We start from the raw sequence: 195,486 nt of genomic DNA, 5'->3' as shown, positions 1-195,486 counted from the left end.
GCTTTTGAAGTTGCTGGTCAGATAGCTTGGGTTCTCGACCTTTGGCTACGCTTTTTTTCAATGCCTCATAGCCCCCTTCACGATAAAGGGCCAACCATCGATAAATTTGGCTGCGATTAAAGCCGAGTGCTTTGATTACGACTTCAGGACTTTCGCCAGCTTCCACTTGTTGTACTGCACGAATGCGAATTTCTTCGAGCGTATCGTGACTTAATTTTCTGCCATCATTTTTCATGACTGTATTATACAGTGTTGTCTAAGTTATGCACCCTTTAGTAAATAAGGGTGATGGGCGAATTGAGTTAGATATTGATAAGGTGACTATTCCTCCGCCCCCCCCCCAAAAAAAGATGAGACTGATTTTTTTGGGGGAAAGCTTGTTGAGAGGGTTTACAATTTTTGGGGGTTACCTTTTCTCAATGGATCACTTGCAGAAGTTGTATTTAATGTAACCTATATGAAAAGCAAAAAAAACGTTAATAATATTTTTGATAGTTTTTTGTTTAGATTAAATACTTATTATCATATTGATAGCACTCAAGGATCTTATCAGTATCTTTATCCTCTTGATTGGACTCTTTTAGATGTAAATGAAAGCCATTGTTTAACTTATACAATACAGTGGCTTTCTGAACTTCGAAGAAATCGAGGTTCTTATATACATGAATATGTATTTTTTATTTCAAAAGATGTGTTTGTTAAGTTTTCTTTTCATGTTGAAAATGATCTTGATAGTGGTTGTGGAGAAGAGGTTTCAAAAATAATTAAATATATTGTAAGTTCCGTATCTTTGAGTCAGAGCCAATTTCATCAGGAAACTGTACGATATTTAAATTTAAAAGAAAGTTTTAAGCCTATTAAGTCATTTATATGGGAAGAATATACGAAGTGCTATGGCGTTGATTATAGTATTTTAGATCAGTATCGTTAGTTTTTAGGTTGACGTTGATGCTTTTTGGTACACGAAAAAATCCCAAGGGGCCTAATTTAGATAATCCTGAGCAAGTTGTTCTAGACTGTTCTGGAACGAAAATTTCATGTTTTCTACCAAGATCGAATTTCAAACAGTCTAATTTTGAAAAGGACGTAAATGGTATTAATAAAGGAGGAGATAAGATTGTTCTTGATTCAGATGAATTGAAATTGTCAAAATCGAACAAAGATTCTTATTTTGGAGGGATACTTATTCGAAGGGTGTACAATTTTTACGGCCTTCCTTTCTGGAATGGTGAATTAGGTGGGTGCAATGACATTCTCGCTAACTTATCTCAAAAGTGTGAAAGCTGATTATATTGATAATTTCTATTCATCTGCATTAAGCCAGCTTGACAGCTCATATCATATAAAAAATACAAATGATTTTTATCAGTATGTATACCCTATTGATTGGTCATGTGTAACTATTAATGATGTGCATTATTTAAATTACTCAGTGAGAGATTTATCTGAGTTGGGTAGAAATAGATACATCCTTGAATATATTTTGATGCTTTCTTCTAGCACTGCGATACGCTTTTCCTTTAGAGTGGGCTCAAAATTGGACAGTGAATGCGGTAATATTGTTGCAAGCGTTGTTAAGTTTATCATGAATTCAATCTCTGTCGCATATAGCTCTCACCATCTTAATGACATTAAAAAAGCAGATTTAAAAAATAAGTTTGAACCGGTTAAACCCTTTTTATGGCAAGAATACAAGAAATGCTATGGCGTTGATTATAGTATTTTAGATCAATATCGTTAGTTTTTAGGTTGATGTTGATGCTTTTTGGTACACGAAAAAATCCCAAGGGGCTTAGTTTAAAAATTCCAGAAAAAATTGTTTTAGAATTTTTTATTAAGCTCAGTTGCCACTCACCCAAAGACTGTAGCAGTGGGCTCTGGATGAGTCGAAGCTTTTTAAGTCACGCTATTGGTGCTCAGCTCAAAAATTCGGCCCGAGTGTGCACGTTCGATTTAAAAATCCCGCCCAGTGCCGTTGTTGAGGTTGCTGAATTGGTGTCCATTACGCCCCGTGATTTTACACAGTAGTGGGTAGCTTGAAGGCTTACGGCGACGTTGTCGGTTTCCAGAAGTGTTTGCAGTGCCACGAGTATTTGCTGAGTTAAACGCTCTTGTACCTGTGGGCGTTGAGCAAAGAAACGCACAATACGATTGATTTTGGATAGCCCGATAATTTTGTCATTGGGAATGTAAGCGACCGTTGCGGTGCCATCAATGGTGACGAAGTGATGTTCGCAGGTGCTGGTGAGGCTAATGTCTTTCACCTTTACCATTTCATCTACCTGCATTTTATTTTCAATGACGGCAATTTTGGGGAAGTTGCTGTAGTCCAACCCAGAAAAAATTTCTTGCACGTACATTTTGGCAATGCGGTGCGGGGTTTCTGAGAGGCTGTCGTCGTTGAGGTCGAGGCCGAGTGTGGCCACCACTTCGGTCATGAGCCCTTTAATGCGTTCGTATTTTTCCTCTGTGGTCAGCGGAGTGTTTGTAAGTGGTGTTTCCAGCCCTTTTTCAATAAGGGTATTTTTGACCAACTGGGCTTCTTCAGAAATCATGGAGGTATCCCTCAGGTATCTTGTCTGTCGCTTGCTGTTGCGGTATTTCACTATTTTTTGTTGTTATGACTGGCACTGGTGCAGCGTCAGGCTGCGGTTTGTTTGGTTGGCTCAGTGTTGGTTTTGCTATGTGCATCGTTCGCCAGGGCGCTGTTTGCTTGGCTCTGTTTGTGATTGTTCTGGGCGGCCTCGGCCAATTTGTCGTGTATCAATGTAATAGAAACGGAGTCGGCGAAGCGCAGGGCATGGGGCTTGTCGATTTTGACTTTGGCGAAGGTCACCCATTCGTGCTCTGAGCAAATGTCTAAGATGTCTGCCACCAGTTTTTCCAGCAGTAAGAATCGCCCTTCTTCAATGTGCCGAATCATACGTTTGGTGATGTCTTTGTAGTTCAGTGCCCCTTCAATGTGATCGTCGAAGCATAAACGGCTGGCCGGATAATGGATCTCTGCATTCACCACCACATCTTGTTGTTTTTCTTGCTCTTCGGGATTAAACCCGATGTACGTTCTCAATCTGAGATTGGTGATGTTGATGATGGCATTGGTCACAGTGGTGCCCTCAGGCTGGTTACAGTGGTGTATTAACGACGATTCGACAGCATCTCTATTTGGGTGAAAGGCGTCGAATTTTTCGGTCGCGCTATTTCGTCATAACTTTGTCATACGAGCAACCCATGATTTTGGATTGTGGCTCAATAATGCTGATTTTTTTCCTCTCAAAGGCCATTTCTGGTTCAGTGGGTCAATAACCATTTCTTTGTTGTGGTTTTTACCTGAATACCCGGACTTAATGAGAGGTTTTGCTTTTTACCGTATCTTCAACAACTTACTGTATCGTCAATAGTGACGTTAAAAATGATTAAGGATCATAGTGGATCGTGTCGTAAACGAATTGCCCTCGCGAGTATCTTCTTCTTCAACGTCTAGCGTAGAAACCCAGGCTCAACTTGAACAACCAGCGTCTTCAGGGCGGGCAGGGCGCCTTTGGTTGTGGCCGTTGTTGCACTTGTTGTTGATGATTGTTGTTGTGGTGAGCGGTTTAACCGGGTTGCGTATTGCCATGCTTGAGTATGAATGGCTACTGCTGCTCTCTCCCTTTTTGCCTCAGGGGAATGTGGTGGTCTGGCACTTTTTAAGTGGGGGCTTACTCACTTTGGTGGTGAGTGTTTATCTGGGGTGTTTGTGTTTTTCCCGGCAATGGTTAAAGGCAGCGCCCTCTTCATCGCCTCCTACCACTCGGCGTGTTATTCAGCGGGTTGGGCGATGGTGCGTGTTGTTGTCGATGTTGTCTGGGGTGGCGTTGTTGGGTAATGCCAGCGGTGCTTTTGTGGCGCATTGGGTTCACACCTTACACTTTATCTTTGCCGGTGCAGTGCTGTTTTATGCCATGGTGCATGTAAGTGATTACACACTCACTGGAGGCCGACGCATTTGGTTGTGGACGGTGACATCGGCTTTTAAGCGCCCGGTGATAGGGGGCCTAGTGCTGTTCTGTTTTGCGGGTGTGTCGTTATTGGTTTTCCGAGGGGTTTATTGGTCGTACCCCGAGCTTCGGGTTCATCGTATTCCATTGGAGTCCCCCGTGCGGGTGGATGGGATGGCCAATGAGCCGGAGTGGGCAGAGGCAAGTTCGGTATCGTTAATCACTTTTGGGGGTGAAAACTTCTCTTGGGGAGCACAAAGTGTATTGGCCAATGGGACGACGCGGGTCACCACGAAGGCCATGCATAATGGGGAAGAGGCGTTCTTTTTTATCCAATGGCAAGACCCCACGCAAAGTTTGTTACACCTGCCTTTGTTGAAAACCGAAAAAGGCTGGGAGGTGCAGCAACGGGGCTTTCATCGTTTTCATGAGCAGCATTATTACGAAGATAAGTTTGCCGTATTGCTCGATGAGCGTTGCAAATTGGCCGCAGGCGGAACCGCACACTTGGGGCCGCAGCCTTTGAAGGATAAGCCCAGTAATTGGCATGGCCGAGGTTATCATTATGTTCAGCCGGACGTTCAGTCGGGCAAACAGTCGGACATGCATCTGGGTTCTGAGGGTGAGAACAAGGGGCCGATTGTTGATATGTGGCATTGGAAGGCCGTGCGTACGAATCATATGATGTTAGCCGACGACAATTATTTTGGCCCGCCTGATCAGGCTCGCCCCGGTGCTCGTCGATATACCGCCGGTTATGGCACTGACGGGAAAGACTCTGGTGCTTATGTCATGAATTGGCAGTGGTATCGGCCAGACATTATTGTGCCCAAGCGCTTGCCAGTCCGTGAGGATGCCTTATCGCAACAACAGTTAGCCGAATTTCAGTATCGCTACCAACAACGAATACAAGGGCTTCAGCCGGCAGTATCGCAGGAGTCTGAGCCTTGGATGGTCAACTGGTTTTCTTACGTTCCCTATGATCAAGACGACGATCATTACCCTATTGGTACGGTACTGCCGTCGGTGTTGTATCGCTCTAACCAGTTTGAAGGGGACAGGGCAGACGTAAGAGCCCATGGGATTTGGAAAGACGGCGTGTGGTCGTTGGAATTGTCACGTCGGCTAGAAACCGGCTCATCAACGGACATTGCTCTTCAAGATGGCGTGTGCATGTGGGTGGCGGCGTTTGATCAATCGCAAATAGGGCATACTCGCCATGCCACTCCCCTACGTTTGAGGTTTCCGTAATGTTTAGGGCATATTTTAACGCACCAAGGCGACGCCGTCGGGCTGTGGTTTTAATGTCGCTCATCTGCACGATTGTGGTTGGGGCGATTCTGCTTCAGCCTTCCAACCCTTTACCATTAGAAAGCCGCTATCAGAAATGGTCATTAGAAGGCGAACCCTTAGCCAATTGGTCTGGGCCTTGGGCGTGTGTTGAAGATCAAACCACAGGGTTACTCTGGGAGGTAAAAACCGACGCAGAAAATATTCGCCATGGCGATTGGACCTACTCTTGGTATAGCAATACCGCTTCTCGTGGTATTCCCAATCAAGGGGATTGTTATTTTGAGCGTGATCGATGTGATACAGAGGATTTAATTCGCAGAGCGAATAAAGAACGCTGGTGCGGTCTTGATGGGTGGCGGTTACCTTCTTCAAAAGAATTAATGTCGCTGTTGAATTTCTCAGTCAAACCAGGTCGGCCTAAAATTACGGTTGAGTTTTTTCCGCATACGCAGAAAGCCAATTATTGGACGGCGGATTTTAATGCGCGACTCACTGGTGTTTATGCGCAATTTACGGTCGGTGCCATGGCATTGAGTTTTGGTGATGGCCGGCAATCGGCATTGCCGTATCAGTCGGCGGAATTTGTTCGCTTGGTGAATTCGAATCAGCCGAAGTGAAATTTCATTGAATAGACTTTTCAGTCGAAGATGTCCAATAAAAAATGCCCATAGTAAATGCCCATAGAAAATACTCAATGAAAAAAGGTGAATAAAATATTGTCGTCATTCGATACGCTTTCAAAAAAAGAAAGCCTAAATGGCGGGCACTATTTCTGATTTCATTTGAGAGTTTTTGATTGGTGTTTTTATTGTGACTATTGTCACGTTAATTTTATCTTGCTGTTATTTTTTTGTACCAAAAGCGTCATAAGCGGGTGGTAGTGTTCCTGCGCACTTTCTGAAGCGTGTCATTACGCCGTTTTTCAATTATTGGTCTGTCAAATTTTCAATAATTTTTATTCATAATAAAAGTGAGAACGCTCATGTCCCTTATTTCTTTTCGTTCACTAATGAGCGTAGCTTTTGGAGCTGCGCTTATCAGTGGTGGCACTTTGGTACACGCTGCCACTGAGCATCATCGAGTTGCGTGGGATTTCGACCCCGCCCATCGTGCTGTAATTGGTTTTTCTCCGGATGGCACCAGCCAATCTCCTTATGTAAGTTATGGTTTTTCTACTGATGAAAATCAGTGGCAAAGACAATCAGTGGATATGACGGAAGTATTTCAACGCGGAATAACCAACCACTTTGTTTACCTCGAAGATTTGCCGGCAGATTCACCAGTATATTACCGTGTGTGTGATAACTCCGGTTGTGGTGAGCGTTTTTGGTTTAAAACTGCCCCTACCGATAATTCTCCTTTTGTTGCGGTTGCCGGTGGCGATACTCGAACGGGTTGGACAAATCGTCGCAATGGAAATCGTTTACTAGCAAAAATTCGTCCTTTATTTGTTATGCATGGCGGTGATTTTACCGACGCAAATAATGTGCGTGAAATGAATCAATTTTTAACGGATTGGGAATTATCCTATTCCGATGACACCATTGATGGTGTTCGCTACAAAAGAATATACCCAATTGTGCCAACACACGGTAATCACGAAAATAGAAATTACCGCACTGTATGCCAAATTTTTGGTGTTGACCGCGATGAAGATGGTCGTTGTACAGAATACGACACCTATGGTGCATTTAATGTTTCGCCATTGTTGCGAGTTTATACTCTGAATAGTGAATTTAGAAACAGTGGTTGGTCTTCTTACGCTAATGCAATGAATTCTTGGTTAGAAAGTGATTTAGCCACAGAAGGAGATTCTGCAACCTGGCGTATTTCTCAATACCATCGCCCTATGTTTCCGCACAGTAGCAGAAAGTCCGATGTCCCTACGTTATTTAATTGGTGGGCGGATTTATTTTACGATTACAACATGAGCATCTCGGTGGATTCCGATACTCATATTACCAAAATGACTTACCCGGTTGCGCCATCGGGCCGTAGTTTTACCTCTACTACGAATGGCGGCACTCTGTATGTAGGGGAAGGCAGTTGGGGTGCACCTGCACGCACAGCAGATCGCCCGAAAAGTTGGACGCTAGACCTTGCCAGCATTCAACAATTTAAAGTGATTACGTTTTCACAAGAGGACATTGAATTACGCACTGCGCAGTTTGATGGTAACCCCAGCACGTTAAGCCGCACAGAGCGGGAAGTGAACCCAACGGCATTACCAACCGGCATTAATTGGTGGCGTCCACGGCAAGTGGGTGCGGTTGCCGTTTTAACCAAAGCCGCGAATGGAAAAATTCTGCTGGATGGACAAGGGCCAGGTAACGGCGGCGGTGGTGATGACAATATTTTAGCGTTATCGGCAACCGATGATGTGTTCATTGCCCGCAGTTATGGCAACAGTAATTTCAATGGTGAAGAATTATTGGCTGATGGCTTTACGGGGACGTACGGCGAAACTCAAACACTGATTAACTTTGATGCTTCTGCAGTACCAGAGTGTGCCAATATTACTTCAGCCCGTTTAAAATTAAACGTGACCAATCGCTCTCGTGGTCGCTATCGCGTTATGCTCAGTAACGAGTATTGGAGCGAGTCATCGGTGACTTGGAACCGCGTCGGCGGTGATGATAATCACGGTGCGACCTTAGCGTCTTTCACACCTTCGTCGACGGGTGAGCGCTCGGTTGAGCTTGACATAAACACATTACAAACTTGGTTAAAGGGTAATGACACTGGGTTTGTGATTGCTTCAGCCGGTACGTCCGATGGCGTAGACATGACGTCGAAAGAAACCGGTTCTGCGCCTGTACTTGAATTGGAATATGAAACCAATGCTACTTGTGGCAGTGAAGTGTTATCGGCGAATTTAGAATTAACCGACGATGCATTTATTTCTTCGAGTAGCCCGAATGAAAACTATGACGGTGAAACGGAAGGGCTATTGTCGGATGGCTCAGATTCTCAATATGGTGAATTAAAGTCAGTCTTGAAATTCGATACCTCAATTATTCCCAGTTGCGCGTCCATTGAAAGTGTCGATTTATGGGTGAACGTAACGAATACGTCTTCCGGAGCTTATGGCGTTTACAATGTCGGTAAACGTTGGCAAGAGCAAAGTGTTACCTGGAATAATATCAATGAAGAGATTGGTCGTGAGGTGGCGAGTTTTACGCCCAATAACGAAGGGGTTATGACCATCTCGATTGCAGATCTTTCATTAGTGACAGACTGGTTAATGGAAGGCAATCATGGTTTGGCCATCGCCTCTAAAGGTACGGGGAATGGGCTTGACATGAGCTCAAAAGAAACAGGTTGGGCACCAGCGTTACGAGTGGATTATCGGGTTGGAGAGAGCTGTCGATAATCTAATTATGTAGCATGAGAGATCTATTTAATACGAATTCTTGACTGATTTCGTGTTCAAAAAAACGGCACATAATGTGCCGTTTTTTTGTGGGCAGAAAACGGGGTTGGCAATTATGAATTGACCAAGGCTTTCCGTGAGAAGATGGTAGTGACGTTCAGTATGGATTACATACACAGGTTATGTATTATGGTTGCTGAAGCGTATCGTCAACATAAGTTTAGAGGTGAGTAGAATAAGAGCATTAAATCACGGACATCGTTGAGACCAATAGGGAAGGATTGATAAGAATAATCTCATATGCATGTTTTATTCTTTAATGATTAAGTCGAGTATTGTGGGCCGCTCTATATTTATATTATTTAGGTCATAAGCTTGGCACTGTTATGGACAAATTCTTGTATTATCTATTGTTGACACATTTTTGAACTAGAAGCCTGATTTTAAATACTTAGTACTACTTCGCACATGAAGCTAAAAGAACAAAACAAAGATTTTCCCGTTAATCAAACTCGTTACCGAATAGACGGGGTTTTGGGGGCGGGAGGGCAGGGAAGAGTTTATCAAGGTTATGACCTTAAGTTAGCGCGAAATGTTGCCATAAAATTGGTTCCTATGTCGGGTGCGCACTCCTTACGGGAGGCGCAAACTTTAGCCAAGTTGGATAGTACACGAATTGTGCGGGTATTTGATGTATTCAATAATGAAGATTACATTGCTATTGTAATGGAGTTGGTCGCGGCTTGTATCCCTATGAGTCCTCATACCCTTCATACGATGTCCTCTGATACTTTTTTTAATTTCTTTAAACAACTGCTGGACGCCGTTGAGGTAATTCACAGCGCTAATATTCTGCATCTCGATCTTAAGCCGGGAAATATCTTATACAATGAAAGTGGCAAGGTGAAAGTTACTGACTTTGGTATTTCTCGCGACAATAATGAAAAAATAAGCGACAAATTTAATGACATGAGTACTGACAAGGGCTCGTGGTATTGTCTCTCTCCAGAGCAGTTAGAACAAAAAAAACCGAGTAAAGCGAGTGATATATTCGCTCTAGGTATCCTCCTTTTTGCGTTTTTGTATAAAAAGCACCCTTTTATCGTGGACGGAGATATCTCTTCTAGCCAAAGAAATATACTGAACGGCAAACCCCAGATTGCCGAGTGTATCTTGCCCGCTGTAGACCCTCAGCTCGTAGCACTTTCCATCTCAATGTTGGATAAAAATCCCAAAAACCGCCCTTCACTTGAAGTCATCAAACAGATTATCTATCGAGTATCGTCAGAGTCACTCTCACTCGCAACAGAAACCATTCCAATACCAAAAATTAAAAACCACCCTCACAGGCTTTGGGTTGCCTGTGCTTGTTCAATCATTGTTTTATTAATAGCTACCACCTTATTTATTTCCTCTTCCCCTTCTGTATCGCAAACACTGGTGGTTCCCCCACTCTACAGTCACAGTTCAATCGAAGGGCAATCCCACTACCTTCATGAAAAAAATGTGCTTATTGCCAGCATTATCGAAGACGAGCTACAAGAGGGCGTCATCATTGACCCCTCAAGGCGCTTATTAAGCAAAAAAATGTGGGGTGGAACGCAAGAGTGGCAAAAAGAGGCGAAACAGGCTCAAGCCGATGAAATTCTTTTTAGTGAAGTCAATTGTGGAGAAAGTTTATGTGATATATCACTAACGCTGTTTGACGCACAATCCAATAAGACTCGATACTTTGCGAATCAATCTATTCCTCACGAGGATCTTATTCTGGTGAGTCAACTGATTGCCCATATGATCCAAACGGAACTTAAGATCAGCGCCGCCAATGGGCTACACACACCACTCAGTGCAGAAGAATTTCGTCAATACCTGCTGTATAAGAGAAAATTAGACAGCCTCGACATCAGTCTTGAAGATATTGAACCACTTATCACCATTGCAAACGCAAACCCCAATTTTTTAGCCATACAGACGTTATTGGGCCACTATTACCTTGGTCTTTATAAATTAAAGACCAATCCTGAATGGCTAACAAAAACCAAATACTTACTACATAAATTAGAAAAACAATCTTCTCAATCTGCTAATTTTTATATTTTGCAATTTTACTATCAATTGAACACCGAGCAGTTTCTAAAATCAGAAGAAACGTTGCAACGCATTTTTTCTACCGCAAGTGTCGATATTAATCAGCTTTTTTTAGCGAAAACAGCACTACACTTCAAACAGAAACCGACAGAAGCCTATCAAAATTTTTTAAATTTTAAGGGGTTGCACATCAACAATGATTACTTTCGCTACAAAGCCCATATGGAACATCATTTAAAATTATTTGAAGCCTTAGAAGAAACCTCTACCACCTGGAAAAATCGATACCCAAATACCGAGTTAGCCACATTGCACCTTAAGGCGAGCTATATAAATCTCGGGAAGCTGACACAAGCCCTGAATTTATATCAAATTGGTGCAGATGATAATATTCACGATGCAAATAATGCTGGGATCTGCCAATTGTTATTAGGAAACTACAACGCTAGCATCGCCACTTTTACAAAGGCGCTCGACTTCAATCCTGATAACATTGACGCATTATTAAATCTTGGTGAGGCGCTAAAAATAAAAGGTGATTTAAATCAAAGCCAACATTACTTCAAAAAAGCATTAACCTTATTAGACAAGAAAACATCGCTAAATACCTACGACTACGCGCAACGGGCACTGCTACTGGCGCATTTAGACCAAGATGAAGATGCACTCATTGCTTTACAAAACGCATCCCAAAATATTACTAACGATGCGTTCTATTTAATGGCGGCGCATGCCTACAGCCTATTAGAAAAGCCTCAAACAGCACTGTATAACGCCAAAGAAGGGTTTAAGCGAGGCTATCGGGCCCATTGGTATCGCTACCCCTGGACCCAAAATCTCTATGAACAACTCACCGCCTCAACGGCACAACACTAAAAGCCCACTACTTCTGTAACTCAGGTACGGTTGTTCCACTAGGATCATGAATTAAAATACCTCCTTCACCGGAAGCATTTTCTTTGCGCATCAAAAAGCCAAAATAACTGGACTGAAACAGATGGCTTTTTAACTGAGATTTTAAGGTAAGAATTTCACCTTCATTCTGTAAAGTGACTTTAACCTCATCGGAAGAAAGTAAATCTTTAATATTGCCTTTCCACGTTTCATAATCTGTCGTGCCGGATGAAGGCCCCAACCAAAGGATGCCGGTCATGTAAGGCCCCTGACGAGATTGGGCATTTTCCAGCTGCTCAAACACAAATTCCAAAGCAGCTTCTCCATCGAAATCCTTATCCCGAGCAATGGCCTTGATCTTATTCTCTAGATATCGATAGTCCTGATGCTCTTCACCCAAGTGATGAATATTAAAACCGGGACGATCAATAAATTCATAATCCCAACCTTCAATGGGTTCTCCGGGATTAATACTCACTTTATAGCGTTTCACCGATTGCTCAACGCCTTCGATCAACGTAGGAAATAACAGATTCCTAATTCGCAGGTTATTAGAAAGATAGAGCTTATCGTTGTTGTGTGAGAAATCTTCCGGAAATATTCTCAGAGGGATATGGGTTAAATTAAAATCGAAGAGATTCCCTGTAGAAATATTCGCCGCCTCATCACTTCCGGTTAAAGTCAATTCCCTATGATTCACCACCTCCAACTTACGGCGGCTAAATTTATTGATCAGTAGAAAGTCATCTTCTCGTATGGCTTCCACTTTCCACAACCCTAAGTCACCCGTCGAGTCGAGGCTCAATGTCACTTCTCCGGTACCGCCATCAATCATGTACTCAAGGCTTTGAGTATTTTGTAGGGTGAAATATTCGCTGGCATCATGCTGATAATCAACCAGCCACGTATTTTCATCGACGGTATTGCCATTTTCATTGACATCGTAGTAACAGAATTTTAACGATGACTCTTCTACACATAAACTTTTCTTTTTGAAACCAAAATTGCCTTCATCGTAAATGTGCGAAATCGTATAACTATCTTGCCATCGTTTCACTTCCTTCATCACAATGGTATCAAAGTACCCGGGAACCATCAGCGAAGTCGCCCGGCTCGCGCCCTGCACGGCAATTCTATGTCCTTTGTAGGTTGGCCCTGATGTCATGATGTTCTCGCCATCAAGGCAGTAGGTAGCGTCATACATTTTATTGGGATAGCTGGAGGGCGGTAATACACTCAAGCGCCTTGCCACAATCTCCTCTCCCTTTACGGGCGCCCCACTGTGGTTTATGTAATGATTCGGTAAGCTGGCCGACTCCAGAGAAAAGCAACCCTCTGCGGCCAGTTTATAAAGAGGACGCCGAATATAAAATAACGAGCGTCGTTTATCCGAAATACTCGATCCCGAATGAACAGGTTTGTTACGGTACTGCTGCAAAAAACCATTGTTATTGAATATCGAATAATTATGAATGGAATTAAATAACCTGACGGTATCTCCGTATCGAAGTGACGCATGCTCAAAGTCATTCCGCAATGTATTTAAGTCATACTCCGTAATTGAAATATTGTCGATGAGCATACCGCAACAAGTCGCTCTTTCAGAGGTAAACGTTAATGTCTCTGTACTGTCGGTTGCACGAAAAACAAAATTATGGCTCAGCCAGGGTAAATCACCACTATTATTGGCTTGCCACGTTTCGCTCAAATCAGCAATCGACACGCGCGCGTGTGCTTGCGATGTAACACTATGTTTTGCATAGTTAAAGGTCAATGAATAACGAGTACCCGGCACCAATCCTTCAATATCTTGGCTCAATTCGCCGTCTTTAGATATTCCCGCCATGTCGATAAATTGGCCATCGGCAGCTGCTCCACCCGTTGTCGATTCGGTCTTCTCGGTAAGCGATACACCGCCATTAGACACCTGCCAAGGACCAACCGAACTACCGCCGCTAAATTCCTTATATTTCCCTGGTATCAATCGCTCTGTTTCAAACCCACCGTCTTTAACGTAGTTTCCGGCTTCGCTGATGAAAAAGTTGTCAACCAATACACCGCAACAGGCATTGGCGGTGGCTTTAGAGTGAAGTTGTAACGTCTCCTCGCTCGACCAAGCAGTAAAAACAATGTGTTGAGACTGCCAGCCATCCTCATGAGCAATATTCGTCGCAAGCCAGGTGAGTTCTTCATTTGCAATCGATAAGGTCGCCACTGCATCATCACGGTGAGCCCCCAAATTACTCGCATAAAAAAATCCCAAAACATACTGCTTACCGGGAACCAGACCCGTAATCGTGGTTTCAATCACACCACGTTCATTCGCCCCACTTAAATCGATAAACTGTCCATCAAGAGCCATTTGATCGGAAGCACTGTGCATCGCTACACTGCCCTCCACAACACGCCAACCACCAAAGTCTTCTGCTAACTCTTGGTAAGTCCCGTCTAGAACATGCTCTTCAAACCCCATATCTTGTATTTCTGGTTGTGCCTGCACAGCTGCACTGTCGAGTAAAAAAATACTGAACAAAAAAACAAAATAGTGGCGAATTAAAAAACAAGGGAAATAACCGCCTAATAGTTTAGTGCGTGATAAAGTTTCCATGATCATTTTCCGTTTCATTCAGTGATTTTCAGACTGGTTGTAATAAGAATACTGCGATAACGCATTCTACCGTTACACGAAAAATAAAAACATTACCCGTCAATACATCGCATTACATTTTGTTACGAACGGGCGTTACGGACGGGCGTTAAGGACTAGCGTTAAGAACTAGCGGTGAGGACTGAAGCTAAGGCTTGGAGTTAATTACTGCGGTGACGGGCTCACATAAAGTGCACAATAAACGTCAAAAGGTTAAAGGCTGATTGATTCGATTAGTTTCTGAATGCCACATCATGAACAACATCAATAGGAATAACCGGTTGATGCAAAATAGTGGTTCCCCATAATTTAATTTGGCCACTGAATAAGCACCCGCCAATACTCACACTGTGTAAGCAGCCTTTGTGCCATGCTAATAAACAAGAGGATAAATTTAATTCAAATTCCACATCGAACTGACATTGCGTCAGTTCGTTTTGCTTCCAAGCTACCTTTACTACCGGCCGGTATACTCCTTCAATAGTATGAGTGGTTAGGGGTTGTACACTTCGCTCTTCTACCTCGAAACCATTCACCGCTGTAACCGTCGCCCCAGGCGAAACAACACTCGTAGCTTGAGTGCTTTCCCAATGCACAAACGCATCGTGAATAATAGACTCTAGGCTAACATTTAGGGTGTCGATACACGCTGATCGTAAGTGGTTGAACAACTGCGCACCATCAAGCGTTAGCGGCGTACTATTTTGTGTATTCTCCGTTGCCGAAAGATTCAAATAATCAGACATCGCCTGCTTCCAATACGCCCGGAAGGCATTTTTTGCCTCGCGATTCGTTGATTTGTCAGCACGACCTGCTACAACCGAGCAGGCATCATGAAACACATCACTTAATGTCAGCACAATCATGCCCCTAATGGCAACGATACCGTATACGTGTGGGATCGAATGGTTAAAGCGCCTCTGTGGGCACTAATCGCCAACCGCTGTTCAGTGAGATCGCTTGGCTTGGAAGAATGAGTAGGGTACATAGTGCAGAGAGCGCCACGTTGCGCTTGCAGTGAAAGCGAGTCCAAATTAAGCGTAGGCTCTTCTCGATGAAAACGAATACGATTCACCATCGCACCCATTAAACGGTTTACAGTATTAAACAAGATTTTTTGCCACTTGCTGTTGTATCGAATAGAACCCAATTATTTATGATGCCTCCATTGAACGCCATTACGCACATTTACATTCCATTACACTGCAAATCATCAGCGCCTGATCGATAACATATCCAGCCACTTCCAAAACAACCCTTCCATGGAAAAGCGGCTCCCTCCTGGCAGAGGTGGTATACTCCTTCGCCAACAAAGATTGCTGCTCAAAAACCAAATAATTCGAACGTACAACAATTTAAAACTGTGGCAATCAAGAATATAACGTCGGAAGGGTGAACGTTCCAATGGCTCATTTGTTAACCAACCAAAATTCACATCCCATTTACTTGCGCGTGAGCCACAGCTTTGGTCGCGACCCGGCCGCAGCGGATACCTACTTGCCTAACCCACAATGCTCACGTTTGCATTGCACCATTTTTTATCAAAATGACGCCTGGTTCATTATTGATAACAGCAAAAACGGCACCTTTGTTAACCAACAACCCTTGAACAACAAAGAACGCGCACTCCACGAAGGCGACCAAATCAGTTTTCCCGGTAAAGACGACACCTTGCTCACCCTGGCAGACTGTGCCCCACCCAAACCCTTTCTGCTCAATAGCACCACCCAAGAAGTGATTCAACTGGAGCACAATAATATTTTACCGAACGATGACGCCATGGAGCTTTTATTGACCAAGCAGGGCAATGCGTGGATTGTGGAAAAAGAAGAAAACGTTCAGGAAATCTGTACCAAAGAGTCCATTGTGTTTTCGGGCCAGGCGTGGAATTTTTTTGCCAATGACCTGATTCACGCAACGGTAACCCATGTGTTGCAGTCAAACTCACAGACGATGAATTTTCGATTTTTTGTGAGCTTAAATGAAGAAAATATTCGCCTGGTATTAGAACCCAACGGCGAAAAAATAGATTGCGGTTACCGCTCCCATCATCAAATATTATTAGCACTGGCGCGCCAACGTATTACAGATCAGGAAGCGGGATTACAGCCATTGGATATAGGCTGGACTTCCACCGACTTGTTATTAAAAGAACTCGGTTTAACCGCCAACCATTTTAATATTCATATTTACCGCGCACGAAAAGCCTTTCAAGAAATGAAACTCCCCAATATGCCTTTTGAACGCCGGCAAGGAGAGATTCGGCTTTGCCCTTGTGAAATTGTGATTAATAAGGGGCATACGAGTATTCATACGAGAAGTGTATAGAGATGAGGTACGTGCATGGAGGCAGGTTGACTGAAATTACCCTATTTATCCCTTGACCATGAAACTCTTCTGCATAAAAGCTTATTAATCCCATTCTCGAAGTCGGCTTCAATCTCTTAGAGTTTAATTCCCCCGCCACTTGCAGCGGGGATGTTTATTACTTATAACCAGTGAACGTTAGAGACAATCACGCAAAAATTCAGACTCACTGATACGTATAGGCTCAAAGTTTTTACTATTAATATTGTATTTAAACCAACCCTTATCTCTAATAAACCTGTGAAGTTCAGTTATCTGTGACTGATTCGGTATTTGGAATTGAACCTCTCCACCTTCTTCTGCAAGTGAACATTTTTTTAATCCTAAAACTGGCGATTGTGGATTGACATAAAATCCATAAATATTATTTCCAAACCCTTCCGCCACTTTAAAATCTAGCGCTACAGACAAGCTTTGACTTTGAGGACTAAAGCTACTTTCTAATGAGAGTGCTTGTAGTGCTATTGCTGTATCGCTTCGTTGATCAGGATAATATATTTGTGGACCATGACTTTCCCAAAAGCTCGTGATTTTTTGTGAATCTCCATTAAAGCCATTAATTTTTCTTTGTGCTTTTGCACTTAAGTATCCATTTTCCATGGCAACTAATTCCTTCGGAGAATCCGTTCCTCTAAATGCGCATGTTTTAGGATCAGTAACATCGTTTTTAGTCATCCAGTTGCCAAGGTTACTACGATCTTTAAAGATATTAACCTGTTCTTTAGTAATTGTACCTATTTCATTGTTTACCAAAAGTTTATCCATCAGTTGAATAACGTCAGAATGACTTCTGCAACCCTCTGACAGTGCTTGAGCAACAGACCTCACCTCATGATCATTTGTTTCCCCTGTACCGCTCTCGCATGTACTACCACTTGTATCCACATCACAGCTTCGTTCAGTAGGTGAATTAATATCTGAGTGACTTCCGTAGATCAATGAATCTGCAACTTCTTCTACAACATGACCCGCTGTGCTTCCTGCAGCAGCACCGACAGCGATTGCACCACCGACACCTGCAGCAACGATAACATCGGCTGTTGCAGACACAAGAGCAGCGCCACCGATAGCAACAATCCCTACAGGATTTGAAATTACGGCAGCAACAACAAGAGCTCCTGCGATTCCTCCTAAGACAGCTCCAAACCAGCCTTGAGTTTGGCCTGATCGACCATTACCGGGGAAAAAGTTAGTGATTATACCTATGTAAGGTGCGCTAAGCTGAGCACCATAGTGCCCCGACCAGTTATAATCTGGTTGATCTGAAGAATCTCGACCACCATCAGTCCAGCGAATATAGCGGACACCTTCACCGTATTCAGCTAAGGATCCTGTAATGGTTTCTTGGTAAGGTTCATATGTCCAATCACACGGAGCGATGTGTTCTTTAATGCCAGAATCAAAGGAGTGCAAGACAGTTGTCTTGTCTTCAGCAAGCAGCTCTACCGTTAAAAAGTATTGATCAGGGCAAGCCGTCATACCATAAGACGCTTGATAGAGGATAGGGTGCTGAGCGTCGAGCTGTTGATCGGTGTAGCCTATTGTGTTGAGGTCTATGAGTTGACTTCTCTTAAACCAACCTGTTGATGTGCGATACACGGTACTATCTTCATCGCTTTCAAGTACATAGGTATCTTCTCCTTCAATGATCGTCCAACTAGATGGTTTAGAAGGTGCTTTCAATATATTTGCAGGTCGAATGGCAACATAGACACTATCCAATGTTACTCCGTCATGTTGGTCTAATAATTTATTGCCACCATCAGTCCAACGAATATATCGCAACCCTGTTCCATAATGACCAATAAGGTCCTCCACTAATGTTGCTATATCTTTGGTGTTGCAATCAGCTTCATTATAATCATTTAAATCAGTACTCCATTGATAAAGTAGCTCTTTACTTTCATTAAGTAATTCAATATCCAGGCTGTATTTATCGCTACAGTCCTTCTGTATAAATGTTTCTGAAAAGATAATGTCGGGTTGTTTATCCAGTATTTCACGGGTAAAGCCATAATCTCTTAAATCAATAAGTTGAGATCGGCTAGTGAAACGTTGGTTCTCACCGACATCAATAGTATCGATTTCCCATTCGTCAAATTGCCCTGTAAGTGCACTATCAGGGTTTTTAATTAAGTTTATCAGATATAAAGGGGGTTGATCTTCACCTTCAATATAAGGTAATACTCCTATTAATTTACGAGCGTATGCAATAAGCACCGCATTGGTTTGCTGCTCAAGAAATTTAACGGTATTGTCACTGCGACGACTTATTTCATAAATTAAATTATGGCGATCTTCATTAAAAGAAAAGGCTTCAATACTCTGATAAGTATACCAACCAGCTTCTAACAAAAAGAGAGAAATATCATTCAATTCATGATGGTCCTGTACATCATTGATACGGAATGTATTGCTTTGTTGGCTATTGCTTGCCTGCTCCTTAACGTCCTGAGCTCTCGTTAATAGCTCAGCGTTGGTTAAGCCTTGCAATGTAGGAGTGTCATCACCGGCATGGAGAATAATATTAACGATTAGTGTGTCACGATGATCCCCATTTTTTAAATACTCATAGTTATCCCATCCTGATTGAAGAATAAATTGGGGAATATCTGAAAGACAATTATTGTATAAAATACGTACTTCATCTCCATTGATAGAGCAAACATAGCCTTGAGAGCCTGCTCTTATCATGAGTGAGTGTTCGCCGAACTCAGATTTACATGCTGCATGAAGAGATGAATTTCCAGATAAGTTTTCAAACTGCCCTGTTTGCCCATTCCAACAGGCTCTGTTAGAACGAAAATCAACAGGTCCTTTACTACCGATCCCAAGAGATTCTGGACGACTATCTTTCTCTATCCAAGCTTCTCCATTTGAATCAATCGTAACAACATGATCTGGGTAGTTGTATGAAACTAATCGTTGCGCAGCATCTAGGCAAAAGGTTGCGTCTTCCTGAAATAGCAGTGTATTAGTATAGGGGTGTGTTTTCAAACGAGAACTCTGATGACGCATATATTCACCAGGAGAATTTACTGATTCAAATGAGTAGCATGAACCAGCCAGCCCTTCTCTAATGTAAAATGAAGAATCTAAAATATCTTGCTCACTTGAGTTTTCATCTATTTCTACTTCATAGATAAGTCCATCCTGGGGTTGAAGAGCGGTTTTATTTTCTATGTTATGAATTTGAACCAAGTCATTAATCACGAAAGAGAAGGCATTTTGGGTATTAAATACTATCAGCAAGCTTAAACCTATATACAGTAGTTTCATTATTTCACCTTATTTTGGTTAAAATTTAATATTAATTTCATTGTGACGAATGGCGTTATTAATCATGTATAAATGATATGATGGGTTTCACATTAAAATGTGAATCGTTCCAAATTTGTCAGAGGCTAACTTTTTTGAGAGAGTAAGCCTGACATAAATACTCCCCTGAGGTACAAGAGCAAGCAGTACCATTACTGTTGATAAGTGAACATGAACGTCTTTAACACATGAGCGGTCATGAAGTCCGTGACCAGCAAATTGGTTGCACTCAGGAAACCTTCAGGGCATGTGTCAACAAGAAGTTGGCAATGGCACCAAACCCGGTATGACCACTGATACAGCCGAACAAATTAAAGTGCTTGAATGAGAAAATAAAGAACTCAAACACGCTAATGAAATTTTTCGATTGGCCTCTGCTTTCCTTACTCAAGTGGAGCTCGATCGTAAACTTTGCAAAATCCATCTCAAACCTAATGGTCCATTGCCACTTTGGCTGTTGTATTGCAAAGATAAATTAGGTTCTACTCCTTGGCGGCCCGGCGCGCCAACCAGTGGCACTGTATAGGTGGCCACACCCATGTTGTTTACTTGAAATTCACCCGCCGTTTTACCCGCTTCGACATTTGTACTTTGCGCTGCTGCGGTTGTTGCTACTGATCCACAGGTTGTTGCAAAGAGCGTGTTTTTCACCCATTTTTTAAAATATTTTTTATTCATTTTTTTACTCTTAAATAAAATATTGATTAATGTCAGAACAAAAAAAGTTAAGTCTTAGGTATAGTCCGTACTTCATACCTAGTTTCTCAGGGTGAAAACATGGAGTAATTTATTTATAAATGCCATTACTAAGACTTACACAGTATTACGTTTTCTCGGTAAGCTTATGATTGTATTTATTATTTTAAGCTGCATTGAAAAATGTTGTCTTAGGAAATACGGGGCTTGGGAATAAGTTGTTGATGAGAGCATTTTGTACTTATTTTTCTGGTGGCGATGGCTTCTTCTTGACCTTTACTCTTATTAAATAGAGAGCGTGGGTTGCTTCAAATGGCAAAATGCAAGTGAGTTTTTTCTGAATAATTTCATACTTAAGGCTTTTATTTGAGCAATTCATTTCATTTTAAATTCGCTAAATCGATCATAAAAAATGTGTGGGTGTCTGTATTTTCTTATTGCTAGGCGCCAAAGTGTGAGTTGTGTCGTGAAAAAAAACACAAGCACGTTACACTCTGTTTCTATTGTTGGTGATTTTTTCAGCAAGGGGGCTTGAAGGTTAGGTCTGAATTACTTTTGCGCTGATGGCATCAACTCACTTTGGTTTTTTGAAAAAAGAAAGAGAATATCTATGTCATTATTGATCACCGAAGCCTTAAACCCTAAAACCCTATTTACCGGATACTTAACTAAACGTCTTTTAAAAGGGGCTGTAGCACCACTAATGATTTCTGCCTTAGGAATGATGAGTGCGATGAATGTGGTAGCGCAAGAAGACTTGACACAAGACGGGCTGGAAGAGGTTGAGTCCGGGTCTGTGTACGAAGATGCTCAAGGCAGCACGATGGTAAACGCAGCAGATTCTTCTTTGGATAATTCTATCGAGCACTCAGAAGACGCTTACCCTGATGGCGATGTGGTCTACGGTATTCGTTACAGCTGTGCCCTCAATGGTAACACTCGCCGAGTGGAAGTGGATTATCCCAACGGGCCTGAGCCATTGCCTTGTATCGTTAACTACTACAAAGATACTGAACAACCAGGATTCCAAAGTACCTTATGGCAAGCGATGAGCACGCCCGGTTACTGTGAGCAGAACGCTGCCGATTTTGTGGGCAAATTAATCGGATGGGGTTGGAGCTGCGAAGAGCTTTAAGTTTGCTTCAAGTTGAAATAGCACTGGTGCGTTATTCTATTTTAAGCGTTTGCCAGTGCCAGCCTTTTAATCACAAATCACATTGCTGAGTTATTAGTTGTATTAGATCTTTTTTGAAATTCACTTGTATTCTTTTTTTAACTCATATTTCCATTATTTCTTTCCTCTTTTTTCTGAAATTTATTAGCCAACGTATTGGTTGATATGCTGTGATCGGTGGTGGTTATCCCCCATTATCATGAAAAACACCCCAAAAAATACCAAAATTAGCAGTTTTAAGGCTGGCATCATTCCTGCAAATATTAATCATGAGAGCGCAAAAGGCGTAAATTTTCAGAAATTTGAGGGCAAAGGTTATGTCTCAGCAAAATGTATTACAGTCTAACTCAGAAGAGTTTACAATTGATAGCGGTGTGGCAAGAGCGGATCGAGTTGCACTTGCTGATAGTTTATCTAAAGTGCTGGCAAATAGTTATCTTCTTTATTTAAAAACACAAAGTTTTCACTGGAATGTAGTAGGCCCACTTTTTTATAGTGTTCACAAATTAACAGAATCTCAATATGAAAATTTAGCAAAAGCAATTGATGATATCGCTGAACGAATACGTGCTATTGGTTTTATTGCACCGGGTAGTTTTGAACAATTCAAATCGCTGTCTAGTGTTCAGGAGGAAACAGGATCACCTCATGCGGAAGCTATGATTAAACAATTGGCTGATGATAATGAAGCTTGCAGTCGCTTATTGAGAAAAACGGTGGAAGAGGCAGAGAAAGTTGAAGATGTTAAAACGGCAGACCTTTTGACGGAGCGTATCGGTCAGCATGAAGAAAATACTTGGATGCTAAGAGCGATTGTTTCTTAATTATAATTAAAATCTGTCGATAAATATCGGCAGATTTTTGGTTTTAAAGTAAAAAGTTGATTGATGTGAAGTGAAAGTTATATTGCATTGATTTTTTTATCGAATGTTCATCAATGTGTTTCAATATCATCATTGATAGCACTCTGTTTGCTGGAGTTTCGCTAATGTCTTTATCCTCTACACCGATTAAAGCACGACAACATGCCCCTTTAGAAAAGGGATTAAATAAATTTCTTACTCCGTTTGATTTATTTTTCAAGAGCCAATCAAGCTCGGGGTTTTTGTTGTTAGCTTGTGCGATCGTAGCTATGGTGTTAGCGAATTCTGGTTTAAAAGATACCTATACGGCGATTAATCATTTACCACTTAGAATTGGTTTGGGAGATTCGACTATTGAGCACTCCTTACACCATTGGGTAAATGATGGTTTAATGGTAATTTTCTTCTTCATATTGGGAATGGAGATAAAGTACGAAATCTTGGCAGGTGAACTGCGTGACCTTAGGCAGTCTGTGTTGGTGATTTTTATGGCAGTAGGTGGGATGCTAATTCCTGCCGCTATTTATTTTTATGTGGCTGGTGGTGTGGCCTCTCAAGGGTGGGGAATTCCTATGGCGACAGATACCGCTTTTGCATTGGGTGCCTTAGCTATTCTCGGTTCTCGTGTACCTCGTTCAGCCGCTGTATTACTTTCTGCACTAGCGATTGTTGATGATATTGGGGCAGTTTTAGTTATTAGTATTTTTTACACCGCAAATATCAATTTTCTAGATTTTGTCTTTGCAGTGGCAACAATTGGTGTAATGTGCCTGTTTAATCTTATGGGGGTTCGTCGCCCTATTTATTATTTAGTTGGTGGGATAATTTTGTGGTGGTGGGTACAAGAATCAGGTATTCATCCAACCACAGCAGGTATTCTTGCCGCAATGACGGTTCCAGCACGTCCATACACAAATACGCAATGGTTTTCTCGTCGAATGCGTGAATTATTAACGCGCTTTGATCAGCTTGATAGGCCCTCACAGTCGATTTTAGAAGAGCATCGTCAGCATGATGTCGTAGAGGAGGTGCATAGGGTTGCGGTGCAGACAACCACCCCATTGCAACACTGGAATACAGCTTTGGATAAACCGGTTGTCTTTCTGATTGTACCTTTATTTGCCTTTTTGAATGCCGGTGTAACCTTGCCTTCAAACTTGGGTGCCATGAATGCACCGGTGATGTGGGCGACTTCATTGGGTTTAATATTGGGTAAGGGCATTGGTATTAGTTTGTTTGCCTTTCTGGCTCTTCGCCTTGGTGTGGCTCGTTTACCAGAAGGTTTACAGTTTGCCCAAATTATTGGTTTGGCTTTTTTGGCAGGAATGGGGTTTACAATGTCTCTTTTTATCTCGGCATTGGCATTTCCAGACAATGCTGTTCTATTGGCCCAGGCCAAATTGGGTATCATCGGAGGCTCTCTTGTGGCAGGCGCAGTCGGTTTTTCTATTCTTTTCCAACAAGCTACCCGGAGTTAATAGAGCGATGGCAATCTTCCCTGGAGGTGGCGTATTAATAGCTATTTTTTATAAAAAAGAATTTTTTGGTGTCTATACATTTTACTACTTCGGATAAATCAATATAGATAATTATTTTTGTTGCGCTAATTAAAGGCCTAGTGAGTATAATCCAATTATATTTGGAGATTCCTATGGCCAACAAATTATTGATTATCGAAGATGATTCTCATACCAGTGGTGAACTCAGCCGCTATTATCGTCAAAAAGGATGGTTGGTCTCTGTGGCTGACGGGGTTGCAGAGGCAAGACGCTTATTGGATAAAGAGTTCAACCCCCATGTTATTCTTGCAGACCTCGGTCTCCCTGATGGTAGTATCTTAGATCATTTTGAAGATATTCATGCTGACACAGACCATAGTGAGTGGGTATTTGCTTTTGAGTCTAACTCGCGAACGAATATCGATCGCATTGATGAGCTTGCCTATGAGTTTATCGAAAAGCCAATAAATCAATCTCGCCTAGATGTAATGCTAAAGCGTGCTCTGCGCGCTTCTCTTACTGCAAGACGGCTTGCGAATTATTCAAATTCTGACAGCCAACTCTACCATTTTGATGCTTATATTGGCCACAGTGAAGCGGTGAGTGATTTGAAAGATATGCTTAAACGGTTAATGGATGTACCGATTAGCACGATGATCATTACTGGAGAAACAGGTACTGGTAAGGGCTTAACGGCACGAATTATTCACAATAATGGTCTTCGAAAAGATGGTCCTTTAGTTGAACTGAATTGTGCTGCTTTACCAAAGGAGTTGATGGAGTCTCATCTTTTTGGTCATGAATCTGGTGCGTTTACGGGGGCGAAAGGGCGACATCGCGGACTCATCGAGCAGGCAGACGGCGGTACTTTGTTTTTGGATGAAATTGGCGATATGGATTTGGACCTTCAAGCGAAACTGCTAAAGGCAATCGAAGATAAGCGTATTCGTCGTTTGGGTGGTGAGCGTGAAATTTCTGTCGATGTCCAGATTATTGCCGCAACAGGTATCGATCTTGAGCAAGCCTCCCGTGACAATCGATTTCGCGATGACCTTTATCATCGTTTAAGTGTATTTTGTATTACTTTACCACCATTGCGTGAGCGTAAAAATGATTTAGTAGAGTTGGTTCCTCGTATCATTGCGGAATTTAACAGCAAGGCCAATCGTCGTGTTGAAGTGGTGCCAGATCAAGTATGGGATCAGCTTTTAGCTTATGACTGGCCAGGTAACATTCGCGAATTACGTAATGTAGTGGAGCGCTGTGTGTTACTTTCATCTGATGAAATTTTCCCCAGTAAGTGGTTACAACTTACAGACAATGATTCTCAAGAAGCAAATGTCTCCACAGTGGGCATTCCGACGGATAGTATTGTGATTCCTCTGGATGGCAGCATGGCATTGGATGAAATGGATAGCCATATCATCCAGAATGCCTTGGAGTTAAATGATTTTAATATTACAGAGACGGCGAGAGTATTAGGTACAACCCGTGAAACTTTGCGCTATCGGGTGCAGAAATACGGGCTTAATACTTCTGCATAGAGGTGTGCTTATTTCTCATCAAAACGAAAAAGATAAAGTAAAAGATAGATGGTGTTAACTTAATTTATCCGTTTCTTGTAGCTCTAATGGTGCTGGCTGAGTTGCTGAGGCTTCTGGTGCATCCATATGTACCGTTAATTGATTGAAAGGAATTACCCAGTTGTGTTCATTGCATGCTTCGACTGTAGCGCGTTGTAAAAAGCGCTGAATGGGATAGTAACTACTGGCAGCCTCACCAGAAAAGAACGCCAGGATCATTACATTGAGGGATGATGCGCCTGCTTCAGCAAATTCCACACGTAGTTCGTTTATAAAATCATTGAATTGTTTCTCGGTAACGGCTAAACGAAGATGCGATTCGAGTTGGTTAGGGATGTCTGAGGTAATATTGTCTTGCAGTGCGTAGTCGAGTCCAAAATTGATAAAGATTCCAAAACCCTCTGAGAGATTGCGTGGTTGGGCTGCGATAAAGTCGCGGGTAGAGTAAGTGAGTTTTGATCCACCTCGAACATTTAATTGTACGACCTCTGGTGTTTGCAGTACCACTTGCCCATAGGTTTCATCAGGCATAATGAGGTAATCATTTGGTTTACAAGGAAACCAAGGCTCATTTCGAGACCAGCGCCTAGATACTAAATTAAGCATTACACCCAGAGGTAACCGTATGCGGCCACCGGTTAGCAGTGGATTGACTAAATCAGAATAAATGTTCAATCGTGAAACCCTCCATGGTAAACCGTTGTAGATCACTCGCTCACCTTCACGCACTGGGCCTAAATTAAGAAGCAAACGTACCTCATCTACATAAAGTGGTAATGATTTTCGCAGAGCAAAAGTGAATCCTACTAATATAATGATTAATAGGGTAAGTAATAGCCAGTCACTTAATGCATAAAGTGTCGCCATCAATGCGAAAAGTGAAAATATGACGGTAAGTAGTTGGAATATTACATGAACGAGCCGTGCAAAAAATCGCCTTTCACGATCTCGGCCTTTACCAATAAGGCGCTCCAATAAGTGGCTCAAGTATCTAAAAAGGACAAATGTGCTAAAAAAAGCAGTGAGACTTAAGAGTAAATTAGTACCTCGACCGGTAATAAAACCTTTCAGGGCATTGATAATGACAGCACTGCGACTTTGATCATTATCGAGCTTTTCGTTGAGTTGAAATTCAACCAATTGGGCTCGATTCACTAATTCATCACGTCGAGTTTTCCAATCTTCAAGCATTTGAATTAACGCTTTTTTAGCTTTCCCTGCTTCTACAACACCAATCAATATTTTGATTTCTTCAATGGCCAAATTTGCTGCTTTAATGCGTGTTTTAAGGGAGTTTTTTTCACTTCGTAGTCGCTCAATTTGACGGGGGCGTTCGGATAGTTTTTTTAATTCATATAATAAGGGCTTGAATACTTCTTCTAGTTCGCTTTGCCAACTAAAATTTTTCTCTGAAGGGGATTCGAATAAAGTGAGGTCGACCGTTCCTGTGGCAATTTGCTCTAAGGCGTCGTATTGTCCTTCAAGCTGCCTTTGTAATCCCTGTTTTTTCTCTTCCAGTTCGGCAATGTCTGCTTCTATTTTGGTGGACTTCAATTTTTTATTGAGGGTTTGTATTTCAGTCCTTCGTTTCGCTATTTCATCGACAAGTGAGCGCACTTGCTCAATAACTTGTGGCTGAATGTGTGATTGCTCTGATTTACTTTCTGGTACTTCTTCTGGAGATGCTATTGCTAAGCTGACAAAACATAAGTTAATGGCGATGATGAAGCCGATAATCGTTTTCATTTGTACCCCTTTTTCGGCAGGTGCTTCGATATCATTCTTTTATTATGGTGTGTATTGGCTCTTTTGGTAAGGCTAATTTTATTCTTTAAACCTAGTGATCAGATAGCATGAGGCGTGCCAGTTATTTTTTCGTTTTACCGATAGCTTGTTGGTTTAATTCATCTGCTTTGGTTTAAATCCACCATTTTAATGGGGGATATAGCCCGTCTGCCAATAAAATATACATAAAAGACCCTAAATTGCTCAGGTATGGAATGTGCAGAGTAACACTCATGAGTATTTTTTGCATTTTGTAAACATGAGAAGGGATTTAACTAAATGAATGATGAATTGAGAAAAAATTGGCTGCCCATTAAGGTTGAAACGTTCGACGGTAAAATAAGGAAAGTGGGTGTTGAAATTGAGCTTTCTGGCCTCTCAATAGAGACGATGGCAAATTGCATTTGTGATTTGTATGGCGGCGATATTCAGCAAATAAACCCTTTAGAATATAAAGTTAATCAATCGGAATTTGGGCGTTTTAAGGTGGAGCTTGATGCTTCATATATGAAAAATTTGGCAGTGAAACAAGAAGAAAATAATTCAGAGGAGGGAGGTCTATCAGATCGGGCTTTTGAATTAATGACCAAGGCTGCAGAGCAGTTAGTGCCCTGGGAAATAGTAACTCCTCCAATCAAACTGAACCAGATAGAACGATTGGAAGATTTAGTAACAATTTTACGAGAAAAAGGTGCTTTGGGAACTCGTAATGCTCTGCATCATGCTTTTGGTGTGCATTTAAACCCTGAATTGCCCGACCTAGAAGTGAGTACAATAGTACGTTATTTGAGAGCGTATTTTTGTCTTTACGATTGGATTGTTGAACAGGAAAACGTAGATATAACTCGTCGTTTAACCATGTATGTTAAGCATTTTGACAGTTCATACATCGAATTAGTACTCGATAGTGACTACAACCCCTCTATGGAACAGTTAATTGATGATTATTTAGAACACAATCCAACACGTAACCGCAGTTTGGATCTTTTGCCTTTATTTGTTTATTTGGATGAAGCTCGTGTGAGGAAAGTGGTCGATGACACAAGAATTAAACCCCGTCCCACATTTCACTATCGATTACCTAATTGCGATATCGATAATCCAGACTGGAGTCTGTATTTTCCATGGTGTTTATGGCTGGAAGTTGAAAAGCTCGCTCATCGACCTAAACAGCTTAAAGATATGATTGATGAGTACCTTGTTGAACTTGCACGAATGGCGTACCCCATTGAGAGTCGATGGGCTACCCGAGCAGCCGGCTGGGTTGCTGGGGAGCCTCTTTATGAATAAGGTGAGGCCTTTGGTTATTGTTACTGGTGCCTATAGACGGTGGCGCTTTGGGTGGTGGGCAACACGATTTATGCTTTGGATGGTCGGGCTTAGGGGGGTGTATTTAACCCCGGTTTCAAAAGAAATACCACCTGGTGTGAAAGGTATCATTATTGGTGGGGGCGACGATATCGAGCCCGAGCATTATGGTATGACCGGCGATGCCGGTGCTAAGTATGATCCAGAGCGTGATAATTTGGAGATGTCTATGGTTCGTATGGCCATAGCATGTGATATTCCCATTTTGGGTATTTGCCGTGGTGCGCAATTGATTAATGTAGTACTGGGGGGGAGTTTGTATACGGATATTCGTTTAAAAAGGCGAATGACGCCCAATCGCAATAGTTTATTTCCTATAAAGCTGGCAAGCTTGATTAAGGGTACAAAAATCAATCGGTTGATAAATAAAAAAGCTGTCAAAGTTAACAGTTTACATAATCAGGCCATCGATCGTTTGGCAAAGGGGTTATGTATTGCGGCTCAAGATAAAGATGATTTTATTCAAGCGGTAGAAAGTCAGGATAAGAACCGCTGTATTCTAGGTGTTCAGTGGCACCCAGAGTATATGCCTTATCATTCTGCGCAACGTCGTTTATTTCACGGCTTTGCTAAGGCGGTTTTTTGCAGTAATAATACCCTCGATTGCACACCGGTGGAGCAAGCCCTCTGAGTTATCTAATCTTATTTTTTAGCGCGCTTGGCGCGGCCACGTTATTGCCTTTTTCTTCGGAAGTCACACTGGTTGCTTTACTGGCAAAATCCTATCCCACGGTAGGGTTATGGGCTGTGGCGACCTTGGGTAACACTTTAGGGGCGGTAGTGAACTGGGTACTGGGTCGTTATTTGATTCATCTTGAGTCAAAACCTTGGTTTCCCTTTAAACGCCATCAACGCCAGAGGGCGCAAGGTTGGTTTCAACAATATGGAAAGTGGAGCTTGTTATTCGCTTGGTTGCCTATCGTTGGGGATGCTTTAACGTTTCTTGCTGGCGTAATGCGTGTGCCCTTTGCTTGGCTCATTGTACTGACGGCCATTGGGAAGGGCGCTCGATATGCTGTGGTCATCGCGGTTTATTTTGGTGTTCTCTCCTAAAGCTTATGTTTTAACCGGTATCTTTAATGGTCTGAACCGCTCTCGCTTATTGAAACGTGAATTTTTATGCTTTTACCAGTGATATGGGGCGGTTTGATGGCATAATGACCGTCATTGCAGAAGGGCAGGGTAAACAGAGGGTGTAAAGCCGCTTACCCATGCTGAATGTTGGAAGAAAACCTTAGAAGAAAACGGCAGATAAAATAGGTGTTTTTATGAGTAAATCCTTGCAAGATCAATTGCTTGGTGCTGGGCTTGTGGATAAGAAAAAAGCTAAGCAAATCACGAAAGAAAAGAAAAAGCAGAAGAATGTCGAGCGCCGTAGTAAAGAGCAAAGTATTCCTGAGGCTCAGCAGGCGGCTGAGGCCGCACGTTTGGCAAAGCAGGAAAAAGATCGTCAGTTGAATCAGCAAAAGAATGCGGAGGCTGAACGTAAAGCGATTGCCGCTCAAGTCATTCAATTGGTGCAAATGAATCGTATCGACAAAGGCAACGGTGACGTTGAGTTTAACTTTACTGATGATAAAACCATCAAGCGAATTCTGTTAACCGCCAAAATGTCTGATCAGGTGACTCGTGGTGTGTTGTGTATTGCTAGGCTGGGTGAGAATTATGAAGTTATTCCCCGCCCGGTTGCGGATAAAATTCGTGAGCGAGATGAGTCAACCGTATTGGTATACAACACTAAACAGGCGTTGGCTGATGCGCCTGCAGACGTGGATAGTGTTGAAGAAGATTCTGATGAAGCTTACTACGCTCAGTTTGAAATCCCCGATGATTTAATGTGGTAAGCGGGATTTGAATGGGGATGGTCAATGGGTTAAAAATGAAGACAGCGTGGTGAACGTAGTATGGTAGAAGTGGGTAGGCTAAATCGGTTGCAAGTAGTCAAAGCTGTAGATTTTGGGGTATTTCTGTACGCAGAAGAGTTGGATAACGTTCTGCTGCCCAAGCGTTATGTGCCAGAGAATACCCAAATTGGTGACATGCTGGATGTGTTTATCTACCTGGACTCGGAAGACGACTATATTGCGACCACGGAAACACCACGTGTGATGGTGGGTGAATGTGCTTATTTAAAAGTCACTGATGTGAATCGTATGGGCGCGTTTATGGACTGGGGCCTACCCAAAGATTTGTTGGTTCCGTTCTCAGAACAACATATGCGTTTTGAGGTAGGGCAATCCCATATGGTGTATGTGTATGTGGATGCCGCGACAGATCGAATTGTGGCAAGCAGTAAATTAAATCGTCATTTGCCAGAACGTTTTGGAGTGTTTAAACCAGGTCAAGCAGTTCAATTACAAGTATGGGGGAAAAGCGAACTAGGCTATAAAGTGGTGATTGAAAATAGTCACCTTGGCTTGTTGTTCCGAGATGATGCTTTTCGCCCGGTAAGATTTGGTGAAAAAATCGAAGGCTATATTAAAAGTATTCGCCCAGATGGAAAAATCAATGTTAGCCTGCAGTTGCCTGCGGGGCAGGGTCGTGATGAGTTGTGTGAAAAAATACTTGAATACCTTGAAGCTCATGGTGGTGTATCTGACTTGGGCGATAAAGCCGATCCAAAAGAGGTACATCGATTATTTCGGGTGAGTAAAAACAACTACAAAAAAGCATTAGGAAAACTATACAAAGGCAAAAAAATCAATATTACCCCTGAAGGCATTACACTTTTGTAGTTTCTTTTTTCTTGGTGTCTATTTGTTAGAATTGATTTCTTTGATTCTATTTTTCTAAATGTGAAAATAAAAAGCCCGCAAGTTATAGCGGGCTTTTTTTTGTATCTATACGATAGGCATTTTAGAGTACTGGTATCTCAATTTTGGGTTGAAACTCTCGACTGTAATGAAAATTCAAAGAGTAAGGAAGAATCGAGGGGGGAGTAAAAAGTAAATCGAAAGTATCGATCACAACAGCCAGTTTATGCCCAGCGGGTATGTCGTAGGCGGCTGCGGTCAATTCCATCGTAAATTGCACATTTTCTCCTCGCTCCAAATCATGCCGACTGTAAGGGGCATAATTAATTAAAGTAGCAAGACCATTGGGCGCAATATCATAGAGATAGGTGACCACTTGAAAATGGTCAGTATTGCTGCTGACCTCCAAATCCAGTTTGGGAATCCCTCGAATACGCATACCTTGAGTGAGAGTAGGTGATTCATACCATTGCCCGGCGAGAGAGTTGAACAACAGACGTCTCATTGTAACAGGCTCTCCTAAATTACCATCGAATATGCTGGCCAGAATAGGAATTCCGCTCCATGCACCGCTATCAATGCCCGCCATAATTCGGTTTGATGTCTCCCTGCCTTGGTAGGGTTGTTCAGACAGAGAACCGTCTCGAAGTAAACCACTGGGCGTAAGGTAAAAAGTTTGGGTATCGGCAATCTCATCAGGCAGCTGGGAATAGACTTCGCGCTTTTTATTGAGGTCGGTTTCAATAAAAACTCTCTCATTGGGAATGTTCAGGCTGGTATCGCCTTTCAGCCAGTAATCAAACCAATTTTCGGCATTTGTCCAGGTGAAGCTATCCAGCCCTAACAAACCGTCTAGCTCGCCAGTGGCATGTTCGCCTTGATTTAATTCTAAATGTTTCGGAGTGGTTAATTTGGAATACAGCGCCATAGCACCATTAGGAGGAAATAACCCATCACCATAATTGTTAGCGATAAAAACTGGTGCGTTACGTTCGTTGATTAAATCGATGTAAGAGCGAGGAGAGCGCTTTGCGCTCCATTCTCGAACGTAATCAATATTTTTATTGGTCAATATACTGGTGTAAACCTTTCGAACTTCATTGTCCAGATTTCCGATGACCTCGCCACTGAGAACCAGAACCGCTCCCCACGCAAGGCGCGTGGTATTGTCTTTGTATATGGAGTCAACGATGGAATCCCAAGTGCTCATTGCGGCCACCGTTTTTATTCTGGGTTCTTTGGCAAGACCAACAAGAGAAATACCCGAGCCGTATGAAATTCCTGACGCGCCAATATTGTCGATATCGACGAAACCAAGAGAATCTAAATAATCAACGGCAGAGGAAAGGTCACTCATATCATCGTCAGTCACAACACTGACTTTGCCTTCTGAGCAGCCAAAACCACGAGTGGTATAGCTGAAAACAACGTAACCTTTTTCTGCAAATCGTTTTGCAGGGGCTAAATATTCGTTGTCATTGAGTGCCCAACTATTAATAAAAATGATGGCAGGGCGTTTATCCTCTTCGCTGGCCCCTGTGGGAATAAATATATTGGCGTCCAATTCCAATCCATCGTGGGTTTGAATGAAAATTCCTTCATCATCAAACGTATACAGTGGCGTATCTGGTATATCGATATTGATGCAAATTGCAATCGCTTGCGTGCTGACCAGTGTCATCCATAAGGTAACGGTGAGCATAATGGAGTATGCCCAATGATTTATTGATTTCATACAGTAACCTATTTTAATTATTATCATTTTTAAGATGTGAGAGTAGACAAAGCTACCTCCGTTGATGATCCAACTTTTCACGATACCGTTTTTTCGGTATCCGTTTTTGAGGATGTAAAATCAGATCCAAAACATCCAGTACTGTCATGATGAAAGAGATGTCTTCTATAGTTTGTAGAAAACATTGAATGAAAATCAAGCATTTGTTAAAAAATAAATGAGTAATATTGATATGAACTTAGACTGGCCAGTCTAAATTGGGGTTGGGATGATTTTCATTTAAATGAAAATCACGACAATGTTTTTCAATTTTTTAGATGCCGCCTTGAGCTGTTGTGATTCATTGTGTATAGGAAATTGATTTTCAAGAAAGAAAGTTAAGAGCGTGGACCTTCAATGGAGCGTAAAAAATAATGTTCTGCACCCAGTTGTTTGGCACGATACAATTTTGCAGGGCGCGTATGGCTGGCTCTCATATTGCCGGTTTCTTCAATAATATCGGCATCTAAAAATCGTCTTCGAAATGCTTTTCGATCTAGGTGTTTGTTGAGTAAAATTTCAAAAAGTTGTTGTAACTCACTTAAGGTAAATTCTTCTTGTAAAAGATTAATGGGGAGTGAAGTGTACTGAACTTTATTTTTCAGCCGTTCATAACAGTGCGTGAATAAAGTTAGATGATCAAAGGCCATTGGGCAGTAGTCATTTAACTCATGAATAGGAACCCATTGGGCTCGTTCAGAAGATTCATTGGCAGAAAGAGTGATGTCACTGCTATTGATAAGCGCGAAGTAAGCAATGGTGAGTGACCATCCTCTTGGGTCTCTCGAATTATTACCAAAAGTGCCAACTTGTTCTAGATAGGGCGAGGCCACTCCGGTTTTTTCAAACAGTTTTCTATAGGCCGTGTCGTCTAAGGTTTGATCTTTTTCAGGGTGAACGAATCCTCCAGGCAGTGCCCATTTTCCTCGTTCTGGGTGTTCAGAGCGTTTGACTAATAAAACGTTAACGCTATCGTTTAACACTGAAAATATACACATATCTACTGTGCATAACGGCGTATCGTAGTTGTGTATATTGTAGTGCTGTAAATAGTCAGATTCTGACGTGCTCATTGATTTTTTGCTCATTTACCCAGGTTTATTGGGTTTATTCATTGGGTTGACGGCTATGGGGTACAGCAGTAATAAAAATTAAAAAGGTTTTCTTTTAGGGTGTGGCTGTGTGTTTAGGTTAGTGAATCGTAAGAAAGTGGCTCAAAGACACTTCACCTTGATCATAAAGTTGCTTGCATTTTTCGTCAAGGTGAAGTGATGGTTCGAAACGATGAAATGGTATTGAGTTTTCCCTTTTATTCGTCAGCTATTTTTATTGAAAAGACATTATTTTGAGTGAGTTGTCATTATATTTCTTATAGGTCAATTCAGTAGCGGGCATCCATTTTTGTTAAGAAAATCGACGGCTGCATTGGCTTGCGCAAGGCCGAAACCTGTGGAGTCGTCTCTACCTGGAGTATGAAGATCCAGGGCTGTGGCAGAAAGTGCGGCTCTAATCTCTTGTGCGGTACAGTGTGGGTGGTAGGACCAGGCAATAGCAGCAACACCGGTCACATACGGTGTGGCCATTGAGGTGCCGCTGAGGTATTCATGATTACTGCCATGATTTACACGCAGGTAGGTTTTCTGGCCAATGAGTGTTTTGAGTTTTTTACCTGTCTCACGATCCACACTGACGGCGATAATGTTTTGAGAAAATGTTGTGTCGAGTAAATTGGTGTCTTGTAATCCGGGGCGTGTTTTTGAAGAGTAAATAATGGCGCCTCGGCCACCAGCGTCTTGGCAGCTCATGACTGCATTTATTTCCGGATAGTCGAGAAAATTTTCTTCAAACTCTCGCTCAATTAAACAGATTTTACCGGCGGCGCCAGAGCAATCAAGGCTACTGGGGCAATGAAACAACTTTCCATAAGCGGCTCCAGGAAAAGAGATGTTATCAAACAGATTAAATTCATTAAACATGACACGTTTTAAGGGAACGACTTCGTTATCGAGGAATGATGTGCGGCCAACATACAGGCTGGCATCCCAGCCTTCACCGGCATTAACGGTAGAGCGTATTGCCATACCTGGCCCAGACAGTTCAATTTGGTCGGTATATTGGGAGAAATACGCAGGTTCTAGATGACTGTCTACCGCTGCGACCGCCACGACAGAAGGGTAAGACGCTGGGTAGGCATATTGGCTACTTTGAAAATTACCTGAAGCTGCAATGGTTAAAATACCCTTTTTATATTGCTGTGCATAAAAATCCGCTTCAATTTCAGACGATTCAAGAAAGCCTAAACTCATGTTGACAATATTGGCACCGGCCTCTGCACAGCCTTCATGGGCTTTCATGATGTCTGAGCTACGAATCTCCAGACTTTTATTCACAAAGCCTGCTACATACAAATTGAATGCCGCATTTTGAGTTACTCCGACGGTGCCTAGGTTATTGTCTAGAGCAAACATAATTCCGGTAACGTGAGGTCCATGAGAATCAATGGGCTCGTACCAATTACCTTCAATAGGCCCATAAGTATCACCATAGACATTATTTAATTGTAAATCAGGATGGTCGATATCATACCCTGTATCAATCACACAAACGGTAATACCATTTGGTACCCACTTTGTGAGCGGTGCACCTGCTTGCACGGCATTAACACCCCAGCTCGGTTTTTGTTTTATCCATCGGCTTTTTTTGGTATTTTTCCATATTGATTTTTTTGAATGAGCATTTTTTTTGTATTTTTTATTGGTTGGGCTGACAGTTTGTAGCTCTCTTATAGGATCAATTTCTATTCGCTTAACTGTAGAGTGTGCTTTCAGTTTTTGAACTTGCTCAGAGGTGAGTAACACAGCAATGGTATTTATGTTGTAAAGGTGATGCCGAATTTTTCCTCCCGTTGCTTGAATAATTTCTTCGCGTTCTTCTTTTATCTGATTTTCGGTTTTTGAAATAAATGAATTGTCGGAAAATTGAATGAGGTAGTTTTTTTTGTCGTTACTTGGTGTGTGTTGTATTTCGTCAGGCTTCGAGAGTGTGTGTGATGATGCAAGTAATGTGAGAGAAAAAATTATAAATATAGAGGATGTTAAGGCTTTCATGGGATCTTCCTTTGAAATCATGGTTTTGTTTGTGAGTAAAATTGTTTTAGAAGTTGAAAAATTCTTTTTGGTTTTTTTGTTGTGCAGTTAAATGGTACCAGAGTTTTTGTGAATAACGTTCTTTGGGGAGAGAAAGGAAGCGCCAAATCTAGAAAAGAAATGTTAATTTTTATTGATTTTTAAGAGAGGAGGGTTTTGTGTAAAAAAACATTAAGCGGTTTTAATTTTTTTTGTTTTTTGATTATTTGGGATGGCTGTTTTTATTTGAAAATAATGTTTGATAGCGTGTGCTAAAAAAATCATTGATAGCACTTTAGAATGAATAGTCCTTATTTTTAGTTGAAAGAGTATTCAGACAGTGAGTTGAAAGAAGAGTGGGCATCAACAATCCCTAAGTGACGAGTTATGATGTCACTGCCTCTTGAAGCAGATTCAATAATTCACTGGCAATAGGTTGTTCAGTAATAAATTCTAAGCGGCTTTCCTTTAAGGGGGTGGTTTTGTGTGTGGAGAGGGTGTCATAAGCGCGGTTAATTTGAATAAAGCCCTGTTCGGTTCGAATAATGGCTTTTACTCTGATGGCTTGAATAGCATCAAAAAAATCTTGCAGGACCTTTTGATTAAAAAGGCACTCATAAGGGTAACGATAACCGTAGCTGAAATAATTTTCAGCGGTATTTTTTGCAAAGATATAACCTTCTTCTGGCCAGTTCGTTGGCTCTTGCAGGTTGCGATTCGCTTCCGCAGGAATGGGCGATAAGCGATTGTTTTTTAATACTCGTGAAGTAACGGGAGTTGAGATAAGGGTAGGTTTGGGTTCGTCAATGTTCAGAGGCTGAATGGGCGGTTCTACTTTCGCTCGGGCATAGAGTTTGACATCCTCCAGTGATATTTGCCCTTGTTCTGAGCATATAACGGGTAGGTCTTGGTGTATTTCATGATCGAGAAATTGCCTCAGCGCAATATGGTCTGACTCTTCGCATAAATCGCTTTTGTTTGCGATGATGACATCGGCAATACTTAATTGCTGCCGAAAAGTTTCATGAGAGAGGTATTTGTCTTGGTGAAAATGTCGTGGGTCCACTAACGTGGCAACCAAAGCGAGTTTGATAACCTCTTGATAATACTCGCTACTGAGTGTTTCAATCACTTCTTTTGGGTGACCGAGGCCTGTGGGTTCAATAATAAGTCTGTGAGGTTTTGATTTGGCAATCAGCATATTCAGTGCTATTTGCATGGGCAGCCCACTGGTGCAGCACATGCAACCACCCGGTACTTCTTTTGTGAAAATGCCGGATTTCTGAGAAACCCCCGGTGACAAAAGTTGCTCATCCATTCCTATTTGACCAAACTCATTAATGAGAATCGCCCATCGTTCATGAGAAGGTTTTTGCTTCATTAAGTGTTGAATAGCCGTGGTTTTTCCGGTGCCAAGGAAACCGGTAATGATGATAGCCGGTACAGCAGAAGAGGTCATAATGATGTCGCTTTTGCCCACTGAGGGAGAACGTGAGTAGAAATTGAAATGCTGATGAATGTTTGGGGCAGCTTAGCATAGAAAGCGCTTAAACTACCCGTTGAGTAATATTATGATGGTGACTGTTATCGCTTAATTTTTACTCTTTTTCATATCATTGTTCTTGCCACACAGGAAAAGGGTCTTCGAGTGTAAGCCACTCGCTTTTTCCCGCGAGCAATTCTTCATCGGTAAGCAGGCAGTCATCGAGAGCCTGGGTGATGAATGCTTGATCGAGGTTTTGCCCAATAAAGACCAATTCTTGTCTCATGTCACCAAACGGTTCTACCCAGCGACTTTTAATAGACTCAAGGTATTCTTCATCTTCTGGCCATTGTGATTCAGGTATGGCTTTCCAAAACATGCCTGCGAACCCATAGCGTGCAATGCCGCCCGCCTGTTGCCAACTGCCGGCAAATTCTGGTCGGCTGGCTAACCAAAAATACCCCTTGGAGCGTAAGAGTTTACCGGTGGTTTTTTCGTTGTGTAAAAATTCATGGAATTTTTTAGGATGAAAGGGACGTCTGGCTTCATAAACAAAGCTGCTGATACCATACTCTTCTGTTTCTGGAGTGTGCTCTCCTCTTAACGTGGCGAGCCAGCCCGGAGATTGTTGTGCTTTTTCAAAATCAAAAAGGCCGGTACCCAGTACTTTTTTAAGGTTAATATTGCCCTGTGAAATCGGGATCACTTCCGCTGTTTTATTCAGGGACTTGAGGATTGCAATGGTCTCTTCAGTGTGGGAAGTGCTGACTAAATCGGTTTTGCTGAGTAAAATAACATCAGCAAACTCAATTTGGTCCACCAATAAATCTGCTACTGTGCGTTCGTCTTCTTCACCGAGACTTTCTCCAATATCGTTAAGGTATTTCGCTTTCTTGTAATCACTGAGGAAATTGGCGGCATCGACGACCGTGACCATGGTATCCAACCGGGAAACATCTGACAGGCAAATACCATCTTCGTCGGCAAAGGTGAAGGTTTCTGCGACAGGCAGAGGCTCAGAAATTCCCGTGGATTCAATAAGCAGGTAATCGAACTGGCCCGCTTCAGAGAGCCTTCTGACCTCAATGAGTAAATCTTCCCGCAAAGTACAGCAAATGCAGCCGTTAGACATTTCAACCAGCTTTTCTTCTTGGCGATTGAGTGTAACTTCGTTTTTGATGGTGCTTGCATCAATATTGACTTCACTCATGTCATTAACAATTACGGCGACACGCAACCCCTCCCTATTATTGAGGATGTGGTTGAGCACAGTGGTTTTGCCGGCACCGAGAAACCCGGACAGCACGGTAACGGGGAGGGAGGTATTTTGCATGGGGCTATGCCTTTATTTATTCAGACGAAATTTATTCAGATGAATCAGTTATTGAAACCAGCTGCCTTTCGTTGCTGACTCTTAGTTAATCATCCTTGGTTTAATCACTCTTGCTTGAGCTTGAATGACTTTTGTTTAATGGCTCTTGTTTAATGATTCTTGTTTAATGACTCTCAATCCATATTTTTATTGTTATAACATAACATTTTGAGGGAGGCTGGAAAAGTCGCTTTGTTTAAGGCTCTGGGCGCCTTATGCTTTTGTCGTAATTTCTTTTTGCAATCAAAGCCAATATCATCATTTCAAACGCAATTCTTCGTTGGTTAATAACGGTTGGTTAACTACGGTTAATCAATGTATCAGTAGTGATAAGTGAAGGCATTATGACGAGAACATTTGTACAGGACATATTTAATGTGCCCGCTATTGTGGCGGGCTTCGTTAAAGTATTGGTGGGGTATGCCAGTGCTGCTGCGATTATTTTTCAGGCCGCCGCTGCTGCCGGTGCTTCTGAAGCCGAAATCAGCTCCTGGATGTGGGCATTGGGCTTGGGGATGGGATTATCGTGTATTGGCTTATCGCTTTTTTATAAAACCCCAGTGGCTTGTGCCTGGTCTACGCCAGGAGCAGCGCTATTGGTGACCAGCCTACCTGGGTTCAACTTAAGTGAGGCGGTGGGTGCTTTTATCGTCTGTTCGGTGTTGATCGCGTTAGTTGGGTTTACGGGCATTTTTGAGCGGTTAATGAACCGAGTGCCTTCGGCGTTGGCCTCGGCTATGTTGGCAGGAATACTACTAAGGTTTGGTTTAGACGTTTTTGTTGGCTTTGAAAATAACGCCTTTTTGGTTGGAACCATGTTGCTGTGTTATTTAATGGCACGACAATTGGTTTCTCGCTACGCGATTCCGTTGGTATTGCTAAGTGGTGTGGTGATTGCGTTTACTCAAGGTACGCTTTCGTTGTCAGAGGTGCATTTTACTCTCACAGAGCCTGTCTGGACGGCTCCTACTTTTACGTTAGATGCCATTATCAGTATTGCCGTACCGCTGTTTATTGTCACTATGGCCTCTCAGAATATGCCGGGCGTGGCAATGTTAAGGGCTAATGGATATACCGTGAATGTATCACCATTGGTCGGCTGGACGGGCATAACCGGTATTGTCTTTGCGTGTTTTGGTGGTTTTTGTTTTTGTTTGGCGGCAATAACCGCCGCCATTTGCATGGGAAGGGATGTTCATGAAGAGGCCGATAAACGTTATTGGGCGACCGTGTGGGGAGGTGTGTTCTATCTTATTGCCGGGGTTTTTGGTGCAACGGTGGTTGCGTTATTTGCTGCCTTCCCTAAACCTCTTATTTTAGCCATTGCGGGGTTAGCGTTATTGGCCACTATTGGTAATAGTCTTTTTGGTGCTATTACGGATGAGAAACACAGAGAACCCGCGTTAATTGTATTTTTAGTGACGGCTTCGGGAATGTCGTTATTGAGTATTGGCAGTGCATTTTGGGGTATTGTATTGGGGGCATTATACATGAGTATAAGCTACGGAGTGCAGCAGCTAAAGCGGCCTTTTTAAAGGCACGTTTAAAAGAGGGCCAATGACCGTCCAAAGAGAAATTCTAATAAACATTTAAAAAAGAATACCAAAAAACCGCCGCTTCGCTCTGGGTTATCGGCCGCCTGCTGGCGGCGTTGAGACTGTAGAAAAACTTAAACTTTGGCATAGTTGATTCTAATAGTTGATACTCTTGGCTGAATAATAGCCAGGCGTGCCAAATTTTATCCCGTACACCTCAAGTAAATCACATTGGTTCCGATTGATTTCAATCGTCAGATACAAGCCGAACATTTGAGTTCGCGTTGAACTGCTTGATTGAGTATAAACTGGGTTTATCGATTGGGCAGCTTGTTTTTTGATCAATTTGTAAAGTGGTGCCAGAATTTATTTTTGTTTAGATTATTTGGCGCAAAAAATTAACAAAATTTGAAGGGTGTAGTTTGTGTTTTTCTACAGTCTCGCTATGTGCAATAGGTAGTAATTACATGAATAGAATTTTTTTGACTGCAGTATTTTTTCTTTTTCTTCAGGCAAATACTTTTGCTTCTGTAACTCAGGTAGAGAGATCATTTGAAATAAAAAATTCAGAGATTTACACCATAAGTTCATCTAATTTAGGTCGTGAATATGATATATATGTTAAGGTTCCGCACGACTATTTAGCGAAAGAAAGCGAAAAGAAAACGTACCCAGTTTTATATTTGAATGATGGACCCCATACTTTCAAAGTCGCATCAGGTGTTACGCACTTTCCGAGTATGGATAAAGCAATAATTGTCGGTATAGCTTTTGCGCACGGGGAAAATGGGCAATTTAGCAGAGTTAGAGATCTAACTCCTGAACAAGATAAAAGCTGGAAAAGCTACAAAACAGGAGGAGCTGCTGAGTACCTGACATTTATAGAAAAAGAAGTGTTCCCATTTATTGAGGAAAAATTTCGCGCTGACCCCGATAAGCGCATTCTTGCTGGGCATTCACTTGGTGGTTCTTTTGGTACTTGGGTTTTCCTTACCAAGCCCGAGATGTTTTCTAGCTACATCTTAACTAGCCCTTCTCTTTGGTGGAAAAATAATACCATCACTGCAACCGAAGATTTTTACGCAAAAAACAACAAAAATCTTAAGATCAATGTTTTTTATGCCACATGCTCATTAGAAACACCTGAGAACGGGATGAAGGAGATGGTTAAAGGGCATCAAAAGTTCGTTTCCCGTTTACGTTCTCGAAATTATGCGGGGCTAAATCTACAAGATGAAATTGTTCAAGGCACAGATCATTACTCAACTTTTCCAGTTGGCTTAGCCAAAGGGCTCAGGTGGATTTATCAGGAATTATGGTCAATTAAAGAGTGATCGCACATAACAAACAAAGGCAGTATCAATACCGCTAATCAATACAGCAGCCGAGCACAAGTCTCGGTTACTGTATTGGATCTTCTACTTAAAAGAGGACTTACTTAGGGCGCTTCGTTGTCAGAATAAGCCCCTAAATCAACTTGGTTTAACCCAGCTCCGCGTAAAGGTGAATCGACACTTAAGCGGTAATCTCTTATTTCAGCATTTTCAAAGCCTGGCGCGGTCACTGTGGAGTTTGTGCCCACAGCCGACATGAGTTCAGGGTGTTCCGTTTGTGCCCAGGTTTCCAGTGTGAGAACACGAGCTTGCTCACTTCCTCCTAAATCTAATGTCCAAGCTAAGCTGTCTGCTTGCCAATAGGCATTGTAATCGAAGCGTGTAAATTGTTCTGTGATTTCCGCATTGGGAGAGTGTCGTGTTACCACTACATCATCTTGTAATTCAGTGAAAATATTATTGTAAACCGACACTGCATTGACGCCTCTAAATTCAAGTGCGGGTTTATTGGTTTTTACTACGGTGTTATTAAAAATACGAAAATTGTCAAATGTGGCAATAAGCGGTGCTTGATCCGCATGAAGAAAGTGATCCATATTTTCAGCAAGGTTATGGTGTACCGATATCGAATTTATAGGCGGTGCTTGATCATTTCCTGCTGATGCTTGTACCGCAACATTGATATCCGTAAACGTATTTTCAGAAATCGTAATGTTTTCGAGCGCGCGCGCGCGGGCACTATTGAGATAAACACCGGTGGTGCTATTGCTGATGGTATTGTCTGTAATGGTAATATCAGTGACAGTTTCATTTACGGTATTGGGTGCATCTAAAACGGATTGTGTTGTGGGTAATTCTTGAAAAATATCATAAATTGTATTGCCCTTTACCAAGGCGTGACTCACACCGGCGAGTCGAATACCGGCTACCCATTCTTCACCAAAAACATCATGAATAACAAGATTTTCTAAGGTGATATTCGAGGTTTCACATCCACTTAGCGATGAGGTAACCCCTGCGTCGTTGACATTACGAATTTCCATATTTTTTATGGTAATGTGACTCACACAGTTTAAGACTATGCCGCTAAGGGGTGTTTCACTCGATTGGGTTTGCCCTTGGTCAATAAGTGGTGCTTGACCATTATTGTCTGCGATACCTTCAATGTGAATTGGGGTGATATCGCTACCAGACGTATTCAACACAAACCCTTGGCTTGTTGTGGTGGTATCAGCTGTATCGACTTGATAGCGATAGCGTTCACCGTTAGCGTCTACCCCTGCTTTAACGTAAAGCGTTCCGCCGGGTAATAAATTATCTAATCCTGCTTGTAACGTTTTAAAGGGTCCGGAACCGCCTTCTTCTTCAGGGACACCATTGTTTTCATCACTGGCATTGGGATGGGTTGCCTCTACGGTGATAATCAGTGGCGGTTCTGGTTCTGGTTCTGGTTCTGGTTCTGGTTCTGGTTCTGGTTCTGGCTCTGGCGCCGGTGTTGATGGATTTTGATCTGGTGCTATTGGTGTTTCGGTAAGGCTCATGCGTTCACCACCACTGCTTTGCCCCCCACAAGCTGACATACCAATACTGGCTATTACGATTAAGGAGGTAAATCCCATTGAGTTTGCGTTGGACAGCCGCATGATGTTTCCTTCGTTTAAATTAATGAATTTATCTTTTTTGAGATTATTTAATAAAAGTATTAAAAAATTATTCAGTTGAATTGTCATTTTAATAAATATTAAGTTATGTTATAACATAACGAGTTGTCGACACGCAAAAAATGAAATTTCTTTTTATCGTTCAAAATATGGTTTAAAAATTATCCATAAGACAGTGAGTGGCGAATTGGTGATGCCTATTTTCATCAATTTTCGAGCAGTAAGTGCCCTTTTTTACTGCTGCTTTTATGTCTTGTTCAAAAAAACAACGATTATCTTTTGAAAAATACGCTGTTTGTAAAGAGCAGGGCAGGGTTTTTATCTTATTTAAATACTGGAAATTAATATGATTAAAAATATTCTAGGTGGTGCTTTGTTATCAGCAGCACTGCTTTCTCAGAGTGCGAATGCTGAACATTTTGATGTTGATTTAGGCGTTAAGCCATCTGGTCAAGTTGAAGTATTAAATTTAGCTCCGCTTGATAAAGATACGGGTTGGAAAATTTTGGAAGCCGAATTTGGTGAAGGCGAAAATCCATACGCGACGGATGACCCTGGGTTTCTTGCAGAAGATGGAACCTTTAATGATTTTGAGCCCATTTGGTACAACGCCGTTGGTCAGTTGCATTATTTTAACGGCCTGGAGTGGGTAACAGGCAGCTTTACTGAAGAAGTTTTATTGTATGGGTTACGTGGAGAAGAAACCATTTTTGGTAGTGAGAATGTCTTTTCTGGTGACACCTATGGATTAATTGATCGTGCGGATCGTGAAGGTGGTGTCCATACTCACTTGGAATTTGAAGTGGATAATTTCTTTGGTACAGGTGCACCGCGTGATGGAGCTTATATGATTGCCATTCGTGTTTATGGCGATGATCACACCGCCTCTGAGCCTTTCTATATTGCCTTTAATTTAGGTTTGGATGAAGAAGATTTTGAAGCGGCTATTGATCTGCGTGCTGAATAGGTACGGCTTTGTCTCTTTAAATACCAATCGTTTACTTTCGTAAGCGTACCAAAAATCTAAGCACACTAAGAGTAAGAGGCTCTTTTAATGCCTTTTTACTTCTTGGTGTGTTTTTCTTTTTTAATTTTACAATAATCGCGGATAGTTAATGGTTATGATGCACTTCCTCCAACGTATGTCTAATACCAAACAATATTTACCGCTATGTTTGCTGATGAGTGCATGTGGATTGATGCCTTACCAATTTGCTATTGCACAAGAAAATCAGCTTGAAGATGAAAACAGCGTCGAAGAAATTCGGGTGGAAGGCAGAAAAACCCCAGACAGTACAATTGGGCAGCCAACCATAGAGTTAGGTGGTACTGAATTAATGGTAAAAGTCAGTGGTACGCTGGGTGAAACCATTAGTGCTGAACCGGGTGTCCATAATGCTTCATTTGGCCCAGCGGTGGGCTTGCCAGTATTACGGGGGTTATCTGGTGTGCGGGTGAGGTTAGTACAAGACCAAATTGGTGCCTGGGATGGCTCTTCATTAAGTGGTGATCACGCAACCACCTTGGAGGCAGCCTCGGCTAATACGATACGAGTAGTTCGTGGCCCAACGACATTAGTACACGGTGGTGCCGCCATTGGCGGTGTGGTTGAAGTCGAAACACAGCGAATCCCTTTTACCGCGTCTTCAGAAAAAAATAATTCATCGTTATCTCGTTATCAAACGGATTCCGATGATGTTTTTTTTCAAGCCGAAACCCGTCGTGAGTTGGTAAATGACCATGACCAAACCACTAACCGCATCCGTTTGGATGCCCACGCGGGTAAGATAGGAATTCACTTCGATGGTTTTCTTAGAGAACACGATGATGTGCAAATCTCAGGTCAAGCGATTGATACCGAAGCGGTAGCGCAACAGTTTGGGGATATTGTTAATTTCAATTTTAACGACACTCTGCCCAACACCGCGTCGGATGCTCGTAATGGCGCAGTGGGTTTTGCATGGAATGGTGAGGTTATTTCTGCCGGGGTGTCTGTAAGCCGTTTAGATAACCGTTACGGTATTCCCATCGGTGCGCATATTGAAGTTGAAGATGCTCCAGGCGGCGGACATCATCACGCACACCCTTCGGGTAATGAGACCGATGGTGGCATTGTTGCCACACCTGTTCGGGTTGACCTTAACCATAAGCGTCACGATGGTAGAGTAAAATGGCACTCGCCTTTTCAATTTGCTAACAACGCTTTCTTGCCCTCTATTGATGAAATCGAAATTCTCGTGTCAGAGGTGAATTATGATCACATCGAAGAAGAAGTGGGTGTGATCAGTACTGAATTTATAAACGAGGTGTTGGAATCTCGTTTAAAAGTATTGTGGTCGGATTTTTTGGGCTTTGAGGGTGAACTGGGTTGGCAAGGTTTTGAGCGGGAATTTTCTGCGCGAGGTGTGGAGTCTTTTGTTCCCGCGACGGATCAAGAAATGGATGCCTTTTATTGGGTTGGCCAAAAAGACATTCACGATTGGCAAATCGAGTTGGGCTCACGATATGAGATAACGACGCTTTCTCCGAATGAACCCACCGCTCCCTATTTGGGGGTCAGTTTTCAATTTTCGCCGATTGAATATGAAACGTTTAGCCATCAAATGGCATTTCGTTATCAGTGGGATAGCGACACAGTGTTATCAACGGCATTCAGCTTGTCGCAACGTGCGCCAGATGTCCACGAATTGTTATCCTTCGGCCAACATTTGGCAACGCGTTCCTTTGATATGGGTGCCTTGTTGAGAAACGGCCCTTTGGATGCAGAAACTTTTTCTCATGCGGAAGTTGGCTTGGAAAGTGCGCTTAATTTTATTGGGTATGATATTGGTGACATTAAAGGAAATCTTTTTTATACCGATGCGAAGGATTACATCTATCAACAAAATACGGGTTTGTTGTTTGATCGGGAGTCAGAACTGTTTCAAGGCGGGTGTTCCGTTATTAGTGAATGTTTAACTTTGTTGGAATATACGCAGGAAGATGCCACATTTTGGGGGTATGAACTGAATTGGGAATTACCTTCTTTAGTAGTGGGTAAGGGTGAATTTATTTGGTCTTTCTTTTCGGATTACGTTCGTGGGAAATTTAATGAAGTTCCGACTGTTGATGCTGTCTTTTTTGGAGAAAATTCCGCACGAGATATTCCAAGATTGCCCCCCATGCGGATTGGTTCGGAATTTCAATATCAAAAAGGAGAATGGCAAGCGTCTTTACGGATGACACAAATACGGGCTCAAAAGCACACCGGGTTGAATGAATTGCCCACCGATCAATATCTTCGGGCAGACATGAGTGTAGTGCACCAAGGGTATTTATCCACCTCTTCTCAATCTTCGGGTTCATACAGTATCTTTTTGAGGGGGAAAAATCTGCTGGATAAGCCTATTCGAAATTCGACTTCCTTCCTAAGACACTACGCACCAGAAACTGGTCGTTCAGTGGAGCTGGGTGTGCGTTTTGAGTATTAAATAAAGTAATGTTATTGAATATTAATAAAAGTATTAAATGGAAATCAGAAAGGGTGTAAGCATGTCTTCTTTGTTGTCAAAGAGTCGTTTTAAAGAGTTATGCACACGACTCGGAAAGCCACAACTATCTCTATCGTTTGGTATTTTGTTTTTTATGCCGCTGATCGAAGTGCATGGTCAGTCTGTTAATTTGCCATCTCATTTCGATGTGGATGTTACCGTTCGGCAAACGCCACAAGGGGCACAGCTATTTATTAATCAACATATTGTGGATGGTAATGATGTTTACCCTTTACCGGTGGATTATGATACACGGCATTTGTTGGTGCCTTCTGTGTTTGGTACGCCCGATGCGCCGGTGAATGATATCCCCCATAAAACCGACGACCCAGGTTGGCTTATGTCGGCGAGCGATATGCTGGATGATGAAATTCTGTGGTTTAGGGCATTAGGAGAGCTTCGCTATTGGAGCCCAGATACGCAATCGTGGGAGACAGAATTAACCGGTGGTGAACAGGTGATTTTGTATGGTGGTTTGCCACCGGGTGTCTTATTTGGTGACCCAGAAGAATTGGCGTTCTGGCAAAGCGGTACGCAATGGTCGCAACAAGGTGTGGAAGGGCCAACAGAGTCGGTAATTGAATACGTCAATGGTGGCATACATGCGCATTTAGACTTTTGCGTTAAAGATTCAGAAGGAACATGTGTTAGCTTTACGCGACGAGGTCGACGACTTACCGGTGGAATTTCCGATACCGGTAATCCTCAACCCGGTGCTTACTTAATTGAAATGCAAATGTTTTCAACCGCTGAGGTGGAAAGCGGAGTTAAAAAATATCGAGATTCAGAGCCGTTTTTTATTATTTTCCGTCAGGGTATTTCAGAAGAAGAGTTTTTGCTTGCGCAGCAGAGTTTAGTCAGTGTTCCTCAGATTGAAACACAACCTGTACCTGCTGCGGGGATTTTAATTATGAACTAACGAGTATTCCTAGTGCTCGATAATATGTAAGGTATAAATACTTATACCTTAAATTTATGAACTAATGACGAAACGTGAGCTGCGAGTTGTTGTAGCTCACCGGCATTGGTTGCACTTTCTTCTGCGACGTTAACTAATTTTGTAGAGGAATCATGAGTATTGTTAATATTGCCATGAATGCTTTCGGTAATTTGTTGCTGCTGTCGAACGGACACCGTAATTTGATCACTAACATGGCTGATGTTATCGATGGCTCCACTGATCTCTTCAAAGGCTTGCATTGCAGAGCTGGCATGTTGAGCGGTTTTATCCGAATGCTTCAGGCTGTTATCCATATTTTTCACGATGCCATGAATCACTTTACGAAGCTTATCTAATTGTACGGAAATTTCTTCGGTAGAGTCGGTGGTGCGTCGAGATAAGGCTCTCACTTCGTCGGCAACAACGGAAAAACCTCTCCCATGCTCTCCAGCTCTTGCGGCTTCTATGGCGGCATTTAGTGCTAATAAATTGGTTTGATCTGCAATACCCAAAATGGCCTCCAAAATGGAGGTAATGCCTGCGCTTTCGGTTTCCAGTTGTGTCATTTGCTCTGAGGCGGTGGTCAGTGCCTTGTTGAGTTCATTCATGCTTTGTGAAGTGGCTGTAATCACTCCTTGTACGGATTCACTGCTCGATTTTGCGTTGTGGGCCGAGTGTGATGTGGTTTGGCAGTGTTCGGTGACTTCATTGGTGGAGTGGGCCATTTCTGAAATATTACTGGCCGTTTGTTCGAAAAAGGTTTGCTGTTGGTGGGAAAGTGCATTGAGTGTATCGGAGGCTCGTGTGGTTTTTTCCGCTTGTTGGCTTACTCGATCTGCACTTTCACCTATCTCGGTTACCAAATCAGCAATGGATTTTAAAAAGACATTAAAGCTTTTTGCCAACTCGCCCGTCTCATCGGTACTATTCACATTTAGTCGCTTAGTTAAATCTCCACCGCCTTCTGAAATATCTTTCAGCCCCTTGGTGACTTGGCGAATAGGGCGCGAAATCATTTGTGCCATCACAGTTGCTAAAGCACCAAAAATACCAATTAAAATAATACTGATAATAGTAATAATGGTCGTCATTTTAGACGCTAGCGCCATGGCTTCTTGTTCTTGAATCAGGCCAATATAGCGCCAGCCCAATTGCGCTGATACCACTACAGTGGCAAGGTATTTTTCTCCTCTAAGGTCAACCGTCATTAATCCGTCAGAAGCTTGTTTGTTAATTAAATTAGAAAGGCTACCGTTTTCGATATCCCGAATATTTTTAAAATTATGTTCAGGCCAAACTGGGTCAACCAAGACATTACCGGTATCTTCTAATAGCATGACAAATCCGGTTTTGCCAAAACGAATATTCGTAACCATCTCAGTTAAATTTTTAAGTGAGACATCCATGCCTTGTACACCAATGGCTTGGCCAAATCTGTTTTTTATCGAGCGGACGGTAGACACAATAACGGCATCGTCAGCTTCCCAATAATAGGCACTGGTATGGACAGTTTGGCCGTTGGCGTTCATTGCACTATCAAACCATGGGCGTGTGCGTGGGTCGTAGGAGGCAATGGCGGGGCCACTTGGCCACTGTACATAACCGCCTTCCTGATTGCCCATATAAACATAAGCAATGCCCGAATGGGTTTCTGCAAAGTCTCGATAGAGCGTGAACACCTTCGCTTCAGTTTCACCGTTTTGTAATGCTGTCATTTCACCAGATACATCACTGGCCATGTAATTGACTAGGCCAGTTTCTGCTTCAATGACGTCTGGGTGGGTAGCAAGATAATTAACATTTTTCGATATTTCATTAAAAAAAAGTTCGAAGGCATTGCTTATTTGGAGAATTTCAGCTTGGCTGCGAGCGGTAAAATTTTCAAACGCTTGTTCTTCGGTTTCTTGGATTACCCAAAATGAAATAGTGAAAATAGGCAAAATAATTGAGGCAAGAAACGCTAGTAACAACTTCGTTGAAATGTTCATGTAAATACCGCATTAGTGTTGTATTACCGGTTGATAAAGTGATTGATCATGGTATGGCGACTCTCTGTTATCTCTCTTTTGAATGTTTTTCAATGGTTCTTGCTTTTCAAATGTTTCTATTTAAAAATCAATTTCGAGATTGAGTTTCAAAAGTAACAGAGAGTATGCCTTAATGATATTGTTAATTAGTCGTAGGCAATCCAAACGGATTTTACACGTGAATAGGCCGATAAAACATGAATGCCCATTTCTTTTCCCCAGCCGCTTTGTTTAAAGCCTCCAAATGGACTCGCAAAGTCATAGCAGCCATAACGATTTACAAAAACTTGCCCCGCATCAATGGCGGATGCCACTCGGTGGGCACGAGAGACATCGGCGGTATACAAACCTGCCGCCAAACCGTAAATGGTATCGTTGGTTAGGGTAATGGCTTGTTCTTCGTCGGAAAAGGATTGAAGAATCAGGACTGGTCCAAATATTTCTTCCCGAGCAATAGCCAGTTGATTATCCACATTGCCGAATAAAGTTGGTTGAACATAGAAGCCATTTTTATATTCACCAGGTAGGGTGAGGGCTTCACCTCCGGCTAATAACGTTGCTCCGGCTTTTTTGCCTGATTCGATATACCCCATAATTTTTTCGAATTGTGCTTGGCACGATTGTGCCCCTTGGTAGGCATCGGCATCATAAGGGTCACCGCAAACAATGCCATTAACGCGCTCAGTCATTTTTTGGCTGACGGTTTCATAAATAGAGTCATGAATTAATAAGCGAGTGGGCTCTGTACACTTCTCTCCTTTTTGGGAGTAGGCAACATGGAAACATCGTTCAATGGCAGCATCGAGATCTGGAGTGTCTTCAAATAGTAATACTGGTGCTTTGCCCCCTAATTCTAATGTAACCGTTTTTAAATTGGACTCGCCTGAGCCAAGCACAATTTTTTTACCGGTAGCGGTGCTGCCGGTAAATGAGACTTTGTCTATGTCTGGGTGGTGGGTAATCAGTGAGCCAACATCACCCGCACCGCACACTACGTTAATCGTACCTGGTGGAAAAACACCGGCGGCATCCCAGAGTTCTAGAGTGCGCAATAAAGAGTAGGGGGTTTCTTCGGAGGGCTTAACAACCACGGTATTTCCTAAGCATAGGGCGGGGGCAATTTTCCACATGGCCAGTAATAAAGGAAAGTTCCAGGGAATAATAAGCCCACAAACACCTACAGCTTCTCTTTGAATATAATTCACAAAGCCCGGTTCTACTGGCGCCGTTTCTCCATAAAATTTATCGGTCCACCCTGCAAAATAATCGAATAAATCTGCCGTATCAGGCATGTCGTCTTCTAGGGATTCACGATACAGCTTGCCGTTTTCTAATGTGATGAGAGCGGCTAATTCTTCTTGGTGTTCACGAATAATTTGCCCCGCTTGAATCAGTGCTTTTGCACGTTCGCGTCGAGAATAGTTTCCCCAGCCATTGTGGAAACTATTGCGAGCCGCTGAAACGGCTTCGTCTAATTCATGTTGGTTTGTACTGGGAACTTCCCCTATTGGGGTGTTTGTTGCAGGGTTGTGACAAAGATAAAGGCGTTCGGGAGGTTGCCATTGGCCATTAATGTAATTAGCTTTTTTACTTTTTGCCCATTCGTACGCTTGCTGTTGTTGTGTTGTCATCGTGGCACCATACTCATAACCCAATTGCCGTTTTATTGGTTATCAATTATATATTTAAATCGGCCATTGAATTCTGTTCTTGAGTTATTGAGAGAAAATGTCACCTTTTCTCTAAGGTTACCTTTGAAGAAAAAGGTGGTTAAAGAATTATCATAGGGGTATTGATATTGATATATCGATGTGAGTCGATTTTTTACTGCGGAAGGTTAATTCAGTGATTGAAACTGAATTAACCCTTCGCAAATTGGTTTTTAAAAGAAGATTCGGGCAGTCGCGCCAATGTTACGTGGTCGTGCAATGGAATAAGCGGCGGGGCCACGGCGGTCAATATCGATACCAGTAACGACGCGCTCATCGGTCACGTTGCGAACGAACAGTGAAAGCTCCCAATTCTCAGCTCCAAATCCGAAGTAGAGGTTGCCTACCGTGTTGTCGGGAATGGTCAGGTTGGAAACAAGGCCTTGGTTAGCTTGCTCGGCGGAGGTGCCTAAGCTGCTGACCATGTCATCGGTGTATGAGATATCTGCTCGAACGAATAGATCCCACTGGTTATCAATGATGGCAGGTGCTGTGAAGTCAAAACCTAAGCTATAAGTCAATTCGGGTGTCATTGGTGTTCGGTCGCCTTCGGAAGCAATAGACGTTGCCGAAGCATCAACTCTAGCGACTTCTGAGTCGATGGTTCCCAAGTTGAAAGTGAGTGCAAAGTTGTCGGTAATTTGAGAATTAACGTTTAATTCCAAACCTTTGGATTCAATGTCTATAAAGTTGCCTTCCAAAATCCAGCCACACCCTAAGAAAACTTGTGATCGAGCATCAGACCAGTCAATGTAATAGAGGCTTCCGTTCACTGTGGTATTGCCAAACAAAGTGGCTTTGATACCAAATTCATAGTTGGCAAGTTCATCACTGTCAATAGTTGTCGGAATGGCATCTGCTCCTTCATCCATACCAATTGCACCAATATTTCTCAGGTCTCGTAGACATGCATCAGCTGAGCTGATGAATTGTTGAACGCTGCCTAGGCGAAATCCTTCTGAATAACTTGTGTACAGCGTCACCTCTTCTGTGGCGTTATAGACAACTTCTGCTTTAAAGTTAGTCCCATCTTCATCAATAGAGTCAGATAGCCTGTCTTCACTAAATTCAATAAACCCACCGAAGAAAACATCGGCTTTTTGTTTGTAGTCGTAATAGCGAGTACCCAGAATAAATTCTAAGTCCCAAATTGAATAACTTAACTCACTAAAAAAAGCTTTTTGTGTTGTGTCAAAGCTATATCGGCCTTCAAAAAAGCTATCCGAGCGAGTTGCACCATAGGCTGGTGTAGTACAAAAATCACAATAGGAATCTAGCCAAGAGTCTAACCCGGGAATGATGATGTCTTGCTGGAAATCACGGGTTTCATCTTCATAATAAAGCCCTGCGATGAAATTAAAAGGGCCATCGTAATCAGAGACGATACGAATTTCTTGCGCAATACGATCCAGTTGTGTGTTGTTCTCAAAGGGAGAGCGTATAACGGGTATTGCTTGGTTTGGGTCTGTAGGGTCAGCTCCCAAGTACAATAAGCCCTCTATTCCGGTGCCATCAACGAAGGAGCCTGAACCATCACCATCTACATCAAACCAATTAAAATTGGCTAGATTGACCCAATCGCGAGAACGATAGGTATCATCCAATAAGTTTTCGAACTCCCTGTTCATGTATGATGTGACAGAAGTGATTGAGTAATCTTCTAGGGACGCGTCAAATTCTAAACTTGTGACGTTCATTTCATCATCAAAGGTTTCATCTACAAATTTAGCGACTTGACGTTCGCCAGTAATGTCTATGCTTTCTTCAGGAAATAGAATATTACCATTATTGGATGTTCGGGAGTTTAGACCGAGCCCAGTGAGTGGATCATTTTGTAAATATTCGTCTGGTCTGCCATCCGCATTTAATTCTTGGGTCATGTGGGTTAGCTTGATGCTGGCCACAGATGCGATGTCCCACAATGCAGAGACGCGAGCACCTACAATCGATTCATTATTGTAATCCTCACCTCCCGAATTGGCAGGGCCACTGTAAACATTATCAATATACCCGCCATTATTAATCCCATAACCGGCAATGCGTAGAGCAAATGTATCTCCAATGGGAAGATTAAGCGTTACATCGGTATTTTGGCTGGGGGCGCCATCGGTGGTGCTGAAGTAAGAAAAGCGAGCACTGCCACTGACTTCACCGAGAACAGGTTCGTTAGGAATGATTCGAATCGCCCCAGACATGGAGCTGGCGCCAAATAATGTGCCTTGGGGGCCACGTAGCACTTCGATACGAGCAATATCCACCAGGCCGGCATCTGGGTTAAAACCGGAGGTCGTCACGGGAGTTTCGTCAAAATACACACTGGCAGTGGAAGGAATATTGGGGTTGGCGTGATTTAACCGAGACGAGGTGACTCCACGCATGGAAATCTGCGTTTGACCGCTGCCGGAGTTATTCGAGCTTAACCCTGGGACTTGGCGCATGTAATCGTTAAAGCCCATCACCGCTTTGGATGCGAGATCTTCCCCTCCTAGGGCTTGAATACTGCCTCCAATGTCTTGCAAGGATTCGTCACCGCGCTTGCGAGCGGTGACGACGACTTCTTCCATAGTAGATGAGGATTGTGCGGCAACGGGTAAAGCGGTGCTCAGCAGTGAGCCAGATATGACCGCACCAATGATTAAAGCTATGGGGAGTTGGTTGGAGGGGTGAGGGTGTGACGGGTATTTCCACGAATTCATCGGTAATTACCTTTGATCTCTATTGGTTTTAGTGTGGACGGGGAAGTGCGTTTTTCTGCATCCTCATAATGTGTGTATAGGGGCAATCAGCCACGCCTTTTGTGTGTTTTATTGCTAATGCAACTTATAAAAGCATAGCTTTTTGTATGCATCGTGCTAGAAAAATACAAATAAGCCTTATTTTTTATACTTTAATGGTATTTTTATTTTCTTTTCAGATTTTTGAATGTAGTGCTTTTGTATTATTCCATGGTGGTTGCTGCTTTTTTTTCAGCATTTTTTAATGTCTTGAGATGCTTGGTGCTCATAGTGATTAAGGCGACATTAAAAATTAGCACAATGACTAAAGCCGGGAGCCCGCCGAGATTAGATAGCGCTCGTATACCATCAACCCCTGAAAAAGCGGTCATTATCCATGCAGAAGTGCCAATCATGACGGCCCACACTACTTTAATAGTCAGTGAATGGCCGGGTTGTTCATGACGATCGTCTTTTGGGTGGTTGTCTTTTTGGTGGTTGTCTTTTTGGTGGCTGTCTTTTTGGCAGATTGTCGCGATGGCATCGGTATTGGAGTCTGCGGCGGTAACGTAGGAGACAAAAGACAGTAACAATAAAATCACGGCAAGCACTTGCGTGAAAGGTAAATAATCAATAACGGTATAGAGCACAGCCTCTGGGCCATCGGTATCCAATGTGCTTTTTAAAATTTCATTTTCGGAGTGATTCACTTCAATGGATAAACCGCCAAAAATAGTAATCCAGATCATAGAGAAAAGGGCGGGGAGAAAAAAATTCACCGTAATAAATTCTCTTACTGTATACCCGCGTGCGATGCGTCCGAGAAATACGGCTGTCATTGGTGCCCAAGCCAACCAATTTGCCCAATAAAAAATCGTCCAGGATTTGGCCCAGTCGGGCTGTGTGGTATCGCCAACCAGTAAAGATCGTGAAAAAAACTCAGAGAGATACCCCAGAAAGGCTTTTGCTCCAATCATCAGTAAGTCCAATGTGGGACCCGCTAACAAAACAAATGCAGCAAACGCAAAGAAAAATTTGGTGTTGATATCGGAAAGAATTCGAATGCCTTTTTGTAATCCTGTTACGGAAGAGATCACAAATGCAGTAACGATAAGGCTCCCGATAATGGCAAGAATGAGTGGAGAGGTGGATATATCGATAAAATTTCCAACACCGCCGGATAAAGACAACATTCCGGTGCCTAACGATGAGGCTAGCCCGGCAACCAATGCCAATAGAGCGGTTGCATCAATAATGTCGGATAAGACTTTTGGCACCGGCCTACCGATTAATACGGCAATGGGGCCGGAAAGAGAATAAGGTTGATTGAAGTTATAATGGGCGAGGGAGAAGGTTAGGGCAGGCAGGGCATAAATGGCGTAGGGCGTGAAAGACCAGTGCATGAACATCGACACCATGGCAAATTCTTCAGCGGCGTCTGACCCCGGTTGAATGCCTGCTTTACCTGGTGAATACGCATGAAACATGGGCTCTGCTGTTGCCCAAAATAAAATTCCAATGGCAACGGTGGTGCAAAGAGTGATGGCAAACCAATTCCAGCGCGAAAGCAGAGGAGTGGCATTGCTTCCACCAATACGTATTTTTCCAAGCGGTGAAGCAAAGACCCATATACAGCTCACAACAAGGCCAAAAGTGCCGATGGCAAAAGCCGAGGTAAAGGTATCAAGAATCCAGTGATTGATGCGATTTGCAACGGTAAGGAAACGCTCTAAATTTGTTAAGCTGGCGACAACGGTTGCAACTAACACCACCATTGGCACCAAGAAAACAATCGGGCGAATTGAGGCCGAGATTGTTTTTATTTGAGTGAACAAAATGTTTCACCAACCCTGATATGTATTTAATTATGATTTTTAACACGTGCCGCCGGTTTTCACTTATTGATGCGTTGTGAATATTTACGCAAGTTTAATCATAGTGAAAAATGGGGGATATGCAGAAATTAAAGCGCTTTTTTAGCGTGCTTTTTTGAATTCTTAAGGGTGTTCGCTTTGTGGATTGGAATTGAAAAGAGAAAAAACCGTTGTGGCGAACATGATGCGCTACCCTTTAAGTTCATGATGAATTTATTGAGTTGTGCGCATCATACTACAGTTTGAATTTTATTTCAGCCGCGTTTTTTTAAGCATCTCTTCGTTGAGGTCAATTCCGAATCCGGGTTTATCGGTCATCATTAATTCACCGTTCGCGTTGATGTCTAATGGTTCTGCCATGACAAAATCGCGCCGTGCCAATGACCACTCGGGTGGGTCAAACGGAAATTCCAAGTAAGGCACATCACCCACACCCGCAGACAGGTGTAAATTTGCCACTACACCTGGGCCGTTTGTCCATGTGTGTGGGGTAAAGGTAACACCAGAAGCTTCGGCTAATTGGGCAATGCGTCGTAGTCCGGTAATGCCTCCTACGAGGGCGGCGTCTGGCTGAATCACATCCAAGGCACGGTCGTGAATAATGCCTTCTAGGGCGCTTAGGTCACGTGTCATTTCGCCACCGGCAATGCGAATGTCGGTCATGGCGCGCAGTTGTTTCATGCCTTCGTTATCGTGGCGATAGAGCGGCTCTTCCATCCAGTAGACGCCGATTTTTTCCAACTCTCTCGCGACTTGCAGAGCGTCTTTTAGCTGCCAGGGTTTTTCCACATCCCAAGGCATACGCCAACCTTGGTTGCAATCGACCATTAATTCCAAACGATCGCCCACGGCGTTGCGAATGGTTTCCAGCACTTTGATGTCGTCGCGCCAATCGCCTCGATGAAAGCGAATTTTCATCGCTTTAAAACCTTCTTCAATGCGTTGGAGGGCGGTATCAGCAATGGCTTCGGCATCGCGTAAAGTGCCGGAAGAGGCGTAGGCGTTGACACGATCATGACGACCGCCCAGTAATTTCCAGACGGGTTGGTTGCTGATTTTTCCCATCAAATCCCAGAGCGCCAAATCCAGCGGCCAGCAGCGGCCATAGTGGAAATCGATGTGGGAGAGCACGGTAAAGTGACGTTCGATGCGCATTGGGTCCCAGCCAATGAACAGTTCTTCATGGCCTTCAAATCCGACCATTAAATCACCGGAACCCCAGCCCTCTAGGCCTTCATCGGTGCGGACTCGGACAATGGTGGAGTCAAAATAAGTGCGATCTCGTCCGTCCCAACTGGCACGAAAGGGCGGGTCTAGCGGAAGGCGGTGATGTGAAATCTCGATGGATTCAATTTTCATTATGTATTCTCTCACTTAGCCACAATGGTTTTGTTTAACCAGAGTGGCTTTGTTTAACTTGCGTCGTTTTTCTTAACCAGCGTCGTTTTGCTTAACCAAAGTGGGTCCAGACGGTTTTTAAATCGGCGTATTTGTCTAAGGCGTGGATGGAGCGATCTCGGCCAAAGCCAGATTGCTGGAAACCCCCAAACGGTGTGGCCATGGAGGCTCTGTCGTAGGTGTTAATCCACACGGTGCCGGCTCTGAGTGCTTCGCTCATGCGGTGGGCACACTTGATATTACTGGTCCAGACGGCGGCGGCTAAGCCAAAATCGGTGTCATTGGCGATGGCGATGGCCTCTTCTTCGCTCTCGATTTCGGTGGTGACCAGCACTGGTCCAAAGATTTCTTCTTTCGAGATGCGTGCATCGGGTGAGGCATTGGTGAGCAGGGTTGGGCCAATAAAGCCGTGATCCGATGCTGCACCGTCAATGTCTGGTTGACGGCCATCTAACGTGAGTGTGGCGCCTTCTTGGGTGCCTAATGCAATGTACTCTAAGACTTTGGCTTTGTGCTCGGCTTCCACCATCACGCCAATCTGTGTGGTTGGGTCTAGTGGGTGGCCTTGTTTCAAGCTATTGGCCACTTCAACGACTTTTTCGTACAGGGTTTGCGCAATATTTTTGTGGACGATTAAGCGGCTACCCGCATGACAGGTTTGGCCTGCATTGTAGAAAATACCCCAAGCGATGGCGCTGGCGGCGGCGTCTAAATCGTCACAGTCGTCCATGACAATTTGCGGGCTTTTCCCGCCTAATTCCAAGGCAACGCGCTTTAAATTGGTTTTCGCGGCGGTTTCCATAATGAGCCGACCCACCGACGTGGAGCCAGTAAAGGCGATGAGGTCGACATCATCGTGCTCACTTAAGGCTTTGCCGGCTTCTTCCCCAAGCCCTGGCACCACATTAAAGACGCCATCAGGAATACCGGCTTCTTTTGCTAATTTGGCCAAGTGAATGGAGGCCAGGGAAGATTGCTCCGCAGGTTTGAGGACAACAGAGTTGCCCAAGACTAAGGCTGGGCCAATTTTCCAACCGGCAATGATCAGCGGATAATTCCAAGGCACAATGGCACCAATAACGCCCAGCGGCATTCTTTTGATAAGCGCTTGGTCATGGGGGCCGGTGGGGGCAATTTCGTCGTAGAGTTTATCGGCAAATTCCGCATAGTAGCTGATCGCATTGGCGCAACCGGGCACATCCACCGCTTGTGTATCGCCAATGGGTTTGCCCACCTCTAAGGTTTCTAACAGTGCGAGGGTTTGGACGTTTTCACGAATCAATTCTGCCCATCGCAGTAGTACTTGTTTGCGCTCACTGGGCTCTTGATTTTTCCATACGCCTTGATCGAAGGCCTTTCGTGCACACGCCACTGCTGCATCAATGTCGGCTTTGTCGCAGCGTGCGACTTCGGCGAGGGGTTGGTTATCGATGGGGGAGATTCGCGTAAAGGTTTTTTCAGACTGGGCGGATTGATATTCACCGTTGATGAAAGCGCGGGTTTCAGGTTGCAGATTTTTGGCCAGAGTTTGCCATTGTTCAAATGTGGTTGGGGTTGTCATAGACCACCTAACGATAAGAAAAATAAAAAGGACGTGCCCTAAGGCACTTTTTGTTCACGATGTTGTTTGTAACGTTGTTCGTAATGTTGTTCGTATCTTTATTTACGACGGCATTCACCACAGCATTTATTGCGGTGCTGGGCTTTATGCGTCGAGTACCCATTGTGCGATGGTGAAAAAGTCGTTTTCTTCAACTGTCCTCAGATTGGCATTGGCCATGGCGATGTTTTCCGGTTGTTGCATGACCGCAGCGAGTGTTTCATTGGTGAGACCTTCATGTGACACAGTTAAGTCAATTTTGACGTCACTGACCAATGTCTTAAAGGCTTTGGGTAGTTCATCAACGCTATTGAGTCCCATGGCAGAGGCAACGCCTTTATAAGCAGAAGGGTTGGCTTCAATGTTCCACTCCAGCGTGGCTGCCATACCCATCGCCACGGCAAGCCCATGGGGAATATGGGCAATCGAGCCAAGAGCGTGTGCAATATTATGAGCGATGGCCGTTCCGGCGTTATCGATGCCGATACCGGCAAGCGTTGCGGCCAGTTGCATATTGCCACGGGCGGTGAGGTTATCGGGCTCGCCGATTGCCGTGCGCAAATTTTCAGACACCAATCGAATGGCTTCATAGCAATACAGGTTATTGGCCGAGAACGCATTTTTATTGGTGGCCGCTTCCATGGCGTGAACCAGTGCGTCTACGCCGGTAATGGCGGTCACAAAAGGGGGCAAGCCACAAGTTAATGTAGGGTCGAGAACAATGTGGTTCGGTTTTAGGCCCGGCCCCCAAAACCAGTTTTTCACGCCGTCGTCTTCAGCGACTACGGCAACGCAGGTGGCTTCTGAGCCCGTGCCTGAGGTGGTGGGCACGCAAATCAGCAGGGGGCGATTTTCGGGTAAGGGTTCATTGGCTAAACGAAAATCGGAGACCGGCTTTTCGCTGGGCAATAAATTGGCGATGAGCTTTCCCGCATCCAAGGCGGAGCCCCCGCCCACACATACCACGGCGGTGTGAAGCGGGTCGGTGACTTTAGCGCGGGTTTCTTGAATAAACGCTTCCCGTGGCTCCCCTGGGGGTAACGCGGAAACAATAATGGCTTTTTGCGTGCTTTGTATGGGGGCCAGAATTTTTGGCTCAAGGCCGGCGCCTTGAACGCCGGGGTCGATCACGACAAGAATATGTTGAATCGATTCTGTGCTGAGTAAATCGGTGAGTTGCTCAAGCGCATTTGCCCCGGCATTAATGGCGGGAACGTGTGCGAGTTGGAATGGTGTCATGATGGGCTACCAGCTTGGTGATGTACTGTTTGATGATGTACTGTTTGATGATGTGCTGATCGGAGGAGCCGGTTCATTATCGTCGCCAGGCATAGCACGGGCACGACGAACCGGGTTGTGATCGTTGATGATGTCTTTCGGACGATAGAGCGCCTCTAAATAATCAATGTGTGCAGTATCCAGTGTGATGTCCAGTGTGCCAATGGCGGTTTCAAGCTGTTCAATGGACTGAGCGCCCACTAAGGGTGTCGTTACCTTCGAGCTTTGGCATACCCAAGCCATGGCCACTTCTGCTGATGTGATGCCTAAGTAATCGGCGACACGTTTCACGCGTTCAGCAATGGCAAGATCAATGGCATCACCAAAAAACTCAGTCGTAAAACCGTCGGTTTGAGTACGAATATCGTTGGCACCACTTAGCATGCCTCGGGCAAGGGGGCTGAAGGTGGAAACGGCAATTTTATCGTTCTCACACAGGGGCATCATCTCTCGCTCTTCTTCACGGTAAAGAAGGCTGTATTGGCATTGCATGTTAATGAATTTAGTCCAATTATTTTTTTCGGCAATGGCATTCATTTTGGCCAACTGCCATGCGTACATTGTCGAAGCGCCAATGTAGCGCGCTTTTCCTGCTTTCACGACATCGTGCATGGCTTCCATGGTTTCTTCGATGGGGGTGTCTGGGTCAAAACCGTGGATGAGGTAAAGGTCGAGATAATCGGTGCCAATGCGTTTCAGGCTGCCTTCGATGGCCGCAAGAATGTGTTTTCTAGATAAACCGACGTCATTGGGTTTATCACTCATGGCGTAATAGACTTTAGAGGCGAGCACCAAATCATCACGATTGACATTCGATAATAACGTTTCACCGACTACGCGTTCGCACTCTCCTAATGAATAGAAGTCTGCCATATCAAAAAAATTGATACCCAAATCTAGGGCTTTTTTTAAAATCGGCTCAGATTGATCTTTATTAAGTACCCATTCACGCCAGGTTGAGCTGCCGTATCCCATTGTGCCTAAGCACAATTTCGATACGCGAAGTCCGGTGGCACCGAATTTAACGTATTGCATACTGGTGGACCCATTCATTGCGGTTTTATTTTTGAGGCGACATTCATCACCTCACAGTGGTGTCTGCTTAGACTAGACAAGTCTGATTTGTGTCGTCAATTATTTTACTTCAGTTGAACTAAGGTTGTTTGGTATGCATTGAATGGAGAATGGAAAGAAATACATATGAATTAAATCTTTCAGACGGAAATCATCGTCAGTTGACGGGATTATGTTTGGATAAATTATTTTGAATAATGTTGTTTTTGTAAGAAGGCGATTTGCGAGTCAGTGTTAGTGCTCAGCGAAAATCTTCTCCTCGTGTATTTTTATTTGGTTGCGACCGTTCTTTTTCGCCTTATACAAACACTTATCGGCCTCTCTTAATACTTTTTCGACAGAAGTTGTTTGTTTCAACTCAGAGACGCCAATGCTAATGGTAATGGAAATGGTGATGTGCTCATCAATTAATATGGGTGTCTGCTCCACTTGTTGTTTGATCATTTCAAGTCTTTCTATTACTTGTTCCGCAGGTGTTTCCATAATAATTAAAATAAACTCTTCTCCACCTATTCGACCGAAATAGTCTGTATTTCGGACATGAGGTTTGATCATGTCGGTAAAAGATTTAAGGGCTATGTCCCCAACCTCGTGGCCGTGGGTATCATTAATGTTTTTAAAGTGATCAATATCCATAATGGCTATGGTGGCGACTTGATCATTACGGTCAATCCGCTGTTTTTCTTTGGTTAGAAGCTGGGTAATGGATCGACGATTTCTCACGCCGGTCAATGCATCGTGTTCGGCTAGCCAAACGGCTTTTTTCAGATCTTGTTCTCGCGAGCGCTCTAAATCATTAAATTTATCCAGTACAGAATTGTAAAAAGTGGCAATGTGATGCTCTTGTGTATGGGGCTCCACCACGATTCGATGATTAAACATGCCAAGTTCTGCTTGAGCAGACATTTGATTAATTAAATCCAGCATGGCGGTGGAAGAGCCATGGGCCCACACATTAAGACCAATCACTTCGCCTGACTTGGGTACACGCAGAGGGCGGTATCGGTTGATAAGAGATAAAAGGCTGTATGCGGCACCAAAGGCAAAAACTCCCGCCGTGAAAATTCCAAGACATTGGATGCAGATAGCATTAATGCGCGATGCATCGCCTTCTAGAGGAATGACCATACCAACCAGCAGAGTACCCCAAATACCGCTGACCAAATGAACGGGAATCACACCAATGCCATCGTCAATTTCAAGCTTTTTGAACCAAGATTGAAACGTAGAGGGAAAAACACCGGCAATGGCACCTGCGACTAAAGCATGCCATGGCATAAAAATGTCAGCTCCTCCAGTGGTGGCTACTAAACCACATAAACCGCCATTCATTACGTGTATAACACGAGTTTGCTGATAGCGCCGATAAGACAAAAGCATGGCGGAGATGACACCTGCAAGCCCACTGAGAAAGGTATTGAATAAAATTAACGGTGTGGTACTGGTAAGGAAGAGCTGAGAGCCGCCGTTAAACCCAAGCCACCCGATCCACAATAGAAATACCCCAATGGATGACATTGGTAGTGAGGAGGGGCGTATAGGTTGGCGGTCGGTGCCAAAACGACCTAAGCGTGGCCCCACTACCAGTGATGCTGCAAGTGCGACCCACCCGCCAACGGAATGTACGACAGTGGCACCAGCAAAATCGTAAAAATTGAGTGCGCCTAACCACGCATAAGGGTTATCACTGAAGAGCTTGTCCCCCCACGCTAACCGCCCAAACACAGGGTAGATAAAAACGGAGGTGAGTATGGCAATCGTTAAGTAGCCTCTTACACGCATTCGCTCTACTACTGCGCCGGAAATCAACGTTACGGTTGTGGCACAGAGTATGGAGTGAAACATGATAAAGACTAATTCACCGGGTTCATTCTCGAACCAAATACTGTGTAAGTAGGCACCCATAGAGCCTAAAGGGCCAAACATAATGACAATGCCGAAAAACGTGAACAGCAACATGCTGATACAAAAACCCATGCAATTTTTCATCACCACATGAATGTTGTTTTTCTCGCGTACTAATCCCACTTCATAGCAACTAAAACCCAGCTGCATGAAGATAAGTAAGCAAATGCACAGTAGCGTCCACACGAGATGGGAACCTTGGATTTCACTGAGTTGTGCGAAGCTTTCTATCATCTGGGAATACTTTTCACTATTTTAATAACTGTATGAGCCAATGGCCGGTAAGTTTTTAAATTGATAGGCAAACATACTTTATGTGACAGGATCCGGTATTCGACTTTTGTCTAGGGGAGTGTCGAAATAAGACTGAAGGGAGAGGGGAATCTGAAATCAGAATAAAAAGATTGGAGGCGTAAGAGGCTTCAGGAAAAAGAGCAAGGGAAAAATAAGCCAGCATTGCCGCTGGCTTATGAGGGACAGATTAAGCGTTCGATTTACGCTGGAAGAACTGAGCTAGAGGTTCGCGGTATTGGTCGAACAAGACCGCTGCCACAATGACCAAGCCGGTGATGATTCGTTTGGCGGGTTCTGAAACGCCCAATTGCGCTAAGCCGGTTTGCATAACGGCAATAATTAACACTCCGAGGAAGGAGTTCACCACAGAGCCGCGCCCCCCAGAGAGACTGGTGCCACCGATGACCACAGCCGCAATGGCGGATAACTCTAGGCCGATACCGGCATTGGGGTCTGCTGATTGTAAATAGCCCAATTGGAACGCACCACCTAAGCCTGCTAACAATCCGGCAATAGCAAAAACCGTGACTTTCCAAAAAACAGGATTAATACCCGAAAGTCGAACCGCTTCTTCATTGGTGCCGATGGCAATCATATAACGGCCAAATACGGTTTTGCTCAGGACTAATTGCGCAATAATAACCACACATACGGCAGCGATCAGCGACACAGAAACCCCAAGCATCGGAACAGGAGCGCCGAGAAACTCAACTGCTGTACCCAAATATTTGGTCTCAGAACCGGTAACAAGGTACGAGCCGCCTCTGGCAATTTCGAGCATACCTAAGGTAACGACGAAAGAGGGGATCGACCAGCGGGCACTCACAAAACCATTGGTAATACCGGCCATTAATCCCACCGCAAGTGCTGCGAAAAAGGCTAAAAATAACGGCCATTGAAAATCTGCAATCATGACGCCCATAACAGCGGCACACAATGCCATCACCGAACCCACGGACAAATCAATACCAGCAATTAACAGAACGTAGGTCATGCCAACGGCGATCACTGTTAAGGCAGGAATTTGATTCATTAGGGTTCGAAAGGTCACACCAGAGAAAAAATATTCACTCATGGCGCTGAAGAAAATCACTAGGGCGATCAAAACGCCAATAAGCCCTAGAGAGTTCCAGGGTAATTTAATCGAGCGATTAAAAATCTGCATACGAAGTTACTCGGTTTGTTGTGGCTAAATTGTTAAAAAAAGTGTTCGTTAAAATAGTGTGTTCACCCAAGCGGATGTTGGTTTGAGTGAACGAATTGTGTATTAGGCCGTTTCTTCTTTGTGCTCCGTTTGGGGCTTGGAGTAGAAGCGGAAACTGGCTTCTAATAATTGTTCTTCCGTTAAGGTTTGTGGGTCGAATTCTCCGGCCAATTTACCGTTGGACATCACCACAATACGATCTGAAACCCCCATTAATTCTTGAGTTTCACTGGAAATCACAATCACGGCTTTGCCTTGAGCAGCTTGTTCACGAATTAAATCGTGAATACGCGCTTTTGCGCGAGCGTCTACCCCACGGCTGGGCTCATCGAAGAGAAGAATGGGTAAATCTTTCAATAACCAGCGAGCAATTAAAGCTTTTTGTTGGTTACCACCACTGAGGTTGGAAATCGGTTCACTTAGCGTGGTGTATTTGATGGCAAGGCGTTCGGAAATATTCGCCACCATTTTTTCTTCTTCCGTGGTATCGACAACACTTAACCCGTTCGATAAATCATTGAGCTTACAGATCGACATGTTATCAATCAGTGAGCCTGACAAGTGTAGGCCTTGCCCTTTGCGATCTTCCACGACCATGCCAATACCGGCACTGATGGCTTTTTGCGGTGTGGTAAAGCGGTGTGCTTGCTGGAAATTATCTGATGCGAGCTTCACGCTCCCAGCATCGGCCACGTCTGCACCAAAAATTGCGCGCAACAATTCGGTGCGACCCGAGCCGATCAATCCGCCAATGCCTAAGACTTCGCCTTGGTGCACATCCAGAGAGACATCTTCAAATGCCCCTTTGCGGGAAAGGTTTTCCACTTTCATGGCGATATCGCCACGTTGACCACGGGTATCGGTATCCAGCGCTTGGTGCTCAACGTTGCCGGCCATTAGGTTGACGATGGTGTCTTCGTCGATATCGGCGGCATTTTCGGTGGCCACTAATTGGCCATCACGAAGGATAGAAATACGATCGGAAATACGGCGGATTTCATCCATACGGTGAGAAATGTAAATAATGCCGACCCCTTGCTCGCGCAGTTTGTTGAGCTGGTCGAATAGGAGCTCAATTTGAGGGTCGGTTAAGGCGGCGGTGGGTTCGTCAAGAATCAACAGTTTAACCGGGTCAGCCAGTACGCGGGCAATTTCAATCAACTGTTGTTGGCCCACACCCAACTCGCTGACGGGGGTATCTGGGTCTAGATCGGCCAAGCCAACGGTTTCTAGGGCTTTACTGGCTTTTTCTCTGAGGGCGCTGTGGTTAATCCAGCCGCCTTTCCCGCCTAAGTGTTTGAAGCCGAGGTTTTCGGCGATGCTTAACGTCGGGAAGAGGTTAAGCTCTTGCATTACCATTCGAATGCCCAGGTCTTCGGCGTCTTTTACTGATCCGGGGGTATGGGGTTTGCCTTCGAAGGTGAGGTTACCTTGTGTGGGTTGATGAATACCACAAATGATATTGCTTAATGTGCTTTTACCGGCACCATTACTGCCCATAAGCGCATGAATTTCACCACGGCGAAGGGTGAAATTCAGGTCAACGAGGACGGGTACCGCAAAGGTTTTATACAAACCCTGCACATCAAGGAGAAGTGTGTTTTCGGTCATGGAGTGTCTCTGTTCAGTGTTTGCTCGCGGCCGATGCGTTTAGGGCGCATCGGCACGGGGTACTTACTGAGCTACGTCAGCCGTTAGGCTTTCTTTAGTGATAAGTTTAATGGGGGTTTTGCGGTCTTCCGGTGAAGCGCCTTCTTCTAAAATCTGTAGGGCGTATTCGATACCAAAGACAGCGAGTTGATCACCGTATTGATCAGCCGTGGCCAACATTTCGCCAGACTTCACAAGGTCTTGTGCTGCGGAGATGTTGTCAAACCCAACGACTTGTACCGCATCGGCACGGCCAGCTTGACGAACGGCTGCCACAGCGCCCAGGGCCATAGAATCGTTCGCGGCAAGAATGGCTTTTAAGTTCGGGTTTTCAGACAAAATGGCGGCGGCAATGGTGGCGGCTTTGGCTTGTTCCCAGTCGGCAGATTGAGTGGCAACGATATTCATGCCGGCAGCATTCATGGCGTCTTCAAAACCGGCTTGGCGTTGCTGGGCGTTAAAAGCACCAGGAATACCACCAATAATGGCAACTTCATCGCCTGCCGTTAATTGGGTGGCTAGGTGCTCACCGACCAGGCGCGCGCCCTCACGGTTGTCTGGGCCAACAAAGGGAATGGTTGTTTTCATCTGACCTAGGATAGTTTCGTCGAACTTGTTGTCGATGTTGATCACTACAATGCCTTGATCCATCGCGCGCTTGGCAACCGGTAAAAGGCTTTTAGAGTCCGCAGGCGCAATGATGATCACATCGACACGGCTGGCCATCATTTGCTCTACCAATGAAACCTGTTGAGCTAGGTCACTTTCGTTCTTGATGCCGTTAATTAGAAGCTCGTACGATTCTGGATTTTCAGCTTGGTGGGTTTTGGCGCCTTCGGCCATATTGATGAAGAACTCATTGGCCAGAGACTTCATAACCAATGCGACTCGAACGGGTTTATCTCCACTAGCGTCGGTGCTTGAGGTCTCGGATTGTTGCGAAGAGTCGCAACCACTTAAAAAAGACAAGGCCAAAACGGCGGTGCCCATTAGGCGAAAAAATGACTTGGCTAGCATGGTTATTCTCTTTTTTGTGTCATATCAGATTATGTGGTGCGAGGTTGCACCACGATGATGGCAAACGCAATTAGCGGTGGTTCTTGCTAAATTCAGTGGTTTCTTCACGGGTTGGGATCGATGGAATAGCACCTTCCCGTGTAACCGACAATGCCGCTGCCGCCATAGCGGTTTCAATGGCTTGAGTGTAGTCGCCGGTTTGGGCAATGACGGCAGCAAGATTGCCACTAAAGGTATCACCTGCCGCTGTGGTGTCTTTCGCGTCGACGACAAAAGGAGCAAATGTTTGTTTGAGAACAGCCCATTGGTCTTGGAAGAGCGCAGCACCGTTTTTGCCAAGGGTAACGATCAGGTTGGTTACCCCTTTATGGATAAGGGCTTCTGCGGCGGCGTTGAGTTCGTCTTCGGTGTCGGTTGGCATACCAGATAATTGTGCCAGTTCCCCTTCATTGGGGGTGAGAACATCCACGTATTGGAAGAGTTCATCGGGGAGTGAGCGGGCAGGGGCTGGGTTTAAAATGACTTTGGTCTTCGCTTCATGCGCGATTTTTGCGGCAGCGAGTACGGACTCAATGGGGGTTTCTAACTGTACAAGCAGAACATCGGCAGCACTGATGGTGTCACGATGTTGGTTAACTAACTCAGGCGTCAATTCTCCGTTTGCGCCTGCGGTTAAACCGATACAGTTTTCTGCGCTTTCATCGATGAAGATACAGGCCGTGCCCGTGGTGGTATTGCTCAAAGTGGCAACGGCGCTGGTGTTCAGACCAATGGCTTCGAACTCTTCTCGTACGGTGGTACCGGTGGCGTCATCGCCAATGCAGCTAATAAAAGTGGTGTTAGCACCTGCACGATGGCAGGCAACGGCTTGGTTGGCCCCTTTGCCGCCCAGGTTGGTTTTTAATCGTCCTTCACCCACGGTTTCACCTGGTGTGGGTAGGTGTGGGAGATACATACAGATATCCCAGTTGGTGCTGCCCAGTACAACGACGGTTGCAGAAGATGCATTCACTGTTGAGTCCCCAAAATGATGCGTAATAGCTCAGTATTTTTATGGTTTCAGGTTAAGACTCAGAAACATAACCATTTGGTCAGGTATTGTCCACCCCGATTACGATGGAATGTTCCAAAGTCGCTCTCTTGATAATGATACGAAGTATACATCGCTTGTTAGATGGAATCGTTTTTATTGGTAAACCCGAAGGTGTTAGTGGCTTTCCCTGCTGGGACTTAAGGATAAGAGAAGAGCAGCGCAAGTAAGACAGGCTTTCCTAACTCGCTTAGGTCCTGAGTAAAGCAGTGAATGGTCACTTTCGATCTTGCTCAGAAAAGGGGGTTCTGATTTTGCTGCGAAATAAAGCAGATTTGATCTTTGGCAAGGTTGCAAAAAAATTATGAAAAATGGCTTGTAAAATACGCCTCTAACCCATAAGTTTTACAATAAGATGAAGAAAAAAATCAGATGCTTAACATTGTGTTTAAATAATGGTATTTGAATATTTTTTATGGCTTTTTATATGGTATGTGTTTTAGCTTGCCTGTGGTCTAGGCGTGCATAAAAAGCAGAGAAATCGTTATAAAAATCGCTCGACAAAGAGAGCGTTTAATAAAAATAAGCAACACAGCTGGGAGTGGGGTAATTCAATAATGCTTTTTCATGGTTTGTGAACGTTTGCCATGATGCCGATAAATTTTTTTTCGAAAATAACGCTGCTCAATGAAGAAAAAGTTGAGGTGTTGTTGGTATTAAAATTGATATTAAAATCGGTATTCAAATAGAGGTAACGGTCGCATGCCTTTCTTGCAAAAACGGAGGGTAATCTCGTATGCAAATTAATCTTTCTGGCCACCACGTTGAAGTCACTGAAGCTTTGCGTCAATGTGTTCATGCAAAGTTATCAAAAGTATTTAGTCACAACCCCTCTCTTTCTTCTATTTCTGTCGTACTGAATGTTGAGCCTAAACAACAATCTGTTGAAATGATTACTCAATTCATGGGCACTCAGGTGGCCATTAGGGCGGTTGCTCAAGATCTTTATGAAGCCATTCCTTCTGCAGCAAAAAAACTCGAAGCCGCGCTTAAGCACCGTAAAGGGCAAGTGAAATCTCATGGTAATACACGAGTCTCTGACAATATTACGGATGGGCTTTCAGTGGCTGCTAATGTGAGTGACGAAGAAGTGAATAACGTTGCGTAAAAAATAGAAAGTCTTATTGCCGAAAATAACGGAATAAAAAACGGGGCAAAAACCCCCGTTTTTTAGGCCTCTTTATAGCCTTATCAATGAATTCAAATCTCAATAGATTTTTGATAAGCGGTCTTATTTATTTCCCTCGGCATTTTAATTCATGACACATTTCATGGGCGGGGTTATCTGTAGTAGCCCGACCAATTTCCACTGCCGGTACGCCAGCAACAACCGTGTGTGCTTTTACGGGTTTTAAAACCACGCTGCCAGCACCTACTTGAGCGCCTTCTCCGACTTCAATATTGCCAAGAATTTTTGCCCCTGCGCCAATTAAGACCCCACGACGAATTTTGGGGTGTCGATCTCCAGAGACTTTTCCGGTTCCGCCTAGAGTGACCGACTGCAAAATCGAGACATCGTCATCGACCACGGCCGTCTCACCAATCACGATTCCCGTTGCGTGATCGAGGAAAATACCTTTACCAATAGTGGCGGCTGGGTGAATGTCCACACCCAATACCACAGAAATTCGATTTTGAAGAAACAACGCCAAAGGCTTTCGGCCTTGGTGCCAGAGGTGAGAGGCAATCCGAAAGGCCTGAAGGGCGTGATACCCTTTATAAAACAAGAACGGAATCGACAATGTATCGCACGCAGAGTCCCGCTCCATTACGGCATGAACATCCGCTCGTGCAGCGGCCCCAATTTGTGGTTCAGCGGCCATGGCTTCTTGCACGACTTCACGAATAAGCAGTGCCGATGCGGTTGGGCTATCTAGCTTATGCGCCAACAAAAAACTTAGAGCGGCTTCTAACGTATCGTGATTGAGAACCGTTGCATGAAGAAAGCTGGCAAGAATCGGTTCTTCTTGTGCATGAATGGCGGTGGCTTTGTGTATCGTTTCCCAAGTGGTATCAGTCACGGTTTTTCTCTTGTTCCTTGTCTTTCGTTTGGGTTTTATCGTTTTGTGTGTCGTTAGAGATGTAGTTTACGGAAAAATACTCAATGGCTCTTCATCTAAAGCGGCCATTTGTTCTCGTAATTCCAGTATATGTTCTGCCCAATACCGTTCTGTATTAAACCATGTGAAATTGCGTTGAAAGGCGGGGTCATCCCAACGGCGCGCCAGCCAAGCGGCGTAGTGCATAATTCGGAGTGTACGCAGGGGTTCGATGAGCCTAAGTTCTGCGGGGTTAAAATTGCAAAACTGGTGGTAGCCTTCAAGTATTTCGCCTAACTGGGCCGTTTGCTGAGCACGATCACCAGACATCAACATCCATAAATCCTGAACGGCTGGGCCATTGCGGGCATCATCGAGGTCGACAAAGTGCGCGCTGTCATCCCGCCAGAGTATGTTCCCAGGGTGGCAGTCCCCGTGCAGACGAATGTTTTGGTAATCCACTTGCGCGAACACGGGCAGCATTTTTTCGATGAGGTGTTGGCTTAAGCTCTCGTAGGCTTCCCTTAAACTGCTTGGGATAAAATCTTGAGTGAGCAAATATTCTCGTGATGTGATGGCAAAACTTTCAACATCTAAGGTGGGACGGTGCGTGAAGGTGGTACGTTGGCCTACCGAGTGCAATCGGCCAATGAGGCGCCCCAGTACCAAAAGGTGGTCGAAGTTATCCAGCTCAGGTGCATGGCCGCCGTAGCGTCGGAAGACGGAAAAACGAAATTGGTCGAAGCGATGAAGGGTTTCTCCCGCTTCGTTTGCTGTAGCGCACACGACGGGGACTTCCAATTCTGACAACTCTTCACCAAACCGATGCTCTTCCAAAATTTGGTCATCGCTCCAGCGTTCAGGTCGATAAAACTTGGTAATGACAGGATTGTCGTCTTCAATGCCTACTTGATAAACGCGATTTTCATAACTGTTCAGGGCTAGGATACGGGCATCGGTTAAATAGCCTACCGATTCCACTGCATCTAATACGCAGTCTGGGGTGAGGGCTGAATACGGGTGCGTATCGATGCTCTCGTCCAGAGAGTCGTTCTTCACGTCTGTGGTGTGTTGAGGTGATGATGTGTTGGACATGGGTCCATTCTCCTGACAAATACAGGTGTTAACCTACCAGTCAGGGAATGGAGTCTCAAGCAAGGTTTAATGCTTTTGGACTAACGTTTTTAGGCTAACATTTTTGGACTAACGTTTTTGTACGATCAAAGAACCGATGGAATAGCCCGCTCCGAAGGAGCAGATTACCCCGGTGTCACCTGCGACTAAATCTTCATGGTGAAGGTTAAAGGCAATAAGTGAACCTGCCGATGCGGTATTCGCATATTGGTCGAGAACGATCGGTGCTTCATCTGCCGTTGCATCTTGCCCAAGTAAGCGCTTGCTGATCAACAAATTCATATTGATATTGGCCTGATGCAGCCACCAGCGGCGAAGATCATTGGCCGTGAGTCCGTGTGCACTCAAGTGATCGCTGATGTGTTCGGCGGCCATTGGGCATACTTCTTTGAACACTTTGCGACCATTTTGATGGAACAGGGCGTCTGCTGCATAAGGGTCGGTATCGCTGGCACGGCTGGTGTAGCCAAAATTTGAACGGATATTGTTGGAGTACACGGTAGCGGCTTTGATGCCTAAAATATCGTAGCTGTGTTCGGATTGGCAGCAGTCTGCACGCTCAATCACTGTAGCGACAGACACATCTCCAAAAATAAAGTGGCTGTCACGATCGCAGAAATTTACCTGTGGTGAGGTGAGTTCAGGGTTAATCACCAATACGGATTTGGCTGTACCTGCCGCGACCATTTCATAGGCTCTGTGCAAACCAAACGTGGCTGCTGAACAGGCCACGAGCATATCAAAGCCGAAACCGTTAATACCTAAGGCGTGTTGAACCTCAATGGCGATAGCCGGGTAGGAGCGTTGCGTGTAAGCACAGGAAACAATCACTGCATCGATATCACTAGCTTGTTTGTTCGCATTTTTCAGCGCGATACGTGCGGCATTAATCGCAATTTCGGCTTGAACGGAAATTTCATCATCGTTGCGTGGCGGAATGTAAGGGCGCATACGATCGGTATCGAGGATGCCTTCTTTTCGATACACGAAGCGGCTCTTAATACCGGAGGCTTTTTCAATAAACTCAGCGCTGGAAAACGGTTTCGCGTTCAGTTCACCTGCTTCAATGGCCTCGGCGTTTTCTTGATTGTATTTTTCCGCATAGGCGTTGTAAGCCTCGACCAGCTCTTCGTTGCTGATTGACTCAGGTGGCGTCCATAACCCTGATCCGCTGAGCACAATTCCGGAGGTTGATGGTTTACTGGTGGTCATGTCAGTCATGAATGGCTTGCCTTTTTTGAATTTTTTGTCAGTTGGCAACGGTGGAGGATCGATGAAGTACTGAACGGTGTGTCAGTAATTTGGTGAATGCCTGCCCGCGCTATTGGAATTCTCTCAAATTAAAATTGTGCCCGAAGTTAGTGCTAGGCGCCATGTGGTTGTGGCTGAAAGATGTTTATATTTGACCTATATGCCAGTCTAGTTCAGTTACGTTGGATGTTTTAACCGGTTTATTATTCGATAAAATTGGAATCAGCCTAAAAAATAACCTAACAAGAAGTCTCTGGTGTTCTCGCAATGGCCCATACGGTTACATTTTTAATACCGGCTGCTTTCAAGGCTTGCGATGCCATTTCCACTGTGGCGCCAGTAGTCATAACATCATCGACTAATGCAATATTTTTCCCTTTACAGCGGTGTAGGAATTTCTCTGAAATCGTGAAGGTATTTTTCAAATTCATTAGCCTCTCCTTGCGTGTTAAGTGCTGTTGGGCTTTTGAAGTACGGGCTTTTCGGAGCGCCGTAAGACAGTCGATATGCAAGTATTGGCCGAGTGTTTGAGCGATGATTTCAGCCTGATTAAACCCACGTTGTAACTGGCGCGACCAATGTTGAGGGACTGGCACGATCACGTCTACGTTTTGTAAACCTGCATGGTTGTCGCTTAATTGAATAGACTTCAGCCATTCATGGGCCAGCAGTACACTAATTTCAGGATGGTGTTGGTGCTTGCAGCGTTTGATTAGGTAGTCCACTGGAAATTGATATAAAAAAGGTGCGATAACCGCATCAAAAGAGGGCGGTGTTTTCTGACAATGGCCGCAGAGGCTAACCGGCGTAGAAGTCGGTATACCGCATCGAGCGCAAGTAGCGGAAACCTTGGGTAATAGTGCTTGGCAATACTCGCATAAGTCGTTATGACATAGGTCGTTATGACACTGACTCTTGTGACCTTGATGATCATGCGCAGCACTATGAGATTTAGAGTCTGTGCTTTCTGTCTGGGGCATTTGGCATAACATGCAACGGTATGTATGACGTTTGATCAGTGACTGTGGTAACCAACGCTTGGGGCGCTTCATTTTTGTTTGTCTGGTTTCGTCTATTTGAATTGTTGTGTTGATCGTGAATCTGACTGCTTTTTGAACCACTGTTAACCAAATGTCCTTCGTTTGGTTGACAGCGTTAAGTCACTGGATAACATGGGCACTTATAAAATAAAAGAATAGAGACCCCATCATGACAACCTCTGCTCCGCGTTTTCCTGATTATCAGGGTGTACATTCCCAATCTTCGTCAGTTATGGTTCGCCATGATTGGTCACGACAAGAAATTTTGGACTTATTGGCTTTGCCCTTTATGGATTTGGTGTTTAAGGCGCAAACGGTTCATCGTCAATATTTCGACCCAAACCAAGTTCAAGTTAGCACACTGTGCTCTATTAAAACGGGCGCCTGCCCGGAAGACTGCGCGTATTGTCCGCAATCGGCCCGTTATGACACCGGGCTTGAGAAAGAAAAACTCATGCAAGTCGAGGCGGTAATTGAAGAAGCTCAAGCCGCGAAAGCGAGTGGTGCCAGCCGCTTTTGTATGGGAGCGGCGTGGCGTTCTCCCAAAAACAAAGATATGCCTTATGTGTTAGAGATGGTCAAAGGGGTGAAAGCCTTAGGCTTGGAAACGTGCATGACTCTTGGCATGTTAAAAGAAGAGCAAGCAGAAGCGTTGGCAGAGGCGGGCTTGGATTATTACAACCACAATCTAGATACCTCCCCTGAGTTTTACGGGGACATCATCACCACTCGTACCTACCAGGATCGCCTAGATACCTTAGCGAATGTGCGGGCTGCCGGAATGAAAGTGTGCTGTGGCGGCATTGTTGGGATGGGAGAAGAAGACAAAGACCGAGCTGGCCTGTTAATGCAATTGGCTAATTTGCCTGATCACCCCGAATCGGTGCCGATCAATATGTTGGTGCGTGTAGAAGGGACACCCTTGGCGGATCAAGCGGACCTTGATAGCTTCGATTTTATTCGCACTATCGCGGTTGCTCGTATCATCATGCCAAAGTCGTATGTTCGTTTGTCGGCAGGACGAGAAGACATGAATGACGAGATGCAAGCACTGGCCTTTATGGCAGGGGCTAACTCGATTTTTTATGGGGAAAAGCTGCTTACCACGCCTAACCCTGAGTCCAACAAAGACATGGCCCTTTTTGCTCGATTGGGGATTACGCCCGAACAGCGTGAGGTGCATGAGTCAGAAGCCGATCAAGAACGTTTGGTGAACGAGCAATTAGTAGAAGCTCATAATGAACGTTTCTTCTATGATGCCGCGAAAGCGACTTCATAACGTATATAGCGAATATACAGAGGTCATTTGTGGAGCTCGAAGCCTTACTGAGCGCGCGTTTATCTGAACGCAAACGTGAGCATCGATACCGCTATCGGCGTGTGTTAAGCAGTGCCCAAGGCCCCCGAGGTGTGGTCGATGGCAAAGCAATGTTGTCGTTTGCCAGTAATGATTATCTCGGATTGGCTAACCACCCCAAAGTGACCGAAGCCCTCACAGCAGCGGCCAAACACTGTGGTGTCGGCAGTGGCGCTTCTCATCTTGTGAATGGACACTCCCACGAGCACCATCAACTCGAAGAGGCTTTGGCGGAATTTACCGGACGCGATCGCGCCTTGTTATTCGGCTCTGGCTATATGGCGAATCTCGCTTGCATTACAGCGTTGATGAGCCGAAGCGATTGGGTGTTGGAAGATCGGCTTAATCATGCGTCACTGTTAGACGCAGGTTTGCATTCTGGTGCTGCATTCAAACGTTATCAGCATAATAGTGTTGGGGATGCGCAGAAATGGGCAGAGCGTTTGTCAGGTAAGCAGGTTTCCGGGCATGGGATGATTGTGACAGACGGTGTATTCAGTATGGACGGTGATGTTGCCCCACTGAATGCGCTTTCTGATCTTGCTCAATCGCACAACGCGTGGCTCATGGTCGATGATGCCCATGGTTTTGGTGTCTTAGGCCCGAAAGGGGCTGGCTGTGTAGATGACATGGGTCTCAGCCAACAGCAGGTTCCTATCTTGATGGGGACATTAGGGAAGGCGCTGGGCTGTTACGGTGCGTTTATTGCGGGCAGTGATGTATTAATCGAGAGCTTGATACAGTTTGCTCGTCCTTATATATACACAACGGCAACGCCTCCTGCGATAGCGGCTGCTGCTCGGGCTGCACTGAAACTGGTTGAATTAGAGCCGCAACGACGTGAGTGCCTTAATCAACATATTGCCTATTTTCGCCGGGAAGCGGAGCATTTGCCCGTCACCCTGTTGCCGTCTCATTCCCCCATCCAGCCTCTTTTAATAGGCGATGAAGAATCTACCATGGCCATTGCCCAAGGGTTGGAAAGCCGTGGCATATTGGTGGGTGCAATACGCCCACCTACTGTCCCGAACGGAACAGCGCGTTTACGCATCACTTTATCTGCTTCACATACCACTGACGATATCACTCAACTGCTTGAGGTGCTGCATAGCCATCTGAGCACCTAGGTTACTCAATGAACACCCAACAACACTCTTCAACAGTGGTACCTCAAGAGTCTTCCACTGAACTTTACATTCACTATCGTGCAGCTACTGAACAGGCAATTTTGTCTGAGCCCATTGTCTTGCTAGGTGGATGGGGGTTTTCACGATCGGTTTGGGGGGCTTTTTTAGAGAGGCTTAATACTTTTTGCCACCTCTACACCCTGGATTTGCCGGGTTTTGGTGAGAATAGACATTTCCCTCAAAATATCCATTGTTTAATGCAGCAGCTTCCTGAGCGGGCGGTGTATGTGGGATGGTCTCTGGGGGGAATGATTGCCACACAGCTGGCCCATTATTATCCGCAAAGGGTTTCTCGGTTAGTCACACTGGCCAGTAATGCTCGATTCGTTGCGTGTGATCAGTGGCCTACTGCCATGGAGTCTCAGGTATTTGATGGTTTTTTTCGCAAAGTATCAGAAAGTCCGCAGGCGGCCATTCACACCTTCCAAGGGTTAGTGGCACAAGGCAGTCGTCAAGCGCGTCAGACGTTGCGTACTTTGAAAGGGTCTGTGTTGGATGATCATACAGAAGAGCTTAATGGGGGTTTTAATGGACAGCTTAGTGGACAACTGCAGGACGGCTTACGATGGCTGTTTACGTTAGATAACCGTCAGCCCCTAGCGTCTTTGCAGATGCCTTCGCTGTTGTTCTTTGGTTCGGGAGATCAATTAGTACCGATTGAGGCTGTTTCAGCTATACAACGATTGAACCACAACGCAGATGTACACGTTTTGCCTAGTAATCATGCATTACATGTGGATGCTGAAACTGAGGTATTGGAACAGATACGTGAATTTCTCAGTCAAGGCCGGTATTCGTTCCATAAACAAGCTGTCGCCTCTTCTTTTAGCCGAGCTGCGGAGACTTACGATGAAGTGGCGGAACTTCAGCAGCATGTTGGTACTCAACTAATGGCACGCTTTTGCTCTCGTATTGGAGAGGCGCCTGATTCTCTGCCTGCAATGGATTTGCCCGTGATGGATTTGCCCGTGATGGATTTAGGTTGTGGAACGGGGTTTTTTATTCCCCCGTTGTGTTCCATTCCAGAGGTGAGCAATGTTATCGGTGTGGATTTGGCGGAAGGAATGCTGAGGTATGCCCGTGAGCGGTATACAAAAGAATATGCCGATGACGACAGGGTAACTAACCTTGTTCAGAACGCCTCTTGGCTTACAGGCGATGCGGAGCAATTACCATTATCCAATGCGTGCTTAGGGGGCGTGTTTTCTAGCCTCGCCATTCAATGGTGCGCCAACGTAGATCAGCTATTTGGAGAATTGAATAGGGTGATGGCCCATGGAGCAATAGGAGCCCTAGCCACACTGGGGCCGAGTACGCTATGGGAATTGAGGCAAGCATGGTTAGACGTTGATGATTACACCCATGTAAACCGCTTTATAGAGAAAGAGAGCCTGTTTTCAAGTGTGAGTCGGCATTTTGATATTGAGGCGCTTGAAGCTCATACCCACACCCTGTATTACCCCAACTTACGTGAGTTGAGCCGCGCACTAAAATCCGTCGGGGCACACAATGTAAACGGAGGTAAGCCAGCTGGTCTAATGGGTAAAGATCGATTGAAAAAACTGGAAAATGCCTACGAGTTATTGCGGACTCCTTCTGGTTTACCGTTAACTTATGAAATATATGAACTACAGATTGTCAAACCGCCAAAGCGTTAATTTCAACGGCTGAGCGGAATCATCGAAGAAATCTAATGAGTCAGAATTACCGATATTTTGTTGCTGGAACGGATACGGATGTTGGAAAAACCTTTGTTTCCTGTGCTTTGTTGCAAGCGGCGCGAACAAGAGGTTTGCAAACAGGTGCTCTTAAACCCCTCTCGGCAGGATGTCAGCCCACCCCTCAAGGCTTGAGAAACAGTGATGCCTTGGCCCTAATGCAATTTATGACATTGAATTTGTCTTACCATACTGTAAACCCTGTTGCACTGGCTCCGCCTATTGCTCCGCACATTGCGGCAATGCATGTGGATAAAGAACTTTCCGCCGCAAGACTTGCACACTTTTGTAATACGGCCATGCGCCAACCCGCAGACATGTGGTTAGTTGAAGGGGCGGGAGGGTGGCGCGTGCCACTCAATGGCAAAGAAATGCTTTCGGATGTCGCTAAGTACTTGAAGCTGGATGTGATTTTGGTGGTCGGTATGCGGTTAGGCTGTTTGAGTCACGCTTTGCTGTCGGCAGAGGCCATTCGTCGCGATGGCCTTAATATAAGGGCGTGGGTGGCTAATGTGATTGATCCGTCTATGTCTGCATTGGAAGAAAATATCGCTTCTCTCAATTATTTATTACAAGCGCCCTGCTTAGGGACGATCCCAAATGTGCAAGACCCGATAGAGGCCGCTCCTTACCTGTCGCTCGACCCATTGTTTGAAGTGCCATTGCTGGATGAGCCTCTTTTTGAAAACCCGTAGAAAAGGCGCTTGTAGATGGGTCTAGGTTATAAAGAAAAGTCAAAAAAGCGTACCATGCCTCAGTGAGGTGCCGTGAATGCCGGTGTTGAATGACTTATGGGATCTTCGATCTGTCTACCTTGGTGCCCCCTTCCGATGTGCAATAAATTGAGTTGATCTAACTGCTCTGCAATACGCAAACAGTGATCTTCATAACTTAATTTAGGTGCCAATGTTTGAAAGTGTTCAGGGCGTTCTATCGTCATTCGCTGAAGCAACCCTTGTTTCTCCATGTATTTGATTGCCTTAACATGGTTAGCGCCTTTGTTTTTGATTTTACTGGGCTGTAATGTCACAACGGGTTTAATCATTGCAACGGCTTCACTGATCATGCTCAAGCTGTCCTCTGTTACGAATAACCTATCTCCAGCACCGAGGAAGGCCATCACATCTCCTTGTTGATCTTCGTGAAACCAAATGCCAGAAGCAACATAGGTAATTGCGCCGGAGTCGAGCAGGCATTGTCTGAAGTACCTTTCGGACTCGGGTGTTGTGCGTCTAGAGGAACTGATTAACCAATATACGCCATGTTCTTCACTGCATTGTCGGATAAATTCGGCTAACTGACGCCAGTCTTTTTTATTGTAACGATAACCACTGCCATTCCCACCGATCAGTAAACTCCAATAGCGGCGTTGCCCAGTAAGCGATTGCTGGATTAACCGTTGACCACTGTCTAGAGCAGACTCTCTTTCCGTTCTGGAAAGGGCGATGCCGGTTCGAATAATATGATTATTATTCCGGTCATGATGTTTTTTCACATTACGCCGAATGATCGCAGAAAAAAAGGAGTGTGGAATTTTGTGAGGGTCCCCAATGACAATATTGGGGACATTCCAAAAGCGCGATAATACGACGTTAAGCGCAACGAGTTTTCCACCGAAAGAAATGATCAGGTCCGGCTTACAGAGGCGGGGGGTAAGTTGTGTACCATCACTTTGAAGAATCCATTTGCGATAGGTGTATACCCCTAAGCGCGTGAAGTATTGCGCCCAAAGTCGGTTACTTTGACACCATTTTCGTGCGGCTTTTTTAAAGCTTGGGAAGCGTAAATGCGCTTCTGCGGTGACAATATCGGCAAATTCGTTCTGCTCTCTGACCAGCTTGGCTAATCCTAAGCTTTGACTCAGGTGCCCTGCTTTCCCATCGTGTAATACCAAAATCAACATGCCTCAATAACCTCTTCAAAGGTGGGATTACCAAAGGAGCGTAAGTGGGCTTTATGAATGACGGTTGACACAAACGTTCTAGTTTCTTGACGATTTGGCGCCAAAGCTTCTTCTTGAGGATGACGTGTTAATACTGGCCACTTTGGGTTGTATTATGGTTTTTTATCAAAATATTGAGTGCTTTATAATCGAAAATGGTATTAAACGAACCTTTTCAACCGGTGGTGTGAGCGTAAAATACTGAACTGGTAGCGTCTAATTGTGAAAGGTAGATAAAACAGGGTAGCGTGTTCTAACACCGTTTTATTAAACATACGGTTTTATTAATTATGCTTTGTTTTCTATTAAATATTTGGTGTTAAAAGTAGGTGATAGCGATTCATGAACGTAACGGGTAATGGAGCAAATAGCCTTAGTGGAAGTGGTCTTTTACAACAAGGCGTACAAGGTGTGAGCCGCAGTGGTCAAGCATTGCAAAGTACAGCCAATGATATCGCTCGTGCTGGTACAACAGAACCATTAACCATCGCGGGCACGGCAGAATCGGTCGTCACCATGATTACCCAGCAGCAAATTTTTGATGCATCCGCTGAGGTCATTTCGGTTGCTGATGAAAACCTTGGCACACTGATTGATGCAACGGCGTAACGAACAACGTTGAATTAACACATGATCACGAATATTCCGTCTAACTTCGCCAACTCCGTGGCGGCATACTCTTCGGCAGTGTCTCAGCCGACGGGAGAGGCGAGTCGTGATGATACTCCTACGACGTTTCGCCCTGTGGAGCAGCTTGCAGAAACGGCAGCGACGGAAAATCGTGTTTTTCGTCAAGACTTATCCGCTCTGGCAGACCAGCGACAGGCATTGAATAATTTCTCTCAAGGCGGCTTTTCTCAAGCGAATACTTTTCAAGGCAATGTCCGTAATCGTAGTGGACAGGCTGAGTTGTCCAGTGGTGGTTCTGGCTTAAGAACGTCCCCAGACAATTCGATAGATGAGATTTTTGGAGAGACACCCAGTGAGCCTGCGTTGCGGCAAGGACAAGGTGTGAATGGAGAATCAGAGGAAGGGGGAAATGCTATTGAGGGCAACGGGGTTAACGGGGCTTCTGAACCCGATGATCCATTTGCAGAGGTGGGTGATAACGCCAATGCCGCAGCGGAAGAGACGCGCGAGCAGCAAGAGCTGCAAGAAATTCGTGAGTTACAAGCGCGAGACCAAGAAGTACGAAATCACGAAGCCGCACATGTAGCCGTGGGTGGCCAATACGCAGGCAGCCCTACTTTTGAATATGAGCGAGGCCCAGATGGTGTAAATTACGCAGTGGCCGGCGAAGTGCCCATTGATACCAGTGAAGTGCCCTCAGACCCTGAGGCCACAATGCGCAAAGCTGACCAAATTATTCGTGCGGCATTGGCGCCTGCTGAACCGTCTTCCCAAGACAGACGCGTGGCTGCGCAAGCCACCCAAATGCGGGCACAAGCACAGCAAGATTTAGCCGCGATGGAGCGAGAAGAGCAAGCTCAGGCGGCTGAAAGCTCAGAACTTCGTAGAGAGGAAGCGCAAGCTCGCGCCGAAGAGGGGCGTGCCCTACAAAACGCCGCCAGAAGTGCAACAGTGGAAAACATAGGCAGCATTCAGGATATTAACCAAGTTGTTTTTGACCTGAATCAGCGTTTAACGGCTATTGGCGTGATTGACTCAAACGCCCCCGGTTCCGTCATTGATGCTGTGGTTTAGTGTCGTGTGCTCTTCATCTTCTTAGGTTTTCGTTTTTCTTGCCTCTCACCTTCTATTTTTTCCTTTCCTTATTTTCTTACGTTTCTTTTTCATGTGATCTTTAATAAGCGACCATTATTAGTGAAAGTCCATGGGTTAACAGTCCTTGGCTTAAAAATCATGGGTTAAAAAACATAGGTTAAAAAGCGTTTGGGTGAATTTGATCTAAGGTTTAAGTAATGAATGGCTTCTCAATGATTGCGAATTACGATAAGCCGATGAGTATTTCAGTGCGTAATGCCCTTTAGGGAAATATCGGGCGTTGAATTGCTAGCCGAAATAGCAAGCTTTAGTGCCAATAACGGTTTCGTTGTTCCGGAAAATTGATTTGTCTATTGACTTTGAATTCCCTAAAAATTATGTTTCAAACGTTTGTTTAAATATCAAAAGCCTCAAGTCGATTGAAACTCCATGCCAGACTATAGGATAGCGTCGCCATCCAGAGTCACTGAGAGGGTCAATGGTGAGGAAAGCAACGCGGTATAGGCACTGATGCAGTCAGCAATCTCAATGCGGGCTAGTGATTTCTACACCGACGACACATCACATGAACGCACATGAGAGAAAAGGTTATGGCAGATTATCAAGCACCCCTCGATGACATTCGTTTTTTACTGAAAGATGTTTTTAAGGTGGATGAGTTTTGGGCGTCGTTGCCCGGTGTTGCGGATGTGATCGATACCGATACCGCCGATGCGATTTTAGAAGAGGTGGGTAAAATAGCCGCTACGGCCATTGCGCCGTTAAATCATTCTGGAGATGAACAAGGTGCAGATTGGAACGGTGGCGATGTAAAAGCACCAGCAGGCTTTAAAGAAGCCTATCAAACTCTTTGTGAAGGCGGTTGGTGCGGCCTAGGTGGCAGCCCTGAGTTTGGCGGCATGGGCATGCCAAAATCGTTGACTGCTCAAGTAGAAGAAATGATTCAAGGCGCATCATTGGCTTTTGGTTTGGCTCCTATGCTAACCGCCGGTGCGTGCTTATCGTTGTTAAACCACGGTTCACAAGAGCTGAAAGAAAAGTATTTGCCTAAAATGTACAGCGGTGAGTGGTCTGGCGCCATGGATTTGACCGAGCCTCATGCGGGCACCGACCTTGGTATTATTCGCACCAAAGCCATCCCATCCAAAGATGGCACCTACTCCATTACGGGCACCAAGATTTTTATTACTTGGGGTGACCATGACATGGCCGACAACATTATTCATTTTGTGTTGGCCAAACTTCCGGATGCGCCTGCTGGCTCGAAAGGCATCTCTTTGTTCTTAGTGCCTAAATTTCATGTGAACGATGACGGCAGTTTGGGTGAGCGTAATCAATTCGCGTGTGGTTCCATTGAAAAGAAAATGGGCATTAAAGGTTCAGCAACCTGTGTGATGAATTACGACGGCGCTAAAGGCTGGATGGTAGGGGAGCCGAATAAAGGCTTAGCGGCTATGTTTACCATGATGAACTACGAGCGCTTAGCCGTGGGTATTCAAGGGTTGGGCATTGCAGAAGCTTCTTATCAAAGTGCTATTGAATATGCTCGTGAGCGTATCCAAAGTCGCTCTGCTCAGGGCCCCCAGAACCCTGAAAAATCCGCTGACCCAATTATCGTCCATGCCGATGTACGTCGCATGTTGATGACGATGAAAGCTTGGACGGAAGGCAGTCGTGCATTCTCAACATACGTTGCCAGTTGGTTGGATCGTGCTAAGTTTGCAGAGAGCCAAGAAGATAAAACCGAATCCGATGGTCGTGTGGCCTTACTGACACCGGTGGCAAAAGCCTTTATGACCGATCGTGCTTTGGAAACCACGGTGATTGGTCAACAAGTCTTTGGTGGCCATGGCTATATTGCGGAATGGGGCCAAGAGCAGTTGGTGCGTGATGTGCGTATTACGCAAATTTACGAAGGCACCAACGGTATTCAAGCAATGGATTTAATGGGCCGTAAGGTATTAGGTAATCGCGGTGAATGGTTGAGTGGCTACATTAAGGAAATCCAATCCTATGCCGAATCTGTTTCCTCAAACGATGCTTTGGCCGGGTATGCCGCAACGTTGATTGCAGAGGCGAACAGTCTTTCTGAAGTGGCAGGCCAAGTGGCGGACCAAACGGCCAATGATCGTGAAGCACCAGGAGCCGCTGCTGTCGATTTTCTTGATTTAGTGGGGTACGTTAGTTATGCCTACATGTGGCTGAAAATTGCTGACGCCGCCAGCCAACAAGACTCCGATTTTGCTAAGGCGAAATTAAAAACCGCACAATTCTTCTATCAACGTTTATTGCCAACCACTCAATCGTTACGAGCAAAAATTGCAGCAGGTAGTGATAGCATGAATTTAGCGGCGGAGTTATTTTAATTAAGAGCTGTCTATTCATTTACCATATCGTTAGAGTCAATAAACTCAAAAAAGTCGATAGATGGATAAAATGAATGGTCGAGAAAAAGAAAGGTGACTGAAAAAGTCGCCTTTTTTTATGTGTGTTTTTCTATTATCTTTTTACCGACACTATTTTTTACCAACCTGTTTTTACAGGCACTATTTTGTGCCAACGCTATTTTGTATCAACACTTTTTACCAACATAGCATTATTGATCTCATACGACCCTATTGGATTTTCTATGCCTCTTCTCAATTCAAATGATCAGCGCAACGTGGATAAATATGTCTCCAGTGGCATTAACGCCGTTGAGAGAAAGCCCTTTCGTCCGTGGTTATTGTTAGGTGTTATATTGCTCACTATGTTGTTATTTAGTGCATTGGCGTGGTGGATTGGCTGGTTTGCAGGGGTTGTCTAATCGAAATGGGCAGCGATTTACCTACAACATTTACGTGTTTGTTACAAAGGGAGCATATTTTTATGTGCGTAATCTTTAACCCATTGCAGAAAAGTTTCTGGTGGCAAAGGTTTAGCAATATGAAAGCCTTGTACTAAATCACAGCCAAGTTTATCTAATAGGTTCCAATCTTCGTCTATCTCTACGCCTTCAGCCACAGAACGAATGGATAATCCTTTAGCCAAATTAATGCTGGACTCTAAAATCGCTTGGCTTGCTGAATTACAGTGGCTGTTATGCACAAAAGAGCGATCGATTTTTAGTTCGGTAAAGGGAATATTTTGCAGTTGTTCCATCGATGAAAACCCGGTTCCGAAATCGTCAATGGACAGTCCAATGTTTTTCAGCCGGAGTCGGGATAAGATCTCCAAGGCGGTGCGGGCGTCATTCGCCACCGTACTTTCCGTGACTTCTACTGTAAAACGTGAACGTGGGAACCCCATTTCTTCTAGTCTAGTATGAATGCGTTCAGGTAAATCCAGTTGGTCTAGTAGGGTGGCTGAAAAGTTGACGGATAAATGCAAATCATACCCTAAGTTGCGCCACTCTATGACTTGCGACAATGCTTGATCAAAAACACAGTCCGTCAATAAGTCGATCATGGCGTACTTCTCGGCAATCCCGATAAAGATGGAAGGAGGGATATTACCTTTGGTTGGGTGTTTCCAGCGGGCTAAGGCTTCTACTCCGAATATTCGCCGATCACTCACTCGAACTTGTGGTTGGTAATGGACCGATATTTCTCCGGCGGTGATGGCCTTTTGGAGTTCATCGGCAAACACCATTGCGGCAGGCCCTACCGGGGTTAAATCTTCTGGAGGCTCATAAGCTTCTATAGCGTCGATTAAACGATCCTTCTTGACAGGTTTAGAGAGAGTACTGAGTACCTTGAGTGTATCTTGATTACTGAGGTGTTGAACGGTATCGAGCAACCTTGGATCTTCACCACTGACTAAAATTAAAGACAAATTAGTGCCCAAGCTATTGAGGTGTCGAATTAGTTCAATGCCATCCATTTCTGGCATATTGAGGTCACTAATGACGATATCTGTCCTTTGGCGTCGGCTGGCAATGTGTTTTAACGCGTCGCGGGCATTGTCGATGCAAACAACATCAGAGATTCCTAAATTGAGTAAAAGCTTATGCAAGGTTTTCAGCATAAAGTGGTCGTCATCAACGACGAGTAGTTTTAGGTCAGCTCGATTATTCAGTGGTTTACTCATCACATATTAGGATTATTTAACTGGGTATTATCATCAATAAAGGGTATTTAAAATCCTCTTTATTGACGCGTATGTAGTAAATATTATTTTGTCGTCAGCAATATCAAGAGCCATGGTAAGAGTATGGTCTGAATTGCGGTGCGAGTCATGCCTGTGAAGTAAATAAAACCTTTTTATTTATACTAAAATTATCTAATCTCAAATGGATCTTTTTTATTCGTCTTTGTTGTAAAAAGCACGGTTTTGAAAACGATATCATAACTAAATTATCATAAATTAAGCGATTTTTATAATCCATATGACGTAGACTCCAGAGTAGGTGCATTGCTTTTGTTGGATAAATTTGAAAAAGGCAATTAGAGGTATTGGGATATTCATAATGAATTTAAAAAATAGTCGATTTACCCACACAAGTTAATGAATAACAATCTTTCGGGATAAGATAAAAGATGGGTGAAGAGAAAAGATAAACGAAGAGAGGCAGTGAGTGGCATACAGTGATAACCCATTGGATATGGCAGCTTTGAATGAGTTATTTGGTGATGAACCAGAATTTCAAAGAGAGTTGCTGCAAGAATTCTGTCAGTCATCACAAGCTTATAGCGATGAAATGCTACAGGCTTGGGAAGAAAAATCATTCGATAAAGTTTGCTCTGTAGCCCATAAGCTTAAATCTTCGGCGGGCACGATTGGCGCAATAGAATTAGAAGCGATTTGCCAGCGGTTAGAAGAAGCAGGGAAGGAGCAGGATAGAGAAACAGTGCAAACTCTGGTGCCCAATATTCAACCCCAGTTGCAAAGAATTGCTGACTATGTGGCTGAAATTATCAGCTCAGAGTTGTAAGTTTGTGCTCACATTTTTTAGATTTAAATTTTAGCTCCACAGTATTAATAGGTTAATCCAATGGTTCTAGAAGGTCGTTGATGGTGCGATCTTTTACGCAAAATATGGCTGTTTTTCAGCCATTCAGATCAGTCTTCCCAAACCCATCGTAGAGGCTGTCCAAAGTCGTCTGTAATTAATCTACGCTTTGGTTTGGAAGGCGAAGGTTTACTCTTCACTGATCGTGGTGTTTTGCGGCGAGCTTCAATGGCGGCAATGGCGTCATTCACTAATGTTCGATTTTGTTGCTGACGTTGTAGAGGAATGGCTTGAAATGGATTAACCCCTATTTCGTGCCCACTGATTCCGGGCGAAAACGTATCTACTTTGCCGCCTTTACTTAAAAAGCGATCCATATCGGCTTCAAGTTCCGCTCTTGTTTCGGCTTTAGTTTTTAGCTTTTTCATGTAATCGGGTTTCTAAGGGTAATCAGATACAAGTATATCAGCTTGGTACATGGTCGATCAGCGAAATTGTGTCAGTTTGAGGGTGTATATTGGGTGGACGAAACTAGAGAACCTAGAAGAAGGAGAGGGAGGAATGACGAGTAATTTGATTTGGTAAAGCCGCCTGCTAGAAGCGGCTTTTTAAGACGATTTCTTAAGACAATACGTTTAAAACTGCATCATAGTTTGGTTCATCTGCGATTTCACCTACCAGTTCGGTATGCGTCACCTGGCCTTGCTCATTGACGACGACAATTGCGCGAGTCAGGATACCACTAAGGGGGCCATCCACAATGGTTACTCCAAAGTCTTCTCCAAAGCTACCCCTGAAAGATGAGCCTGTCGCGACCTTATCAATGCCTTCCGCACCACAAAAGCGTCCTGCTGCAAAAGGTAGGTCAGCAGAGACACACAGCACTTCCGTATTCTCTAAACTGGCGGCTTTCTCGTTAAATGTACGTACGGACGTGGCACAGGTTGGCGTATCAACAGACGGGAAAATATTCAACACTAATCGTTTGCCAGCATAGTCTGCTAGGGAGACTTCAGAGAGGTCTGCTTTTACTAATGTGAAGGTAGGTGCAGCATCGCCTACATTGGGTAGCTCACCAGAGGTATTAACAGGGTTGCCTTGTAATGTGACTGTAGCCATAAACGTTTCCTTAGTGGTAGTTGTGTCGGTTAAACCGCTGAACAACATGGGGTTCATGTCGTTTTTGAAAGATAAGTGAAAAAATCAGACTTATCGTAGGAATTTGCCTCTACTTATACTTGATTCTACTTATATTGGTTTTTTCTTATATTGCCTTTTGCTCTGAGCGGTATAGGGATTAAATAATCTTCCCATACGTTCATGACCATAACGTGCGGATGAGTCCACTGATTTCAACAGTTAAGGTAAAAAATAGTAGAGATTTGGCTGGGCAGAGTACAGATCATCAATGGATGAAAACGCCTGTTTGCTTAAAAAATAACCATTAAATCTTTAGCCCTTTATGACGTCCTTCCAAAGAGTTATCCACAGACTATCTACGATCTTATCCCAGAAATCTGTTGAGAAGTTAATAGAAATATGACGATTAAGAACGAGACTATGAATTCATGAAAGTCAATTGTATTTCTTATGCAAACCTGTTAAGTGCTCTTAAGTCAATGAAAGTTATTGTTTTTTTTGATGGTGAAGAAATGTCAAGGTGGTTTTGGTATGAAAATATTGCCTGGGAAAGACTTTTAACGCTTGTGCAATATGTTGTTTTCCACAGGTTGTTCTGTATTCGCTTCGAATATTCTGTGCACAAATGTAAAAGCAGATAACCGGACATCCGACAAGTTTAAAATGTGGATTAGTTCTTTATCTGACGGGAGGAAACACAGAAGGAAATGGAAGGAATTGTTAAATTTCAGACCACGAATAAAAGAGTCATGGATTGGAGACAGTTTGACAGCGATAAACAGTGGTTTTCATTGACAGTGGTTTATTACTTTCACAAAGGATTTACATTTGTCATATGATAATGAGATGCATCAGTTGATCCGCTTTCGTTTTAAAAACAGAGAGTCTCAGTATCAATTCTTTCTAAATCGACTTAGGTATTATGTGTATTTGTCCTACATTCAGTTTCTAGATTAGCGCACGCGTGTGTTTCGGTAACTGTGGATAATAAAAGCTTCTTTCTTCAAAACTCCTCAAAAGCTTTTCGATGAGGCCCTTCATAGTCAAAGAGTTTTTCCATGACTTCCCATTGCTTGGGGGCAGAGGCTTTTTCTCTTTTGTGAGAATACTTTCGTTGACGTGCTATCACGAAGTCTGGTGCTCTAAATTGATGAGAGTGGAGGATAGCGGCATCAACGGTATTCATTGTTGATACCGCACTTTCTATAGAAATATTGCTCGGGCGCCAGTGTAAACGCACAAAGTATTTTTGAAAGGCATAAACCTGTTTTGGATTATCGAAGGCAAAAAATTCACTGACTTCTGCCCCATCTTCATCATGATAGGTTACCTGCAAACGAGTTCCTTTGGATAATTGCACTTTTGATAAACTCAACCCACCGCAACGAATCACCATAATATCTTTGAGCTGCAACGCCTCTTTCAGTCGTTTATCTGGGTCAATGAAAACGTGATTACAATGAGTGCATCGCCTTGCCGCGATATCGTTTTCTTCATTACAGTTAGGACACTGTTTAAAGCGAAAGCGGTATGAGCATTGTTGTAAAGTGCGTTGCTGAGAAAGATCTTGATAATTAGTTTTTATATCAATAATACCTTGGCAGCGGCGACCATAATGTTCTACCAAATCACCATCATTATCGACGATTCCCCAAAATTGATTGGTGTGGTTACATAATGGGCAAGGCACCTCTACTACAACAGAATCTTTACTGGGCTTTTTATCGTTAATCTCTGGCTGATAAAGATCGAAAGGTGTTTGAGCATAATCCAGAATTAAGCAATCGGTTTTATTCGGGCTCAAGCGCAGCCCTCGACCAATAATTTGTTGAAATAAGCTGGCTGACTGTGTTGAGCGCAATAAGGCAATAACATCCACATGGGGGGCATCAAACCCTGTTGTTAACACCGCGACATTGACTAAATATTTAATGGCTTGAGATTTAAATGCCTGAATCACAGAGTCCCGAGCTTTATTTGACATATCTCCCAGTACAATAGCGCTATTGTTTTTGGGAAGGTAGCCATAGACTTCTTTGGCATGTTCTACTGTGGCAGCAAAGATCATCACGCCTTTTCGATCATTGGATAAACTGATAATTTGAGCACAAATTTTTGCTGTTGCACGATGTGAAGCTCGCACAATAGCGTTAAGGCTTTCTTCATCGGTTTCTAATGAGTGTGTTAATAACTCGGTTGATGATTGGCTGCTTTGTTTATCAAAATCATAAAAGGCGACCGGTGCATTCAATAAAATAGGTTTACACAGATAACCATCATTAATCATTTTTTTTAATGTTAATTCGTAAATACACAATGAAAAAGGCGTCTCTTCTGTGGTTCGAATGGTATTTAGTGGTTGATGTGCTTGATAAATCCATCCACTGCCTGTGCGATAAGGCGTAGCGGTTAAACCCAGTATTTTAAGGTGTTCATTGTGAGACTTTAAATGATGAATCACCGTCCAATACTGAGCGTCTTCGTTCATACTCACACGATGGCATTCGTCAATAATGACGAGTGAAAAAATTCGTGAAAATTGATCTAAGTTTCGTGCCACTGATTGAATGCTACCGAAAACAATTTTTGCGCTACTGTTTTTTTCGGAAAGTCCGGCAGAAAATATACTCACGTTATCATCATACTGACGGTATTTTTCACAATTTTGCTCGACTAATTCTTTCACATGCGCCAAAACCAGTACACTGCCTTTGGCTAGTCGGGCAAGCTCGGCAATCACTAAGCTCTTTCCTGCACCGGTGGGTAAGACAATAACGGCGGGGGCATGGCTTTTGCGAAAGTGACTAATAGTCGCATTTACCGCTTCTTGTTGGTAAGGCCGTAAAGAATAAGTGAGTGGAGAAGAAGTCATAATGTCTGAGGTATCGCTCTTTGTATACGAAAAGATCAAAGGTGGTGAGTTAACCTACTTTGCAGTAATCTTCGGAGTCACAGTATATCACTGCTGTATTGGTTTCTGATGAAATTGAATTGTACTGCTTGGCTCATTATTGTTGTGATGCATTCATGTGTGATACAGGACAATGGTTTATCTTTGATGTTTTTGTATTTTCAGGCGTCGTTGTCAGCAGGCAGGAAAGCTTGTTCAAGGAGTGGCTATGTTAATAAAGCGTTTTTCTTTTTTATGCTTGGTGTCTGTGGTCACAGGTTGTGCCACGATGAATGAATCTGAATGCTTAACGGCGGATTGGCGGGGTATTGGCTATGAAGACGGTGCGCAAGGCAGAACCTCAGCCATGCTAACAAAGCGCCGTGAGGCCTGCGCCAAACATGGTGTAACGCCTGTATTAAAAGAATATCAGCTAGGCTACAGAGAGGGCTTAACAGTCTTTTGTACCGAGCACAATGGTTTCACCGTGGGCTCAAGCGGTTATCAATATTCAGGGATTTGCCCAAAGTCGTTAGAAAAGCCGTTTATGCGTGGTTACACCATGGGAAAACAGCTTTCAGCGTTGGAGGAAGCGGTGTTTGCCATTCAGTCCCGTATTGACAACGCCTCACACGATATCGATCACTTACAAAGCGACATTGCTATTAAGCGAGAAGTGATCATCAGCGATGACTCTACTCGCCAACAAAGGGCAGTATTGTTAGATCAAATACAGGCAATGGAGTATGAGATAGGCGTGCTTGAAGGCGCGATTGTCGCTGATTTGCAAGAACTTGCTATTGCTGAACAAGACCTTACTTTCTTTCGAGAGCAGATTCCTTATTGATCTGCTATTCATTAGGTGGGTTGTCTTTTTTACTGCCCTTACGCCCAAACAACATTGACAAAATGATGCCTACTAACATCATGTAAAACCAATATTGTCCAGTGTTGTAGGAAGCTTGAACAGGTGTATTCAAAATCACGTGCATTATGATCATTACCATGAAGGCAAGAAAAAGAAGGCATATTACTGTTAAAGCCAATTTAATTTTATTTTCGATTTTTTTGGCTAGGTGAAACCCAGTAAAAAAAATTCCTGTCCCGATAAATGCAATAATAAATGAAATCATGTAATTCCTATTGCTCCTTTTTATTGGAAAGAGTAATATTATTTAGAGCGTATATTATCGCAATAATTTTTCAAGCCATTGAGCCTGGAGTTTACCTTTCTGTAGAAGTGCCATGCTAATATGTGATTTGTAATATTGGGCATGGTCAAACTGTTCGCCGATTTCTTCAATAACTAAGCCAATTTATCAAGCTTTCTATTCAGTTTCTAGTCATTCTGTGCTCAGTTCCCTGTCGATTTCAGTTAAGTCACTGTTAAATTGCTCTTTCGTAAGATGTTATGTATTCGAAAAGCGTGTTGTTTAACCGCTTTTAAAACAGGTTATCTGTAGTCGATTACAACTGGGGGAGAGTTCATGAGTATGAGAAGAGAGTTAATATCGCTAAAACGAAGTTTTGTTGGTAGGTTGATTGCCTCTACCTGTATTGTTGTGAGTATGCAAGCTCATCAAGTCTTTGCCAGTGATAAATCCGTCGGTATAAATGCTTCTCTAGCGTTTGATGATGACGGAACGGGGAGAGGAAATAATGGGCATCATATTCAATTGGCTCACGGTGATCATTATCATCGTGACCATTACCACTCCCATAAAAAATACAAGAAAAGGCACAAAAAACTTTTAAGGAAGCGTCATAATAGACGATGGCATTATCATGGACATGGGTATGACCGCTATCGATGTTATGAGGATCATTACTCAGAAGAGATATGTTATAAGCATCGTCACAATGGCTCCAAGCATCGCCATTGTGAAACCTATTCACCCCGTTACGGGGCGTTTATACATTTTGGTGTATGATTATTTAAGTTGGTTTAGAAAAGATTTTTTGGCTATATAGTCTTTAGGAACGTCTGTAGTTTAAAACTGTAGCTAAAAATAATAGTTAAAAACGATAGCTAAAAAATCCAATTGAAGAAGGTTAAATAACACTTTTGGCTTGATTGGGGCGTTGAAGTTTTTGACAAACCCAATGCCCTACATCAATAACATGATCACGGTTAACGCCAGTATGAATACCGAGGCCCTCTAATAGATAGAGTACATCTTCCGTTGCCACATTTCCGGGGCTTAATGAGACTTTATTTTGTCCGCTGCTTTTTTTACTATTGTTATTTTGGCAAACGTTATTTTGGTTATCATTTTGTGAGGCCAACGATTGTAATCGAGCGGCGGCAAAAGGACAGCCGCCTAAACCGGCGACAGAGCTATCGATGACTTGTACACCCAGTTGTAGAGCGGCAAAAATATTGGTAATCGCTTGGCCATAGGTATCATGGAAGTGCACCGCGATTTTACCTTGGCGAATTGGCTCCGTTAAGGCAATCAATATACTCTGGATTTGTTTTGGCGAAGCCGTACCAATGGTGTCACCGAGTGAGACCTGGTAACAACCGGCCTCAAGTAATTGCCATGTTAAGTCAATGACCTTATGAGGAGAGACTTCGCCTTCAAACGGGCAGCCAGCAATACAAGATAAATAGCCTCTTACCGATATATTCTGTACTTTTGCTTCTGTGATAACGGGGGTAAAACGATCAAAGCTTTCTTTAATACTGGCGTTAATGTTTTTTTTGCAAAACGTCTCAGAGGCTCCAGTAAAAATAGCGATGGTCTTACAGCCACTTTCGATGGCCGCTTGTAGGCCTTTTTCATTCGGTACCAACGCACTGTACACCACATGTGTGTGGGACTTGTCGAGTTGGGAAAAAACCTCGTTACTATTGGCCAATTGCGGTACACGTTTAGGATTCACAAAACTGCCCGCCTCAATGTGCGTTAAACCGGTATCGGTGAGCTTTCGAATAAACTGCGCGCGCTCACTCGGTGATAAGCAGGTTTGCTCGTTTTGCAGTCCATCCCGTGGGCCGACTTCGACGATTTCGACGGATTCCGGCATATGATCAAACATACAGGCCTCGTTATTGGGGTTCGATATTTTCACCACTGATGTTTTGCCCTAAAAATTTCCCGAGTGCGATTTGGGCCTCTTCACTGGTGCGGGCTTTGGCAATGGTGCTGGCCGTGAGGTCAACCACATCGGGTGCCATGGGGTCGGCGGCAATTTTGTGTACTAACGCTTTGGTGCCGGCTAACGCATTGGGTGGATATTTGGCAATAGTCTGAGCGGTTTTTTGAGCAGTCGTATGAAGCTCTTTGGCATCGGCAAGGTGTGTGACTAACCCCATGGCTTTGGCTGTGGTCGCGGTAAATGACTCGGCACTTAAAAAATACCGTCTTGCGGCTCTTTCGCCAATCACGCGAACCACATGTGGGCAAATAGTCGCGGGAATTAATCCTAATTTTACTTCACTAAAACAAAATAGCGCATCGGTACTGGCAAAGACCATATCGCAACAGCAGAGTACACCAACCCCTCCGCCAAAGGCATTGCCTTGTGCCACTGCAATCGTCGGAATCGATAAACGATTCAGTTTATCTAACATTAGCGCCAATGCTCGGGCATCATTAAAGTTGTCTTCTTGATTGTAACTGATGGTTTTTTTCATCCATTGTAAATCTGCACCGGCGCAAAAACTTTTGCCTTCGGCTTGAATGAGTAAAACGCGAGCTTGATTATGTTCAATAACGTGATCGAGATGTGCGTTAATTTCCGCAATGGTCTCATCACTGAAGGCATTGTGTTGACGGGGTCGTTGGAACCAAAGAGTAGCAACGCCATTTTCACCCATCGATAATTGCGTATGGGGCTGTGCATGGGTAGTGGAATCTGCCATTGATTCTTGAGTTGAAGCGCTGGTGAGTTTAGTCATAAATTTTTCTCAAACGATGTTTACATACGGTAAATACTGCTGGATGACGTTTCAATGTCAACCTCTTCAGGCAGTTCTACGCAAGCACGCAAACATTGGCTGATAATAGTACGGGTATTGGCCGGGTCAATGACACCATCGTCCCACAGCCGCGCAGAAGCATAATAAGCCGAGCCTTGTTGCTGGTAGCGCTCTATGATGGGTTCACGAAATCGTTGTTCGTCTTCCTGGCTCCAGGGTTCATTGTTTTTTTGTTTTTGTGCTCGCTTCACTTGAGTGAGTACTTCGGCAGCTTGCTCTCCTCCCATGACTGAAATTCGAGCATTCGGCCACATGAACAAAAAGCGCGGATCATAGGCTCGGCCACACATGCCGTAATTACCTGCACCATAAGAATTACCAATAATAATGGTGATTTTCGGGACTTTTGATGTCGACACCGCTGCCACCAATTTTGCCCCGTTTTTGGCAATACCGCTTGATTCAAAACGACTACCCACCATAAAACCCGTGATATTTTGTAAAAATAAAATGGGAATTTTTCGTTGATTGCACAACTGAATAAAATGCGTGCCTTTTAAGGAAGATTCACTGAACAAAATACCATTGTTGGCCAGGATGCCCACAGGGTATCCATCAATATGCGCAAAACCACAAACCAAGGTTTTTCCATAAAGGGCTTTAAATTCATCCAATACGGAACCATCGACTAGACGCGCAATAATTTCTCTTACATCGAATTGTTGGCGAGGGTCTGAGGGGACGACACCGTAGATTTCATCGGTAGGATACGCTGGAGCAACGGGCGCTTTGCGTAGTACTTTTGTTTTGGTGCAACGATTTAAATTGCCAACAATATCTCTAGCGATGTTTAAAGCATGTTTGTCATTATCGGCGTAATAATCCGCCACGCCAGACTGCCGACAGTGTACATCGGCGCCTCCTAAAGATTCTGCGGTAACGTCTTCGCCTGTGGCTGCTTTTACCAGCGGCGGGCCTGCCAGAAAAATCGTGCTCTGTTCTTTAACCATAATGGCTTGATCAGCCATGGCAGGGACATAAGCACCGCCAGCAGTACAAGACCCCATGACGACGGCAATTTGCGGAATATTCTGAGCAGACATGTTGGCCTGATTGAAAAAAATTCGGCCAAAATGATCACGGTCTGGAAATACTTCATCTTGTCGAGGCAAGTTCGCCCCTCCAGAATCCACTAAATAAATACAGGGCAGGTGATTTTCTTGTGCGATGATTTGTGCTCGTAAATGTTTTTTGGCGGTTAGGGGGTAATAAGTACCGCCTTTTACCGTGGCGTCGTTTGCCACGATAATGCATTGCGTGTCGTGCACAATACCAATCCCGGTAACGATGCCGGCGGAAGCGACATCTTCTTCGTACACTTTCCAAGCGGCTAACGCCGAGAATTCTAAAAAAGGCGTGCCTGGGTCAATTAACTGTTGAATGCGTTGTCTGGCGAGGAGCTTTCCTCGGTTGCAGTGTTTTTCTTGGGCTTTAGGCCCTCCACCTTGGGCAAGTTGTCCGAGAATTTCGTGTAGTTCACCCATTTGCGCTCGCATGTGCGCGTGGTTGTAATTAAAATTAACACCATGAGTGTCTATTTTTGATTCAAGCTTGGGCATACCTTCACCCTCCTTATTTTTACGCCTTACATCGGTTGACTATTTTCATGGTTGACTATTTTCACTGTGATAAAAGGCTTGCGGCTTTTAACATCGATTAGGCAGTCACAGCGTTAAGCCGTTTGTTCAAACAATTCTCGGCCAATCAACATGCGACGAATTTCAGAGGTGCCTGCCCCAATTTCATACAATTTGGCATCCCGTAATAAACGACCAGTGGGGTAATCATTGATGTAGCCATTTCCGCCTAATGCCTGAATGGCTTGTAATGCCATTTGTGTCGCACGTTCGGCGGTAAATAAAATGACACCCGCTGCGTCTTTTCGACAGGGATCGTTTCGATCACACGCTTGCGCGACTGCATAGAGGTAAGCACGGCTGGCATTGGTTTCGACATACATATCAGCGAGTTTGCCTTGCATTAATTGGAATTCACCAATGCTTTTCCCGAATTGTTTTCGTTCGTGAACATAGGGCACCACCACATCTAGGCAGGCTTGCATAATCCCGACTGGACCACCCGCCAAAACGGCGCGCTCGTAGTCCAGCCCCGACATGAGTACCGCGACGCCTTCGTTCTCCTTTCCTAAAATATTGTCTGCGGGTACTTCGCAGTCTTCAAAAACCAATTCGCAAGTCGCTGAGCCTCGCATACCTAATTTGTCGAGCTTTTGAGCGGTTGAAAAACCAGGGAAATCTTTCTCAATGATAAAAGCGGTAATACCCCGGCTGCCTGCCAGCTTATCAGTTTTGGCATACACCACCAGTACATCGGCATCAGGGCCATTAGTGATCCACATTTTGTTGCCATTGAGGATAAATCGATCACCTTCTTTTCGTGCGGTCAATTGCATGCTAACCACATCGGAGCCTGCACCGGGTTCAGACATGGCCAGCGCACCTACGTGTTCACCCGAGCAGAGCTTGGGCAAATAGCGTTGTTTTTGTTCGAGACGGCCATTGCGGAAAATTTGATTCACGCAGAGATTGGAGTGGGCGCCGTAAGACAGTGCCACCGAGGCACTGGCTCGGCTAATTTCCTCCATGACGACGGCGTGTGCTAAATAATTCATTCCACTGCCGCCGAAATCTTCGTCGACGGTAATGCCTAATAAGCCTAATTCACCCAGTTGACGCCATAGCGCTCGGGGAAACCCATTATTGCGATCGTATTCGTCGGCAAACGGCGCGATATTAGCGCTGGCAAAACGTTGGCAGGTATCCCGTAAAAGATCGATGGATTCCCCCAGCGGAAAATGCAAAGACGGGGTATGAAAACTAGCGTTGTGCATGGATGCAGTCATTGTGACGGTGTCTCCTCATTCAGGATGGTGAGCGAGTACTACTTTCGTCTCGTTTTTACGACTTTCGTCTTGTGTTTTTTATGGTGTTATTTTTTTCTGTACTGCTTTTGGGTCTCGCATTTTTGCGTGCAGGTTTACCTTCCTTTAAAAGTGCTTTTGAACATTGCACTTCTGCGGCATCTAATTCTGAAAGCAAGTCTGCCAACTCTTTTTGTTGCTGTAGTAAGTGTTCGCGCTTTAGTTGAATGGCTTGAATCAAAGCTTGTAATTGCTTTCGATTGTTACCTTCAGGGTTATACATGCCAATGATTTCTGCACTTTCTTCCAGGCTTAACCCCAAGCGCTTTCCTCGTAAAATCAGTTTTAAACGTGTTCGATCGCTATGATGAAACACACGTTGTGTACCCACACGCTTAGGTTGCAATAAGCCTTTCTCTTCATAAAAGCGAATAGCGCGAGTGGTAATGCCAAACTCTTGCGCAAGTTGAGAAATAGTATGGGTATCACTCATTCTGTAATAAGGCCCTCTTGTTTGTCTTTTGGTATCTTCTTAACACCTTGTGAGTGCTTACTTTTTAAGGCGCAAACGTGATAGCTACCGTTTTAATCAACTTGCGATTATTGATTAGCGTACGATTCACTAATCTCTGGGTCTTAAAACGGTTGCTGATTTAAAAGTTAACGTTAACGTCAACGTCAATCTGTTAGAATTTACTGTGAAGGGGCTTTCCTAACAAATACAAAATCTACATAAAAAGAATTGTTTAATATTTGTTTTAATTTTAAAAACCTCTTTCGCGTGGAGTGTTTCAGTTGATAGGACTCAGTTGATAGGACAATGAATATTGCTTGAGTGACTTATGATGAGGCGCCTAAATATTCGTAAAAGCAAAAGTAGAATTGGAACAAAATGGGGCAAGAAAGGAATAAACTGGGGTAATTAAATCTATTTCAAACGTTTGTTTAGTTTGATTTTTAATCATTCAAGTGCCGAATTGCTTTTTGCGTTTCAACCTTCTTTGTTTTTCTAAATCAGAAACGTTGAGTCATCAATGGAATGTGGAGTGACATGCAATGGATCATTGAGTGGAATGAAAGCGGCGAATTTTCTGAATGATGAAGTTTCTGTATAATGCGGGTTCGTTAATGTTCAGATTCTGACCTTGTTTTTTACTTGTACTGCCACCATAAAAACGTCGCTACGAGTAAAAACGGTACCCCACGGACTAGAGTGATTAAGCACGGGTGTCTGGTGGATAAACGGAGAGGTAGAGTGGGTAAACGGCTGGTTGATTTTTCATCGTTGCGCTTCAATTCCCGCTAATCTTTCAAGGGTTTTGTTGTTTTTGGCTTCGGTAAATTGGCGGCTTCACACCACGATGATGCAAAGATGATATACACTTTTCATCGGCATCAAGCGATACCATGATAAAAACGGTACCTATAACGATAAATAGCCACACAATGGCAAATAAATAGCGCGAAGACGTTAATGCGTAACCCAAAGTCTTCGAAGTGTGTTTAACCAATTGCGATCAACTACAACGCAGTAGCGATCTATCTTAGATTCGAGGTATATAATGGCTAAATCAAAGTCAAAGATTATTTATACGAAAACAGACGAAGCCCCCGCTCTAGCAACATACTCCCTCCTCCCCATCATAAAAACTTTTGCCTCCGCTGCTGATATTGATGTTGAAACTGCCGATATTTCTCTCGCTGGCCGTATTTTGGCCAACTTTCCAGAATATTTGACAGAAGATCAAAAAATCGCTGATGTATTGTCGGAGCTGGGTGCATTAACCCAAGCTCCTGAAACCAATATCATTAAATTACCGAACATCAGTGCATCTGTACCTCAGTTGCGTGCAGCGATTAAAGAATTGAATGAAAAAGGCTTCAAGGTACCTGAGTTTCCCGAAGAGCCTACTAACGATGAAGAAAAGTCCATTCGTGATCGTTATGGCAAAGTGCTTGGGAGTGCAGTAAACCCGGTTTTGCGTGAAGGAAACTCAGATCGTCGTGCCCCCGTTGCGGTAAAAAATTACGCGAAGAAATTCCCACACTCCATGGGCGCATGGAGCCAGGCTTCTCGCTCACATGTTGCCCACATGCGCGGTGGTGACTTCTTCTCCAGTGAGAAGTCGGTAACCGTTGAAAAGGCGGGCCATGTTCGCATCGAATTTACAGATAAAGCAGGCGCTAAAACTGTATTAAAAGAGCGTGTCAATTTGTTGGATGGCGAAGTCATCGACGGCATGTTCATGAGTAAAAAAGCACTTTGTCAGTTCTTTGAAGAACAAATTGAAGATGCCAAAAAAACCGGCGTACTGTTCTCGTTGCATGTCAAAGCTACCATGATGAAAGTCTCTCACCCGATTGTTTTCGGTCATGCGGTGAAAGTCTTCTATAAAGAATTGTTTGAAAAGTATTCAACACTGTTTGAAGAGTTGGGGGTTAACCCTAACAATGGTTTGGGCAATGTGTACGATAAGATTTCCACGTTACCAGAGTCTCAGCGTTCGGAGATTGAGCGCGACATTAACGCGTGTTACACCGATCGTCCACCATTGGCAATGGTCAATTCCGATAAGGGCATTTCGAACCTTCATGTTCCATCGGACGTCATTGTGGATGCTTCCATGCCCGCAATGATTCGTAGCTCCGGTCAAATGTGGGGGCCAGATGGGAAGTTACACGATACCAAAGCTGTAATCCCAGAAAGTACCTACGCGACAATTTACCAAGAAGTAATCAACTTCTGTAAAACTCACGGTGCGTTTGACCCTGCAACTATGGGCACCGTGCCAAATGTGGGTTTGATGGCGCAAAAAGCAGAAGAATACGGCTCACACGATAAAACCTTTGAAATGGTCGCTGATGGTCACGTTCAAGTCATCGATCAAGATGGCAATGTGCTGCTTGAGCATGATGTGGAAGAAGGTGATATTTGGCGTATGTGCCAGGCCAAAGACGAGCCAATCCGCGATTGGGTGAAGTTGGCTGTGACTCGCTCTCGCTTATCGGGAATGCCTGCGATTTTTTGGTTGAACCCAGAACGTCCACACGATGCGCAGTTAATTAAGAAAGTAGATGCCTACTTGCAAGAACATGATACTGATGGCTTAGACATCCAAATCTTGCCGCCAGTACAGGCTATTCGTTACACCATGGAGCGCTTGATTCGTGGTCAAGACACCATTTCTGTCACCGGTAACGTTCTGCGTGATTACCTTACTGATTTATTCCCCATCATGGAGTTAGGTACCAGTGCAAAAATGTTGTCTATCGTACCTTTGATGGCCGGAGGCGGTTTATTTGAAACTGGTGCTGGTGGGTCTGCACCGAAGCATGTTCAGCAATTTGTTGAAGAGGGTCACCTACGTTGGGATTCATTAGGTGAGTTTTTAGCGTTGGCCGTATCATTGGAAGATCTCGGTGTAAAACAAGGCAATGCTCGTGCGGCATTACTGGCTAAAACACTGGACGGTGCTACAGAAACCTTGCTCGATAACAACAAGTCACCATTGCGTAAAGCCGGTGAGTTGGACAACCGTGGCAGCCATTTTTATTTGGCGATGTACTGGGCACAAGCGTTGGCTTCTCAAACGGAAGATGCTGAACTGGCAGCTCAATTCAAACCTTTGGCGGAAAAATTGGCCTCTGGGGAGCAAGCAATTTTAACTGAAATTAATGCAACGCAATCGAAAGCGGCTGATATTGGTGGTTATTATTTGCCAGACGACGAAAAAGCGATGGCGGCAATGTGCCCAAGTAAAACGTTAAACGATGCGTTAGCAAGCGTATAACGCAAGCGTCGTTTTGTTGTAAAAACCACCGTTATTACGGTGGTTTTTTTATGCCTATTTTTTTCTTCTTTTATCTTGTTGATTCCTAACGGTTTTTCTTAATTTAATTTCTTTTTCACTAAAGAATTTATTTGTTTTATTTTGCGCCATAAATTGTTTGATGAGTGCCATTCTTTTTTAAATGTGAAGTTGCTCTGGCGCTGTGTCGCATTTCTGCGTAATCTCACCGTCCCACAATTATGCATAAGCTAGCAGTGTGTGTTTCACAGTGCCAGTTTGTTTAAGGTTTAAGATAGACGTATTCAAGATAACTGTTTGAAGATAGGTATCTATGCTGGGTATTTCCGAATTCAATCTCTTGAATCGAAGTTGAAGGCGAGAAAAGAGGATTGTGATCTTTTAAAGCTTTTTAAAGTGTAAAAATGAATTTTGCGCCAAATTTATAATTATTATTAAGTAAAAATATATTATTCATATTAATGTACCATAACGCACGCGTAGATGTGTTAAGGATGATTCTCATGATCTACGCTCTTGAGAAAACGCGTGGCGATAAGTAAGTAATTTCAGTGTTGCGGGTTTTGATCAGGGATTTAGTGCACAACGTAGAGTGGTTTTTTGGGCGTACTACAAGATCGAAGTACACCTAGATAGAAGTGCTATGTAAAGTACTATAAACAGAGTACGAGAAATAGAGTACGAGAAATAGAGTACGACAAAAAGTACTGCATAGAATGATGACGCAGAGTTACTAGGGCGCTATTCCTGTTTTGTTTGATGATAGTGGAGCTTTTCCAATGGAAAAACTGCAGCGTAAAGAATTAGAACAAATCATAGGTATTTACTCTCCTTGGACTATTAATGACATTCAATTGGATGAGGAAAAAGAGCGGGTTAATATTGCTATTTCCCAGGCTACAGAGAAGCCATTGTTGTCTTTTATTACCAAGTCGAGTTTGCAAGAAAATCAAAACGTAAAACGTTGTGAATGGCAACATATTCGTTTTGGTCGTTATACCATCTTTATTAATACACCCATGCCGGATGATGCATCGGTTTTGGAGTCTGCTTCAGCGCCTAGCTTTTTAGGACGGGTCAATAAAACGTATACACATCAACTAGAAAGCCTTGTTGCTATGGCTCAGGCAAAAAGTCTAGACGCAGATGCTACTGCTCGACTATGTCAAATCAATGTCGAAACGGTGAGTAAAATTCTGGAAGACTTGAGTGCGTCAGGAGAAGTTGCTCGTGTTGCGTTGCCCTCAGAGTCGGATCCTATTTGGCGCCGTATCGTGCTAGATCAAGTTCATGTCAAAACAAAATCTTTACCCTTAAAATTGCTTTTATCTAAGCTAAAATTAAGGGCGATGTCGGGAACAGATGCTCAGGATGTTCAGCAAGCGGTGCTTGAACTACGATCCTTCTTTGTTCAAAACGCACAGCGTTTAAAGCAAGAATGTGCATTGTTAACCGGAGCTCAAAAAGCGGCTTCAAGTACTAAAGCAACGGCTGCACCGAGCAGAAAATTAGTTCTGCCTGGCACCCAAAATAAAATTTGGCAACATATTATTGCAGGGCGTTTGGTTGTGCCTTCGGATAACCTGCCTTTACGGTTGATGTTGTCCAAATTACGCCCCCGCTTTGAAGTTGGTAGTACCGAAATTCGCCAGTCGGTAGTCAGTGAAATACGACAATTTTTTTATAAAAATGCCAGAAGCTTAAAGCGAGAACTTATATTTATTAATCAGGTACTAAGCCGAGAAACGATAAGTGCAATCAGCCCCGGTGGTGAGTTGTCTTTGCCTGATGCAGATCATGGAATTTGGTCTCGTATTTTACGCGAAGAAGGATTTCTTCCGGGCAATCAAATGGCTTATAAGCTGCTGTTATCGCAATTGCGCACCCGTGTATTTAGTTCAAATGACTTAAATACAGAACGCAGTGCTGCACAAAAATTACGCTCGTTCTTTTTGCAAAACCAACGCTTAATGCACGATGAATTGCGTTTTGTACTCGAACGTGCCAGCAACCAATAACACTCCTTAAACATAGGGAGCCTCACTATGGCAATAGATAAAGAAGTTTCATTCTCAAACCGGTTGCTTGATGTCGATACCGTTAAAGAGTCTATAAATAACGGCGATTATTTGATGATTGCCGCTGACGAAAAATTGTTGAGTCAACTGCCTGCGGGTAATTGGATTGCCGGAACCATTCCCTATTTTATGGGGGAAGAGGGAGGTGTGGTTACACAAGGTAAATTGTTTGTAACAAAAATTGAAGGTATCACATCAAATCAGCCACCTCGTTTAACGTTATACGATTCCAACACTATATCTCGTATTGCCCAAGAGGCGCCGGAGCAAGGTTTTAGTTTGGTGATTCTTCCGGCGACGTCGGAAGTTCATATTAATTACGCTCACAATGCACCGAATTTTCCGAATATGTTTTTCTCCCCGATTATTGGTTGGATTGCTGGGGTGCATTTAGATGAGTTAGGAAAATCGTCTGCAAAAACAGGTTTTGGGCCAGCCAGTGGGCAATTGAGTGAACAGCATGCTGTTGTTATGCATGTGCCTTTACCAGAGCATCAGATGGCCAGTGTGAATACCGTAAATTTATTTCAACCCGGCTCTGGTCCTTCAATTACATTTAATGAAACCGGTTTTTCAGTGGGTGACTGTAAAATTGATGGCAAACCTGCGAACCTGGCGCAATACATTCTAGAAAATAAAATTGATACTTGCTTGCCACTGGTTGCAGATTATTCCGGTGTGATGGTAAATGTGAGTGTACAAAATGTTAATGAAGTTGATAATAAAGTGGATTTGTACGCACCTGTTTTTGCCGATATGAGCTATCGATTTGCCGAACCCGTTGGTGACTACGTTTCTGCATTTGATAAAGCCATGAGCTCGGCAGATGATGAAAAGGTGGCTTTTTCCTGTAATTGTATTTTAAATTTCTTGTACTCTGAATTAGAAGGCAAAAAAACTCAGGATTTGGTTGGGCCGATTACCTTTGGTGAAGTCGCTTATCAGCTTTTGAATCAAACGATGGTATATCTCTCTGTAACGAACGATTAAGAAAATTATGGTTTTTCTTATTGTTCTTTAGAAATAAAAAAGGGGCGTTTGCCCCTTTTTTATTTGCTTGTGGAGAAGTTATTGAACTCCAAAATAGGCTTTTGCGTGCTCAACTTCTTCAGGCTTCGGTTTGTAAATCATCCAGCCGTCGGACTCTCTTTTTTTGTAGCGAACCTCTTTTTTCTCTACATCAAACTGATAGTACGGAAAGACTTCTCTTAAGTTGTAGAACATGGCTGGTGCAAAAAATAAGATATCGGCGGTTAAATACCCACCATTAAATTTTAATGGCATGATGCCGTACATAGGCTCCATACCTTCTTTTTCTGCTTTGAATTTAAATTGGCCAAAACTGGTGGTGGCATAAGTACGGCTGGTATTACCCGACACATCAAATGACGCCTTTTCGTTAATGCGTAAGCTAACGTCTGACTGAACAGTCTCAAATGTGGTGGTGGTGGTGCATCCGGCTAAAAAGAAAGAAAAGATCAACAAGATCTTAGATACTGTTTTCATACAATAATCCATGTGGGTAATAAACTTAATGGTGATAAACCTAGGGGTAAAGAACATTGAGGAATAAACGTAATGCCTCAAACAATTTTGAAACCGTTTGTGACTTATGAATACGTGAGAGTAAACGTTATTCAATAGATAAGGCAAGTTGTTGTATTAAAGAATAATCGGGCAGGAAGAACCTGCTCCGAATGTATGGTCTAACTTAAGCTTTGATTAACTCAGGTCTCAATGGTCTGATTAAATTGCGTAGAAGGCTCAGGAGCCACATCGCTCACGATAAACTCTTGCCCTGCAAGGGCACTGCGCAATCGAGAAACCCGGTTGTTTAATTCTTCATCGGAGTACGCAAGAGGTGGGTGCGCGCCCCAAACCGGATTTGGCCATGCGGCATCGTCTTTGAAGCGCGCGATATGATGAAGGTGAAGTTGTGGCACTTGATTGCCCAAAGCGGCAACGTTCATTTTGTCTGGGGCGAACATGGATACCATGGATTCGGCCAAGTAGCAGGACTCCTCCATCAGTTGGCGTCGATCTTCTGAGTCGAGGTGATGAATGTCTCGTACATTACTGCGTTGCGGTACCAGTATGCACCAGGGGTAGCGGCTGTCTTTGCTTAACAACACCAGCGATAATGGGAAGTGGCCCAGAATCACAGTGTCTTTTTCCAGGGTGGGGTGCAAAGTAAACATGGTGGCTCCTTATAAATCTCTTATTGCATCTGCCTTCGTGTATCGTCATCCCTGTGAGACGGTTGGGTTTGCGGCCTTTTCGTCTTGTCCTTTTTATCCAGAAAGCGGATCACCTAAGCCCCAAGGTTGTGGAGCAGAGTTATGAGTCATCGCCGACAGGGGTAGTGCCGGCGTCGTTATGGTTTATGACGAGATAATCGCCTTGGTTTCATCTTATAGTTAAAGTCCGCAATTGGCGACTCACGGTATCCGGTAAAGTGCATCAATATTGCTATAACTCGGTTCTCGCACTATGCAGCCGCTTCGGTGCGCCTTAAAATAAGCGGCTATTTTTTGACTGGGCAACTATTTTGCCTAAAAAAACGTCGCCAAATAGGTTTCTTTGACACCCAGCACCGGGTTGATGCGTATAACGGCATCGCCTGCGTTGAGTAACGAATAAACCGGGCGTCTTCTTCTGTTTAACCAAGAGATGAATAATCACAATGCGAGCCAGTCGTTTCCTTATTGCTACGTTAAAAGAAACCCCTTCAGATGCCGTGGTGGTCAGCCATCAGCTGATGTTACGCGCGGGGATGACCCGTAAATTAGCGTCGGGTTTGTATAACTGGCTCCCGTTAGGGTTACGCGTCTTGCGAAAAGTGGAAGCCATTGTTCGTGAAGAGATGGATGCAGCAGGGGCCCAAGAGGTACTTATGCCCGTGGTGCAGCCTGCGGAGTTATGGCAGGAATCGGGCCGTTGGGAGCAATATGGCGGTGAGCTGTTGCGAGTGAAAGATCGTCACACGAATGATTTCTGCTTAGGCCCGACTCACGAAGAGGTCATTACCGATATCATTCGCAGTGAAATTAACAGCTACAAGCAATTGCCGGCGAATTTTTATCAGATTCAAACCAAATTCCGCGACGAAACCCGTCCGCGCTTTGGTGTGATGCGTGCCCGCGAATTCTTGATGAAAGACGCTTATTCCTTCCACGCGTCTTTCGATAGCCTGCAATCCACCTACGACGAGATGCATCAAGCCTATTGCAACATCTTCGATCGCATTGGGTTGGACTATCGCCCGGTCTTGGCCGATACCGGCTCCATTGGTGGGTCTGCCTCTCACGAATTCCACGTCTTGGCTGCCAGCGGTGAAGACGACATCGCGTTCAGCTCAGAAAGCGACTACGCCGCCAATGTGGAATTGGCCGAAGCTTTAGCCCCAGTGGGCGAGCGTCCAGCAGCAGGGGCGGCCATGGCTGAAGTCGACACCCCAGATCAGCGTACGATTGATGAAGTCGCCGCGTTCTTGCAGCTCGATCCTTCGCAAACCGTGAAAACCTTAGTGGTAATGGGCGAAGCCAATGACGAGGGCGAGCAAAAACTCGTTGCTCTGATTCTTCGTGGGGATCATGAGCTGAACGAAATTAAAGCCGAGAAGTTACCGGGCGTAGCCAGCCCTCTCGCCTTTGCCCCAGAAGCGCGTATTCAGGCGGAATTTGGTGCCGCTCCCGGTTCATTAGGCCCTGTTGGGGTGAGTGAGGCGATTGAGGTTATCGTCGATCGTTCTGCAGCGGTGTTGGCGGATTTCTGCTGTGGCGCCAACAAAGACGGCGTTCACCTTACCAACGTAAATTGGGAGCGTGATATTGCCTTGGGCCGCATTGAAGACTTGCGTAACGTTCAAGTCAACGACCCAAGCCCGTGCGGCAACGGTGTGATCGATATTAAGCGTGGTATTGAAGTCGGCCATATCTTCCAACTGGGAACGAAATATTCCGAAGCCATGAACGCCACCATTTTGGATGAAAACGGCAAGCAGAAACCCATGGTTATGGGATGTTACGGTATTGGTGTTTCTCGCATTGTGGCGGCGGCCATTGAGCAAAACCACGATGACAAAGGCATTATTTGGCCTGCAGCGATCGCACCGTTCCAAGTGGCGTTAATCCCGATTAACCTTCATAAATCCGAAGCGGTGGCAGAAAACTGTGAAGCCCTCTACGCAGAATTAACGGCTGCGGGCATTGATGTAATTTACATGGATGAGCCTAAAGCGCGCTTGGGCGTTATGCTGGCCGATACCGATTTAATGGGCATTCCTCATCGCGTTGTGGTGGGAGACCGAGGTTTGGAAGGTGGCACCGTTGAGTATAAAAACCGCCGTGAAGCCGATAAGCAAGATGTCTCCGTGGATGACATCGTGAGCCTTTTACGTACTCAGTTAATCGGTTAATGGCTGTGGGCAAACTCAGTAATAGAAGAACGATCAACGTGTTTTTTCGTAGTGCGTTAATCCTGTTCGGTGTACTGAGTTTGCCTTTTCTCGCTCAAGCCGCCGGGACGCCACCGGATCAAAAAGTCGACCCACAATTACGCCAGTTTTTATTGAATACCATTCAAGAGTCCGACAGTTTTCAAGATCGGTTCGACGCCGAAGTCTGGTTGGTTGCCATGTCGGGCCGTCTAAAGCGTTTTATTAAAAATCCAGAAAAACGTTTAACCTTCCTCAAAAAAGTCCACCGTTATTCCACTCGGCAAGAACTTTCACCAGAGTTGGTGTTGGCGGTTATTGAAGTAGAAAGTGCCTTCAACCCCTATGCGGTTTCTCACGCGGGTGCGATGGGTGCGATGCAAGTCATGCCATTTTGGAAAAACGAAATTGGCCGCCCGGACGATAACCTCATCGATTTAGACACCAACTTACAATACGGCACCGCCATTCTTAAACATTACCTAGACCGATCTAAGGGCCGCTGGCCAGAAGCCTTGGCTCGTTATAATGGCAGTTACGGTAGTTATCGTTATTCGATAAAAGTGATGGATGCGTGGGATCGTTGGAAGTAGACGTGTGTATTTTTGAGTGAAAAGCTAAACACTATCCAGTACTTCGTCCCACTCCCTTTCAAAATTCGAAGATCGAAAAAAAGCCATTAACGTAATCATGATTTTTTCCATGATATAAGTGCTGTTTTCATTACTGATTTGATCTTTTTCATTTGAGAGGCGAACCATCTTCCAATAAAAATTGGCAAGGTGTATTGCCTCTTCCTGAGTTTTTAGAATGCCACGCTGGATGATCAGTCTACTTCTCTCATCGTTAAGATATTGTGCGTATTGTAAGAGAGTTGATTTTTCTTCTGGTATTTTGTATTCAATCATTGGTTGCTCATGATTGGTGCTGTTAAAATATTTTTCGCTTATAACCCGGTGCATACTTTAGTAAATATTGATGTGGGCACTATAGTCTGCATAAAAAATCAACATTTCATCCTTATCTAACATCTTTAATAACTGCGAATACCATATTGAATAGGGCGTTTCGTCTTCCCGTTGATCTTCCGTTCCTAGTTTGTAGTGCGATATAAAATTTTCAGATAAGACTTCAACGGAAGAGTGGTCTTCAGACCATTCTACGCTGCCAGAAACCCCAGTGCTGCCAGCCACAATGCTGTCTGCTGGCGACCAATAACCATTTTTTATTTTGCCAATGCTATACCGCCAATGCATGCCACTGGGTGACATGCCAGAATACAAGTAAATATCTTTATATCCTTTTTGATGGAGGTAATGAATCATTTTCATTATTTTTAGGGGTAGAGACATGATGATAGTAAGGTTGCCCTAGGTATTAATTTATGAGATTGGTAGTCCTCAATGCGGGGGGTGGAAAAAATTCTTTTAAACCATTGGGTCATGGTGCTGCTTAACGTTAGTAATTTTAATTATTCTTTCTCAAACTTCTCATTGATTCTAGTATTTTTTCTGTCTTTTCTATCTGTTCTTTTGGTGGTAAATACGAGGGGCGATTCTCTACTGCTTCTCTTTCTGGTATTGAAAAGGGGAAGTCTAAGCAGAATGAATCGAGTATTCTTAATCTTTCCAATCGTGCACAATCATAAGCAAAGTTGTAGCATTTTCTATCGCCTATAGAAAAAAGAAACCATGCTCTTAGATACCAATTTTCAGAGACCGGTGTGTAAAAGATATTTACACCAGACATGGAATTGCCAACATACCCTTCAAAACCATTTACCCAGTTAAAGCCGTTACGTTTAAATTCACGCATTTCTGATGTAGATTCTGGGATTTCAATTCCTTTTTGACGTGCTTCTTCCGCCGTGGAAACTTCATGAGTTCGTAATGTATTTTGGTGAATGGAATTTACCATTGGCTCATGTGAAAATAATGAGCCGTCAATATTACTCGGTTTTTTTAAGATATCCAGAGAGAGCATAAGGGTGCCCACCGTATTTCTGGGGTGAGGTTTACCGTTATAAAAATCCCACCAACGCTTCATCAACTGTATGGCGCCACTTTCTGCCATATTTTCATACTGTGATAGGTTAACGTGTTCAACCAGGTCATCTGCCGGCATATCTAAGCTGAAATTTTCAGGCATAGAAAAATGAAACTTTACCCCTGATATATCTACTACTCTAGGCATTAATTTATGAGGTTTATAATCCTCAATGCGGGGGGTGGAAAAAGCTTTTTTAATCCATTGAAACATAAAAAATACCTATACCATTCTGCTCAGTATTTGGGCGACTTCAATTGTGGCGTTTTGTATACTGGTCGCTGTAGGCTCGATTTTGTTAAAGATTTGTTGAATGGCAGTATAGCCTCTTCCGTGCTTATCATTCATCATATGAGCATGCCACTTGGCGTCGTCCGTGTAATAGGTATGGGGGCTTTGCCCTACAGTGCCACTAAAGACATGCCTTGAATACACTAACGAGCCTATGGCACCCACAGCATCGCCGGAGGTTAAGAAGTTTAATCCAATCACTTGGTTAACAAGGTCATAACGGTGTGAGTGGTCAAGTTGAAGGGTTATACCGGCTTTGGCTAGGGTTTGTCTTGCTGTTGCCACATGTGCTGCTGTGCCTTGGAAAATAGCTGAGTGATTGTTAAGGGTGCCTTCATAGGATACGTCTCTTATCTTGTTGATGGCACCAACAATTCGGCTTCTTGAGCGGCCTCGATTGTAGAGGTTTACCGCTTGGGTAAAAATAATGGTGCCTTGACTGTGGGCTAACCAAGAAATCGCGTTGTCGTTATGTTGGTTGGCCTCTAGCACACCGCTAAATTGCCTAGAAATCGGTGTAGAGAGCAGCCCTCCTATTTTATCTCTGTTAGATTCCCAAGTATCCCATCCACCGCCTTCACTGGGGTTATGGAATAAGGTGTATTCACGAACTTCAGATGCCCCATAATGGTGTTCGAGGTAGCGGCCCATCAACCAAGTAGCTTTTTCTAAATCATTAGATTGGCCATTAATTGCGGCATATTTTGTATTAATTTTATTTACATCAGCGTGTTTGATTCTCCAAAGACCTTTATCATCTTTGGCGATAAGGTACATTGTAGGCTTTTCTTCTTTTGCAAGTCGTTTTTGTTCTGCTTCATTTCGACCTATATGTAAAACGTCTATGTGCATATCCCCAATGGTATACACTATTTCATATGGTCCTACCCAAACCCGATGCAATCCATTTCTGTATGACACTTGCTCTGGCCGACGCTCTAAGTAGTGACTGTTATTTGATAATGCAGGTAATCTTTTATCTCCAGGTAAAGCTCTCGAAAAAGTAGGTGCTAGGGCTTTTACCACCGAGGCTCTGTATTGGCCATTATGTTGGATATGATAACCCGATAAATTACGAAGTTGTTGATGAACTCGTTCTGATTCAAAGGGATCGGAAATACCTAATTTATCAAGAAAAACTTGACTGATACCACTTAAAATAACTTTCTTACCAGTTTCATTGTGTGGTTCGAAGGGCCTTGGTGGGTTTAGAGAATTAATAATCGCAACTTCAAAAGGGTCCATGTCTGGGGCTCCGTTAATCTTTAATATTCGCGAGAGTTTACGTATAAACGAATCTCTCAAGCATCCTGCAAGGCAAATGAGTTGTTCAGGCAACTATTTGTTTGAGGACTAATCAGACTACCACTAGGTAAACATTGGGGCAAGATTACCTGTTTGATGCACCAAGCAAAACCGATATAAATGGCTTTATTAATGTTCTGATATTCAAAAGACGAAAAAATTAAAGAAGTGTAAAGATTGGAATTGGCTTACTATAATGGCAGTTATGGTAGTTATCGTTATTCGATAAAAGTGATGGATGCGTGGGATCGTTGGAAATAGTTTCTATTGGCAAAAGCCTAGTGAAAAACCACTAGGCTTTTATTTTTAAGAAATGCAATAAAGTTAATCAACTAATCTGACATTACTAATCATCACTTCACTCTGTGAGCCCGCACCGCCGGCATCATCATCACTTACCAGAATCAATCGGAATCCGCTGCCGGTAAAATATTGCCCAACAGGAATACTGAATGACTGAGTGCCACCGTTATAGGTGAAATCGTCAATACCATAATTCTGCGAGCCAGCCAGTTTGAATACACGGTTGGACGAAGCGCCAGATCCTTGTGTTAAACCAATACCGTGAATTTCCCCGATCTCATTACTTGAGAAATCAAACTCCAATCGGCTTGAAGCAGAAACGGTAAAGGTTTCTGTTGTCGCTCTCCAGATATTTCCGTTTAACTCGATAGTGCAATCATTTGCAGTGAAGGTTCCGTCATTACGGTTACTGAATGCAGTGACATTTTCTAAATTAATGCATTCATCGGTAGGAGGGGGTGGAGGCGGGGGAGGGGTTGTGTCTGAATCTGCAGAGAATCGATCGGATAGCGCAAAGAAAAGATTGTTAGCGCAGCTTAATTGCAATCTACCACTCGTGGTATCACCGCTAGGAATCGCAACGGCAGCTGAGCCAATATTATTAACACCACTGGCAATACGAGAAAAACTGTCCCCGTTATTGGTTGAGTAATCGACATTGATAGCAGAGCAGTTAATGCCATTACCGGTAGTGCCGGCTACATTCCAAGTAATGGTATTCACAGCCCCTGCAGTGAGGCCTTGCCCTGAACTTGGTGTAGTGACGGTGAAAGCACTGCCCGTATTGACAACGGAGACCGTCATGTCATCAATGGAAACGCCGCCATTTGTATCACGGACGGTCAGGCGGAAATCTAAATCACGATTTGTGGTTGGCAGAGAAACCCCTAGTGTCGAGGTATCGTCAATTAAATCGTCCCAGTTTGGGAAAGTGCGGCTGGGGTTTGATGTCGGGTTGAACGATCGGAAAATGGGACGGTTACCATTATCCACCATTGTCGCTGGGCTGCTTGACGAGCTACCTAAATCATATTGCTCCCAAACGTAGGTTAATAAAGCGGTGTCACCGGCATCGCTGTCTGTTGCAGAACCCGTCAAAGTAAAAGGCGTATTGGCAGGAATGGTGAAATTATTACCTGCATTGGCAACGGGTGGGTTATTTCCAGTATTGCTGATACTGGCGCAATTACGTCCGCCGCCATTTTCAATAAAGTTGCTGATTTGTGTGATGGAGTGCGTATGGAAATATGGATCAGAATTGTTCTGCAAGTTTTCATCATCGCAAATGCCGGCGTAGGCCATAATGGTGGCACCACTGCCTGGTTCGTAGGCAGAACCCGATGAGCGATTCGCACCTCCACAACTTCGGCTTGTACCGTTAAAGGTATGTTCACCTCTAAATTGATGGCCAATTTCGTGGGCAACATAATCGATATAGAAGGGGTCACCCACAGGATTATTCAATCCTGTTAAGCCCCGGCCTTTACTGTTGCCACAGACAACACCTAAGCCAGCAACGCCACCACCGCTGGTTTGAAAGATATGACCGATGTCATAGCTACCAGAGCCAATAACAGAATTAATATTTCGAGTATTGGAATTTAAATCGCCGTTGCCATTGGAATAGGGATCGGTATTCGGGTTGGTGTAAATCAGTTCATCATTATCGGCTACTAAATTTAAGCGGACGGCTAAATCCACTTCATAGACCTCGTTCACTCGGTTGATGGTTGTTACAACTGCGGATAAACCATCCGAAACACTGCCTCCGAAAAACTGAGTGAATTCACCGGTTGTTGCAACCGCTAAACGATAGGTTCGTAAGAGACCATCGGGGTCATCCACTGCTTGTATACCAATCTCAGGTGTCTGTATATCCAGGTGAACTTTTTCCCTAAGTACTTCGTCAGTGAATGATTCAATTTTTTTTGCATCTTTTTTCAGATAATTTAAATATTGATTCTTCTGGTTGCCGGGGTCAATAAGCACTGTTTCCCCATTATAAGTAAACATGCCGTGAAAGCCATGTTCGGTAATATCAAAGCGACCACGATTTTTCGGATTGCTTTCATCGTAACCCCAGTAAGTTTTCAACTGTGGAAACTTCTTCTGCAACTCTGGCTCAAGAATACTGTCTTCGAATACTCGAAATCGTACAAAATTATTATTGGGTAAAGGTAAGTCAATTACGACACCTTCACCTTTTTGGTTGCGATTGGGAGCTTGGTTAAGTAAAGAAATTAAATCGTTAGGCTCAGTGGAGAGTGTTCTAAATTTCGATAAGCCTTTAATTTCATTTCCGCCAAAGGTGGTCGCCGTTTTGATATTGGTTGGCGTGTGATTCGACCACAATGCACTGCTATTATATTCTGCTGCCGTTAATGCGGCGGTCGGTAATAGTGCCGATAATGCAATGGCACTGACTTTTCGTTTAAACATAAATAGACCCTCTAATCGATGCATTTGAGAATGTGCATCTCTTTTAGTTTGTGAAATTGGCTATGTCAGCCAAGGGGAACGATGACAGATTTGATTGTTGAAGAAAAGCATCTAGGTGCAGTGAGTTTGAGTTTATAAAAACACTGTTAGTTTTTGTGGAATTGGCGTGAATAATATTGTTGATATATATGGTGCCAATTTGGAGTGGGTGAAATTCATGGTGCGCGTGAATTTTTCTAAATTAAATGAATGTTTTTCGATTTTATAAAAAGTATAGTGAGAGCGCTGCAATTTTTATACTGAAATGGAGGCGTTATGTTTGATGGTGTTACTAAAACAGAAGAGATTGAAGTCGGTAAGTTTTCATATGTATCAGTCTTGATTGTGGTGGCTATTTTTATAGTAGCTTGTTATTTTTTTGTGAGTGCAAATAGTGCACCGCTTCGTACAATTGTTATTTCATCTAATAATATGATGAATTTGAAAAATGAAAGAAGTGCTGATTTTGATAAAACGAACTATATTGCCTCTAAAATAGTAGAGGATGAGCTTGAAGCAATCATTGTTAATGATTCGAAGCGAGTATTGGTGAGTAAAAAAGAGTGGGTAGATGGATTAAGCTGGAGGCAAGAAGCTGAACGACTGGGAATTGATGAAATAATTCATAGTAAAGTCTTTTGTGATGACGCTGAGTGTAAGGTGCGGATATCAATTTATACGTCTGAGTCTGATAGTGAAATAATTAAAGTCGAAAAGGTATTTCCTCATAAAGATCTTTTGGTTTTTTCAAACTTGGTAGATAAATTTATTCTTGATAAGCTCTTTTTTGAGAAAAGTGGTCATTATCATGAATCTGATGACGCCATTCTTAGAGCCTATTATTCATATCGTAGAAAAGTCGACAATTTTATTCTGACAGATGAAATCATTTCAGAAATAGAAGTGTTCTCAGAGGAGAACACAGGCTTTATGGGAGCACGTTTATTGTTGTTAGATGCTTATATGTCTAAAACTAATGATGACTCGGTAAGTCGACATGAATGGTTAAGAAAAGCATTTGAATATGTCAATCGATTGGATGAGAGTTTTCCATATGAACCTCTCGTTGAACGTGCAAAATATAAGGTGAATTTAGCTCGACGTGATATAGAGGCTGCGGAAAAAAATTTAGAAAGAATGGGAAATATTTCAGGCATTGATGTTAATCAATTGATTCTAGATAAGTTAAATCTTCGTTTGGAGATGGGTGAGCTTGAAAAAGTATATTCGGAATTGATAAAGAGTGAGCATTTAAGAGAAACAAATACTTATTTCCATTTGAAAGCGAAAATGGAGTTGATGCTTGATTATGAAGAAGAATTGTTGGAGACATCATTGCGATGGGTTGAAGTTTATCCATCCTTTATTTCTAAATATTATTTGGCGTCTGCGTATTCATATTGGGGTGAATTTATGGCGGCTATTGACCTGTATGAACAGCTTGTGCGTGAGGGTTTTGATCATGATGTTTATGTAAACTTAGCGCTGGCGCAGTTTTTTACGGGTGATTATCGGTCAAGTTTACGAACCCTTGATGAAATTGCTCGGAATGAAGAAAGTACGGCCTCAGATTTACTCAATTATGGCGAAGTAATGAAGGCATTAAATTTAGAGGAGGCGAATTCATATTTTAGAAAAGTTATTCAATATTGTGAGAGTAATGAAATTCAGGATATTGATTTGACATATAAAGCTCTTGCACATGCTCACTTGGGTGAGTCAGAAAAGGCACTGATTAGCCTGCAAGAGGCTGCGCAGTCTGAGTTGTATCGGCAGACCTTGCATTTATATTCCTTCTATATACATAGCCTTGTAGGGAATGAGGTTGCAGCATTACATAATGGTGAGCAGGCTCTTAAACATGGCATAAGGCCACACTGGCTGAACCTGCCCTGGACAGAAAAATACTATAATAAGTTATCTATTTAGGATTATGTCTGCTTGGATCATCGAGTGTAAAATGTTCACTACCATCTGCATACTTCTTGCGAAGTAAAAATGCAAAATTAGTAATCGGTGATATTTCTGAGCCCACTCTAAAGTTAACACGTAACGATTTTTCGTTATTATCTATTATGGTATGCACTTTTTTAGGGATACCGTTAGTCTCTGTTAGCCAGATAATAGAGGGGGAGATGCCATCGCTATTAGTGCTATTAACTCTATCATTGTAAGCATCAGTAAGTTGTTGTTGCACTGATTCTAGTATCAATTTTCTCTTATCAACTGATTGATTTTTCACGTCAGGAAGTTTATTGAGTAATTCTTCTAAACTTTGATTGTCTCCCCAATTAGCTGCGTCTGGATTGACTCCTACATCATGGGCAAAAAAGTACTGGTCAACATAACCCTGATCTTCTAATGAAATTTTAAAGCGCCTTTGGCTCCAGCCATTTTCTTCATGGGCAGATAAAATCAACAAATCATTAACGGCTAACTGATTATGTAAGCGCATAATGCTATTATTTTGTATGATGTCTTCTGGCTTCAATGTTAAATGAGTATAACGCTCATGTATACCAAATAACATATAAGGTGTATAGGGAGCCTTATATCTTTTTTTTGTAACTTTTCCATTGAAATCAATACTGTTTGAAGAATAAGAATCTATATCAAGAGTATATAGTGTTGGTATTTCAGATTCCCCAATAACGGGTTCTTTATTCGTGATTGTATAGTCCCCTTCAGCGTTAATAATGTCCACACGCCAAAGTGCCCGATCCCCTACTGCCGCTAGCTCAGTGTTTTTCACTAAACTTAAGGATGAGGAATTTTGATCTTTTACGAGATAATGATGGTTGTAACTACTCTTAATCGTAAAGTAAGGGGCATCTGTATAATCAAAATGCCAACCTGTTTTTAAAGGTTGATGGTCAACTTCTTCCCACAAATTGAAAGATTTAAATATGGGTTCTCCTGCCCATGTGATACTCAGCATGGTGGCATGCTTGTCATCAGAAGGTGTATGAGTTGGGGCTATCGTATAGCTATCAATACTCATTAATGTAATCGCTGGATGAGATGAGTAGGCACTCTGAGAGCTTGATGCCCTTAATGTATAGTAATTATCATCCAAAAAATACAAATTCCATAACTGGCCTTGTTGGTAGCCTTTTAATATACCATCTTGGTAGCAAAATGTACTGTATCTCTTCTCCTCTGCGGTGGATGGATTTTGCATATACATTAATACTTTAGGATTATATCCGTCTTTCTGTGTTAGAAGGTATTGCTTTGTATCCGGCAGTTGCAATGAAAAACACTCCAGTTGAGTGTCTGGAATATTCTCAAGTAGTGGTTTTCTTAAATAAAACTTCGTGGAGTTTTCAAAATCAGTCCTAGAGGCTTTTATGCCTACATTATTAAACGACAATTTCAGATGCTGTCCATTGCCATCACTTAAAGTAACGAGAGAATCAAAATTTAAGCCATGTGATAAAGGTGAGAGCCCTAGAATAGTTAATAATAAAAGTATTTTCTTCATGCTATTTTCCTAAATAGATATTTAAGTGATTTGTTGATTTTTTCGTATCTTCATGATTTTTCTGACTTTTTTATTTTTTTACTTGTCTTCTCCTTTAATCTGATTAAATGAAATTTGTGCCAAGAAGCCATTTTGTCACCGGTGTGTAAATTAGTTACCTATTGCTTTTGTCATTCTTTGTTATTTTCTGTTATTGCGACACAGGTCTCAAAATGCCAATCTATTTTCTGGCAGGGGGTTGGGTACTTATTCAAGATTACCTAAAAGTTGCTTATTCAATTAAAAAATAAGATTTTATTTAGAACGGAGTTCTTCTCATGGCAATTCAAGATACTATTCCAAAATCTAGAATGACATTACGTTATAAAACAGAGGTTAATGGTCAGCCAGAAGATGTAGAGTTACCTCTTAGATTATTAATAATGGGTGATTTTTCTGGAAAAAGTTCGTCTAAAGTACCTTTCTCTGAAAGAAAAGTAATTAACTTTGATGGCGACAACATCAATGCCGTATTGGAAAAAATGAAAATAAAAGTTAATGTCAAAGATGATGATGAAAATATTCATTCTGTGCCTATAGATAATGTGGATTCATTTTTACCTCATCAAGTTTGCAAGAATATTTCTTCGCTTAATGATTTGGTTAGGTCAAAAAAATCATTAAATACCTTACTATCGAGCTTAAATAATAGTGCGAAATTTAGGGAAGCATTGAAAGGCTTGATTGCTAAGCCCGAAGCGGTTGAGGCATTAAAAAATATTCTTACCCCAGGATACCAATCTTCTTGCTTAATGCCAATAGAAATTATGAATAAAAAAATTGATTCAGAATAGGGAGAGTTTTTATGAGTGCGGAAATTATAGAAGTACCAAATGATCACATTGTGGATTTAGGTGCTAGCCTGAATTATTTGCCGGAAACATTAGAATCTTTGCTTGATAAAAAAGTGAGAATAAAAAACACTCAAAAATTGGAGGAGAGTGTGTCAGCTTTTTCTGATTGCCTTTCGGATTATGATGAAAGTGATGATGTTTCTAACATTAAATTAAGGTTGCAAAGTATTAAAGAGCAAGGAGAGCGAGTTCAGAACGTATTTCAAGAGAGTGATGTGTATTTGGATAAGTCTATCTCCTCATTACTGTCTTCAAATTTAGAGGCAATATTTGAAGGGTGTTCAGCCTCAGAGTTGGCTTTTAGCGAGATGGAATCTATCGAAGAAGGCGGAGAGGAGCAAGAAAGTGAAGTTCGCCGAACCGTATCGCGTTTAATCAACGGTGCAGATAAGCTAAGCAAGGTCAAATCGACAATCTCTGAAAAATTAAGAACAGATTCTGCATTAAATCTAAATGATAATGAGCTTGCGGCAGATTATTTTTTAGGCTGCATGGCTACCGCTTTATTCAACGATATCCTACCAGAAAATGATGAAGATGGATTTGCATTAGCCCATGTTAGAGAAAAGGTAACTAACGCATGTGCGGATATCGATGAAAAAATTAATCGACATGTTAATGCAATACTTCATAACGAAGAATTTAAAGATCTAGAAGCTAACTGGCTTGGATTAAACGGATTGATAGAGAGTACAGATTGGAGCGCCAATTTAATGATAGATGTGCTCGATTGTACTAAAGAAGAGGTTATGGATGATCTTGCAAACAATGCGGTTGATTTAACAAATAGTGAGCTATTCAAGAAAATTTATGTTTCTGAATATGACCAATATGGCGGATGTCCATATGGAGCCTTAATTGGTCTTTATGAATTCGAAAATACAGATAGAGATCGTAGAATGCTCAGTACAGCAGGAAAAGTCGCTGCTGCCAGTCATGCGCCTTTTATTTCATCCGTTGGCCCAAAATTTTTAGCGTGTAATGATATTAAAGAGTTATCTGAAATTAAAGATCTAGAGGCTCATCTTGGTCATCCAAGATTCGAAAAATGGAATCAATTTAGAGAATCTGAAGAGGCTGCCTACATTGGTTTGAGCTTACCGAAATTCTTGCTACGTAAGCCCTATGAATCTGAGCCAAATGAAGGGGGGTTCGGATTCGAAGAAAAAATAGATGTGGCTGATGGTCACAAAGATTATTTATGGTGTAATTCGGCATTCTTAGTTTGTAAAAATATGATTCGTTCATTTGCCGAGACCGGTTGGTGTCAATATATAAGGGGCCCAAAAGGAGGTGGAAATATTGAGTATCTTCCGCGACATGAATTCAAACTCAACGGGCAAAGTGAAATTAAGGCGCCTGTAGAGATGATCATCCCAGACTATAAAGAATTGCAGTTTTCTAATGCTGGGTTCATGCCGCTGGTATATAAAAAAGGCACTTCAAATGCTTGTTTTTTCAGTTGTCAATCTATCAAGAAAACAAAGAAATTCAAGGATCCTCAAGATTCTCAAAACTCTCAATTGGTTACCAATTTGTCTTATACAATGTCTATAACTCGAATTGCTCACTACATAAAATGTATGATGAGAGATAACATCGGAAGTAGTGCAACTCAAGAATATATTAATGCCGCTATTGAAAACTGGTTATCTCAATATGTTACGACGGTAGTTAACCCAGATGACTTGACACTTCGCTACTATCCTTTTCAGTCAATTAAAGTCGAAACTAAAGAGCAAGAAGGTATGATTGGTTGGTATAGCAGTAATATATCTGTAATGCCACATAGACAATTTGAAGGACTCGATGTCGAGTTAAGTCTCGATGTAAGAACCTAATTCTTGTTAATCCAAGAATGCTTGAAGAAGTAAATGTTTACGATAGGTAATTTCATAAATAAATTTGGAGAAAAATTATGGCAGCGGAAGTTCATAATCTAAATGTGCGGCAAGGTTTTAATGCTGCAAAAGATGACCAGTCTCCATATGGTCACCTAACAAGAATGACTGTTGGAAGAAAACAGCTTCAACAAAATATAGAGGTTCCGGATTTTTGTGCCCTCGATGCTGGGGCGGGTAAGGATAGTGTTGAAAAAGTCTCTAAAACCGTTGGTATATTGGAGTCAATTTATTATTCAGGAGGCTATGCTGATCCTATCCAGATTTCGTTCTACACAAGCTATGAAAACAGAACGATTTTAGATTTATTAAGAAAGCGTGATATGGAGTGTACAGATGTCGATTTTGATATATTTTGTTCACGCTATGACCCTGTGGTTGGAAAGTACTTTAAAGCAATGCATACAGCAGAGCAATTAAATAAAGGTGAAATTAAAAAGGTCTACAACGGGGCAAGTGATTCAGCAGAGTTGGCAATTGATGTTGCTCAAGACGCTACTGACATTATTCAAACGCCGGAATTGTTTCGAGTTTGTATAGAAATAAGCCCGAAACCGACCAGTCAAAAATTTCATTTGGCGGTGAGTGAATCCGCTAAATATGTAAAACCTTGGGGGGTGAAAACGGCGACTGATGTAAAAGCGTAAAACTTAGCCAGTTAGAGTAGTAGTATCGCATCGGTGTTTCATTGTCTAAATAATACCTATAAACCTATATCACTGCTCTCTCTGGCTAAATAATTACTTTTTTAAAGGAGATATGTTATGTCACACGTTGTGCCCGCCCCGGTTAAATGGGAATTTGGTCAGGCTTTATTACCAGAACATTTAATGGCTCAGGAAGAAGCATTAATTGCAGAGGCTTCTGGGCGAATGAGTGTTAACGGTCTTCCTGATTTTGGTATAAGCACCATTGAATGGGATGATGCTTTGCTTTCAAATGAAGCCATTGTGAGTATTAAGAGGTTAAAGTTACTCACACGAAATGGTGTTTTACTCGATTACCCAAATAACACTAATATTGTTTCACCTCCCGTTGAATTAAAAGAACATCTCAATCATAAAGTGTACTACTATTTGTTGCGTGAGTTGCCTCCAGTTAATGATGGAACCGTCACATCGTTAATACCTAAGGGACAAAAGATTGGCAGGAGGCATCTAAAACTAATTTTAACTTGCGAGCAAGTACTGCCAAAAGAATATCACTCTCTTCTCGATGATCATGAGCATATTGATTCAGGTTGTATTGGGTATTTTGAAAAGCCCTATCAGCAAGGTTGGCAATTGTCATCTGAATATACTCCTCCACTTTTGCAAATAGGTAATAGTCAATATTTAATAAGGTCATTAAGCCAGCTTCTCACAGTCATGAAGCGCTTTCGTGCAGACCTTAGGCAGGAATTTGGAGCGAAAAACCTTCCGAAAACCTTATTGTTTGGTGTAAAACAATGTTTGCATGAAATACAAAAAAATATTCGCTTACTTGAAAACTTGAATATTGGTGGTATGCAGAATGGTGAGTTAAGAATACACCCTTATATTCTATATGAATCATTACAGTGTTTGTTGACTGATATTCAGCTTTATCGTGGAGAATGGCCTGAAAGAGAGCCGGAAACGTATCGTCATGGAGCGTTGTCTGAAATATTCTTAGAGTTAATTGATCAAATTGCGCTGCGAATGCAATTTAACTCTTCCTCTGTTTATATTCATGAATTCATCTTGAAGGACGGAATTTATAGTGTACCGACACCGTCTGAAATGACCGAGCTGGATTCTCTTTATTTGGTGGTTGATGTCAATAATCAAGCTCCGTTAGAAGAAATTAACTTACCTTGTGTGACCAGTGTTGAACGCTTAAAAACGCTTAATACCTATGCGCTTGCGGGTGTTGGATTAAAGCTAGCGGAAAATCCAACATTTGGTTATGAATTTGGTAAGAAAGTATATTGTTATGAGATATGCTCAGGAGGAGAAAGGGCCTATTTACATAGAGATGGTACAATTGCGTTCTATGCACAAGAGTACTTCAAGTCGATGAATTTCTATTTGTACAAAAAATTACCATCTAAATTATTAGAGATGAGCAAATAGTTTTCAAAACTGAAAGGAATTCTGAGAAATGACATCTCTTGTTTGTAAGGTAGAGCTGAATAAAAAAGAAGGTGTGCTAATAACAGTGGAGGATGCTTCTGGTCGAATAAAGCAATCAATTGTGCTTAATGATAAATCGATTACTACCACCAGTAAATCTAATTCAAATGAAAGTACTATTGTTCAGACACCGGAATCTGTTTCGATAAAATGCAGTAAATTTTCCGTTGAGGCAGACACCATAACATGTAAATCTAAAGCAGGTAGTTCGTACGAAAGTGGAACCGGAACCTCTATTAAAGCCGGAACAACCTTGAAGGCACAGGCATCAACAACCGCTGATCTTAAATCGAATTTGGTTAATGTTAAAGGAAATGGATTGGTTAAGATTAGTGGAGCCCTTATTAAACTTCAATAAAGTAGTGTTTTATAGTGAATGGAAGAGATTTTTAAAAGCGCATAGAAGATAAGGTATATGATTATGGATACGTCAAAACCCTTTCATCAAGCTGTTGTCGAAGATGTTGCCTATATCAATGAGGTTAAAGATTCTTATACTCATCATTGTTCTGAATACATCATTGAAGATTTTGGTGAGGAGATTCATCAGTTGGTGGATTCTGTGGCAGCGTTGATGTCAAAAAATAGACTGGCTGCGGAAAGTGGCATTTCTAGGTTATATACACGATTGTACTCTCAGCTGTATCCCTTTTTGTTATCTCCATTACCTTCTATGGGATTGGTACAGTTTAATTGTGAGTCGATGGGAGCAAGATCTTTTATTCCTAAAGGTACTCCGTTAATTTTTTCAGTAAAAAATAAAAAAGAAAACTCTATATACCGAACAATTTCAGATTGTGATATTTGGGACATTAGTATTGATGATATAGCCTGTTTAGGAGGGATAGGGGCTGGATGCCAATTGGAAGTTGAGTTGTCAAAACCAGTGACGAGTGAAGGGTGCCCAAAAGAGCTATTTTTTTATATTAATGTAGAAGGTGATTGGGTTCAGAGCCTTACTTTTCAGTATATGTTGTTGAATAATTGTATCAAATCATATGTAGAGTACGAAGATGGTTCAACTGAGGAATTAAAATACAATGTGGGCGCACTTGAAGAATTAAAAAATAATAAATCGTTATTGAATTCGATTGTAAGGCAAAGGCTATATTTTCACGTACCGCAATATGCATCGTTCATGAGCTGCTTATTTTCAAAGCTAGATAGACCATGGGCGAAAGCAAAACTGCGCTTTGTATTTGATTGTTCATGGCCTGACCAGATAAGAGTAACTCCTCGGTTGTTTCAAATAAATACCATTCCAGTAGAGAACCTTCAGGTCGAAGAATCGGACTCGATAATGGTGGATGGAACAGTTACTCAACATATTATTCAAGCCCCCAATGCTTCTTCAGATCTTTCTATTCATTCAATCGAAGGGGTTTATGCTATCAAAGATGTTGATCGTATCCCGATTAGGCCAAGTTTAGTCGATTTGAGTGACAATAGTTATGACCTCAATATTGATACCCATAGCGAAAAATATGAAATTTCTTTTAATATGCCAGGGGCATTTGAAGATGAGGCTCAGGTTGTTATCGAAGCGTTATGGCATACCCCAAGTTTTAGTCAACACTTATGGCAACCTCTTTCTGTCAGATTCCATGATCAAGATTTCCTTGGGATTGTCCCTTCATTACCCAATCAAATTACAAAAAAAATGGTTCCTTATCAAAAGCCACAACCAATTTCTCCTGAGAAGGCTGTGACTCTCGCTGCGATAAAAAATAAGGCGTTACTTTCATTAGAAGATTTGATTCTTATCTTGGACTCTTTAGGGAGTGTCTGGAAGAAAGAGTATGCGCCGATAAGAAGGATAGTAAAAAATCTTCTTTCATCTGAATGTAAAATGCTTAATAGAAATGGAAAAATGCAAGTGGGGATACATTATAGGCTGATATTTGATAACGTTTTTGAAGGGGTTATTCCTCTGGTTCGTGATTTTTGTTGTCGTGTTGAAAGTATACTCAATGCTTGGATAACTTCTATGCCAGTTAAGCTGACTTATCAATACGACTTGATGGAAGATCAAAAAGATTGTTTTCAATATAACATGGATAAATAGGTGGTGTTATGAAGATTCAAGAGTGGGGTATTGTTTATAATTATTTCTGCAGATTAAAAAAATTACGCTTGCTGGCGGATGAAAAAAAGATCGCTCATGTTGGGCGGGTTGGCGCGACTGATTCGATGGGTGAGGCGGAAACTGCTAATTTGGTTTTATCAAAAAATAAGAGTGGTGAAAAATCAAAGTCAGCGTCCAATTCATACGAATTTATAGAGCAAGAATTATTAAGTGAATTATCTAGATGTGAAGCAGATTTGAGAGAGCTTAAGGAAAAGCCAATTGTAGACAGAATTGTTGAGCTGCTAGTTATTTACACTGATGAATGGTTAAGAACAAGCTTTGACAAAGATATGCCTATTCCCTCCAATAGTATTCAGAGTAAAAAGTATCAGTATCATAACGGAGGAAGTCAATTCTATTCTCTATTAGGAGAGGAGACTTTAGAAGCGGGATTATTGAGTAATGATGTTTCTAAGGAAAACGATTCAAATAGTAACTTTGATGAACTGAAAGAAGTTGGTGTGCTAGAGGTGGCATATCTTTGTTTATCGTTAGGTTTTAAAGGTAAATACTGTGATAATGAAGAAGAAATAGAAAGAGTAAAATCAAATTTGGCTGCTCAAATTGGTAGTGTTATACAAGACAATGATTATGCCATTGTAACACCTTTATTGAAGACCTCTACAGGGGTGTGGGGAACCGTAAGTCGCGATATATCTAATAAAGAGGAAAAGGCTTCGCTTCATTTAACTCAAGATTCAAATGCCTTGGGTAGCGATAATCTTAGAATTGAGGGTAATAATTATCCGATAGAAAAATGTGGTAAAGATTCATTGCCAATATCTGCTGATAGAAGCACGAGATATGCCTAATGTCTTGGTTATTAAATTGTAAGATTCGCTCAAAATTAAGTCAGTTTGATCCAATGGCATTGCTTAGACTTTTGCGACATAACGGCTATTCTCTCGATCATATTTTTTTCTCTAGTAATAATTCATCTGTTTCTCAAGAAAGATTGATCGAAGATGTAATAATATCGGAGTCAAGAGTCGATATTGTTGTAAATCTCGGCTTGCTTGGCGCGCAGTCTAATTTGTCAAATGAGTGGTTGAAAAAATTAGAAGAGAGTTCTGAGTGTAATAGAAAGTCTGAATCGGTGGTTAGATTTTTAGATCACATTATTGTTTCTGATTTTCTAGCGCAAGTTTATCCCGAAATTAATCAACATTATTTTAATAGTTGGAAAAAGATTGCCCAGAAGCATTTTCAGATAGAAAATTTTGACTCAGAAGTAACGCTTCATTCATTGTGTAAAATGCTATTTCCCGAATTTGATGTGTATGTACATAACGAAGAATCCGCATTAGTAAGAAAATCTAAATCTTTATTTGTTGGTAATGGTGTCTCTTCAAGCGAAGCCTCTATGGGCGGTGTTATTTCTGTAGAAGCGAGCGTAAAGAGAATAGAGCTCGTTCAGAAAACTCGAATTTATCAGTCTAACGTAGACTGGGAAGTTGAGGTTAGCAACCGTATCAAGCAGTATTTATTGCCATTAATCTCAGGGTGTCAAGTATTATGTGAGATTCATTTATTCTCTTTGCAACCATTGAATGGATTTAGTCTTGATTCATCAGGAGTGTTAGGCCGAGTTCCAATGGGATGCTCTAATTTAGTCACAAAGAGCATCTGTTTTCATAAAGGTTTGGTTGCGGAAGATAAGATGGGTATGTTTGAACCACACGTGAGGAGGCAGGCATGCAGAATACAGCTATGACTAATACCGCCATGACTAATACCGCCATGACTAATACAGCTATGAACAATGTTGCTTCCACTAATATTTTTAATATATCGGTGGATCAGGATACTTTAGATGATCATTTTCACTATCTTTCAGGTTGCTGGTTGAAGGGTGACTATGCAGAAATTGTTGAAAAAGGCGGCACGGCCATTAAAGAAGATCAATATGACGTGCGTATTGCCATTTATTATCTTTATTCTATTTGGATAGTAGAAGGTTCTGGCTATTTATTAGGTTGCCTTGAGGCTATTTTATCATTGGTTAAAAATTATGAATCTTCGCATGATTTAGGGGGTTTTGAAGAAACTGTTGAGAAAAATATTCTAGATAGTTTGAACCTTTTTTTTAAAAAAATGAGTCGACGGCTAGAGCGTTTTTCTCCTACGACCGCAGATGATGATTTAGAGAGTGTTGTTGAAGTATTCGAAAAAATTAAAGAAGGTTGTCAGCAGCTGGGTGGTTTTTATGAGGTGGAAAAGCGTGTTGAAAGTATTATAGAGGCCTACCAGCCGGTACTTGAAAAGTTACAAAAGGAAAATGATGAGTTGGAAGCGTCTTTAAATACATTGAAGGCTGAAGAAGTACCCAATAAAAATTTAGGGAAAGATACTGATTCGATTGTTGAAGCTATTGATCGATTTGAAGCCAATAATGAAGATAAAGTGATTCTCCGTGAGCTGAATTTGCCGAATAAAGAATGCTTATCTTATCCTTTTTCAATGCTGTTAGAGAAAATAAAACTGATGGAAAGGTTATCTGAACGGCGTGATCTTTATAAAGCGGCGATTGTTTTAGAGGATATTCGGGAAGAGATATCCACAATGAATCCATTAGATTATTTTCCAGTGTACTTTAGGGGTTATAGTCACGTTGTTGCACAATATTCAACTGAATTATTTCAGCATATACAGAATCATGACTCGATACATTGGTCGGCATTAAAACAGTTGTACTCAGTTGATAAGGATGGATTTCAAAAGTTAGAGGTGACACCTCCTAATCTTACCTATGGTTCCGAAAACGCAACTGAGTATGATCAAGAAAGTCTAAATCGAGACAACTATTTGATGGGATGAGAGTAGTGTTAAATTCAATAATTGACAAAAAAGAGTATGGTGATCCTGACCTGCTCAAATATGAAGTGCATGTTCAGATCGGATCTCATGTAGAGAAAATACCCGGAGGAGCAATAGAGCACTTTGAGGTGGAAATGGAGATGTATGGCTTTTCAGGTAGTCTTTCATTTTCCTATGATGCGGATTTAAGAAAAGATACTTTAATTTCTCATTTTGCTACTGAGCAAATTATTTTGCTTTCTATCAAGTTTATTCCCGCCATTATTTATGATGAAGAGGTTAAACCCGTCTGTTTAAAAGGAATTGTTAGAGAAAAAAGTGTTGCTGAGCGTCGTAGTGATAATATCAGTAGTCAACCTATCTTGAATAGAAGTTATACCGTTGTCTTCTCAGATCCAGCGACTGTACTTTGGTCACAGCATTTTCCCTGTGAGCTGTATGTAAAGCAGTCAATGCGCCAAGTTATCGAGAAAAACATAACAAAAGAAATCGATTTGGATTTCAAGCATGCCGCGCTCAATGAAGTAAAGCCAATGATTGCTGTAGGCTTAGGAAAAACAATGCCATATCACTCATTGAATACAGGCGGTTGTTATGAAGTGAGTTTTTATGATTTCTTGTTGTCTTATATAGAAACCATACACGGCGTTTGGTTTTATGACTATGAAAAACAGCATTATAGTATCTTGGAAAAAAAACCAACCCCAGATAAGACTGAGAAGTTCACACCTGAAAGTGTGGCAATGTTGCGTAGTTACTGGCCAGAGACACCAAGACACAATTTACAACTGATGAATGGTATCGCTACAGGCAACGACAGAGTTGATTTTTCAATCGAACATGCCCATAAATCCATTCGACATGATCATTTATATCGAGAAGTACTACCTAAGCAATTTGACAAAATTAAAAAAGTTGACGAGAAGCAATATAAATTGCATGGCGCGGAATTACATGGTGCTTTTTCACAGTGGCCATTAGAGACGTATTTTCCAGGATGTGCCTTTGCAGTGGATGAGCTGCATTGGGGTAAAAATGCACTTTACGCCAAAAAACGATATCGTTGCTACAAAATAATAGTGTCTGCAACGCAAACAGAAGGTTCAAAAAAAGAAAGTGAAATTACGGATTCTGGTACGTTTCGTTTGCATTATTCATTTTATGCGGAGCTAGAAAGTAGTCCGAAGCGGAGACGTCCGATATACGAAGTGCCAAGTGGTCCTTTCTTTGTTGAAGGAAAAATTGTAAGTAGTATTGGAGATGCGAAAGATCAAACTTATCAAATACAAGAGAGTAAAGAGTCTGGATTAATTGAGTATGAGGTATTGATTCCGCTATTTGGTAAAAAAATTCGAGTTCAATTTGAAGCAGATAATCAGCACCCTCATTTTTATTTTCCTCTTTATAAAGATACTCGTGTATTGCTAGCAATGGATATGTATAAGGCGAGTATTATAAAAGTGTTGGAGTGGGGGCGCGGTGTGCGTCTTTCGCCAGAAACACAAGGAAATCATTTGCTGTTAGGTAAGCAAGATAAAGATCAAACGTCAATTAATCATGTATATCAGAATGGTAAGCCAGAATTTTCTATCAAGCGAACAAAAAATAGAGATACAGAGCTCATCACCTTAAAAGAAGGAACGTTAATACTACAAACGAAAGAGGAGTAATTATTATGCCCCAGTGTGTGTGTGCGGGTGCAACATTAAAATGCACCTTTGGCGCTGCGCCGAGTGCTCTTATCGTCACGCCAGAAAATCGTGTGCTTGAAGGTGCACCGGGTGCCAATATAAAAGATCATATACCGTTAAAAAATATATTGCCTTTTGGCCCATGTAGCTCTTTAGCCTTTCCGCCAACAGCATCTGCTACTGCTGCGGCGCTAGGTGCTCTTACGCCAATGCCTTGTATCCCTTCTACACCAGCCCCCTGGGTGCCTGGCGACCCTACCGTGTTATTAGCCAATATGCCGATTCTGACAAAGAACAGTCTATTGACGTGTATGTGGGGAGGAATTATTACCATTCAGCAGCCCGGGCAAATGAAAGTGGAGGCCGTATTATGAAAAAGCAAACTGCATTATCAGCAATGATTTTGGGTAATATTTTTCTAGTCAGCGCCATTGTGTTTACTATTTTGCGCTTTATTATTTCAATGGACGATGTGAAATCGATTAGTCTCCTTAGTGTTTTAACCAGTGTTGCTTGGTGGCTTGCCATTATTGCCTTTCTTGTAGCAATTGCGGTAGTAGCTTATCGATATTTTTCATTAAGAAAAAAACACATTCGTAAGTTGTTGGTGGTTGGGCACAATCAACCCTCAGGAGCTACCGTCACAAAAATGATTAGTCAATATGGCGAAAGTGAATTGCTTGAGCCTATCTCTATTCCTGCCGATTTTATCGGTGACTGCATGCCAAAGACTAAATGGCAACTCCAGCAGCTAAGAGGGTCTTGGTTTTTACCCTCCCCTAAAGTCTTGATAACGTTTAATGCTGAGCATCTACAAGGATTAAGTGAACGTGATTTACCGACCTATTTGTATGATATACATATTCTAGTAAAAGGGCTCTCTCGTTGGGGAAAAACATTAGAGGTCTATCTGATGGTGCATAACCTTCAAATTCATGAGGGGTATGAGAGTTTTGTTGAGCATGCTTTAGACGGTGAAGCGATATGGAAAGTAGAACGATTTTCTTCACTGATTAATGAGTTGAAATACTACCACCAGAAAGCGCTATTCCGACTTCCGGAAATTTCTGTAAATAGTTTTATCGGATTGTTGCAATTTAATGATCATATAGACAAAAAATTGGAAAAAATAGAAAAAGTGTCAACACATTTTCAATCATTAGAGTTATACCCGAGGTTAATGCTTCTCTCAAAGAACTAGAGTCTAATGAGCTGTGATGGCTTGTTATTTTTTGTGATGTAGTTATCAAAAAAGACATTGTATTATTTTGGGGTGGTTAAGATTTTACGATTGTATCTACAAATTAATCTAATTGAATAAATTTACTCGGGGTGCCTTACGGAGTGTGTGTAGGCGTATTGTCCTCTAATAAACAATAAAAGTGGGGTGGATATGCGAGTGTATAAAATGATTACAACCGGAAGTTTAAGGGCTAATGAAGCTTCACAGGAAACGCTTCTTTCACTTAATGAAGGGCAGTTGTTAACTGAGGCAATGGATAAAAAAGACCGAAATATTATTATCGGTCCATGGGGTGATCGAATTGAGCAGGTGTGGGTAAGTACGGTTGGCTCTGATCGAAAACGCTATGAAGGTTGGGTAGATGCAAAAGAAATAGAGGTGCATAGTGTTGTTAAAGATAAAAAAATATCTGAAATTCGAGAACTAAAAGACGATTATTTTGCTAGGCGGTCTGAACTTGATCAAGCGGAGGGTGATCCTCGACGAGTAAAGCTAACCGCATTGGTCAGAGTTCTTCTAGAGCGGCAGGCTTATAGTAAGAATAATTGTAAAGGTGAGAGAGAAAGTATGGTGTGTGACTTTCTTTTAAGGCGAGGCGGTGCTAACGCTATTGTTCGGTCAGTCAGTTTTGTTGAAGTGGGAGAAAAAAATGAAGAAATGGGTGTGCCCGATCATGTAGGTGCGAAGCCAAGAAAAAATTCTAAAAGTTTGAGGTTGGCTTATGAGGATTCGGCAAAAATATTGAGCAGTATTGGTGTTCGTGATACCGCTATGGGTCGATTGTTGGCGGAGTGGATAGCGATTTTGGAAGTTGAGCGTAGTGTTTAATTCTCGATAATAAAATCATAGGTATTAGAAAATGGTTAACTCTACACAGGCTCTTAAAGAAATTGAGAAGCATATTGCTCCTGCGCAGGATGCAGGAGGAATGCTAACAACTGCAAAACAATCGAAGCATGTAAAAACTTACTTAGGCACGACAGAGAAATTATTGGAACATGCGACGGAATTAGGAGGTAAAACACTATCAAATTTATCCATAGGAGCCTCTGCATGGCGTATTAGTACACTTAGCACTGATAGCTCTAGAGTGGGGCAGTTAAATACTTTTTCTACTGCAACAAGAGAAGGACTGAGTGTTGGCACTAAGCATGTCGGTAAAAGTGTGAAAGATGCAGTTAACCCTATTTCAGGGTTAGTTGGAGATGCACTCGGATTAATTCAAACCGTTTACAATGCAACGAGAAATTATCCCAATCTTCATGGCCATAACTGGATGGAAGGTATTAATACAGATCGGTTGTCATCGGAATGGCGCCTGCTCTTAGAGGAAGATGCGAAAACGGTTGCAATTCAGTTTGCAAAACGAGCTGAACTTATGTGCGATAAATCAGCTGTTAATATTGCCTGTCATCTTACGAATATTGGATTGCGTATTGGTCAATTAGCCGGAGGGGGCCCTGCTCTCGGTTTGGTTTCTCAATTAGTTAACCAAGTGTTAACCATAGCCGATGTTCTTACCACACCTGAGGGTGAGTTGACTAAGTTTGCCTCCGCTTACACGAATGTTCTCATTTTAACTTCTCAGCCAGCATTGAGTAAAAAAATTAAGGTCATTACGAATAGTGAAGATGATCAGTATTTGTTCTCATTGATTCATCCAGAGCAGGGGCGGTGGAAAAATCGAGCGGAAGCATTAATGGCGAATGTTAATGCTATTCGAGAAGATACCTATAAATCGCTTGGGCCTCAAATGAGTATGTCAGGTTCACAGTTTGATGTTAGAAAAACACAGCGTTATAAGGTTTGTCATGCCAATGTTTTTCATCTGTTGAGAGAGAAAATTAAGAAGAGATATGGGGGTTAAATATTTCTTATTGAGGTTTTTCGGTGGGTTTTGGGATTGGTTTATTGAGTGTGCTTTTAATATGGAGGATTTATGGCTAGGCATGTTCTTTTTTTGGAAGTGAATACAGCTGAGTCTTCTAAAGAAAATGATATTTATTTTAATAGTGAAGCTATGTTGGTTCTAAATAATCCTATTTTTTATGATTTTTATAAAAATAGCAGGGGTGATCGAAGTCGCAGTCATTTTTATATATATGATGGGGCGTCTATTCGTCAGCCTGGAAAGTGTTCTTCATCTAATATTAATTTTAATTTGGGAAGAGATGATGTCTTGGATTGTTTTGTTTTTTCCCATGGAGATGACGTCGGCGGCGATGGGCGTGGGGGAGGAGATGCGTGGGCGGGTGGTTGGTTGCTGCCTGGTTTTATTAAGAAAGTGAGTGAGCGTTTGAGTAATTTACGTGTAAAGGACCGATTGGAAAATTGTGTCTTTATGGTTTGTAAAATGGGTTCAGATAAAAGTATCTCTGAAATTAAAACGAATATACGTGAGTCTCAATTAAATTGTAATGTTTTTATGAGTAGGAGTTATTGTTTTCTAGATGATTACGGTAGGCCAGTGAGTGGATATTTTAAAGATTATGAGAAGTTGAATAAGGCAGTATGTAAATATAGCCATAATTATCAAAAACTTATAGAGAAATATGGAGTGAGTCAATTTGATAAAGATTTTTCAAAAAGTTGGCGTGGTTTTAAGGTCAGTTCATCTGATTTTGTTGAAATCAATCAGTCTGTCGTTAAGTCTATTTGGGAGAATTGGTTTGGAAGTGATGAAACTCATGAAAGTAATTGGGGTGATCAAGGGTTTTGTGATGAAAATAGAGTTCTTTCGGATAAGCAAGATTACGCGCTAAAAATTATGGGGGAATTGGAGAAAAAAACTATTCGGCATGATTTTGCTGCATATAGTGGGAGGTGATTTCTTAACTTAGTATAGGTAATGTTAAAAATATTCCGTTAACTTTTGCTAAGGTTTTTGTGCTTGTTATTTTTGAAGATAATTCATGGAATGTTAAAGTCTATCTTGTGTTGACCTTTTCATTTGAGATTTTTATAGCCTTTTCAGTTAAAGTTCATGTGCTAAAAAAAGATGACATGTCAAATATGAGAGGCAAAAGGTATCAAAACTCAACTACCTGCCCCCGATACACCCGAGTTCGCTTTTTCTTGGTTGAGGTGTCCTTGGGGCGTTTTTCAACCAGCATGGTTTGTCCACGATAGACCTTGGTCTGATGATCACTTTTCTCTGTTGCAGTGGAAGAGGCGGGTTCTAGTTTTTCAAGCCATTTATCACCGGCTCTTGTGAATAATTCTTTAATTAATGCCTTAAGGATGACATCTGATTCTTTGTTGTAGATTACTTTTAATTCATCAAAAATTTCAGGGTTGGCGAATTTGATTTTAGGTTTTGCTTCAGGTGAAACTTTCTTTCGTATCTCGCGAATTAATTCGATCATGGCTCGGTCAAAATTAATTTTCATTTTTGAGTTCCTTTTTTTAAGTTTGTTTTTTTGGGTTTGCTTGGTTGTAATTTATATTTGGGGTTTGTGTTTAAAACTCAATCTGGAAATGTGGTTTTTTTAAATTATTTTTTTGTTTTAATTGATAATTTAATTTGCTTTTTTTGAAGAAAAGCAGAGTTTTTTAATTATTGAAACCTTTTTTGGGCGGGGTGTTGTGTTCGTTTATTGCTCGGGCCGGTGGTGTAGCATTTTTTATGCTTTCGATATGCTTAAGTGTGCTACTCGGTACTTCTCCCTTTGTGTAAGAGAAAGGCCTATTCTTTCTGTTATACTCCCCCAAGAATTAACCTTGTTGCGGTTACTTATTCACCAGCTTTCTCGGCGCCAACTGTGTTGTTAGGTGGTGCCATTGCCCATTATGTAGACATTTTCTTATGCCCGTTCAATTTGTTCATCTTCGCCTTCATACCGAATTTTCTCTTGTCGACAGCATCGTGCGCATCAAGCCCTTAGTGGCGAAAGTGGCGGAGTTGGGGATGCCGGCGGTGGCGGTAACAGATGTTACTAACTTCTATGGATTGATTAAGTTTTATGGTGCTGCACAGAGTTCGGGCATAAAGCCCATTGGTGGTGCCGATTTTTGGATTGAGCGCGAAGGGCAGAAACCTGCGTTGATTACGTTGTTGGCCATGTCCCCGAAGGGTTACCGCAATATCACCGAGTTGATATCGAAAGGATACCAGCACGGGCAGTCTTTAGGCGTGGCTTATGTGCAACGGGAGTGGATTACCGAACACAGTGAGGGTGTGATTGCACTTTCTGGAGGTAAGTTTGGTGATGTGGGGCAGGCGTTACTCAATGGCAATACTGAATTGGCGGAGTCACTGTTGCAGGGGTGGTTGCGGGATTTTTCTGGGCGCTTCTATTTGGAGCTGCAACGTACCCGTCGTGAAAACGATGAGACCTACTTGCACGCGGCGGTCAATCTCGCTACCCAGTATCAGGTGCCGGTGGTGGCCACCAATGACGTTCGCTTTTTATCTTCCGATGAGTTCGAGAACCATGAAGCCCGTGTGTGCATCGGGGAAGGTCGTACCTTAGATGATCCGAAGCGAGAGCGTCGTTATTCCGAAGAACAGTATTTGAAAAGCCCAGAAGAAATGGCGGCGTTGTTTTCGGATATCCCAGAAGCGCTGGAAAATACCGTCGAAATTGCTAAGCGCTGTAATCTTGATATTGAGTTGGGCAATTATTACCTGCCGGATTACCCCATCCCCGATAACTTTCGGGAAGATCCTTTCTTTCAGCAATACATTCCTTACGACACATTAGAGGAGTATGCCGTTCAGGCAATGACGCAAAAGTGGGAAGGCAAAGAGCAAACGGATGCCTACCGGGACATGCTGAAAACCAACGTGTTTTTCGAAAAAATCTCTTATGAAGGAATGTTCGAACGGTTGGAAACCATCTTGCCGGATAAGCACGCCAGTGATTATGACGACCGATTAAAAGAATACACCGACCGCTTACAGTTTGAATTAAACATCATTATGCAGATGGGGTTCCCCGGTTATTTTTTAATCGTGATGGACTTCATTCAATGGGCGAAAGATCACGATATTCCTGTGGGGCCAGGCCGGGGGTCGGGTGCAGGGTCGCTGGTGGCCTATTCGCAAAAAATTACTGATCTCGATCCGCTTCAGTATGACTTGCTTTTCGAACGATTTTTGAATCCCGAGCGGGTCTCCATGCCTGACTTTGATATCGATTTCTGCATGGATAATCGCGATCAAGTGATCAGTTATGTGGCGGATAATTACGGTCGTGATGCGGTATCACAGATTATTACCTTCGGTACCATGGCGGCGAAAGCGGTGGTGCGCGATGTGGCGCGGGTGCAAGGGAAATCTTATGGCTTGGCAGACAAGCTGTCGAAGATGATTCCTGCCGACCCAGGGATGAAATTGCAAAAAGCGTGGGATCAGGAAGAACCTTTACGTGAGTTTGTAGAAGGCGATGAGCAAGCCCAAGAAATTTGGGAAATGGCCTTAAAGCTGGAAGGTATTACCCGAAATGTGGGCAAACATGCCGGGGGGGTGGTGATTGCGCCCACCAAACTGACCGACTTTGCGCCTTTATATTGCGATGAAGATGGTTCGGGCCTGGTGACCCAATACGATAAAAACGATGTGGAATCAGCGGGCTTGGTGAAGTTCGACTTCTTGGGATTACGAACGCTGACTATTATCGATTGGGCTGTGAAAATGATCGATGAGGGGCACAGGGGTAGCGGCGAAACACCGTTGGATATCAACCAAATCCCCTTGGATGACCCCGAAACCTTCAAACTGTTAAAGGCCGCCCAAACCACAGCGGTGTTCCAGTTGGAATCTCGTGGTATGAAAGACCTCATCAAACGCCTTCAGCCTGACAATATTGAAGACATGATCGCATTGGTGGCGTTATTCCGCCCTGGGCCTTTGGATTCGGGCATGGTGGATGACTTCGTGAACCGAAAACACGGACGCGCGAAAGTCGCCTACCCGGATGCGAAATATCAGCACGAAAAACTGGAGCCCATCTTAAAACCTACTTATGGGGTGATCGTATACCAAGAGCAGGTGATGCAGATTGCTCAGGAGTTGGCGGGCTATTCGCTCGGTGGTGCGGATTTATTGCGTCGGGCGATGGGTAAGAAAAAGCCCGAAGAAATGGCCAAGCAGCGCGCCACGTTTGAGGCTGGTGCGAAAAGCGAAGGGGTCGACCCAGAGCTTGCCATGAAGATTTTCGACCTGGTGGAGAAGTTCGCCGGTTACGGGTTTAACAAATCTCACTCCGCTGCGTACGCGGTGGTGTCTTACCAAACGGCGTGGTTGAAAGCCCATTACCCCTCTCAATTTATGGCCGCCACCATGTCGTCGGATATGGATAAAACCGACAAGGTCGTGACCTTTATCGAAGAGTGTCGCGAGATGGGGCGTATGCCTTTACCGCCGGATGTGAACCGTGGTGAGTATCAGTTTACGGTTGATGGTGAGGACAACATTATTTATGGGTTGGGGGCGATTAAAGGATTAGGAGAAGGGCCGATTGAAAATATTATTGCGGCTAGAAAAGACGGCCCGTTCAAAAATTTGTTTGATTTCTGTGCTCGTATTGACCCGCGTAAGGTTAATAAAAGGGCGTTGGAAGCACTGATTCGCTCTGGCTCGTTAGACAGTATTGGCCCGAATGATGACATTGATCATAGCAGGGCGATCATGTTTGCTGCGATGGGAGAAGCGGTAAAGGCTGCAGAGCAAAGCGCCGCCAATGCGAATGCGGGGATGTTTGATTTGTTCGGTGATTTGGTACCCAACGATGACGGTGGTGAAGACGTATACGCAGACTTTTTGAACACAACACCATGGACATTACGAGAGCGGCTGGATTTTGAAGACGCTACTTTAGGGCTGTATCTCACTGGTCATCCTATTGATGAATATGTGGAAGAAATTCAGCATTTTGTTTCTAGTCGTATTTCGGACCTTCGACCAGAGAAAAAGTCACAAACGGTTGCCGGGTTGGTGGTGGCCGCTCGAACGGTGAAAACCAAGCGTGGCGATACCATGGGTATTCTCACATTAGATGATCGTTCGGGCAGAATTGATGTCACCGTTTTTGCGGATACTTATAAAGAATGCGCCGATAAAATTGTGAATCATGCGTTATTGGTAGTGGAAGGGCAGGTCAGCCATGATGATTACAGTGGCGGCTTAAAGATGCGTGCGGATATGCTTCATTCACTGGATGACGCACGTATGGGCAAAGTTCGTGGCATTAAATTACAGTTGCACCACGATATGAATAAATCGTTGATTGGTGCATTACAAAACACCTTGTCTCCGTTTTGTGGTGAGTCTGGCGGGTGTCCTATTTTGGTAGAATATTTCCGCCCAGAGGCCCGAGCTAAATTTATCTTCGGGCCACAATGGCGTGTACAGCCAGATGACACCTTAGTGCAATCCTTAAAAGGGTTATTGGGCAAGCGCAATGTTGAATTAGTGTATGAGTAATGGTTTCTCGAAAGAAAATTTTGGCCTTTCGTGATATTTTTGCATTTCAATTGTTTTATTTATTTGATATTGAGTGCTTATTTTAAATGGCTATTTTGGACAAACCGGTAAAGAGCCTAAGTATTTAGGACAGCAAAGGTCGACGCCTTCTGTACAATAGCGTATCTTTACCTGCCATTTAGATCTCACTCAATTTAAGTTGCAAATAGCTTAAATTATTATTCAACTGGTGACCGAGTATACGTTGCAATGAATCCGAATTATCTCGATTTTGAACAGCCCATCGCAGACCTTGAAGCGAAGATTGAAGAGTTGCAGTTGGTAGGTACCGACAATGATTTAAACATCGGTGAAGAAATTGCGAAATTGCGCGATAAAAGTACAAAGCTGACGGAAAGTATTTATTCCAACTTAAGTGCGTGGGATATTGTAAAAGTGGCCCGTCACCCTCAGCGTCCTTACGCGACTGATTACATTAAGCGAGTGTTTACTGACTGGGATGAACTGCACGGTGATCGCCATTTTGGGGATGACAAAGCGATTGTCGGTGGTATTGCTCGTTTAGACGGCAAGCCGGTGATGGTGATCGGCGAAGAAAAAGGGCGTAGCGTTAACGAAAAAGTCATGCGAAATTTTGGTATGCCCAAGCCCGAAGGCTATCGTAAAGCTCTGCGTTTAATGGAAATGGCTGAGCGTTTTAAGATGCCCGTGATTACCTTGATTGATACTCCGGGAGCTTACCCTGGAATTGATTCGGAAGAGCGTGGTATTTCTGAGTCTATTGCCCAAAACTTGGCGGTGATGTCGCGCCTTCGTACACCGATTATTTGTACGGTGATTGGTGAAGGCTCATCGGGAGGAGCGTTGGCTATCGGCGTGGGTGACCACTTAAACATGCTGCAATACGCCACTTACTTTGTGATTTCCCCGGAAGGGTGCGCCAATATTATTTGGAAAACCGTAGAAAAAGCCCCGTTGGCCGCAGAGGCCATGGGGGTGACCTCCAGTGTGTTGGAAGAGCTTGGAATTGTGGATGAAACTATCCCAGAACCAATGGGCGGTGCGCACCGGGATATGGATCTTATGGCCCAGCGCTTGCGAGAGCGTTTATCTCATCAACTTGATACGCTTGCAGAAACTCCGATTGATGAATTGCTTGAAAAGCGTTATCAACGCCTTCTGAGTTACGGTAATTAATTTGTCATAGCCTAAGTTTATTGCGAGTAGTTTATTATGAATAGTTTATTGTGAGCAGTTATTGTAAATGGTCGTTCTTGATATCAATTGTTGATAGTAACTGTTGATCGCAACCATCACTGCTCACAGTAAACTCCCTCTTTTTGATCATAATTTGATCGTAGAATGAAAGCATGACGACGGAAGTTGCCGTGTGTTCGCTTGTTTGATGTACCTCTTTTAATGACCGCTAGGCTATTCCATACACGCCGACATAGTCTCCTTACTGTTTGCGAACTTTACCGCAATTCTTTCTCTGCGTTTCATAATCCTTGTCTAGATGTTCAAACTTTTGATCTAGGCAGCGGTATGTCAAATCTGATCCTTATATGATCAATTCAAATCAATAGACTATCCTTTGCGACCAAAACGGTGAGCTCATTAAAAAAGTTGACGATTTGGTTAGGATTTTGATTCGATTCAGGATAGAATCCCGCGCCTTCTTTGGTGGAGCTATTGAGTAGTGGTTTTGGTGCACAGTAGTTCTGGAGCATAAGTAGCGCTTGAGAGCCAGTTACTTTGACAAGTAGTTGTCTAGATAAGTAGTCGTTTTTGAAAAGTTACCCGTAACGAATTTGAGTGGTGCTCATCCCTTTGTGAGTCAGGTTCAGGTGAATCACCGAACTTTGAAAAGTATGGATTGAGTGAAATTGGCATGGGAGTGTGCCCGTTGAGCGCCAAAGCGAGATAGAGGTAAAGGACTTGAATATGAAAACCGTTTTGAAATCAACGTTAAAAGCCGCATTGGGTATGACCGTATTGTGTGCGAGCAGTGCTGCATTAGCGGCAGGTGCTGTGATTGTCCACCCTTCCAATAATATGGATGTGGATCAGCAGGCTCTAGAAAGCATTTTTTTGGGCAAAGTAACTGCTTTGGAAAATGGCACTGTACTTTTACCGGTTGTTCCGCCGGAAGGGGATGAAACCCGTGTTGATTTCGAGACTGATTTGTTGAATAAGAGTCGTCAGCAAATGAAAGCCCATTGGGCACAATTATTATTCACCAGCTCCGGCACTCCGCCAGTTCAATTAAAAGATCGTGCCCAAGTCATCAAAATGGTATCCGAGAACCCATCTTTGATTGGCTACGTTGATGTGGCTGATATTGACGGCTCTGTACGTGTTTTGCATCGCTTCTAATACTCAATGTTTTGGAAGTCAGAATTGAAAAAGCCCATCAAATTTGATGGGCTTTTTGCTTAAGGTCTCTTACCCACATAATGGTTCCACCGGCTACTGCTGCGGGCATCACGAAGATATTTACCACTGGAATCATCGCTCCCAGCATGATCAGCCCGCCGAAACCTCCGGCCGTGAATTTCTGCGTCCATAAGCTTTTGCGCAAAGACTTAAATGGCAATTGATGATTGTCGGCAGCATAGTCACTGTATTGAATACTCATTGACCATGCCCCCCAGGCCAGGGCTATCACAGGCACTACCAATCCGATAAGCGGTACAAAGCTGAGTAAAAAAATCAGGATGGCACGAACCAAAAAATACCAAATTTTTGTTAGCTCCCGACCGATGGTTCTCACGATCATTGCGGGTAGTGCTTCAGTGGGTGGTGATTTTCCGGTTAAATGGTGCTCGATTTTTTCAGCCAATATTCCGTAAAAAGGGGCGGCGATTAAATTAGTGAGTATGCTGAAACTGTAACCGTATACAATGGCAAGCAGTACAGCGAGTAGCACCCAAAGAATCACGGCCAGTATATCGGCAATAAAACTAAACCACTCCCAAGACGGAATAAACCCCATCAAATAATCCATCAGCGAGCTGAACAAGCTGATCATAAAGGTAGTGGTGCCGAGGAAGATAAGAATATTGATAAGAATGGGGATGATGATGAAGGCTCGAAACTTCTTCATCATCAGCAACTGGGCCCCTTCGACTAGATAAGAGGCGCCGGTGGCGAGATTATTCGGTCGAGATCGCAGTAATTCGCCATGCATAGTGTGAGTTTACTCCGTGGCAGCGCCGTATTTTTTCAGTACATCAGCATATTCGTTGCCTAAACGGTGCGTAACAATATGCTCAATCATGGTCTTTCCTTCTGGGCCAACCGCGTTAACATCACGGCCATCTTCTTGGAAAAATTTTACGAAGGTATCGAAGTTCTCGACTTTCATGCCGCGATACGCTTTCTCGAGTAAGTGAAAATCGGCATTAACACCCGCAGGTGGCTGCATTTCTAAAAACGATTTGACGCGCTCGTCGTCGAAGACTTCACCGAGTACTTTTTGTTTGTCTTTTTTTAAGGACATGTTCTTTTACCTCGTAATGCCCCAAGCCAAATTTCTGAGGCTTGGGGGTGTTGATCGAATGCGATTTTTACAACTTAGCCTGTGTAGAGGGTTAAAGCAGCTCGTTCAGCTTTTTCAGCAAAATCTCATTAATCGCTTGTGGATTGGCTTGGCCTTTAGAGGCCTTCATGATCTGGCCAACAAAGTAGCCAAGCATTCTCGGACGTTTGTCTTCAGCGGCGTTTTTGTAGTTATCGACTTGCTTCGGCGAGTTGGCGATCACTTCGTCGGCCATGGCTTCCAGTGCACCAGTATCGCTGACTTGCTTGAGGCCTTTCGCTTCAATAACGGCGTCTGCGCTGTCGCCTTCTTGATTCCAGAGGGCTTCGAAGACGGTTTTCGCGGTTTTACTTGAGATGGTGCCATCTTTGATTCGCAAGATCACACCCGCCAGCTGCTCGGCGTTCACCACGCTGTGGGTGATGGTGGTTTCTGACGCGTTGAGCTTAGCACTGACTTCGCCCATCACCCAGTTGGCAGCCAATTTGGCATCACCGCTGAGTTTGGCGGTTTGCTCAAAGTAGTCGGCGGTTGCTCGGTCAGAACTTAAGATACCGGCATCGTAATCGTTCAAGCTGTAGTCGCTGGCAAAACGCGCTTTGCGGGCTTCCGGCATTTCAGGCAAGTGCTCGCGCACAGCATTGATGTAATCTTCATCCAACACGACCGGTAGCAAATCTGGACAGGGGAAGTAACGGTAGTCGTTGGCTTCCTCTTTGCTGCGCATTGCACGGGCTTTACCGGTATCACCATCGTACAGACGGGTTTCTTGGGTAATACTGCCGCCGCTTTCCAATACCTCTATTTGGCGTTCTACCTCAAGGGCGATGGCCTCTTCCATAAAGCGGAAGGAGTTGAGGTTTTTGGTTTCGGTGCGGGTGCCCAGTTTTTCTTCCCCTTTCGGGCGAATGGAAATGTTCACGTCGAAACGCATGGAGCCCTGGCTCATTTCACCGTCGCAGATACCCAGTGAAGTCACGATGCTGTGCAGCTTTTTGGCGTAAGCCACAGCCTCTTCGGCATTGCTCATATCGGGTTCGGAGACGATTTCAATCAGCGGGGTACCGGCGCGGTTAAGGTCGATTCCGCTCATGCCGTGGAAATCTTCATGCAAGGATTTACCGGCATCTTCTTCCAAGTGTGCATGATGAATTCGGACTGTTTTGGTACGGCCATCGTCTAGGGTGATGTCCACTTTACCGGGGCCAACAATGGGCTGATCCAGCTGAGTCGTTTGGTAGCCTTTGGGCAAATCGGGGTAAAAGTAGTTTTTACGTTCGAACACCGACTCTTTCCCGATTTCAGCATCAATGGCTAAGCCGAACATCACGGCGTAGCGAAAGGCTTCTTCGTTGGCCACGGGCAATGTGCCGGGCATGGCCAAGTCAATGGCACAGGCTTGGGTGTTTGGTTCTGCACCAAATTGTGTGGCCGCACCGGAGAAAATTTTGGTTTTGGTGGCCAGTTGTACGTGTACTTCTAGGCCAATAACTGTTTCCCATTCCATCATTGTGCTCCTTATTTGATGCCGGGTGCGGTAAGTTGATGAAAGTCGGTAGCCAACTGATATTGGTGAGCAACGTTCAATAGTTTGCCCTCGTCAAAGGCTTTGCCTATGACTTGTAAGCCAACGGGTTTTTCGTCGACCAAACCACAGGGAATCGACAGCCCAGGTAGGCCCGCTAGGTTGGTGGCGATGGTGTAGATGTCTTCCAAATACATGGCGACAGGGTCATTGCCTTTGGCGCCGAACTTAAACGCCGGTGCTGTGGTGGTGGGGCCCATGATAACGTCGACTTTTTCAAATGCTTGATCAAAGTCTTGCTTGATTAAACGGCGAACTTTCATGGCTTTGCGATAGTAAGCATCGTAGTAACCCGCAGAGAGCGCATAGGTGCCGACCAAAATACGACGTTTAACCTCATCACCAAACCCTTCGGCGCGAGTGCGCTTGTACAGATCATTCAAGTCTTTTGGATCGTCGCAACGATGGCCGTACCGAACCCCGTCGAAGCGAGATAAGTTGGCTGAACACTCGGCTGGTGCAATCACATAATAAGCAGGTACAGACAGGTGGGTATGAGGTAACTCGATATCCACCAAAGTGGCGCCTTGGCCTTCGTACCATTTCAGCGCGGTACGGACGTGTTCCGCAATTTCTGGGCGCAAACCTTCACCGAAGTATTCTTTGGGTACACCGATTCGCAGTCCGTCCAAGGAGTTTCCGAGTGTGGCGGTATAATCTTCGGTTGGTTGATTAATGCAGGTGCTGTCTTTGTCGTCGTAGCTGGCCATGGCGGAAAGCATAATGGCGGCATCTTCGGCGGAACGAGTGAGCACCCCGGCTTGGTCGAGGCTGGAGGCAAAGGCAATCATGCCCCAGCGTGAAACGCGACCATAAGTGGGCTTAATACCGGTAAGACCACAGTGGCTGGCCGGTTGGCGAATTGAACCGCCGGTATCCGTTGCGGTGGCTCCAGGGGCCAATAAACCGGCGACTGCAGCGGCAGAACCCCCAGATGAACCACCGGGCACGCAGTCGGTATCCCATGGGTTTTTTACTGGGCCATAAAAACTGGTTTCGTTGGAAGAGCCCATGGCGAACTCATCCATATTCACTTTACCCAACATCACTGCACCGGCCGCCCGAAGATTTTCCACCACGGTGGCATCGTAAGGCGGGATAAAGTTATCTAACATTTTGGAGCCACAAGCCGTTCGCACACCGTTGGTACAAAAAATGTCTTTATGGGCGATGGGGATACCACAAAGTGGATTGGCGTCTCCTTTAGCCAGGCGCTCATCGGCTTCTTTGGCTTGGGCGAGAGCGATTTCTTCAGTGATCGACACAAAACTGTTGTATTGGCTGTCGAGATTCTTAATTCGATTGAGAAAATGCTGAGTTAATTCAACACTGGTGTATTCTTTTGCTCGCAAGCCTGCGGCGAGTTCAGCAATGGTTTTTGTATGCATGCGTTAATCCTGTGCGGTGCGCAATGGGATTGAATAAAACGTTCTCTCTTTTCTTGTCTTTTCGTTCTTGCCCTTTCTATTACTCTCTTACTCTACTTTCTTCCTCGATCAAATTCTTAAGGTGGCCGAGGAAGAATGAATGGAGTAGGGCAAGGCTAAAATGGTTACTCAATCACCTTAGGCACGAGGTACAAACCGTTCTCAGTGGCAGGGGCAATTTCTTGAAACGCCTCCCTTTGATTGGATTCGGTAATGGTGTCAGCGCGTAACGTTTGGACGGCATCAAGCGGGTGGGCCATCGGGCGAATTGAATCGGTATCGGCGGCTTGTAACTGGTCTACCAAGGCCAGTACGTCCGTTAAGCGTGCGGCGACTTCATCAACGGTGGCATCGGTAATTTCGATGCGTGCCAATTCCGCCAGTTTTAGAATGTCTGAGCGTTCCACATGGATCTCCAATATTGAGAAAACCGTTTGCCGGATTTACGGCAAGGCCAGTCTTTCTTACTTTTTATTCGTAAAGCCCCGAATTTTACTCACCCGGGCGATGGTATGAAAGTAATTGGCGGATAGAATTTCACCGGAAGTTGCAATTTTATGATTTTTAATCAGATTTTTATCATGGAGAGGGGAATTATTTTTGTATTTTTCCTTCAAAACTTCCTTTCTCTCGTGGGGAATCTTTGTGTTATGCCTTTGGAGAGTGTCGTGTGTGAAAGGAGAGAGCAGCTTCTTTGATTTGGTTCTTAAATGCAGGCACATTGTGCAGCTTGATGTTTTTTTGGACGAAGAGGACGGTGTACTGAAATTAAATTCTCAAAAGCACCCTAATGATTAATTTCGTCGATATTATTTAAACCGGTTTTTGCGTCTTGCTCAATGTCGTTGCCATTGATAGAGTTCCTGCCATTTATTATTACGCCATATTTTTGTGTTGCTGGCCGATTAATCCATCGTTAAATTGGAGAGTGCAGTACGGTATGTGCCGTCTTAATGCAGGTGGTAACCATATACAGTGACTGCTTACGGTAGTTACTACATAATGATACATACATGTCGTCTACACTGAGTAAGACTTAAATGATCTATGTCCATTCGGGGTTTTTGGGGGTTGTATTTTCCGCCACCTCACTATCTGAAGGTGAATTTTATATATGTTGATGCCAAAGCGTTTGCGGGGTGTGTTTTCAAACGATTTATCAATCGATTTGGGTACCGCAAACACCCTTATCTATGTTCGTGACAGAGGAATTGTATTGGACGAGCCCTCTGTGGTCGCGATTCGTAATCATAATGGACAAAAAATTGTTGAGGCCGTCGGTGTTGAAGCGAAGCGTATGCTTGGCAGAACACCGGGTAATATCACTGCGATTCGCCCACTGAAAGATGGTGTGATTGCGGATTTCCAAGTCACGGAAAAAATGCTTCAGCACTTTATTCGCAAAGTTCACGAGAGCAGTTGGTTTCAGCCGAGCCCACGTGTTTTGATTTGCGTGCCGTGTTTATCCACAGAAGTTGAAAAAAGAGCCATTCGAGAATCTGCGTTGGGTGCAGGTGCTCGTGAAGTGCGTTTAATCGAAGAACCCATGGCGGCGGCGATTGGTGCAGGTTTACGTGTTGAAGAGGCTAGCGGTTCAATGGTCGTGGATATTGGGGGTGGTACGACCGAAATTGCTCTGATTTCGTTAAATGGTATTGTGTATTCTGATTCGGTACGCATTGGCGGGGATCGTTTTGACGAGGCCATTGTGAATTACGTACGTCGTAATTATGGCAGTGTGATTGGTGATGCCACCGCAGAGCGTATTAAAGAAGAAGTCGGCTGTGCGTATGCTGGTAGCGAAGTCCGCGAGATAGATGTGCGTGGTCGCAATCTTGCCGAAGGGGTGCCCAGAAGTTTTACGCTCAACAGCGATGAGATTTTAGAAGCCCTACAAGAGCCATTGGCTGGCATTGTGCAATCGGTGAAAAGTGCCCTAGAGCAATCCCCACCAGAATTGGCATCAGATATCGCCGAGACCGGAATTGTGTTAACCGGCGGTGGTGCGTTGTTGCGTGATATTGATCGTTTATTGAGCGAAGAAACCGGCTTGCCGGTGATTGTGTCGGAAGACCCGCTCACATGTGTGGCACGTGGCGGTGGCCGTGCGATGGAAGTGATGGATACGCGTCGTATTGATTTGCTTTCAAGTTAATTCTCTTTATACGCGATACTATTTGACTGGCGTGCTTTTTACTAACCTATGGTGAAAGGGCATTTTTGAAACCACTCAACACAGTTTGGGTGGTTTCACAGTTTTACAGTAGAGTAATGCAATAAAGATCGTTTCTTTTTTCATCGGAGTTAATAGCCATCAAGCCGCTATTTACCAAAGGCCCATCACAGTTATCCCGATTTGCGCTGTGGGCGTTATTGGTATCATTTTCTCTGGTAATGCTGGATACCTTTACCCCTTACCTTAAGCCCGTCCGAGCTTACATTGGTTCTGTCTCATTTCCGTTTTACTGGCTAACCAATATCCCTGCACGCATTGGTGAATGGGGTGAAGAGCACCTCGTTACCCGAGACCAATTAATTGAAGAAAATCAGGCTTTAAGAGAAGAATTACTGATTCACAAACGCAAACTTCAGGGCATGGCAGCGGTTGTGACCGAAAACGTGCGGTTGCGGGAGCTAATGAACTCCGCAGAATTAATCGAAGATCGAGTACTTATTGCGGAATTAATCGGCGTTTCCCCGGACCCTCTGCTCCATAAAGTCGTCATTAATAAAGGTGGGCGGGATGGTGTTTACCTTGGTCAGCCTCTATTGGATGCAGAAGGGCTCATGGGGCAGGTGACGGAAGTGAATACCTTTACCAGCCAAGTGTTGTTGATTACAGATAGTACCCATGCACTTCCTGTAGAAATAAATCGTAACGGTGTTCGTTCTATTGCCGAAGGGGTAGGCGATTTATACCGGCTGCAATTACGACATGTGTCGAATACGGTGGATGTACAAGTCGGTGATTTACTGGTGAGTTCTGGATTAGGACAGCGCTTTCCAAGAGGGTACCCTGTGGCAGAAGTGAAAGAGGTCATTCATGATCCCGGTAAACCTTTTGCGACGGTACATGCTGTGCCCAAAGCACAACTCAATCGTAGTCGACATGTGTTATTGGTGTTTAGTAAGCGTGAAGTCTTGCCGTCACTATCCCCAGATTTATTGCCGTCCACACCGCAGAACAAGCCGGGGCCATCTGATCCACCTTCTTCTGATCCTCGTTCTTCTAATCATGGCTCTTCCAATCGACAGCCTATTGAATCGGCGTCACCACAGGCACAGCGTGGCACCATGCCTATAGATGACTTTACCGATATCACCGACGGCGAGGCGGAGATATAAGGTGGATACGGCCAAATCCCCCAATCGCTGGTTAGTCTTCTCAACCTTTACGATTGCATTGTTATTGACGGTCTACCCGCTTCCATTAGAGATTGCCTGGTTGCGCCCTCAATTTATCCCGTTGGTATTTATCTACTGGGCAATGACCTTTCCCCATGTCATGGGTATTGGAGCAGCATGGTTGCTGGGGTTTCTTACGGATCTCATCACCCATTCCATTCTTGGTCAGCATGCCTTGGCGATGGTCGTAGTCGCGTATATTTGTGCTTTGGGATATCAGAGAATTCGTACCTATGAGCCCTGGCAGCAGGCACTTTGGGTTTTTGTGATCGTGGGTATTTACCAACTGTTTGTGAATTGGGTTCACAACCTCACTGGGCACTCAGCGGTGCCCAGTGACTTCCTCTTGCCAGCATTTGCCAGTGCGTTACTGTGGCCGGTAGCGTATACCTTGTTGGAGCGGTTACGGCTGTATTATCGCCATCGTTAATATCGTTATGTAAGTCGTGAAATTCATATGGTGGAAATTCATGTGGCGGATGAATTGAACGACCTTAACCACGCTATCCTTCTAAGAACCATTCCTTTCTTAACCGCCACGACGGTAGACAATTCGGAGTACAAATGTTGACGATGAATAATGTGGATGTACTGCTCTCTTCTCAGTCGCCACGTCGCGCAGAGTTATTGCGTCAAATTGGAGTACGGTTTTGTAAAATTAATGCTGAGTGTGAAGAAGTACTTGGGGGCGATGAGTCGGCGCCTGATTATGTGCAACGTTTGGCTTCAGACAAAGCGCAAGCCGGATGGCAGGTGGCTACCGCTGAAGGATTGCGTTTACCGGTATTGGGCTCTGATACCACGGTTGCCTGTGAAGGACGCATTTTAGAAAAGCCAAGCTCCTTGGATGAGGCAATGGCAATGTTGCGTCATTTGTCGGGCGGGGTGCATCAAGTTTATACCGGCGTGTCGTTAATTTACCCAGGTTTGGAAGAGGCTGAATATCAGCAAGTGACTCGTGTGGCAAAAACGGATGTCTGGATGAGGCCCATTTCTGATGCGCAAATAGAAGCTTATTGGAAAACGGGCGAGCCGAAAGATAAAGCCGGTGGCTATGGTATTCAGGGTTTTGGTTCTGCTTTTGTGGAAAAAATTTCTGGCAGTTTTACCAATGTGGTTGGTCTTCCTTTGGAGATAGTTGTGCAATTATGTGAAGAATACAACATACCGATTTGGCAGAATGATCCTAATGAAATAGGAGAGCAGTGAAACGGGTCAGCAACCCTTCATAAAAGCCAAACGTATTAGGTGATCAAGAATACGTCATCAAAAATACACTATAAAAAATAAATCATAAAAATACGTCGAGAATCAGAGAGTATTGCCTTTTCAAATGCGAAAGGGCTGCTCCATAAGGATAAATGGATGAGTGAAGAATTGTTGGTGAATGTGGCCCCCACCGAAACACGTGTGGCGTTGGTTGAAAATGGCGTGTTGCAAGAGGTGTATTTAGAGCGAACCCAAAATAAAGGGTTTGTGGGCAATATTTACAAAGGGCGTGTCGTGCGCGTATTGCCGGGTATGCAGGCGGCGTTTGTGGATATTGGTTTGGAGCGCGCGGGCTTTATTCACGCGGCTGACATTGCGCCGTTGGATGAAAATGGCATGGAAAACCGGCAAGCAGAAGTGCCGGACATTCGCAATATTGTACGTGAAGGGCAAACTTTGGTGGTGCAAGTCACTAAAGATCCTATCGGCACGAAAGGTGCCAGGCTGACCACTCACCTTTCGGTATCGGGTCGTTATTTGGTGTATATGCCAAAAACAGAGCACATCGGTATTTCGACACGTATTGAAGATGAGCAAGAGCGTGAGCGTTTACGCAATGTAGTTGATGAGGCGGTCGAAAAAGTGGAAGACAAACCCGAAGGGGGGTTTATCGTTCGTACGGTGGCCGAAGGGGCGGGGGAAGAGGAGCTCATCACCGATATCCCTTTCCTTAAACGGTTGTGGGGGGATTTATCGGGCCGCATTGCGCAATCGAAGGTGCCGGCGGTGATCTATGAAGACTTACCTTTGTTTCTGCGCACCCTACGTGATTTGGTCAAGCCGCACATTGAGAAGGTTCGTGTCGATTCCCGTGAGGTTCACAGCAAAATGGTGGACTTCGGTGGTAAATATGCCCCAGAGATTGTCGACCGAATTGAACATTACCCCGGTGAGCGTCCGCTGTTTGATTTGTATGGGGTGGAAGACGAAATCCAAAAAGCGTTGACCACCAAAGTCCCGCTTAAGTCGGGTGGTTATTTGATTATCGAACAAACCGAAGCCATGACCACTGTGGATGTGAATACCGGTGGGTTTGTGGGGCATCGAAACTTAGAAGAGACCATTTTTAAAACCAATCTCGAAGCGGCTTCGGCCATTTCACGTCAATTACGGCTCAGAAACTTAGGTGGCATCATCATTATTGATTTCATCGACATGAAAGAAACGGAGAACCAGCGCCAAGTGTTACGCACGCTGGAAAAATCCATGGAGAAAGATCACGCCAAAGCCAGTATTACAGGAGTATCAGAATTGGGATTGGTGGAAATGACGCGCAAGCGAACGCGGGAGTCTTTAGGGCAAATGATGTGCGAACCCTGCCCGGTGTGTTCTGGTCGGGGCTCCCTAAAAAGTGCAGAGACTGTGTGTTATGAGATCTTTCGGGAAATTCTTCGGGAAGCGCGCACGTATGAGACCTCAAAGATTTTAGTGTTGGCATCACAAATTGTGGTGGATAGATTGCTGGATGAAGAATCTGCCAACGTGGCAGATTTGGAAGAATTTATTGGTCGTACCATTCAATTCCAGGTAGAGGGTATTTATAACCAAGAGCAATTTGACATTATTCCTTTGTAGTCTTGGTTTTAGTCTCAGGTGATATAAGTACCAGTATTTAGGTGCCATGTTTTATCAATCTATGCCTTAAGTGAATAGAGTTCAGGGAAATCGGTTTAGAAGGAGGCAATATTGAGGAGAAACCAATCGTCATGCAGCGGTCTAAAAGTAGGATCAATTTGCTTGATATACGATCACTTCCTTCAGCAACGATTAATTCAGTGGGCGTAAATTAGAAGTTGTTCACGTATGTAGCCAGTGCAGGGGTTAAGTTAGGAAAATCCGTCACTGCCGCACTCGTAAGCAACGTAAAATATTGAACAGCAGGGTAGGCAGGAAGCATAAGGATGGACAGTACGTATAGTAAGTAACATACAGTAAGTAACATATAGTAAGTAACAGCGGTAAAGGTTAAGTAGCTGGAATGACACAGTTTTTGCGGGTAACGGCAAGGCGATTTTGGAGTTTGTGCGCCCTATTGGTAATTACTTTTGCCGTTATTGTGCAATTGGGGCGACAGTTGTCTCCGCAGTTAAACCATTATCGAGAATACCTAGGTGAATATCTGTCTGAGCAACTCAGTGCTCAGGTGACCATTAATGAGCTTGAAGCCACTTGGTCTGGTTTTGTGCCTACCTTAAGGGTTTCAGGTATCCGTCTTTATCCCTCTGAGGCGGATGCCATTAGTCAGTCAGCCCCTTCTACCCAAGAGGCTTCTCAACGTGCATTGTCAGCGCTTTCTTCTTCGGGTCTTGTTGTTTCAGAAGTGGCCTCTTCTGTTTCTCTAGATGATGCATCAACAACAGCTTCATCTAAAGCAGCGCCATTAGAGCCTCAAAGCAGCCCGGCACACACTTGGTTAGAGGATTTGGGCCTATTGTTATCAGAGGGTCAGTTATCAGAGGGTCAGTTGCCAGAGAGCCAACGGACGAGAAAGCGAGATTTGTCTTCGGTGTATTCCTTCTTTTCTTCTCCTTCTCCCTCGCTTTATATAGGGCAAGCGACGGTCTCGTTAGATTTATTGCAAAGCGTGTTACAGCGGCGCTTGGTTTGGGGTGATATTGAACTCTCGGATTCCAATATTCGTCTTCAAAGAACCCATTCGGGAAAATGGGCTATTGCTGGGTTAAAAACCGACCGCTCTTACACCAGTGGGGGGAGTCAAACCATCGACGACCCGATGGATGTCTTTCTTATTGCTGAAAGCATTGATTTCAAAGACCTAACACTCGACTTACAAGACGCTAATGGACGTGCACTATCGATCTCTGCTGATCATGTGCTGTTTGAGAATCAGGGTGATTTTCATCGATTATCGGCGCAAGTGTCTGTGCAGGGCCGGGAAGCCTTGACCTTGATTATGGAAGCGCAAGGTGATCCGAGAGATACGGGCCAGCGCACCATGAAGGCCTATCTGGAACTAAAGCAGTTACCCCTTCGTCGTTTGCGTAAGGTCTTTCAGTTTGATCAACTCTCTTTTCATTCTCTTCCTCAAAACGAAGACGGCCTGAGTGTCAAAGTGTGGGCAGACAGTCCGCGCGGTGGAGACTTCACTTTTCAAGGTAATGTCTCTTTAGAAACCGATGCGTTGTATTGGCAAGACAAATGGGCATTCCCTAATCGAGTGCAAACGGATTTTTACGGTGGGTATCGTAAACCTTCACTTCCTCTTCTTGGAAATTCCCTAAAAGGCGATTCAGGTGCTGCGGTTTGGTTTGGGCTACAAGGCTTGGGGGTGCAGTGGCCAGATGCGGCACTTGAGAATGTGAATATTCAGGCGCGTCGCAGTAACGACAAAATATGGTCTGTGAACGTTGCCAGTGTGGACCTTGAACTTCTCCATAAGTTGACCCGAACGATTGGCATGACGGAAGGGCGATTAGCAGAGACGTTAAGTCAGCTTGCGCCTCGTGGCACGCTTCATCATGTGGAAGCGACCATCCCACAATCTGAGCCGAAAAAATTTGTGATGCGCTCAGAGCTTCGTCAAGTGGGAGCCAATGCGTGGCGCGGAGCGCCTGCCGTCAATCAATTGGATGGCTATCTCGAAACCCAGGCCATGAAAGGCCATGTGCGCATTAACAGCCACAATGGTTTCGATATCCTCTTTAAGGGGGTATACGATAACCCTATGGTTTTCGAGACCGCTCAAGGCAGTGTGGGGTGGGATTTACGGCCCAATGACAATACCGTTTATGTTCACAGTGGCCCGCTGGTGATCAAAGAGTCCTTATCGTCTGAAGCACAAATGTTTCCGGAAGCACAAGTATCACCCGAGGCTCAAACGAGTGACAAGCTGGCACAGAAGCGAAAATCCCCCTTAATTACAGACTCAACCCCTCCCATTATCGGCCAATTCAGTTTACGCCTACCGTGGAAGGCGGGCACCGCCGCTTCCGATTTTAATCTAATCGTAGGGTTGGAGAATCGACCTGCTCAGGATTACAAAAAGTACACCCCTTCTATCGTTCACCCTCAATTGACCCAGTGGTTATCCGATGCCATTGGCGAAGGAGAAGTTGACGCAGGTGGCTTTATTTATCGGGGACGACTTGCCGGTGGTGACTCCGCTGAAAGGGCCATTCAATTATGGTTGGATGCGAAGAACGCAGACCTAAACTATCAAGCACCCTGGCCAGCATTACAGAACGTTTCTGCCGAAGTGGTACTGGATAACGGCTTGGTGACGGCCGCAGTAGAGCGTGGGCAAGTGTGGGATACGCAGCTCAATGCAGGGTCGGTACTGGTAGATACCACGTCGGCAGCCGGGCCTGTACTGACTGTCGAGGCCGGCATTTCTGGCCCGGCCAAAGACGGTATCCGCTTTCTTAACGAATCGCCAATACAGGCGTTTTTGGGTGAAACGTTTCAACAATGGTCTATGACCGGCAAAGTCGCTGGTGATTTATCTTTAACCGTACCTTTGCAGAAAGATGCGGCAGAACACGCTCAGCGTGTATCGCTTTCGTTTGAAGAGTCGACATTGCGAATGGGGGACTTAAATTTACAGTTTGAGTCTCTTGAGGGAGGCTTGATTTACGACAATAAAAGCGGCGTTACGAGCGATGGTATTCGCGGCGAATTATGGGGGCGACCCGTAAATGCCACCATTATGAGCCCGCTGAACCAGCCAACAAAGAATACAGCACGAGATACGGTTGTGCATTTTGCGGGTGATGTCGCAATGACGGATCTCATGAGTTGGACGCGGCGGCCCGAACTGGCTTTCGCCGATGGCACGGGTAATGTGCAAGGCACACTGACGATACCGGCCGATAAAACCAATGCGCTTGCGCAATTGAATATCCAATCAACATTGGAAGGCGTCGAAATAGCCTTACCAGAACCTTTAGGAAAACCTAAAGCGACACCGGCCGATTTTGCACTGCAAATCCCCATTAAAAAAGAAGGTATGAGTTACGATTTCCAAATGAATAACGCTATTCATGCCCGTTTAGACATCAATCGGGGGCAATTAACACAGGGGGCGATTGGTCTTCATAGCCCACCGATCATGGCAGATGGTGTGTTCAATATTGGCGGGCAGCTGTCCCAGTTTGTGTTAACCGATTGGGTTGATTTCATTCAGCAATACATCTCAGTAAGCACACTCTATAGCGAGCCGGGCAATCAATCTCAAAATTTAGAAACGCACATTACGATGGAGCTCGATACCGCCTATCTCGGTAATTTAGCCGTGGATAATGTCGTAGTGACAGGGGCACAAGAAACTGAAGCTTGGACTTTTGATATCGCGAGCGATATTGCCAGTGGGCGTGTTGCCATTCCAATCAGTGGTGCGCCATTGCAACTGAGTTTTGATCGATTACACCTTCCTGGTGAAAATGAAGACACCGCCAGCGTTGAAATTATTGCCACTGAAGATATCCCGCCGGCTCAGCCCAGCGAAGCCATTAATCCTGCCGTTGACCAAGTATTATTAACCGATACTTTATTGGCTGGCGCGCTGGCCGATACCAATGTTGAATCCCAGTTTGATTCGGCACCCTCACCCTCGCTCCAATCCCAACCCTTGAAAGATCCGCTCAGTGATGTCGATGTCACAGTGTTACCTGCAATGGATGTTTTGGTTGCCTCATTTAAAGTCGGGGAGGAGGATTACGGCCAATGGGCCTTTGAAATGCGCCCGATGCAACAAGGCGTGAGAATTCAGAGCTTAAATGCTTTGATCAGAGGAATGGTGATTGGTGAGCAACCCAGTAAAAAGAATGCATCAAATGCCAACGCAAAAACCGCCGGTGCAGTCATTGAGTGGCTAAAAACCGATAGCGGTTATCAAACTCATTTTACTGGGCGTTTAACGGCCAATAATCTGAAGGAGGTGTTAATCGCGTGGGATAAGCCCCCTATGTTGGAAACCCAAAAAGCCACCTTCAATGCCAACCTTGTGTGGGCAGGCTCACCAGCGGCGATTGATACCAATAAATTAATTGGGGATTTATCCGTCGATATTCGTCGAGGTCGTTTTATTAATTCCACCAATGCAGCCAGTGACGGTGTATTGAGATTAATTGGCTTATTTAACTTTGATTCTTGGGCACGACGCTTGCGCTTAGATTTTTCCGACCTATATCAAGAAGGAATGGCCTTCGATAAAATTGATGGCGATTTAGAATTTGCCGAAGGGGATTTATTAATTATTCGTCCTGTAACGGCCAAAACCCCATCGAGTAAACTCAAAATTGCCGGCAGTATTGATTTGATCAATGAACAAATGGACACCACCTTAGTGGCCACCTTGCCGGTAGGAGGAAATCTCACATTACTCACCGCCATGGCAGCAGGTTTGCCTGCGGCTGCCGGTGTATACCTCGTCAGTAAAATTTTTCAAAAGCAGGTCGATAAAGTCGCCAGTGTGAGTTATCGCATGAAAGGTGGCTGGAATGATCCAGACATGAAATTCGAACGCCTCTTCGATAACTCCGCTGCAAAAAAAGCCGGACATGGCGCGGCAGAAAAAGTCGTTAAAAGCCAACCTGCCCAATCTCCTTCAGAAGAAGCATCGCCTTCCTCGCCTATGGCTTCTTCTCCTTAATGCCGGTTTGTAAAATAAAAGGAATTATTTCACATTTTTTATTGACGTCTGAAACAGAATAGAGTTTAATTTTTCCAAGCTCAAAGAAGTGTCTGCATCATATCCCTCCAGTTCCCGCTATTATTTTGTAACCATTGCTGTTGTGTAAAGGACTGGCGTTAGTCTTTACTTAAAATCGTAGTGTCGAACGTTATATTATTTCTAATGTTGAAAAACGACGTATTTAATTATTTTTAATCATGCTTTTTAGTGTATGACAGCCTTTGAGAATTACCTAAAGAATAACTAGAGCATGACTTGAATAGATCAAATTTATAAAAACCGGCCAAGTGCCGGTTTTTTTGTGCCTAAATTTTGTTAAAAATTTTAAATTGCCTACAGGAAGCTAAACGGCCATGTCAAATTCTAACGATAATTCTGATAATAACCCTAACTATCAAAAATTATTTGGTGAGCTGGATTTTAGAGAGGGTGATGAAGCTCGTTCGGTTTACTCTCCGGCAGCTTACTTAACCGATTTGTTACAGTTGGCAGATGATGAATTGCAAGGAGATGGAAATGTAATTTCATCGAGGCGTGGTGATATTGTAAGCAATGTAGAGCTAAATAAAGAGTCTACTTTTACACAAATACCTTATTTGGATATCGTGAATGAGCAGCTAGAAAAGAAAATTATTGAGGCTAATACAGGTGTTGGAAATAATGGTAGTGGAGGTGATGGGGTTTATGAGCATTTAAAAACGATAAATTACCCAATCAGTTTGCCGTTTGATTTAAGCAGTGAGCGTATCAAGTTATATTTGGAGTATCTTAACTTAAGCAGTGAAGAGCTCCATAAAACCCTAGGCAAAAATATTGATTATGATCGTGTGGCAGCCGATTATTTGGGTCTGTCGAGTGCGGAATTGTCGCCATTAGCTAGCACTATAGCCATTGACGCTAGCGTAAAAGCGCCACTCTTTGGCGAAAAAAGTGAAGTTAATGCAATAGATGTAGATTGTTTTCTAGCAGCCCTTGATATCAGTTATAAGCAGTTAAAGGAATTACTAGAGCAGAACCTTAATGATGTTGAGTTGGGCGCTCATCGACAAGCCGCTTTCTTTATTAACAGTAGTGATGGTTTGCAGGATAAGCCAGTATTCAAGTTGGTCACAGATGGTATTGTTGCTGGTGATCTGGCCACCGATACACAGCCTAAAGAAAACACAGAATATCTTGTTAAGCGTAATGTTGGAGACACAGATACTAAAATATCCATTACTCTTGATGATTTAAAAAAGCTTTATCAATTTACCTATCTCGCAAAAAAAACAGGTTTCACCTTTACTGAGCTCGACTTGATTTTGCGCCAATGCTGCGAATATCAATTGGAAAGTGATGAAGGTATAAACGACAAGACATTGCGAACAGTGGCCATTGTTAAAAATTTAACAATGGAATGGGATTGGTCTGTCGAGCAAGTGTGCGCCCTTGTTAGTCATATCAATACAGTGGGGTATGGGGATGATGAAGCAGATTATCCTGAAGATCTATTTAATATTACTTTCAATGGCCAGTGTGCGAGGCTTGATAAAAAATACATTTCCAATAAAGAGTGGGGAGATGTAAAGCCGCCACAGTTTGATGGGAGTACGGAAATAGGCTTATTCGAAGGTGATATTCTACAAAGAAGCAATAGCGAATATAGAGAGGTAGTTCGCCAGCGCTTAGGTTTATCAAATACACAATTTACCGAAATAGTACGTGCATACCGCTCTCGTCAAAATGAAAAGTTCGAAGACGTTGATCGTTATGATGAATTGTGGACATCTGGTGGTAATGAAGGTGCGCATGAATATCTGTTAAATACGTTGTATAAAACCAAATCTTTAATGGATGTACTGGGAGTGAGTCATACTGAGCTTTTCGCACTTCTGGATGTTGTCGAGAGGGATGTATTGGTTCGACGAGCAGTATTTCATGATATTTTCGTTCTACCAATACTCAGTGATGACTTTACTCTGCAGTCGCTAAACCCTTATGACATTCTGCGTGGGGCAACGCCTACTCACAGTGAACCTCAGTATCGCTTATGGTTGGTGCAAGTATTGAAAGCGGTGGTTAAATGGGTGAATGACAGCGGTTTGAGTGTTGAAGAGCTATTGCTAATCACTAAGGGTGAGTCACCTCGTGATGTAAAATCCGAAGACGGAGAGGAAGCCCAAGAGCAACAAGCCAAGCAACATAAAATGATGCGTCAAGAGCAATTAATGCATTTGCAGAAAATTGCTGAGCGAGCCAAACCGACTTTATTTAGCCCAACCTCTTTTGAGCAAGGCCCGTTAGAAGCACGTTTTTCTCGGGCGATGTATCACGCAGTGATGAATCATGAAAGCGACATGTATTCTGGTGCCAAGTTGGTGTCTCCTGCGGATATGAGGCTCGTTCGTTACCATGAAGAAAACGTTAAAGCAGCGGCTCAAAGTGCAATTTATGCTTTGGATAAAATCACCCGAGAAGACTTCACCAATCTGGGTATTCGTGAAACTATATCGGGGAAAATTTTTCAAAACTTGGTATTAATGGGCTATCTGTCTTCAGACGGTATGTTAGATGAAGATATGTTCCCTATGCACGCGGATGACTTCGCAGTAGAAACCGACTTTACGCCCATTCAAGATGATGTATACGAAAAAATCCGTACATTACATGCAGATTATGTTGATGCAGCGCTGTACCCATCGGATTTAGAATTCTTAGGTATTACCGAGCGCGAACAAGAAGAGCTTTATGATAATTTAATCTTTAACCGATATTTAGAATCTGATGGCACGGTTATCCAACCAGCGACCTTCGAAGAGCGTGAGCATAAACACTTATTCGAAGTCAACTCTCGTATCGGTACGTATGTGGATATTATTCACAACCATATTTACAAGCGTTTAAAAGAATTTAAAGCCCATAAAGTAATGATAAACATGGGCCACTTTGCAGAGATAGGGTTAAATGAGGTTGAGCAAAAAGACCTGATTGAAAACTTAATATGGAACGAATATTTAACCGAAAGTGGGCAAGTAATAGATAAGCATAAAATCTTATCCTTAACGAAAGACACGTTCTTATTGTCTGTAAAGTTTTACCCGTATCATGAAGCTATTTTAGATACCCTTCAAATGGCGGTGAAATCAGTTCATGCGCAATACGCTAAGTTTGATCAAGACTTCTTTAACGATGTAGCAGACGAACTGGTGGCCGACTGGACTTTCTCAGTCATTGACGAACACTTTTTAGAAAATGACCGTTTCACACCTGAGTCGGTTGCTTATTTTTCCAATAATGAAAATGTCGCTGACTTTGATGTGAGTTGGCCCTTTACTGACAACGATAACCGCGTGGTTTTTGAAACCATACAGGGAATTTTAGATAGCCAGAAAAAATATCGCTTTGATGAAACTCAATTAGAAAACCTAAATTTCACCCAAAGCGAAACCGCAGAGCTATTAGGGATGTTACAGTCGTACGGTTACATGAATAGTAGCCAACAACTTCACTGGGATAATTTAGAGTACTTCTTAAATACCGACAACGCGTTACTGTTTCAAATCAAAACCTTTGAAGACTACAATAAAGATGTTTTCTTTATGCTTCATGAGTTGGCGAAAAGTCTAAAAGCAACTCTTGAAGCGGCCAATGAAATCTTCAAAAACCTCGATTCGCAACAAGAAAAGCAATTGTATAACGCGATTCGTGAGCAAATGGGTATTAAGTCAGAAGTGGTGGCCTCACTCACTCAATGGCTATTTGGCGAAAAAGACAACGCTCGTGAGCAATGGTTAGTACCCATTTTAAGTGCTCTGAATGAAAAGCATGAATTGCAGGCTTTACCAAAAAATGTGCACTTTTTAGTGGGGTATGATCGCTTTAAGCGCTTTGCTAAGTTAGCCTCTAAGCTCAAACTTGATGAGCATGAAGTCAATTTGGTATTCCATGATCAAGATTTAGTAGAAAAACTTTCGGAAGATATTCAGCTACCTTATTGGGATTTTGGCTCTGCTATTGGTATAGGGAAGCAGGGGGCTGGTTCAATCAACGATTTGGGCTTGCGCCAGCTAGATCATTTTGATTGCTTGCTAGAAAGTAATGATGGTTTGGTGTATCTATTTAAAGGTCGAAGCAAGGCACGTGTTGCAAGCCAAGAAGATGAGATGGCTAGCCCATCCGAGAAGAGTGATGATTCTTCAAAGGTAGTGAATAGCTTATCAGCTACATTTGATTTTGATGCTCAGTATTGGATTTACTCTCCTGAAACGGGTGAGTTTATTGAGACGGAAAATACCAAATTAGCCAGTCTACTCACCGGTGACCCAAGCTCAACACTCAGGTTTAACCGCGTTCAAGCGGCCTTTGTAGACAGTCATGGTCGAGATGTCATTGTCGTTGACAATACCTATTACTATCGTGAGCCGATGACCTCTAACAACGGAATGTTAGAAAAAGATATCCACGATAAAGCCATGACTAAACGAGGTATGGATGAAAGCGATAAATGCCATTGCGCTCATACCAATACGAACCCCTGGAAGCCCATGGAGCGTCAATGGGGTAAAGCCAAAGACGATGGTCATTCTTTCCGTCATGTAGATGCCGCTTTTACCGACAGCGCCGGGGCGACCTATCTAATCTCTGGGGATGAAATCGCCCGCTATAAAGACAGCGCAAGCTTTACAGGAACAACCACAGACAGTGGTTACCCTAAATCGTTCAATGAAAGCCATATTGACGACACCGCCTTTTTAAATTTACCCAATGATTTTAAAGGCCACATTGATGCTGCTGTGGCCAGTGGTAAAAATAGCACTTTTTTCTTTAAGGGTAGCGAGTACATTGACAGCGCTAACCCTAGCCAACGTCATTCTATTGCTCAATATTTTAGTCAGGAAAAAACACAGATTGCTACTCTGCAAAAAGCCGATGCTTCCTTTGCGCACAACGGTCGTTGGTATGTGTTCAATGGAGAGTATATTTACGCTTACCGAGACTGCGTCGAAAATACAGATGTTGAAATTATTGAAGGCTACCCGAAGAAAATTATTGATTTCTTTAATTCTCCAACTACAAGTGGTGTAGCACATGATGCTCAGTTGCCAGGAGAATTTTTCCGAAATATTGATGCGGCATTATTAATACCGGCTGAGCTCAACGAATCAAGTGCAAAAGATAAATTATACCTCTATCGTGATCAGCAATACTGTATGGCCACATTTGCTGACAATAAATGGACCTTCGAGACGGTGGTTCACAATATCAGCGACTGGGCACAAACCGGTAGTGATATTGCGGCAAAAGGTATTAATGCTTCTTTAGTAGGGTTAGATGGTCGTACCTATATTTTCAGTGGTGATCAATATTATCGCTATTCTGGCCGTGATTATTATCAAGTGGATGATGGCTACCCTCGTTCGATACAAGAAGATTGGGGTGGGCTCGATGTTGTGGATGCGGCCTTTGTTTGGGATGGGAAAACCTACCTATTTGGTAGGGTTGGAGACGGAAGTGGTAATAAGAAGTATGTCCGCTACTCCACCAATGATTACACCAATACCGATGACGATTATCCGAAATCACAAACCGAAAGTGATGAGCATATCTGGAACTTGCCTGTCTCGATGGTGAGTAATACCTTTGAAGGGGTAGATGCCATCTTCAATGCACCCGACGGTAAAACGTATTTGTTCTCACAAGACAAGTTTGTCTACTTTGATGAGACGCAGCGTTGGTGGTCTGAGCCACAAAAAATTGAAGAGCATTGGCCGGGTATTGGTTTTAATACAGGCGATGATTTGGTGGCAGCGGCCTTTTGCGGAAAAAATCGCAAAACCTATATTTTTGTTACAAATAACAAAGATGATTCAAATAATAAATTCTATGAATACTATCGTTTCTCTGGTTCAGACTACTGCCACCCAGATGCGGGTTACCCAAGGCCAGTGGAAAGCCTGTGGGGTAATGTTAAAAATAATATCTTAGAGTGCGAGCATATTGATGCAGCCGTTTCGGTAGAAACTCGTCAGCAGCAAGAAAATAAGGGTGGGGAACAGGTTTCGGAAATACACCAACATGCTTATGTATTTAGTCGTGATCAATTTTATCGTTACACCGTCACTAAACTAGGAAATTTGACTAACACTGGCGCTGATGAGAAAGCATTGGATTCAGGTTATCCTAAACCCATCAGCGAGCTGAAAAAAGAGCCTCGCTTTTACGCCCTAAAACACACGCCCGAGTTTGATGCCATGATCGCCGAAGGCATAGATGCCGCGATGAGCGATGAGCGTAATGTGTACCTATTTAAAGGCGATACCCTACAAGTCTTGTCAGATGTGTGTCATGAGAAAACGTATTCTTATACTTCAGATACGAAAGCAATGGTGATGGAAAACGGCAGTGTCTTTGGTATATATGATGGTGGATGGCGTCACATCAGTAGCGTAGAGGGCACCGGAGGTATTGTTATTGATGACCAAATCGAAGTGCCTACCTGGTTAAGAAATATTGATGACGCCAAACTGAATGCTGCCGACGCAGTATTAAAAGGCACAGATGGCAATACGTATGTCTTTAATGGTGATCAGTATTTCAATAAGCAATTGAGTCGTGAGTTTTTGCTCACTGAAAAATGGGGAAATATTCGCAACCCTATTAAAGAAGGCCATAAAGTCGATGCAGCTTATACCGATAAAGAGGGTAAAATTTATCTCTTTAGTGGTGATCAGTTTGCGATGTATCAAATCGAAAATAATAACCCTACTCTGGTTATTGACGCAGACGATTCTGAAGACACTGGTTTGCACACCATTGCTGAGCATTTCCATGGGTTAACCAATGTTCATGTTGCTTATCACCTAGGGGACAAAACCTATGTGTGCGAACATCCAGATAGCACAGGCCATTTCCGCTATCACACCTTTTGGGATGGTGACTTCGATCGACCAGAGTATAAAGAACCCCAATGGGCTACACCCGACATGTGGAGTATGCCGCACCATCTAGTGAACAGTGGCTGGAACCAGTTTGATACCATTCTTGTACTCAATAATAATATGCCGGGTGAGCAAACTTTATTATTTATTAAAGATCGCGAATACGTACAATACAACCTTTCTGGTAATCATTGGTTTGCCCCAGAGCCACTCGAAAAATATTGGCCAAATCTACCCTGTCATCACGAATTATTTGATCATTTACAGGCGCTTACTATTACAAAAGTAGATGCCTCCGAAGCCCAAACCTTACATTTCTTTGGTAATCGTTGTTATATCACTTACCATATCGATGCAAATGGTGTTGGTACATTGGGCGCAGAACATCGTATTGGTGATATCTGGGGGCAGCAACGCTCTCTACTCCAAAATCACGGCAAAGTGGATGCGACTTTTGTGTCTGATGATGGGCGTACTTACCTCTTCTTTGGTGAATATTACATCCGCTACAGTGGTAATGAATATTGTAATATTGATGCAGGCTACCCCAAGCGTATCGCCAATGATCTTCGAGGTGAGCCAGGTTTTGAAAATTTACCTCATGATTTTGAAGTAACAGCGGAAAATAATAGTGCCGGTATTACGAGTGTTATCGCTAACGATCGTAATACCTATGTATTAATGGGAGGCTCTTGGTATCTTTCCTGTAACGCCCTTCATACGCAAATCCCATTAAGTGCCATTCATTATCGTCGTAATAATTTACGTATGTACAACAAAGTGGATGCGGCCTTAATGATCCCCGGTGACAACATTGGTGAGCACACCATTTATCTCTTTGTGGAAGATCAATATATTCGTTACACCGGCCTAGGTTGTACCCAGATGGATGAGGGGTATCCCAAGCGTATTGAGCATCATTTGCAAGAAGATCTTGAAGCAGTTACGAATGCTACGGTACATGTAGACTCTTATTTCTACGAAGGCATTGATGCAGCGGTGCGAGTAGATGATGGCAGTATTTATTTCTTTCGTCATAACAAATACCAAAATATTAGTGGTGCGGCCATCACTACGGCATCTGATTTACCCGCTATCGCTGATACTTGGGGAAAGAGAGAAAATCAGTTTAATAGTGATAGAAATAGCCCTATTGATGCTGCCTTTATGGATGCGGACAATGGCTTAATCGTTATTAAAGGGGATCAAGTCATTCGCTATGCAGATTCTGAACAAGAATACATTGATGATGGCTATCCAAAGCATATTGATCAGGTCTTCCCACAGCTACCAGACAATTACCGTACAGGTATTGATAGCGCCTTTACTTATGGTGGTCGCGTTTATGTAGTGAAAAGTAGTGACGAGAATAATGGCTTCGGCGGGGCTGCTTCCTATATTCGCTACCCAGGCTTGATGCATAAAGATGGCAGCTACCATTGCCTTAAAGCACCAAGCGATTTATGGGCCCATTACCCTGCACGTTTTATGGATCGTTGGAGTGGCTGTAACGAGATTCGCTTGTACGATTTGCAACGTATTTTCCGTTACAAAGAACTCCAAAATACCTTTAGTGGTGAGAATACCTTACTGGAAGTATTGAGAGTCTCTGGTGGCTATGCTGCTAAGCCCTACCATATGTTGGCCGATATTTTCGGTTGCCAAGCAGACGATATAAAATGGTTAAAACGCCATAATTTATTAGCGCCAATGCAGTTAGATGGTAATTTAAAGGTAAATGCCATACCGGAAGATGAGCGCCGTTATAAATTAGAAGAAATTGAAAAGCTGGTCAGTATCCTCAATTTGAAAAACCGTTTGGGGGTAGATTTACAGAGCTTATATCTGGGCTGGCAGCAACTCTTCTCAAAGGTAGAGGGTAGCAATATGCTTTCCTCATCGAATGCTTCTCCATTTGATCAAGACCTAAATTTGGAGCAGGCAGCGGATCACTTACTCACTTGGCTAAGCAATACCCATTGCAGTAGCAAAGAGTCTTCCAAGTTGGGTAAAGAAATTCACAATAAGTTGAATCTACTCAAGCGTGATGCATTATTAGAATACGTTATTCATGCAATTTATGTGGCCGGAAATGGTAGTCTGACTACAGCACGCAAAGATAAGGATCAGGATAATATACGCAAGTATCTCGATGCCCGAGATGTCTACGAAGATTTATTAATCGACGTCAAAATGGGTGAAACCGCAGAAACCTCTCGTGTTCGTGAAGCCATTTCTGCGTTGCAGTTATACTTTCATCGCTTCTTTTTGCAGTTAGAAGATGCCAGCTTAAAAAATAATGCTCATCGTGAACGTTTAAAGGAACGGTGGGAATGGTTTAAAAATTACCGAGTTTGGGAGGCGAATCGTAAGGTCTTTTTATACCCTGAAAACTATATTCGCCCGGAGTTAAGAGATACCAAAACGCCAGAGTTTGAAACCTTAGAGCAGGAATTATTGCAAGGGGAGTTAACGGAAGAAAATATCACTCGTGTATACAACCACTATATTGATCAATACAGCGAAGTGTCTCGATTAACTGTGGCAGGAGGCTATGTGTATGATGATCCAGAGATTTCTGAGCAGTCATTTAAGAAAGCGGTGTTTTTTGGAAAAACGAAAAGTGATCCAACGCAATATTATTATCGTTTTGCCCGCTTTTTGCGAAAGAGTGGTCAGGAATCCATTCAGTGGAAGCCATGGGAAAAGGTTAATGTCCAAATAGACGCAGAGCGTGTCTATCCTGTTTATGCACTGGGTAAAGTCTTCGTATTTTGGGCAAAGATCGAAACTCGTAATCTACCGAATAATCAATCTCAGCTCACCATTAAACAGGATGGAGATCAAAATTATAAAGCGGGTGAAAAAGACGCAACCGAGTCAGTACTGAATATCCACTATTCCTACATTAACTTGAATGGCCAATGGAGTGTGCCGCAAAAGCTGGATTATGAACTCACCTCAAATGATGAGATTACCTCTTACTTCTTAGAGTTTAGTGGTGTAGATAATGCAGACCAAGAAAATTTGGATAATATTAAAATTAGCTGTCACTTTAATACTGAGAGGGAGTTGACGCCAGAGGAAAATGACGAGGGTATAGTCACCTATGAATCACTTATTGCGGGATTAGATGAAGAAAATGACACCATTTATATAAAATCGACGCAATTGCAAGATGAATATTTTATTGAGTATCAGCCGAGAGATATTCAAGTAGGGGGCAATGAAATAACAGAAGCGAGACTGTTTGCTAATCGAGTGATTCCGGGAGACGGTGTTTCTGACGAGTCTACATTCCGTATACATACCAGTAGAGATACTAATAAAAATCATGTCAGTTTTGAATCTGGTCAGAAGGGGGGAGCATATATTCGTTATCAAAATGCTTTGGGTAAACTGCATGAAGAACCTGATTCTACCGATGCTAATGCTAGCAATGTTGCTCTGTTTAAACAGGAGAGCAGCTTTTCGGTTCACAAAGGTTTGGTGGGTAGCGGATATACTATAAAGGCCACTAATCCAGGGTATGATAATTATGTACTTTACTTTGGTGATGATAAACAGATTAAAATTGAGTCATGGCAAAATTTGGAAACCCTCTCGGAACAGCGTAACGCCAGTTTCAAGTTTATTGCGAAACGTATTAGTAAACAGAATACGTTCCGCTTTTTTCCAGAAACCAATATCGTTAAAGAATTGCGAGAAGGTTCTATCCATGCAGGGCATAGTGCTTATCAATCGGGCTTTGAAGCCTTTACTCGACTGTTTCCCAATGAAAACGAAGACAATATTCGATTGCCTATCCTGTTAAATACACCAGAGAGTGATAAGGCATTCCCGTGGGTTTGTTTTGATTACAAAGGCGGTAGTTTTTTATGTAAACCAGCAGTTGATGATGAATTAGAAGTTGACACGGAGACTGTTACTCTGACAAGCGGTGATACCTTTAATAAGGTTGATGCTGCCTTTTATGCTGATAATACGATTTATGCCTTTACAGAAGGGAAACAGCTTAAAATAACAGTTTCAGGTACAGATAATATAACGCTACGATCCACGATTTCTTCTCAAGGTTTAGATGCAAACTGGTGGAGACTCACCTCATCTCCTGATCCAGTATTGACCATTGATGCTGCTTTCAGTGATGGAGACGACGTTTTTCTCATACGTGGAAATGATTACGTTAAGTTGCCTGTTGACTCACTTAGTGCTGCTAATCCAAATCTAAACCCCATAGTGTATCGCCGAAAGGGGAATTCAGATGGTTTACCGGAAGAAAACACTATTGATGCAGCATTTGACTGGCAGGGTGAAAGGTATTTCCTTCAAGGTGATAGCTACACTACGTCAACGAATTTGGCTACCCCTCAACCGTTGTCTAATTTATTTTGGGAAGGATTAACCGACTCTGAATTAGAAAGTAATATTTTGAATATTTCGGGTATCGTCCAGCTGGATAATATCCAAGAGGATAGTGGCGTTTATATTTGCTTGAATGAATCCTCTATCTATCGTTTAACAAATGAGCAAGCATCTGGGCTTAAAGCACTGTTGGATAATCGGTATGGGCTCGTTAGTACCGGTACCCTTGGGATTGATACAGAAAATCTCAATGTGGCATTTTTATGGAAGGGACAAATCTATTTTCAGAACTCTGGTGAGAGTAGATCTTCGGCACCTAATATAATTGGACGGTATTCCCCCACGCCTAATAACGGCGCATTTCAAACTGCAGTCTTAGCTGTGAAACGCGGGAACAGAAAAGAGCTTATTGAAATATTTGGAAGAGACGATGATGAGTTAGGCGATAGTACTTCAAGAGGATTACGTTTTGCGAGTGTTGATGGTGAGCCTGTTTCTGAAATTTTTGCACTCTATTGTAACGGAAACTATTATCTTTTTTCTGGCGATAAAATGCTGAGAATATCTACTATCCCTGATCCGGCAGTAAGAAATCAATCTGATCTAGATACTAATCCTATCGTTTGGAATGAAGGAGCGCCTGTTGCAGATTTTTTGAGTCTTGTCAATCGAAAACCTTGGAGATTTTTAAATTCCGCCTTTGCGGTTGATAATTATTTATATGCCATTAAAGACAATCAATATAAGAAATACACTTTAAGTCAAGGGCGATTTAAAGAGGTGCCGGGCTACCCTAGGGAAATTACTGATGATGAATTGCTCGGTTCAAACACAAGCGGCAAAACTATCACTGCGGCTGTGCACACTTCGAATGACCGGTTTTATTTTTATGGTGATAAATTCAGAAAAGTGTCGGATGTTGAGAAAAATATTTCTATTATTTGGCCTGCGTCTGAACCAAAAAACAATTTAAGAGATACCGAAATTGTTGATGCAGCCTTTATAAAGGATGATAAAGTATATTTAGTGTCTGGTGATCAATATTATCGTTATCCTAAACCTGCAGGTGGGAGCATTCCCAATTTAGAAAATGAATTTCCAAAACCGTTAATAGGTAATACGGAGGGACTGCCAGAGAAAAGTAATATGGTGGCTGCCTTCACGCTTCCGGTTAAATCACCTGAACCAGATGAAACCTACTTTGTTTACTCTAAAGGCGCTTATGCCAAGAAAGTTGGTGATGAAAAAGGATTTGAGTATGGGGATATTGATAATGAATTATTGCTACCGGAATCTTTCAGTACGTTGAGTGCGGCGGTGAATGTTGGTGATAAATTGTACTTGTTTAATGGATTAAATTATCGGGAGTACGATGATGGCAAAACAGCTTTAGAATCTCACGAAAAAATTCAATACGATATTATCCGCCTTTCTTCCATGACAGGAAGCCAACTGAATCAGAAACTCTTTTTGGGTGGGTTAGAGGCGTTGATGGATCGACAAACGCAAAATATTGATGAAAGTCCGGTATTTGTATTAGGCAATCGAGCAGTCGACGACAGCACTTTACCCGGTGACCCGATTGCCAAGGAAGACAATAAAATCTATGCCGACCCAAGCGTTGTCAGCGGAAATATTTTCCCTGTGGACTCTCACTTAGAGTACCGGGGTGCTAATGGCTTGTATTACTGGGAGATGTTCTACCACGCGCCGTCCTTAATTGCCAATGCGCTGAATACCGGGCAAAAATTTGAAGAAGCCAAGCGCTGGTACGAGTATATCTTTGATCCAACCGATACCGAATCTTATTGGAGGTTTTTACCGTTCAGCGCGGTGGATATTGACGCTATTATTGAACAGCTAACGAAGTATGTCGGTGATTTGGGTTTGCCTGTAGATGAAGGTTCTAATGTTAAAGTGTTAACGGATAAACTTAAGCCTTTTGCGGAAGTGTTTAAAGGTGAACCGGCAGCAGAAACGTTCAATGCTGATAATTTGAAAGAATTGCATCATTGGAATGGTAGCGATAGGTACACAACGTGGAATGAGCTAACTGCCTTAGAAACGACAATAGAAGACCTTTCTATTCAGAGTGGAGAGAAAATTCAGAATGAAGCGAAAACCGCTGCCTTAGAATTACTCCAGCTGATCAAGCGTTTACCAGCTCGTTTTAACATTATGAATAATAACGACGAGCAAATCCAAACTTACTTAGATGACCCCTTCGACCCCCATGCCATCGCGAATTTGCGCCGTATTGCCTACCGACGTACAACGGTAATGGCTTATATCGATAACTTGCTTGATTGGGGGGATGCGCTCTTTAGGCAGTATACCCGCGAAACGATTAACGAAGCTCGCATGTTGTATGTGTTGGCGTACGAACTCTTGGGTAAAAAGCCGGAGTATATGGGGGAGCGTATACTGTCAGACGATAAAAAATACAGTGATATTAAGCTTCTAGGTGCAGATAGCTCAACAGCTAGCCAGGCACCCGGCCAGTACGATTTTCTATTCGATAGTCCAAATGCGGATACAAGCATTGAGAAAAGCTTTACCCATGCCGGTATTGTTCATGAAAGTGTGAATAACCCCTATTTTTACTTACCTGAAAATACGGAGCTTTTAAAATACTGGGGCCGAGTAGAAGACCGCCTATATAAAATCCGTAATAGCTTAAATATTCTCGGCATCAAACAAGACTTACCCTTATTCCAACCACCAATAGACCCAATGGCATTAGTGAATGCGGTGGCCAGTGGTGCGGGATTGAGTTCAGCTGTGGCGGGTTTAACTGCACCGGTGCCTCATTATCGTTTTGCCTTTATGTTGAATAAAGCCCGCGAGCTAACGGGTAAAGTCACCCAATTTGGTAATGATTTACTCGGCACTATCGAGAAAAAAGAAGCGGAAGAATTAAGCCTGCTACAAAATCGACAAGAGGGGGTTATTTTAGATCTCTCTCGCGGTATTAAAGAAGCGCAATTGAGCGAGTCTAAAGAGAACCTAAAAAATCTTGAAGAAAGCAAAGTCAGCGCAGAGAATCAAAAGCAACATTACGAAGCGTTGCTTGCTGAAGGCATGATCTCGGAAGAAGAAGATCAACTCAATAGCATGACTCACGCGCGTAATTTACACATCGCCTCCCCTGCTTTAAAAGCAGCGGCTGCCATTGCTACCGCCTTCCCAGATGTGAAAGTGGGCTCGCCTTTTTCCATGGGGGCGACGCTTGGAGGCTCGACCATTGGGGCGGCATTGGGGTATGCCTCAGAAGTCACCAGTGCAGTGGCTGAAATTATGAGTATGGATGGTGAAATCTCAGGAATTCAAGCCCAATACAAACGCACCGAAGAAGATTGGGTATTGCAATTGGCGATGGCCAAGAGCGAAATCAAACAACTCGAATACCAAATCGAAGGGGCGAAATTTTCCATACAAGCCGCCGAGCAAGAAATTGTGGTGCACGATAAAGAAGTGGAGCACAACGAGTCCATTCGCATGTTTATGAAAGAGAAGTTCTCGAATGAACAGCTCTACCAATGGATGACCAGTAAATTATCTGGGCTCTTTTTCCAAACCTATCAAATGGCTTACGACTTCGCCAAAGGGGCAGAAAAAGCCTATTTATTCGAGCAAGGTTTGCCTGAAGGTGAAATGCACTATATTGGCAGCAATTATTGGGATAGCCTCCATAAAGGCTTGCTCAGTGGTGATCATTTAGCGCTGGATTTAGACCGCCTTGAAAAAGCCCATATCGACAACAACAAGCGTGGGTTTGAAATTACCAAAACGGTCTCACTGGCCGAAATCGACCCCATGGCTCTGTTGCAACTGAAAGATCAAAAAGGCAAAAAACGTTGCGAGTTTGCGTTAACTGAAGAGCTGTTTGATTACGACTTCCCTGGGCATTACAACCGCCGAATTAAATCCGTTGCGGTAAAAATTGTGGCGGGCGAAGGCAAAGTGGTGAACGCCACCTTAACTCAGCTCAGCCATAAAACGGTATTAAAGCCGGATACCAAAGCGGTTAAATTCTTAATGAACCCAAGAGATTTACCGCCGGCAACCATTCGCAGCGATTGGCGCCCCAACCAGCAAATTGCCGTTTCCAACCCAGACCCTTACACAGAAGCCAGCAACGGTTTATTCGAATTAAACTTTGGTGATGACCGTTATTTACCGTTCGAAGGCACCGGGGCGATTTCTCGCTGGCGTTTAGAACTTGGCGGTAAAAAAGGCGCGTACGAATTGGGCGAAATTACCGACGTACAGATTGAATTGCAATACACCGCCGAGCAAGGGGGCGACGCCTTTGCCGACGCGGTAAAAGGTATGCTCAAACCGTACGACACCGCCGTCAATATCGATTTAGCGACCACCTTCCCGAACGAATTTTTCGCCTGGGTGAATGGGGAAACGGAAGCCATGGAAATCGTGATGACGAAAGATCGATTCCCGAATATTTCTGGCAGTAAATTAACCGCCGTTTACCCCTTGTTTGAAGTGAAAGACGAAGGCCAAGTAACGCTCGTGATGAATGACGACAGCGGCCTAACGTTACGCTCGGGCAAAATGTTATTAACCAACAGCCTAACCGTGAGCCAACGGGGTGAGGTCTGGACGCTCACCGCCAAAGGCGACCGATCGCAACTCGAAAATGCCGCTTTGGTGTTCGCTTATAAAGCGGATGTGGTGTAACCCTTTCTTAATCCACCCTTGGCAGCGCAGAACGAAGGTTCTGCGTTTTGCCACCGTTTAATCACCATAAGCAATCACTTTAAAACGCAATCGGTTAGCAAGGTATTCACCATGATTAACGATGTAAAATCAGCCGGGCGAAAAAACCGCCCGCGAGACGTACTTGAGCGTCAAGGGGTAAAACAACGCAGGCTCGTTTTAGACGACAATCATAATGTGGTAGGGGGCGCAGATTTTCGTGTAGACGGCATTGTGAATGGCGCTGATGTAAACACTTCAGGGCAAACGAATTCGGCATTTACTACAGGGAACCGGTTTGGTCTGGGCCGATTGACTTTAGACCCTAGCCGCTGGCCACACCATCAAAACGCCGAACCCATCACGCTAGATATGAACAAACTTTTTGCCGGGGTGCAGAAAGTATTACTCACCGGCAACCAATCAAACCGCTACCCGAATGTGATGGACATTTGGCGTGCAGCGCCGCTCGGGCAGTTTAACCATCCGGATTTAGAAGATTCTAAAATCCTCACTGGCAAAGCCCTTAAACGACGGATGCGAAGGCTACGCAGTGAACATATTCGGCAAAGCTTTTTACAGCTTGAGCAAAGTGAGGCGCAAGAAGCTCGTTCTTCAGGGCGCGAATCCTTAGTTACGGCGGTAAAAAATGTATTCTCCCGTTTTCAAAACCCGGTAAGCAATTTTTTATCCGCACGTCAGAGTCGAAATCAAACAGTGCAAAATGAAGCGATGAATGTACTGCTCGACGACGCCAGCGCGCTTATTACTACCTTAATGACGTTAACCCAGTTTTTTAACCCCAATGCCACGGAAAACACTCATCCGCTAATGGCCTTAGAACGGTTTGAACAGCAGCGCCAAGCATTGCGCGAACGCGTGCAAGAAACCATGCCCAGCATTCAGCAATTGTTTGAGCAAACCAATAACAATATGGGGTCGATTCAAGAGGCGGTAAAAAATAATTACCCCACCGCAAATGACATCGACATGACTGACCCCAGTAAAATTGAAGATTATCGCAAGCATCACACCAAACAATTTATGCTGGATTTTATTAACCGCACCCGCGCCAGTGGGACACCACTGAAAACCGATTTAACGGAGGCAGAAATGGACGCCACCCTAGAGCGGCTTTCTCGCTCTCGCAGTTTAGATTGGAATCGAGCCGCCCTCGACAAATACGTAAACGACAAACTCGCCAGCAATGAAACCTTGGCATTGCAACTGCAAGATCAGGTAACGGTATCGAATTTAGAAAACGCGCTTAACAGCGGCGATACCCAAATTACCGCAATTGAGCCCGATGCATTAGAACGAATTGAAGCCGTGGCCGATGAACTTGAAGGAAGTGAGAAATTAGAAATTCACCAAGATACACAAAGCTTGGTGGATGAGTATGAGTTGGTGGAATAATTTTAAAACAAAAAAACAACTCCCCCCGCGTGGGCCACTTGGGCCAATCACCTTTCCAAACTCCGTCAGCTTTATGAGCAAATGCATTTATCAATGTATTGGTAGGAAATTAATACTGAGAGAGTGAAACGGTGGGTTCAATGGTTGCGCAGTGGGGTGGAAATAAATGTGAGGGCAGCTTTGGCTACATGGGTTTCTAATTTGCCTGATGAGATTTGTGGTGGGTTGGAAGCTTATTGGCTGGGGGATTGAAGGGCTACCCAATTATGGGTGTCCCTTTTATTGTTATGGGTGTCCTTTTTTAATTTTTTTTAATTGTTGGTGTCCTTTTTAAGTTTAGCCTGATTGTGATTAGTGGTGGGTTGAAAGCTAATTGGGTAGGGAGATTGAAAAAGAGAAGTGAGTGGGAACGCTTCTACGCTACTAACAATACGAGGAGAAAAGCAAAATGCTGCCAAGCAAAACCGAGGAAGTGACTGTAACTACTTACACGCCTGAGGGGCTACACGACTATCAGGAACTACACAAGTCGATAACTGACGACCAAAAGAGCCATTTGGAGAAGGGGCACCAAAATGTGCCAACAAAAGTCAAAATGGGGGAATACACAGTGAGCGTGGTAGGGTCGAGGGGGGCCGAGGGGAAGTCTGAGACGTTGACTAACCTGTTGACACTGGACTTCAACGGAGCCAGTAGCGCGATAGGGGTGCTGCACGCACCTACGCGCCCCAAAGGCGACTCAGTCAGCCCTCAGAGTATATATGAAGCACTGACCGACCCACGAAACGCGGCGAATGAGGCCGTGGCGGTCGCGGCTACAGAGATTGCAGTGTCGGAGCTGGGGTACGGAGGACGCGGAGCAGTGATAAGCATGATGGTGGCACTACGTGTGGCTCACAAGCTTGGGCGCAGTAAGGTAGAAGGGCTCTACGTAGGCCAGGGCCAGGGCTCGGGACCAGATCTAACAGCGTTAGCGGGAGCGTTTAGAGAAAACATCGCTGCGTTCGCACCTCTGGGGTTAGACGCGAACACTGGAGCGGAAAGTGACGAGCACGGGCGCACGACACCAAAAGTGCAAAAAGTGGGGAATATGAGCAGCAACGTACTCGTAGAACAACTGGATAAGCTAATAAGGGACAAGGCCGTAACTGAAGAAATATTCACCACAGCAATGGAGGAAGTAGCAAATGACAGCGTGGCACTGTACGGAAACGCAGAGGACAGAGAAGGGCTGAGAAGGTACTTGGCATGGTTGACACGTGGATTTAAGGAGGTGGCTAAAGGGGGGAAGGAATGGGTGGACTGGAGGGAGGAACGAAAGCTCAACGGGGTACGCGTAGTGGACTCTCAGGGGGTCACGGCTGGTGAAGGAACGGTCGAGACGACGAAGCCCGCGGGAACCGGCAAAGGAACGGACGTTTTTGTAAATGGGCGAGCCAAAAGCGAGGAAGGCGAAGCCGCACGAGCGGAAACAAGGGAACGCCTGAGGGACGTGCTTGGCCGCCACGCGGGGGAACGCGCCGAGACGGAGGAGCTCATCGAGAACGCAAACACAGCGGTCGCGCAAGCACTCAAAAAGTGGCATCAACTACGGGATCGAACAAGAAATACAGCAGCGGAACTTGCAGCACTAGAACAAGAATCAGCTGAGTTGCAGCGCACGGTGGCGGATGAACGGGAGGGCGAAGAAGGGGAGCGCCTGAGGGAGCTAGACAGAAAGAGTGAGCGGCTGAGGGCGGAGATCGGGGGACAAGCAACGGAAATGTCCGCAATAGCGACCAGCGCACAGGGTCTGTACGCCCCTGCAGACGAAGCAGTGGAGCGCATGGCTGGGACGAAACGGCGCGGGTCGGACCGGGCGGACGAGACAACATTCAACGATGTATATTCCGCTAACAGCGTACCGAACGTGCCCGGGGCGCGGTTAATGTACCATAAACGGAGGAAGAAAGAAGACTTAGTGGAAGGGGAGAGTACGCGAGGGTATGCGGATGAAGAGGCGCGGCGTGCCCTAGAAGCAAAAAAACGAGCCAAAAAGGGGGGCTGAGCGCGGCGCACAGACCTGGACTGAAATGTCGACGAAAACTTAGGCGCCACATGAGAGATCCTCGAGTGGCTCCGACCATAAGGCGGAGCCAGAGGGATACCGCTACTAAACAACAAAAAAGCCTTTTTAACTACCTTTGATTTATAACTGAAAGGAGATGTCCAAAATGGGGCCAGGCAAAAACATTGACGACGAAGATAGAATTGCAGTCGACACACGCGGAAACGCAAGCGTAATTGAGCTAATAGGGAAAATGAAGGGGGAGCAGCGCAGGTTGAGAAAGGAAACAGAGGCGCAGCTAGGGGAGCTGGCAGCGTTAGACCGGCACAAGTGGATCGAGATGCAACAGGCGAATGCCGCAGTACGAGTGACGACGCAGCACACGAAACTTAAGGACTTAAAAGCTGCATTACAGGGGGAGGAGAACACCGGTGGACTAAGACTAAGCGAAGATGGGCGCGAGATTCGCGACGAGGCGGGACGCGCCGTAGCCGAAGTAAAAACTGGCAATGAACGGTTTGTTCCCGTAGAAACCAGCGGTGCGGAGGCACTGCACACAGTGTACCAAAAACTAGGCACGGGAAAAGAGTACGTGAAGGACGCACGAGGGGAGTATGTGAAACGCGTCGTCACTCGCATTGATAGGATCACTGAGGAGGCCGCAGACCACCTACGGCAAAACCCATCTCATGTAGTCGAAGTGGGGACGTTTTCAGAGTTTGACAAACGGGAACTAAGAGACGACGGCGGGGAGCTGGTGGGAACAGCAATAAGGGCGAAAGGTCGACAAGGGCCGGACGAGCTCAGGAACCGCCTGGTGAAGGGCATGAAAGGAGTAGAGCACTTTGATGTGGAAACTACGGGGACGGGGGAGCGTGGAGAGAGGGACCTAGAGCGCGCAGCGATGGTGCAAAACACTTCGGGTGGTCACCCTTTTAATACAGCTATAAGCACAACAGCGTCGAAACATGAGATTCTTGGAAATCATGGGCAACCTTTTTCTAGTGTGCCAGGGGGGGCTGCAACAGACGGGCGGACCGTGACCCTTACGACTGAAATAGACCTCGCCAAGATACCACAAGAAGCAATTCTTAAGGGGTACGACGTGGCGGCAGACCCTGAGGGACTCGAGACTCGACGCTGGGAAGTGAAGTCAACAGGGCCCAATGAAAGAAGAGTCGAGCAACTAAAAAGCAAGTTAGTGGAAAAGAAGTACAAGAAGGGGGAGACGGAAGAAAGCGTAAAGGAAATGCTGAAAACCGAACTAGAAAAGAAGCCGGTGATAGTAACTAAAACTGAGAGCGCTGCCAGGACGAAAAACCAATATCTGTGGTCGGGAGCAAAAAATAAAGAAGTGTATATACGACATTCGTTGAGCCGGGCTATACGAAGACAAAGGATCCACTAAATAGTGAGAGAACTCCAGAGGCATTACGGTTAAGAATAAAAAAGGACACCCACACTATTTGACACAAAAGAAACAAAATACAATAATCAAAGTCATACTCCCCAAACCCTATAACAGCAAATGACCAAAGCCCGAAGCCAACTCGTTTCCCTCGACGCCACGCCTTACTATCACTGCGTTTCCCGCTGTGTCCGTAGGGCGTTTTTGTGTGGGAAGGATGCGGTAACGGGCAATGATTATGAACACCGCCGCCAATGGATTGAAGATCGACTATTTCAACTTGAAAAAATCTTTGCCATCGATATCGCCGCCTATGCGATTATGAGCAATCACTATCATGTGGTGTTGCATGTCAACTCAGCGGTGGCCGAAAAATGGTCGACTAAAGTGGTGATAAAACGCTGGCAACATCTTTTTAAAGGGACTTTGCTAACGCAAAAATATCTAAAAGGGAACCATTTAACGCAAGCCGAAATCGACGCTGTAGAAGACATGGCGGAAACCTGGCGGCAACGCTTAATGGATATTAGCTGGTTTATTCGCTGTTTAAATGAGTCTATCGCTCGTGAGGCCAACCGCGAAGATGGCTGCACGGGTCGCTTCTGGGAAGGGCGATTTAAATCTCAAGCGTTGTTGGATGAAAAAGCCTTGGCCGCTTGCATGGCGTATGTGGATTTAAATCCAGTACGGGCGAAAATGGCAAAAACACCAGAAGCCTCCAAACATACCTCCGTTAAACGTCGGGCCGAAAAAGCGAAGGCTTCTGTAAAGGCATTGCAAAAGCCCAATCTAATTGATGCTCAACCCAAAGGGCTGATGCCCTTTGCCGGTAACCCGCGATCTAACATGCCCGCCGGTTTACCGTTTTGTTTAACGGAGTATTTGGAATTGGTGGATTGGACGGGGCGACAGATTAGAGCCAACAAACGCGGCGCGATTTCTGCGCAAGAACCGCCGATGCTGGAACGGTTAGGCATCACCAGTACGCAGTGGTTAACCGCAAGTCAACATTTTGAAAGCCGATTTAAGCGTTTTGTGGGCAGTGTGCAAGCGTTAACGGAAAAGGCAGAAGCTTTGTTATTGCAGAAAATACCCGGTATTCAAGCTTGCCGGGAATTGTTGACGCCGGTTTAACGAAAGTTCCAGATTTACAAACCTCTGAAAGCTATATACTATGTGTATATAGCTTTATTTTTAGGAGTGACCCTATGTCGACTGGGACAATATTTGTGAATAACCGAACCCAAGCGGTGCGCCTTCCGGCGGATAGCCGTTTCCCGGAAAACGTCAAACGCGTTACAGTTCGTGTTGTGGGTAAAGAGCGTATTTTATCTCCGGTAGACAATACCTGGGACAGTTTTTTCCAAAGTGATACCACCGCTACCGATGATTTTATGGATAAGCGGGCGAGCCAAGAGCAGTCTGAGCGCGAATCTTTCTAATCGAAGTCTTTTAGTTGGAGTGATTCAGTATGCTCAAATACATGCTTGATACCAATATCGTCATTTATGTAATCAAACGCCGACCGATTGAGGTACTGGATACCTTTAATAAAAAAACGGGCTCCATGTGTATTAGCGCCATTACATTAAGCGAGTTATTGCATGGGGCAGAGAAGAGTAGTCGACCTGAGCATAATTTACAGGTTGTGGATGATTTTATTTCTCGTTTAGAAGTATTGAATTACGAACCAAAAGCCGCTTCTCACTATGGGGATATACGCGCCGAATTAGAAAGAGCCGGCACGCCTATTGGCGTGAATGATTTACATATTGCAGCCCATGCTCGTGCAGAAGGCTTGACATTGGTCTCGAATAATTTAAAAGAGTTTAATCGTGTCTCCGGATTGAGAACGGAAAATTGGATCGCGCCTTCTTCTTGAACTCTACGTTAGACCTTCTAATCATTATTTTTCATCGCTAATTTTTCATAGAAGTTTATTTACTAAGCCAGCTTTTCGCTGGCTTTTTTCGTTTCTGATGGTATGAAAACACTCAGTATTAAAAAAGGCAGGGCACCGTTGCAGGCACGGCCCAAACAATCGGCGCATGAGCCTATTGCTCAGGATTGTATGGCCACGGTGACTAAAGGCGAGATAACCTTAACCCCATTATTGCCCAGCCATATAAATCAATACCGAGCGCAAATCCGTGATCCGAATATTGCGAAGCTTTGCAATTTACCAGAGTTTACGAGCGCTCAACACTGGCTAACGTGGTATCAACAAGAATGCCCGCAAACACAATCCCATACGGTTTTTGCGGTTGAACATCAGCGGTTTGGTTTTATCGGTTCGGTGAGTTTAGAAATTCATCAAGGTGTGGGCTTTTTTTACTACTGGTTTGGTCGTGAATTTCAGGGGCGTGGGTTTGGGCCTTTAGCGGTGACATTATTACTTGTTCACGGGGTGGCCCATTATGGTTTAACGTGCTGTTATGCCAAGGCGTATTTTTATAATATGCCGTCTCTCAAAGCGTTAGAAAAAATGGATTTTTCACAACTCCCGTTTGTGGCGCAGGCCCCTTATGATGATGAATTATTTTTTTATTGGAGCCCTGAATCTAGCCGACTGTCATTGAAAGGATCGTTGTTGAAAGAGCTGTCGTTGAAAGAACCGTCGTTGAAAGTGATGGGGCGTGAACCTGATTTTTATTCTGCCCGTTATCACGAATTATCTCGTCTATTAAAAACCGTTGATTCGAATATTCAATTATCGAATTTTGAACAGCAGGCAAACGTTTTCACGCAGCTTAACTATACCGATGCATCTCATAAAAAATGGGTTAAAGAGTGTTCATTTACTGAGGGGGTTAAACCCTCATTAATTTCAGTATAAACAGGTAAGGTAAACGACGATTATGTCTCAGACATCTGCGAGCAAAAAAAAATTAGCCAAGTTGCGAAAGAAAATACAAGCAGGCGGAAAAGCTGCTCGTAATAAATTGAATAATTCGGCAACCACACGGCATGGCAACGATAAGAGCACATCAAAAAGTAATGAGAGAACGAACGCTGAACAAGCCGCAAACGGTGCCTTGGAAGATGCCAATGGTTTACCGGCGGAAGGCGCCAGTAAGCTCACCCGATTGGCGTATTTTCTAAAACGGGTACTGGAAGAGTTAGACCCCAATAACAAAAATAAAGACAAAGCGGGTAAAGGAGAAAATGCGCAGAGTGATAAAAGGGAAGAATCACAAACCGCCGCATTGAGCCCGCAAGCGCAAAATACGATAACGACGGCCACTCAAGACATTAATAAAGCACAGGCGGCAGCCGCACCGGCAAAAGCGGCGGCGCAGGTGGGCGGTGCAGCCACCGCAGCCGCGACGGCGGGCACCAAGAAGCTGGCCAATAAAAAGCCGGAAGATATGACGGCGCAGGAATTACAAACAGCCTTAGAGGACACCGAAAAGGCCATTGAGAAGGGCAAGATTCTGTTACCTGCGGATGCTGGCATTCTAGGTCGTGCCCTGGCCGTATTAAAAAAAGCCTTAATGGAACTCGCAGGCGTGGATGCGAAAGCCGAGCTTAAAAATAAAGAAGAAATTGAAGGCTTAATTCAAAAAAAATTAAACAGTGCCGACGGTAGCACACTCAAAAAAGAACAAGACGACGCCAAACAAGCAGCAGAAGCGGTGCAGCAGGCGCAAGCCACGGTGGCAGACAATCGTGCAACGCGAGGCGAGCCTTTGGCTGACCCCAATAACGACACGTTGAATTCGTTAAAATCCATTGACCCCAAAAAAATGGATGCCGATGCTATTGCCAAAGGCATAGAAGAAACTGAAAAAGCCATTCAAGACGGAAAATTTTTAGTGCCCGCCGATGCGTCATTACTGCAACGGGTATTAGCGGCATTAAAAAAAGCCTTATTTGAATTGGCGGGTGTTGATCCTAAACAGGAAATTACCAATAAAAAAGAATTACTGGAAGCGATTGAAGAGGCAAACCCACAAGGGGTGGATTCATCATCGCCTGCGAAAACCGATGCTGTGAATAATGTAAATAATACATTAAATGACCTTAAAGAAGCGGAAGCGCAGGTGGCGCGAAACCAAACAGCCCGTAATGAAAGTTCGGGCGAATTAGGAAACAGGGAGTTGGGCGGCAGTGCGGTTACTAGCGCACTTTCTGCCCTGAAAACCACACCACCCGAAGCGATGACCGAGAAGCAATTACATAATGCTATTCAAGCCGTGGATGACGCCCTTGCTAACGGAAAAATATTGTTACCAGAAAATGCCAGTTTATTAACGCGACTATTGCATGCTTTAAAACAAGCACTTTTTGAGCTGGGTGGGGTAGACCCAGATTGGACGTATGAAGAGCGCGACCAGTATGAAGCACAGTTAAACGCATTAACCGAACAGCGCGAGCGGGAAGAAGTCTTAAAACAAAATGACAAGCAGGATGGATCTTCAAGCGAGGATCAGTCTGATCTAACGAAGGATGATACTTCTGATAAAGACGATGATTCTGAAATCGATGATGATTCTGAAACCGATGATGATTCTGAAACCGATGATGAGTCTGAAACTGATGATGAGTCTGAAACTGATGATGAGTCTGAAACCGATGATGAGTCTGAAACTGATGATGAGTCTGAAACTGATGATGAGTCTGAAACCGATGATGAGTCTGAAACCGATGATGAGTCTGAAATCGATGATGAGTCTGAAATCGATGATGACTCTGAAATAGAAGATGGCTCTGAAATAGAAGATGACACGGAGAAAGGCGATGACATCGAAGCGAGCGCTAATTCTGACGATAATGATCAGAGTGAACAATTGGATGCGGACGATACGAGCCCATTATTAGCGCCAGCACCTGAAAAAGTCGCCGCGTTCAATGCCGCTTTAGATGCTGTCACACAAGAGCAGCAATCGCTATCGGCACAAGGTTTACAAGATCAACCCAGTGGCGACTACCCCGGATTAAACCTTCTTCGTAAAACTCCCCCTGAACAACTCAATAATACCCAGCTGGAAGCGGCCATTAACGATATCGATCGCCTTATCGAACAGCAAAAGGTGGTATTACCCGAAAATGCCAGTGGATTTTTGCGAGTGCTGTACGCGCTATTGTTAGCGCTATTGGATTTAGGGGGAATAGATCGTGATATTTATTATGAAGACAAAGATCGTCTAGAAGCGCTCTTAGAGGCGCGGCGCAGCGAAAATAACACTAAATCGCCCGAGAGCCAAAACGTGGCGTCTGCGTTGGGGGCATTATCGGAAGCCGAAAAGGCGTTAGGCCCAGTTACATAAAAAGATGTACAAAAAACGAATGCATAAATATTTTATTTATTGAATGACTTTTCAGGATTGAGAAAAATATGTCTGATCAAACCAATTCTATTGCCCAGAGCCCAGAATCTCATATCAGTAATTTTCAGCGTTCCATGAGTGAACTCTTAAAACCCACAGTGAATAGCAAAGAGACAACACCTGCAATGCAAATGCCTGCAGTGATTCGCCATTCTCTCTCATCTGTACCGGTGAGTGCTTTCGATAACAACGAGCAGGGGCATGTCGATGGTGGGGAGGTTTTTGAATCTAATAAGAGCAGTATAAACCATGATGAAGTAAGCGTGAGAGTAGTAGGCCATGATGGGAAAAATCACGATGTAATAAATCATGACTCGATCAGTCGAGAATCGATTAATCAAGAATCAATCAATCAGGGCGAGTTACTGCATGGCGCATTACTTTGGCAGCCATCTGAGCATTTTGATGACGCACAGAAAGCCAATTATGGTTTTTTCGCTGAGGCCAGCCAGCGTTTGGCTGATGCGTTTGCCTTTATTGAGCAATACCCTCATCAGGGTGTGCGGTGTTTTTCAGGTATGCGCTTTAGTGAGTGCCCGGCGTTGGATACCTTAGCTCATAAACTCAATTTAAATGAAATAGAGCAGAAATTATTATTATTGTGTGTCTTGGTGCAATGTGATGTGGCCCTCGCTGAAAAATGCAAACAATTGACGGATCACCCTTTTATAAGTTTATCGCTCGCAGCGAAGCTTATGAATGATGGGCAGGTGATTTCATTAACCGGCAGTTCGCCGTTGCGGTATTGGCAGCTCATTCAGATTGAAGACACACGTCGTGTGCAACATTCTGCGTTGTATGCAGATGAGCATATTTTGCATTATGTATTAGGTAAGGAGAGCGTAATGCCATTATTAATGGATCTTCTGCAACCGGTACGACCCGCACAACGTTTTTTAGAAAGCCAGCGTTTGGCGGGTATTCATCTGTTTCGATTAATTTCTCAGAGTCGTCGTCGCGTGAGTTATCGGCCTTCACAATTAATGCATTGTGCTGGTGATCTGTACCGTGAACAACAAATCGAAGCATGTGAAGTCATTGCTTATCAGGTGGTGTCTTCTCTAAAAGGACAATTATTAAAATTTAAAACGCAACACTTGCCGAAAAAAATTGATGAAGTGCGTGCTTTGGCCTTACAGATGCAACGTCAGTCGTTATTGCATCAACACTATTATTTAATTGAGATAGATTCACCAGAGACACCCTTGCTGTGCTATTTTTTGCAGCAATTAACCCAGCCTGTAACGACAAATCAACCGAATGAAACTGAAGCGGCCATTGTGGGACTGCCAAATTTTTGTTTTGTGATGGGTGCTTTACCAGAAGGTATCGATCAAGATCGTTACGTCAGTGTGAATGTTGGCGTGATCTCAGACAATGAAAAAGCCACGGTATGGCAACAGGCACTATCCAAACAGGGTTGGGAATATACCGAAGAAGACATTCAGCGCTTGCTTAATGAATTTTCATTAACCGCGAGAGGGTTATCTGCGGTGATTACGCATTTGTCTTCAAAAATGAATATGGATACCCCGGCACTGGGCAGTGGTGCTGACAATAAACCCTCTTCTCAGCCGAGTTTATCTGAGTTATGGCAGGCCTGTCATCAGCAAAATACCTGTGTGGTACAGGCTCGCCCTAACGAGATTGAATCCGCTATTTTCTAGTCATCTGAAGGGGGGGGTATGGCAGAGTTTACACCGGCATTAAATAAAATGCTGCGCAATGAGGGGGGGTATATTGATCATTGTGTGGCGGGAGATCGTGGAGGGCAAACGTTTGCGGGTATCTCCCGGCGGTTTCATCCCACTTGGCCGGGGTGGCCACTTATTGATTCATGTGACAAAGAAAACCCAAATTTAACGGCGTTAGTGTACAAATTCTATCGGCAACAATTTTGGCAACCGATTAAAGCGGATTATCTGCATCATCAAATAGTTGCGGAATCCATATTTGATTTTGCTGTCAATGCCGGGGTAAGAATAGCGGTGAAAGTAGCCCAAATTGTGGTGGATACATCCCCCGATGGCATTGTTGGGCCAAAAACACTTGAACAATTGAACAGCGTTGATGATGAGTTTTTTGTTGCCAAATACGCATTGGCAAAAATAGCGCGCTATCGGGAAATTGTTCGTAAAGATCGGAGCCAAGAAAAATTTTTATTGGGGTGGATTAATCGAACCTTGGAGGGCGTAGGGTGAAGCTAGTGGGCGTAGGAGACATTATTAAAAGTGTGGGTGATTTAGCCGACGATTTATTCACCTCGGATGAAGAACGATTAAAAATCGCCATAGAAAACCGCAAGCTCGACGCGACTCTGATTCAAGAGCAAACCAAAATTAATGTCGCTGAGGCGCAACATCAAAGTGTGTTTGTGGCCGGTTGGCGCCCTTTTATTGGATGGATAGGCGGGGTGGCTATGGCGTATCAGTTTGTGTTGTACCCCTTATTAGTTTGGGTGTGGGCTCTGGGGCAAGCGCAGGGTTGGATTCCATGTCATTTAGAGGGCATTGCTTCAGGTGTCTGTTCTTTTGCACCGCCGCCGGTGTTCGACAGTGGGCCGTTATTTGCCATTGTAATGGGGATGCTGGGAATCGGTGGATTACGCTCATTGGATAAACACAATCGCGTGGAAACTCGGCGTATTCGACCTAGTGGCTCATAAAGCCATAGAAATACAAAAAGCAAAAGACTAAAAAACGAAACCAGACACGCGGTAATACAGGGTGAAAAATATGAATGCTGTGAGTGCACCAATGAATAGTTTGTCGATTTTGTCGACAGTGGAATCGATGTTATACCACTTCTACAGTGTGAAAAACGAGGATAAAAAAGCGTTTGTGAATCGGCTTCACGATTATAAAAAAGAATGTGGCCATGAAGAGCAGTTGGCAGTGCATCATATTATTTCTGCACTCCAGTCGCCTTTGCCGGAGCATTATCGTCGTACTGTACACTTTTTGCATGCGAAAAATTTATTTCAATTGGTTGAAGTGAAAGATAAACCTCTGAGTTTGGACGACGCCAAAATTATTATTCATAACTGGTCTGAGAGCGATAGTCTTCGAGGCTGCTCTGATACTTCCATTGCGGATTTGTTTGACAATACAAAATCCATTTATCAAGAAAAGTTGGAGTCATTATTTTTAAAAAGCGAAATTCAGTTCGCTAATAATATCGCTTTTCAGAGTTATCCTAACTCTATTGAATTACTAGAGTGCTGGATGCGCAGAGGGCTTGAGCATGACTTGTACTTTAGAACTTTAGATAAGGTCATTAAAGAAAGCCTAAAGAATTTTGAACGCTATGTGAATGACTTTGTGTTTGAGGCGAAGTGTAAGGCGGTGCGAAATGGCCATATGGAACTCGCGTATTGTGGATATGAGAATGACTTTCGAGAGTGCTGTAGCACATTGCTTTCAGTGATAGAGCGATATAAAGAGGCTGTGAATAAACTGTTTTTGCGAGACTTTAATTTACGTGGACAAGAATCTCTTATTTATACTGAACTCAAAATATTGGAAGAAAAAAGCAAGGGCTTTCATTCGCCGTTTTTATTCAGTTTATCCACTGCGGTGCGTATGATTGGTGGTGAAGTCATTTCACTTTTTTGTCAATTAGAGAAAGGTGTGAATGACTATGGGATGAATGTGGTAAAAATGAAAGAAGATTCTAGCGGCGCTTATGTTTCAGTACTGGAGCAACTTGAACGTATTGTGCTTCAAACCCAATCTCAGGTAATTGATGCTGCTAAACCTATCTCTTATGAACTGAGAGTGGGAGAAGAATTAAGAGTGGGAGAAGAATTAAGAGTGGGAGAAGAATTGAAAGTAGGAGAAGAATTAAGAGGGGGGGATGCTTTAACGGTGGAGGGCTACTCAAAAGCGGTGCAAGACAGTCATTCGCTATTGGATGAGATGGCCGATGAAGAAGAAACCCCCGCATCTCATTACCCTCTATCAAAACCCATTATTCCGGCCTCTTCTCAATCCCTGATTGCTTTAACAGAAACATCGCCGGGGTGAATAACCCATGTTAGGAAATCTGACCGCGCACCAAGCGATCGAGAAAATTGTAGAAAATATATTCAATGACGGCGAGCCTTTGTGTCAAACCCGCATCGCTCAGCAGCTTAAATACCATGAAGAGATTGTAGAGCGAGAACTGAGCCGTATCGGTGGTTACGATCATTATATTGTTTCTTTCTGGCAGCCTCTCATGGGGTGGCTATGTGGCTTGGCCCTGTGTTATGCCACGGTTTTGTTTGATGTCATCGGGCTCGTTGGTTATTTCCTGCCTTCACTTCCAATCCAGATTCCGCCGTTGTCTTTGAGCTTGGTGATTGAAATGCTCATTTCCATATTGGGGATCGGTTGGTTTCATACGCTGTATGGGTGTGGACGAAAATTGCAGCGTGTTTTTCGGTAGCGACATGGTTTTAGTCAGTCCGCTCTGATCATTGAAAGTCAAAAAGTGAATGACAATGCGTTCATTATGTGTAAGAGGTATTCGTGAAATTTATAGAGAAAATGCTATCCAGCCGATTGTTGCATCCTGTCGAGGGAGTCAACAATGTCTTAAACAGTCTGTACAGCAATGATGAAGAAAAGCTCAGCCGTAAAACCTTACTCTATCGTTTGCAGCAGAAGCCCAGTTTGGCACAAGAGCAAATCAATATTATTGAAGCGCAACATCGAAGTTTTTTCGTGTCTGGGTGGCGGCCGTTTGTGGGTTGGATTTGTGCCTGGAATTTAGTGTATCTCATTTTTGTACGAGATGTACTGACATGGTGCTCGATGACTTTCTGGCCAGACAAGGTGTTACCCCCCGCAGTTGGGTCGGAAATGGGGCTTGAAATCGTGGTGGCATTGCTTGGGCTTGCTTCCCTAAGAACAATTGAAAAATTCAGTGGGCGGGCAAAATGAAATGGTTTTGGTTTTCTTCAGAAACTGGAGGGTCATCGAGAGTTTGTCTTTTTTAATTCATAAAAAGTTCAGTAAGTCTTGATCTTTTGTGACATAAATAATGAATGAATTTGTTTTTTATAGACAGTGCATAAAAATACTGACGGTTTTGAACAAGCTTAAACAGATCAGACGTTTTATTGCATTGCTCAGACGTACAGGCCCCAAGTGATAACGAGTTCACGGCAAGATTGATAATCTACTTTGGCTGGTTAATTGACTGATCAAAGGAGCGTCTTGTGTCTGAATTTCTTTTAACAAAAATGAATCCGAAAGGAGCCTCATGGGAATTTTCTGGAAGAGGAGGAGTGGTGGCATTCACACAATATGACATTGCTGCAGCACTCAGTTTTGGGGCATTGCCTTTGCCTGCTTATTACTTAGCTCGCGCCAAATACTGTGAAGATCATCAAGCGGCCGAGTCTTTACGTGCGCATTTGCTGGATAAAATTGAAAAGGAGTCATTACAGCAAGACTGGAAGATTACTAAAGACAATGCCTGTGGTATTGCGGATCTTTTGATGGCAGAGAGTGTGTTTGATATTCAATGCAAAGCCTGTAAGGGGTTAGGCTATCTTTATGAAAAAAGTGGCAGCATTAACTCGTCACGCCGCTGTGAAAAATGTAATGGGTCTGGTGTTGGGGTGTTGTCACAGCGTAAAAGAGCCGCAATGGCGAAGATTGCGTTAACAACCTGGCACAGGCATTGGAATGAACGGCTTGATTTTCTAATGTGCTATATCAAAGAACTGGAAGAACATGTGGTAAAACATATCAATGAGCAGTGTGGTCATAAATATAATTAATTAAAGTTATCGATTTTCCTTTGTTGTGGTTTAAGTTACTACCTTTAAGTTTGCCAGTGCAAAGTGTTATTTTGGAATACAATGAGAGTCTGCACACTGTATTCCAAAATGACACTTTGCTTGCCTATCTCCCTTCTCCTTCCATTTTCTCTTTTCTACTTTCTCTCTAAGTCTCATAGGATTAGAACTTTTTAATATTGTTTAATCTGGTATGAATGATATCTGTTTATAAAAGATACCTATTAAGTAAAAAATTGGTTATATTTTTTTCAGATGGGTGTCATTTTGATCTTTCTTGTGCTTTTTCTGGAATTCTTTGTGATGTCTTGTCATTGATTTAGGTTTAATCCTTCAGTATGTTGATTTAGCAAGATTGTTGTTTTCGCAATATTTTGAAGCTAAATTAAAAAATTTTCCTCTTGTAAGAAAAGTGTCACAAAACTATATCATTCTAGTGCGGCCTAAAAATCGGACCAAATGGACAGCTTTTGCTTCTTTCAATTATAGATTGGTTGTTAGAAGGTCGTATTGTTAGAAGGTTGTGATGTTGGAGAGCTGTGATACTTGCTTGGAAGCAAGGGCTTAGGGAGTCTGTTAAAAAAGTCCTGGGTGTAGAAATAAAGCTTAAGTATTAATTTTTTTAATGCTAATGCTTTTTAACTTATAAAAAAAACAAGAGTTACTATGAATTACAATGATTTCTTTGATAAGAGGCCTCATCATGAGCCCCCCTCTGGGGTGGGTTCTTATGGGGAAACTGAGATTAATACAGAAAAAGGGAAGATTTTATTGGTCAATCTTGATGGTGGCCTTAGATTAAAATTAATTGACTTATTGTTATCTGATTATTCAGTGGTCATTTCAGCTTCTGAAGAAGAGGCGCTTGCTCTGTCTAAAGAGATTATGCCGGACTTAATCGTTGCGGGAGGCGGAGACGAGAGGCTTTCGTCCAGTGGTCTATTATGTAAAGGCGCTGGGGTTAAGGAAATATTTCACATCCCAGTACTTATGCTCTCTGAGAAGGTCGATGATGAGGGGCATACCATTGGTTTTGAGTGTACGGTAAATGGACAATCGTCTCTTTACTCGTGTTTTAGGTCTTTTTCTTACTTCGTATCTGATTTTATGAGTAGGTTTAAAGCCAGTAGTTTCTTAGAGGCTATCGGCATTTATAGTAGTTTGAGTCACCTTGATGGCAAGGGTGAACAATGGTTAGACCGATGTATCTCCTTTGTTCAACGAAATTATCATCGGTCAGAAATCAGTACGAAAGAGCTGGCGTCGAATGTATTTCTCAGTGAAAGGCAATTTCTTCGAAAATTTACTAGAATTATGTCAATCACACCGACGTATTTTATCAATGAATATCGTTTGTATATCGCCAGAAATATGCTGAGAAGTGGGTGTCGGGTCAGTGAAGTCGCTGATCGTGTAGGGTTTAACTCGGTCCAATATCTCTCTCGTATGTATAAAAATAAGTATGGGCTTCCTCCTTCTAAAGAGGGGTTACTGCAATAGAGGGGTTACTGCAATCGTAGCCCATTTAGTGCTGTATTTATTTCTATAGTGCATTCCACCACGGGTCTTCTTTCGGTAAAGGCGATGTCAAGGTCTGTAAAAAGGCAATGATATTGGATACCTCATCTTCTGAAAGTTCCAAGGGTAAAATATCAAAGTGAGGACGATTAGGGTGTTGTTCTCGATCATAAAATGGAGGCTTGGGTTGGTTGTAATGTTGTAGAACAGCGTCAAGCGTTGGTAGTTGTCCGGCTTGCATATAAGGTGCTGTTTTAGCAACGTTCCGCAGACTGGGTGTCTTGAAGGCACCCACCAACTCAGGGCCTTGTTTTTTCAGAAAGGCCATTTCTTCACACTGTTTTTCTGTGGCATCACTCCATTGAGATAAACACGTAAATTCATCGTTCAGTAATACTTTGACGCCTGAATAGCGCCCTAAATCGACAGCGGTAATATCGGGCTCGGGGGCACCGATGTTGTGAAACTCAAAGTTGGTAAATAAGGGGCCATTATGACAACTCACGCAGTTCGCTTTGCCCATAAATAATCGTAAACCTGAAATCTCTGAGGGTGACATCAGTGATTTGAGTGTTTCAATATTATCTTTAGATTCCTGAATGTTGGTGGCGATGGTGCTGGTAGCGATGAGTGTTTCGATAAAATGATCAAAAGGCGATAAAGGCAAGGTAATTTGACGTTGATACGCCATTAATGATTTCCCAACATTCGTAAAAACGGTATTGACTGCCTGCTTGCGTTGAAACGTGAGTCGCTGCCAATTGCGTTTCTGTTGGTCGGTGCCATTGGGGGCGGAAGGGTTGCGCAGATAGCGCACGATGCTGAGTTCGTCTTTACCAAAAAGTGTTGTGTAGTCTTTGGCATAATATTGATAAATTTTCTTCGCTAATGAGACACGATCAATGCCATGCTCGTTGGGATGTTCAAGTGGAGCTAGGGCTTGCGACCATAAGCTATCTTTACGTCCATCCCAATATTGCCAGGGGCCATAAGCAGACAGAGCAACAGACGGTGCATTACGGAGGGTTTGTCCGAGCCCCTGAGACTGGGGAAGGCCATCGCTAAAGTAATGTTCCGGCTGGTGGCAGGTTGCGCAGGAGACTTTACCATTGCGACTGAGCCGTTGATCAAAAAATAATTTTTGTCCGAGCTTTGCTACCTCAACATTATCGGCATATTGGTTGCTAGGAGCTGTGGGTTTTTCCGGTAAGGTCGATAATGAAAACTGTGATAAAAATTGGATGTCGGAAGGGGTAAACTCATAAAGTGCGTTATGATTTTTACTTTGAATGTCTGTGTTTTTAATCTCTTTTTCTTGTTTTTTTTGGCTTTGAAAGGTTGTTATTTCCTGAGCGTTTATACTGAAGGGGTAGCATAGTAAAAAAATTAAAAAAAGGTTAGTTAAAAGGTTGGCTGAATAACACGATGTGTAAGCGCAAGTAACTTTCATTATACAATCTTTTTATCGTTTATCGTTTATCGTTTATCGTTTATCGTTTATCGTTTGTCGTTTATGAAAATAAATTTTTAAAGTAAAAGGTTAAATGTTGCGGTATCTTCTACTGTTTTGCCGGCAATCGTAAATTGCATTACCCACCACCCTGCCATTTGAAATTTTACGCCTTTTACGCGGTAGACTCCGGGTGCAATTTCTTCTGTAATACGAGGTTGTGTAGGTAAGCCATGAACATGGCCTGGCATATGCCCGGTAATGTCAATGTTAGCGTTTTCTACTGGTTTGCCTTCTTGATTGACCACAATCAGATTCCACTCATGAATTTCATTTAATGGGACTAAGGGTGTTTTCTCACTGGTTTTTATTACCGGCTCAATATGAGTGAAAAAATGCAAATCTCGTGTGACTTGAAAGGTTTGGATGTCTAAATCCCCAGGGATATTCTGCCCAGACATGGACGGAATTTTTAAAGACATATCCGGTGCATCAGACAATGTTGATGCCGTTTGACTTTGGCTCATGGTGGTTTGTAGTGCGGCACTGGTGCTACGCAATTGTGTATTGTGTGCCATTAAGGTTTGTGTTTCTTTTTTCAGTCTCATGGGGCCAGATAATTTTATCCACTGTGGCCACTCTTGCTTGAAGCTATTTTGCATGAGTTTTTGTGCAAACATATTGAGTTCTTTTCCAGATTCCCGTAACCGATTACCTTCTTCTTGCCAGGCGGATTCTTGATTGTTCATTAATTCGAGTAGATCAATCTGTTTTGAAATGTGTTTGAATGTATTGGGTTCTTTCCTTTTTAAGGCGTTTAACTTGTTTACCGCTTTTCGAAGGTTATTCGCATGGCGAATGCCTTTTATAGATTGCTGTTCTAACGTTCTGGCTTGATGGTAAACCTTGCTGGCAAGCACAAAATTAGAGGGCGCGATAATGGTTTCTGAGTGGGTTGTATTGGCAGTCGCAAAAAAGGGTGTAAAAATCAGTAAATAAACCGAGAGAAATGCGATTACCTGAGAAAAATTCATGGTGATTTAAGTCCTATTGTGATTGAGGGTAATGCTGCGACAGGTGATGAAGGTTACATCACCTGTCGTCTTTTTTAGGCTACATTAATTTTTGCCGTTATACTCATTTTTATCAGCTCATTCATATTTAAATGAGCTTAGTTGGTGAGTCTAACGTTACTGATGGTGGTGGTATTATTTTCTGTACCACTGTCTTTATCGTTAATTAAAATTAAGCGATATCCCGTTCCGGTGAAGTATTCTCCAATGGGAATCGAAAAGGTTTGTGTACCGCCGGTATAGCTGAAGTCAGTATTGCCGTAGTTCTGTGTTCCATCTAGCTTAAATGTACGCGAGGCCGATGCAGTGTTGCTTTGGCTCATGCCAATACCGTGAATTTCGCCCGTACCGTTGGAAGAAAACTCAAAAGTAAGTACAGAGTCTGCGGTTAATGTGAAGATTTCATTCGTTGCTCGCCAGATATTTCCCGTGAGTGTCATGGTGCAACCACTGGCGGTATAAGAACCTGTGTTGGTATTGCTGTAAGGGGTGACATCTTCCAGTTCTATACATTCGACGGGATCTGGATCTGGATCTGGATCTGGATCTGGATCGGGATCTGGGTCTGGATTACCAATAATGGCATCCCAGTCTGGTGTTAGGGTAAACAATCCATTACCAATATCACTGGTGACAACTGTGCCACTTTCAAAGTAAACATAGTTACTCCACGTACCCGAGGTTTGAGCACTGTTTGACCCTGGAATAGTATCGAAGTAAGCAACCTCTGATAAAGAGCCGCTGGTGATATCTTTACCATCAAGAATACGCAGTCCTGCACGGTAATTACTTTCAAAAACGTATCCGTCTTTGGTATATAGATTATGATCCACAGCTCTATTCGGGCCCACATATCGCCCAATTTCACGAGGGTTGTCTAAATCGCTAACATCCCAAATATAAGAGGTAGTATTAATTCTGCGTCGTGATTCATCCTGCTCATCATTCATAATGAGAGTGGAGTGAGTGTCATCAAAGAACCAGCCTTGATGTGTATATTGAGAGCCACTGTAGCCTTCTCTGGCTAACTGCCGTGGATTACTTTTATTGGTGACGTCCACAATGGTAATGGTATCTTCGTTATAGGCGACGCAAATTTCATTACCAAAATAACGCGTGTCTGGGCCGGCATAAACCACACACTGAGCATCATGGGTGTATTGATCTTCTGAATAACAACCGGCATAAGTGGGTGAGGTGGGGTTAGAAATATCCACCATGTAAAGGCCACCGCTGCATTGGTTACTGCCTACGATATAGGCGTATCCGGTGTCTTCATTAATGGCAATATTATGAGCATTACCAAAGCCCCCAAAATGCGCGGTTTCATTTAAGGTGCTGCCGGGGGTGATATTTCTTAATTGTGTTAAATCGAAGACTTGTAAACCGTGTGTACGGTTTCGATTTAAGTCTGCCACAATAAAGGCATGATCATTGTACGTTTTAATGTCGCGCCAAGAATCTACGCCACCATTATGAGAAGGGAGAAAGCCGAGGTAAACAGGGTTATCAGGATTACTGACATCCACAAATGAGGTGCCGCTGGTTCGACCTACAATGGCAATTTCCGCTCCGGTGACTGGGTCTGTCCAACCCCAAATGTCATTTAAATTGGCATTTCCACCGCCCATTTCATTTTTTTCCATAAAAGAGCGCAAATCAATGTTGTTACATGGGTATCCGGAGGCGCTACCATTTGTACATGTTGCGGCTGTGTTCATGGTAGAAATTTCACCTGCTTTCAACATCAGTTGAAGCTTGGCAGGTTGTCCTTCATTGGTGTCGTCGAATTTAAAAGGGTCTGAATACATAGAGCTGTGGCTGTAGGCGTCAAGGGCGATACTCATTCCTGCCACAAGTAGCAACATCGGGTATGTTCTTTTTGTCACGTGCTAATCCTCTAAAGATTATTGTGATGAATAGAAATGATGCAGTTCTTTTTATTGAGTTTTTCGGTAACACTGGTAAATCGTTTATGCCCGGCTTTGGTACAAAAATGATGACTTATGCTTCTTTTTGGAATGTATAATGAATTCCAAAGAAGTTTTATCAGTCATTAAAATGATGCCGGCGACAAACATTGAGTGCGACCTTTTGTCGCACAGAAGCCGGTAATTTTTAGCAAATTATGAACCAATAAAAGAGTGTTTTAAGAGGATTAAAAATAAAGTACTCGGCGTATCGAGAATGGAAGGACAAGAGAGTAGGGGGTATAAAAAATCAAAGGTGATCGTGTGTGTTTTTTTTCTTTTCAGTTTTTATTGTTTTTTATTGTGACAAAAAGGGCAAATAAAAATAATCAAGATTTGAATGAAGATGCTCATCCCTTAATTACTAAAGGGTGCATAACTTAGACAACACTGTATAATACAGTCATGAAAAATGATGGCAGAAAATTAAGTCACGATACGCTCGAAGAAATTCGCATTCGTGCAGTACAACAAGTGGAAGCCGGCGAAAGTCCTGAAGTCGTAATCAAAGCGCTCGGCTTTAATCGCAGCCAAATTTATCGATGGTTGGCCCTTTATCGTGAAGGGGGCTATGAGGCATTGAAAAAAAGCGTAGCCAAAGGTCGAGAACCCAAGCTATCTGACCAGCAACTTCAAAAGC

The 195,486-nt window shown here is 43.5% G+C and carries 141 protein-coding genes; 81 read left to right on the top strand and 60 right to left on the bottom strand.

The features are described from left to right. Positions 1-235: helix-turn-helix domain-containing protein (locus tag LU351_RS04160; protein WP_232592619.1), on the bottom strand; the 235-nt coding region annotated here is incomplete at its 3' end. 222 nt (positions 236-457) lie between these two features. Between LU351_RS04160 and LU351_RS04155 the strand changes: the two genes are divergently transcribed. Next, complete coding sequence (locus LU351_RS04155; protein ID WP_232592790.1) at positions 458-931, top strand: hypothetical protein; 474 nt, start codon at positions 458-460, stop codon at positions 929-931. A 306-nt stretch (positions 932-1,237) separates the two neighbouring features. After that, positions 1,238-1,741 carry a hypothetical protein gene (locus LU351_RS04150; RefSeq protein ID WP_232592789.1) on the top strand — a complete coding sequence of 168 codons (504 nt, stop codon included), beginning with the start codon at positions 1,238-1,240 and terminating at the stop codon, positions 1,739-1,741. A 175-nt stretch (positions 1,742-1,916) separates the two neighbouring features. Here LU351_RS04150 and folE read toward each other — a convergent pair whose 3' ends face one another. Together folE and folX are read right to left on the bottom strand one after the other, a co-directional pair. Continuing rightward, positions 1,917-2,555, bottom strand: a complete 639-nt coding sequence (gene folE / locus LU351_RS04145; protein WP_232592788.1) for a GTP cyclohydrolase I FolE — start codon at positions 2,553-2,555, stop codon at positions 1,917-1,919. Between the two features lie 86 nt (positions 2,556-2,641). Beyond that, complete coding sequence (gene folX / locus LU351_RS04140; protein WP_232592787.1) at positions 2,642-3,106, bottom strand: dihydroneopterin triphosphate 2'-epimerase; 465 nt, start codon at positions 3,104-3,106, stop codon at positions 2,642-2,644. 322 nt (positions 3,107-3,428) lie between these two features. On the opposite strand from folX, the gene LU351_RS20870 reads away from it, so the two are divergent. The 4 genes from LU351_RS20870 to LU351_RS04120 all read left to right on the top strand — a co-directional run bounded on the left by LU351_RS20870 (position 3,429) and on the right by LU351_RS04120 (position 11,610). After that, positions 3,429-5,231, top strand: a complete 1,803-nt coding sequence (locus LU351_RS20870) for an ethylbenzene dehydrogenase-related protein (RefSeq protein ID WP_232592786.1) — start codon at positions 3,429-3,431, stop codon at positions 5,229-5,231. Then, a complete protein-coding gene (locus tag LU351_RS04130) occupies positions 5,231-5,890 on the top strand; it encodes an Lcl C-terminal domain-containing protein (RefSeq protein WP_232592785.1) in 660 nt (219 codons plus the stop codon). The genes LU351_RS20870 and LU351_RS04130 overlap by 1 nt, the downstream gene beginning before the upstream one ends. Before the next feature lie 365 nt (positions 5,891-6,255). Next, entirely contained in the window at positions 6,256-8,646 is a 2,391-nt protein-coding gene (locus tag LU351_RS04125) for a DNRLRE domain-containing protein (protein WP_232592784.1), read from the top strand. A 468-nt stretch (positions 8,647-9,114) separates the two neighbouring features. Next, positions 9,115-11,610, top strand: a complete 2,496-nt coding sequence (locus LU351_RS04120; protein WP_232592783.1) for a protein kinase domain-containing protein — start codon at positions 9,115-9,117, stop codon at positions 11,608-11,610. A gap of 7 nt (positions 11,611-11,617) precedes the next feature. Here the strand turns inward: LU351_RS04120 and LU351_RS04115 are convergent, their stop codons facing one another. From LU351_RS04115 to LU351_RS04105, 3 genes are all read right to left on the bottom strand, one after another. After that, positions 11,618-14,236 carry a DUF642 domain-containing protein gene (locus LU351_RS04115; protein WP_232592782.1) on the bottom strand — a complete coding sequence of 873 codons (2,619 nt, stop codon included), beginning with the start codon at positions 14,234-14,236 and terminating at the stop codon, positions 11,618-11,620. A gap of 272 nt (positions 14,237-14,508) precedes the next feature. Then, entirely contained in the window at positions 14,509-15,135 is a 627-nt protein-coding gene (locus tag LU351_RS04110; RefSeq protein WP_232592781.1) for a hypothetical protein, read from the bottom strand. A gap of 2 nt (positions 15,136-15,137) precedes the next feature. Beyond that, complete coding sequence (locus LU351_RS04105) at positions 15,138-15,386, bottom strand: hypothetical protein (protein WP_232592780.1); 249 nt, start codon at positions 15,384-15,386, stop codon at positions 15,138-15,140. A gap of 293 nt (positions 15,387-15,679) precedes the next feature. Here LU351_RS04105 and LU351_RS04100 point away from each other — a divergent pair, with 293 nt between their 5' ends. Continuing rightward, positions 15,680-16,603 carry an FHA domain-containing protein gene (locus LU351_RS04100; RefSeq protein WP_232592779.1) on the top strand — a complete coding sequence of 308 codons (924 nt, stop codon included), beginning with the start codon at positions 15,680-15,682 and terminating at the stop codon, positions 16,601-16,603. Positions 16,604-16,780: 177 nt separating this feature from the next. Here the strand turns inward: LU351_RS04100 and LU351_RS04095 are convergent, their stop codons facing one another. Both LU351_RS04095 and LU351_RS04090 read right to left on the bottom strand, forming a co-directional pair. Continuing rightward, positions 16,781-19,921 (bottom strand): AbfB domain-containing protein, encoded by a 3,141-nt coding sequence (locus LU351_RS04095; RefSeq protein WP_232592778.1) that lies wholly within the window; start codon positions 19,919-19,921, stop codon positions 16,781-16,783. A gap of 426 nt (positions 19,922-20,347) precedes the next feature. Beyond that, positions 20,348-20,638 (bottom strand): SpvB/TcaC N-terminal domain-containing protein, encoded by a 291-nt coding sequence (locus tag LU351_RS04090; protein WP_232592777.1) that lies wholly within the window; start codon positions 20,636-20,638, stop codon positions 20,348-20,350. A 628-nt stretch (positions 20,639-21,266) separates the two neighbouring features. On the opposite strand from LU351_RS04090, the gene LU351_RS04085 reads away from it, so the two are divergent. From LU351_RS04085 to LU351_RS04070, 4 genes are all read left to right on the top strand, one after another. Beyond that, on the top strand, positions 21,267-21,791 hold the full coding sequence (locus LU351_RS04085; protein WP_232592776.1) for a hypothetical protein: 525 nt from the start codon (positions 21,267-21,269) through the stop codon (positions 21,789-21,791). Between the two features lie 356 nt (positions 21,792-22,147). Then, positions 22,148-22,654, top strand: a complete 507-nt coding sequence (locus tag LU351_RS04080; protein ID WP_232592775.1) for a Dps family protein — start codon at positions 22,148-22,150, stop codon at positions 22,652-22,654. 164 nt (positions 22,655-22,818) lie between these two features. Beyond that, positions 22,819-24,171: a Na+/H+ antiporter NhaA gene (gene nhaA / locus LU351_RS04075; RefSeq protein WP_232592774.1), complete on the top strand. Its 1,353-nt coding sequence runs from the start codon at positions 22,819-22,821 to the stop codon at positions 24,169-24,171. Positions 24,172-24,344: 173 nt separating this feature from the next. Further along, on the top strand, positions 24,345-25,736 hold the full coding sequence (locus LU351_RS04070; RefSeq protein WP_232592773.1) for a sigma-54-dependent transcriptional regulator: 1,392 nt from the start codon (positions 24,345-24,347) through the stop codon (positions 25,734-25,736). 54 nt (positions 25,737-25,790) lie between these two features. On the opposite strand, the gene LU351_RS04065 is transcribed toward LU351_RS04070, so the two are convergent. Continuing rightward, positions 25,791-27,521, bottom strand: coding sequence for a hypothetical protein (locus LU351_RS04065; RefSeq protein WP_232592772.1), 1,731 nt, complete (start codon positions 27,519-27,521; stop codon positions 25,791-25,793). Between the two features lie 318 nt (positions 27,522-27,839). Between LU351_RS04065 and LU351_RS04060 the strand changes: the two genes are divergently transcribed. The 5 genes from LU351_RS04060 to LU351_RS04040 all read left to right on the top strand — a co-directional run bounded on the left by LU351_RS04060 (position 27,840) and on the right by LU351_RS04040 (position 31,663). Further along, a complete protein-coding gene (locus LU351_RS04060; RefSeq protein WP_232592771.1) occupies positions 27,840-28,850 on the top strand; it encodes an amidoligase family protein in 1,011 nt (336 codons plus the stop codon). Next, the gene (locus LU351_RS04055) at positions 28,843-29,559 is read left to right on the top strand and encodes a gamma-glutamyl-gamma-aminobutyrate hydrolase family protein (RefSeq protein ID WP_232592770.1); all 717 of its coding nucleotides are present in this window, start codon (positions 28,843-28,845) and stop codon (positions 29,557-29,559) included. The genes LU351_RS04060 and LU351_RS04055 overlap by 8 nt, the downstream gene beginning before the upstream one ends. 44 nt (positions 29,560-29,603) lie before the next feature. Then, the gene (locus LU351_RS04050; RefSeq protein ID WP_232592769.1) at positions 29,604-29,981 is read left to right on the top strand and encodes a YqaA family protein; all 378 of its coding nucleotides are present in this window, start codon (positions 29,604-29,606) and stop codon (positions 29,979-29,981) included. Between the two features lie 215 nt (positions 29,982-30,196). Next, positions 30,197-30,772: a DUF2058 domain-containing protein gene (locus tag LU351_RS04045; protein WP_232592768.1), complete on the top strand. Its 576-nt coding sequence runs from the start codon at positions 30,197-30,199 to the stop codon at positions 30,770-30,772. A gap of 60 nt (positions 30,773-30,832) precedes the next feature. Then, positions 30,833-31,663, top strand: a complete 831-nt coding sequence (locus LU351_RS04040) for a CvfB family protein (protein ID WP_232592767.1) — start codon at positions 30,833-30,835, stop codon at positions 31,661-31,663. 121 nt (positions 31,664-31,784) lie between these two features. On the opposite strand, the gene LU351_RS04035 is transcribed toward LU351_RS04040, so the two are convergent. The 5 genes from LU351_RS04035 to zigA form a co-directional block, all read right to left on the bottom strand. Continuing rightward, positions 31,785-33,416: a CocE/NonD family hydrolase gene (locus LU351_RS04035; protein WP_232592766.1), complete on the bottom strand. Its 1,632-nt coding sequence runs from the start codon at positions 33,414-33,416 to the stop codon at positions 31,785-31,787. A 377-nt stretch (positions 33,417-33,793) separates the two neighbouring features. Continuing rightward, positions 33,794-34,528: an NUDIX hydrolase gene (locus LU351_RS04030; protein ID WP_232592765.1), complete on the bottom strand. Its 735-nt coding sequence runs from the start codon at positions 34,526-34,528 to the stop codon at positions 33,794-33,796. Positions 34,529-34,831: 303 nt separating this feature from the next. After that, positions 34,832-36,562 carry a S8 family serine peptidase gene (locus LU351_RS04025; protein WP_232592764.1) on the bottom strand — a complete coding sequence of 577 codons (1,731 nt, stop codon included), beginning with the start codon at positions 36,560-36,562 and terminating at the stop codon, positions 34,832-34,834. 403 nt (positions 36,563-36,965) lie between these two features. Beyond that, positions 36,966-38,039, bottom strand: a complete 1,074-nt coding sequence (locus LU351_RS04020) for a CobW family GTP-binding protein (protein WP_232592763.1) — start codon at positions 38,037-38,039, stop codon at positions 36,966-36,968. Between the two features lie 154 nt (positions 38,040-38,193). After that, positions 38,194-39,396, bottom strand: a complete 1,203-nt coding sequence (gene zigA, locus LU351_RS04015) for a zinc metallochaperone GTPase ZigA (protein WP_232592762.1) — start codon at positions 39,394-39,396, stop codon at positions 38,194-38,196. Between the two features lie 383 nt (positions 39,397-39,779). Between zigA and LU351_RS04010 the strand changes: the two genes are divergently transcribed. Next, on the top strand, positions 39,780-40,970 hold the full coding sequence (locus tag LU351_RS04010) for a benzoate/H(+) symporter BenE family transporter (protein WP_232592761.1): 1,191 nt from the start codon (positions 39,780-39,782) through the stop codon (positions 40,968-40,970). 467 nt (positions 40,971-41,437) lie between these two features. After that, positions 41,438-42,304 (top strand): alpha/beta hydrolase, encoded by an 867-nt coding sequence (locus LU351_RS04005; RefSeq protein WP_232592760.1) that lies wholly within the window; start codon positions 41,438-41,440, stop codon positions 42,302-42,304. Positions 42,305-42,408: 104 nt separating this feature from the next. On the opposite strand, the gene LU351_RS04000 is transcribed toward LU351_RS04005, so the two are convergent. Beyond that, positions 42,409-43,947: a right-handed parallel beta-helix repeat-containing protein gene (locus LU351_RS04000; RefSeq protein ID WP_232592759.1), complete on the bottom strand. Its 1,539-nt coding sequence runs from the start codon at positions 43,945-43,947 to the stop codon at positions 42,409-42,411. Positions 43,948-44,311: 364 nt separating this feature from the next. Between LU351_RS04000 and LU351_RS03995 the strand changes: the two genes are divergently transcribed. The 3 genes from LU351_RS03995 to LU351_RS03985 all read left to right on the top strand — a co-directional run bounded on the left by LU351_RS03995 (position 44,312) and on the right by LU351_RS03985 (position 48,414). After that, on the top strand, positions 44,312-44,932 hold the full coding sequence (locus LU351_RS03995) for a hypothetical protein (RefSeq protein WP_232592758.1): 621 nt from the start codon (positions 44,312-44,314) through the stop codon (positions 44,930-44,932). A 154-nt stretch (positions 44,933-45,086) separates the two neighbouring features. Beyond that, complete coding sequence (locus LU351_RS03990; protein ID WP_232592757.1) at positions 45,087-47,435, top strand: TonB-dependent receptor domain-containing protein; 2,349 nt, start codon at positions 45,087-45,089, stop codon at positions 47,433-47,435. A 61-nt stretch (positions 47,436-47,496) separates the two neighbouring features. Next, positions 47,497-48,414, top strand: a complete 918-nt coding sequence (locus tag LU351_RS03985) for a hypothetical protein (protein ID WP_232592756.1) — start codon at positions 47,497-47,499, stop codon at positions 48,412-48,414. A gap of 41 nt (positions 48,415-48,455) precedes the next feature. Here the strand turns inward: LU351_RS03985 and LU351_RS03980 are convergent, their stop codons facing one another. The 13 genes from LU351_RS03980 to rbsK form a co-directional block, all read right to left on the bottom strand. Next, positions 48,456-50,423, bottom strand: a complete 1,968-nt coding sequence (locus LU351_RS03980) for a methyl-accepting chemotaxis protein (protein ID WP_232592755.1) — start codon at positions 50,421-50,423, stop codon at positions 48,456-48,458. 185 nt (positions 50,424-50,608) lie between these two features. After that, positions 50,609-52,093 carry an aldehyde dehydrogenase family protein gene (locus LU351_RS03975; protein WP_232592754.1) on the bottom strand — a complete coding sequence of 495 codons (1,485 nt, stop codon included), beginning with the start codon at positions 52,091-52,093 and terminating at the stop codon, positions 50,609-50,611. Between the two features lie 251 nt (positions 52,094-52,344). Further along, positions 52,345-54,867, bottom strand: coding sequence for a TonB-dependent receptor (locus LU351_RS03970; protein WP_232592753.1), 2,523 nt, complete (start codon positions 54,865-54,867; stop codon positions 52,345-52,347). A gap of 242 nt (positions 54,868-55,109) precedes the next feature. Continuing rightward, complete coding sequence (locus tag LU351_RS03965) at positions 55,110-56,720, bottom strand: BCCT family transporter (RefSeq protein WP_232592752.1); 1,611 nt, start codon at positions 56,718-56,720, stop codon at positions 55,110-55,112. A 288-nt stretch (positions 56,721-57,008) separates the two neighbouring features. After that, positions 57,009-58,118, bottom strand: a complete 1,110-nt coding sequence (locus tag LU351_RS03960) for a mandelate racemase/muconate lactonizing enzyme family protein (protein WP_232592751.1) — start codon at positions 58,116-58,118, stop codon at positions 57,009-57,011. A gap of 91 nt (positions 58,119-58,209) precedes the next feature. After that, positions 58,210-59,718, bottom strand: coding sequence for an aldehyde dehydrogenase family protein (locus LU351_RS03955; RefSeq protein ID WP_232592750.1), 1,509 nt, complete (start codon positions 59,716-59,718; stop codon positions 58,210-58,212). A gap of 144 nt (positions 59,719-59,862) precedes the next feature. Further along, the gene (locus LU351_RS03950) at positions 59,863-60,996 is read right to left on the bottom strand and encodes an iron-containing alcohol dehydrogenase (protein ID WP_232592749.1); all 1,134 of its coding nucleotides are present in this window, start codon (positions 60,994-60,996) and stop codon (positions 59,863-59,865) included. Between the two features lie 6 nt (positions 60,997-61,002). Further along, positions 61,003-62,070, bottom strand: a complete 1,068-nt coding sequence (locus LU351_RS03945) for an aldo/keto reductase (RefSeq protein WP_232592748.1) — start codon at positions 62,068-62,070, stop codon at positions 61,003-61,005. Between the two features lie 273 nt (positions 62,071-62,343). Then, complete coding sequence (locus LU351_RS03940) at positions 62,344-64,248, bottom strand: ammonium transporter (protein ID WP_232592747.1); 1,905 nt, start codon at positions 64,246-64,248, stop codon at positions 62,344-62,346. Positions 64,249-64,495: 247 nt separating this feature from the next. Continuing rightward, a complete protein-coding gene (locus LU351_RS03935; RefSeq protein ID WP_232592746.1) occupies positions 64,496-65,473 on the bottom strand; it encodes an ABC transporter permease in 978 nt (325 codons plus the stop codon). Positions 65,474-65,575: 102 nt separating this feature from the next. Beyond that, a complete protein-coding gene (locus LU351_RS03930; protein ID WP_232592745.1) occupies positions 65,576-67,123 on the bottom strand; it encodes a sugar ABC transporter ATP-binding protein in 1,548 nt (515 codons plus the stop codon). Positions 67,124-67,186: 63 nt separating this feature from the next. Beyond that, positions 67,187-68,179: a sugar ABC transporter substrate-binding protein gene (locus LU351_RS03925; protein ID WP_232592744.1), complete on the bottom strand. Its 993-nt coding sequence runs from the start codon at positions 68,177-68,179 to the stop codon at positions 67,187-67,189. A gap of 70 nt (positions 68,180-68,249) precedes the next feature. After that, entirely contained in the window at positions 68,250-69,191 is a 942-nt protein-coding gene (rbsK, locus tag LU351_RS03920; protein ID WP_232592743.1) for a ribokinase, read from the bottom strand. Positions 69,192-70,005: 814 nt separating this feature from the next. Here rbsK and hpf point away from each other — a divergent pair. Beyond that, positions 70,006-70,377 (top strand): ribosome hibernation-promoting factor, HPF/YfiA family, encoded by a 372-nt coding sequence (gene hpf, locus LU351_RS03915; protein WP_232592742.1) that lies wholly within the window; start codon positions 70,006-70,008, stop codon positions 70,375-70,377. Positions 70,378-70,504: 127 nt separating this feature from the next. Here hpf and cysE read toward each other — a convergent pair whose 3' ends face one another. The 4 genes from cysE to LU351_RS03895 all read right to left on the bottom strand — a co-directional run bounded on the left by cysE (position 70,505) and on the right by LU351_RS03895 (position 74,673). Then, positions 70,505-71,290: a serine O-acetyltransferase gene (gene cysE, locus LU351_RS03910; RefSeq protein WP_232592741.1), complete on the bottom strand. Its 786-nt coding sequence runs from the start codon at positions 71,288-71,290 to the stop codon at positions 70,505-70,507. Positions 71,291-71,356: 66 nt separating this feature from the next. Continuing rightward, on the bottom strand, positions 71,357-72,340 hold the full coding sequence (locus LU351_RS03905) for a serine/threonine protein kinase (RefSeq protein ID WP_416053927.1): 984 nt from the start codon (positions 72,338-72,340) through the stop codon (positions 71,357-71,359). A 171-nt stretch (positions 72,341-72,511) separates the two neighbouring features. Continuing rightward, positions 72,512-73,663, bottom strand: a complete 1,152-nt coding sequence (locus LU351_RS03900; protein WP_232592734.1) for a beta-ketoacyl-ACP synthase III — start codon at positions 73,661-73,663, stop codon at positions 72,512-72,514. A gap of 269 nt (positions 73,664-73,932) precedes the next feature. Then, complete coding sequence (locus tag LU351_RS03895; protein WP_232592733.1) at positions 73,933-74,673, bottom strand: ComF family protein; 741 nt, start codon at positions 74,671-74,673, stop codon at positions 73,933-73,935. A 292-nt stretch (positions 74,674-74,965) separates the two neighbouring features. Between LU351_RS03895 and bioB the strand changes: the two genes are divergently transcribed. Genes bioB through bioD form a run of 4 tightly spaced genes read left to right on the top strand, consistent with a single transcriptional unit; the run spans position 74,966 to position 79,690 of the window. Continuing rightward, positions 74,966-76,012, top strand: coding sequence for a biotin synthase BioB (gene bioB / locus LU351_RS03890; RefSeq protein WP_348525029.1), 1,047 nt, complete (start codon positions 74,966-74,968; stop codon positions 76,010-76,012). 29 nt (positions 76,013-76,041) lie between these two features. Then, on the top strand, positions 76,042-77,217 hold the full coding sequence (bioF, locus tag LU351_RS03885; protein ID WP_232592730.1) for an 8-amino-7-oxononanoate synthase: 1,176 nt from the start codon (positions 76,042-76,044) through the stop codon (positions 77,215-77,217). Between the two features lie 8 nt (positions 77,218-77,225). Then, the gene (locus LU351_RS03880; protein WP_232592728.1) at positions 77,226-78,935 is read left to right on the top strand and encodes an alpha/beta fold hydrolase; all 1,710 of its coding nucleotides are present in this window, start codon (positions 77,226-77,228) and stop codon (positions 78,933-78,935) included. 35 nt (positions 78,936-78,970) lie between these two features. Then, positions 78,971-79,690 (top strand): dethiobiotin synthase, encoded by a 720-nt coding sequence (gene bioD, locus LU351_RS03875; RefSeq protein WP_232592727.1) that lies wholly within the window; start codon positions 78,971-78,973, stop codon positions 79,688-79,690. 59 nt (positions 79,691-79,749) lie between these two features. Here the strand turns inward: bioD and LU351_RS03870 are convergent, their stop codons facing one another. Continuing rightward, a complete protein-coding gene (locus LU351_RS03870; protein WP_232592726.1) occupies positions 79,750-80,898 on the bottom strand; it encodes an ELM1/GtrOC1 family putative glycosyltransferase in 1,149 nt (382 codons plus the stop codon). 381 nt (positions 80,899-81,279) lie between these two features. Here LU351_RS03870 and LU351_RS03865 point away from each other — a divergent pair, with 381 nt between their 5' ends. The 4 genes from LU351_RS03865 (at position 81,280) to LU351_RS03850 (ending at position 85,468) form a co-directional block, all read left to right on the top strand. Continuing rightward, positions 81,280-81,546: a flagellar basal body rod C-terminal domain-containing protein gene (locus LU351_RS03865; RefSeq protein ID WP_232592724.1), complete on the top strand. Its 267-nt coding sequence runs from the start codon at positions 81,280-81,282 to the stop codon at positions 81,544-81,546. 21 nt (positions 81,547-81,567) lie between these two features. Then, complete coding sequence (locus LU351_RS03860) at positions 81,568-82,641, top strand: putative metalloprotease CJM1_0395 family protein (RefSeq protein ID WP_232592722.1); 1,074 nt, start codon at positions 81,568-81,570, stop codon at positions 82,639-82,641. 611 nt (positions 82,642-83,252) lie between these two features. Next, entirely contained in the window at positions 83,253-85,028 is a 1,776-nt protein-coding gene (locus LU351_RS03855; protein ID WP_232592721.1) for an acyl-CoA dehydrogenase C-terminal domain-containing protein, read from the top strand. A 263-nt stretch (positions 85,029-85,291) separates the two neighbouring features. After that, on the top strand, positions 85,292-85,468 hold the full coding sequence (locus LU351_RS03850) for a DUF3094 family protein (RefSeq protein WP_232592720.1): 177 nt from the start codon (positions 85,292-85,294) through the stop codon (positions 85,466-85,468). 41 nt (positions 85,469-85,509) lie between these two features. Here LU351_RS03850 and LU351_RS03845 read toward each other — a convergent pair whose 3' ends face one another. Next, on the bottom strand, positions 85,510-86,730 hold the full coding sequence (locus LU351_RS03845; RefSeq protein ID WP_232592718.1) for an EAL domain-containing response regulator: 1,221 nt from the start codon (positions 86,728-86,730) through the stop codon (positions 85,510-85,512). 487 nt (positions 86,731-87,217) lie between these two features. Here LU351_RS03845 and LU351_RS03840 point away from each other — a divergent pair, with 487 nt between their 5' ends. After that, the gene (locus LU351_RS03840) at positions 87,218-87,574 is read left to right on the top strand and encodes an Hpt domain-containing protein (protein ID WP_232592717.1); all 357 of its coding nucleotides are present in this window, start codon (positions 87,218-87,220) and stop codon (positions 87,572-87,574) included. Between the two features lie 128 nt (positions 87,575-87,702). On the opposite strand, the gene LU351_RS03835 is transcribed toward LU351_RS03840, so the two are convergent. The 3 genes from LU351_RS03835 to LU351_RS03825 form a co-directional block, all read right to left on the bottom strand. Continuing rightward, on the bottom strand, positions 87,703-88,020 hold the full coding sequence (locus tag LU351_RS03835) for a hypothetical protein (protein WP_232592715.1): 318 nt from the start codon (positions 88,018-88,020) through the stop codon (positions 87,703-87,705). A gap of 193 nt (positions 88,021-88,213) precedes the next feature. After that, complete coding sequence (gene tpx / locus LU351_RS03830; protein ID WP_232592714.1) at positions 88,214-88,711, bottom strand: thiol peroxidase; 498 nt, start codon at positions 88,709-88,711, stop codon at positions 88,214-88,216. A gap of 1,024 nt (positions 88,712-89,735) precedes the next feature. Next, entirely contained in the window at positions 89,736-91,604 is a 1,869-nt protein-coding gene (locus LU351_RS03825) for a DEAD/DEAH box helicase (RefSeq protein WP_232592713.1), read from the bottom strand. Positions 91,605-91,851: 247 nt separating this feature from the next. Here LU351_RS03825 and LU351_RS03820 point away from each other — a divergent pair, with 247 nt between their 5' ends. Then, positions 91,852-92,469 carry a DUF2799 domain-containing protein gene (locus LU351_RS03820; RefSeq protein ID WP_232592712.1) on the top strand — a complete coding sequence of 206 codons (618 nt, stop codon included), beginning with the start codon at positions 91,852-91,854 and terminating at the stop codon, positions 92,467-92,469. A 4-nt stretch (positions 92,470-92,473) separates the two neighbouring features. Here the strand turns inward: LU351_RS03820 and LU351_RS03815 are convergent, their stop codons facing one another. Further along, positions 92,474-92,755 carry a hypothetical protein gene (locus LU351_RS03815; protein WP_232592711.1) on the bottom strand — a complete coding sequence of 94 codons (282 nt, stop codon included), beginning with the start codon at positions 92,753-92,755 and terminating at the stop codon, positions 92,474-92,476. A gap of 354 nt (positions 92,756-93,109) precedes the next feature. Between LU351_RS03815 and LU351_RS03810 the strand changes: the two genes are divergently transcribed. Next, positions 93,110-93,553: a hypothetical protein gene (locus tag LU351_RS03810; protein WP_232592710.1), complete on the top strand. Its 444-nt coding sequence runs from the start codon at positions 93,110-93,112 to the stop codon at positions 93,551-93,553. A 121-nt stretch (positions 93,554-93,674) separates the two neighbouring features. On the opposite strand, the gene LU351_RS03805 is transcribed toward LU351_RS03810, so the two are convergent. From LU351_RS03805 to LU351_RS03785, 5 genes are all read right to left on the bottom strand, one after another. Beyond that, positions 93,675-94,664 (bottom strand): hydroxymethylglutaryl-CoA lyase, encoded by a 990-nt coding sequence (locus LU351_RS03805; protein ID WP_232592709.1) that lies wholly within the window; start codon positions 94,662-94,664, stop codon positions 93,675-93,677. A 10-nt stretch (positions 94,665-94,674) separates the two neighbouring features. Then, the gene (locus LU351_RS03800; RefSeq protein WP_232592708.1) at positions 94,675-95,526 is read right to left on the bottom strand and encodes an enoyl-CoA hydratase-related protein; all 852 of its coding nucleotides are present in this window, start codon (positions 95,524-95,526) and stop codon (positions 94,675-94,677) included. A gap of 20 nt (positions 95,527-95,546) precedes the next feature. Further along, on the bottom strand, positions 95,547-97,166 hold the full coding sequence (locus LU351_RS03795; protein ID WP_232592707.1) for a carboxyl transferase domain-containing protein: 1,620 nt from the start codon (positions 97,164-97,166) through the stop codon (positions 95,547-95,549). Between the two features lie 113 nt (positions 97,167-97,279). Beyond that, on the bottom strand, positions 97,280-98,470 hold the full coding sequence (locus tag LU351_RS03790; protein ID WP_232592706.1) for an isovaleryl-CoA dehydrogenase: 1,191 nt from the start codon (positions 98,468-98,470) through the stop codon (positions 97,280-97,282). Positions 98,471-98,525: 55 nt separating this feature from the next. Next, positions 98,526-98,981 carry a MerR family transcriptional regulator gene (locus LU351_RS03785; RefSeq protein WP_232592705.1) on the bottom strand — a complete coding sequence of 152 codons (456 nt, stop codon included), beginning with the start codon at positions 98,979-98,981 and terminating at the stop codon, positions 98,526-98,528. Positions 98,982-100,050: 1,069 nt separating this feature from the next. Between LU351_RS03785 and LU351_RS03780 the strand changes: the two genes are divergently transcribed. From LU351_RS03780 to LU351_RS03770, 3 genes are all read left to right on the top strand, one after another. After that, positions 100,051-102,279, top strand: coding sequence for an NADP-dependent isocitrate dehydrogenase (locus LU351_RS03780; RefSeq protein ID WP_232592704.1), 2,229 nt, complete (start codon positions 100,051-100,053; stop codon positions 102,277-102,279). A gap of 797 nt (positions 102,280-103,076) precedes the next feature. Further along, complete coding sequence (locus LU351_RS03775; RefSeq protein ID WP_232592703.1) at positions 103,077-104,315, top strand: hypothetical protein; 1,239 nt, start codon at positions 103,077-103,079, stop codon at positions 104,313-104,315. 27 nt (positions 104,316-104,342) lie between these two features. Beyond that, complete coding sequence (locus LU351_RS03770) at positions 104,343-105,365, top strand: DUF6976 family protein (protein WP_232592702.1); 1,023 nt, start codon at positions 104,343-104,345, stop codon at positions 105,363-105,365. Positions 105,366-105,443: 78 nt separating this feature from the next. Here the strand turns inward: LU351_RS03770 and LU351_RS03765 are convergent, their stop codons facing one another. Next, positions 105,444-105,881, bottom strand: a complete 438-nt coding sequence (locus LU351_RS03765) for a hypothetical protein (protein ID WP_232592701.1) — start codon at positions 105,879-105,881, stop codon at positions 105,444-105,446. 221 nt (positions 105,882-106,102) lie between these two features. After that, positions 106,103-106,573, bottom strand: coding sequence for an HIT domain-containing protein (locus tag LU351_RS03760; RefSeq protein WP_232592700.1), 471 nt, complete (start codon positions 106,571-106,573; stop codon positions 106,103-106,105). A 485-nt stretch (positions 106,574-107,058) separates the two neighbouring features. On the opposite strand from LU351_RS03760, the gene LU351_RS03755 reads away from it, so the two are divergent. After that, the gene (locus tag LU351_RS03755) at positions 107,059-108,792 is read left to right on the top strand and encodes a proline--tRNA ligase (protein WP_232592699.1); all 1,734 of its coding nucleotides are present in this window, start codon (positions 107,059-107,061) and stop codon (positions 108,790-108,792) included. A gap of 38 nt (positions 108,793-108,830) precedes the next feature. After that, positions 108,831-109,403: a lytic transglycosylase domain-containing protein gene (locus LU351_RS03750; protein WP_232592698.1), complete on the top strand. Its 573-nt coding sequence runs from the start codon at positions 108,831-108,833 to the stop codon at positions 109,401-109,403. Between the two features lie 24 nt (positions 109,404-109,427). Here the strand turns inward: LU351_RS03750 and LU351_RS03745 are convergent, their stop codons facing one another. The 5 genes from LU351_RS03745 to LU351_RS03725 all read right to left on the bottom strand — a co-directional run bounded on the left by LU351_RS03745 (position 109,428) and on the right by LU351_RS03725 (position 115,194). Further along, positions 109,428-109,718, bottom strand: coding sequence for a hypothetical protein (locus LU351_RS03745; protein ID WP_232592697.1), 291 nt, complete (start codon positions 109,716-109,718; stop codon positions 109,428-109,430). 57 nt (positions 109,719-109,775) lie between these two features. Further along, positions 109,776-110,135: a hypothetical protein gene (locus tag LU351_RS03740; RefSeq protein WP_232592696.1), complete on the bottom strand. Its 360-nt coding sequence runs from the start codon at positions 110,133-110,135 to the stop codon at positions 109,776-109,778. A gap of 142 nt (positions 110,136-110,277) precedes the next feature. Continuing rightward, the gene (locus LU351_RS03735; RefSeq protein ID WP_232592695.1) at positions 110,278-111,069 is read right to left on the bottom strand and encodes a hypothetical protein; all 792 of its coding nucleotides are present in this window, start codon (positions 111,067-111,069) and stop codon (positions 110,278-110,280) included. Positions 111,070-111,078: 9 nt separating this feature from the next. Then, entirely contained in the window at positions 111,079-112,392 is a 1,314-nt protein-coding gene (locus LU351_RS03730) for a hypothetical protein (protein ID WP_232592694.1), read from the bottom strand. 384 nt (positions 112,393-112,776) lie between these two features. Continuing rightward, positions 112,777-115,194: a reprolysin-like metallopeptidase gene (locus tag LU351_RS03725; RefSeq protein WP_232592693.1), complete on the bottom strand. Its 2,418-nt coding sequence runs from the start codon at positions 115,192-115,194 to the stop codon at positions 112,777-112,779. Between the two features lie 315 nt (positions 115,195-115,509). Here LU351_RS03725 and LU351_RS03720 point away from each other — a divergent pair, with 315 nt between their 5' ends. Beyond that, positions 115,510-117,162: a tetratricopeptide repeat protein gene (locus LU351_RS03720; protein WP_232592692.1), complete on the top strand. Its 1,653-nt coding sequence runs from the start codon at positions 115,510-115,512 to the stop codon at positions 117,160-117,162. Here the strand turns inward: LU351_RS03720 and LU351_RS03715 are convergent. Continuing rightward, entirely contained in the window at positions 117,155-118,717 is a 1,563-nt protein-coding gene (locus LU351_RS03715; protein ID WP_232592691.1) for a hypothetical protein, read from the bottom strand. The two genes, LU351_RS03720 and LU351_RS03715, sit on opposite strands and share 8 nt — an antisense overlap. 317 nt (positions 118,718-119,034) lie before the next feature. Between LU351_RS03715 and tssB the strand changes: the two genes are divergently transcribed. From tssB to LU351_RS03640, 15 genes are all read left to right on the top strand, one after another. Then, positions 119,035-119,550 carry a type VI secretion system contractile sheath small subunit gene (tssB, locus tag LU351_RS03710; protein WP_232592690.1) on the top strand — a complete coding sequence of 172 codons (516 nt, stop codon included), beginning with the start codon at positions 119,035-119,037 and terminating at the stop codon, positions 119,548-119,550. An 11-nt stretch (positions 119,551-119,561) separates the two neighbouring features. Beyond that, a complete protein-coding gene (gene tssC / locus LU351_RS03705; protein WP_232592689.1) occupies positions 119,562-121,451 on the top strand; it encodes a type VI secretion system contractile sheath large subunit in 1,890 nt (629 codons plus the stop codon). Between the two features lie 77 nt (positions 121,452-121,528). Beyond that, positions 121,529-122,158, top strand: a complete 630-nt coding sequence (locus tag LU351_RS03700; protein ID WP_232592688.1) for a hypothetical protein — start codon at positions 121,529-121,531, stop codon at positions 122,156-122,158. Positions 122,159-122,275: 117 nt separating this feature from the next. After that, on the top strand, positions 122,276-123,604 hold the full coding sequence (gene tssK, locus LU351_RS03695; protein WP_232592687.1) for a type VI secretion system baseplate subunit TssK: 1,329 nt from the start codon (positions 122,276-122,278) through the stop codon (positions 123,602-123,604). A 28-nt stretch (positions 123,605-123,632) separates the two neighbouring features. Further along, complete coding sequence (locus tag LU351_RS03690; RefSeq protein ID WP_232592686.1) at positions 123,633-124,022, top strand: hypothetical protein; 390 nt, start codon at positions 123,633-123,635, stop codon at positions 124,020-124,022. Between the two features lie 63 nt (positions 124,023-124,085). Then, complete coding sequence (locus LU351_RS03685; RefSeq protein WP_232592685.1) at positions 124,086-125,729, top strand: type VI secretion system baseplate subunit TssF; 1,644 nt, start codon at positions 124,086-124,088, stop codon at positions 125,727-125,729. 8 nt (positions 125,730-125,737) lie between these two features. Next, the gene (locus LU351_RS03680) at positions 125,738-126,604 is read left to right on the top strand and encodes a DotU family type IV/VI secretion system protein (protein ID WP_232592684.1); all 867 of its coding nucleotides are present in this window, start codon (positions 125,738-125,740) and stop codon (positions 126,602-126,604) included. After that, entirely contained in the window at positions 126,604-127,506 is a 903-nt protein-coding gene (locus tag LU351_RS03675) for a hypothetical protein (protein ID WP_232592683.1), read from the top strand. Before LU351_RS03680 ends, LU351_RS03675 begins: the two co-directional genes overlap by 1 nt. Continuing rightward, a complete protein-coding gene (locus LU351_RS03670) occupies positions 127,488-128,609 on the top strand; it encodes a type VI secretion system protein IglI family protein (protein WP_232592682.1) in 1,122 nt (373 codons plus the stop codon). The genes LU351_RS03675 and LU351_RS03670 overlap by 19 nt, the downstream gene beginning before the upstream one ends. A gap of 5 nt (positions 128,610-128,614) precedes the next feature. Next, complete coding sequence (locus tag LU351_RS03665) at positions 128,615-130,279, top strand: hypothetical protein (RefSeq protein WP_232592681.1); 1,665 nt, start codon at positions 128,615-128,617, stop codon at positions 130,277-130,279. Between the two features lie 5 nt (positions 130,280-130,284). Further along, positions 130,285-130,674 (top strand): DUF4280 domain-containing protein, encoded by a 390-nt coding sequence (locus LU351_RS03660; protein ID WP_232592680.1) that lies wholly within the window; start codon positions 130,285-130,287, stop codon positions 130,672-130,674. After that, a complete protein-coding gene (locus LU351_RS03655) occupies positions 130,671-131,501 on the top strand; it encodes a hypothetical protein (RefSeq protein WP_232592675.1) in 831 nt (276 codons plus the stop codon). The genes LU351_RS03660 and LU351_RS03655 overlap by 4 nt, the downstream gene beginning before the upstream one ends. Positions 131,502-131,708: 207 nt before the next feature. Next, positions 131,709-132,371 (top strand): hypothetical protein, encoded by a 663-nt coding sequence (locus LU351_RS03650; RefSeq protein WP_232592673.1) that lies wholly within the window; start codon positions 131,709-131,711, stop codon positions 132,369-132,371. 31 nt (positions 132,372-132,402) lie between these two features. After that, positions 132,403-133,410 (top strand): hypothetical protein, encoded by a 1,008-nt coding sequence (locus LU351_RS03645; protein WP_232592672.1) that lies wholly within the window; start codon positions 132,403-132,405, stop codon positions 133,408-133,410. 72 nt (positions 133,411-133,482) lie between these two features. After that, positions 133,483-134,370, top strand: coding sequence for a hypothetical protein (locus LU351_RS03640; protein WP_232592670.1), 888 nt, complete (start codon positions 133,483-133,485; stop codon positions 134,368-134,370). Between the two features lie 202 nt (positions 134,371-134,572). Here the strand turns inward: LU351_RS03640 and LU351_RS03635 are convergent, their stop codons facing one another. Further along, complete coding sequence (locus LU351_RS03635; RefSeq protein WP_232592668.1) at positions 134,573-134,932, bottom strand: hypothetical protein; 360 nt, start codon at positions 134,930-134,932, stop codon at positions 134,573-134,575. 416 nt (positions 134,933-135,348) lie between these two features. Between LU351_RS03635 and dnaE the strand changes: the two genes are divergently transcribed. The 3 genes from dnaE to LU351_RS03620 all read left to right on the top strand — a co-directional run bounded on the left by dnaE (position 135,349) and on the right by LU351_RS03620 (position 141,345). After that, complete coding sequence (gene dnaE, locus LU351_RS03630; protein WP_232592666.1) at positions 135,349-138,969, top strand: DNA polymerase III subunit alpha; 3,621 nt, start codon at positions 135,349-135,351, stop codon at positions 138,967-138,969. 249 nt (positions 138,970-139,218) lie between these two features. After that, on the top strand, positions 139,219-140,166 hold the full coding sequence (accA, locus tag LU351_RS03625; protein WP_232592665.1) for an acetyl-CoA carboxylase carboxyl transferase subunit alpha: 948 nt from the start codon (positions 139,219-139,221) through the stop codon (positions 140,164-140,166). Positions 140,167-140,913: 747 nt separating this feature from the next. After that, positions 140,914-141,345: a type 2 periplasmic-binding domain-containing protein gene (locus LU351_RS03620; protein WP_232592663.1), complete on the top strand. Its 432-nt coding sequence runs from the start codon at positions 140,914-140,916 to the stop codon at positions 141,343-141,345. A gap of 37 nt (positions 141,346-141,382) precedes the next feature. Here the strand turns inward: LU351_RS03620 and cysZ are convergent, their stop codons facing one another. The 5 genes from cysZ to gatC all read right to left on the bottom strand — a co-directional run bounded on the left by cysZ (position 141,383) and on the right by gatC (position 145,929). Then, complete coding sequence (cysZ, locus tag LU351_RS03615; protein ID WP_232592661.1) at positions 141,383-142,159, bottom strand: sulfate transporter CysZ; 777 nt, start codon at positions 142,157-142,159, stop codon at positions 141,383-141,385. Positions 142,160-142,168: 9 nt separating this feature from the next. After that, entirely contained in the window at positions 142,169-142,471 is a 303-nt protein-coding gene (locus tag LU351_RS03610) for a PA4642 family protein (protein ID WP_232592659.1), read from the bottom strand. 91 nt (positions 142,472-142,562) lie between these two features. Continuing rightward, positions 142,563-144,017: an Asp-tRNA(Asn)/Glu-tRNA(Gln) amidotransferase subunit GatB gene (gene gatB / locus LU351_RS03605; RefSeq protein WP_232592794.1), complete on the bottom strand. Its 1,455-nt coding sequence runs from the start codon at positions 144,015-144,017 to the stop codon at positions 142,563-142,565. Positions 144,018-144,028: 11 nt separating this feature from the next. After that, on the bottom strand, positions 144,029-145,483 hold the full coding sequence (gene gatA / locus LU351_RS03600) for an Asp-tRNA(Asn)/Glu-tRNA(Gln) amidotransferase subunit GatA (RefSeq protein WP_232592657.1): 1,455 nt from the start codon (positions 145,481-145,483) through the stop codon (positions 144,029-144,031). A 164-nt stretch (positions 145,484-145,647) separates the two neighbouring features. Next, complete coding sequence (gene gatC, locus LU351_RS03595; RefSeq protein ID WP_416053926.1) at positions 145,648-145,929, bottom strand: Asp-tRNA(Asn)/Glu-tRNA(Gln) amidotransferase subunit GatC; 282 nt, start codon at positions 145,927-145,929, stop codon at positions 145,648-145,650. Positions 145,930-146,642: 713 nt separating this feature from the next. On the opposite strand from gatC, the gene LU351_RS03590 reads away from it, so the two are divergent. From LU351_RS03590 to LU351_RS03480, 23 genes are all read left to right on the top strand, one after another. Next, complete coding sequence (locus LU351_RS03590; protein ID WP_232592792.1) at positions 146,643-147,677, top strand: rod shape-determining protein; 1,035 nt, start codon at positions 146,643-146,645, stop codon at positions 147,675-147,677. Between the two features lie 152 nt (positions 147,678-147,829). Next, entirely contained in the window at positions 147,830-148,867 is a 1,038-nt protein-coding gene (mreC, locus tag LU351_RS03585) for a rod shape-determining protein MreC (RefSeq protein WP_332840137.1), read from the top strand. 1 nt (position 148,868) lies between these two features. After that, positions 148,869-149,357 carry a rod shape-determining protein MreD gene (gene mreD, locus LU351_RS03580; RefSeq protein ID WP_232592651.1) on the top strand — a complete coding sequence of 163 codons (489 nt, stop codon included), beginning with the start codon at positions 148,869-148,871 and terminating at the stop codon, positions 149,355-149,357. A gap of 134 nt (positions 149,358-149,491) precedes the next feature. After that, positions 149,492-150,136, top strand: coding sequence for a Maf family protein (locus LU351_RS03575; protein ID WP_332840136.1), 645 nt, complete (start codon positions 149,492-149,494; stop codon positions 150,134-150,136). Positions 150,137-150,292: 156 nt separating this feature from the next. After that, a complete protein-coding gene (gene rng / locus LU351_RS03570; protein ID WP_232592649.1) occupies positions 150,293-151,771 on the top strand; it encodes a ribonuclease G in 1,479 nt (492 codons plus the stop codon). Positions 151,772-152,174: 403 nt separating this feature from the next. Next, positions 152,175-156,806 carry a YhdP family phospholipid transporter gene (locus LU351_RS03565; RefSeq protein WP_232592648.1) on the top strand — a complete coding sequence of 1,544 codons (4,632 nt, stop codon included), beginning with the start codon at positions 152,175-152,177 and terminating at the stop codon, positions 156,804-156,806. A 395-nt stretch (positions 156,807-157,201) separates the two neighbouring features. Then, the gene (locus tag LU351_RS03560; RefSeq protein WP_232592647.1) at positions 157,202-172,828 is read left to right on the top strand and encodes a Tc toxin subunit A-related protein; all 15,627 of its coding nucleotides are present in this window, start codon (positions 157,202-157,204) and stop codon (positions 172,826-172,828) included. A gap of 111 nt (positions 172,829-172,939) precedes the next feature. Continuing rightward, complete coding sequence (locus LU351_RS03555) at positions 172,940-174,262, top strand: hypothetical protein (protein WP_232592643.1); 1,323 nt, start codon at positions 172,940-172,942, stop codon at positions 174,260-174,262. A gap of 448 nt (positions 174,263-174,710) precedes the next feature. Continuing rightward, a complete protein-coding gene (locus tag LU351_RS03550; RefSeq protein ID WP_232592642.1) occupies positions 174,711-176,309 on the top strand; it encodes a hypothetical protein in 1,599 nt (532 codons plus the stop codon). A gap of 166 nt (positions 176,310-176,475) precedes the next feature. Next, on the top strand, positions 176,476-177,717 hold the full coding sequence (locus LU351_RS03545) for a hypothetical protein (RefSeq protein WP_232592641.1): 1,242 nt from the start codon (positions 176,476-176,478) through the stop codon (positions 177,715-177,717). A 120-nt stretch (positions 177,718-177,837) separates the two neighbouring features. After that, positions 177,838-178,851 carry a transposase gene (locus tag LU351_RS03540; protein WP_232592640.1) on the top strand — a complete coding sequence of 338 codons (1,014 nt, stop codon included), beginning with the start codon at positions 177,838-177,840 and terminating at the stop codon, positions 178,849-178,851. Positions 178,852-178,925: 74 nt separating this feature from the next. Further along, entirely contained in the window at positions 178,926-179,159 is a 234-nt protein-coding gene (gene vapB / locus LU351_RS03535) for a type II toxin-antitoxin system VapB family antitoxin (RefSeq protein WP_232592638.1), read from the top strand. A 29-nt stretch (positions 179,160-179,188) separates the two neighbouring features. After that, positions 179,189-179,599, top strand: coding sequence for a type II toxin-antitoxin system tRNA(fMet)-specific endonuclease VapC (gene vapC / locus LU351_RS03530; RefSeq protein WP_232592635.1), 411 nt, complete (start codon positions 179,189-179,191; stop codon positions 179,597-179,599). A gap of 102 nt (positions 179,600-179,701) precedes the next feature. Continuing rightward, positions 179,702-180,553, top strand: coding sequence for a GNAT family N-acetyltransferase (locus tag LU351_RS03525; protein WP_232592634.1), 852 nt, complete (start codon positions 179,702-179,704; stop codon positions 180,551-180,553). Positions 180,554-180,575: 22 nt separating this feature from the next. Next, on the top strand, positions 180,576-182,987 hold the full coding sequence (locus LU351_RS03520; RefSeq protein WP_232592633.1) for a hypothetical protein: 2,412 nt from the start codon (positions 180,576-180,578) through the stop codon (positions 182,985-182,987). 68 nt (positions 182,988-183,055) lie between these two features. Beyond that, positions 183,056-184,714: a hypothetical protein gene (locus tag LU351_RS03515; protein WP_232592631.1), complete on the top strand. Its 1,659-nt coding sequence runs from the start codon at positions 183,056-183,058 to the stop codon at positions 184,712-184,714. 18 nt (positions 184,715-184,732) lie between these two features. Continuing rightward, positions 184,733-185,248 carry a glycoside hydrolase family 108 protein gene (locus LU351_RS03510; RefSeq protein ID WP_232592630.1) on the top strand — a complete coding sequence of 172 codons (516 nt, stop codon included), beginning with the start codon at positions 184,733-184,735 and terminating at the stop codon, positions 185,246-185,248. Continuing rightward, positions 185,245-185,712, top strand: coding sequence for a 3TM-type holin (locus tag LU351_RS03505; protein WP_232592629.1), 468 nt, complete (start codon positions 185,245-185,247; stop codon positions 185,710-185,712). Before LU351_RS03510 ends, LU351_RS03505 begins: the two co-directional genes overlap by 4 nt. A gap of 70 nt (positions 185,713-185,782) precedes the next feature. After that, positions 185,783-187,072, top strand: coding sequence for a hypothetical protein (locus tag LU351_RS03500; RefSeq protein WP_232592628.1), 1,290 nt, complete (start codon positions 185,783-185,785; stop codon positions 187,070-187,072). Positions 187,073-187,079: 7 nt separating this feature from the next. Continuing rightward, on the top strand, positions 187,080-187,475 hold the full coding sequence (locus tag LU351_RS03495; protein ID WP_232592627.1) for a hypothetical protein: 396 nt from the start codon (positions 187,080-187,082) through the stop codon (positions 187,473-187,475). Positions 187,476-187,558: 83 nt separating this feature from the next. Then, the gene (locus LU351_RS03490; protein WP_232592626.1) at positions 187,559-187,972 is read left to right on the top strand and encodes a 3TM-type holin; all 414 of its coding nucleotides are present in this window, start codon (positions 187,559-187,561) and stop codon (positions 187,970-187,972) included. 278 nt (positions 187,973-188,250) lie between these two features. Then, positions 188,251-188,817: a hypothetical protein gene (locus tag LU351_RS03485; protein ID WP_232592624.1), complete on the top strand. Its 567-nt coding sequence runs from the start codon at positions 188,251-188,253 to the stop codon at positions 188,815-188,817. Between the two features lie 684 nt (positions 188,818-189,501). Continuing rightward, positions 189,502-190,335, top strand: a complete 834-nt coding sequence (locus LU351_RS03480) for a response regulator transcription factor (RefSeq protein ID WP_232592623.1) — start codon at positions 189,502-189,504, stop codon at positions 190,333-190,335. Positions 190,336-190,378: 43 nt separating this feature from the next. Here LU351_RS03480 and LU351_RS03475 read toward each other — a convergent pair whose 3' ends face one another. From LU351_RS03475 to LU351_RS03465, 3 genes are all read right to left on the bottom strand, one after another. Then, positions 190,379-191,803, bottom strand: a complete 1,425-nt coding sequence (locus LU351_RS03475) for a cytochrome-c peroxidase (protein ID WP_232592622.1) — start codon at positions 191,801-191,803, stop codon at positions 190,379-190,381. 77 nt (positions 191,804-191,880) lie between these two features. Further along, the gene (locus LU351_RS03470; RefSeq protein ID WP_232592621.1) at positions 191,881-192,837 is read right to left on the bottom strand and encodes a FixH family protein; all 957 of its coding nucleotides are present in this window, start codon (positions 192,835-192,837) and stop codon (positions 191,881-191,883) included. Between the two features lie 137 nt (positions 192,838-192,974). Beyond that, complete coding sequence (locus tag LU351_RS03465; RefSeq protein WP_232592620.1) at positions 192,975-194,765, bottom strand: choice-of-anchor B family protein; 1,791 nt, start codon at positions 194,763-194,765, stop codon at positions 192,975-192,977. A 486-nt stretch (positions 194,766-195,251) separates the two neighbouring features. On the opposite strand from LU351_RS03465, the gene LU351_RS03460 reads away from it, so the two are divergent. Further along, positions 195,252-195,486 (top strand): helix-turn-helix domain-containing protein (locus LU351_RS03460; protein WP_232592619.1); only part of this gene is annotated, 235 nt, incomplete at its 3' end.

Origin of the sequence: Marinibactrum halimedae, from assembly GCF_021234875.1 — a bacterium.
GTDB lineage: Bacteria > Pseudomonadota > Gammaproteobacteria > Pseudomonadales > Cellvibrionaceae > Marinibactrum > Marinibactrum halimedae.
Note: the sequence above shows the minus strand (reverse complement) of the source record. Positions and strands in the feature narration are given on the sequence as shown.

Coding starts and splice junctions, on each gene's coding strand:
- LU351_RS03945 (WP_232592748.1), bottom strand. CDS start 62,070: ATGCAATACGTTAAATTCGGTGCCACCGGACTTCGCGTATCGAAATTG.
- LU351_RS04010 (WP_232592761.1), top strand. CDS start 39,780: ATGACGAGAACATTTGTACAGGACATATTTAATGTGCCCGCTATTGTG.
- LU351_RS03845 (WP_232592718.1), bottom strand. CDS start 86,730: ATGAGTAAACCACTGAATAATCGAGCTGACCTAAAACTACTCGTCGTT.
- LU351_RS03865 (WP_232592724.1), top strand. CDS start 81,280: ATGAACGTAACGGGTAATGGAGCAAATAGCCTTAGTGGAAGTGGTCTT.
- LU351_RS03500 (WP_232592628.1), top strand. CDS start 185,783: ATGAATGCTGTGAGTGCACCAATGAATAGTTTGTCGATTTTGTCGACA.
- LU351_RS03870 (WP_232592726.1), bottom strand. CDS start 80,898: ATGTTGATTTTGGTATTACACGATGGGAAAGCAGGGCACCTGAGTCAA.
- LU351_RS03720 (WP_232592692.1), top strand. CDS start 115,510: ATGTTTGATGGTGTTACTAAAACAGAAGAGATTGAAGTCGGTAAGTTT.
- LU351_RS03555 (WP_232592643.1), top strand. CDS start 172,940: ATGATTAACGATGTAAAATCAGCCGGGCGAAAAAACCGCCCGCGAGAC.
- LU351_RS03640 (WP_232592670.1), top strand. CDS start 133,483: ATGGCTAGGCATGTTCTTTTTTTGGAAGTGAATACAGCTGAGTCTTCT.
- hpf (WP_232592742.1), top strand. CDS start 70,006: ATGCAAATTAATCTTTCTGGCCACCACGTTGAAGTCACTGAAGCTTTG.
- LU351_RS03620 (WP_232592663.1), top strand. CDS start 140,914: ATGAAAACCGTTTTGAAATCAACGTTAAAAGCCGCATTGGGTATGACC.
- vapC (WP_232592635.1), top strand. CDS start 179,189: ATGCTCAAATACATGCTTGATACCAATATCGTCATTTATGTAATCAAA.
- gatA (WP_232592657.1), bottom strand. CDS start 145,483: ATGCATACAAAAACCATTGCTGAACTCGCCGCAGGCTTGCGAGCAAAA.
- accA (WP_232592665.1), top strand. CDS start 139,219: ATGAATCCGAATTATCTCGATTTTGAACAGCCCATCGCAGACCTTGAA.
- LU351_RS03675 (WP_232592683.1), top strand. CDS start 126,604: ATGTCTTGGTTATTAAATTGTAAGATTCGCTCAAAATTAAGTCAGTTT.
- LU351_RS04020 (WP_232592763.1), bottom strand. CDS start 38,039: ATGACCTCTTCTGCTGTACCGGCTATCATCATTACCGGTTTCCTTGGC.
- LU351_RS03970 (WP_232592753.1), bottom strand. CDS start 54,867: ATGAATTCGTGGAAATACCCGTCACACCCTCACCCCTCCAACCAACTC.
- LU351_RS03925 (WP_232592744.1), bottom strand. CDS start 68,179: ATGCTAGCCAAGTCATTTTTTCGCCTAATGGGCACCGCCGTTTTGGCC.
- dnaE (WP_232592666.1), top strand. CDS start 135,349: ATGCCCGTTCAATTTGTTCATCTTCGCCTTCATACCGAATTTTCTCTT.
- LU351_RS03550 (WP_232592642.1), top strand. CDS start 174,711: ATGCTGCCAAGCAAAACCGAGGAAGTGACTGTAACTACTTACACGCCT.
- LU351_RS03510 (WP_232592630.1), top strand. CDS start 184,733: ATGGCAGAGTTTACACCGGCATTAAATAAAATGCTGCGCAATGAGGGG.
- LU351_RS03860 (WP_232592722.1), top strand. CDS start 81,568: ATGATCACGAATATTCCGTCTAACTTCGCCAACTCCGTGGCGGCATAC.
- LU351_RS03560 (WP_232592647.1), top strand. CDS start 157,202: ATGTCAAATTCTAACGATAATTCTGATAATAACCCTAACTATCAAAAA.
- LU351_RS03495 (WP_232592627.1), top strand. CDS start 187,080: ATGTTAGGAAATCTGACCGCGCACCAAGCGATCGAGAAAATTGTAGAA.
- LU351_RS03800 (WP_232592708.1), bottom strand. CDS start 95,526: ATGACTAAACTCACCAGCGCTTCAACTCAAGAATCAATGGCAGATTCC.
- LU351_RS03725 (WP_232592693.1), bottom strand. CDS start 115,194: ATGTTTAAACGAAAAGTCAGTGCCATTGCATTATCGGCACTATTACCG.
- LU351_RS03950 (WP_232592749.1), bottom strand. CDS start 60,996: ATGACACCATTCCAACTCGCACACGTTCCCGCCATTAATGCCGGGGCA.
- LU351_RS03715 (WP_232592691.1), bottom strand. CDS start 118,717: ATGAAGAAAATACTTTTATTATTAACTATTCTAGGGCTCTCACCTTTA.
- LU351_RS04100 (WP_232592779.1), top strand. CDS start 15,680: ATGGCTCATTTGTTAACCAACCAAAATTCACATCCCATTTACTTGCGC.
- LU351_RS04080 (WP_232592775.1), top strand. CDS start 22,148: ATGTCTCAGCAAAATGTATTACAGTCTAACTCAGAAGAGTTTACAATT.
- LU351_RS03740 (WP_232592696.1), bottom strand. CDS start 110,135: ATGATTCATTACCTCCATCAAAAAGGATATAAAGATATTTACTTGTAT.
- LU351_RS03825 (WP_232592713.1), bottom strand. CDS start 91,604: ATGACTTCTTCTCCACTCACTTATTCTTTACGGCCTTACCAACAAGAA.
- LU351_RS03650 (WP_232592673.1), top strand. CDS start 131,709: ATGATTACAACCGGAAGTTTAAGGGCTAATGAAGCTTCACAGGAAACG.
- LU351_RS03775 (WP_232592703.1), top strand. CDS start 103,077: ATGGAAAAACTGCAGCGTAAAGAATTAGAACAAATCATAGGTATTTAC.
- LU351_RS03565 (WP_232592648.1), top strand. CDS start 152,175: ATGACACAGTTTTTGCGGGTAACGGCAAGGCGATTTTGGAGTTTGTGC.
- gatB (WP_232592794.1), bottom strand. CDS start 144,017: ATGGAATGGGAAACAGTTATTGGCCTAGAAGTACACGTACAACTGGCC.
- LU351_RS03575 (WP_332840136.1), top strand. CDS start 149,492: ATGTTGACGATGAATAATGTGGATGTACTGCTCTCTTCTCAGTCGCCA.
- LU351_RS04060 (WP_232592771.1), top strand. CDS start 27,840: ATGAATGATGAATTGAGAAAAAATTGGCTGCCCATTAAGGTTGAAACG.
- LU351_RS04085 (WP_232592776.1), top strand. CDS start 21,267: ATGTCATTATTGATCACCGAAGCCTTAAACCCTAAAACCCTATTTACC.
- LU351_RS03960 (WP_232592751.1), bottom strand. CDS start 58,118: ATGAAAATTGAATCCATCGAGATTTCACATCACCGCCTTCCGCTAGAC.
- LU351_RS03755 (WP_232592699.1), top strand. CDS start 107,059: ATGCGAGCCAGTCGTTTCCTTATTGCTACGTTAAAAGAAACCCCTTCA.
- LU351_RS04030 (WP_232592765.1), bottom strand. CDS start 34,528: ATGAGCACGTCAGAATCTGACTATTTACAGCACTACAATATACACAAC.
- LU351_RS03470 (WP_232592621.1), bottom strand. CDS start 192,837: ATGAATTTTTCTCAGGTAATCGCATTTCTCTCGGTTTATTTACTGATT.
- LU351_RS03795 (WP_232592707.1), bottom strand. CDS start 97,166: ATGCCCAAGCTTGAATCAAAAATAGACACTCATGGTGTTAATTTTAAT.
- LU351_RS03880 (WP_232592728.1), top strand. CDS start 77,226: ATGAACACCCAACAACACTCTTCAACAGTGGTACCTCAAGAGTCTTCC.
- rng (WP_232592649.1), top strand. CDS start 150,293: ATGAGTGAAGAATTGTTGGTGAATGTGGCCCCCACCGAAACACGTGTG.
- LU351_RS03780 (WP_232592704.1), top strand. CDS start 100,051: ATGGCTAAATCAAAGTCAAAGATTATTTATACGAAAACAGACGAAGCC.
- LU351_RS04025 (WP_232592764.1), bottom strand. CDS start 36,562: ATGAAAGCCTTAACATCCTCTATATTTATAATTTTTTCTCTCACATTA.
- LU351_RS04000 (WP_232592759.1), bottom strand. CDS start 43,947: ATGCGGCTGTCCAACGCAAACTCAATGGGATTTACCTCCTTAATCGTA.
- LU351_RS03985 (WP_232592756.1), top strand. CDS start 47,497: ATGTCTTCTTTGTTGTCAAAGAGTCGTTTTAAAGAGTTATGCACACGA.
- LU351_RS03735 (WP_232592695.1), bottom strand. CDS start 111,069: ATGTTTCAATGGATTAAAAAAGCTTTTTCCACCCCCCGCATTGAGGAT.
- LU351_RS04045 (WP_232592768.1), top strand. CDS start 30,197: ATGAGTAAATCCTTGCAAGATCAATTGCTTGGTGCTGGGCTTGTGGAT.
- LU351_RS04035 (WP_232592766.1), bottom strand. CDS start 33,416: ATGAAATCAATAAATCATTGGGCATACTCCATTATGCTCACCGTTACC.
- LU351_RS03770 (WP_232592702.1), top strand. CDS start 104,343: ATGGCAATAGATAAAGAAGTTTCATTCTCAAACCGGTTGCTTGATGTC.
- LU351_RS03690 (WP_232592686.1), top strand. CDS start 123,633: ATGACATCTCTTGTTTGTAAGGTAGAGCTGAATAAAAAAGAAGGTGTG.
- LU351_RS03700 (WP_232592688.1), top strand. CDS start 121,529: ATGGCAGCGGAAGTTCATAATCTAAATGTGCGGCAAGGTTTTAATGCT.
- LU351_RS03940 (WP_232592747.1), bottom strand. CDS start 64,248: ATGATAGAAAGCTTCGCACAACTCAGTGAAATCCAAGGTTCCCATCTC.
- LU351_RS03790 (WP_232592706.1), bottom strand. CDS start 98,470: ATGACTGCATCCATGCACAACGCTAGTTTTCATACCCCGTCTTTGCAT.
- LU351_RS03765 (WP_232592701.1), bottom strand. CDS start 105,881: ATGAAAACAGTATCTAAGATCTTGTTGATCTTTTCTTTCTTTTTAGCC.
- LU351_RS04120 (WP_232592783.1), top strand. CDS start 9,115: ATGAAGCTAAAAGAACAAAACAAAGATTTTCCCGTTAATCAAACTCGT.
- LU351_RS03895 (WP_232592733.1), bottom strand. CDS start 74,673: ATGCCCCAGACAGAAAGCACAGACTCTAAATCTCATAGTGCTGCGCAT.
- LU351_RS04070 (WP_232592773.1), top strand. CDS start 24,345: ATGGCCAACAAATTATTGATTATCGAAGATGATTCTCATACCAGTGGT.
- LU351_RS04125 (WP_232592784.1), top strand. CDS start 6,256: ATGTCCCTTATTTCTTTTCGTTCACTAATGAGCGTAGCTTTTGGAGCT.
- LU351_RS04090 (WP_232592777.1), bottom strand. CDS start 20,638: ATGAATAAAAAATATTTTAAAAAATGGGTGAAAAACACGCTCTTTGCA.
- vapB (WP_232592638.1), top strand. CDS start 178,926: ATGTCGACTGGGACAATATTTGTGAATAACCGAACCCAAGCGGTGCGC.
- LU351_RS04155 (WP_232592790.1), top strand. CDS start 458: ATGAAAAGCAAAAAAAACGTTAATAATATTTTTGATAGTTTTTTGTTT.
- LU351_RS03995 (WP_232592758.1), top strand. CDS start 44,312: ATGATTAAAAATATTCTAGGTGGTGCTTTGTTATCAGCAGCACTGCTT.
- folE (WP_232592788.1), bottom strand. CDS start 2,555: ATGATTTCTGAAGAAGCCCAGTTGGTCAAAAATACCCTTATTGAAAAA.
- LU351_RS03645 (WP_232592672.1), top strand. CDS start 132,403: ATGGTTAACTCTACACAGGCTCTTAAAGAAATTGAGAAGCATATTGCT.
- LU351_RS03785 (WP_232592705.1), bottom strand. CDS start 98,981: ATGAGTGATACCCATACTATTTCTCAACTTGCGCAAGAGTTTGGCATT.
- LU351_RS04095 (WP_232592778.1), bottom strand. CDS start 19,921: ATGAAACTACTGTATATAGGTTTAAGCTTGCTGATAGTATTTAATACC.
- LU351_RS04040 (WP_232592767.1), top strand. CDS start 30,833: ATGGTAGAAGTGGGTAGGCTAAATCGGTTGCAAGTAGTCAAAGCTGTA.
- LU351_RS03835 (WP_232592715.1), bottom strand. CDS start 88,020: ATGAAAAAGCTAAAAACTAAAGCCGAAACAAGAGCGGAACTTGAAGCC.
- cysZ (WP_232592661.1), bottom strand. CDS start 142,159: ATGCATGGCGAATTACTGCGATCTCGACCGAATAATCTCGCCACCGGC.
- LU351_RS04005 (WP_232592760.1), top strand. CDS start 41,438: ATGAATAGAATTTTTTTGACTGCAGTATTTTTTCTTTTTCTTCAGGCA.
- LU351_RS03810 (WP_232592710.1), top strand. CDS start 93,110: ATGAGTATGAGAAGAGAGTTAATATCGCTAAAACGAAGTTTTGTTGGT.
- LU351_RS04065 (WP_232592772.1), bottom strand. CDS start 27,521: ATGAAAACGATTATCGGCTTCATCATCGCCATTAACTTATGTTTTGTC.
- LU351_RS03815 (WP_232592711.1), bottom strand. CDS start 92,755: ATGATTTCATTTATTATTGCATTTATCGGGACAGGAATTTTTTTTACT.
- LU351_RS03850 (WP_232592720.1), top strand. CDS start 85,292: ATGCCTCTTCTCAATTCAAATGATCAGCGCAACGTGGATAAATATGTC.
- nhaA (WP_232592774.1), top strand. CDS start 22,819: ATGTCTTTATCCTCTACACCGATTAAAGCACGACAACATGCCCCTTTA.
- LU351_RS03475 (WP_232592622.1), bottom strand. CDS start 191,803: ATGAAAGTTACTTGCGCTTACACATCGTGTTATTCAGCCAACCTTTTA.
- LU351_RS03805 (WP_232592709.1), bottom strand. CDS start 94,664: ATGTTTGATCATATGCCGGAATCCGTCGAAATCGTCGAAGTCGGCCCA.
- LU351_RS03975 (WP_232592754.1), bottom strand. CDS start 52,093: ATGACAACACAACAACAGCAAGCGTACGAATGGGCAAAAAGTAAAAAA.
- LU351_RS03655 (WP_232592675.1), top strand. CDS start 130,671: ATGAAAAAGCAAACTGCATTATCAGCAATGATTTTGGGTAATATTTTT.
- LU351_RS03515 (WP_232592631.1), top strand. CDS start 183,056: ATGTCTGATCAAACCAATTCTATTGCCCAGAGCCCAGAATCTCATATC.
- LU351_RS03525 (WP_232592634.1), top strand. CDS start 179,702: ATGAAAACACTCAGTATTAAAAAAGGCAGGGCACCGTTGCAGGCACGG.
- LU351_RS03660 (WP_232592680.1), top strand. CDS start 130,285: ATGCCCCAGTGTGTGTGTGCGGGTGCAACATTAAAATGCACCTTTGGC.
- LU351_RS03680 (WP_232592684.1), top strand. CDS start 125,738: ATGAAGATTCAAGAGTGGGGTATTGTTTATAATTATTTCTGCAGATTA.
- LU351_RS03685 (WP_232592685.1), top strand. CDS start 124,086: ATGGATACGTCAAAACCCTTTCATCAAGCTGTTGTCGAAGATGTTGCC.
- tssB (WP_232592690.1), top strand. CDS start 119,035: ATGGCAATTCAAGATACTATTCCAAAATCTAGAATGACATTACGTTAT.
- tssC (WP_232592689.1), top strand. CDS start 119,562: ATGAGTGCGGAAATTATAGAAGTACCAAATGATCACATTGTGGATTTA.
- LU351_RS03930 (WP_232592745.1), bottom strand. CDS start 67,123: ATGACCGAAAACACACTTCTCCTTGATGTGCAGGGTTTGTATAAAACC.
- LU351_RS04130 (WP_232592785.1), top strand. CDS start 5,231: ATGTTTAGGGCATATTTTAACGCACCAAGGCGACGCCGTCGGGCTGTG.
- LU351_RS03990 (WP_232592757.1), top strand. CDS start 45,087: ATGATGCACTTCCTCCAACGTATGTCTAATACCAAACAATATTTACCG.
- LU351_RS04055 (WP_232592770.1), top strand. CDS start 28,843: ATGAATAAGGTGAGGCCTTTGGTTATTGTTACTGGTGCCTATAGACGG.
- LU351_RS03855 (WP_232592721.1), top strand. CDS start 83,253: ATGGCAGATTATCAAGCACCCCTCGATGACATTCGTTTTTTACTGAAA.
- LU351_RS03935 (WP_232592746.1), bottom strand. CDS start 65,473: ATGCAGATTTTTAATCGCTCGATTAAATTACCCTGGAACTCTCTAGGG.
- tssK (WP_232592687.1), top strand. CDS start 122,276: ATGTCACACGTTGTGCCCGCCCCGGTTAAATGGGAATTTGGTCAGGCT.
- bioB (WP_348525029.1), top strand. CDS start 74,966: ATGGTTCGCCATGATTGGTCACGACAAGAAATTTTGGACTTATTGGCT.
- LU351_RS03590 (WP_232592792.1), top strand. CDS start 146,643: ATGCCAAAGCGTTTGCGGGGTGTGTTTTCAAACGATTTATCAATCGAT.
- LU351_RS03730 (WP_232592694.1), bottom strand. CDS start 112,392: ATGGACCCTTTTGAAGTTGCGATTATTAATTCTCTAAACCCACCAAGG.
- LU351_RS03820 (WP_232592712.1), top strand. CDS start 91,852: ATGTTAATAAAGCGTTTTTCTTTTTTATGCTTGGTGTCTGTGGTCACA.
- LU351_RS03955 (WP_232592750.1), bottom strand. CDS start 59,718: ATGACAACCCCAACCACATTTGAACAATGGCAAACTCTGGCCAAAAAT.
- bioD (WP_232592727.1), top strand. CDS start 78,971: ATGAGTCAGAATTACCGATATTTTGTTGCTGGAACGGATACGGATGTT.
- LU351_RS03610 (WP_232592659.1), bottom strand. CDS start 142,471: ATGTCCTTAAAAAAAGACAAACAAAAAGTACTCGGTGAAGTCTTCGAC.
- LU351_RS03480 (WP_232592623.1), top strand. CDS start 189,502: ATGAATTACAATGATTTCTTTGATAAGAGGCCTCATCATGAGCCCCCC.
- LU351_RS04115 (WP_232592782.1), bottom strand. CDS start 14,236: ATGGAAACTTTATCACGCACTAAACTATTAGGCGGTTATTTCCCTTGT.
- LU351_RS03760 (WP_232592700.1), bottom strand. CDS start 106,573: ATGTTTACTTTGCACCCCACCCTGGAAAAAGACACTGTGATTCTGGGC.
- LU351_RS03635 (WP_232592668.1), bottom strand. CDS start 134,932: ATGAAAATTAATTTTGACCGAGCCATGATCGAATTAATTCGCGAGATA.
- zigA (WP_232592762.1), bottom strand. CDS start 39,396: ATGCAAAATACCTCCCTCCCCGTTACCGTGCTGTCCGGGTTTCTCGGT.
- LU351_RS03670 (WP_232592682.1), top strand. CDS start 127,488: ATGCAGAATACAGCTATGACTAATACCGCCATGACTAATACCGCCATG.
- tpx (WP_232592714.1), bottom strand. CDS start 88,711: ATGGCTACAGTCACATTACAAGGCAACCCTGTTAATACCTCTGGTGAG.
- LU351_RS03520 (WP_232592633.1), top strand. CDS start 180,576: ATGTCTCAGACATCTGCGAGCAAAAAAAAATTAGCCAAGTTGCGAAAG.
- LU351_RS03545 (WP_232592641.1), top strand. CDS start 176,476: ATGGGGCCAGGCAAAAACATTGACGACGAAGATAGAATTGCAGTCGAC.
- LU351_RS03900 (WP_232592734.1), bottom strand. CDS start 73,663: ATGACTGACATGACCACCAGTAAACCATCAACCTCCGGAATTGTGCTC.
- LU351_RS03540 (WP_232592640.1), top strand. CDS start 177,838: ATGACCAAAGCCCGAAGCCAACTCGTTTCCCTCGACGCCACGCCTTAC.
- LU351_RS03745 (WP_232592697.1), bottom strand. CDS start 109,718: ATGATTGAATACAAAATACCAGAAGAAAAATCAACTCTCTTACAATAC.
- LU351_RS03980 (WP_232592755.1), bottom strand. CDS start 50,423: ATGAACATTTCAACGAAGTTGTTACTAGCGTTTCTTGCCTCAATTATT.